This is a genomic window from Paraburkholderia haematera, assembly GCF_905220975.1.
Lineage (GTDB): Bacteria > Pseudomonadota > Gammaproteobacteria > Burkholderiales > Burkholderiaceae > Paraburkholderia > Paraburkholderia haematera.
The window spans coordinates 56,002-256,682 of record NZ_CAJNBK010000010.1 but is presented as its reverse complement, the minus strand read 5'-3'; the positions used below and the strand labels follow the sequence as shown (position 1 = coordinate 256,682).

General features: G+C 61.8%; 174 protein-coding genes, 1 tRNA gene, 6 pseudogenes and 4 riboswitches (1 of these 185 running past the window's edge). Of the genes and pseudogenes, 116 read left to right on the top strand and 65 right to left on the bottom strand.

Annotation, left to right across the window (positions count from 1 at the left end):
* The first annotated feature begins 947 nt into the window (after positions 1-947).
* The 15 genes from KHO23_RS19670 to KHO23_RS19600 all read left to right on the top strand — a co-directional run bounded on the left by KHO23_RS19670 (position 948) and on the right by KHO23_RS19600 (position 19,627).
* Positions 948-2,663, top strand: a complete 1,716-nt coding sequence (locus tag KHO23_RS19670) for a GMC family oxidoreductase (RefSeq protein ID WP_211612919.1) — start codon at positions 948-950, stop codon at positions 2,661-2,663.
* A gap of 414 nt (positions 2,664-3,077) precedes the next feature.
* Complete coding sequence (locus KHO23_RS19665; RefSeq protein WP_120297214.1) at positions 3,078-3,857, top strand: ABC transporter ATP-binding protein; 780 nt, start codon at positions 3,078-3,080, stop codon at positions 3,855-3,857.
* Complete coding sequence (locus KHO23_RS19660) at positions 3,854-4,612, top strand: ABC transporter ATP-binding protein (protein WP_211612918.1); 759 nt, start codon at positions 3,854-3,856, stop codon at positions 4,610-4,612. Before KHO23_RS19665 ends, KHO23_RS19660 begins: the two co-directional genes overlap by 4 nt.
* A 52-nt stretch (positions 4,613-4,664) precedes the next feature.
* Positions 4,665-5,879, top strand: coding sequence for an ABC transporter substrate-binding protein (locus KHO23_RS19655; protein ID WP_211612917.1), 1,215 nt, complete (start codon positions 4,665-4,667; stop codon positions 5,877-5,879).
* Positions 5,880-6,071: 192 nt separating this feature from the next.
* The gene (locus tag KHO23_RS19650; protein ID WP_211612916.1) at positions 6,072-6,956 is read left to right on the top strand and encodes a branched-chain amino acid ABC transporter permease; all 885 of its coding nucleotides are present in this window, start codon (positions 6,072-6,074) and stop codon (positions 6,954-6,956) included.
* Positions 6,956-7,927: a branched-chain amino acid ABC transporter permease gene (locus KHO23_RS19645; protein ID WP_211612933.1), complete on the top strand. Its 972-nt coding sequence runs from the start codon at positions 6,956-6,958 to the stop codon at positions 7,925-7,927. Before KHO23_RS19650 ends, KHO23_RS19645 begins: the two co-directional genes overlap by 1 nt.
* A gap of 516 nt (positions 7,928-8,443) precedes the next feature.
* Positions 8,444-9,622, top strand: a complete 1,179-nt coding sequence (locus tag KHO23_RS19640; RefSeq protein ID WP_211612915.1) for an ABC transporter substrate-binding protein — start codon at positions 8,444-8,446, stop codon at positions 9,620-9,622.
* 423 nt (positions 9,623-10,045) lie between these two features.
* Positions 10,046-11,206 carry an ABC transporter substrate-binding protein gene (locus KHO23_RS19635; RefSeq protein ID WP_211612914.1) on the top strand — a complete coding sequence of 387 codons (1,161 nt, stop codon included), beginning with the start codon at positions 10,046-10,048 and terminating at the stop codon, positions 11,204-11,206.
* A 205-nt stretch (positions 11,207-11,411) separates the two neighbouring features.
* Positions 11,412-12,467: a branched-chain amino acid ABC transporter permease gene (locus KHO23_RS19630; RefSeq protein ID WP_211612913.1), complete on the top strand. Its 1,056-nt coding sequence runs from the start codon at positions 11,412-11,414 to the stop codon at positions 12,465-12,467.
* Positions 12,468-12,471: 4 nt separating this feature from the next.
* On the top strand, positions 12,472-14,256 hold the full coding sequence (locus KHO23_RS19625) for a branched-chain amino acid ABC transporter ATP-binding protein/permease (protein WP_211612912.1): 1,785 nt from the start codon (positions 12,472-12,474) through the stop codon (positions 14,254-14,256).
* 11 nt (positions 14,257-14,267) lie between these two features.
* Positions 14,268-15,020 (top strand): ABC transporter ATP-binding protein, encoded by a 753-nt coding sequence (locus KHO23_RS19620; RefSeq protein WP_211612911.1) that lies wholly within the window; start codon positions 14,268-14,270, stop codon positions 15,018-15,020.
* Between the two features lie 175 nt (positions 15,021-15,195).
* Positions 15,196-17,154 carry a tRNA uridine-5-carboxymethylaminomethyl(34) synthesis enzyme MnmG gene (mnmG, locus tag KHO23_RS19615; RefSeq protein WP_211612910.1) on the top strand — a complete coding sequence of 653 codons (1,959 nt, stop codon included), beginning with the start codon at positions 15,196-15,198 and terminating at the stop codon, positions 17,152-17,154.
* Positions 17,151-17,834, top strand: coding sequence for a 16S rRNA (guanine(527)-N(7))-methyltransferase RsmG (gene rsmG / locus KHO23_RS19610; protein WP_211612909.1), 684 nt, complete (start codon positions 17,151-17,153; stop codon positions 17,832-17,834). Before mnmG ends, rsmG begins: the two co-directional genes overlap by 4 nt.
* Before the next feature lie 94 nt (positions 17,835-17,928).
* A complete protein-coding gene (locus KHO23_RS19605; protein WP_211612908.1) occupies positions 17,929-18,720 on the top strand; it encodes a ParA family protein in 792 nt (263 codons plus the stop codon).
* A gap of 16 nt (positions 18,721-18,736) precedes the next feature.
* Positions 18,737-19,627 (top strand): ParB/RepB/Spo0J family partition protein, encoded by an 891-nt coding sequence (locus KHO23_RS19600; RefSeq protein WP_211612907.1) that lies wholly within the window; start codon positions 18,737-18,739, stop codon positions 19,625-19,627.
* A 356-nt stretch (positions 19,628-19,983) separates the two neighbouring features.
* Here the strand turns inward: KHO23_RS19600 and KHO23_RS19595 are convergent, their stop codons facing one another.
* Positions 19,984-20,265 (bottom strand): hypothetical protein, encoded by a 282-nt coding sequence (locus KHO23_RS19595; RefSeq protein WP_211612906.1) that lies wholly within the window; start codon positions 20,263-20,265, stop codon positions 19,984-19,986.
* Between the two features lie 251 nt (positions 20,266-20,516).
* On the opposite strand from KHO23_RS19595, the gene KHO23_RS19590 reads away from it, so the two are divergent.
* The 10 genes from KHO23_RS19590 (at position 20,517) to KHO23_RS19545 (ending at position 30,381) form a co-directional block, all read left to right on the top strand.
* Positions 20,517-21,062, top strand: coding sequence for an ATP synthase subunit I (locus KHO23_RS19590; protein ID WP_211612905.1), 546 nt, complete (start codon positions 20,517-20,519; stop codon positions 21,060-21,062).
* A 175-nt stretch (positions 21,063-21,237) separates the two neighbouring features.
* Positions 21,238-22,089: a F0F1 ATP synthase subunit A gene (atpB, locus tag KHO23_RS19585; protein WP_054038577.1), complete on the top strand. Its 852-nt coding sequence runs from the start codon at positions 21,238-21,240 to the stop codon at positions 22,087-22,089.
* Between the two features lie 93 nt (positions 22,090-22,182).
* Positions 22,183-22,452, top strand: a complete 270-nt coding sequence (atpE, locus tag KHO23_RS19580; RefSeq protein WP_007180033.1) for a F0F1 ATP synthase subunit C — start codon at positions 22,183-22,185, stop codon at positions 22,450-22,452.
* Between the two features lie 138 nt (positions 22,453-22,590).
* Positions 22,591-23,061 (top strand): F0F1 ATP synthase subunit B, encoded by a 471-nt coding sequence (locus tag KHO23_RS19575; protein ID WP_074281809.1) that lies wholly within the window; start codon positions 22,591-22,593, stop codon positions 23,059-23,061.
* A gap of 2 nt (positions 23,062-23,063) precedes the next feature.
* Positions 23,064-23,603: a F0F1 ATP synthase subunit delta gene (locus KHO23_RS19570; RefSeq protein ID WP_211612904.1), complete on the top strand. Its 540-nt coding sequence runs from the start codon at positions 23,064-23,066 to the stop codon at positions 23,601-23,603.
* A gap of 58 nt (positions 23,604-23,661) precedes the next feature.
* The gene (atpA, locus tag KHO23_RS19565) at positions 23,662-25,203 is read left to right on the top strand and encodes a F0F1 ATP synthase subunit alpha (protein WP_211612903.1); all 1,542 of its coding nucleotides are present in this window, start codon (positions 23,662-23,664) and stop codon (positions 25,201-25,203) included.
* A gap of 139 nt (positions 25,204-25,342) precedes the next feature.
* Entirely contained in the window at positions 25,343-26,227 is an 885-nt protein-coding gene (gene atpG, locus KHO23_RS19560; RefSeq protein WP_211612902.1) for a F0F1 ATP synthase subunit gamma, read from the top strand.
* Positions 26,228-26,342: 115 nt separating this feature from the next.
* The gene (gene atpD / locus KHO23_RS19555; protein WP_064267030.1) at positions 26,343-27,737 is read left to right on the top strand and encodes a F0F1 ATP synthase subunit beta; all 1,395 of its coding nucleotides are present in this window, start codon (positions 26,343-26,345) and stop codon (positions 27,735-27,737) included.
* Between the two features lie 199 nt (positions 27,738-27,936).
* Positions 27,937-28,362 (top strand): F0F1 ATP synthase subunit epsilon, encoded by a 426-nt coding sequence (locus KHO23_RS19550; protein WP_063497706.1) that lies wholly within the window; start codon positions 27,937-27,939, stop codon positions 28,360-28,362.
* Between the two features lie 288 nt (positions 28,363-28,650).
* The gene (locus KHO23_RS19545) at positions 28,651-30,381 is read left to right on the top strand and encodes an AMP-binding protein (protein WP_211612901.1); all 1,731 of its coding nucleotides are present in this window, start codon (positions 28,651-28,653) and stop codon (positions 30,379-30,381) included.
* 870 nt (positions 30,382-31,251) lie between these two features.
* On the opposite strand, the gene KHO23_RS19540 is transcribed toward KHO23_RS19545, so the two are convergent.
* Entirely contained in the window at positions 31,252-32,049 is a 798-nt protein-coding gene (locus KHO23_RS19540; protein WP_211612900.1) for a transporter substrate-binding domain-containing protein, read from the bottom strand.
* 218 nt (positions 32,050-32,267) lie between these two features.
* On the opposite strand from KHO23_RS19540, the gene hemE reads away from it, so the two are divergent.
* The 3 genes from hemE (at position 32,268) to KHO23_RS19525 (ending at position 37,680) form a co-directional block, all read left to right on the top strand.
* Positions 32,268-33,368, top strand: coding sequence for a uroporphyrinogen decarboxylase (gene hemE / locus KHO23_RS19535; RefSeq protein WP_211612899.1), 1,101 nt, complete (start codon positions 32,268-32,270; stop codon positions 33,366-33,368).
* Positions 33,369-33,832: 464 nt separating this feature from the next.
* Positions 33,833-36,079: a primosomal protein N' gene (locus KHO23_RS19530; RefSeq protein WP_211612898.1), complete on the top strand. Its 2,247-nt coding sequence runs from the start codon at positions 33,833-33,835 to the stop codon at positions 36,077-36,079.
* Between the two features lie 170 nt (positions 36,080-36,249).
* Positions 36,250-37,680, top strand: a complete 1,431-nt coding sequence (locus KHO23_RS19525; RefSeq protein ID WP_211612897.1) for a YeiH family protein — start codon at positions 36,250-36,252, stop codon at positions 37,678-37,680.
* Between the two features lie 356 nt (positions 37,681-38,036).
* On the opposite strand, the gene KHO23_RS19520 is transcribed toward KHO23_RS19525, so the two are convergent.
* Positions 38,037-38,210: a hypothetical protein gene (locus tag KHO23_RS19520; protein WP_211612896.1), complete on the bottom strand. Its 174-nt coding sequence runs from the start codon at positions 38,208-38,210 to the stop codon at positions 38,037-38,039.
* Positions 38,211-38,524: 314 nt separating this feature from the next.
* Between KHO23_RS19520 and putA the strand changes: the two genes are divergently transcribed.
* Together putA and KHO23_RS19510 are read left to right on the top strand one after the other, a co-directional pair.
* A complete protein-coding gene (putA, locus tag KHO23_RS19515) occupies positions 38,525-42,466 on the top strand; it encodes a trifunctional transcriptional regulator/proline dehydrogenase/L-glutamate gamma-semialdehyde dehydrogenase (RefSeq protein ID WP_211612895.1) in 3,942 nt (1,313 codons plus the stop codon).
* 89 nt (positions 42,467-42,555) lie between these two features.
* Positions 42,556-43,704, top strand: a complete 1,149-nt coding sequence (locus KHO23_RS19510; protein ID WP_211612894.1) for a branched-chain amino acid ABC transporter substrate-binding protein — start codon at positions 42,556-42,558, stop codon at positions 43,702-43,704.
* Between the two features lie 143 nt (positions 43,705-43,847).
* Here KHO23_RS19510 and KHO23_RS19505 read toward each other — a convergent pair whose 3' ends face one another.
* From KHO23_RS19505 to gcvT, 6 genes are all read right to left on the bottom strand, one after another.
* A complete protein-coding gene (locus tag KHO23_RS19505) occupies positions 43,848-45,566 on the bottom strand; it encodes a thiamine pyrophosphate-binding protein (protein WP_211612893.1) in 1,719 nt (572 codons plus the stop codon).
* 204 nt (positions 45,567-45,770) lie between these two features.
* Entirely contained in the window at positions 45,771-47,159 is a 1,389-nt protein-coding gene (locus KHO23_RS19500) for an L-serine ammonia-lyase (protein ID WP_211612892.1), read from the bottom strand.
* Between the two features lie 28 nt (positions 47,160-47,187).
* Entirely contained in the window at positions 47,188-48,318 is a 1,131-nt protein-coding gene (locus KHO23_RS19495; protein ID WP_211612891.1) for an alginate lyase family protein, read from the bottom strand.
* 121 nt (positions 48,319-48,439) lie between these two features.
* Entirely contained in the window at positions 48,440-51,370 is a 2,931-nt protein-coding gene (gcvP, locus tag KHO23_RS19490; RefSeq protein ID WP_211612890.1) for an aminomethyl-transferring glycine dehydrogenase, read from the bottom strand.
* Between the two features lie 94 nt (positions 51,371-51,464).
* The gene (gene gcvH / locus KHO23_RS19485) at positions 51,465-51,845 is read right to left on the bottom strand and encodes a glycine cleavage system protein GcvH (RefSeq protein ID WP_211612889.1); all 381 of its coding nucleotides are present in this window, start codon (positions 51,843-51,845) and stop codon (positions 51,465-51,467) included.
* A gap of 65 nt (positions 51,846-51,910) precedes the next feature.
* Complete coding sequence (gcvT, locus tag KHO23_RS19480) at positions 51,911-53,029, bottom strand: glycine cleavage system aminomethyltransferase GcvT (RefSeq protein ID WP_211612888.1); 1,119 nt, start codon at positions 53,027-53,029, stop codon at positions 51,911-51,913.
* An 80-nt stretch (positions 53,030-53,109) separates the two neighbouring features.
* A riboswitch (glycine riboswitch) is annotated at positions 53,110-53,281 on the bottom strand.
* A gap of 34 nt (positions 53,282-53,315) precedes the next feature.
* Positions 53,316-53,416: riboswitch (glycine riboswitch) on the bottom strand.
* Between the two features lie 276 nt (positions 53,417-53,692).
* Here gcvT and KHO23_RS19475 point away from each other — a divergent pair.
* Complete coding sequence (locus tag KHO23_RS19475) at positions 53,693-54,493, top strand: hypothetical protein (RefSeq protein WP_211612887.1); 801 nt, start codon at positions 53,693-53,695, stop codon at positions 54,491-54,493.
* Positions 54,494-54,583: 90 nt separating this feature from the next.
* On the opposite strand, the gene KHO23_RS19470 is transcribed toward KHO23_RS19475, so the two are convergent.
* Positions 54,584-54,937 carry a hypothetical protein gene (locus tag KHO23_RS19470; protein WP_175054049.1) on the bottom strand — a complete coding sequence of 118 codons (354 nt, stop codon included), beginning with the start codon at positions 54,935-54,937 and terminating at the stop codon, positions 54,584-54,586.
* Between the two features lie 200 nt (positions 54,938-55,137).
* A complete protein-coding gene (locus KHO23_RS19465) occupies positions 55,138-56,187 on the bottom strand; it encodes an oxidoreductase (RefSeq protein WP_211612886.1) in 1,050 nt (349 codons plus the stop codon).
* A gap of 283 nt (positions 56,188-56,470) precedes the next feature.
* On the opposite strand from KHO23_RS19465, the gene KHO23_RS19460 reads away from it, so the two are divergent.
* A complete protein-coding gene (locus KHO23_RS19460; RefSeq protein WP_211612885.1) occupies positions 56,471-58,561 on the top strand; it encodes a UvrD-helicase domain-containing protein in 2,091 nt (696 codons plus the stop codon).
* 227 nt (positions 58,562-58,788) lie between these two features.
* Complete coding sequence (locus tag KHO23_RS19455) at positions 58,789-59,367, top strand: hypothetical protein (protein ID WP_211612884.1); 579 nt, start codon at positions 58,789-58,791, stop codon at positions 59,365-59,367.
* Between the two features lie 107 nt (positions 59,368-59,474).
* Here the strand turns inward: KHO23_RS19455 and KHO23_RS19450 are convergent, their stop codons facing one another.
* Positions 59,475-60,374, bottom strand: coding sequence for a c-type cytochrome (locus KHO23_RS19450; protein ID WP_211612883.1), 900 nt, complete (start codon positions 60,372-60,374; stop codon positions 59,475-59,477).
* 301 nt (positions 60,375-60,675) lie between these two features.
* Between KHO23_RS19450 and KHO23_RS19445 the strand changes: the two genes are divergently transcribed.
* Positions 60,676-60,751, top strand: a tRNA-Arg gene (locus KHO23_RS19445).
* Between the two features lie 76 nt (positions 60,752-60,827).
* On the opposite strand, the pseudogene KHO23_RS35440 reads toward KHO23_RS19445, so the two are convergent.
* Positions 60,828-61,257 (bottom strand): annotated as a pseudogene (locus KHO23_RS35440) (tyrosine-type recombinase/integrase); the annotation flags it as partial.
* Here KHO23_RS35440 and KHO23_RS19435 point away from each other — a divergent pair.
* Positions 61,243-61,536 (top strand): annotated as a pseudogene (locus tag KHO23_RS19435) (phage terminase large subunit family protein); the annotation flags it as partial. The pseudogenes KHO23_RS35440 and KHO23_RS19435 overlap by 15 nt on opposite strands.
* Positions 61,533-62,568, top strand: a pseudogene (locus KHO23_RS19430) (phage portal protein). The pseudogenes KHO23_RS19435 and KHO23_RS19430, both read left to right, overlap by 4 nt.
* 188 nt (positions 62,569-62,756) lie before the next feature.
* Here the strand turns inward: KHO23_RS19430 and KHO23_RS19425 are convergent.
* Together KHO23_RS19425 and KHO23_RS19420 are read right to left on the bottom strand one after the other, a co-directional pair.
* A complete protein-coding gene (locus tag KHO23_RS19425) occupies positions 62,757-63,092 on the bottom strand; it encodes a hypothetical protein (protein WP_236066926.1) in 336 nt (111 codons plus the stop codon).
* Positions 63,089-63,835, bottom strand: a complete 747-nt coding sequence (locus KHO23_RS19420; protein WP_211612882.1) for an SDR family oxidoreductase — start codon at positions 63,833-63,835, stop codon at positions 63,089-63,091. Before KHO23_RS19420 ends, KHO23_RS19425 begins: the two co-directional genes overlap by 4 nt.
* Positions 63,836-64,060: 225 nt before the next feature.
* Here KHO23_RS19420 and KHO23_RS19415 point away from each other — a divergent pair, with 225 nt between their 5' ends.
* Positions 64,061-64,939, top strand: coding sequence for an AraC family transcriptional regulator (locus KHO23_RS19415; RefSeq protein ID WP_211612881.1), 879 nt, complete (start codon positions 64,061-64,063; stop codon positions 64,937-64,939).
* 331 nt (positions 64,940-65,270) lie between these two features.
* Positions 65,271-65,642, top strand: a complete 372-nt coding sequence (locus KHO23_RS19410; protein ID WP_133660558.1) for a YciI family protein — start codon at positions 65,271-65,273, stop codon at positions 65,640-65,642.
* A gap of 428 nt (positions 65,643-66,070) precedes the next feature.
* Here the strand turns inward: KHO23_RS19410 and KHO23_RS19405 are convergent.
* Together KHO23_RS19405 and KHO23_RS19400 are read right to left on the bottom strand one after the other, a co-directional pair.
* Positions 66,071-66,280: pseudogene (locus KHO23_RS19405) on the bottom strand (tyrosine-type recombinase/integrase); the annotation flags it as partial.
* Positions 66,281-66,347: 67 nt separating this feature from the next.
* Positions 66,348-66,563: a BrnA antitoxin family protein gene (locus tag KHO23_RS19400; protein WP_211612880.1), complete on the bottom strand. Its 216-nt coding sequence runs from the start codon at positions 66,561-66,563 to the stop codon at positions 66,348-66,350.
* 209 nt (positions 66,564-66,772) lie between these two features.
* Here KHO23_RS19400 and KHO23_RS19395 point away from each other — a divergent pair, with 209 nt between their 5' ends.
* Both KHO23_RS19395 and KHO23_RS19390 read left to right on the top strand, forming a co-directional pair.
* The gene (locus KHO23_RS19395) at positions 66,773-67,159 is read left to right on the top strand and encodes a helix-turn-helix domain-containing protein (RefSeq protein WP_211612879.1); all 387 of its coding nucleotides are present in this window, start codon (positions 66,773-66,775) and stop codon (positions 67,157-67,159) included.
* 95 nt (positions 67,160-67,254) lie between these two features.
* Positions 67,255-67,557, top strand: a complete 303-nt coding sequence (locus KHO23_RS19390; RefSeq protein WP_211612878.1) for a hypothetical protein — start codon at positions 67,255-67,257, stop codon at positions 67,555-67,557.
* A 43-nt stretch (positions 67,558-67,600) separates the two neighbouring features.
* Here the strand turns inward: KHO23_RS19390 and KHO23_RS19385 are convergent, their stop codons facing one another.
* Positions 67,601-68,620, bottom strand: coding sequence for an NADP-dependent oxidoreductase (locus KHO23_RS19385; RefSeq protein ID WP_211612877.1), 1,020 nt, complete (start codon positions 68,618-68,620; stop codon positions 67,601-67,603).
* Positions 68,621-68,788: 168 nt separating this feature from the next.
* A riboswitch (yybP-ykoY riboswitch) is annotated at positions 68,789-68,960 on the top strand.
* Positions 68,961-69,060: 100 nt separating this feature from the next.
* Here KHO23_RS19385 and KHO23_RS19380 point away from each other — a divergent pair.
* Positions 69,061-70,071 (top strand): sodium:calcium antiporter, encoded by a 1,011-nt coding sequence (locus KHO23_RS19380; RefSeq protein ID WP_211612876.1) that lies wholly within the window; start codon positions 69,061-69,063, stop codon positions 70,069-70,071.
* A gap of 186 nt (positions 70,072-70,257) precedes the next feature.
* Here KHO23_RS19380 and KHO23_RS19375 read toward each other — a convergent pair whose 3' ends face one another.
* Positions 70,258-71,316 (bottom strand): HAD family hydrolase, encoded by a 1,059-nt coding sequence (locus KHO23_RS19375; protein WP_211612875.1) that lies wholly within the window; start codon positions 71,314-71,316, stop codon positions 70,258-70,260.
* A 625-nt stretch (positions 71,317-71,941) separates the two neighbouring features.
* Between KHO23_RS19375 and KHO23_RS19370 the strand changes: the two genes are divergently transcribed.
* The 10 genes and pseudogenes from KHO23_RS19370 to KHO23_RS19325 form a co-directional block, all read left to right on the top strand.
* Complete coding sequence (locus KHO23_RS19370; RefSeq protein WP_236066925.1) at positions 71,942-72,736, top strand: hypothetical protein; 795 nt, start codon at positions 71,942-71,944, stop codon at positions 72,734-72,736.
* 26 nt (positions 72,737-72,762) lie between these two features.
* Complete coding sequence (locus tag KHO23_RS19365; protein WP_236066924.1) at positions 72,763-74,178, top strand: DUF1254 domain-containing protein; 1,416 nt, start codon at positions 72,763-72,765, stop codon at positions 74,176-74,178.
* 28 nt (positions 74,179-74,206) lie between these two features.
* Complete coding sequence (locus KHO23_RS19360; RefSeq protein WP_211612874.1) at positions 74,207-75,697, top strand: DUF1254 domain-containing protein; 1,491 nt, start codon at positions 74,207-74,209, stop codon at positions 75,695-75,697.
* Between the two features lie 100 nt (positions 75,698-75,797).
* Positions 75,798-76,769 carry a SphA family protein gene (locus KHO23_RS19355; RefSeq protein ID WP_211612873.1) on the top strand — a complete coding sequence of 324 codons (972 nt, stop codon included), beginning with the start codon at positions 75,798-75,800 and terminating at the stop codon, positions 76,767-76,769.
* Positions 76,770-76,784: 15 nt separating this feature from the next.
* The gene (locus tag KHO23_RS19350; RefSeq protein WP_236066923.1) at positions 76,785-77,966 is read left to right on the top strand and encodes a BamA/TamA family outer membrane protein; all 1,182 of its coding nucleotides are present in this window, start codon (positions 76,785-76,787) and stop codon (positions 77,964-77,966) included.
* 120 nt (positions 77,967-78,086) lie between these two features.
* Positions 78,087-80,441 carry a carbohydrate-binding family V/XII gene (locus KHO23_RS19345; RefSeq protein WP_211612872.1) on the top strand — a complete coding sequence of 785 codons (2,355 nt, stop codon included), beginning with the start codon at positions 78,087-78,089 and terminating at the stop codon, positions 80,439-80,441.
* Between the two features lie 177 nt (positions 80,442-80,618).
* Positions 80,619-83,558, top strand: a complete 2,940-nt coding sequence (locus KHO23_RS19340) for an O-linked N-acetylglucosamine transferase family protein (protein ID WP_211612871.1) — start codon at positions 80,619-80,621, stop codon at positions 83,556-83,558.
* Between the two features lie 83 nt (positions 83,559-83,641).
* The gene (locus KHO23_RS19335; protein WP_211612870.1) at positions 83,642-84,715 is read left to right on the top strand and encodes a class I SAM-dependent methyltransferase; all 1,074 of its coding nucleotides are present in this window, start codon (positions 83,642-83,644) and stop codon (positions 84,713-84,715) included.
* Between the two features lie 267 nt (positions 84,716-84,982).
* Positions 84,983-86,128, top strand: coding sequence for a dTDP-4-amino-4,6-dideoxy-D-glucose aminotransferase VioA (vioA, locus tag KHO23_RS19330; protein WP_211612869.1), 1,146 nt, complete (start codon positions 84,983-84,985; stop codon positions 86,126-86,128).
* Positions 86,129-86,432: 304 nt separating this feature from the next.
* Positions 86,433-86,678 (top strand): annotated as a pseudogene (locus KHO23_RS19325) (class I SAM-dependent methyltransferase); the annotation flags it as partial.
* Positions 86,679-86,694: 16 nt separating this feature from the next.
* Here the strand turns inward: KHO23_RS19325 and KHO23_RS19320 are convergent.
* From KHO23_RS19320 to KHO23_RS19305, 4 genes and pseudogenes are all read right to left on the bottom strand, one after another.
* Positions 86,695-87,429, bottom strand: coding sequence for a class I SAM-dependent methyltransferase (locus tag KHO23_RS19320; RefSeq protein WP_211612867.1), 735 nt, complete (start codon positions 87,427-87,429; stop codon positions 86,695-86,697).
* Positions 87,430-87,449: 20 nt separating this feature from the next.
* Complete coding sequence (locus KHO23_RS19315; RefSeq protein WP_211612866.1) at positions 87,450-88,235, bottom strand: phytanoyl-CoA dioxygenase family protein; 786 nt, start codon at positions 88,233-88,235, stop codon at positions 87,450-87,452.
* Positions 88,232-88,543 carry a GNAT family N-acetyltransferase gene (locus tag KHO23_RS19310; RefSeq protein ID WP_236066930.1) on the bottom strand — a complete coding sequence of 104 codons (312 nt, stop codon included), beginning with the start codon at positions 88,541-88,543 and terminating at the stop codon, positions 88,232-88,234. The genes KHO23_RS19315 and KHO23_RS19310 overlap by 4 nt, the downstream gene beginning before the upstream one ends.
* A 49-nt stretch (positions 88,544-88,592) precedes the next feature.
* Positions 88,593-89,084 (bottom strand): annotated as a pseudogene (locus KHO23_RS19305) (DegT/DnrJ/EryC1/StrS family aminotransferase); the annotation flags it as partial.
* 366 nt (positions 89,085-89,450) lie between these two features.
* Here KHO23_RS19305 and KHO23_RS19300 point away from each other — a divergent pair.
* Together KHO23_RS19300 and KHO23_RS19295 are read left to right on the top strand one after the other, a co-directional pair.
* Complete coding sequence (locus KHO23_RS19300) at positions 89,451-89,993, top strand: metallophosphoesterase family protein (RefSeq protein WP_211612863.1); 543 nt, start codon at positions 89,451-89,453, stop codon at positions 89,991-89,993.
* Between the two features lie 145 nt (positions 89,994-90,138).
* Positions 90,139-90,360 (top strand): hypothetical protein, encoded by a 222-nt coding sequence (locus KHO23_RS19295; RefSeq protein WP_211612862.1) that lies wholly within the window; start codon positions 90,139-90,141, stop codon positions 90,358-90,360.
* On the opposite strand, the gene KHO23_RS19290 is transcribed toward KHO23_RS19295, so the two are convergent.
* Positions 90,357-91,178, bottom strand: coding sequence for a class I SAM-dependent methyltransferase (locus tag KHO23_RS19290; RefSeq protein ID WP_211612861.1), 822 nt, complete (start codon positions 91,176-91,178; stop codon positions 90,357-90,359). The two genes, KHO23_RS19295 and KHO23_RS19290, sit on opposite strands and share 4 nt — an antisense overlap.
* 720 nt (positions 91,179-91,898) lie before the next feature.
* Between KHO23_RS19290 and KHO23_RS19285 the strand changes: the two genes are divergently transcribed.
* A complete protein-coding gene (locus tag KHO23_RS19285; protein ID WP_211612860.1) occupies positions 91,899-92,594 on the top strand; it encodes a WbqC family protein in 696 nt (231 codons plus the stop codon).
* A gap of 336 nt (positions 92,595-92,930) precedes the next feature.
* Here KHO23_RS19285 and KHO23_RS19280 read toward each other — a convergent pair whose 3' ends face one another.
* From KHO23_RS19280 to KHO23_RS19270, 3 genes are all read right to left on the bottom strand, one after another.
* Positions 92,931-93,230, bottom strand: coding sequence for a flagellar protein FliT (locus tag KHO23_RS19280; RefSeq protein WP_211612859.1), 300 nt, complete (start codon positions 93,228-93,230; stop codon positions 92,931-92,933).
* Positions 93,231-93,249: 19 nt separating this feature from the next.
* Complete coding sequence (gene fliD / locus KHO23_RS19275; RefSeq protein WP_211612858.1) at positions 93,250-95,073, bottom strand: flagellar filament capping protein FliD; 1,824 nt, start codon at positions 95,071-95,073, stop codon at positions 93,250-93,252.
* 147 nt (positions 95,074-95,220) lie between these two features.
* Positions 95,221-96,642 (bottom strand): flagellin N-terminal helical domain-containing protein, encoded by a 1,422-nt coding sequence (locus KHO23_RS19270; RefSeq protein ID WP_211612857.1) that lies wholly within the window; start codon positions 96,640-96,642, stop codon positions 95,221-95,223.
* Positions 96,643-96,910: 268 nt separating this feature from the next.
* On the opposite strand from KHO23_RS19270, the gene KHO23_RS19265 reads away from it, so the two are divergent.
* Both KHO23_RS19265 and rpsU read left to right on the top strand, forming a co-directional pair.
* Complete coding sequence (locus tag KHO23_RS19265) at positions 96,911-97,852, top strand: aldo/keto reductase (protein WP_211612856.1); 942 nt, start codon at positions 96,911-96,913, stop codon at positions 97,850-97,852.
* Positions 97,853-98,210: 358 nt separating this feature from the next.
* Positions 98,211-98,423, top strand: coding sequence for a 30S ribosomal protein S21 (rpsU, locus tag KHO23_RS19260; protein ID WP_006050883.1), 213 nt, complete (start codon positions 98,211-98,213; stop codon positions 98,421-98,423).
* Between the two features lie 135 nt (positions 98,424-98,558).
* Here the strand turns inward: rpsU and KHO23_RS19255 are convergent, their stop codons facing one another.
* Complete coding sequence (locus KHO23_RS19255; RefSeq protein WP_211612855.1) at positions 98,559-98,984, bottom strand: hypothetical protein; 426 nt, start codon at positions 98,982-98,984, stop codon at positions 98,559-98,561.
* A 198-nt stretch (positions 98,985-99,182) separates the two neighbouring features.
* Entirely contained in the window at positions 99,183-99,779 is a 597-nt protein-coding gene (locus tag KHO23_RS19250; RefSeq protein ID WP_211612854.1) for a DNA-3-methyladenine glycosylase I, read from the bottom strand.
* A 140-nt stretch (positions 99,780-99,919) separates the two neighbouring features.
* Between KHO23_RS19250 and KHO23_RS19245 the strand changes: the two genes are divergently transcribed.
* Together KHO23_RS19245 and KHO23_RS19240 are read left to right on the top strand one after the other, a co-directional pair.
* The gene (locus KHO23_RS19245) at positions 99,920-100,801 is read left to right on the top strand and encodes a BadF/BadG/BcrA/BcrD ATPase family protein (protein ID WP_211612853.1); all 882 of its coding nucleotides are present in this window, start codon (positions 99,920-99,922) and stop codon (positions 100,799-100,801) included.
* 87 nt (positions 100,802-100,888) lie between these two features.
* Complete coding sequence (locus KHO23_RS19240) at positions 100,889-101,710, top strand: Cof-type HAD-IIB family hydrolase (protein ID WP_211612852.1); 822 nt, start codon at positions 100,889-100,891, stop codon at positions 101,708-101,710.
* A 70-nt stretch (positions 101,711-101,780) separates the two neighbouring features.
* Here KHO23_RS19240 and KHO23_RS19235 read toward each other — a convergent pair whose 3' ends face one another.
* The 3 genes from KHO23_RS19235 to aqpZ form a co-directional block, all read right to left on the bottom strand.
* A complete protein-coding gene (locus KHO23_RS19235; RefSeq protein WP_211612851.1) occupies positions 101,781-102,083 on the bottom strand; it encodes a PXPV repeat protein in 303 nt (100 codons plus the stop codon).
* A gap of 285 nt (positions 102,084-102,368) precedes the next feature.
* On the bottom strand, positions 102,369-103,064 hold the full coding sequence (locus KHO23_RS19230; RefSeq protein ID WP_211612850.1) for a histidine phosphatase family protein: 696 nt from the start codon (positions 103,062-103,064) through the stop codon (positions 102,369-102,371).
* A gap of 145 nt (positions 103,065-103,209) precedes the next feature.
* Positions 103,210-103,950 (bottom strand): aquaporin Z, encoded by a 741-nt coding sequence (aqpZ, locus tag KHO23_RS19225; RefSeq protein WP_211612849.1) that lies wholly within the window; start codon positions 103,948-103,950, stop codon positions 103,210-103,212.
* Positions 103,951-104,240: 290 nt separating this feature from the next.
* Between aqpZ and KHO23_RS19220 the strand changes: the two genes are divergently transcribed.
* Positions 104,241-104,543, top strand: a complete 303-nt coding sequence (locus KHO23_RS19220) for an H-NS histone family protein (RefSeq protein ID WP_172165159.1) — start codon at positions 104,241-104,243, stop codon at positions 104,541-104,543.
* A 305-nt stretch (positions 104,544-104,848) separates the two neighbouring features.
* On the opposite strand, the gene KHO23_RS19215 is transcribed toward KHO23_RS19220, so the two are convergent.
* Positions 104,849-105,913, bottom strand: a complete 1,065-nt coding sequence (locus KHO23_RS19215) for a glycosyltransferase family 4 protein (RefSeq protein WP_211612848.1) — start codon at positions 105,911-105,913, stop codon at positions 104,849-104,851.
* 705 nt (positions 105,914-106,618) lie between these two features.
* On the opposite strand from KHO23_RS19215, the gene flhD reads away from it, so the two are divergent.
* The 20 genes from flhD (at position 106,619) to KHO23_RS19115 (ending at position 128,956) form a co-directional block, all read left to right on the top strand.
* Complete coding sequence (gene flhD, locus KHO23_RS19210; protein ID WP_154559870.1) at positions 106,619-106,939, top strand: flagellar transcriptional regulator FlhD; 321 nt, start codon at positions 106,619-106,621, stop codon at positions 106,937-106,939.
* A gap of 51 nt (positions 106,940-106,990) precedes the next feature.
* Complete coding sequence (gene flhC / locus KHO23_RS19205; RefSeq protein WP_211612847.1) at positions 106,991-107,551, top strand: flagellar transcriptional regulator FlhC; 561 nt, start codon at positions 106,991-106,993, stop codon at positions 107,549-107,551.
* Positions 107,552-107,779: 228 nt separating this feature from the next.
* Positions 107,780-108,640 (top strand): flagellar motor stator protein MotA, encoded by an 861-nt coding sequence (gene motA, locus KHO23_RS19200; protein WP_006050895.1) that lies wholly within the window; start codon positions 107,780-107,782, stop codon positions 108,638-108,640.
* Between the two features lie 21 nt (positions 108,641-108,661).
* A complete protein-coding gene (gene motB, locus KHO23_RS19195) occupies positions 108,662-109,669 on the top strand; it encodes a flagellar motor protein MotB (protein ID WP_211612846.1) in 1,008 nt (335 codons plus the stop codon).
* An 84-nt stretch (positions 109,670-109,753) separates the two neighbouring features.
* Positions 109,754-110,131, top strand: coding sequence for a response regulator (locus KHO23_RS19190; RefSeq protein ID WP_211612845.1), 378 nt, complete (start codon positions 109,754-109,756; stop codon positions 110,129-110,131).
* An 87-nt stretch (positions 110,132-110,218) separates the two neighbouring features.
* Positions 110,219-112,519 carry a chemotaxis protein CheA gene (gene cheA / locus KHO23_RS19185; protein ID WP_211612844.1) on the top strand — a complete coding sequence of 767 codons (2,301 nt, stop codon included), beginning with the start codon at positions 110,219-110,221 and terminating at the stop codon, positions 112,517-112,519.
* A gap of 63 nt (positions 112,520-112,582) precedes the next feature.
* Positions 112,583-113,119, top strand: a complete 537-nt coding sequence (gene cheW / locus KHO23_RS19180; RefSeq protein WP_097390704.1) for a chemotaxis protein CheW — start codon at positions 112,583-112,585, stop codon at positions 113,117-113,119.
* Between the two features lie 49 nt (positions 113,120-113,168).
* On the top strand, positions 113,169-115,070 hold the full coding sequence (locus KHO23_RS19175) for a methyl-accepting chemotaxis protein (RefSeq protein WP_211612843.1): 1,902 nt from the start codon (positions 113,169-113,171) through the stop codon (positions 115,068-115,070).
* A gap of 204 nt (positions 115,071-115,274) precedes the next feature.
* Positions 115,275-116,255 carry a CheR family methyltransferase gene (locus KHO23_RS19170; RefSeq protein WP_211612842.1) on the top strand — a complete coding sequence of 327 codons (981 nt, stop codon included), beginning with the start codon at positions 115,275-115,277 and terminating at the stop codon, positions 116,253-116,255.
* Positions 116,252-117,019 carry a chemoreceptor glutamine deamidase CheD gene (cheD, locus tag KHO23_RS19165; RefSeq protein ID WP_211612841.1) on the top strand — a complete coding sequence of 256 codons (768 nt, stop codon included), beginning with the start codon at positions 116,252-116,254 and terminating at the stop codon, positions 117,017-117,019. The genes KHO23_RS19170 and cheD overlap by 4 nt, the downstream gene beginning before the upstream one ends.
* A 5-nt stretch (positions 117,020-117,024) precedes the next feature.
* Complete coding sequence (locus KHO23_RS19160; RefSeq protein ID WP_211612840.1) at positions 117,025-118,116, top strand: protein-glutamate methylesterase/protein-glutamine glutaminase; 1,092 nt, start codon at positions 117,025-117,027, stop codon at positions 118,114-118,116.
* 64 nt (positions 118,117-118,180) lie between these two features.
* Positions 118,181-118,576: a chemotaxis response regulator CheY gene (gene cheY, locus KHO23_RS19155; protein WP_211612839.1), complete on the top strand. Its 396-nt coding sequence runs from the start codon at positions 118,181-118,183 to the stop codon at positions 118,574-118,576.
* A gap of 1 nt (position 118,577) precedes the next feature.
* Positions 118,578-119,288 (top strand): protein phosphatase CheZ, encoded by a 711-nt coding sequence (cheZ, locus tag KHO23_RS19150; protein WP_236066922.1) that lies wholly within the window; start codon positions 118,578-118,580, stop codon positions 119,286-119,288.
* Between the two features lie 299 nt (positions 119,289-119,587).
* Positions 119,588-120,139, top strand: a complete 552-nt coding sequence (locus tag KHO23_RS19145; protein ID WP_211612837.1) for a DUF2844 domain-containing protein — start codon at positions 119,588-119,590, stop codon at positions 120,137-120,139.
* A gap of 15 nt (positions 120,140-120,154) precedes the next feature.
* Positions 120,155-121,456: a DUF3443 domain-containing protein gene (locus KHO23_RS19140; RefSeq protein ID WP_211612835.1), complete on the top strand. Its 1,302-nt coding sequence runs from the start codon at positions 120,155-120,157 to the stop codon at positions 121,454-121,456.
* Between the two features lie 332 nt (positions 121,457-121,788).
* Positions 121,789-123,000, top strand: coding sequence for a flagellar biosynthesis protein FlhB (flhB, locus tag KHO23_RS19135; protein WP_211612833.1), 1,212 nt, complete (start codon positions 121,789-121,791; stop codon positions 122,998-123,000).
* Positions 122,997-125,099: a flagellar biosynthesis protein FlhA gene (gene flhA, locus KHO23_RS19130; RefSeq protein WP_211612831.1), complete on the top strand. Its 2,103-nt coding sequence runs from the start codon at positions 122,997-122,999 to the stop codon at positions 125,097-125,099. Before flhB ends, flhA begins: the two co-directional genes overlap by 4 nt.
* Positions 125,100-125,450: 351 nt before the next feature.
* Positions 125,451-127,331, top strand: a complete 1,881-nt coding sequence (flhF, locus tag KHO23_RS19125; protein WP_211612829.1) for a flagellar biosynthesis protein FlhF — start codon at positions 125,451-125,453, stop codon at positions 127,329-127,331.
* Positions 127,324-128,193 (top strand): MinD/ParA family ATP-binding protein, encoded by an 870-nt coding sequence (locus tag KHO23_RS19120; protein ID WP_211612827.1) that lies wholly within the window; start codon positions 127,324-127,326, stop codon positions 128,191-128,193. The genes flhF and KHO23_RS19120 overlap by 8 nt, the downstream gene beginning before the upstream one ends.
* A 28-nt stretch (positions 128,194-128,221) precedes the next feature.
* Positions 128,222-128,956, top strand: coding sequence for an RNA polymerase sigma factor FliA (locus tag KHO23_RS19115; RefSeq protein ID WP_211612826.1), 735 nt, complete (start codon positions 128,222-128,224; stop codon positions 128,954-128,956).
* A 72-nt stretch (positions 128,957-129,028) separates the two neighbouring features.
* Here KHO23_RS19115 and KHO23_RS19110 read toward each other — a convergent pair whose 3' ends face one another.
* The 5 genes from KHO23_RS19110 to flgA all read right to left on the bottom strand — a co-directional run bounded on the left by KHO23_RS19110 (position 129,029) and on the right by flgA (position 132,513).
* Positions 129,029-129,439 carry a type II toxin-antitoxin system HicB family antitoxin gene (locus KHO23_RS19110; protein WP_211612825.1) on the bottom strand — a complete coding sequence of 137 codons (411 nt, stop codon included), beginning with the start codon at positions 129,437-129,439 and terminating at the stop codon, positions 129,029-129,031.
* Positions 129,436-129,618: a type II toxin-antitoxin system HicA family toxin gene (locus tag KHO23_RS19105; RefSeq protein WP_211612823.1), complete on the bottom strand. Its 183-nt coding sequence runs from the start codon at positions 129,616-129,618 to the stop codon at positions 129,436-129,438. Before KHO23_RS19105 ends, KHO23_RS19110 begins: the two co-directional genes overlap by 4 nt.
* Before the next feature lie 308 nt (positions 129,619-129,926).
* Positions 129,927-130,373: a flagella synthesis protein FlgN gene (locus KHO23_RS19100; protein ID WP_211612818.1), complete on the bottom strand. Its 447-nt coding sequence runs from the start codon at positions 130,371-130,373 to the stop codon at positions 129,927-129,929.
* A 94-nt stretch (positions 130,374-130,467) separates the two neighbouring features.
* The gene (gene flgM / locus KHO23_RS19095; protein WP_211612816.1) at positions 130,468-130,827 is read right to left on the bottom strand and encodes a flagellar biosynthesis anti-sigma factor FlgM; all 360 of its coding nucleotides are present in this window, start codon (positions 130,825-130,827) and stop codon (positions 130,468-130,470) included.
* 186 nt (positions 130,828-131,013) lie between these two features.
* On the bottom strand, positions 131,014-132,513 hold the full coding sequence (flgA, locus tag KHO23_RS19090; protein ID WP_211612811.1) for a flagellar basal body P-ring formation chaperone FlgA: 1,500 nt from the start codon (positions 132,511-132,513) through the stop codon (positions 131,014-131,016).
* A gap of 227 nt (positions 132,514-132,740) precedes the next feature.
* Here flgA and flgB point away from each other — a divergent pair, with 227 nt between their 5' ends.
* The 12 genes from flgB to flgL all read left to right on the top strand — a co-directional run bounded on the left by flgB (position 132,741) and on the right by flgL (position 145,290).
* A complete protein-coding gene (flgB, locus tag KHO23_RS19085) occupies positions 132,741-133,235 on the top strand; it encodes a flagellar basal body rod protein FlgB (RefSeq protein WP_211612809.1) in 495 nt (164 codons plus the stop codon).
* Positions 133,236-133,363: 128 nt separating this feature from the next.
* Complete coding sequence (gene flgC / locus KHO23_RS19080; protein ID WP_211612808.1) at positions 133,364-133,789, top strand: flagellar basal body rod protein FlgC; 426 nt, start codon at positions 133,364-133,366, stop codon at positions 133,787-133,789.
* A gap of 10 nt (positions 133,790-133,799) precedes the next feature.
* Positions 133,800-134,531, top strand: a complete 732-nt coding sequence (locus KHO23_RS19075; protein WP_211612806.1) for a flagellar hook assembly protein FlgD — start codon at positions 133,800-133,802, stop codon at positions 134,529-134,531.
* A gap of 43 nt (positions 134,532-134,574) precedes the next feature.
* A complete protein-coding gene (locus tag KHO23_RS19070; protein ID WP_211612804.1) occupies positions 134,575-136,092 on the top strand; it encodes a flagellar hook protein FlgE in 1,518 nt (505 codons plus the stop codon).
* Positions 136,093-136,112: 20 nt separating this feature from the next.
* On the top strand, positions 136,113-136,871 hold the full coding sequence (gene flgF, locus KHO23_RS19065) for a flagellar basal-body rod protein FlgF (protein ID WP_120297132.1): 759 nt from the start codon (positions 136,113-136,115) through the stop codon (positions 136,869-136,871).
* Between the two features lie 85 nt (positions 136,872-136,956).
* Positions 136,957-137,745, top strand: coding sequence for a flagellar basal-body rod protein FlgG (flgG, locus tag KHO23_RS19060; RefSeq protein ID WP_211612803.1), 789 nt, complete (start codon positions 136,957-136,959; stop codon positions 137,743-137,745).
* Between the two features lie 35 nt (positions 137,746-137,780).
* Complete coding sequence (gene flgH / locus KHO23_RS19055; RefSeq protein WP_211612801.1) at positions 137,781-138,479, top strand: flagellar basal body L-ring protein FlgH; 699 nt, start codon at positions 137,781-137,783, stop codon at positions 138,477-138,479.
* Positions 138,480-138,481: 2 nt separating this feature from the next.
* A complete protein-coding gene (locus KHO23_RS19050) occupies positions 138,482-139,687 on the top strand; it encodes a flagellar basal body P-ring protein FlgI (RefSeq protein ID WP_236066921.1) in 1,206 nt (401 codons plus the stop codon).
* A 12-nt stretch (positions 139,688-139,699) separates the two neighbouring features.
* The gene (gene flgJ / locus KHO23_RS19045; protein ID WP_211612799.1) at positions 139,700-140,710 is read left to right on the top strand and encodes a flagellar assembly peptidoglycan hydrolase FlgJ; all 1,011 of its coding nucleotides are present in this window, start codon (positions 139,700-139,702) and stop codon (positions 140,708-140,710) included.
* A gap of 422 nt (positions 140,711-141,132) precedes the next feature.
* Positions 141,133-141,906, top strand: coding sequence for a flagellar brake protein (locus tag KHO23_RS19040; RefSeq protein WP_211612788.1), 774 nt, complete (start codon positions 141,133-141,135; stop codon positions 141,904-141,906).
* Positions 141,907-142,082: 176 nt separating this feature from the next.
* Entirely contained in the window at positions 142,083-144,059 is a 1,977-nt protein-coding gene (flgK, locus tag KHO23_RS19035) for a flagellar hook-associated protein FlgK (RefSeq protein ID WP_211612782.1), read from the top strand.
* Between the two features lie 10 nt (positions 144,060-144,069).
* Positions 144,070-145,290, top strand: coding sequence for a flagellar hook-associated protein FlgL (gene flgL, locus KHO23_RS19030; RefSeq protein ID WP_211612781.1), 1,221 nt, complete (start codon positions 144,070-144,072; stop codon positions 145,288-145,290).
* A 155-nt stretch (positions 145,291-145,445) separates the two neighbouring features.
* Here flgL and fliR read toward each other — a convergent pair whose 3' ends face one another.
* From fliR to fliL, 7 genes are read right to left on the bottom strand one after another with little or no spacing between them, the layout of a single operon-like run.
* Complete coding sequence (gene fliR, locus KHO23_RS19025; protein ID WP_211612780.1) at positions 145,446-146,228, bottom strand: flagellar biosynthetic protein FliR; 783 nt, start codon at positions 146,226-146,228, stop codon at positions 145,446-145,448.
* Between the two features lie 49 nt (positions 146,229-146,277).
* On the bottom strand, positions 146,278-146,547 hold the full coding sequence (gene fliQ, locus KHO23_RS19020; protein WP_028198519.1) for a flagellar biosynthesis protein FliQ: 270 nt from the start codon (positions 146,545-146,547) through the stop codon (positions 146,278-146,280).
* A 51-nt stretch (positions 146,548-146,598) separates the two neighbouring features.
* Complete coding sequence (fliP, locus tag KHO23_RS19015) at positions 146,599-147,468, bottom strand: flagellar type III secretion system pore protein FliP (protein ID WP_211612779.1); 870 nt, start codon at positions 147,466-147,468, stop codon at positions 146,599-146,601.
* Entirely contained in the window at positions 147,468-148,115 is a 648-nt protein-coding gene (gene fliO, locus KHO23_RS19010; RefSeq protein ID WP_211612771.1) for a flagellar biosynthetic protein FliO, read from the bottom strand. The genes fliP and fliO overlap by 1 nt, the downstream gene beginning before the upstream one ends.
* Entirely contained in the window at positions 148,112-148,576 is a 465-nt protein-coding gene (gene fliN / locus KHO23_RS19005) for a flagellar motor switch protein FliN (protein ID WP_211612769.1), read from the bottom strand. The genes fliO and fliN overlap by 4 nt, the downstream gene beginning before the upstream one ends.
* Positions 148,569-149,567, bottom strand: coding sequence for a flagellar motor switch protein FliM (gene fliM, locus KHO23_RS19000; RefSeq protein ID WP_211612767.1), 999 nt, complete (start codon positions 149,565-149,567; stop codon positions 148,569-148,571). Before fliM ends, fliN begins: the two co-directional genes overlap by 8 nt.
* A gap of 50 nt (positions 149,568-149,617) precedes the next feature.
* Complete coding sequence (gene fliL, locus KHO23_RS18995; protein WP_211612765.1) at positions 149,618-150,124, bottom strand: flagellar basal body-associated protein FliL; 507 nt, start codon at positions 150,122-150,124, stop codon at positions 149,618-149,620.
* Between fliL and KHO23_RS18990 the strand changes: the two genes are divergently transcribed.
* Positions 150,060-150,326 (top strand): hypothetical protein, encoded by a 267-nt coding sequence (locus KHO23_RS18990; protein ID WP_211612934.1) that lies wholly within the window; start codon positions 150,060-150,062, stop codon positions 150,324-150,326. The two genes, fliL and KHO23_RS18990, sit on opposite strands and share 65 nt — an antisense overlap.
* A gap of 789 nt (positions 150,327-151,115) precedes the next feature.
* Here KHO23_RS18990 and KHO23_RS18985 read toward each other — a convergent pair.
* The 6 genes from KHO23_RS18985 to fliF all read right to left on the bottom strand — a co-directional run bounded on the left by KHO23_RS18985 (position 151,116) and on the right by fliF (position 158,322).
* A complete protein-coding gene (locus KHO23_RS18985; protein ID WP_211612763.1) occupies positions 151,116-152,678 on the bottom strand; it encodes a flagellar hook-length control protein FliK in 1,563 nt (520 codons plus the stop codon).
* Between the two features lie 61 nt (positions 152,679-152,739).
* On the bottom strand, positions 152,740-153,189 hold the full coding sequence (gene fliJ, locus KHO23_RS18980; RefSeq protein ID WP_211612762.1) for a flagellar export protein FliJ: 450 nt from the start codon (positions 153,187-153,189) through the stop codon (positions 152,740-152,742).
* Positions 153,190-153,200: 11 nt separating this feature from the next.
* Complete coding sequence (fliI, locus tag KHO23_RS18975; protein WP_211612761.1) at positions 153,201-154,874, bottom strand: flagellar protein export ATPase FliI; 1,674 nt, start codon at positions 154,872-154,874, stop codon at positions 153,201-153,203.
* Positions 154,868-155,551, bottom strand: coding sequence for a flagellar assembly protein FliH (fliH, locus tag KHO23_RS18970; RefSeq protein WP_211612760.1), 684 nt, complete (start codon positions 155,549-155,551; stop codon positions 154,868-154,870). The genes fliI and fliH overlap by 7 nt, the downstream gene beginning before the upstream one ends.
* Positions 155,538-156,533, bottom strand: a complete 996-nt coding sequence (gene fliG, locus KHO23_RS18965; RefSeq protein WP_211612759.1) for a flagellar motor switch protein FliG — start codon at positions 156,531-156,533, stop codon at positions 155,538-155,540. Before fliG ends, fliH begins: the two co-directional genes overlap by 14 nt.
* Positions 156,523-158,322: a flagellar basal-body MS-ring/collar protein FliF gene (gene fliF, locus KHO23_RS18960; RefSeq protein ID WP_211612758.1), complete on the bottom strand. Its 1,800-nt coding sequence runs from the start codon at positions 158,320-158,322 to the stop codon at positions 156,523-156,525. The genes fliG and fliF overlap by 11 nt, the downstream gene beginning before the upstream one ends.
* 237 nt (positions 158,323-158,559) lie before the next feature.
* Between fliF and fliE the strand changes: the two genes are divergently transcribed.
* The 5 genes from fliE to KHO23_RS18935 all read left to right on the top strand — a co-directional run bounded on the left by fliE (position 158,560) and on the right by KHO23_RS18935 (position 161,876).
* The gene (gene fliE / locus KHO23_RS18955; RefSeq protein WP_211612757.1) at positions 158,560-158,895 is read left to right on the top strand and encodes a flagellar hook-basal body complex protein FliE; all 336 of its coding nucleotides are present in this window, start codon (positions 158,560-158,562) and stop codon (positions 158,893-158,895) included.
* A 295-nt stretch (positions 158,896-159,190) separates the two neighbouring features.
* Positions 159,191-159,625, top strand: coding sequence for a flagellar export chaperone FliS (gene fliS, locus KHO23_RS18950; protein WP_211612756.1), 435 nt, complete (start codon positions 159,191-159,193; stop codon positions 159,623-159,625).
* A complete protein-coding gene (locus KHO23_RS18945; RefSeq protein WP_211612755.1) occupies positions 159,622-159,948 on the top strand; it encodes a flagellar protein FliT in 327 nt (108 codons plus the stop codon). The genes fliS and KHO23_RS18945 overlap by 4 nt, the downstream gene beginning before the upstream one ends.
* An 81-nt stretch (positions 159,949-160,029) precedes the next feature.
* Positions 160,030-161,511: a flagellar hook-length control protein FliK gene (fliK, locus tag KHO23_RS18940; RefSeq protein WP_211612754.1), complete on the top strand. Its 1,482-nt coding sequence runs from the start codon at positions 160,030-160,032 to the stop codon at positions 161,509-161,511.
* The gene (locus KHO23_RS18935) at positions 161,511-161,876 is read left to right on the top strand and encodes an EscU/YscU/HrcU family type III secretion system export apparatus switch protein (protein ID WP_211612753.1); all 366 of its coding nucleotides are present in this window, start codon (positions 161,511-161,513) and stop codon (positions 161,874-161,876) included. The genes fliK and KHO23_RS18935 overlap by 1 nt, the downstream gene beginning before the upstream one ends.
* A 144-nt stretch (positions 161,877-162,020) precedes the next feature.
* On the opposite strand, the gene KHO23_RS18930 is transcribed toward KHO23_RS18935, so the two are convergent.
* Both KHO23_RS18930 and KHO23_RS18925 read right to left on the bottom strand, forming a co-directional pair.
* Positions 162,021-163,439 (bottom strand): coniferyl aldehyde dehydrogenase, encoded by a 1,419-nt coding sequence (locus KHO23_RS18930; RefSeq protein WP_211612752.1) that lies wholly within the window; start codon positions 163,437-163,439, stop codon positions 162,021-162,023.
* An 86-nt stretch (positions 163,440-163,525) separates the two neighbouring features.
* Positions 163,526-165,211, bottom strand: a complete 1,686-nt coding sequence (locus tag KHO23_RS18925; RefSeq protein WP_211612751.1) for an isovaleryl-CoA dehydrogenase — start codon at positions 165,209-165,211, stop codon at positions 163,526-163,528.
* Between the two features lie 308 nt (positions 165,212-165,519).
* Between KHO23_RS18925 and KHO23_RS18920 the strand changes: the two genes are divergently transcribed.
* Complete coding sequence (locus KHO23_RS18920; protein ID WP_211612750.1) at positions 165,520-167,157, top strand: GMC family oxidoreductase; 1,638 nt, start codon at positions 165,520-165,522, stop codon at positions 167,155-167,157.
* Between the two features lie 121 nt (positions 167,158-167,278).
* Here KHO23_RS18920 and KHO23_RS18915 read toward each other — a convergent pair whose 3' ends face one another.
* The 3 genes from KHO23_RS18915 to KHO23_RS18905 all read right to left on the bottom strand — a co-directional run bounded on the left by KHO23_RS18915 (position 167,279) and on the right by KHO23_RS18905 (position 170,420).
* On the bottom strand, positions 167,279-168,697 hold the full coding sequence (locus tag KHO23_RS18915; RefSeq protein WP_236066920.1) for a Dyp-type peroxidase: 1,419 nt from the start codon (positions 168,695-168,697) through the stop codon (positions 167,279-167,281).
* Between the two features lie 94 nt (positions 168,698-168,791).
* Entirely contained in the window at positions 168,792-169,424 is a 633-nt protein-coding gene (locus tag KHO23_RS18910) for a hypothetical protein (protein WP_211612749.1), read from the bottom strand.
* A gap of 84 nt (positions 169,425-169,508) precedes the next feature.
* Entirely contained in the window at positions 169,509-170,420 is a 912-nt protein-coding gene (locus tag KHO23_RS18905; RefSeq protein WP_236066919.1) for a catalase family protein, read from the bottom strand.
* Positions 170,421-171,013: 593 nt separating this feature from the next.
* Between KHO23_RS18905 and KHO23_RS18900 the strand changes: the two genes are divergently transcribed.
* On the top strand, positions 171,014-172,774 hold the full coding sequence (locus tag KHO23_RS18900; RefSeq protein ID WP_211612747.1) for an OmpA family protein: 1,761 nt from the start codon (positions 171,014-171,016) through the stop codon (positions 172,772-172,774).
* Positions 172,775-172,972: 198 nt separating this feature from the next.
* Here KHO23_RS18900 and KHO23_RS18895 read toward each other — a convergent pair whose 3' ends face one another.
* Positions 172,973-173,932, bottom strand: coding sequence for a LysR family transcriptional regulator (locus KHO23_RS18895; protein WP_211612746.1), 960 nt, complete (start codon positions 173,930-173,932; stop codon positions 172,973-172,975).
* A 232-nt stretch (positions 173,933-174,164) separates the two neighbouring features.
* Between KHO23_RS18895 and KHO23_RS18890 the strand changes: the two genes are divergently transcribed.
* From KHO23_RS18890 to metF, 4 genes are all read left to right on the top strand, one after another.
* Complete coding sequence (locus KHO23_RS18890; protein WP_211612745.1) at positions 174,165-174,953, top strand: glycosyltransferase family 2 protein; 789 nt, start codon at positions 174,165-174,167, stop codon at positions 174,951-174,953.
* Positions 174,954-175,059: 106 nt separating this feature from the next.
* Positions 175,060-175,194, top strand: a riboswitch (S-adenosyl-L-homocysteine riboswitch).
* Positions 175,195-175,227: 33 nt separating this feature from the next.
* Entirely contained in the window at positions 175,228-176,649 is a 1,422-nt protein-coding gene (gene ahcY / locus KHO23_RS18885; RefSeq protein ID WP_211612744.1) for an adenosylhomocysteinase, read from the top strand.
* A 160-nt stretch (positions 176,650-176,809) separates the two neighbouring features.
* The gene (locus tag KHO23_RS18880; RefSeq protein WP_028198543.1) at positions 176,810-177,163 is read left to right on the top strand and encodes a phage holin family protein; all 354 of its coding nucleotides are present in this window, start codon (positions 176,810-176,812) and stop codon (positions 177,161-177,163) included.
* An 11-nt stretch (positions 177,164-177,174) separates the two neighbouring features.
* Positions 177,175-178,005, top strand: a complete 831-nt coding sequence (gene metF, locus KHO23_RS18875; RefSeq protein ID WP_211612743.1) for a methylenetetrahydrofolate reductase [NAD(P)H] — start codon at positions 177,175-177,177, stop codon at positions 178,003-178,005.
* Positions 178,006-178,062: 57 nt separating this feature from the next.
* Here metF and KHO23_RS18870 read toward each other — a convergent pair whose 3' ends face one another.
* Positions 178,063-178,695 (bottom strand): class I SAM-dependent methyltransferase, encoded by a 633-nt coding sequence (locus KHO23_RS18870; RefSeq protein ID WP_211612742.1) that lies wholly within the window; start codon positions 178,693-178,695, stop codon positions 178,063-178,065.
* A gap of 196 nt (positions 178,696-178,891) precedes the next feature.
* Between KHO23_RS18870 and KHO23_RS18865 the strand changes: the two genes are divergently transcribed.
* From KHO23_RS18865 to KHO23_RS18825, 9 genes are all read left to right on the top strand, one after another.
* Positions 178,892-180,535 (top strand): ABC transporter substrate-binding protein, encoded by a 1,644-nt coding sequence (locus KHO23_RS18865; RefSeq protein WP_211612741.1) that lies wholly within the window; start codon positions 178,892-178,894, stop codon positions 180,533-180,535.
* Positions 180,536-180,740: 205 nt separating this feature from the next.
* Entirely contained in the window at positions 180,741-182,369 is a 1,629-nt protein-coding gene (locus KHO23_RS18860; RefSeq protein WP_211612740.1) for an ABC transporter substrate-binding protein, read from the top strand.
* A 132-nt stretch (positions 182,370-182,501) separates the two neighbouring features.
* Positions 182,502-183,512, top strand: coding sequence for an ABC transporter permease subunit (locus KHO23_RS18855; RefSeq protein ID WP_211612739.1), 1,011 nt, complete (start codon positions 182,502-182,504; stop codon positions 183,510-183,512).
* A gap of 7 nt (positions 183,513-183,519) precedes the next feature.
* Positions 183,520-184,437: an ABC transporter permease subunit gene (locus KHO23_RS18850; protein ID WP_211612738.1), complete on the top strand. Its 918-nt coding sequence runs from the start codon at positions 183,520-183,522 to the stop codon at positions 184,435-184,437.
* 1 nt (position 184,438) lies between these two features.
* Complete coding sequence (locus tag KHO23_RS18845; RefSeq protein ID WP_211612737.1) at positions 184,439-185,443, top strand: ABC transporter ATP-binding protein; 1,005 nt, start codon at positions 184,439-184,441, stop codon at positions 185,441-185,443.
* Positions 185,440-186,459, top strand: coding sequence for a peptide ABC transporter ATP-binding protein (locus KHO23_RS18840; protein ID WP_211612736.1), 1,020 nt, complete (start codon positions 185,440-185,442; stop codon positions 186,457-186,459). The genes KHO23_RS18845 and KHO23_RS18840 overlap by 4 nt, the downstream gene beginning before the upstream one ends.
* On the top strand, positions 186,452-187,603 hold the full coding sequence (locus KHO23_RS18835) for a TraB/GumN family protein (protein WP_211612735.1): 1,152 nt from the start codon (positions 186,452-186,454) through the stop codon (positions 187,601-187,603). Before KHO23_RS18840 ends, KHO23_RS18835 begins: the two co-directional genes overlap by 8 nt.
* Positions 187,604-187,804: 201 nt before the next feature.
* Positions 187,805-188,083 carry a BrnT family toxin gene (locus KHO23_RS18830; RefSeq protein ID WP_236066918.1) on the top strand — a complete coding sequence of 93 codons (279 nt, stop codon included), beginning with the start codon at positions 187,805-187,807 and terminating at the stop codon, positions 188,081-188,083.
* An 18-nt stretch (positions 188,084-188,101) separates the two neighbouring features.
* Complete coding sequence (locus KHO23_RS18825; RefSeq protein ID WP_236066917.1) at positions 188,102-188,392, top strand: BrnA antitoxin family protein; 291 nt, start codon at positions 188,102-188,104, stop codon at positions 188,390-188,392.
* 86 nt (positions 188,393-188,478) lie between these two features.
* On the opposite strand, the gene KHO23_RS18820 is transcribed toward KHO23_RS18825, so the two are convergent.
* Complete coding sequence (locus tag KHO23_RS18820; protein ID WP_211612733.1) at positions 188,479-190,284, bottom strand: tetratricopeptide repeat protein; 1,806 nt, start codon at positions 190,282-190,284, stop codon at positions 188,479-188,481.
* Between the two features lie 374 nt (positions 190,285-190,658).
* Between KHO23_RS18820 and KHO23_RS18815 the strand changes: the two genes are divergently transcribed.
* The gene (locus KHO23_RS18815; protein WP_236066916.1) at positions 190,659-192,263 is read left to right on the top strand and encodes a tetratricopeptide repeat protein; all 1,605 of its coding nucleotides are present in this window, start codon (positions 190,659-190,661) and stop codon (positions 192,261-192,263) included.
* Positions 192,264-192,382: 119 nt separating this feature from the next.
* Here the strand turns inward: KHO23_RS18815 and KHO23_RS18810 are convergent, their stop codons facing one another.
* From KHO23_RS18810 to pxpB, 5 genes are all read right to left on the bottom strand, one after another.
* The gene (locus tag KHO23_RS18810) at positions 192,383-193,339 is read right to left on the bottom strand and encodes a DUF979 domain-containing protein (protein WP_211612732.1); all 957 of its coding nucleotides are present in this window, start codon (positions 193,337-193,339) and stop codon (positions 192,383-192,385) included.
* Positions 193,336-194,085 carry a DUF969 domain-containing protein gene (locus KHO23_RS18805; protein WP_211612731.1) on the bottom strand — a complete coding sequence of 250 codons (750 nt, stop codon included), beginning with the start codon at positions 194,083-194,085 and terminating at the stop codon, positions 193,336-193,338. Before KHO23_RS18805 ends, KHO23_RS18810 begins: the two co-directional genes overlap by 4 nt.
* A gap of 277 nt (positions 194,086-194,362) precedes the next feature.
* Positions 194,363-195,115, bottom strand: a complete 753-nt coding sequence (pxpA, locus tag KHO23_RS18800; RefSeq protein WP_211612730.1) for a 5-oxoprolinase subunit PxpA — start codon at positions 195,113-195,115, stop codon at positions 194,363-194,365.
* Positions 195,116-195,223: 108 nt separating this feature from the next.
* Positions 195,224-196,276, bottom strand: a complete 1,053-nt coding sequence (locus KHO23_RS18795; protein WP_211612729.1) for a 5-oxoprolinase subunit C family protein — start codon at positions 196,274-196,276, stop codon at positions 195,224-195,226.
* Entirely contained in the window at positions 196,273-196,926 is a 654-nt protein-coding gene (pxpB, locus tag KHO23_RS18790) for a 5-oxoprolinase subunit PxpB (RefSeq protein WP_211612728.1), read from the bottom strand. The genes KHO23_RS18795 and pxpB overlap by 4 nt, the downstream gene beginning before the upstream one ends.
* Before the next feature lie 207 nt (positions 196,927-197,133).
* On the opposite strand from pxpB, the gene KHO23_RS18785 reads away from it, so the two are divergent.
* Complete coding sequence (locus tag KHO23_RS18785) at positions 197,134-197,646, top strand: winged helix DNA-binding protein (protein ID WP_211612727.1); 513 nt, start codon at positions 197,134-197,136, stop codon at positions 197,644-197,646.
* A gap of 58 nt (positions 197,647-197,704) precedes the next feature.
* On the opposite strand, the gene KHO23_RS18780 is transcribed toward KHO23_RS18785, so the two are convergent.
* Positions 197,705-198,247, bottom strand: a complete 543-nt coding sequence (locus KHO23_RS18780; RefSeq protein WP_236066915.1) for a 5-formyltetrahydrofolate cyclo-ligase — start codon at positions 198,245-198,247, stop codon at positions 197,705-197,707.
* A gap of 77 nt (positions 198,248-198,324) precedes the next feature.
* Between KHO23_RS18780 and KHO23_RS18775 the strand changes: the two genes are divergently transcribed.
* Both KHO23_RS18775 and KHO23_RS18770 read left to right on the top strand, forming a co-directional pair.
* Positions 198,325-200,292, top strand: coding sequence for a lytic transglycosylase domain-containing protein (locus KHO23_RS18775; protein ID WP_211612726.1), 1,968 nt, complete (start codon positions 198,325-198,327; stop codon positions 200,290-200,292).
* An 82-nt stretch (positions 200,293-200,374) separates the two neighbouring features.
* Positions 200,375-200,681: the 5' portion of a complex I NDUFA9 subunit family protein gene (locus tag KHO23_RS18770; RefSeq protein ID WP_211612725.1), read on the top strand. 647 nt of this gene lie beyond the right edge of the window; 307 of the gene's 954 nt are visible here — the first part of the coding sequence; it begins with the start codon at positions 200,375-200,377; its stop codon lies beyond the right edge, outside the window.

The window sequence follows — 200,681 nt, the reverse complement described above, 5'->3', positions numbered from 1 at the left end:
TTTCTGCGGGCTCGAGGCACTCTAGGCAGACGAGCTGACTGTCCATGTGGCGACAACTGATCGGGTCGACGCCACAGGAGGGAATATACAAGTAGGCAAAAGAAAGCGGCTCAAACCGCTAACTCTTAAGCGGGTCCCCTGGCTTGGAGGGGGTAGTGGTGCATCTGGAATCTGTGCCCTCGCGCACTAAGCGTGAGTGACTAAGGGCTCATCGGCTCCCACTCCGCACTGCGTGCGTCGCGGATGGGTCTACCTGGGAAACCAGGGGCTTTGGTTGGGCGCGGTGGGAGCCATCGGCTTTGCCTCGGCGAGGTGACCGATCGCTTGGTGGCAAGTTGTGCTGACTGAGGTGGCCGAGAGTGAGCAAGTGTGGCACCGGCTGCCGGATGCAGTGATCAGCAGCCAGAAAATGTGAGTAGGAGAGGGTGCCGAGTTAAGCGGGTGGCTGATGGCAAAAGTAAGTAGGTGGGGGCGAGGAATGAAGCGATCGGCAGCGGGAAATGTGAACGAGAGGATGCCGAGCGAAGCGTCCGACAGCCAGCGTATGTAAATGGAGTGGCCGTAAGTGAATCCATGGTTCTATGAAGTACGCGTCGGCGCGCGCAGCGCCGCCGGAAGTATGACGGCCTTGTCACCAAGGCTGAATGTGCGAGGGCACGGATTCCAGATGCACCACTACCTCCTCCAAGCCAGGGGACCCGCTTAATAGTTAGCGGTTTGAGCCGCTTTCTTTTGCCTACTTTTCTTTGCGGCAGGCAAAGAAAAGTAGGTGCCTGCCCCGCACAGGGGCGACGCTAATAGACCAATAAGAAAACAAGGAAAGGCCAACACCACAGGCAAACAGACAAAAACGCGCGAGCAGGCAAACAACCCAAGAAAAGCCCAAAACCGCAGGCACAAAGACCCCCAAAGCGCCGCGCAGGCAAAAAAGCTTAGGAGACGAAACAATGAGCACCACAAAAAACCAACCCCACGCCACGAGGCGTATAGAAGGCGAATTCGACTACATCATAGTCGGCGCCGGCACGGCAGGATGCGTACTGGCCAACCGCCTATCAGAAGACCCAGAAATACAAGTCCTACTGCTAGAAGCCGGCGGCAAAGACGACTACCACTGGATCCACATACCGGTAGGCTATCTCTACTGCATTGGCAATCCCCGCACGGACTGGCTCTACAAGACCCAATCAGAACCCGGCCTGAACGGCCGCTCCCTTTCATACCCACGAGGCAGAGTATTAGGCGGCAGCTCATCGATCAACGGCATGATCTACATGCGCGGCCAACGCGAGGACTACGACGAATGGGCCCGCGTCACTAACGACACCTCCTGGTCCTGGAACTCAGTCCTCCCCATCTTCAAACGCAGCGAAGACCACCACACCGGCGCATCGGAATCGCATGGCGCGGGCGGCCCATGGCGCGTCGAAAAGCAACGCCTGAAATGGAAAATACTCGAAGAGTTTTCAAAAGCCGCGCAAGAAACCGGCATACCCGCCACCGACGACTTCAATCGCGGTGACAATACCGGCGTCGGCTACTTCGACGTCAATCAGAAACGCGGTATCCGTTGGAATGCGTCGAAAGCATTCCTGCGTCCAGCGCTCAAGCGCCCGAATCTCACCGTCATCACCGGAGCGCACACACAGCGCGTCGTGTTCGAAGGACGCCGCTGCACCGGCGTCGAATATCGTGGCGACAACACCGACTATCTCGCCAAAGCCCGTTGCGAAGTGATCCTCAGTTCCGGCGCGGTCAACTCGCCGCAATTGCTCGAACTGTCCGGTATCGGTCAGGGCGCGCGTCTGCAGAGTCTCGGCATCGAGGTCGTAAGGGATCTGCGCGGCGTCGGCGAAAATCTGCAGGACCATCTGCAATTGCGAATGGCCTATAAAGTCGACGGCGTGCGCACGCTCAATACCGCCTCCGCCCATTGGTGGGGCAAGCTGATGATCGGCATGCAGTACGCGCTCTTTCAAAGCGGCCCCATGTCGATGTCGCCATCGCAACTCGGCGCATTCGCCAAATCCGATCCGGACGATCCGGCGCTCACGCGCCCCGACGTCGAGTATCACGTACAGCCGCTCTCGCTCGATCGCTTCGGGGAACCGCTGCATCGCTTCAATGCATTCACCGCGTCGGTGTGCCACTTACGGCCGACCTCGCGCGGCAGTATCCACATCGGATCAACCGATGCTTCGGCGCCGCCGTTGATCGCGCCCAACTACCTGTCCACGGATTACGACCGGCACGTTGCGGCCAACGCGTTGCGTCTCACGCGCCGCATCGCCGCGGCGCCCGCGCTCGCGCCCTATCGGCCGCAGGAGATTCTGCCAGGTATCCAGTACCAGACCGAAGAAGAACTTCAGCAGGCCGCCGGCGCGGTCGGTACCACCATCTTTCATCCGGTCGGCACCTGCCGTATGGGCACCACCGACGATCCGGGCGCCGTAGTCGACAACCGACTACGAGTTATCGGTGTTGACGGATTGCGCGTGGTCGATGCATCAATCATGCCGTCCATCACATCGGGCAACACCAACTCGCCGACGCTGATGATCGCCGAACGCGCGAGCGACATGATCCGTGAAGACCGTCGCGCACGCGTGGCCGGCAGCGTGCTGGTTCAGACGAGTGCAGCGTCGACCATGTCCGCCGTGTGACAGTGGGAGGGAGGCGAGGCCGCGACGCGTGCCTCGGCCTTCCCTTGGCATGCCTCGTGCAAGATTGAAGCACCGCTCGAGCATCCCCCAAGCACGCCCCCCGGCAAGGTTCAAGCAACGTTCAAACACCCTCTAGGCACGCCCCGGGCATAGTTCAAGTACCGCACAAGCACGCCGTGAACCCGCCTTAGGCTTGCCTCAGGCCGTCATCATCCACTAAGTGCAAATCCCAATGAATGCGCTGCATCATTGGCGCGACAATGGCAGCCATGCTGCGTGCCGCCCCATGGACTACCATCCGGATTGGTGCAGCACGCCAACGAGCGCGCACGGGGTGCCGCCGTCATAAAAAAGTCGCGCAGCCGTTCGCGCGGAAGATCGTAATGCTTCGCCTTACTCCGTATGGAAGGGAACATGATTCTCGGCGATACGATTCTCGAAACGCGCGGCCTCACCCGCGAGTTCAAAGGCTTCATCGCCGTGAACGGGGTGAACCTGCGCGTGTGCCGTGGCTCGATCCATGCGCTGATCGGCCCTAATGGGGCAGGCAAGACCACCTGCTTCAACCTGCTCACCAAATTCCTCGAACCGACGGCAGGCCAGATCGTCTTCAATGGGATCGACATCACCAATGAACGCCCGGCTCAAATCGCGCGGCGCGGCATCATCCGCTCGTTTCAGATCTCTGCTGTATTTCCGCATCTGACAGCATTGCAGAATGTGCGCATCGGTTTGCAGCGCGTGCTCGGCACGGCATTTCATTTCTGGAAGAGCGAGCGCACGCTGCGCCAACTCGACGATCGGGCGATGGACCTGCTCACGCAGGTAGGCTTGACCGATTTCGCCGATGTTTTGACGGTCGAGCTTTCATACGGCCGCAAGCGCGCGCTGGAAATCGCCACCACACTCGCCATGGAGCCCGAGTTGATGCTGCTCGACGAACCGACGCAAGGCATGGGCCATGAAGACGTCGATCGCGTCACCGCCTTGATCAAGAAGGTGTCGAGCGGCCGTACGATCCTGATGGTCGAACACAACATGAACGTGATTGCCGGCATTTCCGACACCATCACCGTGCTGCAACGAGGCGAAGTGCTCGCCGAAGGCAGCTATGCCGAAGTGTCGAAGAATCCGCTCGTGATGCAAGCCTACATGGGCAGCGCAGATGCGGCGCTTGCCGGAGCCCACGCATGAACACGATTGCCGAGCGCGAAAACCTCGAGGTAAGCGGCACGGTTGGCAGTGCCCCCGCGCTGGAGATCGCGGGTTTGCAGGCATGGTACGGGGAGTCCCATATCCTGCATGGCGTCGATTTGACGGTGAACCGCGGCGAAGTCGTCACGCTGCTGGGCCGTAACGGCGCGGGGCGCACCACCACCTTGCGCGCGATCATGGGGCTGACCGGCAAGCGCACCGGTTCGATCCGCATCGGCGGACGCGAAACCGTCAACCTGCCCACGCACCGGATCGCCCATTGCGGCATCGGTTATTGCCCGGAAGAGCGCGGGATTTTTTCGAGCCTCTCGTGCGAGGAAAACCTGCTGTTGCCGCCGCCGGTCGGCGACAAGGCGCACATGATGTCGCTCGAAGAAATCTATTCGATGTTTCCGAATCTGCAGGAGCGCCGCATGAGCCAGGGCACACGGCTCTCGGGTGGCGAACAGCAGATGCTGGCCGTTGCGCGCATTTTGCGTACCGGCGCGAGCCTGCTTCTGCTCGACGAGATCTCGGAAGGCCTTGCACCCGTCATCGTGCAAGCGCTCGCCCGTATGATTATGACGCTCAAGGAGCGCGGCTACACGGTCGTGATGGTCGAACAGAATTTCCGCTTTGCCGCGCCACTTGCCGATCGCTTCTACGTGATGGAACACGGTGCGATCGTCGAGCACTTCGGGGCCAGTGAGCTCGAAAGCAAGATGCCGGTGCTGCACGACTTACTGGGCGTATAACAGGCGTCCAAATGCCTCTGATAACCACAAGTGAAGAAACCAGGAGACAGGAATGAAAAAGAACCCACTCGCGCGGCTTGCCACTCTGTGTTTCGCGGTTGCCGCAAGCGCCGCGTTGACGATGAGCAGCGCGCAAGCGGCTGACGATGCGGTGAAGATCGGCTTCATCACCGATATGTCAGGTCTGTACGCGGATATCGACGGCCAGGGCGGCCTCGAGGCGATCCGGATGGCGGTGGCGGACTTCGGCGGCAAGGTCAACGGCAAGCCGGTCACGGTGGTCTACGCGGATCACCAGAACAAGGCGGACATTGCGGCATCGCGTGCGCGCGAGTGGTTCGACCGCGATGGCGTCGATCTGCTGATCGGCGGCACGAACTCGGCAACCGGCCTCTCGATGAACACCGTAGCCGGTGAAAAGCACAAGGTCTACATCAGCATCGGCGCGGGCGCCGACACCCTGACCAACGAGCAGTGCACGCCGTACACGATCCACTACGCGTACGACACGACAGCGCTCGCCAAGGGCACCGGTTCGGCGGTGACGAAGCAGGGCGGCAAGACGTGGTACTTCCTGACCGCGGATTATGCGTTCGGCAAGGCGCTCGAAAAGAACACGTCCGATGTGGTGAAGGCCAATGGCGGCCAGGTGCTGGGCACGGTGCGTCATCCGCTGTCGGCATCGGATTTCTCGTCGTTCCTCTTGCAAGCGCAAGCGTCGAAGGCGCAGATCCTGGGCCTCGCCAACGCGGGCGGTGACACGATCAACGCGATCAAGGCCGCCAAGGAATTCGGCGTCACGAAGACGATGAAGCTGGCCGCGCTGCTGATGTTTATCGACGACGTCCACAGCCTGGGTCTGGAAACCACGCAAGGTCTGGTGCTGACCGATAGCTGGTACTGGAACAAGGACGCCACCACGCGCGCCTGGGCGCGGCGCTACTTCGACAAGATGAAGAAGATGCCGTCGAGCCTGCAGGCCGCCGACTACTCGGCGACCATGACCTACCTGAAGGCCGTGCAGGCAGTCGGTTCGACCGACTCCGACAAGGTGATGGCGCAACTGAAGAAGGCGAAGATCGACGACTTCTACGCGAAGGGTTACATCCGTCAGGACGGCAGCATGATCCACGACATGTACCTGATGCAGGTGAAGACGCCGGCCGAATCCAAAGAGCCGTGGGACTACTACAAGATCACTGCGACGATTCCCGGCGAGCAGGCGTTCACGACCAAGGCCGAAACGCGCTGTGCGCTGTGGAAATAAACGCTGGCTGATAACCTGATGACCGTCTGTCTGCCTTGCCTGTCGGGCGATACGTAACGCTGTTTTGGTACACAGGCGGACGGCCACCGCTTCATATGCCGCGCGCGGTCGGGCGAATGGCTCGATCGCACGCCGGCCTGATCGTGCGTAACCGATCTCACCTTGGCGCTGGCTTAAGGAATTAAGGCTTCAATGGAAATCTTTGGCGTTCCGCTACCGGCGATGCTGAGCCAGCTGTTGCTGGGGCTCGTGAACGGCTCGTTCTACGCGATTCTGAGCTTGGGCCTTGCCGTGATCTTCGGCTTGCTCAACGTGATCAATTTTGCGCACGGCGCATTGTTCATGCTCGGCGCGATGCTCGCGTGGATGGGCCTGTCGTATTTCGGCCTGCCGTATTGGGCGATGCTGGTGCTCGCACCGTTGATTGTCGGCGTGTTCGGCATGGTGATCGAGCGCTCGATGCTGCGCTGGCTCTACAGGCTCGATCACCTGTATGGGCTGTTGCTTACCTTTGGACTCACGCTGGTTGTCGAAGGCGTGTTCCGCTCGATCTACGGTTCGTCCGGTCAGCCGTACGACGTGCCGTCCGCGCTCTCCGGCGCGACCGACCTCGGCTTCATGTTCCTGCCGAACTATCGCGCGTGGGTGGTGGTGGCATCGCTCGTGGTCTGCTTCGCGACGTGGTTCGTGATCGAGAAAACGCGCCTAGGCGCCTATCTGCGCGCAGGCACCGAAAACCCCAAGCTGGTCGAGGCGTTCGGCGTCAACGTGCCCTTGATGATCACGCTCACGTATGGCTTCGGCGTCGCGTTGGCGGCGTTCGCCGGCGTGCTTGCCGCGCCGGTGATTCAGGTCTCGCCGTTGATGGGCCAGCCCATGATCATCACCGTGTTCGCGGTGGTCGTGATCGGCGGCATGGGTTCGATCATGGGCTCGATTCTGACCGGGCTGATGCTTGGCGTGGTCGAAGGGCTGACGCGTGTGTTTTACCCGGAAGCGTCGGCGACCGTCGTCTTCGTGATCATGGCGCTGGTATTGCTGGTGCGCCCGGCGGGTCTCTTCGGCAAGGAAAAATGATGCAGAGAAAAGTGCTCTACGGTCTGCTGCTGATCGCGCTTCTCGCGGTGCCCGTGCTCGGCATCTATCCGCTATTCGTCATGAAGGTACTGTGCTTCGCGTTGTTCGCGGCAGCCTTCAATCTGCTGATCGGCTACACGGGCTTGCTCTCGTTCGGTCATGCGATGTTTCTCGCCTCGGCCGGTTACGTTACCGGCTATGCAATGCAGACGCTCGGCTTCTCTCCGGAACTGGGCGTGCTGGCCGGTACCGCGGCGGCGACACTGCTCGGGGTGGTGGTCGGCATGTTCGCGATCCGTCGGCAGGGCATCTACTTTGCGATGGTGACGCTGGCGCTCGCGCAGATGGTCTACTTCGTGTTCCTGCAAGCGCCGTTCACGCACGGCGAGGATGGCCTGCAAGGCGTGCCGCGCGGCAAGCTGTTCGGTCTGCTGGATCTGTCGTCGGATGTGGCGCTGTACTTTGTTGTGCTGGCCGTGATGGTGCTTGCGTTCCTGCTGATCGTGCGGATCGTGCATTCGCCGTTCGGGCAGGTGCTGATAGCGATCAAGGAGAACGAGCCGCGCGCCGTGTCGCTCGGTTATGACACCGATCGCTTCAAGCTGCTGGCCTTCATTCTGTCCGCAGGGCTCGCCGGTTTGGCGGGTTCGCTCAAGGTACTGGTGCAGGGTTTCGAGACGTTGAGCGACGCGTACTGGACCATGTCGGGGCTGGTGATTCTAATGACGCTCGTCGGCGGCATGGGCACGCTGTTCGGGCCGCTGCTCGGCGCGGCGCTGATCGTAGCGCTAGAAGACCGGCTCGGCGATATCGGCACGGCGCTGGCGTCGACGACAGGCGTTGAGTGGTTCCGGTCGCTGGGCGAATCTGTGACCATCGTGACGGGCGTGATTTTCATTGCCTGCGTGCTGGCATTCCGGCGCGGCATTGTCGGTGAGATCATCGCGCGAGTGCGGCCGTTGCGCGCCTGAAGTGGTGCAGAATTCTAAATTGATTCGGCATCCGATATAATTTGGTGCGCTTTAAGACCAAGCTGGTTCTTGCATTGCGCGGCGGTGTGGTCCCACGGCCAAAACGGCACAGAACGTGCCCCAAATTTGTGCCGCAGTGCACCACTAGGGTAATTGCTAGTTGTAGTCGGCTAAGTGCTCGTTTAATCTTCATGCAGTTCTGATGCACCACGAATTTTGCAGGTGGAGAACGAGGAGACAATGAGGCACTCAGTGCCCAGACGAAAGCGCTGTTGGATTGATATCCAACAGCGCTTTTTATTTGTGCTTTTCATAAAGCGCCATTCAAATCTTCTGCTAATTCGGTGCCTTTTTTTATTCGCCGAATCACGTCCAATTTCGCCTGCCGCTACCCTGCAAAAAGCTTGCAGCGCGGCACTTTCGTCCGCTAAACTCGCTATTCACCGACCGCTGGGTCGGTGATTTAAATCTGCGGATTTAAATTCAAATGAATAACGGGGCAGATAGAGGAGCGGGATGAAGTCGGCATTGCGTTGGATGAGCGCGGCATTGGTCGCCACCGGAGTATCCGCAGCATGGAGCGGCCATGCATTCGCGGACGTGAAAATCGGCGTGACGGTGTCGGCAACGGGGCCGGCTGCATCGCTCGGTATTCCGGAAAAGAACACGATCGCGCTGCTGCCTAAAGAAGTGGCGGGGCAGAAAATCGACTACATCGTGCTTGACGACGCGACCGATTCGACCCAGGCCGTCAAGAACGCGCGCAAGCTCACCAGCGAAGATCACGTGGATGCGTTGATCGGCTCGACCGTCGTGCCAAACTCGCTGGCCATGATCGACGTCGCCGCCGAAAGCACCACGCCGATGATCTCCATGGCCGCGGCGGCGAGCATCGTCGAACCGATGGATGCGAAGCGCGCGTGGGTCTTCAAGACGCCGCAAAACGACATTCTGATGGCCACCGCGATCGCGCAGCACATGGCGAATCACGGTGTGAAAACGGTCGGGTTCATCGGCTTCGCAGATGCATACGGCGAGAGCTGGTTCAAGGAATTCGGCAAGGCGGCCGATCTGGCGAAAATCAAGGTCGTTGCGAACGAACGTTTCGCGCGCAATGACGCCTCGGTGACCGGCCAGGTGCTGAAGATCATGTCGCAGAATCCTGATGCGGTACTTATCGCCGGCGCGGGCACACCGGCCGCGTTGCCGCAAAAAACCCTCAGGGAACGCGGTTACAAGGGCAAGTACTATCAGACACACGGCGTCGCCAATAACGACTTCCTGCGCGTATGCGGCAAGGACTGCGAGGGCACCTATCTGCCGGCCGGCCCGCTGCTGGTTGCTGACCAGCTACCCGATTCGAACCCGGTCAAGAAGACTTCGCTTGCGTACAAGCACGCGTATGAAGCCGCGTATGAAGCCGCGTATGGTGCCGGCTCGGTGTCGACATTTGGCGGTCACGCATGGGATGCAGGCTTGCTGCTGCAACGCGCGATTCCGCTTGCGCTGAAGAAAGGTCAGCCGGGCACGCCCGCGTTCCGTGAAGCGCTGCGTGCGGCACTCGAAAACACAAAAGACATGCCTGCTTCCCACGGCATCTTCAACATGAGCGCGAACGACCATGCTGGCCTCGACCAGCGGGCGCGTGTGATGGTGGAGATTGTCGGCGGCAAGTGGAAGCTGTCCGGCGACTGAGCGAAGGCGAAGCAATAGGGAATCCCATCAAAAAGACGCGTGCAGTTGACGCGTCTTTTTTATTGCCCGCATTTGATGAATGGCGATGCATGAAGTGCGTTGGACGTTGGTCAAGTGAAGGTCAAGTGAAGGATGAGCGCTCAAAAGGCAGCTCAAGCCGACGGTTTCAGGACAAACCCGCATTCGGGCGACAGTCTATTGACCGTGGATGATGCAGAACGCAATACTACTAACATGTTAGTGTTTCGCGCATAAGAAATCGCAGTCATGGTTCGCAGCAGGGGAGTGGTACCAGAACGGCGAAGGCACTGACGCCGAGCAGGGAAAACCATGCTTGGCACGCCCGGACCCTATAACTAGATTCAGACACCCGGCTCTTGAGCCGGATCACAGATACGCGCTTCAAAGCGTTTGGAGACTTGCATGAAAAAGACAAAGCAATGGGTACGCACCGGTATCGCGATGGCGTTGTTGTGCGGCGCGGGCGCTGCCTTCGCGCAGGTGAAAATCGGCGTCACGCTGTCCACCACGGGGCCGGCCGCTTCGCTCGGGATTCCTGAAAAGAACACGATCGCGCTGCTGCCGAAAGAGATCGGCGGCAAGACGGTGCAATACATCATCCTCGACGATGCGTCGGACACCGGCAAGGCCGTGCAGAACACGCGCAAGCTGATCGACGAAGACCACGTCGACGCCATCGTCGGTTCGACCGTCACGCCGAATTCGCTGGCGATGCTCGATGCCGCAGCGGAAGGCAAGACACCGATGATCTCGCTGGCGGCATCGGCGGCAATCATCTCGCCGATGGACGCGAAGCGCGCGTGGGCCTTCAAACCGCCGCAAAACGACAGCCTGATGGCTGACGCAATCGCCGACTACATGGAACGTCACGGCGTGAAGACGGTTGGCTTTATCGGCTTTGCGGATGCGTACGGCGACGGCTGGAACAACGTCTTCACCGCTGCGGCCGCGGCACATCATCTGAAGATCGTCTCCAACGAACGCTTTAACCGCACCGACGCATCGGTGACCGGCCAGGTGCTGAAGACGATGGGCGCGAACCCGGATGCGGTGCTGATCGCGGGCGCGGGTACGCCGTCGGCGCTGCCGGCCAAGACGCTCAAGGAGCGTGGCTACAAGGGCAAGGTTTATCAGACGCACGGCGTCGCCAACAACGACTTCCTGCGCGTGTGCGGCAAGGATTGCGAAGGCGAATTGCTGCCGGCCGGCCCGATCCTGGTGGCCGACCAGCTGCCGGACTCGAATCCGGTGAAAAAGTCGTCAGAAGCCTACAAGGCCGCGTATGAGAAGGCATATGGCGTGGGCTCGGTGGCGACCTTTGGCGGCCACGCATGGGACGCCGGCCAGATGCTGCAAGCGGCGATTCCGGTCGCACTGAAGACCGCTCAGCCGGGCACTGAGGCGTTCCGTGTGGCACTGCGTGGCGCACTGGAAAACATCAAGGAGCTCCCGGTCTCGCACGGCATCATGAACACCACCACGACCGACCACAACGGCCTCGACAAGCGCGCACGCGTGATCGTGCAGATCGTCGACGGCAAGTGGAAGCTGCAGAACGACTAACACCAAAAGCGGTACGCGCCTCTCGCGCAACGTGCGGCGCATGACGCCGCATTGCCATTCTGTTCGATGACAATGGCGACGACCGCCGCGCCGCATTCCGGCGCGGCGGTCGCCTTTTCAGGCATTGCAGGTTGGTGGCCGGCTGCGGGTTTTGCTGCCATGACTGTTTCCCGGTTTCGATTTCGACGCTTCAGGACGAGGAAGTATGGATCTATCAATTGCGGCGATCCTCGCGCAGGACGGCGTCACCACCGGCGCAATTTACGCGCTGCTCGCGCTCGCGCTGGTGCTGGTGTTCTCCGTCACGCGGGTGATCTTTATCCCCCAGGGTGAGTTTGTTTCGTACGGTGCGCTGACGCTCGCCGCACTGCAGACGCAAAAATTTCCGGCGACGTGCTGGTTGCTGATGGCAATGGGCGCGGCATGTTTTGTCGTCGAGATAGCGGGGCTCGCGCGGCATCCCGAAAGACGCGGGCATGCGGCTCGCACGCTGGTGATGCTGGTCGGCAAATACCTGCTGTTTCCGATCGCGGTTTACGCGCTCACGCAAAGTGTTTTCCTGCACCCACTGCCAATGATCGCGCAGATCGCGTTGACGCTGCTGATCGTGATTCCGATGGGGCCGTTCGTCTACCGGCTCGCGTATGAGCCGATCGCGGAGGCGACCACGCTGCTGCTGTTGATCGTGGCAGTGGCGGTGCACTTCGCGATGGTCGGCCTCGGGCTCGTGATGTTCGGCGCGGAAGGCTCGCGGACCACGGCGTTCTCCGACGCGACCTTCAACCTCGGCACGTTGTCGATCTCCGGGCAAAGCCTGTGGGTGGTCGGCACGGCGGCGGTGTTGATCGGCGCGCTCTATCTGTACTTCGATCGCGCGATCTCCGGCAAGGCTTTGCGCGCGACCTCGGTGAACCGGCTCGGCGCACGCCTCGTCGGCATCGGCACGACGCAGGCAGGGCGCCTCGCGTTCACGCTTGCTGCGGGCCTCGGTGCGCTGTGCGGCATCCTTGTCGCTCCCTTGACCACCATCTACTACGACTCGGGCTTCCTGATCGGTTTGAAGGGTTTTGTGGGGGCGATTATCGGCGGTCTGGTCAGCTATCCGCTGGCTGCCGCAGGTTCGATCCTCGTCGGTCTGCTGGAGTCGTATTCGTCGTTCTGGGCGAGCGCCTATAAGGAAGTGATCGTGTTCACGCTGATCATCCCGGTGCTGCTGTGGCGGAGTCTGGCCAGCCCGCACTCGGAAGAAGAAGAGGAGTGACACGATGAAACGGATCATGCAAAACAAGTTCTTCTGGTTGTTCCTCGTGGTGCTGTTCGCGTTGCCGGTGCTGCCGCACCCGATTCACGTGCCCGAGTACTGGGTGACGCTGCTCAACTACATCGGCCTGTATTCGATCGTCGCGATCGGTCTCGTGTTGTTGACGGGTATCGGCGGGATGACGAGCTTCGGGCAGGCGGCGTTCGTCGGCATCGGCGCCTATGCGACCGCGTATCTGACGACGGCGTATGGCGTGTCGCCGTGGCTCGCGCTGATCGCGGGCGTGGTGGTGACGGCGTTGATTGCGCTGATGCTCGGACTCGTGACGATGCGGCTGTCGGGTCACTTTCTGCCGCTCGGCACGATCGCGTGGGGGCTCGCGCTGTTCTATCTGTTCGGCAACCTGGAGATGCTCGGCAAGTACGACGGCATCAACGGAATTCCAGTGCTGAATGTCTTTGGCATCAACCTGGAGTCCGGCCGCCATATCTATTACCTGATCTGGATCGTGGTGCTCGGCGCGGTGATTTCTGTTCAAAATCTGCTTAATAGCCGGCCGGGGCGGGCGATCCGTGCCTTGCGCGGTGGCGGCATGATGGCCGAGGCAATGGGCGTCAACACGGCGTGGATGCGTGTGGTGATCTTCGTCTATGCCGCGGTGTTGGCGTCGATCTCAGGCTTCCTGTACGCACATTTGCAGCGTGCGGTGAATCCGACGCCGTTCGGTCTGAATCACGGTATCGAGTTTCTATTCATGGCGGTGGTGGGTGGCGTGTCGCATGTCTGGGGCGCGGTGCTCGGTGCGGCGATTCTGACGGTGTTGCAGGACTATCTGCAAACGTTGCTGCCGAAGCTGCTTGGCGAGAACGGCAACTTCGAAGTGATCGTCTTCGGCATCCTGATGGTGCTGTTGCTGCAATACGCTCGCCAGGGCGTATGGCCGTTCGTCGCGCGGTTTTTCCCGAAGGGGCCGCGTGCGCATCTGTCGGATCATGCGGAGCCGTTGCCGCAACGCAGCAAACCGACGGCCGGTGAAGATCTGCTGACGGTGAATAAAGCGCGCAAACAGTTCGGCGGACTGGTCGCGGTGAACGATGTCAGCTTCGAGGTGAAAGCAGGGCAGATCATCGGTTTGATCGGCCCGAATGGCGCCGGCAAATCGACGACCTTCAATCTGGTCACGGGCGTGCTGCAAGCGACGAGTGGCGAAATAACGTTCCGCGGCGAGCGGATCGATTCGTTGAGTTCACGCGAAATCGTCAAGCGCGGCATTGGCCGCACCTTCCAGCACGTCAAGCTGCTGCCCGGAATGACGGTGTTGGAGAACGTGGCGATCGGTGCACATCTGCGTGGCCATGCCGGTGTGTGGCGCAGTGTTGCGCGGCTGAACGGCGCTGAAGAAGCACGCTTGATGGCCGAAGCGGCGCGGCAGATTCGCCGGGTCGGACTCGAGCAACATATGTACGACGAGGCGGGAAGCCTCGCGTTGGGGCAGCAGCGGATTCTCGAAATTGCTCGCGCACTGTGCTGTGACCCGACCTTGCTGCTGCTGGACGAACCTGCCGCGGGTCTGCGGTATCAAGAAAAGCTGCAATTGGCGGACTTGCTGCGCCGCCTCAAGGCCGAAGGCATGAGCGTGTTGCTGGTCGAGCACGATATGGATTTCGTGATGAACCTCACCGATCGGTTGGTGGTAATGGAGTTCGGCACGCGGATCGCAGAGGGCTTGCCGCAGGATGTCCAGCAAGACCCGGCTGTGCTTGAAGCTTATCTGGGCGGGGTGGAGTGATGGAGAACACGATGAATGCAGCAACTCCAATTCTTGACGTGAACGGTTTGTCGGTCCGCTATGGCAAGGTCGAAGCGCTGCACGGCGCGGCAATTAAAGTGCGGCCCGGGCAGATTGTCTCGGTGATTGGTCCGAATGGCGCGGGCAAGTCCACGCTGCTGAACGCGATCATGGGCGCATTGCCGACTACGGGCCATGCGAAGGGCGCGGTTCTCTATCAAGGTGAAGACGTCAGCGCGGTACCGGTTGAGAAACGGGTCGCGCGCGGCATGTGCCTGGTACCGGAGAAGCGCGAACTGTTCGCGTCGATGACCGTTGAAGACAATCTGGTCCTCGGCGCCTATCGGCGCAAGCGGGCAGGGGATCGAAACTTTCTCGATCAACTCGAGCCGGTCTTTACGCTTTTTCCTCGCTTAAAAGAGCGCCGGAAGCAGGCAGCCGGAACGCTATCCGGTGGCGAACGGCAGATGCTGGCAGTGGGGCGTGCCTTGATGGGCAAACCGGATCTGCTGATGCTCGACGAACCGAGCCTGGGTCTCGCGCCGCTGATCGTGAAGGAAATTTTTCACATCATTAGCGCGCTGCGGCAGACGGGCGTCGCGACGCTGTTGATCGAGCAGAACGCACGCGCTGCGCTGCAAATATCCGACTACGGCTACGTGCTTGAAACGGGTGAGTTGGCGCTGGAAGGGCCCGCGGCTGATCTGGCGCAGAATCCGCGCGTGATCGAAACATATCTGGGATTGGCCAAGAAAGTGGCTTAGTGCTCCCATTTCGTTCAGGTTGCTGCCGTCTGAAGCGGTGTGTTTCACGTGAAACACACCGCTTTTTTCTTGTCTGGCCATTCGGCCGAAATTCGGGCCTAAACCGAACCCGTTATAATTCGCCCATACATTTTCCTTTGAAAGGCTCACGCGACGATCTGGCGTGAGATCCGCGATGCTTTTTCCCACAGAATTTGACGTAATCGTCGTTGGCGGCGGTCATGCCGGCACCGAAGCCGCATTGGCTTCGGCACGCATGGGCAATACGACCCTCCTCCTGACGCATAACATCGAAACCCTCGGTCAGATGAGCTGCAATCCGTCCATTGGCGGGATTGGCAAAGGCCATCTGGTGAAGGAAGTCGATGCGCTTGGCGGTGCGATGGCGGCTGCGACGGACGAGGGCGGGATTCAGTTCCGTATCCTCAATTCGTCGAAGGGTCCTGCGGTACGCGCTACGCGCGCGCAGGCGGACCGTTTGCTGTACAAGCAGGCGATCCGGCATCGGCTGGAGAATCAGCCGAACCTGTGGCTATTCCAGCAGGCGGTCGACGATCTGATGGTGGAAGGGGATCGCGTCGTCGGCGCGGTGACACAGGTGGGGATTCGTTTCCGCTCGCGAGCAGTCGTGCTGACGGCCGGGACGTTCCTCGACGGCAAGATTCACGTGGGGTTGAATAACTACACCGGTGGCCGTGCCGGCGATCCGGCCGCGGTCTCGTTGTCCGCACGCCTCAAGGAATTAAAGCTGCCGCAAGGCCGCCTCAAGACCGGGACGCCGCCGCGCATCGACGGTCGGACGATCGACTTTTCGAAGCTCGAAGAGCAACCGGGCGATCTGGATCCGGTGCCGGTTTTCTCGTTTCTGGGGCGCGTCGAGCAGCATCCGCGCCAAGTGCCGTGCTGGGTCACGCATACGAATGAGCGTACGCACGACATCATCCGTGGTGGGCTCGACCGCTCGCCGATGTACACAGGCGTGATCGAAGGGGTGGGGCCGCGGTATTGCCCGTCGATCGAAGACAAGATTCACCGCTTCGCGTCGAAGGAGTCGCATCAGATCTTCCTCGAACCGGAAGGACTGACGACGAACGAGTTCTATCCCAACGGGATTTCCACCAGCTTGCCGTTCGATGTGCAACTGGAACTTGTGCGTTCGATGCGCGGTTTGGAGCACGCACATATCCTGCGGCCGGGCTACGCGATCGAATATGACTACTTCGATCCACGCGGACTGAAGGCATCACTGGAAACCAAGGTGATCAACGGCCTGTTCTTTGCGGGCCAGATCAATGGCACGACCGGCTATGAAGAAGCGGCTGCGCAAGGCTTGCTGGCGGGGATTAACGCCGGCTTGTACGTGCAGGGCAAGGACGCATGGTGCCCGCGTCGCGACCAAGCCTATTTGGGCGTTCTGGTCGACGATCTGGTGACGCGTGGGGTGTCCGAGCCGTATCGCATGTTCACAAGCCGCGCCGAATACCGTTTGAGCCTGCGCGAAGATAACGCCGATATGCGTCTGACGGAGATCGGCCGTGAACTCGGTGTGGTTGATGACGTCCGTTGGGACGTATTCAGCCGCAAGCGCGATGCTGTTTCACGTGAAACAGAGCGCCTCCGTACAACGTGGGTCAATCCTAAGACGTTACCGGCTGAAGAGGCGACCGCCTTGCTCGGCAAGCCGATCGACCACGAATACAGCTTGGCCGATCTGCTGCGTCGTCCGGGCGTGACTTACGACGGCGTCTGCGGTTTGCGCGCGGGCGCATGCGCTGCGCCTGAAGCCCTGGCCGAAGACAGCGTTTTGCTCGCCCAGATCAAGGAGCAGATCGAGATCGGCATCAAGTATCAGGGTTATATCGATCGCCAAGCCGATGAGATCGAGCGGAATGAATCGCACGAAAGTACGCGTTTGCCGGAGGGGTTGGACTACGCCGAGGTACGAGGACTGTCGTTTGAAGCGCGTCAGAAGCTGACGCAATTCCGTCCTGAGACCATCGGCCAGGCATCGCGTATCTCCGGCATTACGCCGGCGGCGATCTCCTTGCTGATGGTCCACCTGAAGCGTGGCTTAGGGCGCCGTTCGACGAAACCCGCCGAACCCGGCACCGACACCACGCCGGTGGCGCAATGACGGTGAGTCAGAAGGGAAGTGGTAACGAGGCCTTGGCGCCGCTGTTAGCAAACGGCGTTCGCGAACTCGGCCTCGATCTGAGCGACGCGCAACGCGGCAAGCTGCTCGATTATGTTGCGCTGTTGTCCAAGTGGAACGCCGTTTACAACCTGACGGCGATTCGCGATCCGCGGCAAATGCTGATCCAGCACATCCTGGATTCGCTTTCGATCGTGCCGCATCTTGCTACTCGCGGCGTTTCCTCCGTGCTGGACGTGGGTTCCGGTGGTGGTCTGCCCGGGATCGTGCTGGCTATCGTGTTGCCCGACTGGACCGTCACCGTGAACGACATTGTTCATAAAAAGACGGCTTTTCAGGCTCAGGCCAAAGCCGAGCTTGGCCTTGCGAATCTGTCGGTCGTCACGGGCCGCGTCGAGACTTTGCAGCCGGGCGCCGAAGTACCGGCAAAGTTCGACGTAATCGTGTCGCGCGCATTCGCAGAGCTCTCGGATTTCGTTACACTGGCCCGTCATCTGGTTGCGGAGCAGGGCGCGATCTGGGCGATGAAGGGTGTGCGCCCGGATGGCGAGATCGAGCGCCTGCCAGCGGGTGCCCGCGTGGAGCAGATCATTCGGCTGAATGTGCCGTCGCTCGATGCGGAGCGGCATTTGATCAAGGTTTTGGTGGACGAGGGCAACTGACGGCCACCGGCAGGTTCGAGGCGCGCACCGCGTAGCAGAAAGCGCTTTTCACTTTATTCAAGCAGCTTCAAGCAGCAAAAGGGACACACCAACGATGGCAAAAATCTTCTGCGTTGCGAACCAGAAAGGCGGAGTCGGCAAGACGACGACGGCAGTCAATCTGGCCGCGAGCCTGGCAGCGCAGGGGCAGCGAGTCCTTCTCATCGATCTGGACCCGCAGGGCAACGCCACGATGGGCAGTGGCATCGACAAGGCTGCATGCGCGAACACCGTCTACGAAGTACTCGTGGATGGGGTGTCGGTGGCGGATGCGCGAGTGCGCCCGGAGGCCGTTGGCTACGACGTTCTGCCCGCGAACCGTGAACTGGCGGGTGCCGAGGTTGAACTCGTCAGCGTACAGAACCGCGAGCGCCAGATGAAGGTTGCCTTGGCGGCGGTGGAAAGTGAATACGACTTTGTGCTGATCGACTGCCCGCCTGCCTTGTCGCTGCTCACGCTCAACGGCTTGTGCGCCGCCCATGGCGTGGTGATTCCGATGCAGTGCGAGTACTTCGCGCTCGAGGGTCTTTCCGACCTGGTCAACACGATCAAGCAAGTGCACGCGAACCTGAACCGCGACCTGAAGGTGATCGGCCTGCTTCGCGTCATGTTCGATCCGCGCATCACATTGCAACAGCAAGTCTCGGATCAGCTGAAAGAGCACTTCGGCGACAAGGTGTTCGACGTGGTGATCCCACGCAACGTGCGTCTTGCCGAGGCGCCGAGCTATGGGTTGCCGGGTGTCGTGTTCGATAAGGCGTCGCGCGGTGCGCAGGCGTATGTGCAGTTCGGTGCAGAGATGATTGAGCGGGTGCGCACGTTGAATGACGCGCCCCAGGCGTCCTAAGGATCGAGGAAGCACAATGAACGCAGTAGCAAGAAAGAAGGGATTGGGCCGCGGTCTGGAAGCGTTGCTTGGCGGCAGCGCGGATATTACCGAGGTCGTGGCGATCGAGGGTGCACCGAACGTGCTGCCGCTCAGTAAGCTGCAGGCCGGTAAATACCAGCCGCGCACACGCATGGACGAAGGCGCGTTACAGGAGTTGGCGGCCAGCATCCGTGCCCAGGGGCTGATGCAGCCGATCCTCGTGCGGCCGGTTTCGGCGGATAAGTACGAGATCATTGCCGGCGAGCGGCGTTTCCGTGCCGCACGCATTGCGGGTCTCGACGAGGTGCCGGTGCTGGTGAAGGACGTGCCGGACCAGGCCGCCGCGGCGATGGCGCTGATCGAGAATATCCAGCGCGAAGATCTGAATCCGCTGGAAGAAGCGCAGGGCATTCAGCGCTTGCTCGACGAGTTCAATTTCACGCACGAGCAGGCGGCTGAATCGGTGGGTCGCTCGCGCAGTGCCGTATCGAATCTGCTGCGCTTGCTTAATCTCGCGACGCCGGTGCAGACGATGTTGCTGGCCGGCGATCTCGACATGGGGCATGCACGCGCGCTACTGGCCGTCGACGCCGCCACGCAGATCACGCTGGCCAACCAGGTCGTCAACAAGCGCATGTCGGTACGCGAGACCGAAAAACTGGTGACGGCGACCACCAAGGCCGCACCCACTGTGAAGGCACGTGCGAATCAGGACGGCGGCCGTGACACGCGACGGCTCGAAGAGGAGTTGTCCGATCTGCTTGCCGCAACGGTAAAGATCAAGCTCGGCCGACGCGGCCGTGGGCAGGTGCTGGTGGATTTCGGTGATCTGGACGCACTGGAAGGCATTCTTGTCCGGCTGCGTGGTAACGCTACTACTGTGTGATCATCGTGGGTTGAATGTGAGGGATGTGAACCCGCTGGGACATGGGTGGGTTCCGTTCCTCCTCGAACCTTCATGTGTGTTCGGCGGTAGTGGTGGTGCGGCGGACGTATCCGCCGCGAGCATCGTTCGCTTGACTATTCCCTTGATCGACAACCCAGGTGAGCTTAAGTTGGATTCCTAATTATCCGTCGCGTTTGATGGTAAGGATTCCGACATATTGATTTGCGCGGCTGTTTTCCCTGTGACGTCGATATGATTGGGTTGCATCGAGATCTGAATCGGCCGTGCAGATGCGGCCGCTTGCGGGGTGGGCTTACCGCTGCATCGTTGCGGCGGGTTCCGTATACCTCGTCCTTTCACGTCTTCGGATCCGGCGGCGGGCGTTGTGTGCCGACGAGCGGGTAGGGCGGATGCGAAGGGCAGGCATCGACATGAACTGGCAGGCGCTGACTGCTCGCGGTATCGATCGCCCGGTACGCAAGCAGTGTCCGACGCTGTTTGGTCGCACTGGGAAGGGCCACGGCCTGCGCCTGCTGTCTTGCCTCTACCCGGCGGGGCCCTTTATGTCCACCAAAGCTGGCAAAAATGGTCGTCTGTTGCATTTTTGAGACGTCCGCAATAGCGTCGACATGACGCATTCGCGTACTTCAGCCTCGTCGATTCATTGCGCATGTTTTGCCGCCCCCCGGCCGCCTTACATTTGCCGTTTATACGTTGTCCGACATCATGTTCCCGTATCGTGGAGACCGTTTTCACACTGGTTATTGAACGGCCTAAAGTCTTGAATTGCCTGCAACTATCGCTTACAATCGCCCGGATTTAATTGCACGGCAACCCCGTAAGCGCAGCGTAAGCTCGCGGGCTGGAACAAGACTTTCGGAACACTGCGATGGCGGTTAAAACGTCGAATCAAGCGCCGAAGAATGGGCGTGACGACCACCGCGCTGAACGCACCGTTTCCGTTGCGTCCACCGGTCAGCACGTTACAACTGACGATGCGTGGGATGTCGAGCAACAAGATAACAATATCGTTCCGCTCACGCGGGTCGAGGCTGAAAAGCTGTTTGGCCCGAATGTGAGTCGTCCATCGCGCGTTACGCCTTTCAAGGTCGTGGCGGCGCAAATGGTTTTGTCCCTGGGTGCGACGCTGCTGTGGTGGCTGTTCTACAAGCCGCCGGGCGATGCTGCGCTGTCCGCGTTCCTGGGGGGAGCGATCTGCTGGGTGCCGAGCGCGTTGTTCGCGGCACGTCTTAGAACGCTGAGCGGCGCCGAAACAGCGATGAGCTGGATGATTGGCGAAGCGCTCAAGATGGGGACAACGATCGCGATGTTTGTAGCCATCGCTTTCTGGTATCACGACGTACGCTGGGTGCCGCTGCTCGTGACCTACCTCATCGCGCTCAAGACATACTGGATTGCCTTGGCGTGGCGCTAAGGTTGTAGCGAAAAGTGGTAGCACAAGAGTAGCAGCACAAAATTCAGGCCGGCGCGCAGCGCCGGCATCAGGAGTGCGGATCTGACACGATCCGCACCCGGCGTGTTCCCGCAATACAGTATTGCGGCGGGAACGGCCCGAGACGATTTTCGACAATTTGGGTGGCATTAACGATATGGCAGCTAGCGAAGGCACGCGCGCTCTGGATCCGTCCGAGTACATCGCGCACCACTTGCAGAACTTTTCCACCGCGCACCAGACGTCGATTTTCGACATTCATGTGTGGAATCTGGACACCCTTTTCTGGTCGATCGTTTGCGGTCTGGCCACGATCGCCATCCTGCATCTTGCAGCCCGCAAGGCGACATCCGGCGTGCCGGGTCGTTTCCAGTGCGCGATCGAAATGCTGGTCGAGATGGTCGAAGATCAATCGAAGTCGATGATCCACGGCTCACGCACCTTCATCGCCCCGTTGGCACTGACCGTGTTCGTCTGGGTTGCGTTGATGAACTCGCTCGACTTCATCCCCGTCGACCTGCCGGGCCGCGTGATCGGCTGGCTGGGCCTGTCGGAAGCCATCCCCCATCACCGCATCGTGCCGACCGCCGACCTGAACGGCACGCTCGGCATCGCGCTCGGCGTATTCGCGCTGATGATTTACTACAACTTCAAGATCAAGGGCGCAGGCGGCTTCGTGCATGAACTGCTGTCGGCTCCGTTCGGCGCACATCCGCTGCTGTGGATCCCGAACCTTGCATTGAACATCATCGAGTTCGTCGCAAAGACGGTTTCGCTCGGCATGCGGCTGTTCGGCAACATGTACGCGGGCGAGCTGTTGTTCCTGCTGATTGCCCTGCTCGGCAGCATGTGGGGTTTCGGCGCGGACGCGTCAGTGCTCGGCTTTATCGGCCACGTCATCGCAGGTACGGTTTGGGCGATCTTCCACATCCTGATCGTTCTGCTGCAAGCGTTCATTTTCATGATGCTGACGCTGGTGTACATCGGACAGGCACACGACAGCCACTAATCACGGCGTGTCGAACGACGAATTGTTTTAGTTTTTGTTTTATTAAATCCCAGTTCCAACCAGTTCTAAAAGACTTTTCACAAAGGAGTGATCATGCAAGCTTTCATCGCCAACATCCAGGGTCTGACCGCCATCGGTATCGGCATCATCATCGGCCTGGGTGCAATCGGCGCCTGTATCGGTATCGGCCTGATGGGTGGCAAGTACATCGAAGCATGTGCTCGCCAGCCGGAACTGATGAACCCGCTGCAAACCAAGATGTTCCTGCTGGCTGGTCTGATCGATGCGGCGTTCCTGATTGGCGTTGGTGTGGCAATGCTGTTCGCGTTCGCGAACCCGCTGCTGTCGAAGCTGGCAGGCTGAGGTTCCTCGGAAGTTTGCGCCTGAGCTATAACTAGTTAAGGCGCAGGGCGGAACGGGCACTTAGGCGCTGATCGAATACAGAATCGATGAGCGCCTTGCCGTTTCACTTTCCGAACTAGCAACGTTTAAGGAAACACCGTGAATCTCAACGCAACCCTGTTTGCGCAAATGGTCGTGTTCCTGATCCTCGCGTGGTTCACGATGAAGTTCGTGTGGCCGCCGTTGATCAACGCCCTCGACGAGCGCTCGAAGAAGATTGCTGACGGTTTGTCTGCCGCTGAAAAGGGCAAGGCTGAACTCGAAGCCGCTCACAAGCGCGTCGACCAGGAACTCGCTCAGGCACGCAACGACGGTCAGCAACGCATTGCTGACGCAGAAAAGCGCGCTGTGACAGTCGCTGACGAAATCAAGGCTCAAGCACAAGCTGAAGCCGCTCGCATCATCGCGCAAGCGAAGGCCGACGCGGACCAGCAAGTCGTGAAGGCGCGCGAAACGCTGCGCGGCGAAGTCGCTGCACTCGCCGTGAAGGGCGCAGAACAGATCCTGAAGCGCGAAGTCGACCAGGCAGCTCACGCTGACCTGCTGAATCAACTGAAAGCCGAGCTCTGATCATGGCCGAACTTGCAACCATCGCCCGTCCGTACGCAGAAGCGCTGTTTGGCGTGGCCGAAGCTGGTGACATCGCCGCCTGGTCCACGCTCGTGCAGGAGCTGGCACAGGTTGCGCGTCTGCCCGAAGTGCTGTCGATCGCCACGAGCCCGAAAGTAAGCCGCGCCCAGGTCAGCGAACTGCTGCTGGCCGCGGTCAAGTCGCCGCTCAAGGACAACGCGCAAGCGAAGAATCTGGTGCAAATGCTGGTCGATAACCATCGCCTGCAATTGCTGCCGGAAATCGCTGTGCAGTTCGAAGAGTTGAAAAATGCCCGCGAAGGGGCGGCAGATGTGCTGATCGTCAGCGCATTCCCGCTCGAAGGCGCGCAGTTGAACGAACTCGTCGCAAATCTCGAACGCAAATTCAAGCGCAAGCTGAAGCCGACGGTCGAAGTCGACTCGTCGCTCATCGGCGGCGTGCGCGTGACAGTTGGCGACGAAGTGCTCGATACCTCGGTCCGCGCGCGGCTTGCCAGCATGCAGACGGCTCTGACGGCCTGAAGCGCCCGAGGCGCTTCAGCGGCTGGCACGCAACAGAATTGACTATCAGGAGCGAATAATGCAACTCAATCCCTCTGAGATCAGCGAGCTGATCAAGAGCAGGATCCAGGGCCTTGAAGCGAGCGCAGACGTTCGCAACCAGGGCACCGTGATCTCCGTGACCGACGGTATCGTGCGTATCCACGGCCTGTCGGAAGTGATGCAGGGCGAAATGCTCGAATTCCCGGGCAACACCTTCGGTCTCGCACTGAACCTCGAGCGCGACTCGGTCGGCGCCGTGATTCTGGGTGAGTACGAACACATTTCGGAAGGCGACATCGTCAAGACGACGGGCCGCATTCTCGAAGTGCCGGTGGGTCCGGAACTGCTCGGCCGCGTGGTCGATGCACTCGGCAACCCGATCGACGGCAAGGGCCCGATCAACGCGAAGAAGACCGACGCAATCGAAAAGATTGCTCCGGGCGTGATCTGGCGTAAGTCGGTTTCGGAACCGGTCCAAACCGGTCTGAAGTCGATCGACGCAATGGTGCCGGTTGGCCGTGGCCAGCGCGAGCTGATCATTGGCGACCGCCAGTGCGGCAAGACCGCAGTCGCAGTCGACGCGATCATCAACCAGAAGGGCAAGAACCTCTTCTGTATCTACGTCGCGATCGGCCAGAAGGCTTCGTCGATCATGAACGTGGTGCGCAAGCTGGAAGAAACCGGCGCGCTGGAATACACGATCGTCGTGGCCGCTTCGGCTTCGGAATCGGCTGCGATGCAATACCTCGCACCGTACGCCGGTTGCACGATGGGCGAATACTTCCGCGACCGCGGTCAAGACGCGCTGATCGTGTATGACGATTTGACCAAGCAAGCTTGGGCATACCGTCAGATCTCGCTGCTGCTGCGCCGCCCGCCGGGCCGCGAAGCTTACCCGGGTGACGTGTTCTATCTGCACTCGCGTCTGCTGGAACGTGCTGCGCGCGTCTCGGAAGAGTACGTCGAGAAGTTCACGAACGGCGAAGTGAAGGGCAAGAGCGGTTCGCTGACGGCACTGCCGGTCATTGAAACGCAAGCAGGCGACGTGACCGCATTCGTTCCGACGAACGTGATCTCGATTACCGACGGCCAGATCTTCCTGGAAACCGACCTCTTCAACGCAGGTATCCGCCCGGCAATTAACGCCGGTGTGTCGGTGTCGCGCGTGGGTGGTGCGGCTCAGACCAAGGTTGTGAAGAAGCTGTCGGGCGGTATCCGTACCGACCTCGCACAGTATCGTGAGCTGGCTGCGTTCGCGCAGTTCGCATCGGACCTCGACGAAGCGACCCGCAAGCAACTGGAGCGCGGCCGCCGCGTGACGGAACTGCTGAAGCAGCCGCAGTATCAGCCGCTGCAAGTGTGGGAACTGGCGGTTGCGCTGTTCGCCGCGAACAACGGTTACCTCGACGATCTGGAAGTTGCGCAAGTGCTGCCGTTCGAAAAGGGCCTGCGCGACTATCTGAAGACGAGCCACGCTGACCTGGTCAAGCGCATCGAAGATACCAAGGAACTCTCGAAGGACGACGAAGCCGTGTTGCATACGGCTCTCAAAGACTTCAAGAAGTCCGGCGCTTATTGATCTGCGAGTGATCCGCAAGGCATAAACGGACCTTGAAGCGGCGCGGGCCGCAGGCAACTGAACCCGCGCTGCTTCGATCGCTTTGCATGGGACCCGAGTAAGCGTTAATGCGCTAACTCGGGCCGACAAGGAGCAAGCAATGGCTGGAATGAAGGAAATTCGCGGCAAGATCAAGAGCGTGCAAAACACGCGCAAGATCACGAAAGCGATGGAGATGGTGGCCGCATCGAAGATGCGCCGCGCTCAGGAGCGCATGCGCGCTGCTCGCCCGTATGCCGACAAGGTCCGCGATATCGCTGCGCACATGAGCCGTGCGAACCCGGAGTATCGTCACCCGTTCATGGTGTCGAACGAAGGTGCGAAAACGGCCGGCATCATCCTCGTCACGACCGATAAAGGTTTGTGCGGTGGTATGAACACCAACGTGTTGCGCGCGTCGCTGCAGAAGTTCAAGGAACTGGAAGGCCAGGGCAAGACGATCGAAGCAACTGCGATCGGCACCAAGGGTCTGGGTTTCCTGAACCGTCTGCGCGCCAAGGTGGTGTCGAATGTCGTGCATCTGGGCGACACGCCGCATCTGGAAAAGCTGATCGGCGCGGTGAAGGTGCAGCTCGACCTGTACTCGGAAGGCAAGGTTTCGGCGGTGTACCTCGCGTACACGCGCTTCGTCAATACGATGAAGCAGGAGCCGGTGATCGAGCAACTGCTGCCGCTGTCGGCAGACCAGTTCGAGCGCAAGGATGCGGACGGCACGACGCCGAGCACGCAGTGGGACTACATCTACGAGCCGGATGCACAGGCAGTGGTGGACGAACTGCTGGTGCGTTATGTCGAAGCGCTGGTCTATCAGGCCGTCGCGGAAAACATGGCATCGGAGCAGTCGGCACGAATGGTCGCAATGAAGGCCGCTTCGGACAACGCGAAGACGGTCATCAACGAACTGCAGCTTGTGTACAACAAGAGCCGTCAGGCCGCGATCACGAAAGAACTGTCGGAAATCGTCGGTGGCGCAGCGGCGGTCTGACCATGACGGTCAGGCATGTCGTTACGTGTGCGTCTTAGTGGCGCACCCGCCTAGGCGGCCCCATCGAAACTGCGCCTTTGCGCGAGTGAAGAATTGAGTATCTAAAGGAAAAGCGATGAGTACTACTGCTTTGGTAGAAGGCAAGATCGTACAGTGCATCGGCGCGGTGATCGACGTGGAATTTCCGCGTGAATCCATGCCGAAGATTTACGACGCGCTCATTCTCGAAGGTTCGGAACTGACCCTCGAAGTCCAGCAACAACTGGGCGACGGCGTTGTCCGTACCATCTGTCTGGGTGCATCGGACGGCCTGCGCCGTGGCACGGTTGTTAAGAACACGGGTAAGCCGATCAGCGTGCCGGTTGGCAAGCCGACCCTCGGCCGGATCATGGACGTGCTGGGTCGCCCGATCGACGAAGCCGGCCCGATCAACTCGGACGTGGTTCGCGGTATTCACCAGAAGGCTCCGGCGTTCGACGAACTGTCGCCGTCGACGGAACTGCTCGAAACCGGCATCAAGGTTATCGACCTGATCTGCCCGTTCGCGAAGGGCGGTAAGGTTGGCCTGTTCGGTGGCGCCGGCGTGGGCAAGACCGTGAACATGATGGAACTGATCAACAACATCGCTAAGGAACACGGTGGTTACTCCGTGTTCGCCGGTGTTGGCGAGCGTACCCGCGAAGGGAACGACTTCTATCACGAAATGAAGGACTCGAACGTTCTCGACAAGGTCGCGCTGGTGTACGGCCAGATGAACGAGCCGCCGGGCAACCGTCTGCGCGTCGCGCTGACCGGTCTGACGATGGCTGAGCACTTCCGTGACGAAGGTCTCGACGTGCTGTTCTTCGTCGACAACATCTACCGTTTCACGCTGGCAGGCACGGAAGTGTCGGCACTGCTCGGCCGTATGCCGTCGGCAGTGGGCTATCAGCCGACGCTGGCTGAAGAAATGGGTAAGCTGCAAGAGCGTATTACGTCGACCAAGACTGGCTCGATCACGTCGGTGCAGGCCGTGTACGTCCCTGCGGATGACTTGACCGATCCGTCGCCGGCTACGACCTTCGGCCACCTGGACGCAACCGTCGTGTTGTCGCGTGACATCGCTTCGCTGGGTATCTACCCGGCAGTGGACCCGCTCGATTCGACCTCGCGTCAGATCGACCCGAACGTGATCGGTGAAGAGCACTACTCGATCACGCGCGGTGTGCAGCAAACGCTGCAGCGCTACAAGGAACTGCGCGACATTATCGCGATTCTGGGTATGGACGAACTGGCGCCGGAAGACAAGCTCGCCGTTGCGCGCGCTCGTAAGATCCAGCGTTTCCTGTCGCAGCCGTTCCACGTCGCTGAAGTGTTCACGGGCTCGCCGGGCAAGTACGTGCCGCTGAAAGAAACGATCCGTGGCTTCAAGATGATCGTTGAAGGCGAGTGCGACCACCTGCCGGAACAAGCGTTCTACATGGTCGGCACGATCGACGAAGCCTTCGAAAAGGCCAAGAAGATCCAGTAAAGGTCGGGTGTAACGAAGCGGGCGCCGGCCTCGCGCGGGATCGGTACTTAATCGTACCGGCACGCAAAGCCGGCGCCTCTTACTACGCTCAACAGCCTTGCATGGGACCAGAGTAAGCGCTAGCGCCAACTCTGGTCGAGCTTTGCAGGGGACCCGAGTAAGCGCTAAAGCGCCAACTCTGGTCGCCACAGGAGTCGATATGGCAACCATTAAAGTAGACGTCGTCAGCGCGGAAGAGCAGATCTTCTCGGGCCAGGCGAAGTTCGTCGCGCTGCCGGGCGAAGCAGGTGAACTCGGCATTCTGCCGGGCCACACGCCGCTCATCACGCGGATTCGTCCGGGTGCGGTGCGCATCGAAGTTGAAAACGGCGAAGAAGAGTTTGTGTTCGTCGCCGGCGGTATTCTCGAAGTCCAGCCGGGCGCGGTGACGGTCCTGGCCGACACCGCTATCCGCGGCAAGGATCTCGACGAAGCTAAAGCCGAAGACGCGCGCAAGCGTGCGGAAGAGGCGCTGCAGAACACAGGTTCGAACCTCGAATACGCCACCGCGCAAGCGGAATTGGCGTACGCGACGGCTCAACTCGCTGCGATCCAGCGCCTGCGCAAACTGCGCGGTCAGAAGTAATCAACACGTATCAGAGAAAAAGCAGCCTTCGTGGCTGCTTTTTTTTGACCTGATCTTGACGTTTACGGAAAGGTAAGCCAAATTCTTTTTTCGGCCAGGACGGCTGGCCATCGACAGCTTGCGGCCAACGGTTCACGCTCGCAATTCACGTTCATAGCATGCCGCTGCAGCGATCCATCAATGCGCTGCGGGTAACACTTGATGCCGTCCGGACATAAGCCGGTGGCACAATCAATTTCAAATTCATTTCAATAGACTGGGCGAGCTTCCGCTCTCGGAGACAACACCATGGCAACGCACGTGTCAGGCGTAGGAGCACTCATCGAACCCCAAGACAACCTGTCGTATGTCCGCGGGTCGACAGAGAATCCCTTGAGCGAAGCGCCGGTCGGCCAATTTCTGCGCGACATCGCTGCGCGCTTCCCTGACCGCCCGGCCGTGGTATTTCGCGAGCAGGGCATTCGCTGGACGTGGAAGGAGTTCGCCGAAGAAATCGACGTGCTGGCGTCCGGGCTTCTCGCGCTCGGCATCGTGAAGGGCGACCGTGTCGGCATCTGGTCGCCGAATCGCGTCGAGTGGCTGCTCACGCAGTTCGCCACCGCGCGCATCGGCGCAGTGCTGGTCAACATCAATCCGGCTTACCGGCTCGCGGAACTCGAGTACGCGTTGAATAAGGTCAGCTGCAAGGCGATCGTCGCGGCCGAGCGTTTCAAATCGTCGATGTACCTTGAGATGCTGCAGGAGCTCGCGCCGGAACTCGCGACGCACAATCCGGGCGACTTGCACGCCGCTCGCTTGCCGGATCTACGCTGCGTGATTCGCATGTGCGATACCGAAACGCCCGGCATGCTGACCTTCTCCGAGGTGATCGAGCAGGGCCGCGCAACGCTCGACGTCGCGAAGCTCGATGCCATCGGCGCGACGCTGTCCTGCCATGAACCGATCAACATTCAGTTCACCAGCGGCACGACGGGCAATCCGAAGGGCGCGACCCTGACGCATAGCAATGTCGTCAACAATGCGCGCTATATCGCGATGGCGATGCGTCTAACGGAACAGGACGGCTTGTGCATTCCCGTCCCGCTCTATCACTGCTTCGGGATGGTGCTGGCGGTGTTGGCGTGCGTGTCGGTCGGCGCGAATATGGTGTTCCCGGGCGAGGGCTTCGACCCGGCTGCGACGCTCGCGGCTGTCGCCGAAGAGCAGTGCACCGCACTGCACGGTGTACCGACCATGTTCATCGCCGAACTCGATCATCCGAGCTTTGGCAGCTCCGACCTTTCGCGTTTACGCACGGGCATCATGGCTGGCTCGCCGTGCCCGATCGAGACGATGAAGAAGGTCGTCTCGAGAATGCATCTGAACGAGATCACCATTGCTTATGGCATGACGGAAACGAGCCCGGTGTCCTTCCAGAGTTCGACCGCCGACCCGCTCGACAAGCGCACCACGACAGTTGGCCGTATCCAGCCGCATCTGGAGGTGAAGATCGTCGATCCGCTAGGCAATATCGTGCCGGTGGGGGAAACGGGCGAATTGTGCACCAAGGGCTATTCGGTGATGCAAGGCTACTGGGGCGACGAAGCGAAAACGCGGGAAAGCATCGTCGACGGCTGGATGCATACCGGCGATCTGGCGACGCTCGATGCCGAAGGCTACTGCAACATCGTCGGCCGCCTGAAGGACATGCTGATTCGGGGTGGTGAAAACATCTACCCGCGTGAGATCGAAGAATTTCTGTTCCGCCATCCGAAAATCCAGAGCGTGCAGGTGTTCGGCGTACCCGACGCGAAGTACGGCGAGGAAGTGTGTGCGTGGATCGTATTGCGCTCAGGGGAGCAGGCCACAGCGGAGGAAATCCAGCAATTCTGCCAGGGCCAGATCGCGCACTACAAGGTGCCGAAATACATCCGCTTCGTCGACGAATTGCCCATGACGGTGACCGGCAAAGTGCAGAAATTCGTGATGCGCGAACAGATGATCAGCGAATTGAGGATACAGGAAGACAAGACGGCCTGACGGCCATGCTGGTTCGGCGCCGCCCGAAGATTCGCGCGACGCCGGCCGACATTTTGGGGAAAACCGTTTGCTGTGGAAGGGGCTAGTGCGCGGGAAACACGCGGCTGGAAAGCCGCCAGATCGCCCCGCCAAGAAGCTCGCAAACGTTTGACCGGACGAAAAAAAAGCGGGCCTGGAGCCCGCTAAAAACCACACGCTACGGGGTTAGCGCGAGGAGACCAAAGTTGGAACCAACTGAGACGACGACCCTACGTCGACTACGGCCCCAGCAGGGATGCCCCTTCACAGGGCTTCGGCATACGCCGACCGGCAAGTGCATTGTATCCGCTCACACCACGCACCCAGCCACATCCGTGTTGAAACCGTTGAGGGCATTGTGGGCGAATTAACCTACGAGCGCGGTAACAAAGTGTTTCAGGTTGTAACGCCCGCCAGATAAGGCGCGGCGGGATTTATTTCCAATTTGAAACGTATTAAACGTAATTTTTACCGATGACTATTGGGCAATTTCATACGCCTGATTGATGCCATTCGTGACGCATACCGCAGCGTAATCCATTCAGTCGATTCCGCATGAAATGGTTGCATGCTCATCCTTTTGAGGCGGACCGGTTGTGTTACAGGCGTTTCTCCAACGTGCCGAAGCCATCCGTTCACGGACAAATACGTGCGCTGCGCTGCAACACCCCACATGCGCCGGAAAGATTCGCAAGGGACCGACTCGTTGGCCCCCGCTCAACCGCATTGTTCAGTTTTTGCTTAACACCTTGGGGGCCGGTTACACGATTGTGTCAGCAATGCGAACCTATTAATCGATCAAACCGGCGGACTTTTCCGACTTGACGCGACGAGGGCCGCATCACGCGACCCTTATTTCAGCCACTTATCCGAGATCGCCTGATATTCGCCGGTCGCTCGTGCAAGGTGCAACCACTGATCGACGTATTGCTGGAACGCCACGTCGCCGCGCGGCAGCAACCAGGCCTTCTCACCATACTGGAAAGGCTTATCCGGATGCACTGAGCAAAGACCCGGATTTAGCTTTTGCTGTAGCAAGGTCTCCGACGCATCCGTCACCATGACGTCGGCCTTGCCGGCGAGGATCTGTTTGAAGATCGTCACGTTGTCCGGATAGACGGTCAGGTTTGCGTGCGCGAAATACTGTTTGGCGAATCGCTCGTTGGTGCCGCCCGGATTGACGATCACGCGGGTCGCCGGTTGATCTATCTGAGACACGGTCTGGTATTTGTTGACGTCGTCACACCGGACGATCGGCGTTTTGCCGTCGATCATGTACGCCTGAGTGAAAAACGCGCGCTTCTGGCGCTCGAGTGTCGGCGAAACACCGCCCACGCCGATATCGCATTTCGCGACAAAGTCGTTCATCAGGTTCGGCCACGACGTTTTGACGAATTCGGCCTTCACGCCAAGCGATTTGGCAAGCGACTCGGTCATGTCGATATCGATGCCTTCGAACTGGCCGTCTGCCTTGTAAAACGAATACGGCTTGTAGTCGCCGGTCGTGCAGGCGCGCAGCGTGCCGCGCGCGAGGATGTCGTCGAGCCGCGAGGGCGTTGCGGCGGTGGCGCTGGTCTGTGCCTGGGCCACGCCTGCATGCATGAAAACACCGGCCAGAACGCCGAGCAGTGCGAGTGCTGCCTTATTCATCGTCTCTCCTTGATCGCGCGTAATTATTTGGTAAGGCCGTCGGATGATAGCCCGGCAATTCGCGCTTGAACATTGGCCGTACAGCTAAGCCACGACGCTGCACAGGTCAGCCAAAACGCCAACCGCAAGCAAGGTGCGTGAGAGTTATTGCCTGCATCAAGCGCGATATGGCGAGCCGGGTCCGGTAAAATACTCCTTTGCTCTGAGTCGTACGCAACGTGGCCCATAAACTCCTGAACGACACTTTCCTGCGCGCGCTGCTGCGCCAGCCGACCGACTACACGCCGATCTGGCTGATGCGGCAGGCGGGCCGCTACCTGCCGGAATACAACGCCACGCGAGGTCGTGCGGGCAGTTTTCTCGGTCTGGCGAAGAACCCGGCGTACGCAACAGAGGTCACGCTGCAGCCGCTCGATCGCTATCCGCTCGACGCCGCAATCCTGTTCTCCGACATCCTGACGGTGCCGGACGCCATGGGTCTGGGTCTCGAGTTCGTCAATGGCGAGGGCCCGAAATTCGCGCGGCCGGTCCGCACGGAAGACGACGTGGCGCGCCTCGCCGTACCGGATATCGACGCCACGCTGCGCTACGTGACTGACGCAGTGCGCGAAATCCGCACCGCGCTCACCGACGCGCAAGGCCGTCAGCGCGTGCCGCTGATCGGGTTTTCAGGCAGCCCGTGGACATTGGCGTGCTACATGGTCGAAGGCGGCGGGTCAGCGGATTTCCGCACGGTCAAATCGATGCTGTACGCGCGCCCGGACCTGATGCACCGGATTCTCGACGTCAACGCGAAGTCGGTTGCGGCCTATCTGAACGCGCAGATCGAAGCCGGCGCGCAAGCCGTGATGATTTTCGACACGTGGGGTGGGGCGCTCGCGGACGGCGTCTACCAACGCTTCTCGTTGCAGTACATCCAGCAGGTTGTGAGTCAGTTGAAACGTGATCACGACGGCGAAAAAGTGCCGGTGATCACCTTCACGAAGGGCGGCGGGTTGTGGCTCGACGAGATCGCCAATTCCGGCGTGGATGCGGTCGGTCTCGACTGGACCGTGAACCTGGGCCGAGCGCGCGAGCGCGTGGGTAGCAAAGTGGCGCTGCAGGGCAATATCGATCCTTCGGTGCTGTTTGCGCCGCCGGCTTCGATCCGTATGGAGGCGCGCGCCGTGCTCGACAGCTTCGGGAATCATCCCGGTCATGTCTTCAATCTCGGCCATGGGATTTCACAGTTCACGCCGCCGGAGCATGTTGCCGAACTCGTCGACGAAGTTCATCGTCATAGCCGCGCGATTCGCAGCGGCGCGCATGCACCAACCTGACACCGTCGCCGGCGTCATTTTTGCTGCAACGCAGCGAACTGGGCTCTCGATCTAAGGGAATAATTGCAGTCAGCGGGCCGTCAGATGGCGGTCTTGCGAAAGTCAAGACTTGACTTATGCACATTGATCACGCTGCGGCGCGGTAGAAGCTTTCGTCGTGCCCCAGCCCTTGCACATTGGCGGCGCATTTGATCTAAGCCTTGTCTGGCAAGGGTTTCACGGGTTCACGGGAAAATGTGCGGAATCCCACAGAAGGCCGCTGTGGCGCGGTTCCTGGGCCATTCGAGCGAAGTTCTTAACAAAGTTATCCACAGGCAAGCGGACCGATTGCAATTGTTCAGCCGAATCCAAAACTTAGCGCCGAAATTGAAGTTTTACTTTAACTTCGATGGATTCGCCGTTTGCTCAATGTGTGCTGTGACGCGGCATCGTGCCGCATCCATTGACCTGATCCACACCGCCGCGTGAGTGAAGTGTTCGTCCGCGTCGCGCTGGATCATCCGCTGCCGACTTTGTTCGACTACCGCTGCGACACACCCCAGCAGGTCGCGCCGGGCATGCTGGTGAGCGTGCCGTTCGGCAAGCGGCACGTGGTAGGGCTCGTATGTGAAGTGACCACTCACAGTGACGTGCCCGCTGACCGCCTGCGGGCGGTGAACACTGTCTGTACGGCTTGTCCGCCCGTGTCGGCCGAATGGCTGGCGTTAGCGGCCTTCGCTGCCGACTACTATCAACGCGGCCTTGGGGAAGTAGCCCTGCCCGCATTGCCGCAAGCCCTGCGTGACGCCTCGCGGTGGTCGCGCCTGTTCGCACCGGAAGAGCGCTACAGCCTGACGGCGACGGGTCGCGCCGCGTTGCCGGACACGTTGCCTGCGCGCGCCAGCGCGTTGCGCAAGCTTGCCTCGGCTCTTGCCGGGGCCGAATTTCTGCTCGCCGCCGACGCTCGCGCACTCCACCCCAAGGCCATTGCAAGCCTGGAGGCATGGCAAGCCGAAGGCTGGATTGCGCTGGAGGTGATCGAAGCCGCCGAGGTGCTTGCCACCCCCGCATCGCCGGATACGCCCGCACCCGTCTTACCCACGCTCACCGGTGAACAGGCGGCCGCAGTCGAAGCGATCCGCGACGCGAACGGCTTCGCGCCGTTTCTGCTGCATGGCGTGACGGGCAGCGGCAAGACTGAGGTGTATCTGCGCGCGCTCGCCGAGATTCTGGCGGCGAAGCCCGACGCGCAGGCACTCGTCCTCGTCCCCGAAATCAATCTGACGCCGCAGTTCGAGTCGGCCTTCCGCGCGCGCTTTGCCGCGCTCGAAGGTACGTCGATCGTCACGCTGCACAGCGGTCTTGCGGAAGGCGAACGGGCCCGCAACTGGTTTGCCGCACACACCGGGCGCGCGCGCATTGTGCTCGGCACGCGGCTCGCGGTGCTTGCCTCGCTGCCGAAACTCGCGATCATCGTGGTCGACGAGGAACACGATCCGGCCTACAAGCAACAGGAAGGCCTGCGCTACTCGGCGCGCGATCTGGCGATCTACCGCGCCAAGCAACTCGGTTTGCCGGTTGTGCTCGGCTCGGCCACGCCCTCGCTGGAAAGCTGGTGGCAGGCGGATCAGGGGCGCTATAAGCGTCTAACCCTGTCGCGCCGTGCAGTTGCCGAGGCCGTCCTGCCGACCGTCAAGCTGATCGATCTTGAAGAAGAGCGGCGGCGTGGGCGGGCCTCGGTGGAAGGATTGTCCGGGCCGTTGATCGCGGCCTTGAAGGCGCGGCTCGAGCGCGGTGAGCAGAGTCTCGTCTTCCTCAACCGGCGCGGTTACGCACCGCAGCTCGCCTGCGATGCCTGCGGCTGGGTGGCCGGCTGTCCGCGGTGCAGTGCCTACGTCGTGTTGCACAAACCCGAGCGCGCGCTGCGCTGCCACCACTGCGGCTGGGAATCGCGCATTCCGCGCTCGTGCCCGGAGTGCGGCAATGTCGACATCGCCCCGATGGGACGCGGCACGCAGCGCGTCGAAGAAACGCTGGCGAGCGCTGTACCCGGCGCCCGGGTGCTGCGTATCGACGCCGACAGCACGCGCCGCAAAGGCAGCGCGCAGGCGCTGTTCTCCGACGTCCACGCAGGCGAGGTCGACATCCTCGTCGGCACGCAGATGATTGCGAAGGGCCATGATTTCCAGCGGGTATCGCTGGTCGGTGTCCTGAATGCCGACACTGCCTTGTTTTCGCACGACTTCCGCGCGAGCGAACGCCTCTTTGCGCAATTGATGCAGGTGAGTGGCCGCGCGGGCCGCGCCGCTTTGCCGGGCGAAGTGCTGGTGCAGACGCGTTACCCGCGCCATGCGCTGTATCACGCGCTGGGGCGGCATGACTACGTCGGCTTTGCCAATTCGACGCTCGCCGAGCGGCGCGACGCGCATCTGCCGCCGTTCGTCTATCAGGCCTTGCTGCGCGCTGAAGGCCGCACGCTCGAAGCCGCGATCGCCTTCCTGCAGCAGGCCGCCGCCGCGCTGACGGAGATTCCGGCCGCCGCGCGCGTGACGGTTTATGACGCCGTGCCGCTCACCATTGTCAAAGTGATGCACGTGCATCGTGCGCAATTGCTGATTGAGAGCGCGTCGCGGGCCGCGTTGCAGGCTACTTTGCGCGCGTGGCAGCCTATGTTGCGCGGGTTGAAAGGCGTGCTGCGCTGGAATCTCGAAGTCGATCCGCTCGACATCTGACACCGCTCGCCGCGCCATTCGGGGCGGTACTTCTTTGAGTCATATTCATAGAGCGAATGGTCGTTTCGCTTTGCGCCGCCGCTCGCCTATATTTCGCCGAATCGGCGCATGCAAAAGCAAAACCCGAACATTCCCGCGCCGATGCACCTCAACTGACTCGGGGCATGGCGATGAGCGATACCAATCAAACCCTGCCGACTGGCGCAGCGCCCGGCAAACACCGCAGCGGCCATAGCGCACACGGCGGCGGCCTGTTTTCCACTGAAGACTGGTGGGCCGTCTGGATAGGCCTGTTGGTGATCGTGATTGCCTGGGGGCTGTTCGCCTCGGGCAGCAGCATCAAGTGGCTGGCGGTTGCACCGGCTAAATGGTCAAGCGTGGCGCAAGTCGCGCAAGACATCGGCAAGCATCTTCCGAACTACGTCGCGCTGTTCATCGTGTTCGCCGTGCTGTTCGGCGTGAGCCTCGCCGCGTTAAAGCAGCGGGTCAGTGCTTTCCTGGCGGCGTTTTTTATCCTGTTCGTCGTGTCGGCGCTGATCTTTACACTGGGCGCGTGGGTCAATGCGTCGAAGTACAACCTCGAACCGCCGCTGGTGGCGCTGGCACTCGGCCTGTTGATCTCGAACGTGGCTGTGCTGCCGGCGTGGTTTTCCGCCGGATTGCGGGTGGAGTTTTACATCAAGGTTGGCATCGTGCTGCTCGGCGCGACGCTGCCGTTCACCCTGCTGGTGTGGGCGGGGCCAGTCGCGGTGGGACAGGCGAGCATCGTCTCGCTCGTGACGTTTTTTGTGATCTTCTTTGCCGGCAAGGCGCTTGGCCTCGACCGGCGTTTTGCGGCCGTGCTCGGCGTGGGTGGCGCGGTGTGCGGCGTTTCGGCGGCGATTGCGATTGCCGGCGCGGTGCGCGCCAAGCGCGAGCAGGCGTCGATGGCGATCACGCTGGTCGTGCTGTGGGCAATCGTGATGATCTTCGTGCTGCCGTTCGTATCGCGCTCACTTGGACTATCGACGGCGGTAGCCGGCGCATGGATCGGCACCTCAGAATTCGCTGACGCCGCGGGCATTGCCGCCGCTCAAGCCTACGGCGACTTCGCGAAGCACGCGGGCGGGGTGATTGCCGGCGCCCCTGAGGCGTCACTGCAGGCGTTCACGCTGATGAAGGTGGTGGGCCGCGACATCTGGATCGGCATCTGGGCGTTCGTGCTGGCAATTGTCGCGACCACGCGCTGGGAATCGCAGGACAGCGGCGTCGAGGCCAAAGCCAATGTGGGCGATATCTGGGCGCGCTTTCCGAAATTCGTGATCGGCTTTGTGATCGCGTCGGCGTTGGTGACGTGGATCGCCAGTCACTACTCGTTGGCCGATTACCGCAAGGTCGTCACGCCCGAATTCGTCGCGCCGATCGCCGCGCTGCGCACATGGGCCTTCACGTTCTGTTTTCTGAGCATCGGATTGACCACACGCCTGCGCGCGCTTTCGGCCACGGGTGTGAAGCCGTTCCTGGCCTTTACGGCGGGCGTTGCGGTCAATATCGCCATCGGCTACGCGCTGTCCGCGCACGTGTTCGCACCGTACTGGAATAGCCTGGGACAGGGCTCGTGATGAGCGAGGCCGTCCTCATTGCCGGCACGGCCCACGCACGCTTCGATGCGTGTGCGCCGTGCTGTGCAAGCTGCCGGTACCGCGCCGAGAATCGGCATTCGCTGGAGCAAAGCATTCCGGGCCTCGCCGTATTCGGTTCCGGGTTTGGCGCGAGCGTGGCGGGGAGCCGGCTATGCCGACTGCACGACCAGCTCGTTTCGCCTGACGACACTTGCGCTCAGTTCAAACCGATCCCGAACTGCTGACGCGCGAGTTTGCGTCGCCGCCGCTTGAACCGGGCGGCTCACATTCACTACTCGCGGTGTCGTTCGAGACTGGCGTCGCTGTGTTTGTCGCGAGTCGCGGGATTCAGCGACTCAATCGTTCAATGCCGCTCGCGTATCGCCCGCCGATGCACGCGATGCGGGGCGCGCACGTCCCTCCTCGGACTTGCGCCGGCTCGAAGAGCCGCCCGTCGCGCCACGAATGAAGAGCACAGCGCACGCCGCACACATCGCCCAGATGCCCAGAATCACTAACCACTTTTCCATTTCACCAGTCCTCTAAAACCCCGTACCGTTTTTTATGTGCGTGCCTTGCGGCCGCGATCATCCATGTTCTGTATAACGGCGCGTCGAGCAATCTGATAAGGGTAAATGCAAAAAGAATCACGCCAGGGAAAGTACTGATCGCAACCGCCGTCGCCACGCGCAGCGCCATCCGGCGCAAACCCCCGCCGTAGAAGGCTTTCTCGAAGGTGCAACCATGCACGGTGCATGGTTGCACCTTTTTATTGGGAGGCGTACGATTCGCTCAACTTTTAGTCTTTCGCCAGCAATTTAGTCTGGTATCCGAAGAAGGAAACATGGCTAGCACCACCCTTGGCGTCAAGGTCGACGACCTCCTGCGTTCCCGGCTGAAAGATGCCGCCACTCGCCTCGAACGCACTCCGCACTGGCTGATCAAGCAGGCGATCTTCGCGTACCTCGAAAAGATCGAGCACGGCCAATTGCCGCCTGAATTGTCGGGGCACACCGGCTCTGCCGATCTGGCCGACGGCGCCACGGTGGATCAGGAGGAGGACAGTGCATCGCATCCGTTCCTGGAATTCGCGCAGAACGTGCAACCGCAATCGGTGTTGCGTGCGGCGATCACTGCTGCGTATCGCCGTCCCGAGCCGGAATGCGTGCCGTTCCTGCTTGGCCAGGCGCGCCTGCCGGCCAATCTCGCGGGCGACGTGCAAGCCATGGCCGGCAAGCTGGTCGAAACACTGCGTACGAAGAGCAAAGGCGGTGGCGTCGAAGGGCTGATCCACGAATTCTCGCTGTCGAGCCAGGAAGGCGTGGCGCTGATGTGTCTCGCCGAAGCGCTGCTGCGTATTCCCGATCGCGCCACGCGTGACGCGCTGATCCGCGACAAGATCAGCAGGGGCGACTGGAAGTCGCACGTCGGCCAGGCGCCGTCGCTGTTCGTCAACGCCGCGACGTGGGGTTTGATGATCACCGGCAAACTGGTGGGGACCAACAGCGAAGCGAGCCTCTCATCGGCGCTTACGCGTCTGATCGGCAAGGGCGGCGAGCCGCTGATCCGGAAGGGCGTTGACATGGCGATGCGCCTGATGGGCGAGCAGTTCGTCACGGGCGAGAACATCTCCGAAGCGCTGGCGAATAGCCGCAAGTACGAAGCACGCGGCTTCCGCTACTCATACGACATGCTCGGCGAAGCCGCCACCACCGAAGCCGACGCGCTGCGCTATTACGCCTCGTACGAACAGGCGATCCACGCGATCGGCAAGGCCGCCGGCGGCCGCGGCATTTACGAAGGCCCGGGTATTTCGATCAAACTGTCGGCGTTGCACGCACGCTATTCGCGTTCGCAGCAGGAGCGCACGATGAGCGAGTTGCTGCCGCGCGTGCGCGCGTTGGCGATCCTCGCGCGCCGCTACGACATCGGCCTGAACATCGACGCTGAAGAAGCCGACCGCCTCGAAATCTCGCTCGATCTGCTCGAAGCGCTGTGTTTCGATCCGGAACTGGCCGGCTGGAACGGCATTGGTTTTGTGGTGCAGGCGTACCAGAAGCGCTGCCCGTTCGTGATCGAATACATCATCGATCTGGCGCGCCGCAGCCGTCACCGCATCATGGTCCGCCTTGTGAAGGGCGCGTACTGGGATACCGAAATCAAGCGTGCCCAGGTGGACGGCCTCGAAGGCTATCCGGTCTACACGCGCAAGATCTACACGGACGTGTCGTACATTGCCTGCGCGAAGAAGCTGCTCAGCGCGCCGGACGCGGTCTATCCGCAGTTCGCCACGCACAACGCGCACACGCTGTCGGCGATCTATCACCTCGCAGGCAATAACTACTACCCCGGCCAGTACGAGTTCCAGTGCCTGCACGGCATGGGCGAACCGCTGTACGAGGAAGTCACCGGTCGCGACAAGCTGAACCGTCCGTGCCGCGTGTATGCGCCGGTCGGCACGCATGAAACGCTGCTCGCGTACCTCGTGCGCCGTCTGCTGGAAAACGGCGCGAACACGTCGTTCGTGAATCGCATCGCCGATGAAAACGTCGCGATCAAGGACCTGATTGCCGATCCGGCCGACGAAGCCGCGAAGATCGTCCCGCTCGGCGCGCCGCACGCGAAGATTCCGCTGCCGCGCAATCTGTTTGGCGCAGAGCGTCTCAATTCGATGGGCCTCGATCTGTCGAACGAACATCGTCTGGCCTCGCTGTCGTCGGCCTTGCTGGCGAGCGCGCATCATCCGTGGCGCGCCGCGCCGATGCTCGAGGACAACGAGATCGCCGTGGGCGTCGCACGTGATGTGCGGAACCCGGCCGATCATCGCGATCTCGTCGGTACGGTCGTCGAAGCGACTTCGGAACATGTGAGCGCCGCCTTGGCCCACGCAGTTGCCGCCGCACCGATCTGGCAAGCCACGCCAGTCGAAGCCCGCGCCGATTGCCTCGCGCGTGCCGCTGATCTGCTCGAAGCGCAGATGCATACGCTGATGGGTCTCGTGGTGCGTGAAGCCGGCAAGTCGCTGGCGAACGCGGTCGCGGAAATCCGTGAAGCGATCGATTTCCTGCGCTACTACTCGACGCAGATCCGCGACGAATTTTCCAACGACACCCACCGCCCGCTTGGTCCGGTGGTCTGTATCAGCCCGTGGAATTTCCCGCTGGCCATTTTCATGGGCCAGGTGGCCGCGGCTTTGGCGGCCGGCAACACCGTGCTCGCGAAGCCGGCTGAACAAACGCCCCTGATCGCCGCGCAAGCCGTGCGTATTCTGCGCGAGGCCGGCGTGCCGGCGGGCGCGGTGCAACTGCTGCCGGGCGACGGCGAAACGGTCGGCGCCGCGCTGGTCGCCGATCCGCGCACCCGCGCGGTGATGTTCACCGGTTCGACCGAAGTCGCGCGCCTGATCAACAAGACGCTCTCGAACCGCCTCGACCCGGAAGGCAAGCCGATTCCGCTGATCGCCGAAACCGGCGGCCAGAACGCGATGATCGTCGATTCGTCGGCGCTCGCCGAACAGGTGGTCGCGGACGTGCTGCAGTCGTCGTTCGATTCCGCCGGTCAACGATGTTCCGCGTTGCGCGTTCTTTGTCTGCAAGAAGATGTTGCGGACCGCACGCTGGAAATGCTGACCGGCGCGATGCGCGAACTATCAGTGGGCAATCCGGACCGCCTCTCCATCGATGTCGGTCCGGTGATCGACCTCGACGCGAAGCGCGGCATCGACGCGCACGTCGCGGCGATGCGCGAGAAAGGCCGCAAGGTCGAGCAACTGCCGATGCCGGAAGGCGGCGCACAAGGCACCTTCGTGCCGCCGACGCTGATCGAACTCGACAGCATCGACGAATTGAAGCGTGAAGTGTTCGGCCCGGTGCTGCACGTGGTGCGTTACCGCCGCAGCCAACTGGACAAGCTGCTCGAGCAGATCCGCACGACGGGTTACGGCCTGACGCTCGGTATCCACACGCGGATCGATGAGACCATCGCCCACGTGATCAGCCGCGCACATGTCGGCAACATTTATGTGAACCGCAACGTGATCGGCGCGGTGGTCGGTGTTCAGCCGTTCGGCGGCGAAGGTCTGTCGGGCACGGGTCCGAAAGCAGGCGGCGCGCTGTATCTGCAGCGTCTGCTGGCTACGCGTCCGGCAGGATTGCCGAAGTCGCTGGCGCAGTCGTTGATCGCGGATGTGCCGCAAGCCGCCCCGAACGGGGATAATCGCGGCGACAATCCGTCCGCTGCCTTGACGGCGCTGCGCGACTGGCTGATCAGCGAACAGCAGCCGGTGCTGGCGGCACGATGTGACGGTTATCTGTCGCATGTGCCGGCAGGTGCAACTGCGGTATTGTCGGGGCCCACGGGCGAGCGCAATACCTACACGCTGGGCGCGCGCGGCACGGTGCTGTGTATCGCCTCGACGGCAAGCGGTGCGCGTGTGCAATTTGCCGCGGCGCTGGCTACGGGAAATCGCGCGTTGTTCGAGGGCGCGGCGGGTGAACAATTGGTGACGCAGTTGCCTGCCGCGTTGAAGTCTTACGCAAGCGTGAAGAAGAGTGCCGATACGCCGTTCGACGCGGTGCTGTTCGAAGGCGATAGCGACGAACTGCTGGCGCTCGTGAAGGAAGTGGCGAAGCGTCCGGGGCCGATCGTCTCGGTGCAGGGCGTCGCGGCGCGCGCGCTGGAAAGCGGCGACGAGGACTACGCGCTCGAGCGTCTGTTGACGGAACGCTCGGTCAGTGTGAATACGGCAGCAGCAGGCGGTAATGCGAATTTGATGACGATCGGTTGAGCGAACCTCATCGATTACTTCAATAAAACGGAAGCGGTACGGCGACCCCGAAAAACCGCTCCATCCACACCTGGTACCAAGGAGAAGCTATGCAACACAAGATGAAACAGCTGGCAGGCGCAGCACTGGTTGCGGCAATGTCGCTGGCGGGGACGGCCAACGCTCAATCGACGGAAGACGTGAAGATCGGCTTTGCCGGTCCGATGACGGGCGCGCAGGCGCACTACGGTAAGGACTTCCAGAACGGCATCACGCTGGCTGTGGAAGACATGAACGCAACCAAGCCGATGATCGGCGGCAAGCAGGTTCGCTTCGTGCTGGATGCGGCCGACGACCAGGCTGATCCGCGCACCGGTACGACCGTTGCACAAAAGCTGGTGGATGACGGCATCAAGGGCATGCTCGGCCACTTCAACTCGGGCACCACGATTCCGGCTTCGCGCATCTACGCGAACGCGGGCATCCCCGAAATCGCAATGGCGACGGCGCCTGAGTACACGCAACAAGGCTTCAAGACCACGTTCCGCATGATGACGTCCGATACGCAGCAAGGTTCGGTCGCCGGCACCTTCGCGGTGAAGACCTTGGGCATGAAGAAGATCGTGATCGTCGACGACCGTACGGCTTACGGCCAGGGTCTGGCTGATCAGTTCGAAAAGGCGGCGAAGGCAGCGGGCGGCCAGATCGTCGATCGTGAATACACGAACGACAAGGCTGTGGACTTCAAGTCGATCCTGACCAAGCTGAAGTCGGTCAACCCGGACATGGTGTACTACGGTGGCGCGGATTCGCAGGCAGCACCGATGGTCAAGCAGATGAAGCAACTGGGCATCAAGGCTCCGTTGATGGGCGGCGAAATGGTTCATACGCCGACGTTCATCCAGCTCGCGGGTGACGCGGCGAACGGCACGGTGGCATCGCTCGCCGGCCTGCCGCTGGAAGAAATGCCGGGTGGTAAGGACTACGTTGCGAAGTACAAGAAGCGCTTCAACGAAGACGTGCAAACGTACTCGCCGTACGCTTACGACGGCGCAATGGCCATGTTCGACGCAATGAAGAAGGCGAACTCGACCGATCCGGCCAAGTACCTGCCGCTGCTCGCGAAGACCTCGATGCCGGCAGTGACGGCAGCGAACCTCGCGTACGACGGCAAGGGCGACCTGAAGAACGGCGGCATCACGCTGTACAAGGTTGTCGACGGCAAGTGGACGACGCTGCAGAGCGTGGGCGGGAAGTAAGCGGTTTCTCGCATGAGTATGTGAGTGCCGCGCGCAGTTTCGGCGCGGCGCTTGCTGCACAAAAAAGCCCTGCGGTTCACTTGAACCGCAGGGCTTTCTCTTGTGTGCTTTTCACCATGCATGCCGGCCGCAAGGCAACTTCATCACTCCCCTCGGAGCTTCTTCCCCTGCTCCCGAATCTGCTCTAACGTCGCGCCCGGCGTGCTCGCCTCCTGTGGCATGCGAATCTCGATCACCGCTGCACGTTTGGCCTCCATCGAGCGCTGTAACGCAGGCAGAAAATCCTCAGTCCGCTCCACCGTCTCACCATGCGCGCCGAACGACCTCGCAAACGCCGCGAAGTCCGGATTCGTGAGGCCGGTACCGTGCACGCGATTCGGATAGTGCCGTTCCTGATGCATCCGGATCGTGCCGAAGTGGTTGTTGTTCACGACGATGAAGATCACATGCAGGTCGTATTGCATCGCCGTCGCGAGTTCTTGCGCGGACATCATGAAACAGCCATCGCCAGCTAATGCGACGACTGCGCGTTGCGGATACAGCGACTTCGCCGCAATCGCCGCTGGTACGCCGTAACCCATCGCGCCACTGGTCGGTGCAAGCTGCGAGCGGAAATGCCGATACGAGAAATGCCGATGCAGCCACGTAGCGTAGTTGCCCGCGCCGTTTGTGAGGATCGCGTCGTCCGGTAGATGCGCGCGCAACTGCTGGATCACTTCGCCCATTTGCACGTCGCCGGGAATCGGGCGTGGTTTGCGCCACTCGAGATACGCGCGATGCGCTTCTTCAGCCGCACCGGTCCATGCGAGCTTCTCGGAAGACGGCTTTAACGCCGCAAGCAGTGCCGCAAGTTCTGGCATGCCGGAGACGATCGGCAAGTCCGCCGCATAGACGCGTCCGAGTTCTTCCGCGCCTTGATGCACGTGCACAAGCGTTTGTTTGGTCTTCGGAATGTCGAGCAACGTGTAGCCATTCGTGGTTGCTTCGCCCAATCGGGGACCAAGCGTGAGCAGGAGATCCGCATCGCGAATACGTTGTGCAAGCGCCGGATTGATACCGAGGCCGACGTCACCAGCGTAATTCGGATGCTCGTTGTCGAGCGTGTCCTGGAAGCGGAACGCGAGGCCAATCGGCAATTGCCAATTCTCGACAAAGCGTCGCAGGTCAGCACATGCTGCTGGCGTCCAACCACTGCCGCCGGCAATCACCATCGGTCGTTGCGCGGCTTCCAGCAATCGGCGCAACTCTTCCATCTGCGCCGCGGACGGCGACGCCGCCACACGCTTATACCGCGGCGCGCCGGCAACCGCTTCGCACGCGTCGCTCAACACATCTTCCGGCAACGACAACACGACCGGCCCCGGCCGCCCCGATGTCGCCGTGTGAAACGCATGGCTCAAATATTCGGGAATGCGCTTCGGGTCGTCGATTTGCGCAACCCATTTCGCCATCTGACCGAACATGCGCCGGTAGTCGATTTCCTGGAAGGCCTCGCGGTCGAGATGCTCGCGCGCGCATTGACCGATTAGAAGGATCATCGGCGTCGAGTCCTGAAACGCGGTGTGCACGCCGATCGATGCATGCGTCGCACCTGGTCCGCGCGTCACGATCGCGACGCCCGGACGTCCGGTCAATTTTCCGACGGCTTCGGCCATGTTCGCGGCTGCTGCTTCGTGCCGGCAGACGATGGTCTGGATGTGGTCCGTTTCGTCGTGCAGCGAATCGAGCACAGCGAGAAAGCTCTCACCGGGCACACAGAAAACACGTTCGACGCCGTGCGTCAGCAAGGCATCGACAACGAGACGCGCGCCGGTGGTTTGGGCGGCAGGAGAAGCAGAAACGGGAGCATTCGGCAGCGACATTGCGATGAAGCCTCCAGACGGTGCGTGGGTGCAATCGGATGTTGCCGCATCGGCTTGACAAGCGCCGATGGGCGCTTCGACAGCTTACGCTGACAACGCGGCCGATGTCACGGTGCAGCGCAACCGCCCCGCCTGCCAATAGCGAACGCAGAAACGAAAACGCGGGCCGAAGCCCGCGTCATCATTCGCTTTGGAGCGCGGCGTTCAACACTCCACAATATTCACCGCCAACCCACCGCGTGACGTTTCCTTGTACTTCGTCTTCATATCGGCGCCGGTCTGCATCATCGTCTTGATCACAGAATCCAGCGAGACGTAATGTGTGCCGTCGCCGCGTAGCGCCATTCGCGCGGCATTCACGGCTTTCACCGAGCCCATTGCATTGCGCTCGATACACGGAATCTGCACCATCCCGCCGACCGGGTCGCACGTGAGCCCGAGGTTATGCTCCATGCCGATCTCGGCAGCATTCTCGACTTGCTCAGGCGTGCCGCCCATCACCGCCGCGAGCGCACCCGCGGCCATCGAACAGGCCACGCCGACTTCACCCTGGCAGCCCACTTCCGCGCCAGAAATCGAGGCGTTCAGCTTGTACAAAATCCCGATTGCCGCGGCCGTTAGCAGGAAGTCGATCACGCCTTGCTGATTCGAGCCCGGCATGAAACGCGTGTAGTAATGCAGCACCGCCGGAATGATGCCGGCCGCGCCGTTGGTCGGCGCCGTGACCACGCGCCCGCCCGCTGCGTTTTCTTCGTTCACGGCGATCGCGTACAGATTGATCCAGTCGACCATCGAAAGCGGATCGCGCAGCGCCAGCTCAGGATTACTCGACAACGCGCGATACAACTGCGGCGCGCGGCGCTTCACCTGGAACGGACCGGGCAACGTACCGTCTGCAGCCGGGTTATTGATACCGCAACCGCGCGACACGCACGATTGCATCACGTCCCAGATCTTCAGCAGGCCTGCACGCGTCTCTTCTTCCGTGTGCCAGACGCGCTCGTTTTCCCACATCAACTGCGCGATGCTCTTGCCGGTCGATTTGCACAGCGCGAGCAATTCGTTGCCGCTGCGGAACGAATGCGGCAATTGTTCGACGGCGCTCAGCACCTTCGTGTTGGGTGCGCCCGCCGTCACCACAAAACCGCCACCCACCGACAGATACGTCGACTCACGCAGCGTCTCACCCTGTGCATCGAACGCGCGCAGCTTCAGGCCGTTCGGATGCTCGGACAGCGCCTGGCGATAAAACGAAATGTGATCTTTCTGCACGAACGGCACGTCGTGCGTGCCGAGTAGGGCCAGCTTGCGCGACGCCTTCACCGCTTCCAGCCGTTCCACGATCGTGTCCGGATCGACCGTATCTGGCGCGTCGCCCATCAAACCGAGCATCACGCCGCGATCAGTGCCGTGCCCTTTGCCGGTCGCGCCGAGCGAGCCGTACAGATCCACTTTCACCGATGCCGTCGCCCCAAGCAGCCCGTCGCGTTCGAGCCCTTGCGCGAACATCAGCGCTGCGCGCATCGGCCCGACCGTATGCGAACTGGACGGACCAATGCCGATTTTGAAGAGGTCGAACACGCTGACTGCCATTTACTGCTCCCTGCTGATTAAAGTAAGTTTAGCGCGCCGGCAGCGGTAAACACACGGCGAGCCACGCGGGTGGCGTCGGTGCGAGCTGCAGTGCGATCGGCGTATAGCGTCCGTCGAGACGCGCCGCCAGGTGAAACAGTTCTGTCGCGTTTTTCGGATCCCATTGACCCGAATAGCCCGGCAAACCGGCCTCGCGACGTTTGGCATCGAACGGAACGCTCGAATGCACGAATTCTTCATGCGTCTTGCTGCCGTCCGCGTACGGCGTGAGCCAGTTCAGCGCGGCCGCCAGTGAGGCGCCATTCGCCCCCTTTTCCGGCAACCAGTTGCGGTTGTGGCGGCGCGCGGCAAGCGCGGCGGTCACGAGCGGCTGCAAGTCGTAGGTGACGTAGTGCAGCGCGTCGCGCTCGCCGAAATCGAACGTCGAGCCGTCCGGCGCAATGTTGTCGCCGATATGCTCGTCGAACAGGCGCTGCGCCGCGTTGATCATCTTGCGGTTATCCAGCGTGAACGCGGCCATCGCGATCAGCTTGATCCGGTGGCTCTGCCAATTGTTCTTGAACGTGCCCTTGAGCGGCCGCGGTTGCGCGTCGATCTGCGCGATATAGCCGCTCGCGAGCTTCGTCAGGAACGCCATCGATGCGTTGCGCGTTTTCACCGGTAGCGCGCTCGCGGTCATGTCGTAGGCGAGGATCAGGCCTTCGAAATGGGTTTCGTCGATGGGATTAAAGCTCGGCTGATAAGTTGTGACCCACGCATACAGCAAGCGGTCGACCAGCTTCAGATAACGGTCGTCGCTGCTGGCGCGCCACGCGAGCGCTGCGTCGCGCAGCAGATCGAGATCCTTCTCCGCCTCGACGCTTTGATCGTAGATGCCCTCGTGCGGCAGCGTGCCTTCGGTATGCAGTTTCGCCAGCGCATGCGGCGGGTCGTTCAGATGTGCCTGCACATTGCTCACCAGTGCCTTGACACCTGGATCGGCATTCGTGCGCTCGCTGGTTTGCAGCGCGGGCGCCGCACAAAAATTCATCGCCGCCCGTGCCTGCCGCAGCGGCAGCAGCACGGCTGCGCCAGCCAACAACAGCGCGCACCCTTGCCGCCACGTCTGGGTTCGCGTCAATTCGGTCCGGCTTTGCATCAATCGCACCTTTCGCGCCATGCGAAACTCCTCGTTTGGCTGATTCGGTGTGTGATGTTAGCCGTTTGCGGACACAAGCGACAGAACCGCGCAACGCCTGCTTACAACCTTCAGGCGATGCGCGGTTTGCGGCCATGCTGACTTACTCGTAGTCGGCGATCGGCACGCAGGAGCAGAACAGATTGCGGTCGCCGTACACGTTGTCCGCACGGCCAACTGGAGGCCAGTACTTCTTCGCGATCAACGTGGGCAGCGGATACGCGGCGGTTTCGCGCGCATACGCATGCTTCCAGTCGTTGGCAATGACCACCGCTGCCGTATGCGGTGCGTGCTTCAGCGGATTGTCTTCGCGATCCGAGCGGCCTTCTTCCACAGCGCGAATTTCCTCGCGGATTGCGATCATCGCTTCGATGAAGCGGTCGAGTTCTTCCTTCGATTCCGATTCGGTCGGCTCGACCATCAGCGTGCCCGGCACCGGGAAGCTCATGGTCGGTGCGTGGAAGCCGTAGTCGGCGAGGCGCTTGGCGACGTCGTCGACCGAAATTCCGCTGGTTTCCTTGAGCGGACGCAGATCGAGAATGCACTCGTGCGCAACCAGTCCGCCCGGGCCCGAATACAGCACCGGATAATGCGGCGCGAGTTTGTTCGCGACGTAGTTGGCGTTGAGGATCGCGGTTTCGGTGGCGGCCGTGAGGTTCTTCGCACCCATCATCGCGATGTACATCCACGAAATCGGCAGGATCGACGCGGAACCGTACGGTGCGCCCGACACGGCGCCGATACCGTTCGGCGCGCGTTCATAGCCCGATGCAATCTGATTCGGCAGGAATTGCGCGAGATGCGCGCCGACTGCGACCGGACCGACGCCCGGGCCGCCGCCGCCGTGCGGAATGCAGAAGGTTTTGTGCAGATTCAGGTGCGAGACATCGCCGCCGAACTGGCCCGGCGCACACAGGCCGACCATGGCATTCATGTTCGCGCCGTCCACATAGACCTGGCCGCCGTGCGCATGCACGATCTCGCAGATTTCGCGCACGTTCGCTTCGAACACGCCGTGGGTGGACGGGTACGTGATCATGATGGCCGCGAGCTTGTCGGCGTGCTGATCGGCCTTTTTCCTCAGATCTTCGATATCGACGTTGCCTTGCGCGTCACACGCCACGACGACGACCTGCATGCCGGCCATTTGCGCCGATGCCGGGTTCGTGCCATGCGCCGAAGCGGGAATCAGGCAGACGTTGCGGTGACCTTCGCCACGCGACGCGTGGTAAGCGTGGATGATCAACAGACCCGCGTATTCGCCTTGCGAGCCGGCGTTCGGTTGCAGCGACACCGCTGCATAGCCGGTGGCCGCGACCAGCATCTGCTCGAGCTGATCGATCATTTCGCGGTAGCCGACGGTTTGCTCAGCCGGTGCGAACGGATGGATCTGACCGAATTCGGGCCACGTGACCGGCAGCATTTCCGAGGTCGCGTTCAGCTTCATCGTGCACGAACCGAGCGGGATCATCGAGCGGTCGAGCGCAAGGTCCTTGTCCGACAGGCTGCGCAGATAGCGCAGCATTTCCGTTTCAGAATGATGACGGTTGAACACGTGGTGCGTGAGGTACGCGCTGGTGCGTTCGAGCGCGGCCGGCACGGTGCTCTCTGCGGGGAGTTCTGCATCGAGGGCGTCGATTTGCGGGACTTCGTCGACAAATGCCGCTTGGGCGAACGCTGCGAGCAGATCGGCCAGATCGCTGCGCGTGGTGGTTTCGTCGATCGAGATGCCGACGCGCGTGTCGCTCACGCGGCGCAGATTGATGCGCTTGGCCGTCGCAGCGTCATGCAGCGCCTGGGTGCGTGCACCGGTTTCGAACGTGAGCGTGTCGAAGAACGTGTCGTTGACCAGCGTGTAGCCGAGCTTCTTCGCGCCGGCTGCGAGCAATGCGGCGATACGGTTCACACGCAGCGCGATCGTCTTCAGACCGTGCGGGCCGTGATAGACGGCGTACATGCTGGCCATGATCGCGAGCAGCGCCTGCGCGGTACACACGTTCGAGGTCGCCTTCTCGCGGCGGATATGTTGCTCACGCGTTTGCAGCGCTAGACGCAGCGCCGGATTGCCTTGCGCGTCGACGGTCACACCGACGAGACGGCCCGGCATCTGACGCTTGAATTCGTCGCGCACGGCGAGGTAAGCCGCGTGCGGGCCGCCGAAACCGACCGGCACACCGAAACGCTGCGTGTTGCCGACGGCCACGTCCGCGCCCCATTCACCCGGCGGCGTCAAAACGGTCAGCGCGAGCAGGTCGGCGGCGACCACCACGTGGCCGCCCGCCGCGTGGATTGCATCAGCGAGCGCGCGGTAGTCGCGCACATCGCCATTCACGCCCGGGTATTGCAGCAGCACGCCGAACGCATTCGCGTTCGCGGCTTCCGCTGCCGGCCCCACTTTCACTTCGATGCCGACCGGCGTGGCGCGCGTCTTCACCACTTCGATGGTTTGCGGCAGCACGTCGTCGGCGACGTAGAACACGTTCGACTTCGGCTTGCCGACGCGTTGCAGCAGCGTCATCGCTTCAGCGGCAGCGGTGGCTTCGTCGAGCAGCGAAGCGTTCGAAATCGCCAGACCCGTCAGGTCGACGATCATTTGCTGGAAATTCAGTAGCGCTTCCAGACGGCCCTGCGAGATTTCCGGCTGATACGGCGTGTACGCGGTGTACCACGCCGGATTTTCCAGCACGTTACGCAGGATCACCGCCGGCGTGTGCGCGTTGTAGTAGCCCTGCCCGATGTACGAGCGGAACACCTGGTTCTTGTCGGCCAGCTCACGCAGCGCGGCGAGCGCTTCCGCCTCGCTCTTCGGCTGCACGAAGGGGCCGAGCGGCAGTGCTTCGCTGCGGCGGATCGTCTTCGGAATGACGGCGTCGATCAGCGCGGCGCGCGACGCGAAGCCGAGGGCTTCGAGCATGGCATGCTGGTCGGCCGAATCCGGGCCGATGTGCCGTTCCGCGAAGGCATCATGCACTTCGAGCGCGGCGAGCGAGAGAGGAGTGCGGTTCATCAGACGATCCGGGTGTTCGAGCTTCATGAGGTGTTCCTGCCGGTGCGGGCGTCCGTTCGACGGTTGAATCGGACGCGCCGCGCCTGTCGGGTTTAAACGTAATGGTGCAACTTGCGGTGAATCAGGCGCCGATCGACTTCGAGTATGCGTCTGCGTCGATCAGGCGATCCAGCGATGCGTCTGCGGCCGGCTTGATCTTGAAGAGCCAGTTGTCGTACGGCGCGCTGTTGACGCCATCCGGCGTGTCGGCGACGGCCGGATTCGCTTCGATGATTTCGCCCGAAACCGGTGCGTAGATGTCCGAGGCGGCTTTCACCGACTCGATCACGGCGACGGTGTCGCCGGCGCTTACGGTCTTGCCCAGTTCCTGGACTTCGAAGAAGACGATGTCGCCGAGCGCTTCTTGCGCGTGGTCGGTGATGCCGACCGTCAGCGTGCCGTCCGCTTCGGTGCGGACCCACTCGTGCGATTCGGTGTATTTCAGATCGGCCGGGATGCTCATCGGATGCTCCTATGCGGTGTGATTCGTTAAAAGCTTAAAAGGGGGCTGACGCACGCGCCGGCTGCTTAAACTGCGAGCACTTTGCCGTTGCGCACGAACGGCAGTTTTACCACGCTTGCGGGAACGTTTTTGTCACGAATCTGGACGTGAACGGTGTCGCCCGGCTGCACGCCTTTCGGCACGCGCGCAAAGGCGATCGATTCCTGCATCGTCGGGGAAAAAGTGCCGCTGGTGATTTCGCCTTCGCCCTGCGGCGTGACGACTTTCTGGTGAGCACGCAGCACGCCTGCTGCCTTGCCGTTTTCCTTCAGCAGGATCAGACCGACGAACGCGGCCTGCGAGCCGTCGGCTTCGAGCTTGCCTTTGCCGACGAAGTCGCGGGGCGTTGTCAGATCGACGGTCCAGGCGAGGCCGGCGTCGAGCGGCGAGACGGTGTCGTCCATATCCTGGCCGTACAGGTTCATACCGGCTTCGAGGCGCAGCGTGTCGCGCGCGCCAAGACCCGCAGGGCGCACGCCTTGTGCCTGCAGGGCGTTCCAGAGCGCTGCGACGTGATCCGCCGGGACGATGATTTCGAAGCCGTCTTCGCCGGTGTAGCCGGTGCGGGCGACGGTGAGTTCGCCGAACGGCGTGTCTTCGATCCGTGCGGCATTGAACGGCTTCAGGGCTTCGGTGGCGGCGCGTGCGGCCGGCACGGTTTGCCAGACTTTTTCGCGGGCATTCGGGCCTTGCACGGCGACGATCGCGTAATCGCGGCGCGGCGTGATGGTCAGGCCGAAGCTACCTTCGGCGTTGAGCTGGCCGAACCAGGCGATGTCTTTGTCGGCGGTGCCGGCATTGACGACAACACGGAAATGATCTTCGCCGAAGTAGTAGACGATCAGATCGTCGATCACACCGCCATTCGGGTTCAGCAGACAGGAGTAGAGCGCGCGGCCCGGCGTTTGCAGCTTGGCGACATTGTTGGCCAGCGCGAATTCGAAGAAGGCGCGCACGCGCTCGCCGGTGAAATCGACGACGCACATGTGCGAGACGTCGAACATGCCGGCGTCGGTGCGCACGGCGCGGTGTTCGTCGATCTGCGAGCCGTAGTTGACGGGCATGTCCCAGCCGCCGAAATCGACCATGCGGGCGTTGAGCGCACGATGGGTGGCGTTGAGCGGGGTGTGTTTGAGTTCGGTCATGGGGCCTCAGGCGTCTCGCGAAACAAAAAAGGCCATGCGGCGCTACGCCTCGCGGCTAATGCCTGCGAGCGATTGCGTTGCATGACCCCTCTGTCCTCGATACCTGAGAGATTGCGCCACCGTGCGATGTTGAAGTCGTGATCGCTACGTTGAAACGCGCGCCCCTTCGGTGGGCAGCTTGCCAGGATCTGCTCGATATACGTTCGACGTACGCGACGCAGACGGCTACTGCCGCTCTCCAGAGTGCGAAAAACCGATGTCTTGATGTTGCCTTGACGCGGGTTTTTCGACGCGGTCGGTCCTTTTGCCTGAGAGTTTGCGGGTATGCCCCTTCGGCGGCGCGGCCTGCGATTTTCTGCGGCCAGCACGCTCTCCCGACGCGTGCGGCGAATGTACGCGAGGGCCGGGGGCTTGTCAAATTGAGACGAGGGCGCCTGTGCGGCGGGTGCGGGCCGAACAAAAAGCGCGCCTGTGAAGAAGTCGAGGGATCGAGGCCAACACCTTCTCACCGTTCCACTTTCGGAATTGCCCCATATCTGCTAACAGGAACAGCTACCTATACTGCCGTTTATTTGGTCGAGCCGCTCGCTTGCATCTGTGTAAGCCATACCGCGGACGTGCCAAGCCACAAAAACACTCGTTTCGAACCCAGATCCCAGAAAGATGAAAAAGGCATTTATCCATCAGATTTTCTATTCAGAGGAGACCCGGCTAGCCCTCGATAACGGGTTTATTCCGCTGGATAATTCCGGCCAACGCCCAGACTGGTGCGAATACTGGCCAATCAGGAATTTCATTGGCCATCAGGAAATGGACGATGACGCGCTTTATGGTTTCCTGTCTCCCAAATTCAAGTCCAAAACTGGACTCGGCGCCAGCGACGTCCATCAATTTCTCGCTTCCGTCGACGCGGCAACCGACATCGTTGCGTTTTCGCCGTTTTTCGATGCAGGTGCGGTGTTCACGAACATCTTCAAACAAGGTGCGTCTGGCCAACGGAACGCTTGGCCGGTGTTTGTCGAAAGTGTCCGGCTACTTGCGCCGGACGTCGACCTCGATACTTTCGTGACGGATTCCAGAAACACCATATTCTGCAATTATTTTTTGGCCAAACCCCGCTTCTGGCGATATTGGTTCGACAAGGCGGAAATGATTTTCAACAGCGCCGAAGAAAATAACAGTCCGTTGGGTCTCGGACTGAATCAGACAATTAACCACACGAGTGGCCCCACGCCAATTAAGGTCTTTGTGATCGAGCGACTCGTCTCTTTGCTTCTGGCAACGGAATCGCGGTGGTCAGTACAATTATTTAATCCCATGTCGTTACCGGTAATCTATCTAGGTGCCGATCGCTTTGGCGAGCAACTGGCGATGCTGGATGCACTGAAAATGGCCGCGGCGACAACGGGTCGCTCCGAGTACATGACTGCCTTCGCTACTTTGCGGGCTCAGATATGTAGGTAGATGCCCGAGATGCGTTGAACGGGCACTACGTAATAAGGAAGGGGCGGCGCTAACTGCTCGCCGCCCCCACACCTACCCAGCCGATGAAGCTTACTCTCCGATAGCGTGCGCCGCGTTGTCCAGTTCCTGGTTCAGTACGCGCTGCTCGTCGCCGGACAGGCCGCCGCCGTGTTGCGCCGCCATATCGTGAGCTTCCTGACGGATCACGTCGAGGCGATGGTGCAGCGCGCCGCCTTGCGGAGGCGGGTAGTAGCCTTGGTTAACGCGAGCGTCGATGCGGCGGCTCAGGTTGTCGATACGGCCGTTCACCTGGTTGAAGCGCTGATCCGCGATCTGCTGCGGGTTAGGGCGCGGCGCCGGCGCGGGTTGCTGGGGAGCCACCACGCAGGCGGCAAGGGAACTGAGCAATGCGCATGCTGCTAGTGCGCGGACGATACGGGGCATGGACTCTCCGGAAGTCGTTGTCGTTGTGTGGTGCTACTGGGGTAGCAACGGATTGTCAGGGATTCGCGCTGACCGGGAAGGCGGGGTTATTTGTAACGTTATGTTCCTTTCGGCGTTGTCAGGCTTTTTGCCTTTGGCGGCGGCATGGTTCGCATGCCGCCGCCAGATAGCCAGAAAGCGCCTCTTAGGCAAACAGTCAGTCAGCGAATACGCTCGAACGGCAGCCGCGCACCTTCTTCCGAACTCCGGGCGGCAAGCTCGATAATTGTCATCACGTCGACCGCATCCTGGGCGTTGACAGGAAATTTCACGCCGTTCTGAATGGCATCCGCCAGAGCAATATAGAAGCCGACATATTCGCCGTTGCGCGTAGGCACCTCCCGCTCCACTTCCTGATCGCCTTCGAGGACGCGCAACACGCCTGCCGCATTGCCGGCGCCGAACCCTTCGTCGCCGGGCCGCAAGCCCGCTTTCAACTGGTCTTCCTGGGTATCTAGCCCGCATTTCACATAGCTCCCCTGCGTGCCGTGAATCGCAAACCTCGGCGCGACCAGCGCCGTCAACGCGCTTGCATGCAACACCACTTCGAACTCGCCGTATCCCAGTTGAATATGCACGTAGTCCGGTGCGCTGGCCTGGTCGCGATGCGTCCGAACCGTCGCGGACACGGTCTGCGGGGCGCCGAACAACGCCAACGCCTGATCGATCAGGTGCGGTCCGAGATCGAATAGCAAACCGCCGCCGCGCGAAGCTTCCTCGCGCCAGCGCTGCCGAACCTCCGGCCGGAAGCGGTCGAAATGCGATTCGTATTGCGTGATGCGCCCCAGCTCTCTGCCGGCAAGCAGATCCCGCACGGTCAGAAAATCACCGTCCCAGCGGCGGTTGTGAAAGGGCACGAACAGCTTGCCCCGGGCGAGCGCGATGTTGGCGAGCGTGTGGGCGTCGGCGGCGGTCAGCGTGACCGGCTTGTCGACCACCACGTGCTTGCCCGCCTCCAGCGTGCGGCGCGCCAGGTCGAAGTGCGTGTCATTGGGCGTCGCGATCACGACGCAGTCGATTTCTTCGAGCGCCAGGAGGGCGTCGAGATCGGTCACTACCTTTGCATGCGGGTAATCGGCCAGCGCGTGCTCGGGCTGGCTCGTCGCGATGGCCGCGATGTTCGCGCGCCCGCAGTGCTCGATCACCGGCGCATGAAAGGTCGCGCCAGCAAAACCGTAACCCATCAATCCAATCTTCAGCGATGCGGACATGCGTGTCTTCCTGCAAAAACGGCGCGCCGCTTTGCCACCGCGGCGACGGCGCGCAACGGCGTAATTGTGGCATGTCCCGAAGGCGGACTGTCAGCGTTGTCGAGGACGGTTGTCTGCGCCATCCGTGTTAACATCGCTCCTCTCGCGCGAAAGCGTAGCGAGCCGGAACCCGCAGCACACGCGGCGCTGTTCCAGCCGCCGCCCCCGCGCAGCATGCCCCCGGGCCTTCGGTCTCGCGATTCCGCAACCAGGCGCCCTCAACCGCATTACCCATCCACAGACGATGTCCGCAGGCCTGAACCCCGCTCAAAATGAAGCGGTCCGTTATCTTGACGGTCCGTGTCTCGTGCTCGCCGGCGCAGGCAGCGGCAAGACGCGCGTGATCACGCAGAAAATCGCGCACCTGATCGAGGCCAAAGGCTTCGAGCCGCGCCACATCGCCGCCGTCACGTTCACGAACAAGGCCGCCTTGGAAATGCGCGAGCGCGTGGGCAAGCTGCTCGAAGGCAAGACGCTGACCACGCCCGGCAAGGAAGGCCGCAAAGTGCCCGTCAACCAGTTGACGGTCTGCACCTTCCACTCGCTCGGCGTGCAGATTCTGCGGCAGGAAGCGGAACACGTTGGTTTGAAGCCGCAGTTCTCGATCATGGATTCAGACGACTGCTTCGGCATGATCCAGGAGCAGGTCGGCTCGACGGACAAGGGCTTCATTCGCAAGATCCAGTCGATCATCTCGCTGTGGAAGAACGGCATGATCATGCCCGAGCAGGCGATCGCGATTGCCGCGAACGAGGACGAACATCAGGCTGCGATCGTCTATCGGAATTACGTGGCGACGCTGCATGCGTATCAGGCGGTCGATTTCGACGACCTGATCCGTCTGCCCGCCGAACTCTTCGAGAAGAACGAGCAGGTGCGCGACCGCTGGCAGAACAAGCTGCGCTATCTGCTGATCGACGAGTATCAGGACACCAACGCGTGCCAGTACGAACTGGTGAAACTGTTGGCCGGCAAGCGCGCGGCGTTCACGGCGGTTGGCGACGACGATCAGGCCATCTACGGCTGGCGCGGCGCGACGCTCGAAAATCTCGGGCAGCTCAGCAAGGATTTTCCGAAGCTGCATCTGATCAAGCTTGAACAGAACTACCGTTCCACGGTGCGCATCCTCACGGCCGCGAACAACGTGATCGCGAACAACCCGAAGCTGTTCGAAAAGAAGCTGTGGTCCGAACACGGCATGGGCGACACGATCACCGTCACGCCTTGCAACGACGAAGAGCACGAAGCCGAATCGGTGGTGTTCCGCCTGTCCGCGCACAAGTTCGAGCGGCGCGCGAACTTCCGCGACTATGCAATCCTGTATCGCGGCAATTTTCAGGCGCGCATCTTCGAACAGGTGCTGCGTCGTGAGCGGATTCCGTACGTGCTGTCGGGCGGCCAGTCGTTCTTCGACAAAGCCGAGATCAAGGATATCTGCGCGTATCTGCGCCTGATCGCCAACGCGAACGACGACCCCGCGTTCATCCGCGCGATCACCACGCCGCGCCGCGGCGTCGGCAATACAACGCTCGAAGCGCTCGGTTCCTTTGCGGGCCAGGCGAAGGTGTCGCTATTCGAAGCGGTGTACATGGGCGGCATCGAGGCACGCTTGTCGCCGCGTCAGATCGAACCGATGCGCGTGTTCTGCGACTTCATGCAGCGTCTCACCGACCGCGCCGAGAAAGATGCCGCCGGGCCGCTGCTCGACGAACTGATGGACGCGATCCACTACGAAGCCTATCTGTACGACGCGTTCGACGAACGTCAGGCGCAGTCCAAGTGGCAGAACGTGCTCGAGTTCATGGAATGGTTGAAGCGCAAGGGCACCAAAGCTGAGCCCGAGGGTTCGGAAAAAAGCGAAGCAACCGGCTACGACACCGCTGATGGGCTCGGCGACACCGGCAAGAATCTGCTTGGTCTGATCCAGACCGTGGCGCTGATGTCGATGCTCGAAGGCCGCGAAGAAGATCCGGATGCGGTGCGGCTCTCGACGGTGCATGCGTCGAAAGGGCTGGAGTATCCGCACGTGTTTCTGGTGGGCGTGGAAGAAGGCATCATGCCGCACCGTGGCGGCCCCGACGACGAGCCGATCGACGACTCGCGCATCGAGGAAGAGCGGCGTCTGATGTATGTCGCGATCACGCGGGCGCAGCGCAGCCTGCATCTGAACTGGTGCAAAAAGCGAAAACGCGCGCGTGAAACCGTGGTGTGCGAGCCGTCGCGCTTCATCCCCGAGATGCTGCTCGACGACGCTCCGCCGCCGACGCCCGAGGAGGCGCCGATGTCGCCGAAAGACCGGCTCGCGAGTTTGAAGGCACTGCTGCAGAAGCCTTGAGCGTTGGCGAGGGTGCGAGCGCATGCGCGTTGCGTTCGCTAGATCGCAATCGCGCGACGGGTGCGAGACGCCGCGCGCCGGCAACCGCAAGTTCGTTTGCATTCGCCCACTTGTCCGCAAAACCCCGCGCATGGCAGGTGCATCGGCGGTTTTTTTGTGAACGCGCGCTACAGTGGCGCGGCCCGTTAGTTAGACTTCAATCCGGGCGCTACTCGGAGACCGCTCGCATGCCAACGCCGCCGCTCGCCCCTTATCGCCGCGCGCTCGAAACTTACATCGACGCGAAAGACAACACGCGTGCTAACCGCATCGCTGAAGCCTTTTCACCGGACGCGGTTCTCACCATTTCGCTCGCTACGTCGAATATCGCGTTTCCGGCGCGCACGGTCGGCGCCGACGCAATCGCGAAAACGCTCGTCACCGATTTTGGCGCCCAGTACACGCAGTGCCGCACCTACTACGTGTGCGATTCGCTGACGGTGGATGACGGCACGATCGACGCGTTGCCCTGGCTGGTGGTGATGCGCGAACGGGCAACCGGCGCATTGCGCGTCGGCCACGGCGTGTATCGGTGGAGTTTCGACGCGACGGCGGCCGTTACGGAGTTTCATATCCACATCGAGCGCATGGACGTCGTGCCCGATGCCGACGGCGCCTTGCTTGAAGCGTTGCAAGATGGCTTGAGCTATCCGTGGCTCGTACCCGCCGACTTGCACGCGCATTTCACGTCGCTCGCGCGCAGTACGCCGGCGTTGGCATTTGTCGGGGCGTTCAGCCGTGCTGCGGTTGTGTCGGAAGGCACCTGACCTGACGGTGCGTCGCGCGCTGACATATGAATAGTCCCTGTCCGTGTCGCCACGGGGCAGGGATTTTTTGTTTTGCGGCGACCGCTGGAAGCGGACTCGCAAGCGCCTTACTTCGCCGCGCTAATCATGTAATCGACGGCGGCCTTGACGTCCGCATCGGAAGCGGTCGAACCGCCTTTGGGCGGCATCGCGCCCTTGCCGTGCAGCGCGTAGTTGTAGACCGTGTCGATCGGGTCTTTCATGCGCGCCGCCCATGCCTCCTTGTCGCCGAACTTCGGCGCGTTCAGCACGCCGGCCGCGTGACACGCCTGGCAAACCTGCTGATACAGCGCCTTGCCGGCTTGCGAGGCGTCCGCGCTTTGCGTTCCGCCTGCCGCCGGTGCAGCGGCTTGCGGCACGCTGGCCATGGCCGCCATCGCGGCAGCGGCTTGTGCGGCCCCGGTGTCCGAAGCACCCGCAGGCGCCGCGGCGGCAGCGCCCGAAGCGGCGGCCGCCGCACCCGCTGCCGGTTGCGCCGGTTCAGGGAAGCTCGCACCGGAATTGTTCGCCATGTAAGTCACCGCGCGGGCGATTTCGAAGTCGCTGTAGTCATCCGGGCTGGTGCCGCCGCGCGGGGGCATCGCGCCCTTGCCGGCGAGCGCCGTGTGCAACAGCGTGTCGAAGCCCTGCGCAATGCGCGGTGCCCAGTCGGCAGTGTTGGTGAATTTCGGCGCGCCCGCGGCACCGGAGGCGTGACACGCGGAGCAAACGGCCTTGTAGACCTCTTCGCCGGTCTTGAAGACGCGTGGCGCATTGGCGTCGCGAATGTCCACTTGTGCGAGCGGCTTGATGCGCGCGCTAACCTCGGCTTCGGAAAGACTGTCAGTGCCGGCGCCGGTGCGCGTCGAGTTATCGACGTAGATCACTAGCAAAACGATGATGGCGATCGGTACCGCAAAACTGGCAATGATCGCGGCAATGAGCTGCCCGGGGGTTTTGATTGGGGCTCCGTGTGGTGCTTCGCTCATGCTTGTCTCGTCTCCGTGGGTATGTGAGCGGTACAGCGTGACGGCAACTTCTTTTTCTTTACTTTATTCAGGCACGGACGATTATAGACGCAAGCTTTCGACGGCGGCGAGGGGCTGGGCGAGGTGTTCAGCAGGCGTTTACCCGCATCGCGGGGCGCGACTGGCGCCGTCTGGATGCCGGGCAGGAGGTGCCCAATCCCGCCATATAGGCCGTCCGGTGGACGGTTTGGCCGAAACCGGGTATCCTTTCGGTCTCGCTTTGGCGTCGCTCCTCTTCAGGTTGCCGCGCTTTCGTGTTGAAGCGCCCGTAGCTCAATGGATAGAGTACTGCCCTCCGAAGGCAGGGGTTGCTGGTTCGATCCCAGCCGGGCGCACCAACCCTGACAAGGGTTCCAACGGATTCACCCGCTCCCACTCCCCCCGAATTACACCTGAATTGCACCTGAATTGCACCTAACGTGCGGCCAGGTGTAGCTTCGCCGGCACTTCGGTCGTCGGTTGCACCCACTGCGCCAGATGATCGGCCGACAGGTGCGCATACCGGTGCACCATCTCCATCGTTTCCCATCCCCCCAGTTTCTTGAGCACCTGGATAGGCGTGCCGCGTTGCACGTGCCAGCTTGCCCACGTATGGCGCAGATCGTGCCTGCGTCAACCCGCGTATCCGGCACGAGACGACTTTCGTCTTTTTCGTCTTTGGCGCCCGGTCGATCCACTCCCATTCGACCGCGGCGTTCAGAACGGCTTTGAGCACGCCGATGACGCGATTAACCGTCCCTGCACTGATGTTGCGCCCGAGCTTCTTTGGCCCTTTGCGCGTCTGCTCGACTCGCGGCTCCATCCGCTTTACGTGCGCAATTGCGTCAATGCGATTGCGCTCAACTATTCGCCGGAGGTTAAAGGCCGTCTGGTGCTCAAAGGCTTGTCGGTGATCGGCAAGGGCCGGCTCGAATTCGATGCCGGATGGACAGACCTGGCGCAATCGTTCATGGCGATTCGTAAAACCATGACGGCGAGCGGAAAGAAAGTCACCTATGAAGCGAGCCGTAACGAGGAAACAGGACACGCGGACCTTGCATGGGCGTGTCTGCACGCGCTCGGCAATGAACCGCTCGAGGGCGTCACCGCCAACAATACCGGCTTTATGGAGTTCTCAAATTGAGCAAGCGAAACCGCAACATGCACGCCGCACCGCCGGCCGCACCGTCCACACCGCTGAGGGCCGAGGCCTTCACCTTCTGCGACGCCGTGCCGGTGATGGATCGCGCCAGAGATTCTGGATTATGTCGAAACGTGGTCGGCCGGCAATTGGTTCGAGCCGCCGGTGTCATGGTCGGGCCTGGCCAAGACATTTTGCGCCGGCGTCCATCACGGCTCGGCGATCTACTTCAAACGCAACGTGCTATCGGCGACGTTCATTCCGCACAAGTTGCTCACGCGCGAGGAATTCGACAAGTGGGCGCTCGACTTCCTCACGTTCGGCAATGGATACCTGGAGCGGCAGGATAACCGCCTGGGCCGGCCGCTCGCGCTCAGACGTGCGCCGGCCAAGTACATGCGCCGTGCGACGGACCTGCAACGCTTCTATCAGGTCAACGGGTGGCAAGCGTCGCACGAGTTCGCCGGCGGGTCAGTGCATCACTTGATGGAACCGGACATTAACCAGGAGGTGTACGGCTTGCCGGAATATCTCGGCGCCCTGCACGCGGCATGGTTGAACGAATCGGCGACGCTGTTTCGCCGGCGGTATTACGAGAACGGTTCGCACGCCGGTTTTATCCTGTACATGACGGATGCGGCGCAGAGTCAAACCGATGTCGACAACATGCGCGACGCGTTGAAAAACAGCAAGGGGCCAGGCAATTTCCGCAATCTGTTTATGTACGCGCCGAACGGCAAAAAAGACGGTATCCAGCTCATTCCCGTTTCAGAGGTCACGGCGAAAGACGAGTTTTTCAACATCAAGAATGTCACGCGCGACGACTTGCTCGCGGCGCATCGCATCCCCCCGCAGCTCATGGGGATCGTGCCGAGCAATACAGGGGGCTTTGGCGCGGCCGACACGGCCGCCGAGGTATTCGGGCGTAACGAAATCGAGCCGTTGCAGCGGCGATTCTCGCAGCTCAATGAGTGGATCGGCGACGAGGTTGTGCGCTTCAACCCGTATTCGATCAAGGCGCCGATGACCGCCTAAGCAACCTAAGATACGTGCAAATGGTCCATGCAAAGGACGGCAATTGGACGCACCAAACACGCAACCAAGGATGCGGTCAGAATGTCGCTGTTCGACCCTGAGCAGACCGACGCCGGCTCCAACTGGCAGTCCGAAACCGGACGTTCCCGGAACCTGCGACGGCTTGCGCGGGAATACGCACGCAGGATCTACGACATTCGCCCTGTTCGACGTGACACCTGCGCGATGCTCCAGACCACCGACTGTTGATTGATCGCAGCATGGACGGGTGAGTGCCGCATCTCGTTCATAATCCGTTCTGCCGCGTCAGTACCATTCACGACTGAATCCCATATCAACATGTCGACGATCGAGCCGTCGGACGCTTGGGCGATGCGCCGTGACCGAAAGCCGGGCTGGCGACGTAGCCATTCATCGATGTCGGCGTTGGCCGCGATGAACTCTTCGACAGTGAGACCCTTGGCAAGCTTGAAGGTCGTGATCTCCATAGCTTCGCGTTGTTGCTGTTTAGCCATGTCGATCATCTCTGCGCCGTGGGGCGAACAATTATTTCGTTAACGTCGACGCTCGCCGGCTGACCGATTGCATAGCAAATGGCCTCCGCAATCGCCGAGGGGGGCATAGACGCCTGATCCATCATCGCACGGACACCGGCCTTCACTTGTGCATCGCAGATGCCATCCACCAGTTCGCTGCGCGTGAGGCCAGGGCTGATAACCGTCACCCGCACATCCCTGCTTTCCTGCCGAAGCCCTTCCGAGAGTGCCCGCACCGCGAACTTCGTCGCGCAATAGACCGCAGCGGTGGGATCAACGCGATGAGCAGACACCGACGCAACGTTGATGATGTGCCCAGCGCCTTGTTTGCGCATAACCGGCATGACCGCAGCGATGCCATGCAGGACACCGCGAAGGTTGACGTCGATCATCTGATTCCATTCCTCCACCCGCAGTTCGTCCATCATGGAGAGCGGCATCGCGCCGGCGTTGTTCACCAGCACGTCGACACGGCCGCAGTGCTCGTGAGCGAATGCGACGAACGACCGGAAGCTATTCATATCCGTTACGTCTAGTGGTTGATAGAGCGCCTCGCCGCCGGCTTCGCGGATCTCCCGTACAAGTGTGGCGATCCGATCCGTGCGCCGCGCGCCCACCACTACGGGATGGCCGTTCGCCGCCAGATGGCGGGCTGTGGCTTCGCCGATGCCGCTGCTGGCACCGGAGATCAGGACGACTTTGTTCGATATTGAGGCGACAGGATTCGTCATTGAATGCTCGTGTTGAAGTTGACTTACGGAGGTTCTCCCGTGGTCAAACTATGCGATGAGACACACCTTGGCTGTTATCCGGATTCTGCAAAATTTGTCTACGATCCTGCAATTCGCTCCGAAATACGCTTAGACAGATTGCAGAATTGGATATGATTTCGGTATTGAAAACACGGGCATTTCACTGTCTCGATGACAACCATCCGAAGTCCCCATAGCCGTGAAATGGCATCCATCATTGCCCGATATGCCAACAGCGACGGCGAGCATACGACCGCTATCGAGGGTCTTTTCTTCGCTAGGCGCTCGTCGCCTACGCAGCCTCTTTATGTCGCTCAATGGCCGTGCTTTGCACTTGTCGTTCAGGGCGCCAAGAGCTTAAGGCTCGGCGATGAATTGTTCAGTTACGGCGTCGGAGATTACCTGGTGACCTCGATCGACCTTCCAGTCGCATCGCGCGTGACTCAGGCGAGCGCGAGGACACCGCATTTGGGCCTTGGCATGGCCATCAATCCCGATCGCCTGAAACAGGTCATTGATCGGGTCGGCTTGACCCGGCGGACGCTTGACGTGCACGACATGCGGGGCGTCGCCGTCAATACGGCTCAACCGGATCTCCTCGATGCGTCGGTTAGAATGCTGAGTCTTTTAGATCGACCCGACGACATCCCGGTGATGGCGCCTTTGATCGAGCAGGAAATCCTCTACCGTCTGCTGACCGGCCCATTCGGCCCGCGCCTGATGCAGATAGCCATGACCGAGACTCCCAGTAACAAGATTGCCCAGGCGATTGGCTGGCTTCGAGAAAATTTCACACAGCCCCTGTCTGTGGCCGAACTGGCCGCGCGTGTTGCGATGAGCGTTTCCTCACTCCATCATCATTTCAAGGCGGTGACGGCGATGACGCCTATGCAATATCAGAAGCAGCTTCGTCTCCATGAGGCTCGCCGTCTGATGCTGATGGAGTTGATGGATGTCGGAACTGCAGGCTACCGGGTGGGATACCAAAGTCCATCACAGTTCAGCCGGGAATACACCCGGATGTACGGGCTTTCACCACTGCGCGATGTTGGAGCGATGCAGAGGGCAATTGCCGCTCAATGACCTGCAAAGCCCTCATCGACGAACCACCTCCTGACCTGGTGCGAATCACGCGACCGACGCTCGCGCAGCCATGGGTCGCGAACCTGGATAGGCGGTGGCGCTGAGTTACGAGCGCTAGCTAGCAAGCCGGAAAGCGGCCGGTCACGGCAGACCGTTAATGGCCGAACGCGGTCCTCTCGAATCTTAAAGTCTCTCCCCATCCATCTGCTTATGTCGGGCACCAGGGACCCAAAGCGGACAGGCTGGCGGGACCTGCTACAAACTAGCTAGGACATTGTCGATTTCCGATCATCAGATTCGTCGTTAGTGAACCCCATTCAAAGGATCCCCCATGAAATACCTCGGCCTGGCGTACTTCTCCCCCGAAAAATTCGCCGCGATGGCGCCAGACGAAATCAAGGAACTGGTGAGCCAGTGTCCGGCATTGGACGAGAAGATGCGCGCTACCGGCAAGGTTCTGATTTCCGCCTCCCTTGGCGATCTGGACAAGTGGAAAACGCTTCGTCCGCGCACTGGAGAGACGCGCATCACCGATGGGCCTTACACCGAGTCGAAGGAAGTCGTGGGCGGCCTGTTCATCATCGAGGCGGACAGCGTTGACGAGGCGTTACGCATCGCGTCCATGCACCCGGCTGCCACACTGGGCGAAGAAGGCGGATGGGCCGTGGAGCTTATCCCCTTAGACTTCTATCTGGCGCGTTGAAGATTTGGACGCCTGTCTCAGGAAGGCGTTGGCGTTCCTTTCACCACAGACACCTTCACTGCGTCGGGAGTCATCGCGGCGATGTCCGCTGCTGGCCGTTCTGCGACTTCTCGGCGGCCAGATGCACGCCACAGCTTCTGCTGCGCGGCAAAATAGAAAATCACCGCGGAATACGGAGGCGCGCGGGGAAATGCGTGAAGCCTGCCGCGAAGGCAGTACAGTGAAAATACAGTTTGGGCAGGCTCGGATGGCCTTGGATGAGCTTGATTAGCCTTGGTTTTGCAGTTTGCGAGTTGTGTAAGGCGTTGATCTATAAAGAGGCTTACTGTGTCGGTAAAACTGCCGAAGGCAGGGGGCGCTGGCTCGATCCCAGCCGAGCGCACCAATAGTCGTAACCTTTTTTCGGTTTCTCTGCTTCAGCGATTCCCTCAAGTACAGTCAGCCGGCGACCGACCTGTAGATCGACGACCTGCGTGTACGGCTGAACCCAGCGTTTCCCATCCTCCCCGCTTTTTGAGCGCCTGCAACGGTGTGCCGCGCCGCACATGCCAGCTTGTCCACTTATGACGCAGATCGTGCCAGCGGAAATCGCGGATGCCGGTGCGCTTCAGCGTTTTTGTCCATGCGGCAGTCGCCGTCTAGTGGACCGGCTTGCTAATGCCTATCGTTTCGTGATGCTCACTATCGGCACACCCGGATCGAGCATCATGCGTAGTGTGTCTTGAGCCAGTCGCGCAGCGCGTCATTCATGCGCGTTTGCCAGCCGTCGCCGCTTGCTCTGAAACGCTCGACTATCTCAGCGTCGTATCGAATCGTTACCGCGACTTTCGGGTGCGCGAGCTTTGGTCGGCTCGCGATGCCGCGAGCAATCGCAGCTTCTTCTTCGGGCGTGTTACGGATCAATTTGGGTTGCTTTTTCATAGCGGTCTACCTCCCGGTTGTTCGCCTTGCGCTGCTTATCCCGACAGGAGCCAACCGTAGCGTTTCCAGTTCGTCCTGCGGGATGCGCGGCATAAATCCGTCCTCCGGCTAAAACCCCATCAATGGATTTTTATTAACATCGACTCGATTATCGAGTAATCCATCATGACGTAAATCAACATATTGGTTAGTAATCCAGAGTTATAATCATGGCTGGACTTTCACCGCTGAACTTAGCCATGCACCCAAAGGACGAACAGTTTTTCAAGGCGCTGGGCACGCGTATCGCCTGCGCTCGTAAGGCCCACAAGCTCACCCAGCAACAACTCTCCGAGCGGCTTGGTATTGCCCAGCAGACCCTCGCTCACTACGAAGGTGGGCGGCTGCGGCTGCCTGCCTCACTGCTACCGGAGTTGACCAGAACGCTTGGGCTTTCATCCGATGAACTGCTGGGGCAGAACGTCACCCCAGACGGCAAACGCGGTCCGTCCTCGAAGCTGCAACAGCAGATCGAGGCCATCAGCCGGCTACCGAAGGCGCGGCAACGCTTCGTGTCCGAGATGCTTGATACGGTGCTGGCACAGAGCCAGCAGTAAGGATGGAGATTTGATGCAGTAGAAGAAGCGCGGGCCGCATGGGCGGCAACCCATACGGCCCGCTGACCACAACCAGTTCACTTGGAGAACTGACCATGGCTGATGCCAATCTTAAACCACGTCGCGCACGCGACGAACACGTCACGCGCATTTCCGTTGCGCTGGAACCAGGCCGCACGCACGAACACGGGAGGTGTACGGCCTTTCCCTGGATGCAGGTTACCGATGCGATGCTCGAACACGCCGGCTTCCTGCCCGGACACAAGGTCCTGTTCAGCATCGACTACCGTCTCGGACAGATCACCATTACCCCGGACTATGACTACAGGGTTGCCGGGAGGTACATGACCGCGCCAGAGACCGAGGCCATGCTGCAAAGACGCAGCAAACGGAGATAAACAATCCATAAACGACAACCCCGGCCAGCGCCGGGGTTGTCGATCACACTCTCACCAGCAGCTTCCCGAGATTCTTCCCTTCAAACAGGCTATTCAGCGCCTGAGGCAACGCGTCAAACCCATCAACATACGTCTCCTGATAAACGATCTCCCCGTTCTTCACCCACGGCGCGACGGTCTGCAGCATCTCGTCCATCCGATGCACGAAATCGCGCGCCAGAATCCCTTGGATCGTCGCGCGCTGAAACAGCATGTGCTGCAGGAAGCGCGGCGCGAGGTCCGGCGTGTCCAGCCCTCCGTCGTATTGAGCGATTGCGCCGCAAATCACGATCCGCGCGCGGCGCTTGATGAGTGGAATCACCGCATCGGTGACCATGCCGCCCACGTTGTCGAAATAGACGTCGACGCCGCCGGTCGCCGCCTGCAGCGCTGACTGCAAGCCTTGGAGCGTGCGATGCGCCCGGTAATCCACCGCGCCGTCCAGCTTGAGCGTGTCCGTCAAAAACGCGCACTTGTCCGGGCCGCCCGCGATCCCGATGACGCGGCATCCAGCGCGCTTGCCGAACTGCGCAACCAGCGAACCGACCGCGCCTGCCGCACCGGACACAACCAGCGTGTCGCCCGGACGCGGTCTGCCCGCTTCCATCAAACCGAACCACGCGGTGCGTCCCGGCATGCCGAGCACGCCGAGCGCAGTCGAGACCGGCGCAACGTCGGGGTTCAGTTTGGTCAGTTCGCTGTGATGGCACTTGGCGTACAACTGCCAGCCGCTATAGGCCGACACCCAGTCGCCCTGCTTGAAAAGCGGGCTCGCCGACGCCACCACTTCACCCACCACACCCGCCCGCTGCACGATCCCAAGCGGATGCGGCACGTCGTAAGTATTGCGTTCGTGTTGCTGGATTCGAATGTACGGATCGACGCTAATAATGCGCGCCCGAATGAGCACTTCATTGGAAGACAAATTGTCGTCGGTTTCGCTTTCGCGCAACTCGTAATGCTCATCGTTAACGCGTCCTTCGGGACGTTTGACGTAAAACCACTGGCGATTCTGGTAGTTCATGTGAGGACTCACTGCTGTCGTAGACGGTGAGCGATCTTACCAGCGGGACCATCGCACCCTCGCGCGCCCGATGTCGCATCAGCGGACAGACTCAAGCAAGGAAGCCGTGAGGCGCCGGAGCATGCACCCGATTCCAAGCTTGTTGAAAGCTGCGTATCCCGTTAGAATCCCTCGGTCACTGGGGAGTAGCCTTCCTTCATTCTTTGAAGGAGAGCGCGTCAACATACTTGGCCTGCGGGTCATGGCGCGTTCGACCGGGTCGGTTTGGCGAGACCATTGGCGCACTGCTTCGTTCTGGTCGGACGGGGCGCGGTGCGTCATTGGTTCGTCACCTACGTCCGACCGCGGAGTTGCCCTGTGAAACATCGTTGTGCCCTGCCAGTCTCCCCACTTGCCCGTCCGTTGTGCCGCTTCCCCTTTGGATTTGCAGGGAGCCGCGCATGACCGCTCTTCTGTTCGAACTCGCCATCATGCTGGTCATCATTCTGGTGGCGGCTGAGCTCTTCACCAATGCACTCGAACATCTCGGCGAGCGCCTGAAAATCTCCGAGGGTGTGACGGGTTCGCTATTCGCGGCGGTCGGTACCGCATTGCCCGAAACCCTCGTCCCGCTGCTCGCGATTGCCGGCGGCACGGCCGATAGCGCGGTCAATCAGGAAATCGGCGTCGGCGCGATTCTTGGCGCGCCGCTGATGCTCTCCACCTTGTCCACGTTCCTGATGACGCTCGCGATTCTCGGCTCGCGCGGCGTTGGCGGCTGGGTCACCCCGGAGCGCACGGGCTTCACGCGCGATCTGAACTACTTCCTGTGCGCCTTCGTGCTGGCGGCCGCGGCAATGTACGTACCGCACGAAGAGATGATAGTGCGGGCGCTGTTCAGCGCGGCACTGGTCGGCGTGTACATCACGTATGTGGTGATGACGTTTCGCGCGTCGAACAAACTGGTCGACGCCGGCCACGGCACCGAGGCGCCGGGCAAGATGTTGTTGTCGCGTCTTGGCTTCCCCACCAATCTCGTGACCATCGCGGCACAGCTCGCGCTGGCGGTTGCGTTGCTCGTGTGGGGCGCAGAAGGCTTCATCCACGGAGTGCGGGGCGTGTCTCAGGCGCTCGGCGTCTCGCCGCTACTGCTGTCGCTGCTGATCATTCCGATCGCCACTGAGTTGCCGGAGAAGGTCAACAGCATCCTGTGGATTCGCCGTGGCAAGGACACGCTGGCGTTCGGCAACATCACCGGCGCGATGGTGTTTCAGGGCACCTTGCTGCCCGCAATCGGGATTCTGCTGACGCCGTGGACACCGCGCATCGAAGTGGTGACCGGCATCGTGATTACGCTTGCCGCCGCCGCATGGCTGCGGATCAACGTGCGCGAGCGTGGCGTGCCGGTGTGGGCGCTGCTGGTGTGCGGTGTGCTGTATGCCACGTATCTGGCGATCACGCTGACGCGCTAGGCGAGTGATGAAAGGCCGGGAAGGTCGCGCAAATACTGCGGCAAAGACCACAGCGAACGCAGCCCGGGCACGGCCTTCCTGGCACCCGCGCTGGTCGGACGGTTCCGCGGGTGCCAAAGCCGCAGCCTCCGCATCCACGGCTGCAGCAAAAACCCTCTTAAGCGCGGCCTTCCCAACAAGCCGTCCTTAATTGGACGGCGCCGCAGCCGTTGTCGCGCTATCCGGCTTGAACACCGTATTCCAGTCATCCTTCATATCGACGACGAGCCAGCCTTTCGCGCCGGCCTCGTCCAGACCCTTGTCGAGTTTGCCGCTTTTCGCCGTGCGGTCATACGCATACTCCCGCTCGCCGTCGGTGTGATGCAGTAGCGCCCCGAGGCGCGGGCCGTCGCCGGCCGAGGTCCATTCGAGCATCGGCACGTCGCCGTCGGCGTTACCGAACGCAATCACCGGACGCCTGCCGATCACACGGTCGATCGCAAGCGGTTTGGCCGCGCCGTCGACAAGATTGTCGACCTGCGCAAGCCGGGTCAATGCAACGGCGCCGTTTGTCTGGCTGTACTTGTATTTGACGGTGCTGCCGATCACCTGCTCGGGCGGAATGCCATACACGCGCTGGGCGATATCGCGGACGAACTCGACATCGCTGCCCGTCACCAGATAGGTCCTGAAGCCATTGGCGCGCAGATAGCCGAGCAACTCGAGCATGGGCTGATAGGCGAGATCGGCGTACGGGCGGTTAAAGCGCGGGTCGCTCGCGGAGTCGAACCATTCGTGCACGAGCGCCGCGAATTGATCGCTGGTCATGCCGGCTTGCGCCGCCGCCAGCAGTCTCATCGAGCCGGCGTCGCCGCTCGCCGCAACGGTCTTCAGATTGCCTCTCAGAATCGAGCGGAACGGTTCCTGCCGCTTCCATTCCGGATGCCGCCCGGCCACCGTCTTCACCCGTTGCAGCGCGAACACCAGTTGCACGGAGGCGGGTTGCTCCGGCCATAACGTGCCGTCGTTGTCGAACACGGCGATACGGTCAGCGCGCGCGATGAAATCCTTCGACTCGGGCGTCGTGACAAGCGTGACGAAATCGACGATCGAGCGTTTGGTCGTGGTGTCGTTCCACGACCCGAGGGCTGCGGCGGTCGACGCGCCGGCCGGCGGCTCGCTCGCGTCGTGGTGCGGCGTCACGGTGCAAGCTGAAAGAACCATGACGGTCAAAGCAATGCAGTACCGGTGCATCGTGCGAATCATGAAAGCCTCATCAAATACGGTGGGTCGAATCTAAAGCGAGCGCCAGTCTAATGGGACGCGGTGATTGTTGCAGCCCATTCTGTTAATTTTTTGTGCGATGGCGTCAATGTCATTAATTTGCAAAGACATTCGTCGTTATGCCTCTGCTTAAGAGTCGGGCGAACAAGTGCCAAAAATTGCGGCAGAAATATGCAATAAGAATGGCTTTAAAAGACTAATTCGGTCGGAAATTTCCGAACTTTCGATCGTGTTACAAATTTATCTCTGTAGTCTACGGAAACGTTTGCTAGTATTCCGCAACGATGCCCCATGTTGGGAACTTTCTACCTCCCGCATGCCTAGTTTGGCGCGGCGTATCTTCAGTTTGAAAGGAGCGTCCATGCAAGCTTTGTATCTGGCCGTACTGTCTTTTCAGCTTGTTCGATCGGTGTAGCGCGATTTAATCGCACGCCTCATCTGCTTTGCATATCGTCCGCGACTACGCGGAGCTGCCAGGTGGACGAGCACACGTCTGCGATTGGCTTCGATTGAATTACAAAACACGAATGCCTTTTCATTGGCTTTATTTGCGTCGAGCGAAGGAATGCGTTCGCCTATAAAAAATGCGCATGTACGAGGTGCGGGAATGGGATGTAAATGGGTGGTTTGGTCGGCAGCGCTATATGCCGCCTCAGTGTTGCTGTCGCCCGCGTCCGCTCAGGCATCGGCCGACGAAGCCAATAAGAGCAATAACCCGCTCAATGTGGCTGCCTCATTTAACATTCAGAATTACTACACGCCGAGCGTGTTTGGCGCGAGTGCGCATACGAACGATCTGCTCTTGCGTCCCACCGTGCCGATTGGCCCGAACAGCGTGATCGGCGTGCCGCAAATCTTCCGGGCCACGGTGCCGGTCAGCACGCGGCCCGATCCAAGCGGCGGTTATAACACCGGCCTCGGCGACCTGAACCTATTCGACATCTTCCTGCTCTCCCAAGGCGACGTGCAGGTCGGTGTCGGCCCGCTTGTGACCATGCCGACGGCCACTGATCCGAGCCTCGGCACCGGCAAGTGGCAGGCCGGTCTTGCCGCTGTCGCCGTCAGCGCGAACAAGGCGCGGCTGCTGGGCGCCTTGGTGCAGTGGCAACACTCGTTCGCCGGTCAAAGCAGCCGGCCCACCACGCAGTCGCTCACCGCGCAGCCGTTCGGCATCTTCAACCTGCCGGGCGGCTGGTACATCCGCTCGACCGGCACCTGGACTTTCGACTTGCAGCACGGCAGCTATTACATTCCGGTCGGCCTCGGTGCCGGCAAGGCGTGGAAGGGCGGCTCGACCATCTACAACGCATTCATTGAACCGCAGTACTCCGTCGCCCATTCTGGCGCGGGGGTGCCGAAGTTCACGATCTTCGCGGGTCTGAACATGACGTTTGGCAAATAGATCAGAAACTCACCGAGCAAGCAAACATGACACTTCTTAAACTCCTCAAGATGGGCGCAGTACTCGCAGGCCTGTCGCTGACCGTGTTGCCGTACACGCAAGCCGCCGCCCAGACCACCGCTCCATCCGCGACCGTTACCGCATCCCCGGAAGAGGCGCGCACCATCGCGAGGGATGCGTATCTGTACGCGTATCCAATGCTATTCAACTACAAGACCCTCTACGAGCAGGCGCTTGATCCGAGCTCGAAGTCTTATGTGGGTGGCTTTGGCAAATTCCGTAACTACTCGCATCCGTACGGTCCTGAGAACAAGGATATCGTCACGCCGAACAACGACACGCCGTACTCGTGGGCGTGGCTGGACCTGCGTCGCGAACCGTGGGTGCTGACGGTGCCCGCGGTCCCGAATAAGCGCTACTACGTGTTTCAGTGGATCGACCTGTTTACCTATAACTTCGCATATGTCGGTTCGCGCACTACGGGTAACGGCGCCGGTCACTATCTGTTCGCCGGACCGAACTGGCACGGCGACACGCCCAAGGGCATCGACAAGGTGTTCCGCTCCGAGACGGACTTGATCCTGACGCTGGGCCGCACGGCGCTCAACGGCGCGAGCGACGTCAAGAACGTCGAGGCGATCCAGAAGCAGTACAAGCTCACGCCGCTATCTGCCTTCGAGCACACCGCTGCACCGCCTCCCGTCGCCAAGGTCGATTTTCCGAAGTGGGATGAAGCGAAGGCGACCTCAGTCGACTTCATCGCCTATCTGAACTTCATGTTGCAGTTCACGCAGCCGCCGCAGCCGTCCGAGAAGGAATTGATGGCGCGTTTCGCGAAGATCGGCATTGCGCCGGGTGCGCCGTTCGATCCGGCCGCCTTGCCGCCGGAAACTCGCGCCGCGCTCGAAGCAGGTGTTGCGGACGGCAAAGCTGCATTGGGCGACGCGGAAAAACACACCACTGGGTCGTTCAACCTGTTCGGCAGCCGTGCAGATATGAAGGACGACTACACCACACGCGCCGTCGCGGCGGCGATGGGAATTTACGGCAACACCAAGGAAGAGGCGGTGTACGTCGGCACACGCGTGAACGGCGAGGACCACCAACTGCTCGGCTCGGAGCCGTATGTGCTGCACTTCGACAAGAAGGACCTGCCGCCCGCGGAGTTCTTCTGGTCGATGACCCTGTACGACCTGCCCGCGCGCCATCTGGTCGCGAATCCGATCAACCGTTACTCGATCGGCGATCGCACCAGCGGTCTCAAGTACGGCACCGACGGCTCGTTGGATATCTACGTGCAGAACACGTCGCCGGGTGCAGACAAGACGTCGAACTGGTTGCCGGCGCCCACCGGTGCGTACACCCTCATCATGCGGATTTATGGCCCGGATAAGGCGGTGCTCGACGGCAGCTGGAAATTCCCAAAGCCGCAAAAGCGCTGAACCGGGCATGGACGAATCTGAGAACACTATGAACAAGAAAACCGCAACATGGGTCACGGCGGCCGTACTGGCATCGGTCGCGACCCCCATTCTGGCGAAGACACAGCAGGACCAGCCCGCCCAGGCGACGGTCTCCACTGCGTCCGTATCGGGCCCAATCGCCGGCTACACGATCTCGGAAGAATACGCACGGCTGGTGGCGCGCCAGACTTATTTCTGGGCGTGGCCGATGGTGAACGTCTATGGCCGCCTGGTGGCGATGAAGCAGGTACCGCAGCCGGGTCTGAACGGCGGCATCGTGCCGGTTGCGCCGCCCAATCATCTGTCGATGCTGCGTGACTATATCCAGCCGCAGGAGCGATTTGTCGCGTGTCCGAATCAGGATGTTGTCTACGGCTCTTCGATCCTCGATCTGAACCAGACGCCGGTGGTCGTGCAGGTGCCCGATTTCGGCAAACGCTTCTGGGTCTATCAGGCTGTCGATTTGCGCACCGACGGGTTCGCGAGTCTCGGCAAGATGTACGGCACGCGTCCGGGCTTCTATCTGTTAGCGGGTCCTGACTGGCACGGCCAGGTGCCGAAGGGCATTCGCCAGGTGTTCCGCTCGCCGACCGGTGTCGGCAGTTTTATTCCGCGCATTTTCATGGACGACACGCCTGAAGATCGCGCGGCCGTGCAGTCGGTGATTGCAAAGGTTGGCCTGTATCCGCTCGCCGAGTACGACGGTAAGGTCAAGGAGACCGACTGGTCGAAGTTGCCGAGCTTCGGTAAGTCCGGCGACAGTTCAGCGGGCGCAAGCGCGGAAGAGATTAAATGGGTCGATCCGAACCGTTTCTGGGACATGCTGCCCGTGGTGCTCGACGCGACGCCGCCGCAACGCGGCGAAGAAGCCCTCTACGCGCAGGCTCGCGCGCTGATCGCGGCGGCGCAGAAAGATCCGGCGCTCAAGGCCGCGATTGCCGACGAAGCGGCCAAGACGGAGACGAATCTGGTCACGCCGCTGTTCAACTTCAACACCTTCGGCAAGCGGCTGCCGGCTAACTGGAACACCATCAGCAACGGCGCCGCATTTGGCACGGACTACTTTACGCGCACGGCGGTGGCGAAATCGAACATCTTCGTCAACAAGCCTAACGAGACCAAGTATTTCTATGCCGATGCCGACGCATCCGGTCAGCGTCTCGACGGCAACGCGCATTACACGGTGACGTTTGCTAAAGATAGGTTGCCGCCGGTCAAAGGCTTCTGGTCGCTGACCTTGTATAACTCGCATCATTTCTTTTCACCGAATGCGCAGAACCGCTACTCGCTCGGCACCAAGAACAAAGACCTGAAGTTCAATGCCGACGGCTCGCTGACGCTCTACGTGCAGAGCACGAGCCCCGGTGACGACAAGGTCTCCAACTGGCTGCCGGCGCCGGCCAATGAGGCTTTCTCGCTCTACGTCCGTGCCTATTGGCCGCAGCAATCGGCGCTCGACGGCAGCTGGACGCCGCCGCCGGTTGTGCGCCAGCCGTGAGAAACACACCGTTGCGAATGCGTGCGGCTTGCCGCCGCAGTTTGCCAACACTCCATTCCGTAGAGTGAGAATGCGGAAGACCAATTTTATGAGGATGACTATGAGTCGCCCAAACTGTTTGTCCGCAAGCCGGTCACTCGCCACGTTGTGCACGGGTGCGCTTCTTACCACCGCCGGTGTGGGTCTCTCACAGCAAGCATGGGCTACTGAAGGAGGCATTGGCAGACCGATCACGGGCATGCAGGTTACACCGTACGCCGGGGTGGTGCCGCCGACCAGCGACTGGATCGTGTCGGCCAACACGATCTATTACGAAGGCTCGCTGGGCGCAAGCAAGACCATTCCGATCGCCGGCAAGATCACCTCGGGCCTCGACTATTCGATCGTGTACACGCTGGTCAACGCGGTCAAGACGTGGGGCATTACTGCGGGCGGCTGGAACTTCGCGTCGTCGTTCGGTGTGCCGATCCAGTACACCAATGTGTCGTCGTTTCATGGCCTGTTGCCGAACGATCACGGTACCCAGTTCGCCGACATTTTCTTCACGCCGGTCGTGGCGGGCTATCACCTGACCAAGACCGACCACATCGCGTTGAGCCTGCAGATCTATGCGCCAACCGGCGCCTACACGTCGAGCCGCCTCGCGAATGCAGGGCAGAACACGTGGACCTTCACACCGACGGTCTCCTATACGAAGCTGTTCCCGAAAGAGGAGATCGAGCTGTCGTTGAACTACGGCGTCGAGTTCTATACGCCCAATAACGACACCCACTATCACAACGCGCCGCTCAGCGTGCTCGACCTGTTGGCACTCAAGCGCTTCGGCGGGGGGTGGGGCGTGGGCGTAGTGGGTGGCTACATCCAGCAGCTCGGTCATGACAGTGGCGGCCTGGCGGATGTCACCGGCGGCAATCAGGGGCATTCGGTGGGTATTGGACCGATGGTCACGTGGTCGGGCAAGGTTCAGAAGACGCCGGTGTCGGCATCGCTGCGTTGGGTCAACGAGTTCAACGTCAGCAACCGGCCTAAGGGGAATGCGGTGGAACTGACGGTCAGTGCGACCTTCCAGTAACGGAGCATGCATCTGGTGATCCGTCGTTTCTTGCGTGTGCCGTTTTCCGACGCCGCCGCGTCGCCCATGAAGGGCGACGGGCATCGCAGCCGCCGGTTGTGCGCCTCGGCGACGGCCGCTGCGTTGCTGGTTATGTCGGGACACGGGCATGCCGAGTCGAAATTCACCGACCCCGAAGACGGCGCCTTCGACATGAGCAATCTGCTGCTGACGCATAGTGGCGTGTTGCCGGTGCCGACGCTTATCACCGAGCCCGCAGTCGGCTACGGGCTGGGCCTCGGTCTGCTCTACTTCTCGTTGCCGAAGAAAAGTGCCGACGCGCCCGACGATTCCAAGGCACCACCGAACATCACCGGCCTCGGTGGCTTTGCGACTGGCAGCCATAGTTGGGGCGCGGGATTGATGCACTTCCACACATGGGATGACGATCACATCCGCTATCTCGGCGTGGTCGGCAAGGTGGGGCTGCATCTGAACTATTACGGTATCCAGAATCAGCCGCGCGCGTATCAGCTCGACGGGATCGCTGTGGTGCAGCAGGTGTTGTTCCGGATCGGCAACAGCCATTGGTATGTCGGTCCACGCTACACCTTCTTCGACGCGACCACACGCTTCAGTTCGACTATCCCCGTGAGCATTCGCCAGTTCGAGAAAGATCAGCGCGTCGCGAAGGGTGGCATAGTGGTCGATTACGACACGCGCGACAACATGTTCTATCCGTCGAGCGGCACCTACGCGGAGCTCGAAGCGGACCTCGCGCGCGGCGGGCTCGGCAGTTCCACCAACTTTCAGGAGCAGACGGCGCGTGGCTACCAATGGATTCCGCTGTCGAAGAGCTGGGTGCTCGGCCTGCGTGCCGACACTGGCTTCTCGCAAGGAAACATTCCGTTTTTCGCACAACCGTATGTGTCTTTGCGCGGGGTGTCCGATGCGAAGTTTCAGGACAACAACCAGCTTACAGCGGAAGCCGAAATCCGCTGGAACGTCACGCCGCGGTGGTCGGTGCTCGGCTTCGGCGGTGTGGGTAAAGCCTATGGCCATCTGCATTCGTTTTCGGATGCGCCGACCGCGTTTGGCTTTGGCACAGGTTTTCGCTATCTGATCGCTCGCAAGCTCGGCGTGTCGATGGGGATCGACGTCGCGCACGGGCCGGGGCAGAACGCTTTTTATGTGCAGGTGGGCAGCGCCTGGCGCTGAAGAGAATCAACCAGTTCAGTGGAGATCGCAGAGGGAGGCGCAACAAACGGTTGCTGCACGGTGCGAACGCCGGCCGCCGCCTGCGAGTTTTCGCTATCCATATTGAAGGAATGAGGTGCAATGAAAACCCCGATAAAGCAATCGTTGTTGCTCCTGGCCGGCGTGTGCACGTCGTTGGCCGCGACGCTCGTCGTGCCTGCTCAAGCGCTCGCCGCTGCCGCCGTGCAGCCGCTGCCGACAGTCTGGCCACGCGATTTCGATAACGCCCAGCAGCGTATCGAGCTGTATCAGCCGCAGGTGGAAGTGTGGCAGGGCAACCGGATCGAAGGCCGAGCGGCTTTCGCAGTCGGCGCGAAGAGCGCCACGCCGAACTACGGTGTCGCGCATTTCACCGCGCGGGCTGAAATCGACAAGACCAGTTCGACGGTGCAACTGCTCGACATCGTGTTCGACCAGGTCGACATGCCGACCACGCCGTCCGCTGCCGCCGGCGTCAAAGCAGCCTTGCAGGCGCGCATTCCGAAAGACGGCCTCACCACCTCGCTCGAACAGTTGCAGGCCACCTACGCCAGCACCCACGAAGGCGGCGAACCGGGCCTCGCGGTGCAGAACACTGTGCCCAACATCATCTTCGCCGAACGTCCCACGTTACTCGTGCTGGTCGACGGCGACGCGAACTGGCGTGCGCTCGGCGACACGCACTATCAACGTCTGATCAACACTCGGGCGATGGTGCTCAAAGACGCAAGCGGCACGCTGCATCTGAATGCCGCGGGCTTCTGGTACGAGGCGACCGCGCTCAATGGCCCATGGCGCCTGGACGCAACGCCGCCGCATGAGCTGGTCGCCGCCGCGAACAAGGCGCAAGCGAATCTCAAGTCGGACCCGATGTTGCCCACGGACGGCAAGAAGCCTGCGCATGCGCCGGACGTGGTGGTTGCCGCACAGCCGGCCGAACTGGTGGTGACGAACGGCAAGCCGGAGCTGCAACCGGTCAAAGGCGTGAATCTGCTCTCCGTCGCCAACGCCGACCATGCGCTCTTCGTCGAACCGCGCGACAACCACTACTACCTGCTGCTGTCGGGCCGCTGGTTCAGCGCGGCGAGCCTCTCCGGACCGTGGACCTTTGTCGACGGCAAGAGCCTGCCCGCCGACTTCTCGAAGATCGCTGCCGACGACCCGCATGCGAACGCGCTTGTCTCCGTGCCCGGCACGCCGCAGGCGAAAGAGGCGGCGATCGCCGCAACCATCCCGCAGACGGCGACCGTGTCGCGCAAGACCGCTGCGTTGACGGTCGGTTATGACGGCGCGCCGAAGTTCGCCGGCATCGCTGGAACGTCCTTGTCGTATGCAGTGAACACGGCGACGCCGGTGATCCAGACCGCGCCTTCGCAATTCTTCGCGGTCGCCAACGGGATCTGGTTCACCGCGAGCGCGGCGAGCGGCCCGTGGCATGTCGCCGATACCGTGCCGGCTGCGATCTATACGATTCCGGCGGCTTCGCCCGTGCATTACGTGACCTACGTTCACGTGTATTCGGCGACGCCCGATACGGTGGTGGTCGGCTACACGCCGGGCTACATGGGCGTGGTCGTCAATGCGAATGGCACGGTCGTGTACGGCACCGGCTATGTGTACGCGCCGTATGTCGGTGACGTCTACTATGGCTACCCGGCCACCTATGGCTACGGCGCGGGCTTCGCGCTCGGCACCACGGTGGGCTTCGCCTTCGGCTTTGCGATCGGCGCCACGTGGGGCGCACCGTCGCCGTACTGGGGGCCGTACTGGGGCGGTAGCTGGCAATACGCGAACGTCAACCAGGCGAATATTTACGGCCGCTGGGGAGGGCAGGCCACCGTGACCCACGCGAGCGGCTGGAACGGTTGGACCGGCAACAGCTGGGCGGGGTCGTCCGTATCCGGTTTCAATCCGTACACTGGCGCTCATTACCAGGGGAGCCGTGGCGCCGTCGAGAATGCGTACAACGGCAACTATGCGGCGGGACGGCAAGGCTCGTTCAGCAATCCGTCGACGGGACGCAGCGGTGCGGGACGTGGCGGCGTAGTGGGCAACCAGGGCACCGGCGATTACGCGGCGGGCGGGCAGCGCGCCGGCTACAACGCGCAGACCGGCCGCTACGGCGTGGCTGAAGGGGGCGTAACCGGCAACACGAATTCAGGCGATCATCAGGCGGGCTCGCGCGGCGTGGTGGGCAATAAGAACACCGGTAACGCGGTTGCGTGGAACAACGGCAATGTCTATGCGGGCAGCAACGGCAACGTTTACCGGCATGATCAGGGCGGCGGCTGGGAGCAGCACAGCACCAGCGGCTGGCAGCCGGTTCAGCCGAACGCCGGTCAGACCCAGCAGCTCGACTCGCTCAAGCAGGGGCATGATCTTGGGAATGCGCGCGCGAGTGGGCAGTTTCAGGGGCAGCGGAACTTTGGTGGTGGGGGAGGGCGGTTCAGGCGGTGACGAAGCCGCCCGCTGGGCTCAAGCCGCGCCTCGCGCGGCTTTTTTGTATCTGCCTTGTGTGCGTTGTACTTGTTTGAATTGTGGGTGAATCAAGGGTCTACTCGCCGATTTGGCCGGCGAGTCCCGCGGTTAGACTGCTCGAAACTGGCACCTTACCGGATTGCACAATTCCTACAGATGAAAGAACCCATCGCCACTGACGACGAGCTGCAGCGGGCCGTTGCGCATCACAGCGCAGAGCGTTTCCACGATGCTGAGCGGGCTTATCGCGCGATTCTGGAAATTCGCCCGGATCACCCTGACGCGAACCACAACCTCGGCATCCTTCTAGTGCAACAGAATCAGGCAGCTCAGGCGCTGCCGTTTTTCAGCACGGCGGTGGAGGCAACCCCCGATTGCGAGGCTTTCTGGACGTGTTATATCCAGGCACTCGAGTTGACCGGGCAACTTGACGAGGCGCGCGAGGTACTGGAACGGGCCCGGCGACAAGGATTTCCCGTCGACGAGGTGGAAACTGCCGCCGCGTCGCACGAAACCCTGTCCGTCGAGCAGGCGAGCGCCTTAGCTGTCGAATTCATTGAGACTCTGGTCGCGCTGTCCGAACAAGGACTTCATGACACTGTCGAAGTGCTCGCGCGGCAGATGACCACCTCATTGCCCGATCATGGCTTCGGCTGGAAAATGTTGGGAATTGCAGTGCTGGAGCAGGGCCGCTTTGAGGCGGCACTGGTGCCGCTCATGCGAGCCAGTGCGCTTCTGCCTGACGATGCTGAACTGCTGTCCCATCTTCAGACCGCATCGACACTGAAGAATGTGTTCGATCAACACCGGGTCGCAGTGACACTGCAGAAAGCGATCGATCAACACCGGGGCGGCAATACGGAGCAGGCTGAGGTTCTTTTTAAGAAGGTTCTGGCAATCCAGCCCAACCATGCCGACGCCAATCACAATCTCGGTATCCTCGCGGTCGAAATGGGACGTTTTGAGGAGGCGCTGCCCTACCTGGAGGCGGCGATTGCCGCGAATCCCCATCACGAGCAATTCTGGGTCAGTTACGCCAACACGCTGGTTCGCGCTGGACGGAAAGATGCTGCGTGGCAGGTGCTGGAGGCTGGGCAGCAACGGGGCCTCCAGGGTCCCTTGTTGCAACTGCTGACCGTGTTGGTGGCACGGCCGGAATTCGGCCGATGGGAAGGCGCGCTGGCAGCTGCCCCTGGCACGGAACACAAGACCGACCAGCATGGTGATGCCAATTCAGTCCAGCCAGATACGCCCGTGTTGCAAACATTGGCGAGTAAGGCGAAGCCTCAAAAGCGAGAGCAAGACCCCAGTCCCAAAGAAGCCAGCAGTCTGTTGTCGTTGTACAACCGCGGTCGGACTGCAGAAGCGATTCCGGCGGCGAAGCGTTTCACGACCCGCTATCCGTCGTCTGTGGTTGGCTGGAAAGTGCTTGGAAGCGCGCTGTTCAAGCAGAAGCAGCTTGAGCAAGCGCGAGTGCCCTTGCAACAGGCCCTCGAATTGGAGCCGACCGACGTCCAGGTGCTACAAATCCTGGCGAAAGTCCTGAGTGCACTGGGGCAACTTGAGCAGGCCGAATCAACATGCCAGCGGCTACTGGAAATCGAGCCCGATGACGACGAGGGGCATCGGATCTTGAGTGATGCCCTGCGCGTCCGCGGTCGGTTTGCGCAAGCGGAAGCCAGCGCTCGACGGGCACGGGAAATCAATCCTGCAGCCGCACTGACTCATGCGGTCCTCGGCTTGGTTCTTCTTGAGCAAGGACAACTCACCGAGGCCGAAACGTGTTTTCGCCGGTCGCTTGAAATTGAACCGGACGCTGACACGGTTCATCAGGAGCTGCTGTTCTGCCTCACCCTCAATGAACGCGTAACCCCATTAGAGCTGGCGGCGGAACATCGTCGGTTCGGCGAACGCGTGGAGGCAAAGGCTCGAAAGCGATGGCGCCCCCACCGCAACCCGCGTACGCCCGACCGGTGCCTGCAGATCGGTTTTGTCTCCGGGGATCTGTTTAACCATGCCGTCGCCAATTATATTGAGCCGGTATTGGTTCACCTCGCCCGCGACGAGCATCTGTCTCTACACGCCTATTACACCCACACAGCGGAAGACGCCGTCACTCAACGGCTGCGCGGCCTGTTTGCTCACTGGCATCCGGTTGCCGACATGAGTGCCTCTGCTCTGGCTGACAGAATTCGTGCCGACGGAATCGACATTCTTATCGACCTGTCAGGGCATACAGAGCGGAATCGCTTGACAACCTTCGCCCAAAAGCCGGCTCCGCTGCAGGCCAGCTGGATGGGCTACCCCGGCACAACCGGCCTGAGTACGATGGACTACTATGTCTCGGATCGCCATTTGGTCCCCTTCGGCGACTTTGACGACCAGTTCACGGAAAAGATCGCCTATCTGCCGGCCTGCGCTCCATTTCTTCCATCGGACATGGCGCCTCCGATCAACCCATTGCCAGCCCTGCGCAACGGCTACGTGACCTTCGGCAGTTTCAACCGTTTGAACAAACTCAGTCCGGAGGTCATCTCGCTATGGTCACAAGTGCTGAGGGCAATACCTACTGCTCGCATGCTACTGGGGGCGATGACCGACGAGGAAAGCGCCAGCAACGTAATTGACTGGTTTGCCAAGGAGGGCATCAGCCGCGAACGGCTCGATATTCGCCTACGCACGACCATTCCCTTGTATCTGCTACAGCATCATCAGGTCGACATCTGTCTCGATACATTTCCCTATGCCGGCGCGACCACGTCACTTCACGCGTTATGGATGGGCGTGCCCACCGTCACGCTTCCAGGCGAGACGGTCGCTAGCCGATGCGGCGCGGCTATTTTTTCGCACGCCGGCCTGGAGACATTCCTCGCGCATGACAAGCCGGATTTCGTGCAGAAGGCATTGCATTGGGCCGGCGACCTTTCCGCTCTCGCCAGCCTGCGATCGGGTATGCGTGAGCGCTGCATGCAATCGCCCAACTTCCGCCCGGAGATCATCGCGGCCGGGATGTCCCGCGCGCTGCGCGTCATGTGGCACCGCTTGTGCGAAGGCGCGCCGCCAACGCATTTAGACGTCACTCAGAACGATGACTAAACCGGCCATCGAGCAACCCATGATCACGAGGTCGTCGAAGATGCATTCGGGCATTCGCGCGATGTACCAGAAAGGAAACGTTCTTGACTAAGCCCGTTCTGATTTTTCCGGCGGGAATGCCTCGCTCGCTCGCCTACCTTCAACGTGCGCGGGCCGAGGGCCAGCACGTCATTGGCTCATCCTCGCTTGGGTACGATCCGGCGCGGGAACACTATTCTCAATGGGTTCATCTGCCCTACATCACTGCGCCGGATTTCGATCAGGCGCTGCGTCAGGCCGTTGCCGATTTTGATATCGGCGGAATTTTCTCCCCTAACGTCGTGGCTTGGGATTATCTGCATCGTTGCCTCCCGGACATTCTTCCCGACGTGAAACTGGTCAACAGTTGCCCGATGGACTCCGAGGTCGCCCCCTATCAAAGCGCTTTGCAGTTCGGCGCGTCAGTTCTTTCGCGGCCGATGGAACTCGCTGCGTCCGCGCCACCTCGACTGTCTGTTTCGCCACTGGAAATCGCCGCTCTCTTTCGCCACGCCGACGTCATTCCAGGTATGTGCGACCACGACAAGATTCACGCCTTGTGTGAGATTTTCCGCCACAGTCCGGCGGGTGACATCGTGGAAATTGGGAGCTGGTGGGGCAAGTCGGCCTTCGTCCTTGCTCGGCTTGCGCGCTGCTACGGTATCGGCAAGCTGCTGTGCGTGGATCCCTGGTCGAACGAGCATCTGATCCAGAAGGAAGAGAACGGCCTTGTGAGTCGCGTGCCAGCCAACGCCGACGAAGCGCTGACCGTTTTTCTGCTCAACCTGCTGCCCTATGCGAATGGTGCGGTGAATTATTTGCGATTGCCCTCGGTCGATGCAGCGGTCGAATACCGCCGCGGCCCAATCGTGACCACTGCGGCATTCGGCGAAACGCGCTACGCAGGGCGCATTGCCGTCCTGCATGTGGACGGCAACCACGACTACGTTAGCGTCAAGAAAGACGTCGCCGCCTGGTGCGACCTAGTGGTGCCTGGCGGATGGATTGTCATGGACGACTACGTTTGGCCATACGGTGATGGTCCCAAGAAGGTTAGCGACGAATTCCTGGATAACCACGTCCAGGACATTGCTTGTGCATTCGTAATGGGATCGGCATTGTTCATCCAGAAAAAATAGTGATTCGAACAAGGCGCATGGGGATATTTGCAACCTGCAAAGAGGCATGCTTTTTCGCCTCATCTCCAGGCATCGGGAGCGAAACTGCGGTCGCATAATTCAAAGGTCGCCGTGCACCATTGTCAGGTCACGGCTCGCGGCGCAGTGGATCACAGGCGAGTCTGCCTTTTCATAGCCTCTGGTGGATCCTTGATGTCCGTCCCCGCCGACCGGGTAAAGGAACGCCTCTGAAACAAACCGTGTCGGTCGACCGCAAGGAAACGCCAAATGAGCAATAATGCATCGCTTCGCGTGATCTCATCATCTGCGGACGAACGCATCTACGTTACGCAGCCGCATCTGCCGCCGCTCTCGGAGTTCATCCCTTATCTGGAGAAGATCTGGGACAGTAAGCTCCTGACCAACGGGGGGCCGTTTCACGTTCAGCTCGAAAGAGCGCTATGCGAATATCTCGGCGTGCCGCATCTCTCGCTGTTCACCAACGGCACCCTTGCGCTGGTCACGGCTTTGCAGGCGTTGCGGATAACGGGCGAAGTCATTACCACGCCCTATTCGTTTGTAGCGACGGCCCATTCGCTCTTGTGGAACGGGATCAAACCTGTGTTCGTAGACGTCGAGCCGAACACGCTTAACCTCGATCCCGCGAAAATCGAAGCAGCCATTACGCCGCAAACCACGGCGATTCTGCCGGTCCATTGCTACGGTCACCCCTGCGACGTCGAAGCGATTCAGAAGATCGCGGACAACTACAATCTCAAGGTCATCTACGACGCCGCGCACGCATTCGGCGTGCGGGACGACAGCGGCAGTGTGCTCCGGCGTGGTGATCTGTCAGTACTCAGCTTCCATGCCACGAAGGTCTTCAATACGTTTGAAGGGGGGGCAATCATTTGCCCCGATGCAAAGACCAAGCAGCGCATCGATCACCTGAAGAATTTTGGTTTCGTGGATGAAGTGACTGTCGTCGCGTCCGGGATCAACGGCAAGATGAGTGAAATAAATGCAGCGTTCGGCATGCTTCAACTTAAGCATATCGATCATGCGCTTGCCCGCCGTAAAGAAATTGACGCAACGTACCGTGAATTGCTCCGCGATGTGCCGGGCATCCGATGCCTGCCAAGCGCGGGTGAGACGGCTGCCAACTATTCGTATTTCCCGATTCTGGTGAATGCCGAGTATCCCGCCAGCCGTGACGCCTTGTATCAGACACTGCGCGACAACAATATTTACGCGCGCCGTTACTTTTATCCGCTAATTTCGGATTTCCCCATGTATCGAGGGCTGCCCTCCGCGCGCCGCGAGAATCTTCCAGTAGCGGCTGAAGCCGCGCTCAAGGTTTTGTGCCTGCCTATTTACCCTTCATTGTCGAACGACAATGTCGAGCGGATCGTGAGAATTATTGCCGACTGTTGAAGCTGTGGGCTGCGGGCAGCGTCTTCCAAAAAAACCTTAGACGTAGTTTGTCGATGCAGAAGTTTGTTCACGGCCATTCACAAAAGGTGCGCCAACAGAAAACAGAAATTTGAGGGGGTGGAGATGAGCAATGCGCTGGACAGGCACGTTGGCGCCTATCAGAACGACAACCTGTACAACTTCGATAACGAGATTCTGCTGACCTAGTACCCGCAAAGGGTCTACATCACGCCAGTGCAGCGAACTCGCTGCTTGAACTGGGGCTAGGTCATGGCTACAGTACCGACATTCTTCCCGCCGCGTCGGGCGACACGTGGTGCTGGAAGGCTCGCCTGCTGTCATGCGGAACTTCCGCGAGAAACATCCAAGCACCAGGGCGAAGATCATCGAGACCTATTTCGAAGAATTTTCCACCGAGGAGCGCTTCGATGTAATCGTCATGGGCTTCATCCTCGAACACGTGGACGATCATCCCTTGTTGATTCTGCGTCGTTTTCGGACGTTTCTAGCCCCCCGGTGGGGAAATGTTCGTGGCGGTGCCGAACGCTGAACCCCTAGTCTGCGCGTTAGCCCGCCGAACAGATCATATAAATACTGGCGGTCATGGCGGGGTAGATCATGCCTAGGTTGTAGATCCCGTCGAGGTACTTGGCATCGATGATCCCCGCCTCCAGGGCTTTGTCCATCTGATAGTTTGCTAGTGCTTTAAACATCAGCCCGCCGCGCTGATCGACACGAAAGCCGACTGCGCGCAGATCGGCCTCCAGCGTATCGAAGGAATAAGTTCTCCTATGCCCATGCTCCCATTCGCCATTGGTGACAGCGTTGTTCGAGGCGATAAGCCCCATCTGGACGGCGATTTGCCGAGACGGCGCGTCCGCATTTGGCACCAGCACATAAAATTGTCCGTTCGGTTGCAGCCAGCTTTTGATTTTGGCGAGGATGATGCCGGGTTCGTCCACGTGCTCGAGCGTATTGATGAGGAATATCGAGTTGTACTTCGCTTCCAACTCGGCTTCCTCAAAGGTAGCGTTGATGAATTTCACCGATCCGGGAACGTTGAGTCGCGCGATTCCAATCGCTTCGGACGATGCTTCAACCACGGTCAAATCGTCAAAATGTTGGGCGAGAAGCACGGTCGACTGCCCTTCATGGCAGCCCAGTTCAAGCGCCGGACCGACTTTGAAGAAAGGCGCGAAACGCTTCATCATGTAATTTCTGACAATGTCATCGAAATTATATGAATACCTCTTCTCTGGACGAGATAGGGCTTCCGAGTTGTAGTCGCGCGTGACTGTCATGGAAATCTCTTTGAAATGGGTTAGCCCTGATCGGGCAAATACAATCTTTCTGCTTTTGGCTTGTACCATTCTGCCAGGCTCACTGGAACCCTTGAATTGAAGCCCAGTAACTGCCGGGTTAATTCCGATAGCTGTTGTCCCCTGGACTCTCCGAGCATTCTCGCGTAGTCCATCTGCGGTTTAATGAATGCCGGCCCAAAGCTAAGCGTCAGCGCAACCCTGTTTTCCTGTGTGGTGTTAAGCGTTCCTTTGTGCCAGAGGTATGAATTGAACAATAAGATTGATCCCGCCGCTCCCAGGATCGGCTCGCTCCCTCGCTCGAATTCTTCGTCGCTCGGCTGTTCGGACATCAAATGCGAACCGCTTAACACTCTGGTTGCGCCATTCTCGATCGTGAACTCGTCGAGCATCACGAGCATATTCATGCGCATGTTGAACATTGGGATATAGGTCGCAACGTCTCGGTGCACCCTGTGAACATAATTCACCAGATTCGGAAAGCCTCCAACCGGATTGCACGCATGCAAAATATACGGCTTGAAAGAAAAAAAATGCGACAAATACGGATGGAACAAATGCAGGTCGATGAACGCATCAATGCTGTCACCGCCGCCGATGGCGTTGTGCCCAGTGCCGTCCCCTGCAAGATTGATCTTGTTGGCGATTTGATGGCCGGCGCAGACATCTATCCACTTGAGGCTGTCGCGTCGCAGTTCGCGAACTAGGTCGGCTGGAAGGGAATCAGGAAAAAGGGCCCATCCTCGCGTCTTGATCTTGCTATCAAAGTCGATAATATCCGCCGTCATAATTTCGACTCCATCAAGATTTTTCCGGCACGATTGTCGATTGAATAAAAGCCCAGTTTTCCGTAGAACGCCTGTGCTGCGAGATTGTTTGAGTTGACCTCCAGACGGCAAGCCCGGAATCCTCTGCTTCTGGCCTGTTCAATGACTGAATTGATGAGCAAACGACCGAGTCCGCTTCGCCGGCTTTCCAGGGCTACCAGAATCAGTGTTACGTAGGCCGTCAACGTGGTTTCGTCATTGCAGTAGTAGGCAATGAAGCCCCGGCACAAACCTTTGTCGAGATGAAGAAAAAACTCCGCGTTCGACATGAGCTTTTCCATGTACGAATCCAGAGCGACCCCTATGAAGCTTGCGTCGTGCCCCTGTTCGCACAAGATGAGCTTGCAGATTTCTTCGTACATGATGATGAGCTTCTACGTCGCATCGGGTTTTTGATGGCTGAATCGCCGTGGCTTGCGGCGTGATGGCCGCTTTGATTTTCGAGGGACCGAGGTTGAGTGTATTCGGCCCCACATCGACGAACAGCGGCTTGATTCCGTTCCACAGTAACGAATGCACAGTCGCTACGAAGGAATATGGAGTGGTGATGACTTCGCCGGTGATACGCAGCGCCGTGGCCGGCGCCGGCGTGCCGTTGACAAATAGCGATAGATGCTGCACGCCGAGATACTCGCCCAGCACCTTTTCGAGCTGCTGGGGAAACGGGCCCTCGTTGGTCAGGGCCTTGCTGTCACAGGTGTTCTCTAGGTGCGGGATGAACTCGGAACGCGGCGGCATGTGCGGCTGTGTCACGTAGATGCTTTCCCTCGCAGATGATGGGATCACGCGAAGCGATGCATCTTTATTCATTTAGCGCTTCCTTGCGGGCGACGGACAATGTGTTTGCCAGTTGCATGGCGTGGTCGGCGGGGACGGATAACAAGGGTCAACCGGCGTCGATGAAAGGCGAACTCGTGTCCGAACAACGGCGCCGTGGGGCGTCACTTTGACAACGGTGTGCGGCGATCTTGTTGAATTATGTGGCCTCAGTTTCGATGCCGATGCATCGAAATGAGGCGAAAAAGCGTGCCTCTTTACGGGATCGCGATGCGCGACGAGAGAGCGTGACTCGCTTTGCCAGATGGCGGCGAGAGCAACAGTTTGAAGCCCATGAGCGTATTTCGGGGGCAGCGACATGGGGATCGAGCGATCGTCTAGCGCGGGTCTCTTTGTAGTTTGAAAAATATTTCGGAATTCATTTCTGACATCCACGGCAACTACGAAGCGCTAAAAGCCGTGCTGAGCAAGTTGGACCGAATGGGGGTCGACCGCATCTACTGCGCGGGCGACGTAGTGGGCTATTACTCGCAGATCAACGAGTGCTGCCGCGAACTCCGGGAGCGCAACATTCCATGCGTCATGGGCAATCACGATTGGTACATGGCCGGCGACGGTTTTTGCCCACGATCGCGCAGCGTGAGCGATTGCCTTGCATATCAACGGGCGATCATCGAGATCGAGCATTTGGACTGGCTGCGAACCTTTCCAGTGCAGATGCGTATCGGTGAAATCAAGATGGTTCATGGCGGGTGGGGCGACCCCATTGACGAGTACTTGAAACCGACTGCTGAGTATTTCCAGCAGGTGCAGGGACGATATTTCGTATCCGGCCATACGGATCTGCAGGCCGTCCAGTGCTTCGGCGACAAGGTTTACTGTAATCCCGGCTCGGTGGGGCAGCCGAGAGACGGCGACCCGCGGGCGGCGTTCGCAGTGTAAGACGCAGGTCAATTCACACTGCATCGCGTCGAGTACGACATGCAGAAGGTGTTCGACCTGATGGACGCTGCGGGTTTCAGCGACTACTACTACGGTGGTCTGAAAACAGGCGCGCGCAACCTGGGGCGGCTTGTCGAGAGTTAATTTGCGCCACACAAACGTCGTCGACTACGATTCGCGCAGCAACATCTTCTACTCGTCGCGCGACGCCTATGAGGGATTCGAGGCGGGGCTCGCGCGCGGTGGCCTCGAAAATACCGCGGCGCCGACGGCGCGCGAAACTTGCTACCGCGCAGATCCTGCGCTGACCCGACTGCGCTTCCCAATCTGGCAGGCCGTAGCACGCTTCATGGGGACGATCCGTTAAAACCCTTTCCAGTAGTCCACAAAGCCATCTTTGCAATGGAACCAGGTGCTTTGCAGTTCGCGATTGATTGAGGCGATCATCCTGCTAACACCTGCGCCTTTCTCACGCAGAAGCACCCAGCACTTGGCTGGCGGGCAATATATAGACGAGCGGTAACCCCATTGCTCCATCAGTATCTCCATACTCCTGTTAGTGTGGAATGCCGTGTGCACAGGTGGGCGCAAATAAAACCAGTTGGGATCGGCTGGAACTCTTTCACAAACAACTGTATGTATGATCAAAGCTCCATCTTGATCGACCATACCGTTTACTGCGTCCAGATCTTCTCGCCGTAAAACGTGTTCGAACATTGCTGAATTGATAACCGTCTTGTAACGCCCAAGGTCAGCGCGATCAATATATCTTCCCGAATTGTCGCCTTGCACATAGCGGTCAAATACGGGTACCTTAAGGCCGTAGTATTTCCACATTATGTTGCTCAAGGTGCCATATCCAGCGGCGTAGTCAACCACACTGTCCAGGCTGATTACGTTATTTTTACCGAGAAGCGATAACATGATCGCCTGCTCGGCGTACGGCGGCTGATTTCCCTTGGTCTCGTTGTCCGGGTTCTCGATGTAGTGGTGAAAGTGTTTGTTTAGTTCGTCCCATATCTTCTGATCCAGTGCGCTATGAGTTCCAGACAGAACAAAGCCGCAATGCCTGCATTTGTGATAATCCACAGTGCCAATCGGCCTCATGAATTCAGCGAAGGGACTTTCAGTATATGTCTTCGAGAAATAGTAGTCGCTGTCGGATTCGCAAATTATGCACTTCATTTCCCTATTTCCTCTTCACGTTAGTTTTTGCCAACCGCACGATCTCTCCACCGTTTGGCGCAGACTGGTGACTAGCCGGTGGGATCTGCGTTGCGGTTTGGGCGCGCGATGCAGCGCGCGTTTGGGCAAGTTGGCGCCGCCGCCATCGAGTCGCGTTTGCCGTATCCGCGCAATCCTATCCGCCAGCGATTGGAGCGTACCAACCGGAAGTTTGATTCACAGAGGGACCGCCGATCTGTCGATCAGAGGACGAAAAGCCCTTCATTTCGTACACGTCCGGCCCCTGTTGTCGGCGTGGCTTTGCCGGATTCACGCGTGCCGCACGCACTCACGCAACTGTCCGAGCGAAGGGGCGCGACACCGGTACCGCTCGCCGCGATACGGTACCGACCTGCGAACACGATTCCATTGCCGGAATTGAGACGGTGCGAGCGAAGCACATCGGCGAATGGGCATCCCTGTCCGCACTCTGTTGGATGGCGCCCTGGTACATCGTTCCGGCAGATCGTGCAAATAAAGACGGAAATGACGTGCTATTTCCCGCTTGTCCGCACGCAGTCGCCCTGTATGCTGCACGACAACTTCAAACAGACGAATTGATGAACTGGAGCACGCTGTCGTCGCGACGAGCCTGTTTTGCCGCTGAGTCATCTCACTGCTCCGGCACCTGGGCACATCCAGGTTTCGTTTTGACTGACAGATTCTGGTAGCGGAGGGTCGATGAAAGTAGCCATTATGCAACCTTATTTTCTGCCGTATATCGGATATTTTCAGCTGATAAAAGCGGTAGATGTCTTTGTCGTCTACGACAATATAAAATACACCAAAAGCGGCTGGTTCAACCGAAATCGATTTCTGTTAAATGGAGAAGGCGTCTACTTTAGCGTTCCGATAAAAAAGGACTCGGATTATCTTAACGTCGTGGAGCGTAAGCTGGCTCCGGAGTTCGATGTAGACAAGCTGGTCAATAAATTGAAGGCTGCCTATCACAGGGCGCCGAACTTTACGCAAGGATTTTCTATCCTCAACGAATCTCTATTGCCTAACGAAGCCAATTTATTTGATTTTATAAAGCACTCGATCGATAAGGTGGTTGAGCGTCTGGAAATTAAAGCTAAAATTCTCGTTTCATCATCAATCGAGATCGATCATACGTTGAAGGCGCAGGACAAGGTGATGGCGATATGCCGGGCGCTGGGCGCGACCACCTACATCAATGCCATTGGCGGAATGGAGTTGTATTCAAAGGAGGCCTTCCGCCAGAACGGAATCGACCTCGGATTTATTAAGTCGAGGCCAATTGAGTACCGGCAGTTCGCTAACGATTTCGTGCCGTGGCTCTCGATCATTGACGTCGTCATGTTCAATGATATTGACGTTGTCAAGTCGATGCTCGATGCGTATGACGTGATTTAGGCGTGCTGGTTCGCCGATGCGCAGTTACATCGCGCTTACCGCATCGACCTACCTGGAACAACAAGGTGTCCAAGGCCTATCGACGATCGATGCGCAACGACGAGGTTGCTGTCGGCAATATGTTGAAAGGCCGGCACAGCGTAGACTGAGCTCCGCGCGCTACTGTCGGCATTCATCACGGACCTGGTCCGGCAACGCTCGCAACGGATCATCCGGATCCGCAACCCGCGGATACTGTGAGCGCCGCGATGCGCTGATCCCCAACCACGCTCCCACTGAATAAAAAGTACGACGAGCCCTGCGCGCGGCTTTTCGCAGGCCCGCAACCCTTCCGATTCAGCCGCGGGCCGTGCGCAGATACTGTTGGGCTGCCTTCGTCCGACCGATCGCCTTCTCGTATTCGATTTCCATTTCGATCTGGGTCGCTTTCGCGTCCGCGAGGATGGCGGCATCGATCGCCTGGATCTTGCGGATCATCTCGAGCGTGGCGGGCTCCTGCTGCGCGCTCAACGCCATCAGCAGCGACGAGCGTGCTTCCGTCAGGCGGGCCGCCTCCGGCCAGTCGGCGAGAGACGCTGCATGCCCGATTTCCTGCGTCATCGAGAGCAGGTGTTTGACTGAAGATGTCTGGTTCATACCGAACGGTTCCTTTCGATCAGTTCTTGTTGGATGCCAGCGAGCCCGCGCTGTTGGTGCCGCCGAACAACTGCGTCAGGTATTGCGAGTTGTTGTTCATCGTCGCCATCAAGGTGTTGAGGGCCGTGAACTGCGCCTGATACTGGCTCGTCAACTGCGCTGAGTAGTTGGTGAGGGCCGTTTGCTGTGTGGCGACGCTGGCAAGGTCCGTCTTGAGTGCAGCCGTCTCGGTGGCGATGATACCGCCCGTCTGCGTGAAGTTCGTGATGCTGTTGTTCAACTGCGCGGCGACGCCGGTCTTCGTGTTGAACAGCGAGGCAACGGTCGCCGGCGAGCTGGTCAGTGCGGTGTTCAGCGCCGTGTTGTCGACCGTCAGCGAGCCATCCTGATTCAATGTGATGCCGATCGAGGCGAGTGTGAGGGAGCTATTACCGTTCTTCACACCACCGCTGACAATATTCGAAAGCGTGTTCTGTACCGTATTGGCCATAGAGTCGCCCAGCAGCGGGCCGCTCTGCGATCCTTGCGCCTGCGTGCTGTCGAACGACGTGAGCGTGCCCATTGTCGTCACCAGCGTGTTGTACAGGCTGACGAAATTGGTGATTGCGGTCGCCTGCGAGCTCGTGTCGGACGTGATGTTCAGTGTCTGCGTATTGCCGACGGTCGCGCCGGACGACGAGGTGGTGCCGAGCGCCGCGGCGGTCAGGTTCAGGGTGACGCCGGCGATTGCCGTCGTCGACGTGTTGGTGGAACTGCTGACTGGCGTGCCGTCCACGGTGAAGAGTGCGTCTTGAGCGGACTGCGTCTGGGTCCATGCGCCGCCTGCGGCAGAAGTGACCGACGAAGTCGCTACCATGTTGCTGAGACTCGACAGTCCCTGATCGTTCGTCACGCCGCTCGTCGAGACGCTGATAGGGCTCGAACTGCCGTTGGTCGAGGTCAGCACGAGCTGGTCGCCGCTCGAAGTGGTGACGACGCTTGCCTTCACGCCGGGATTGCCGCTCGCGCTGTTGATCGCATTTGCGACGTCGGTCAACGTATCCGCCGGCGAAGCGATATTGACGGTCATCGAGTTAGCCCCGAGCGACACATTCATCGTGCCGCTACCGAGTTCCTTGGTCGCGCCGAACGTGCCCGACGTGAGCACGGGTGAGGATGTCACCCCAAGGCTCGACAGGCCTGCGCTGCTCGAAGAAACGCTGATCGTGTTCGCTGAACCGGTAGCCGTGGAACGCAGCACGAGGTGCGCGCCGTCCGTGCCGGTGACGACGGTTGCCGAGACGCCCGGATTGTTGGTCGCGGAGTTGATCGCCGCGGCAATGCCGCTTAACGTGTTGTTCGTTGAATCGATGTTGACGCTCATCGACTGGCTGCCGAGCGAGACGTTCAACGTGCCGGTGCCGATCTGCGTAGTGGCGTTGAAGGCGCTTGAGGAAATGGTCTGTGCCGCCGCGACTTGCGAGACCGCAATCGAATAGCTGCCTGCCACGGAGCCTACGCCGGCGGTTGCGGTAAGGCCCGTTCCGCTTGTGGTCGTCGTGTACGACGCCAGCGTCTTGCCGTTCGCCAGGTTGGCCACGCTGGCTTGCAGTGCTGACAGTGCCGCCTGGAGCGTGCCGATCGCCGAGATTTTCGTATTGTCGCTGGTTTGCTGCGCACTCAATGCCGACGTCTGGCCGGCCACCTTCGCGTTGACAAGCGCGGTCACCAGCGACGAGACATCAAGCGACGAATTGCCGGTCGAGCCGCTGATGATCGACTGTGCGGCCTGCTGAAGCGCGGCATTGGTGCTCGCGGTTGTATTGGTGGCAGTCGTGGATGATGCCGTCGAGACGGTTGACATGGAGCGGCTCCGTGCGTCGGTGAGTCAGTCAAGCTTAGGGTGTTGGTTCAGAACGCAGTGCGGGAGGCTGAGCCTCCCGTAAAACCGAAACTATCGCATACGCGTCGCACTATACGCACGACGCGTATGCCGTTACTACGTGAAGCCTTATTGCAGCAGTTTCAGAACTTGCTGCGGCAGCGAGTTGGCCTGTGCCAGCACCGAGATACCTGCTTGTTGCAGCACCTGCGCCTTGCTCAGGTTCGCCGTTTCTTGTGCGAAGTTGGCGTCCTGGATTTGCGATTGCGCCCCTGCCAGGTCGGTCGACTGGGCTTGCTGAGTCGTCGAGATGGCCGTGAAGCGGTTTTGTGCCGCACCCAGCGTTGCCTGGATGTTGTTGACCGTGGTCAACGCGTTGTCGATGGCTTCCATCGCCTGGTTCGCGCCGCTGGTCGTGCTGATGTTGATGTTCGACACCGTCGGCGGCGCGTTGTTGGCCGAGATCGTGCCGAAGTTGCTGGTCGGCGCCCCTGTGAAAGCGACCGTAGCCGTCGCGGCGGTACCCTTGTTGCCGGACGTGCCGAAGATGGCGGTAGTCGCTGCGGACGACAACTGGCTGCCGTTCTGATCAAAGAAGACAACGTTACCGCTACCATCCGATTTCGCCGTAATCGACGTGATCGCGTTCGCCGGGCTGGCGCCTGCGATGTTCGCGCCGGTCGCCGCGTTGACACTGATACCACCAATCGTACCCAGCACCGTACCAGCGGTTACGCCGGCAGCGTTATTGGTGTTAATGGCAGTCAGTTCCGTCGCCGGATTCAACGCGCCAGTGGTGGTTGCAGTGAGCGTGCCGACGGTCGGTGTTGTGCCAAACAGCGTCTGGACAGCGCCACCTGCGGCCGTTGAAAGCGTTTGGTTGTTCTGATCGGTGAACGTGTACCCACCGTTGCCATTGGACAGCACGTTGATCTGGGTGATCTCATTGCCTGTGCTGGTACCGTTGACCCATGCTGCGCCGGCCGAATCCACCGACACACCGATCGAGCCAAGGGTGGCACCTGCCTGTACCTTGCCGCCGCCGAGCGATGAGGAGGACAGGCTTTGCGTCAGGTTCAGGCTGACCGTCTGGCCGACGTTTGCGCCGACCTGGAACGACACGCTGCCTGCCGAGCCGTCCAGAATGTTCTGGCCGTTGAACTGAGTCTGCGACGCGATCCGGTTCACTTCGGAGATCTGCTGTGCCACTTCCTGCTGCAGCGCGGCCTGGTTGTCGGCCGTCAAGCCACCGCTCGATGCCTGCACCGCCAGCTGGCGAATACGTTGCAGGCTCGACGTGATCTGTGCAAGACCGCTCGATGCCGTCTGGATCATCGACACGCCGTTATTCGCATTCGACACGCCCTGATTCAGGCCGTTGATCTGCGTTTGCATGCCGGTCGAGATTGCCAGACCTGCTGCATCGTCAGCTGCGCTGTTGATGCGCTTGCCCGACGACAGACGGGTGATGGCTTGCGAAAGGGCGCTTTGCGAGCCATTGAGGTTTTGCTGTGCAACCAGCGAGTTGATGTTGCTATTGATTCCGAGCATGGAAAATCTCCTAAATAAGCCGTGAGCCCAATACGCCACGTTGGCATCGGCGGAAGCACTCGTTCATTGCTGGCCGCCTCAGTGAAGGTTGACGGCCCGTCTAAAAAAAACTTGAGGGACTTTGTGCAATAGCGACCCAATTGTTTTTCAGGCCGGTTGGGCCACCGCTCGTTTGTGAGCTGCTCGCAGCCTTGCTCGGACGATCCACTGCAGCTATTGAAAAGACGGCGTATTCTCCTTTTCTCTTGTGACAGACCCTGGAGAAATCATGCAAAAGCGCCGGATTGGACGTTCCGAATTAGAGGTCGCGCCGCTTATGTTCGGTGGCAATGTATTTGGCTGGACCGCCGATGAAGCCACCTCGTTTTCGATCCTGGATGCCTTTGTCGATGCGGGGCTCAACTTCATTGATACCGCCGACGTTTATTCCGCCTGGGCGCCGGGCAACCAGGGTGGCGAATCGGAAACCATCATCGGCAAGTGGTTCAGGCAGAGCGGCAAGCGCGACAGGATCGTGCTCGCCACCAAGGTTTCCAAGCACCCGCAGCGCAAGGGCTTGTCCGCGGCGAACATTCAGGCGGCAGTCGAGGATTCGCTGCGGCGCTTGCAAACCGATTACATCGATGTCTATTTTTCTCACGACGACGACACCGAAACGCCGTTGGCCGAAACGCTTGGCGCCTATCAGAAGCTAATCGAGGCGGGCAAGGTGCGGGTGATCGGCGCGTCGAACTACAGTGGCACGCGCGTCGAGGAGGCGCTCGCCGTGTCCCGCCAGCATGGGCTGCCCGAATACCAATTGTTGCAGCCGGAGTACACCCTGTATGACCGCGCGGCGTATGCGCGCGACACCGAGCCGGTGGCGCTCGCCAATCAGCTGAGCGTGGTGGTGTACTGGAGCCTCGCGAGCGGCTTTCTATCCGGCAAATACCGTTCGCAGGCCGATCTGGCCAACAAGGCGCGCGGTAGCCGGGTCGAGAAGTATCTGAACGAGCGCGGTTTGCGCATTCTGGACGCGCTCGACCGGGTCTCCGAACGGCATGGCAGCACGCCCGCCACCGTCGCGCTGGCCTGGCTGATCGCCAGGCCGAGTGTAACGGCCCCAATTGCCAGCGCAACCTCCGTCGACCAGCTCAGGAGCCTGGCCGCCGCCGTCCATCTGGTGCTGACAAGCACCGATATCCGCGAACTGGACGAGGCCAGCGCCTGATTGCCCAAGGGACCTGGCGCGATCGCTAAACCCCTGGTAGGATGGTGAGTTTCCTGATATCATCGGGAGTGAATTGAGATCTTTGCCTGTTTCGTCAATGTTTTTCATTGATGAAAGGTTGGCGAAACGGCAACAGACGCTGCTTTGGCATTACGTCTGTCCGCGTTCCGCGGTGAACTCCCCACCTCTCTTTTCCGGCCTCCGTGGCCGTTATGCCTCTCGTTTCATTCGTGGTTTGGCCGGGTTCTGCCCGCGTTTGCCTGTTACTGGCCATGAATCGAAACGACCGGAGGGCCGGCGCGTGAGCGGTATCCCGCCACGCAATTTACCCCTATCAAGTGATTGAGTTAGGAATTACATGACGACGATTCTTCTGAAAGAAAACGAGCCGTTCGAAGTGGCGATTCGCCGCTTTCGTCGCGCAATCGAAAAGAATGGCCTGATCGCTGAACTGCGTGAGCGTCAATCGTACGAAAAGCCGACCACGGCACGTAAGCGCAAGAAGGCTGCTGCTGTGAAGCGCCTGCACAAGCGCCTGCGCAGCCAGATGTTGCCGAAAAAGCTGCACTAAGCACGTTTTTTCACGCACGCTTTTGCGTGCGTTATGCACGCCGAACGGCGGTGTGAGCTTCGAAAGAAGCCACATCGCCGTTTTGCTTTTGGTGGGTCGTTTTGCGTTAGTCCTTTGCGGCTGCAGAGCGGCGCCTTACGCAGCGCTCTTCAGGCGCTCCGCAGACAGGTGGAATTGCCGGGCAATCGAGCTCAGGCGCTCATGCCATTCCCACGTGCCGAACACGTCATGCACGTTTTGCAAGCAACTGAGCAAAGTGACAGTGGTAGGGTCGTACACATTGAGGTGAGCGCGCAGGAGCGCCTTTTTAAGCGCAGATATGCCGGCATCCATATAGGCGGGCGCCTCGACGGGCGTTTTGCCGACGTAGCGCACCGGAACGCCTTCCATCGCGGTCACGTAGTCGAGCGGCTTGATAAAGTGGCCGACCGGGCAGCCACCGCAGTAGCCTCGGTAAGCGCCGCCGCCGCGCGGCAGCAAGGCGGCGCGCTTCTGGCCGAGTAGATGATCCACAGCCTGATCGAAAATTTCCTGATGGGTCAGGAAGTTCAGGGATTTCATGGTTGGTCTCCCATGCTTTACGCAGCGGTTATTCGTTGTTCGAGCGCATGAGTGGCAGTATCGGGCACGCGCCGATTCGCGAAACCCGGACTAACACAACGAAAAGCCTTCAATTCGCGGGTTTGGCTCGTTTGCCGTGCATGCCGCCCCCGCGGCGCTTCAGACGCGCTGCACCAGGCGGCAGTGACCGCTGCCGCCTCAGCTGGCTTTGCGATTGCGTCCCTTCTTGCCCAGCGCCGCGCATCGCGCGCGGCACATGCAGCTCGCCTCGTGATCGTTCACCATGCCGACCGCCTGCATGAACGCGTAGCAGATCGTCGAGCCGACGAACTTGCAGCCGTAGCGCTTCAACCCTTTGCTGAGCGCGTCTGAGATTTCGGTGGATGCGGGCGCCTGTTGATACGATGCCCAATCGTTCTGGATCGGCGTCTGATCGACGAACGACCATACGAAGTTGGCGAGCGAGCCGTGTTCGGCCTGAATCTGCAGTACGGCGCGCGCGTTGGTAATGGCCGACTCGATCTTGCCGCGATGGCGCACAATGCTTTCGTCAAGCACCAGTGCATCGACGTGTTTGGGCGTAAAGCGCGCCACTTTGTCGATGTCGAAGTCGGCAAAAGCACGGCGATAGCCGGTCCGTTTGTTGAGAATCGTCGACCATGACAAGCCCGCCTGGGCGCCTTCCAGCACGAGCATTTCGAACAGGTGCCGATCGTCGCGCGAGGGCACGCCCCATTCGGTGTCGTGGTAGTGTGCGAGCGCTTCGCTCGATACCCAGTTGCATCGCTGTGTCACTTTCGCGCTCCCGCGTTGTCATGTCGCCCGTCAGCATAGCGGAAGCCGTGCGTGCCGCAAGCTGGCCTTTCGGCCGATTGCCGGATTGAAACTGACCTGCCACGCTATGCGTTATTCACCACCTGAACTGACTCAATTCGATGAATAAAGACCTCTTTCTGATCGGCATCGACGGCGGCGGCAGCGGTACGCGCGTCGTTCTGGGCGACGCGCAGGGCCGCGAACTGGCGCAGGCGGGGAGCGGGCCGTCAGGGCTGGGCCTTGGTGTGGAACGCGCGTGGCAGGCTATTGGAGCCGGCTGTGCCGATGCATTTGCCCATGCCGGGGTGCCGCTGGACTGGTCGCGCTGCCTACTTGGCTGCGGGTTGGCTGGGGTCAATAACCGAGACTGGCTGGCCGCGTTTCGCGCACAGGCGCCGGCGGTGGCCGGGCTCGCGGTGGAAAGCGATGTGTACACCAGCTTGCTTGGCGCACACGGCGGCGCGCACGGTGTGGTTGTCGCGCTTGGCACCGGCAGTCAGGCGGCCGCGCTCGACGGCAACGGCGAATGCCGAATCGCTGGCGGCTTTGGTTACCCGTCGGGCGACGAAGCGAGCGGCGCCTGGCTCGGACTGCGGGCCATCGTCCACGCGCAGCAGGCGCTCGACGGGCGTGTGCCCAACGACGAACTGGCGCAGGCGCTGCTCACCCACACCGGTGCGCATGATCGCGACACCCTCATAATCTGGTCGTGTGAAGCCAATCAGACAGCTTATGCAAGGCTCGCGCCCATCGTCATCGCGCATCGCACGCACCCGTTCGCGGCGCGTTTGCTTGGTGAAGCTGGCGACGAAGTGGGTAAGATGATTGCCGCGCTCGACCCCTTGGCGGCCCTGCCGGTCGCGCTGTGCGGCGGTCTCGGCGCACCGTTGCGTGAATACGTGCCACAGATTTATCAGCCCCGTTTGCGCGAGCCGTTGGCGGACTCGGCACACGGCGGTTTGCAGTTGGCGCAGCGCGAAGCGGCTCGCCTCGCCGGTTGAGAATCGTCTCGCGCGCCGGCGGCGATCTCGCGGATGCGGCGCACAACGGTAAAATGCGTTCTTTGACGCTGCCCGGCTGCTCACACTATGTACAAAGTCATTGCCACGGACCTCGACGGCACGCTGCTCAACGCCGATCACAAGGTGGACCCGTTCACGATCGCCACCGTGCGTAAGCTGGAAAGCGACGGGCTGCACTTCGTGATCGCGACGGGGCGCCACTACTGCGATGTCGCGGGCATTCGCGACCTGCTGGGCATCAACCCGTATCTGATCACCTCGAACGGCGCGCGCATTCACGCGCCGGACAACGCGGTGATCCACGCCGATGACCTGCCGCCGGCCATCGTGCAGCGACTTGTGCAGCCGGAAATCGCCGGCGCGCACGGCCGCGTGATCGTCAACCTGTTCGCCGACCAGGCGTGGTTGATCGACCGGGATGCGCCGGAGCTGCTGAAATTTCATCAGGACTCGGGCTTCACGTACGAGGTAACCGATCTGCCGAAGCACGACGGTGTGGACATCGCGAAGGTACTTTACATCGGCGAGCCCGCCGATCTCGCGCATGTCTCGGCCAACCTGGCGCGCGAATTCGGCGACGCGCTGTACGTCACGTATTCGCTGCCAGACTGCCTGGAAGTGATGACGTCGAACGTTTCGAAGGGGCGCGCGTTGCAAATCGTGCTCGAGCGCCTCGGCGTCGGCGCCTCGCAATGCGTGGCGTTCGGCGACAACATGAACGATATCGATCTGCTGGAGACAGCCGGCCATCCGTTCATGATGAACAACGCCAATCCCAATCTCATCACGCGTCTGCCGGACGTGCCGCGCATCGGCAATAACTTCGAAGCCGGCGTCGCGCACCATCTGCGCAAACTTTTCTCGCTCGACGACGAACTGATGTCCTGAAAACGGACCGGCCCGCGTCCTCTTTCGGGGATGCGGGCCGGTTCAGCGCTACGATCAGGCAGCGCTACGATCAGCCGTGCCAACCGCCGCGGCGATCGCCACGGTCATCGCGGCCCCAGTGGCGGTCGTTGTGATCCCAACCGCGATCATCCCGGCGGTCGTCTCGATAGTAGCCGCCGCGGTCGTAGCGATGGTCCCAGCCGCCGTTGCCGTAGTACACCGGCTGCGGCGCTACGTAGACCGGTGCCGGCTGCGCATAGACCGGCACGCCGAGCGACAGGCCGATGTTCAGATCCGTATGCGCCTGCGCAACACCGCATGCGCCCGCCGCGAGTCCAGCCGCAACCAGCAAGTGAGTGACGATGCGTTTCATGGTGTTCTCCTGTGAGGCGACGTGGGTTTGTCGCACAGGACCAATCTACGCATTCTGGGCGTTGGCGACTGCGACGAGATGTTACGGGCTGCAAGCATCGTCGCAGCGTTCGAATGGCTGTAGAAGGAACATTCGAACGCTGCGCGCCGGATCCGCTTGCCGCTCGAAGCCCTGTCATGCAAGGATTCCCGGCTCCTTGGGGCGAGCCGGCACCCGGTTGCCGGCAGCCGTTGCAACAATCTGACAGCCGCGCTCGTAATTGCGGCTTACACCTGTAGTACCCGATTAATCAACCGAGTTCGCTGAAGCACCTGCCGCGGCCGCAGAAGGGGCACCCGGGAGCGCCGCGCATGGGCAATCCGCAGCTCGGCCGTTCAGTCCCTGACGGTCAAGCTTGAAACTTGCGCGGGCCGTGCCGTTTTGCCAGTCGAGGTGAACAACATAGATGCTGTCGAAATCGTCGCTTTGCCAGTTGGGGACATCGGCGGCATTGCCGCCATGCGCGCTCATCATCTGGCGCAACAACTTCACGATCAGCTTGTGTTCCCACGCAACGACAATCAGCTTGTTGCGATTGGAAGGATTGACGAGCGCCATGCCGAGTTGGTCAATCTGGGCGAAGCCATACGGCGTTTGGACCGGCATCTGGAATTGGATGGCGGTCGGCTCGATAGTCGCGAGCGGCCGAATATAGTAATAGGGGTGACCGCTGTCGTCTTTTTGCTGACTGGGATCGGGCGCATAGATCGCGTCCGGTTTGCCGAACTTGGCGGCGATCACGGCCGGCAAGGCCAGCGCATGATTGAGCCCCTGGCAATTGAGCTGGCCGTACCCCTTGGCGGGTTTTTCGCCGTGGCGCACGAATACGAGCGTTTCGGTATTGCCGTCCGCCGCATGGGCCGCGGGTAACGCAAGCACGCCCGCACACAAACCGGCGACGGAAAGTGCAACGCCATGCAGGAATCCGCGGAAACGGGTCATCGGTAGCACCTGTGCGAGCTTGGGAAGTCGCACGATTCTAGCAGCGGACCATTGGCAGGCTGCTCGGCTGCCGGCATCGTGAGGACAAAAACAAAGCGGGCGCCGTAGCGCCCGCTTTGACTGCCTGGGTGCGATCACTCGCTGATCAGTCGAGCGCCAGTTCCTGCGAATTGCCGCGGCGACTTTCGGCGATGACCGGGTACAGCACGCCCGCGATCACCGCGCCGATGATCGGTGCGACCCAGAACATCCATAGCTGATCCACTGCTGCGCCGCCGACGAACAGCGCCGGGCCGGTGGAGCGCGCCGGGTTGACCGATGTATTGGTGACCGGAATCGAGATCAGGTGAATCAGCGTCAGGCACAAGCCAATGGCGATTGGCGCGAAACCGGCGGGCGCCCGCTTGTCGGTTGCGCCGAGGATCACGAACAGGAAGAAGCCGGTCATCACCACTTCGCAAATGAACGCGGCAGCGAGCGAGTAATGGCCCGGCGAGCGCTCACCATAGCCGTTGCTGGCGAAACCGCTGGCGACGAGGTCGAAACCCGGCTTGCCCGATGCGATCAACGACAGCATCAGCGCACCCAGCACCGCGCCGATCACTTGCGCGACGATGTACGGCAGCAGGTCGCGAGCCGGAAAGCGGCCGGCGACGGTCAACCCGACGCTGACGGCCGGATTCAGGTGGCAGCCGGAGATGTGGCCGATCGCATAAGCCATGGTCAGGACAGTGAGGCCGAATGCGAGCGAAACGCCCACAAAGCCGATGCCCAGACCGTGGACCGGGCCTGCGAAGTTAGCGGCGAGGACGGCGCTGCCGCAGCCCCCGAGCACGAGCCAGAAGGTGCCGAACAGCTCGGCAGCAAGGCGCTTTGACAACTGCATGATTGGTAATCCTAAAATGTTTGACGCCTGGAGGGGCATGAATGCTGAGCGCAAGTGCATGCCATTGAGCGCGCAATTTTAGGGAAACGTAGCCAGATTAGGTGTCAAGAATTGTCATTGTGGAGTCGCCTTTACCTATTATTACCCGATAAAGATCTCGTTTTACAATTCATCGACGCTTAATAATTATCAGATGATTTCTTCCTAAATCGGTATTATTGTCCATTGCGAATTTTTATAATTACAGCTAGTCTGCGAGCGAATGAGTTCTAGAAAAAGGGAGAACCGGAATGTCTCAATATGCAGACCTCAAGGCGCAGATCGCCAAATTGCAGGCACAAGCAGACGAAGCCCGGCGTACTGAAGTCGACAACGTTGTCGCTGACATCCGCCAAAAGATCGCTGAATACGGTCTAACCGCGCAAGACCTCGGCTTTGCGGTTGCCGCACGGCGCGGACGCCCGCCAAAGAAGGCGCCGCTGCCGGCCAAGTACCAGGATCCGAAATCGGGAAATACCTGGAGCGGGCGCGGCAAACCGCCAAAGTGGATTGTCGGCAAGAATCGCGAACGCTTTCTGATTGGCGCGGCTTGAATGTCCTGCCGCTAGCGGGCGAAAGCCAATTGAAGGTTGATCGGTGCCGGATTGTTAATTCGTGATGCGCTAGTCCGGGATGGAAGCGCATCCACGCGCGTATTAAAAAAGCCGCCCTTGAGCGGCGGCTTTTCCGGAGTAGAAGCGGGTTAACTCCCGCTAACCGCTCGCGCAAACGATTCACTGGGCAAATTTTCTCACGATTGGCGTGGGAATCGGAAAACGGTCTAAGCGGCAGAAGTCCGACTTAAGCGGCTGAGCGCATAAAAACGTCAGCTGCTTAAGCACGTTGCTCAACCCAGCTTTCAACCCACCGCGACCTGGCGCAACACCGGGCGGCGCGTCGCTTCGATCAGTGCCGAATAGCCATCAACGTAATTCTGGGCCATCGTTTTCGAGCTGAAGCGGCGTTCGAACTGCGCGCGAATCTCGGTGCGCGACAGTTCGTCCAGACGCTGCAGCGCGGCCACCGCACCTTGAATGTCCTCGACGATGTAGCCGGTCACCCCGTGGTCGATCACTTCCGGCACCGAACCGCGGTTGAAGGCGATCACCGGCGTGCCGCACGCCATTGATTCGATCATCACCAGACCGAACGGCTCCGACCAGTCGATCGGGAACAGCAGCGCCTTGGCGCCTGACAGAAACTCGGGCTTCTGCGCCTCGTTGATTTCGCCGACGAACTCCACGTGCGCCATCGAGAGCAGCGGCTCGATTTCCTTCTTGAAGTATTCCTGGTCGACCTTGTCCACCTTGGCGGCGATCTTCAGCGGCAAACCGCTTTGCGCAGCGATCTTGATAGCTGTATCGACGCGTTTCTCCGGACAGATACGACCGAGGAACGCCAGGTATTCCGGCTGTCTGTGTGTCTGCGGCGTGAGCAACTGCTCCGGCAGGCCGTGGTAAATCGTGTTCAGCCAGTTGGCCTGCGGCAGCGGCACGCGCTGCGAATCCGAAATCGACACCACCGGCACATTCGAGAATGCGTCGAACACCGGTTGCAGTTCCGGCAAGTCCAGACGGCCGTGAAGCGTCGTCACGAACGGCGTGTCCATGGTGGTGAAGAGCGGGAACGGCATGTAGTCGAGGTGAAAGTGCAGCACGTCGAACTCATGGGCGACCTTGCGCACCTTTTCCATCATCAGGATGTGCGGAGCCAGCGCATCGCGGATCGTCGGATCGAGGCGCAGCGCACGAGGCCAGCAGGCGTCGAGGTTCGCGGAGGTGACCGAGTCGCCGCTCGCAAATAGCGTAACGTCGTGACCGAGGTCGACCAGCGCCTCGGTCAGATACGAGACGACACGTTCGGTGCCGCCGTAGAGTTTCGGCGGGACAGCTTCGTACAACGGCGCAATTTGTGCGATTCGCATGCGTTTTCTCCTGTTCAAAACGGCTTCACACAGCGGCACTCGAGTAGAGCGAGGCGCGAATGCCTGACGGACGGTTGGGCGCGGTAGGCCGCCGCCCGGGGTGTTTCAGACCTGCATCGGGTAATCCCCAGGCTTCATTATCTGGATCGGCCGGACTAATTCGAGTTATTTTTCAAACGCTTAATGTTGTTACAGCGCGAAACATCGTACGTTACAGGTCAGCCAAGGCTTGTCCCGATAGTCGGGACGTACGATTGGAGGGACATCCGAACGGTGGGAGAACGCGAGCAAGGCACGGTCCCGGGACTGGGGTGCGGCCTCTACACCGCGCGCGTTGCGCAGAAGTGAAAACGTCTTATAATTCTTTCTCACCGCAACAAGGTGCGGACCGTGAGCCACCCAGGACTCACCATTTGGTTCACATTTTTGTTGAAGAATCATTCAAAGCGCATCGCGAACGCCAGGCTGCGCGCCGCTTCACCTACTTCAACCTTCCTTCTGCGCCCTCCGTGTAGGAAAAACTCCTACACGAATGACGGATTAATCCGTCAGGCAGGCAGGGTGTCTGTCCGATTTTCGTCCGCTCCCCCTTTCGACACAATGCTCGCAAGACCAGAAACGAGCCGATTCGTGCGGTTTAAGCGCGCGCGTTCGAGCAAACGTTTCCGTAACGGCCTGACCAGCCAGATACACCCCGGGGGAATCATGAGCGCGACAAGCGAAATGCTCAATGAGATCAGAGAAGTCAACCTGTCTTATCTCCTGCTCGCGCAGCGCCTGCTGCGTGAGGACAAGCCTATGGGCATGTTTCGCATGGGGATTTCGGACCAGCTAGCCGACGTGCTCGCCAATCTGTCTTTGGCGCAGACCGTGAAGCTGGCGGCGTCCAATCAGGTGTTGTGCCGTTTCCGTTTCGATGACCATGCCGTGCTGTCCGCCCTTGCGGACAAAGGCAAATCCAGCGCCGTGGCTCAGGCGCATTCCGCGATCCTGATGGCAAGCCAGCCAGTCGAGCAAGTCGGCTGATGGCAGCTTGTAGTTCTAAAAACGCGATCAGGACGGGGGAAATGCAAGCGGATGGCAATTAAAAGTGTTGTGCAGGAAGTCAGGGAAATTACCCTGGCCATCGAGCTGATCGAACTCGGTGCGCGGTTGCAATTGCTGGAAGCCGAAACCAGTCTGTCGCGCGACCGGCTGATCAAGCTGTACAAGGAACTGAAAGGGGTGTCGCCACCCAAGGGCATGCTGCCGTTTTCGACCGACTGGTTCATGACCTGGCAGCCGAACTTTCACTCATCGCTGTTCTATAACATCTACCGTTTCATGGCCGGCCACGGCGGCTGTCTGACGATCCAGTCGATCGTGAAAAGCTACCGGCTCTATCTGGAACACGTCCAGTTGCATGAGGACGAGCCTGTGCTCAGCCTGACGCGCGCCTGGACGCTGGTGCGCTTCTTCGACTCCGGAATGCTGCAAATGACCGCCTGCTGCCGGTGCGGCGGGCATTTTGTCGCGCATGCCCACGATCCGCAGCACGCCTTTGTCTGCGGGCTATGCCAGCCGCCTTCGCGCGCGGGTAAGACAAAGAAATTTGCCGACGCCCGGGCCCGCGAAAGTCTCGCCGCGCTCGCGGTTTGAGCCGCAGTGCGGCATCGGCTCAAGATTCACCATCCGGGTGCGGCGTCCACAAGCGCCATCTGGCGGGCCTTCCGGCCCAATCGGCCGGTGCAGGGCCCGGCCGGCCCGGTTTAACCCGCCTCTGGTTTACACCGGAGCGCCGCGCCGCTTTTCCGTCAAAGTTTTCTGCTCCGTTGCCGTAAACCAGATTAACGACGGTCACCGTCGCTTCTTTGTGAGGGCTCGGCAGTGCTGATTTTCGTGGGAACACTCGTGACGCTTTTGTCCGTCTTCGGCGGTTACGCGCTGGAAGGCGGCCATCTCGGCGCGCTGCTGCAGCCTGTCGAAGTGCTGATGATCGTCGGCGCAGGCGTCGGCGCGTTCATTCTCGGCAACGGGATGAAGACGATCAAGGCGACGCTGCGCGTCATTCCAACCCTGTTCAAGGGCGCGAAGTACAACAAGGACGTCTATATGGAGCTGATGGCGCTCCTTTACGTCCTGCTGGCCAAGGCGCGCAAGGAAGGCACGCTGACCCTGGAAGCCGACATTGACGATCCGTCGAAGAGCCCGATCTTCACGCAGTATCCGAAGATCCTCGCCGACCATCACATCATCGAGTTCCTGACCGACTACCTGCGTCTGATGGTGGGCGGCAACATGAATGCGTTCGAGATCGAAAGCCTGATGGACGAGGAGATCGAGACGCATCACCAGGAAGGCGAGGCGCCCGCGCACGCCCTGAACAAGGTCGGCGACGCCATGCCGGCGTTCGGTATCGTGGCCGCGGTGATGGGCGTGGTGCACACCATGGCCTCCGCCGACAAGCCGCCCGCAGTGCTCGGCGAGATGATCGCCCAGGCGCTGGTCGGCACCTTCCTCGGGATTCTGCTTTCGTACGGGCTGATCGGGCCGCTCGCGAGCGTCGCCGAACAGCGCGTGACCGAGTCGACCAAGATGTTCCAGTGCATCAAGGTGACGATTCTCGCCAGCCTGAATGGCTATGCGCCGGCTATCGCCGTCGAATTCGGCCGCAAGGTGCTCTTCTCGACTGAACGCCCGTCGTTCGCCGAGCTGGAAGAGCACGTGCGCCGCGTCAAAGCCAAGTAACGGGCGCCGGGAACCGATTCGATGAGCAAGGACAAAGACCGCGCCATTATCGTCAAGCGCTCCGCGCCGGCCAAGAAAGGCCATCACGGCGGCGCATGGAAGCTCGCCTATGCGGACTTCATGACCGCGATGATGGCGTTCTTCCTGCTGATGTGGCTGCTCAGTTCGGCCTCCACGGTGCAGTTGAAAGGCATCGCCGATTACTTCAACCAGCCGTTGAAGATTACGCTGTGGGGCGGCGATCGCAGCGCCGAGGACTCGAGCATTCTGAAGGGTGGCGGCCGCGATATTTCAACCGATGCACAAGGCATCACGCGCACCACAGACGGTTCGACCGCCCGTGCCGAGCGCACCGCCATGCACAACAACGAAGATTCAGACAAGCAGTCGCAGGGCGAGCTGGAACGCCGCGAGCAAGTCCGTCTGCACGATCTGCAGGTCAAGCTGATGGCCGCGATCGAAGCGAACCCGGTGCTGCGCCAGTTCAAGCAGCAGATCCGCATCGACTCGACCCTCACCGGCCTGCGCATCGAAATCGTCGATTCGCAGAAGCGGCCGATGTTCGCGACGGCGAGAGACGTGGTTGAGCCGTACATGCGCGACATCCTGCGCGAAATCGGCCACACGCTCAACGACGTGCCGAACCGCATCATCGTGCAAGGGCACACCGACGCCGTGCAGTACGCCGGCGGCGAGAAGGGCTACAGCAACTGGGAACTGTCGGCGGACCGCGCCAACGCGTCGCGCCGCGAGCTGATCGCCGGCGGCATGGACGAAGCGAAGGTGATGCGTGTACTCGGCCTCGCGTCGACGCAGAACCTGAACAAGGCGGACCCGATGGACCCGGAAAACCGCCGTATCAGCATCATCGTGCTGAACAAGAAGTCGGAGGAGGCGCTTGACCATGACGACTCCACGACGACCACCTTGTCGGACGACGCGGCGGGCTCCAAGCCGCTGCTGCAAAGACTTGTGCCACCGGTGACGGTTGCGCCGAAGGTGCCGGCGGCAACGCCGGCAGCCCAGTAACAGATAGCGGTCGGCTGACCGGTCCACGCGTCCAGATGGCGCGGACGGCCAGCCGATCCATCGCGTAAGTGCAGTGAGGTTTTCATGATCAGGCACATCCTGGCAATCGACGATTCGGCATCGATGCGGCAAATCCTCGCCGCAACGCTGACGACGGCCGGCTACGAAGTGACGCTCGCGGCGGACGGCAACGAAGGGCTCGAAAACGCGCTCGCCATGTCGTTCGACCTCGTGCTGACGGACCAGCACATGCCGGGCAAGACCGGCCTCGATCTGATCACCGAACTGCGCGGCAACCCGGCCTACCAGGCGACACCCATCCTCGTCCTCACGACGGAATCGGGCGAGCCCTTCAAGGCGGCGGCGCGCGCCGCGGGAGCGACCGGCTGGATCGAAAAGCCGCTCGACCCCGACATGCTGACCGAGCTGGTCGCGGCGTTAGCCGAACCGGACCCGGTCTAAGCGCCACCCTTACACAAGTTATAGAAGCTCTCGACGCAGCGGCACGGTAGCCCAAGCCTAGACAGGAACTCTCGCGGTGACCCAGGCATGACACTCGACATCACTCAGTTCTATCAGACGTTCTTCGACGAAGCGGACGAGCTGCTCGCCCAGATGGAGCAGTTGCTGCTCAATCTGGACATTGCACACCCGGACCCCGAAGACCTCGCGGCGATTTTCCGCGCGGCGCATTCGATCAAGGGCGGCGCGGCGACATTCGGTTTTACCGCGCTGACGGAAACGACCCACATTCTCGAATCGCTGCTCGACCGCGCGCGCAATAACGAACTCGTGCTGCGCAAGGACATGATCGATACGTTCCTCGAAACCAAGGACGTGTTGTCGGGCCAGCTCGCCGACTACCGCGCGAGCGCCGAGCCGGATACGGCTGTGGCCAAGGCGATCTGCGCGAAGCTCGAACAGCTGAATCGGGAAAGCCACTTCGGCGCCGAACCGGCCGCGGCACCGGTGGCAGCCGCAGCACCAGTGGAGGCACAAACAGCAGGACAAGGCGGTACCCCGCCCGAGCACGTCGTCGAACAGGCGGTGCAGGCGGCGGGTGAATGGATTGACGGCGAACCGGCACAGACCGGGCAAGCCGGGGGCGCCGGAGACGAAGCCGGCCCCCACCTGAAAATTACGCTACGGGGCGTAGGTGAGAAGGACCAGGAACTGCTGGCCGAAGAGCTCGGCAACCTGGGCAACATCGTCGGGAAGGTCAAAAGCGGCGGCGAACTGACGCTGTGGCTGCAGACCGATGTGACCTCCGACGACATTATCGCCGTGTGCTGTTTCGTGATCGACGAAAGTCAGATCTCGATCGGCCGCGGCACCGCACCGGCGGACGAGACGCAGCAAGGCGAACCTGGAACGCCGCACGCTGCCGATTCAACCCCGGCGCAAGCAGCACAGACGGCACAAAGCGTACAGGCGGAGCAGGCAGCATCGTCGGCACCGGCGGCCCACACCGCTGCCCCCGCTCAGGCTGCCGCCACACACGGACTGTTCGACACCTCGACGGCAACTGCACCGGCGCCCGCGGCGGCTGCATCCGCAGCGGCGAGCAGCGCACCGGCGGCGGCAAGCGCGGCAGCTAGCGCACCGGCAACCGCCGAACAGGATCGGAAGACGGCGCGTCCGGCCGCGGCGGCAGGCGGCGCGGAAGGCAGCTCGATTCGCGTCGGCGTCGAGAAGGTCGATCAACTGATCAACCTGGTCGGCGAACTGGTGATCACGCAGGCAATGTTGGCCGAAACCACCAGCACGTTCGATCCGGCTTTGCATGATCGGCTCTTCAACGGCATGGCGCAGCTCGAGCGTAACGCGCGCGATCTGCAGGAAGCCGTGATGTCGATCCGGATGATGCCGATGGATTACGTGTTCAGCCGCTTCCCGCGTCTGGTGCGCGATCTGGCGGCGAAACTCGGCAAGGAAGTGGAACTCGTCACCTTCGGTCAGGCGACCGAACTCGACAAGAGCCTCATCGAACGGATCATCGATCCGTTGACTCACCTCGTGCGCAACAGTCTCGACCACGGCATCGAAACCGTGGAAGCGCGGCGCGCGGCGGGTAAGGATGCGACCGGCCAACTGGTGCTTTCAGCCGCGCATCACGGCGGCAACATCGTGATCGAAGTGAGCGACGACGGCGCCGGTTTGCGCCGCGACAAGATTCTCGCGAAGGCCGCGAAGCAGGGCATGCAGGTCAGCGAGACGATGTCCGACGAAGAAGTCTGGAACCTGATTTTCCTGCCGGGTTTCTCGACGGCGGAGCAGGTCACGGACGTCTCGGGCCGTGGTGTCGGCATGGACGTGGTGAAGCGGAACATCCAGTCGATGGGTGGTCACGTGGAAATCACCTCGCACGCGGGCAAGGGCAGCACGACGCGCATCGTTCTGCCGCTCACGCTGGCCATTCTCGACGGCATGTCGGTCAAGGTCGGCAACGAGATCTTCATTCTGCCGCTGAACTTCGTGATGGAGTCGCTGCAGCCGCGAGCCGAGGACATCTACACGGTGGCCAACGGCGAACGCGTGGTGCGCGTGCGCGGCGAATATCTGCCGCTCGTCGCACTGCATGAAGTATTCACCGTCGACGACGCCAAGCAGGAACCGACGCAGGGCATCGTCACCATCATGCAAACCGAAGGGCGCCGCTTTGCGATGCTGATCGACGAGCTAGTGGGGCAGCAGCAGGTGGTCGTGAAGAATCTGGAAACGAATTACCGCAAGGTGCACGGCATTTCCGCCGCAACCATTCTCGGCGACGGCAGTGTCGCGCTGATCGTGGACGTGGCGGCGCTGAATCGCGAATCGCGCCACGCGCACGGCGCGATGAGCCTCGCATGATGTCCGTCGAACTCGTCGCAACACTCACTCAATTTATTTCATCCCAACCGTTTGGGGGCTAACGTGGCAGAAGTCCAATCCATCAATTCGAGCGTCGCGAACGCGAGCGGTACGAATGGCCGCCGCGACTCGCAGCAGGCAGACGCCGGCGGTCAGGAATTCCTCGTCTTCACGCTCGGCGCCGAAGAGTACGGCATCGACATTCTCAAGGTGCAGGAAATCCGCGGCTACGACAACGTGACGCGTATCGCCAATGCACCTGAGTTCATCAAAGGCGTGATCAATCTGCGCGGCATCATCGTGCCGATCGTGGACATGCGCATCAAGTTCCATCTGGGCCGCGTCGAGTACGACCATCAAACCGTCGTGATCATCCTGAACGTCGCGCATCGCGTGGTCGGGATGGTGGTGGACGGCGTGTCGGACGTGCTGACGCTCGCCACCGACCAGATCATGCCGGCGCCGGAATTCGGCGCGACGCTGACGACCGAGTATCTGACGGGTCTGGGCACCGTCGACGGCCGCATGCTGATCCTGATGGACATCGAGAAGCTGATGACCAGCCGCGAAATGGCGTTGATCGAAACGCTCAGCGCCTGAACGTCAATACGCGTCAGTACGACAGATAGATGGAACAGGGAGCACTAAGATGCTGAGCAGGTGGTCGATTCGCACATCGTTGACGATGGTGGGGATCATTCTGGTTGCGCTGACCGTCGTGGTCGGCGCGCTTGGTCTAACCGCGTTAAACAGCGCGAGCCAGTCGCTCGACCGTATCGCGCGCGGCGATCTGGTCGCCATTCACGCGCTCGACGAGGCGTCGGCGTACCTGTTGCGATCGCGCGTGACGCTGGACCGCGTTACCGCGTTGAGCACCGCTGGCGACACCGAGCAGGCGAAGAAGGCGTTCGATCGTGCGCAGGTGCTGCTCGGCAAGTCAACCGAGAACTGGCAGGCGTTTCTCAACGCACCGAAGAACGGCGTTGACCAGGCGCTGGTTGACGAGCTGACGGCGCGCCGCACGACCCTGACGCGAGACGGCGTCGATCCGGAGTTCGCCGCATTGCGCGCGAATGATCCGGCGGCCTATCACGCGATCGCCGATACCAAGATCCCCCCGATGTTCCTTGCGTACGACAACGCCGCGTCCAACGTCATCAAGACGCTGCAGCAGCTTGCCGTGGATCAGCAGGCGAGCGCGCAAGCGAGCATCTCCCTGATGACGACGCTGATCATCGGCGTCACCGCGATCGCGTTGCTGTTGGTGGTGGGCATCCGCTTCGCCCTGCGCGGCCTGATCGTGCAGCCGCTGAACGATGCGACAGCATGCTTCGAACGGATCGCCTCGGGCGACCTGTCCGAGACAATCGAAGTATTCAGCCGTAATGAAATCGGCCGCCTCTTCGCCGGCATCAAGCGCATGCAGGACAGCATGGCGACGATGGTGAAGGCGGTTCACAGCAGCACCGAATCGATCGACACCGGCGCGCGCGAAATCGCGATGGGCAACACCGATCTCTCGCAACGCACCGAACAGCAGGCCGCGTCGTTGCAGGAAACCGCTTCGAGCATGGAGCAGCTGACCGGCACCGTGCGCCAGAACGCCGAGAACGCACGCCAGGCGAGCCAGTTGGCCGTCAATGCGTCAGATATCGCGACGCGCGGCGGCGACGTGGTGAGCCAGGTCGTCACGACGATGCAGGGCATCGCGACCAGTTCGAACAAGGTCGTCGACATCATCGGCGTGATCGAAGGGATTGCATTCCAGACCAACATTCTCGCGCTGAACGCGGCGGTGGAAGCCGCGCGGGCAGGCGAACAGGGCCGCGGTTTCGCGGTGGTCGCAGGCGAAGTGCGCAGCCTCGCGCAGCGCAGCGCCAGCGCCGCGAAGGAAATCAAGGAACTGATCGGCGACTCCGTCGACAAGGTGCAAAGCGGCTCGGTGCTGGTCGGCCGCGCGGGCACCACGATGGAGGAGATCGTGCAGGCGGTGCGCCGCGTGACCGACATCATGGGCGAAATCAGCGCGGCGTCCGAAGAGCAGTCGGGCGGCATCGAACAGGTGAATCGCGCGGTCGTGCAGATGGACGAGGTGACGCAGCAGAACGCCGCACTGGTCGAACAGGCTGCTGCTGCGGCGGCTTCGCTCGAAGAGCAGACGCGTCAGTTGCAAACGGTGGTGAACGGCTGGAAAGTAGCCGGCGGCCAGACGCGCAGCAGCGTGACGGCGGCCCGTCCGCACGCTGCGGCACGCCCGAACGGCAGCAAGAGCGGCAGCAGGAACGGTAAACCGCACGCACAGCCGGCCAAGGCCGCGCCGCAAGCGCCCGCACACAGTGCGGCACACCCGGCGGCAGGCAAGGCGGCAAGCACGGCGGCAGGCATAGCAGCCCATGCGACACCCGCTTCGGCCACCCAGGGTGCCGACACCACGCGTGTCGAACCGGCTCTCAAACCGAAGACGGCCCGCGCCGCATCCGAAACCGCAGTACGCCCGGCCCCGGCAGGCGCCGCGACGGCAGGATCGGACGCGGACTGGGAAACGTTCTAGGAAGTGGCACAAAGACATGCGGTCATTCGGCATCTCGCTCCATGAGGGGCGAATCATCGAAGCACGCTTACAAGGCGTGTGGCGGGCCGACCGTCTGTTGGCAGAACTCGCGGGCGGGCGCGACCCCGCGAACACAATCCCTTTCGGCAGAAGCAAGCCTTTTGACGAAAAGCCGGATGGCTCGTATTGCAGGCAGGAACTCTCATGATGGCAACGCGCGCACAACAACGTCCGCAAGCAGCACGTTCGCAAGCGGCACCTCCCGAGCGGGCGGAACCGGTTAGATCCGGCGAGCAAGCACGGGATTTCGAGTTCACGTCGGCGGATTTCGCTCGTATTCGCGATCTGATTCATCGCAGCGCGGGCATTTCGCTGTCGGATCACAAGCGCGACATGGCGTACAGCCGGCTGGCGCGCCGGTTGCGCGCCCGTGGCCTCGAGACCTTCAAGCAGTATCTCGATCTGATCGAGGCGGAAAACGATCCGGCCGAGTGGGAGGCGTTCACCAATGCGCTGACGACCAACCTGACCGCGTTCTTTCGCGAGGCCCATCATTTTCCGATCCTCGCCGAGTTCGTGCCGCGCCGCGCGCAGCCGGTTTCGGTATGGTGTTCGGCGGCCTCGACCGGAGAAGAGCCGTATTCGATCGCCATGACGCTGATCGAAGCGCTCGGCGACAGCGGCGCGCGTCAGGCTACCGTGCTCGCCACCGACATCGACACCCAGGTGCTGGCGAAAGCCGAAGCCGGCATGTATCAGTTCGACCAGGTGAAGCACCTTTCGCCCGAGCGGCTCAAGCGCTTCTTCCTGAAAGGCACCGGCGCGCACGCCGGCATGGTCAAGGTGCGCCCGGAAGTGCGCGCGATGGTGCGCTTCGAGCAACTGAATCTGACCGACCGCGACTACCAGTTGCGCTCGCAGTTCGACGCGATTTTCTGTCGCAACGTGATGATCTATTTCGACAAGCCGACGCAGGCCCAGGTGCTCGCGCGCTTTGAGCCGCTAATGAAATCGGGGGGCTTGCTGTTTGCCGGCCACTCGGAAAACTTCACTTATGTGACGCAGGCATTCAAGCTGCGCGGCCAGACCGTCTACGAACTGACGCGTGACGCAGGCACGGCCCGCACGCCGGTCCGCGCCACGAGCCATGCCGGCAGCGCAACGACGAGCGGGGTGACCGCATGAGCAGCAGCCTGCCGATCGCCTCCAATCTGTACTTCGACAACCACTTCCAGCGTCCCGGCGTGAAGTTGTTGCCAAACGAGTTCTATACGACAAGCGAAGACATGGTGCTCGTCACTGTGCTCGGTTCGTGTGTTGCAGCCTGCATTCAGGACCGCACGGCCGGCATTGGCGGCATGAATCACTTCATGCTGCCCGACGACGGCGCGGACGCGGGCCAGCCCGCGTCGGATTCGATGCGCTACGGCGCGTACGCCATGGAAGTGCTGATCAATGAGCTGATCAAGGCCGGCGGCCGGCGCGAACGTTTCGAAGCCAAGGTGTTCGGCGGCGGCGCCGTGCTGGCTGGCATGACGACGATGAACATCGGCGACCGCAATTCGGAATTCGTGCGCCGCTATCTGGCGCTCGAAAAGATCCGCATCGTCGCAGAGGATTTGCAGGGCAATCATCCGCGCAAGGTCGCCTTCATGCCGCGTTCCGGCCAGGTGATGGTGAAGAAGTTGCGCTTGCAGCAGGAAGCGGGCGTGGCCGAGCGCGAACAGGCGCTGATGCGGCAAAGCGCCGAAGCGCGCGCCGAGCGGCTCGCGGCGGCGCGCAAACGGGTCGAGTTGTTCGCGACGCCGGCGCCCACGCGGCCCAAGGTCGAACTGTTCGGTGCAGCAGGCGGTGCGGGCGCAGGCAGCTCGAAGCCGCGCATCGAGCTGTTCGGCGCAAGCCCGCGCCCGATTAATACAAACAACGCCAGAACTACAGAGGAGGCGTGAGCGCTGTGCAAAAAATCAAAGTACTGTGCGTCGACGATTCGGCGCTGATCCGCAGCCTGATGACGGAAATCATCAATGGCCAGCCGGACATGACGGTCGTGGCGACCGCACCCGACCCGCTGGTCGCGCGCGATCTCATCAAGCAGCACAATCCGGACGTGCTGACGCTCGACGTCGAAATGCCGCGCATGGACGGTCTCGACTTCCTCGAGAAACTGATGCGTCTGCGGCCGATGCCGGTCGTGATGGTGTCGTCGCTGACCGAGCGCGGCAATGAAATCACGCTGCGCGCGCTGGAACTGGGCGCGGTCGACTTCGTCACCAAGCCGAAGGTCGGCATTCGCGACGGCATGCTCGACTACTCGGAAAAGCTTGCCGACAAGATTCGCGCCGCGGCTCGCGCTCGGGTGCGTCAGGCCGCGCCGGTGCAGCACGCGGCCACGCATGCCGCGCATGCGCCGGCCGCCGCTGCCGCGCCGCTTTTCAACAATCCGCTGCTCAGTACGGAGAAGCTGATCATCGTTGGCGCATCGACGGGCGGCACCGAAGCGATCCGCGAAGTGCTCGTGCCGCTGCCGCCGGATGCGCCTGCCGTGCTGATCGCGCAGCACATGCCGCCGGGTTTCACAAAATCTTTTGCACAACGCCTTAATGGTTTGTGCAGGATTACCGTTAAAGAGGCAGAGCACGGCGAACGCGTGCTGCCGGGACATGCTTATATCGCGCCTGGCCACGCTCACCTGTTGCTGGCCCGCAGCGGCGCGAACTATATTGCGCATTTGTCCGACGAACCGCCGGTGAACCGGCATCGGCCGTCGGTCGATGTGCTGTTCCGTTCGGCCGCGCAGCACGCGGGCAAGAACGCGGTCGGCGTGATTCTGACCGGGATGGGGCGTGATGGCGCCGCCGGGCTGCTGGAGATGAAAAAAGCGGGGGCGTATACCCTCGCGCAGGACGAAGCGAGCTGTATCGTGTTCGGCATGCCGCGCGAAGCCATTGCGCTTGGCGCCGCGGACGAAATTGCGTCACTGCCGGAAATGAGCCGTCGCGTGATGGCGCGTCTGTCGTCAATGGGCGATCGCGTACAGAGAGTATGATGCGCGCCGTGTGGATCGAACTGGCGGTCATGCGCCGCATCGTGGATCAAGCAAAGGGAATGAAATGGATAAGGGAATGAAGATTCTGGTGGTTGACGACTTTCCGACGATGCGCCGGATCGTTCGCAACCTGCTCAAAGAGCTCGGCTACTCGAACGTCGACGAGGCGGAAGACGGTCAGGCCGGCCTCTCGCGTTTGCGCGGCGGTACGTACGACTTCGTGATCTCCGACTGGAACATGCCGAACCTCGACGGTCTGGCCATGCTCAAGGAAATCCGCGCCGACGCCAACCTCACGCATCTGCCGGTGCTGATGGTGACGGCCGAGTCGAAGAAGGAAAACATCATCGCGGCGGCGCAAGCCGGCGCGAGCGGTTATGTCGTCAAGCCGTTCACGGCCGCGACGCTCGACGAGAAGCTCAACAAGATTATCGAGAAGATGGCGAAAGCCGGGAGCTGATGTGAATCTGCCGACCAACGCGCAAGGCGTCGACGCGGCCAATGAAAACGGCGACTTCGCGTCCGACCGCATTCTGGCTCGCATTGGACACCTGACGCGCACGCTGCGCGACTCGATGCGCGAGCTCGGGCTCGACAAGCATGTCGAGCGTGCGGCGGAAGCCGTGCCCGACGCTCGCGACCGTCTGAAGTACATCGCGAACATGACCGAGCAGGCCGCCGAGCGCGTCCTGTCGGCGATCGACATCGCGAAGCCGATCCAGACGCAATTACAGCAGGACGCGGCAGAGCTCGATGCGCGCTGGGAAAAGTGGTACGAAGCGCCGATCGAGCGCGACGAAGTGCGCGCGGTGATCAAGGACACGCGCACTTTCCTGCACGGCTTGCCCGAAGCCACCGGCGCGACCAACGCGCAGCTCATGGAGATCATGCTGGCGCAGGACTTCCAGGATCTGACCGGCCAGGTCATCAAGAAGATCACGGATGTCGTGTACCTGATCGAGCAGCAACTGCTCGGCGTGCTGGTCGAAAACATCGCGCTCGAGCGGCGCGAGCAGTTCGCGGCGAACGCGGCGGCACTGGCGGCTGAGCCATCGTCCACCGGCAGCCCGGAACATCTGTTGAATGGCCCGCAGATCAATCCGGAAGGCAAGACGGACGTGGTGCAGGACCAGTCGCAGGTCGACGATCTGCTGGCGAGCCTCGGCTTCTGACCTGGCGGCCGCCCGCAAGGGCGTGCGCCGGATCGCCGGACCGCCGGATCGCCGGCCGCCGGACCGGTAATGGACGGCAAGCCGCGCACCCGCGTGCGCCTGCTGTCTGCCGACACAAACCACAGGCATACTACGAACTCAAGCAGCGGCACCGCTTTCTGATGAGAAACTGTCATCGGCCGGTGGCACGGTGAGGCATCGCTTCAGAGTGCGATCGCAGCGGTGCCGTATGATCTGCATACATGCGGCCGGTTCGCGCGGTGCGAGCCGAGCAGCAGTAGCTCGGGAGGAGCATTGTTATGTGGAGTCGTGTACGCCGCGCCGGGTTCGTTATGGCGCTAGCATTACCCTCGTTGTCTGCCGTGCAGTCCGCCTATGCGGGCCTGGGCGGTGCCCCCATGACGCCTCCGGCGGATGCGTCGGTTTCTTCCCGCACCGTGCAGCCCGGCACCGGTTCGGCAACGGCGGCTCAAAGCGTGATGCGTTCCGCATCCAGCGCGGCCTCTTCCACCTCTTCCACCTCGGCTTCCGCGTCTTACACCGTGCGTGAAACCACCCTCGGCAACGGCACCGTGGTGCGCGAATACCTTGCCGCGGACGGTTCGGTCTTCGGCATCGCGTGGCGCGGTCCGCAAATGCCGGATCTCAACGATCTGCTCGGCAGCTATTTCCCGCAGTACGTCGCCGGCGTCAAGGCTGTGCGAGCGGTACGCGGAGGCGCTCGTGGCCCCGTTGCGGTCGACCAGAGCAGCCTCGTGGTCCGTTCCGGCGGCCACATGGGCGCGTTCAATGGTCAGGCCTGGTTGCCGCTGGCGTTGCCCGCCGGCGTCAGCGGTTCCGACATCCAGTAAGGGCGAGGACGAACGATGCGAACCATGCAAAGTTATATTGCTGGGAAGTTCAGGGGCTGGATGCAGGCCGTCGTGGCCGTGGCCTTGGTGTCGCTCGTGGCCGCATGCGGCGGTGGCGGCGGCAGTTCCAGTAGCAATTCGTCGGACTCGCTGAACGGCGGCTCGCTGCCGGCCAGCCCGACCCAGCAGCCGATCAACCCCAACGCGGCGGCGAACACCGTGCCGATCACGGTCGGCGTGGGCGTGAAAGGCGTGATCAATATTCCGACGGTTAGCGTGACCGTGTGCCCGCCGGGCACGACATCCAATTGTCAGACCATCAACAACATCCAGGTCGATACCGGTTCGTTCGGGCTGCGTCTGGTCAGTTCGGTGGTGAATTCATCGCTGCTCAGTGTGTTGCCGGTCAGTACGCTCGCCAGCGGCGCGCAACTCGCCGAATGCGCGAACTTCGCCGACGGCTTCACGTGGGGCACGGTGCGCACCGCGACCGTGCAGATTGGCGGCGAGACGACGACCGGGGCCATTCCGATACAGATCATCGGCGACAAGGCGTCGAGTTCCGTCCCGACCGGTTGCGGCAGCGGTGCGGCGGAAAACACCGCCAGCGACCTCGGCGCCAACGGCATTCTCGGTATCGGCACGGCGCCCACCGATTGCGGCACAACCTGCTCGAACCCGTCAACCGCCGCCACCTACAGCAATTATTTCGCGTGTCCGAACGGCACCTCCTGCGCCCGTACCGCAGTGCCGATCAACCAGCAGGTCGCCAATCCCGCCGCCAACTTCCGGACCGACAACAACGGCGTGATCGTGCAGATGCCGCCGGTGTCGAATACCGGCGCGTCATCGGCCACCGGCACGCTGGTATTCGGGATCGGCACGCAGTCGAACAATGCGCTGGCAGCCGCGCAGACTTTCGCCACCGATTCCTTCGGCGACATGAACAACAGCGTCTATAACGGCACGACCGTGCAGGCGTTCTTCGATTCGGGTTCGAACGCGTACTTCTTCTCGGATAGCTCGCTCACGCTGTGCCCCAGTAATTACGCCGGGTTCTATTGCCCGTCGTCCGCGCAGACCAAGTCGATTACCCTGGCCGGCGCGAATAGCACGAAAGCCAGCGTCAACATCGGCATCCTGAGTGCGGCCACGCTGTTCGGCAACAGCAGCAACTATGCGTTCAACGATCTGGCTGGGCAGATCGGCAGCGGCGGCAGCTTCGATCTTGGTTTGCCGTTCTTTTATGGCCGGTACATGTATTACGGCTTCGATCAGACGGCGAACGGCGGTCAGTCGCCTTACGTCGGCTTCTGAGGCGCCGGGCTCCGGCCGCATGGTGACAGCGTAAGAACCGGCCGGACACCCGCGCGAAACCGCGCGGGTGTCCGGCGGTCATAGCACGCGCGCAGCCGGGCACCCTTGGCCGGTAGTCCTTCGGCCACCCACCACCCTCGGCCGAAGCAGGACCTTTCCGAGCGTCCTTCCCGGTCCCGCCAGCAAGCCCCGCCGGGCACTTTGCCGGCTGCTCCATCTCTCGAAATACCCCCCTTTCTCCGCCCTTATCCGCCGATCGGTGCTTGCGTCGAGCGGGAATAATCCCTCTCACTGGAAAGAGGCGCCGTGCCTCAGCCGACTGGAGAGCGTTTGTGGCAGAGGATAGCGACCTCGAAAAAACCGAATCAGCCACCCCCCGGCGCCTGCAGAAGGCGCGCGAGGAAGGGCAGATCGTGCGTTCGCGGGAGCTGTCGACGTTTGCCCTGCTGGCAGCGGGATTTTTCGGCGTATGGAGCATGTCCAGCAGCATCGGCGAGCATCTGCAGGCCATGCTGCACGCGGCCTTTACGTTCGACCATGCCACGGTGTTCGAAACCCGCCGCATGCTGATCGGCGCGGGCGCCGCGGGCCGCGAAGGCCTGTCTGCGCTGCTGCCGATTCTGGCCTTTACCGGCGCGGCTGCCTTGCTCGCACCCATGGCGCTGGGCGGCTGGCAGTTTTCGTCGAAAGGACTCGAGCCCAAGTTCAACCGGCTCAATCCGATCGCAGGACTTGGCAAGATATTCTCGATCAACGGGCCGGTCCAACTCGGCCTGTCGCTCGTTAAGACGCTCGTGGTGGGCGGTATCGGCGGTACGGCGATCTGGAATCGACGCGAGGAAATTCTCGCGCTGGCGACCCAGCCGGTGCATCTGGCGCTCGCCAACACCATGCATCTGATCGCGGTGTGCTGCGGGATGACGGTAGCGGGCATGTTCGTCGTGGCCGCGCTCGACGTGCCGTATCAACTCTGGCAGTTCCACAAGAAACTGCGCATGACGAAGGAAGAAGTGAAGCGCGAACACCGCGAAAGCGAAGGCGATCCGCACGTCAAAGGCCGGATTCGCCAGCAGCAGCGCGCCATTGCCCGCCGCCGCATGATGACCCAGGTGCCGAAGGCCGACGTGGTGGTCACCAACCCGACGCACTTCGCGGTCGCGCTGCAGTACACCGACGGCAAGATGCGCGCGCCGAAGGTGGTCGCCAAGGGCGTGAATCTGGTGGCGGCGCGGATTCGCGAAATCGCCGCGGAAAACAACGTGCCGCTGCTGGAAGCACCGCCGCTCGCGCGGGCGCTGTATCACAACGTCGAACTGAACCGTGAAATTCCCGGCCCGCTGTATGGCGCGGTCGCCGAGGTGCTCGCGTGGGTGTATCAATTGCGGCGCTTCAACACCGAAGGCGGCGTCGCGCCGGTCGCACCTTCCGAGTTCGACGTGCCCGCGGACCTCGACAAGGGTGGCGTGCCGGACGATGAAGCCGAGCAGGAAGCCGCCGACACACTTAATAACGCTAACGAAGACGCCTCAGGAGCCTCCGCATGAACGCTCGCGCCGGATTCCTGTCCCGACGGCCGGATGCCTTGAGCGGCACCAATTTGCGCGCCCTCGCCGGGCCGGTGCTGATCTGCATGATCCTCGGCATGATGATTCTGCCGTTGCCGCCGTTTTTGCTGGATCTGCTGTTCACCTTCAATATCGCGCTTTCCGTGATGGTGCTGCTCGTCAGCATGTACACGATGAAACCGCTCGACTTCGCCGCTTTCCCGAGCGTACTGCTGTTCTCGACCTTGCTGCGCCTGTCGCTGAACGTGGCGTCCACCCGGATCGTGCTGCTCGAAGGCCACACCGGCCCGGATGCGGCGGGCCAGGTGATCGAGTCGTTCGGCCACTTCCTGGTGGGCGGCAACTTCGCGGTCGGTATCGTCGTCTTTGTCATTTTGATGGTCATCAACTTCATGGTGATCACCAAGGGTGCGGGGCGGATCGCGGAAGTGTCCGCGCGCTTCACGCTCGATGCGATGCCCGGCAAGCAGATGGCGATCGACGCCGACCTGAACGCCGGCCTCATCAACGAAGATCAGGCCCGCAAGCGCCGCCTGGAAGTCTCCCAGGAGGCCGAGTTCTACGGTTCCATGGACGGCGCCAGCAAGTTCGTGCGCGGCGATGCGGTCGCCGGTTTGCTGATCATGGTGATCAACATCCTTGGTGGGCTGATCGTCGGGATGGTGCAGCACGGCATGGACTTCGCGTCCGCCGGCAAGACGTATACGCTGCTGACCATCGGTGACGGCCTTGTCGCGCAGATCCCGTCGCTCGTGATTTCGACGGCGGCCGGTGTGATCGTCTCGCGCGTCGCGACGAATGAAGACATCGGCACGCAGTTGACCGGCCAGCTCTTCACGAATCCGCGCGTGCTGATGATCACCGGCGTCATTCTGGTATTGATGGGCCTGATTCCCGGCATGCCGCACTTCGCGTTTCTGATTCTCGGCGGAGGCTTGATTCAACTCGGCCGCACGATGAAAAAGCGCGCCGAGGAACGCAAGAACACCACGGCGCTCGTCGACGTCGCGCCGGCCGCGCTGGCTCCCACGGAAAACACCGAGGCCAGCTGGGACGACGTGACGATGATCGACACGCTCGGTCTCGAAGTGGGCTACCGGCTGATTCCGCTCGTCGACAAGAACTCGGACGGCGAGCTGCTCAAGCGGATCAAGAGCATCCGCAAAAAGTTCGCGCAGGAAATCGGCTTCCTGCCGCCGGTGATCCATATCCGCGACAACCTCGAATTGCGGCCGAACGGCTACCGGATCGCGCTCAAGGGCGTCGAGGTGGGCGTCGGCGAAGCCTATCCAGGGCAGTGGCTGGCGATCAATCCGGGGCAGGTGTCCGCCGCGCTGCCGGGCACGCCGACGCAAGATCCGGCGTTCGGCTTGCCGGCGATCTGGATCGATACGAATCTGCGCGAGCAGGCGCAGGTGTATGGCTACACGGTGGTCGATTCGAGCACGGTGGTGGCCACGCACCTGAATCATCTGGTGGTCACGCATGCGTCCGAACTGCTCGGGCGCCGTGAAGTACAGTCGCTGCTGGAGCGCATGCAGAAGGACACGCCGTCGCTGGTCGACGATCTGGTGCCGAAGTCTCTGCCGCTCACCACGCTGCAAAAGGTGCTGCAAAACCTGCTGGAAGAAGGTGTGCCGATCCGCGACATGCGCACGATTCTCGAAGCCCTGTCCGAACACACGCCGAAGATCACCGACGCGCACGATCTCACCGCCGCCGTGCGCCTCGCGCTCGGCCGCGCGATTACGCAGCAGTGGTTCCCGGGCGTGGGCGACATGCAGGTGATGGGCCTCGACTCGAATCTGGAGCGGGTGTTGTCGCAGGCGCTTTCCACCGGCGCCAATCCGGGCCTCGAACCGGGCCTCGCGCATACGTTGATGAACGAAACGCAGAAGGCGATGACGCGTCAGCAGAACCTTGGGCTCGCGCCGGTGCTGCTGGTACAGCATGCGTTACGGCCGATGCTCGCGCGCTTTTTGCGCCGCAGCCTGCCGCAGCTGAAGGTGCTGTCGTACGCGGAAGTGCCGGATACGCGCAATATCAAGGTGGTGAATCTGATCGGGGCGCACGGTTAAAACCCCGCGCGGTTGGGCCTGATCGATAGCCGAAGTTGTTCCAGACCGATGGTTTCCGCCGGCGCTCCTCGAGCGCCGGTTTTCATTTCGGCGCCCGGTTTTTCGCGCCGCGAGCGGGCGACGGAGATCATGTGGCGTCTGCAAAAGCGCCGCCGGACGCCGCCTCAGAGGCTGTTTCAAACCGTCGAGCGTGTGAATCGAAACACGTTTCCATCGCCCGAATTGCCTGCCTTTACCCGTCTTTATCCATCGATCGTCACTCGACGGCTTTCGCAATAATGATCTCAATGGGAAGCGGTATGTTGCCGGTCCGTTAGTCCGTAAGTCCGAATACCTCATCGGGGGTCCAGCTTGAACATTCGTAAATTTGTCGGTGCTACCAGTCGCGATGCTCTGCGACTCGTGCGCGAAGCCTTGGGCCCGGATGCCGTCGTTTTGTCCAATCGCACGATGGAAGACGGCAGCGTCGAGATCGTCGCACTGGCCGACAGCGACCTCGCCGCCATCACGCCGAAGGCGCCGCGCGGCAGCGCGGGCGCACCGCTGGCCGTGCCGATGAATGCGATGGCCGGACAGCAGCCCGCGCTCGCCGCACCGCGCGCCAATCCGACGATGCAGGCGAATCCGTATGCGAGCGGTATGCCCGACGTGTTTTCGTCCGTGTTCGGCGCAAGCCCGGAAGCGGGTACCGAGAACATGACGCCGAGCGCGGCCAACGTCGCTGGCGCTGCCTCGGGTTCAACGGCGAAACCCGCCGTCCCCGCCGCGCCGAAAGCAACGCCGGTCGCGCCCGCTGCGGCGTCGCCGTCGCAATCGATCCGTGTCGAGCAACCCAGCGCGCGCGCTGCGGCAACGCGTCTTACCGACGACATGCGCGCGGATCTGCTGAAAGCCGCCGGTATGCCGGCCCAGCCTGTTGCCGCGCAGCGCACGATGGCCGAATCGAATCCCTGGCTGATCGATCACGCGCGCCGCATCGCGGCCGAAAAGCAGCCGCAAGGCGAGTACAGCGCACGCCCCGCCGCGATGACACCGGCCGCCGCGATGGCCAAGGGCCTCGGCGCCGCCGTCGAGCCGGGCGCACAACCGGCCGTGCCGCAAGCCGCCGATACGCCCGAGTGGGCTCGCGAAGCCGCGCAACTCGCCGCGCGCCGCGCCGCTCAGAAAGTTGCACCGCCGCAGCCCACCGGCGACGACGCCCGCACCCCTGCTTCGGTCGCCGAAGCGATCAAGGTGCGCATGGAGCAGGTCGTCAACGACACCGTGATGAACGAACTGTCGTCGATGCGCGGCATGATGGAAGAACACTTCGCCGGCCTGTTGTGGGGCGATCGTCAGCGCCGCAGCCCGGCGCGCGCCGCGCTCACCAAGCACCTGTTCGCCGCGGGTTTCTCCGCGCAGCTCGTGCAGATGATGGTCGATAACCTGCCCGATGACGTCGACAACATGGAAGGCGGCATGGAGTGGGTGCGTTCGGTGCTCGAATCGAACCTGCCGGTGATAGAAGACGAAGACGCGCTGATGGAGCGCGGCGGCGTGTTCGCGCTGATGGGCCCGACGGGCGTCGGCAAGACCACGACCACCGCCAAGCTCGCCGCGCGCTGCGTGATGCGTTTCGGCGCGAGCAAGGTGGCGCTCCTCACCACCGACAGTTACCGGATCGGCGGGCACGAACAACTGCGCATCTTCGGCAAGATTCTCGGCGTGTCGGTTCACGCGGTGAAAGACGGCGCCGATCTGCAACTCGCGCTCTCCGAGTTGCGCAACAAGCACATCGTGCTGATCGACACGATCGGCATGAGCCAGCGCGATCGTCTGGTCTCCGACCAGATCGCGATGCTGTGCCGCGCCGGTCAGCCGGTGCAGCGTCTTCTGCTGCTCAACGCGACGAGCCACGGCGATACCTTGAACGAAGTGGTGCAGGCCTATCAGCGCGCGCCGGATCAACAGCCGCTCGCCGGCTGCATCCTGACCAAGCTCGACGAAGCCACCAATCTGGGCGGCGTGCTCGATACGGTGATTCGCTACAAGCTGCCTGTGCACTACGTGTCGACCGGTCAGAAGGTGCCGGAAAACCTGTACGTCGCGACGAAAAAATTCCTGATCAAGAGCACGTTCTGCATCCCCCGCGATAACTCGCCGTTCGTGCCGCACGACGACGACATCCCGGCGTTGCTGTCCGCGCTGTCCGCGCGTTCGACGGCGGAACTGCACGAGGTCCGCTTTGGATAAATACATCTCCGATCAGGCAGAAGGATTGCGGCGGCTGTTGGCGAAAAGCGGCTCGCGCGTGCTTGCGGTGACGGGCGGCTCGGCCGGCGTCGGCTGCACGACGACGGTGGTGAATCTTGCCGCGGCGCTCGCGCAGCAGGGCAAGGACGTGCTGGTGATCGACGAGTGCCTCGGCGGGCAATCGGTGAGCGCGGTGCTCGGTGGCATGCGCGGCGCAGGCAATTTTGCGGCGGTGATGCGCGGCGAGATGACACTCGACGACGCCGCTGTGCGCCACGCGCTTGGTTTTTCCGTGCTGGCCGCCTCGCGCAACCACCGCGAGGGCCACACGGCCGCGCAGTTCGGTGTGGTGTTGCGCGGTTCCGCCGACATCGTGCTGATCGATGCGCAACTTGACCAGCACGGTCACCTGTCGCCCCTCGCGACGCAGGCGCACGACGTGATGATCGTGACAAGGGTTGCCGCGCAAGCGATCACCGAGGCGTACGCCTGCATGAAGCGTCTGCACTACGCACACGCTACCGCGCAGTTTCGCGTGCTGGTGAACCACGTGCAGAGCGTGGACGACGCGCATACCGCGTTTGCAAACCTGGCCGGCGTGGCCGGACGCTACCTGACGGTGGCGCTGGAAGACGCCGGTTGCATTGCCGAGGATGCGCGGATGGCGCGAGCCCTGGAGTTGTCGCGGTGTGTCGTCGATGCCTTCCCATCGACACCGGCTGCGCGCGGCTTCCGTCACCTTGCCGCCGAATTGCAGTACTGGCCAATGCGGCCAGCGATGTCGTCGCAAGCGCCCTGGATGGCGCCTGCGACAGTTACAGCGGCGCAACACGCCGACCAACCGTCCGCGCAGCACGCCTGAGCGGCGGCACGAGGACAAGGGGAGCACGATGTATAACGCTCAGGGAAAGATTTCCCAAGCCGACGTTCTGACGAAGTACGCGCCTCTGGTGCGTCGCCTCGGCTTGCAGCTCGTTGCCAAGATGCCGGCGAGTGTCGATCTCGACGACCTGATCCAGGCCGGCATGATCGGACTGCTCGACGCGGCGAGCCGGTACAAGGAAGACCAGGGCGCGCAGTTTGAAACCTACGCTAGCCAGCGGATTCGTGGCGCGATGCTCGACGAGTTGCGCAGCAACGACTGGTTGCCGCGCAGCTTGCGGCGCACCTCGCGCGAAGTGGAGTCCGCCGTGCACAAGGTGGAACAGAATCTGGGCCGCTCGGCGAGCGAAACGGAGATTGCCGAGCATCTGCAAATGCCGCTCGACGAGTTCCAGTCGATGCTCCAGGACCTGCACGGCAGCCAGCTCATCTATTACGAAGACTTCGACCGTTCCGCTGACGACGAGCCGTTTCTCGACAGATACTGCGTCGATCATTCGGACCCGCTCTCGGCGCTGCTGGATGACAGCCTGCGCTCGGCGCTGATCGAGGCGATTGACCGGTTGCCGGAGCGCGAGAAGCTGCTGATGTCGCTGTACTACGAACGCGGCATGAACCTGCGTGAAATCGGCGCGGTGATGGAAGTCAGTGAGTCGCGGGTGTGCCAGCTGCACAGCCAGGCTGTGGCGCGTTTGCGCACACGCCTGCGCGAGATGGCTTGGGCGAACGCCGAGGCGACTTGAGTTTGATGGCTTGAAGTTTGGCCGGCGGTGCGGGAAACGTCCGCCTGTTCTGCTCTTCTCTTCGGTTACCTGTTACGCGTCCGCCATCTCATGCTCCGCGGCCAGCGCGAGAAACGCTGAACGCGACATACCGCGCGCCTGGGCGTATGCGTCGATATCGTGAACCAGCGCCTCGGGCAGTGAGATATTGATGCGTACCGCTTTTTTCAGCGCCGGAATATTCCGCGTGGCGACAACGCCCCAAGTAAAACCCGCGTAGTCCGGATTACGCCGATGCTCATCCAGGGTTAGCCGGTCGGGAATCGGCAAGCCCTCGTCGAGCAGCGTATCCAGATGCGCCTCGATCGCTTCTTTCGCGTTCGCGTACGCTTCTTCCAGCGAATCACCTGCCGAATAACAACCCGGAATGTCGGGGACGACCACGCCGAATGCATGGTGCGTGTCACCAGGCTCGATTGCGATCGGGAAAATCAGGTTTTTCATTTCAGGCCCGCCTGTTTCAAGATGCTGTTCAGTGTGCCGGGCGGAAGATCTTTCTTCGGATGCGGGATGGTCACGAGACCGTTTTTTTCCGCGTGCCGGAAATGGTGATGGCTGCCCGATATTCGGACCAGCCGCCAACCATCCGCTTGAATGACTTTCACGACCTCGGCGCTGTTCATATTGTACTCCTGAAATCATACACACGATTACACAACCTCGCTAGTGGTGACGCTCCGCTTAGCTCGTCTGGCGCAGCGTCGACAAGCTGCGCGTGACGGCGGAGAACCTCAGTGGGGGAACCCGTGATTTCAACGTGGCGGACGATTCCGCGCTACCTGGCCGAACGGCTAACGCGTATTGGAGGAGGGCTTAGGCGCCCTGTGCGGGAGGAGAAAACAAAAAGGGCTCGTCAAAGACGAGCCCTTTTTGTTCAAAGCAATCTACTCAACTGCATCAGCGCGTTAAACGCGCCGCGCGAACGAAATCTTCAAGCTGCCGGACGCGCCGGAATTCGCCCATCCGGTCCGTAGAAACCGGCTTTCTGCGGCACGGCCACTTGCAGCGCCGTCAGCGCGCGCTGGTTGTAGTCCATCCGAACGCGGATCAGCTCGCCGTTGCTCGTATTGAAGCGCCGCGCCCGCTCGGCGGCTTTTTGCAGCAGCGCCCATTGCTCAGCGAGTCGCGTATCCGCGCTGGCCGCGAGTTCCATGCCGGGCCAACCGGCCGGAAAGCCCATTTCAGCGAGCAGCGCGTCGCGCGTAGCTTCGAGCTTCGCGAGCGTGCCGATCAGTTCGGTTTTCTTCTCGACGATCGGCGGCAGCAGTTCCAGCGGCGACAAGGCGGTCAGTGCCTTGGTCTCGAGCGCCAGAATCGAGGCGAACGCCTCGACGGCCGAATATTCTTCGATGAGGCTGGCAAGCAGGGCGTCTTTCATCTCAACAACTCGCTGAACACGACGGCTCGCGCATGATTCGCGAGCCGGGTTTGTCGAACGCCGCCCGGCACTTCACCGTACTTCGATGCGTCGATTAGTTGCCGGTCGACGAGGTTTTGCTTTGCAACAGTTCGCGCGCGGTATTCAGCACGCCGTCGGCGATCTTGCTCGAATCGATCGTGAGCGAGCCGTCTTTGATGGCTGCCTTGATCGACTCGACATGCGTCGTGTCGATATCGGCCGAACCGGATGCCGCGAGGCTGCGCAGATGCTGCGACAGACCCGACAGGCTGACGCTGGCGTCGCCCGAGCCCGAACCGCTGGTGGTGGTCGGCGAGCTCGTGCCCGCACTCTGCGCGTTGGGGTTCGCAGTCGCCGCGTCGCTTTGCTGCGAGCGGGACAGGGCGTCTTTCAACGTCGGCAGATTCGAATTGGTTGTGGAATCGACTTTCACGATTGGCTTCCTGAACGATTTGATTCTGATAACGGCAACCCGTGATCAAAACTTTAGCGCAATCGCTCTGGGTGTTACCTTTCCTTACAAGTCGATTTGGCCCCGCGGCGGGTGCCGTGGCCGCTGCATCCAGCGCGCCTGAATCCGCCGTGGCGCGCGGCCTGCCGGGCTTGGCGCCGCGCGGCTTCACAACTGAATCTCCACCGTCGAACCATCCTTGACGATGCCGGAGACGATCTGGCCGTTGGCCGTCTTCACCCGTACCTGCTGGCCGGGCGACGCGTTGTTCATTGCGCTGCCTTCGGCTGAAATCGCGAAACCGTCACCCGCCGCGACGACCCGCACCGTTTGGCCGATCGACACCGCCGCCGCGCTTTTCAGCATGTCGCGGCGCAGCGGCATGCCGCCGGCGATGCGCACGAGCGATACCGAGCCGACCGCCTGCGACGGGTCCGTGACGATCGCCTGCGGCAAGCCGGTCAGGTCGCCGTCGCGCGCGACGAGGTCGGCGGCCGTGAACACTTCACCTGGCGCCATCGCGCGGGCGGCCAGATAGTAGGTGGCGCGCAGCGAAATGCGTGCTTGCAGATAGAGGGTCCACGGCCGATCGCCGGCGCAGCGCACGCCGACGGTCATGCGGCCCCACAGGCGCGCGCCGCTGGGCATGAAGGGTTCGAGCATCGCGCAGGCCGCGAGCCCGCGTGGAAAAGCCGGGGCAACGGTGATGTCGACTTTGCCCGGCAAGCCTGCCGATTGCTGCTGCAAGAAGGCAAGCGCGGCGCTGCGGATCGACTCGGCGTCTTGCTGACCCGCGAGCGGCACAGGTTGCGCCACCGCTGCGGGTCGCAGATTCTGTTGCGTGACTGCGGGCGCCACCTGGCGCATCGCCGGCGTGCGGGCAATGGTGGCGGGTGGTGTGGGCATCGATGCGGGTGTTGCTGCGGCTGTCGGTGCCGGCTTCGATGCGACTGCGGTGGTCACGACGGGTTTGCCATTCGCGCTCAACTGAGGCGGCTCGCCGCGCGACGCAAGACTGTCGAAGCCACTAGCCGCCGGCGCGTTGCCGATTGTGCTTTCGACTCCGTTACGGGGCGAATTGGCGACCACCGATTGCACGCCGGGGTCTTGCCGCGAGCCCTGCGCCACATTGACACGTGCAACGTCAGCCGCGGGATTGGCCACCGCCGCATTGGCGCTGCCCGGCGCGGGAATCGTCACGACCCCGTTCGCGTCGGGTTTGAAACTGGTGCGGATCATCCGCGGCGCGGCAGGCGGTTCGCCCGCGCCCGGAATCACGATCGAGCCACTCGCGTTGGCGGCGCGCGTGAATGGATCGGCGTCGCGTGTGACCGGCCCCGGCCCCGGCGTCAGCGACTGCGCGGTAGCGGCGGCGAGCGTCGCAGCGGACCCGGCGCGTTTGGCGGGCGTTGCCTGCATCTGCGCGGCCAGATCGGCGAGGGCGGCCGGATTCTTTTCACCCGGGCCAGGAATCACGATGGGACCGCCGGCGTCCTGCGCCTGCGCAGCGGGAAGCAGCACGATGCCGCCGGCGACCCACACCACGAGGTTCACGACGAGGCGCGTCAGGAGACGGGGTGCCCCGCGCGAAGCACGCCGGACCGTACCCACGCGATGCGCCGCCGCGCGGCTTGCGCGGTGCGTCAGATCGAAGGTGGGCTGGTCCATCGTGTTTCTCCATCGAATGCATCGGTACGCCTTGCATTCTAGTGAGCGCCCCCATTGCGCAAACGTTGAATAGAAGCCCCCTTTCCCGGTTATTCGTCCGATTGCCTCTTGCGTTCGGCCCATAAGATGCACTTCATGCAAAAAGGTCTTCCCGGCCGACGCATGCCTTATGCGAGGCATTGCCAGGCACAAGCGGGAAGCCTCGGGAACGTTCTCCGGAGATTTCTATGCTGGACAAACTCGATGCCGAATTCGCCTTTGGCCGCCAGGCGCTCGATGTACGCGCTTACCGGCAGGAGCTGCTGTCGTCGAATATCGCCAACGCCGATACCCCCGGGTACAAGGCGCGCGACGTCGACTTCGCTTCGTCGCTGGCCGGCGCGCTGAAGAAGACCGGTGGCGGTGCGGGCACGGGCGCCTCGAACACCTCGACGCTCGCCATGACGCAGCCCGCCGGGGTAACGAGCGGCATGTCGATGGTGTCGACCGCGCCGGGCCACATGTCCGGCCGCGCGACGCTGACACCGACCGGCGGCACGCCCGACGACTACGGCAATCTGCAATACCGCATCCCGACGCAACCCGCGCTCGACGGGAATACGGTCGATATCGATACGGAGCGGGTGCAGTTCGCGGACAACACGTTGCACTTCGAATCGGGCATGACCGTGCTGTCGGGCCAGATCAAGACGATGCTCGCGGCCATCCAGTCGGGCTCGTAAATAGCCGGCACGACGACCGGCGCCGCACCGAGACACGCAGTACGCAGGAACAATCGCTACGGGAATTAACTTGAAGCCGGGTCGAACCGTGCAACTGCGTTGCATGGGACCAGAGTAGGGAAGGAAACATGCCATCTTTGATGAACATTTTTGGTGTTGCAGGCTCCGCGATGTCGGCGCAGTCGCAGCGGCTCAACGTGACGGCGTCGAATCTCGCCAACGCGGACAGTACGACCGGCCCGGACGGCCAGCCGTACAAGGCCAAACAGGTCGTGTTCGCGGTCAATCCGATCGGCGGCGCGCGCACAGGCTCCGGCCAGCAGATCGGCGGCGTGCAGGTCACCGGCGTGGTCGACGACCCGACGCCGATGAAGACCGCCTACGACCCCGGCAACCCGGCGGCCAATTCGGACGGTTACGTCACGCTGCCCAACGTCGACCCGGTGCAGGAAATGGTCAACATGATCTCGGCCTCGCGCTCGTACCAGGCCAACGTCGAGACCCTGAACACCGCCAAGACACTGATGCTGAAAACGCTCACGATCGGAACCTGAGGAGAACTCCTTGACCACCAACACCACCATCGGCAGCAACGGTACGAACGTGTCGCAAACGCTGCTCGATACGATGAACGGCACGAGCAGCACCAAGAGCGCGACCAGCGCCACGAGCTCGAGCGGCAGCACGTCGGGCACCTCGGCGACCGATCTGCAGAACACCTTCCTGCAATTGCTCGTCGCGCAGTTGAAGAACCAGGATCCGACCAATCCGATGGACAGCTCGCAGATGACCTCGCAGCTGGCGCAGATCAACACGGTGTCGGGCATCAGCCAGCTGAACACGACCCTCACCTCGCTCGCCACGCAGATGTCGGCAGGCCAGCAGTCGCAAGCCGCGCTCTTGATCGGCTCGACCGTGCTCGCGCCGGGCAGCTCGGTGACGGTCGCGAGCGGCAAGGCCAGCTCGTTTGGCGTGCAGCTCGCCAACTCGGTGGGCGACCTGCAGGTGGTCGTGAAGAACTCAGCGGGCACGATCGTCAACACGATCGACCTTGGCAAGCAGTCAGCCGGCACGATCCCGGTGGGCTGGACGCCGACCGACACGGCGGGCAATACGTTGCCCGACGGCACCTACACGATCAGCGCGGTCGGCACGATCAACGGTCAGCAGGCCACGGCCACGACGCTCGCGGGCGCGACGGTGCAAAGCGTCGTCTCGCAGAGCAACGGTACGCCGGGCCTCGTGCTGTCGAACGGCACGACCGTGGGGCTGACCAGCGTCGCCGCCATCCTCTGATTCAGATTCAGTCAGTTACGACTTTCCAGATACGGAGACCGTTATGGGTTACCAACAAGGTTTGAGTGGTTTGTCAGCGTCGTCGAGCGACCTCGACGTGATCGGCAACAATATCGCCAACGCGAATACGGTTGGCTTCAAGAGCGGCGCGGCACAATTCGCCGACATGTACGCCAATTCGGTGGCGACCGCGGTGGGCAACCAGGTCGGTATCGGCACCAAGCTCTCCGAAGTGCAGCAGCAGTTTTCGCAAGGCACGATCACCAGCACGAACCAGGCGCTCGACGTCGCGATCAACGGCAACGGCTTCTTCCAGCTGTCGAACAACGGCTCGCTGGTGTACTCGCGCAACGGCGTGTTCCAGCTCGACAAGAACGGCAACATCACCAATGCGCAAGGCCTGCAACTGATGGGCTACGCCGCGAACAGCTCGGGCATCATCAACACCGCGCAAACCGTGCCGCTCAGCGTGCCGACCGCGAACATCGCGCCGCAGGCCACCACCAAGATCGTCGCGGGCCTGAACCTGAACGCGCAGGATCCGCTGATGTTGGGCACGCCGGTTGCGACGGCCAACCCCGCAAACACCGGCACGCTCACGCCCCCTGTCGCGAACATCACGAACACCGCGTCGGGCACGAACAACGACAATTACACTGTCTCGTTCCCAACCCCGACCACCTACACGGTAACCGACACCACGGCCGGCACACCGGCGAGCGCTCCTGCTACGTACACCGCCGGCACGGCGATCCAGCTCGGCAACGGCCAGACCATCACGTTCAACGGCGGCGCGCCGGCGGCCGGCGACAGCTACACGATCAAGCCGACCCCGGTTGCGTTCAACCAGAACAGCTCGTCGACGTACAACTACTCGACCAGCACGACGGTCTACGATTCGCTCGGCGGCTCGCAGACGGTCAATATGTACTTTGCCAAAACCTCGGCGGGCACGTGGAACGTGTACGCGGGCACGTCGACCGGCACCGCGAACCTGGTTGGCCACGCGAACTTCAATTCGTCGGGCACGCTGCTCGGCACGACTGACGCGGCCGGTGCGGCCACGACCACGCCGTTCGTCTTCAACTTTGGCATTCCGACCACCGACGGTTCGTCGACGCCGCAGAACCTCACGCTGAACATCGGCGGCACGACGCAGTACGGCGGCAAGGACGGTGTGAACTCGCTGCAGCCCGACGGCTACGCGGCCGGCACGCTGACCAGCTTCACGATCGGCGCCGACGGCACGCTGACCGGCAACTACTCGAACCAGCAAACCTCGGCACTCGGACAGGTGGTGCTCGCGAACTTCTCGAACCAGAACGGTCTCGTGAACCTCGGCAACAACGAGTTCCAGCAAACGTCACAATCGGGCGTCGCGCAGATCTCCGCGCCGGGTTCGACCAATCACGGCGTGCTGCAAGGCGGCGCAGTGGAAAACTCGAACGTCGACCTGACGAGCGAACTGGTGAACCTGATCACCGCGCAACGCAACTATCAGGCGAACGCGCAGACGATCAAGACGCAGCAGACCGTCGACCAGACCCTGATCAACCTGTAAGCGACCGGGACTAACCCATCATGGATCGGCTGATCTACACCGCGATGTCGGGCAGCACGCAAGCGCTCGAACAGCAGGCAATCGTTGCCAACAATCTCGCGAACGCTTCGACTACCGGCTTTCGCGCGCAGCTTGCGACTTTCCGCGCCGTGCCGATGGCATTCGGCGACGGCAGTTCGATCAACGACAACACCACGCGCACCTTCGTGCTGTCGTCGACGCCGGGCGCCGACTATACGCCGGGGCCGATCCAGCAGACGGGCAACCCGCTCGACGTGGCGATTCAGGGTCCGGGCTGGCTGGCGGTGCAAACCGCCGACGGCAACGAGGCTTATACGCGCGCCGGCAATCTGCACGTCGACGAGAACGGGCAACTGGTGAACGCCATGAACCAGACGGTGCTCGGCAACGGCGGTCCGGTATCGGTGCCGCCGGGTGCGGAAATCACCATCGGCAAGGACGGCACGGTGTCCGCGCTGACGCCGGGCGATCCGCCGACTGCCGTGGTGACGGTCGATCAGCTGAAGCTGGTGAATCCGGATCCGCAAACCATGACGCGCGGCGACGACGGCCTGTTTCGCACCGCTGACGGCAATGCCGCCGACGCCGATCCGGCCGTCACGCTGGCGCCGGCTTCGCTCGAAGGCAGCAACGTGAATCCGGTCAGCGCGATGGTTTCGATGATCACCAACGCCCGTCAGTTCCAGATGCAGACCAAGCTGCTGGAAAGCGCGGACAAGAACGACCAGTCGGCCAACCAGCTGCTCAGCTTTAGCTAACGGGATGCCCAGGCACAGCAAACAAGTTGCATGGGATCGGAGTAAGCGCTAAAGCGCCAACTCCAATCGACACAGGAGAAGAATAGTGAATCGCTCACTCTATATCGCCGCTACCGGCATGAATGCGCAACAGGCGCAGATGGACGTGATTTCGAACAACCTCGCGAACGTGAGCACCAATGGCTTCAAGGGCTCGCGCGCGGTGTTCGAGGATCTGCTGTACCAGACCATCCGTCAGCCGGGTGCGAACTCGACGCAGCAAACCGAACTGCCGTCCGGTATCCAGCTCGGCACCGGCGTGCAGCAGGTCGCCACCGAGCGTCTGTACACGCAGGGCAACCTGCAGCAGACCGGCAACTCGAAAGACGTCGCCATCAACGGTCAGGGCTTTTTCCAGGTGCAGATGCCCGACGGCACGACCGCCTACACGCGTGACGGTTCGTTCCAGACCAACGCGCAAGGCCAGCTCGTCACGTCGAGCGGCTATCAGGTGATTCCGGCCATCACGATTCCGAACAACGCGACCTCGCTGACCATCGGCAGCGACGGCGTGGTGTCGATCACCGTGGCCGGCTCGACCAACAGCCAGCAACTCGGCTCGATGCAGGTTGCCACCTTCATCAACCCGGCCGGTCTGGACGCGAAGGGTGAGAACCTGTTCTCGGAAACCGCTTCGTCGGGTGCGCCGAATGTCGCGCAACCGGGCCTGAACGGCGCCGGCACGCTCAATCAGGGTTACGTGGAAGCATCGAACGTGAATGTGGTGCAGGAACTGGTGAACATGATCCAGACGCAGCGCGCTTACGAAATCAACAGCAAGGCCGTGACAACGTCCGACCAGATGCTGCAGACCCTCAGCCAGATGCAGGTTTAAGGCTTGGGGACTGGGAATTAAGAGGCGTTACCAAGATGTCGCACTTCACTCGCAATCCGGTTCATTCGCGCACCGCTCAGGCGCTCGTGCAGCTCACGCTGCTCGCGGCGCTTGGCGGCTGCGGCCTCGTGCCGAAGCAGCCGATCACCCAGCAGCCGATGACGGCCGTCCCGCCGATGCCGCCGCAAGCGCAGTCGCCGGGCTCGATTTTCAATCCGGGTTACGCGGGCCGGCCGTTGTTCGAAGACCAGCGGCCGCGCAATGTCGGCGACATCCTGACGATCGTGATTCAGGAAAACGTCAACGCGACGAAGTCCTCGGGCGCCAACGCGAATCGCTCGGGGAACACGAACTTCAGCGTGCCGACCGCGGGCTTCCTCGGTGGGCTGTTCGGTAAGACCAACCTGAGCGCGACTGGCTCCAACGGGTTCGCCGGCACCGGCGGCGCGAACGCGTCGAACACCTTCAACGGCACCATCACCGTGACGGTGACGGGCGTGCTGCCGAACGGCAATCTGATGGTGAGCGGCGAAAAGCAGATGCTGATTAACCAGGGCGATGAGTTTGTGCGCTTCTCCGGCGTGGTGAATCCGAACACGATTTCCAACCTGAATGCCGTGTACTCGACCCAGGTGGCCGACGCGAAAATCGAATACTCCGCGAAGGGCTATCTCAACGAAGCCGAGAACATGGGCTGGTTGCAACGCTTCTTCCTTAACGTGTCGCCGTGGTGATCATGCGTACCGTCTTCTTTCGTTCCGGCCACCTCAGCCGCCCCAGCCGGTTCACGCGGCTCGTTCAGCTCGGCCGTGCCGTGGCTTTGCTCGCGCTCGCCTGCGCGGCCTTGCCGGTGTCGACGCCCGCTTATGCCGAACGTCTGAAGGACCTCGTGCAGATTCAGGGCGTGCGTGACAACCCGCTGATCGGCTACGGCCTCGTCGTCGGTCTCGACGGCACGGGCGACCAGACCACGCAAACGCCGTTCACCACGCAGACGCTCGCCAACATGCTGGCGAACCTCGGCATCTCGATCAACAACCAGGCGGCGGGCTCGAGCAATCAGCAGTCGTCGCTGTCCAACATTCAGTTGAAGAACGTCGCGGCCGTGATGGTGACGGCGGTGTTGCCGCCCTTCGCGCGTCCCGGCGAAGCGATCGACGTGACCGTGTCGTCGCTCGGCAATTCGAAGAGCCTGCGCGGCGGCACGCTGCTGCTCACGCCGCTGAAGGGCGCGGACGGCCAGGTGTATGCACTCAGCCAGGGCAACGTGGCGGTCGGCGGCGCCGGCGCGAGCGCGAACGGCAGCAAGGTGCAGGTGAACACACTCAACGCGGGCCGCGTCGCCGGCGGAGCGATCGTCGAACGCGCGGTGCCCACCTCGGTATCGCAAGCGGGCACCATGCAGCTCGACCTCAATGAGATGGACTACGACACCACGCAGCGCGTGGTGGCCGCGGTGAACAACGCGTTCGGCGGTGGCACGGCCACGGCGCTCGACGGCCGCACGATTCAACTGCACGCGCCGGCCGATCCGGAGCAGCAGGTCGCCTTCATGGCGCAATTGCAGAACCTCGACGTGAGGCCAGCGCAAGCCGCCGCGAAGGTGATCCTGAACGCGCGCACCGGTTCGATCGTGATGAACCAGATGGTCACGCTGCAAAGCTGCGCGGTGGCGCACGGCAATCTGTCGGTGGTGATCAATACGCAGCCGGTGGTGAGTCAGCCGGGTGCGTTCTCGAACGGCCAGACGGTGGTGGCCAAGCAGTCGCAGATTCAGATGAAGCAGGACAACGGCGCACTGAAAATGGTGACCGCCGGCGCGAACCTCGCCGAAGTGGTCAAGGGGCTCAACGCACTGGGTGCGACGCCTGCGGATCTGATGTCGATCCTGCAGGCCATGAAAGCGGCGGGTGCTCTGCGCGCCGACCTGGAAATCATCTAAGGAAGAAACAGGATGAATTCGGATACGACCAATTCGGCCAGCGCGGCGAACGACCTGACCCAGCGCTTCGCGCTCGACGTGCAGGGCTTCGGCAAATTGAGCGCGCAGGCCAAGGCTTCGCCGCAAGCCGGTATGAAGATGGCCGCGCAGCAGTTCGACGCGGTGTTCACCCAGATGATGCTGAAAAGCATGCGCGATGCGACGCCGCAGGACGGTCCGTTCGATTCGCACGACAGTGCCACTTTCACGTCGATGATGGATCAGCAGTTGTCGCAACAGATGTCGCAGAAGGGCATCGGCGTGGCTGACGCGATGCTCAAGCAGATGATGCGCAATCAGGGTATGCAGGTGAGCGGCGCGAACGGCGCAGGCGGTGGCCTTGCCGGCATGGCCAATGCGCTGGGTGGTGGCAGTGGCAGTGGCAGCGGCGGCGACGAAGGCCAGACCGCGGCGCTGAACGCGCTCGCGAAGGCCTATGGCAACGCGCAGGCCAACGGCCAACTGGCGATGGGCAAGGGCTACTCGGCCAACAGCGCACTGACTCCGCCGATCAAGGGCGACGGCAGCTCGCCGAAGGTCGACGCCTTCGTCGACAAGCTCGCCGCGCCGGCGCAAGCCGCCAGCGCGGCAACCGGCATTCCGGCGCGCTTCATCATCGGCCAGGCCGCGCTCGAATCGGGCTGGGGCAAGAGCGAGATCAAGAAGTCGGACGGATCGCCCAGCCACAACGTGTTCGGCATCAAGGCGACCAGGGACTGGACCGGCAAGACCGTCTCGACGGTCACGACCGAATATGTGAACGGCAAGCCGCAGCGCACCGTCGAAAAATTCCGTGCATACGACTCGTATCAGGAAGCGATGACCGACTACGCGAGCCTGCTGAAGGGCAACCCGCGTTATGCGCAGGTGATCAACTCCGCGCATGACGTGAATGGCTTTGCCAATGGCATGCAGCGCGCGGGTTACGCGACCGATCCGCATTACGCGAAAAAACTGATGTCCATCATGCAGAAAATGGGCTGATTGCCGTTAATGCAAGTGCGCGGCAGATGCGCACTTGCATTCGACCGCGCAGCCGGTCAGTTTATGCGGTTTGATTTTCTCGAATAATGTATGCACGCGACGGGGCCAGGTGCATAACAAGACGGACGAGGCCGGCTGCCTACGGGCGGCCGGTCCACCCGCATAACCGGCGTGATTGCCGCCGGTATTCGATGTGACCGGATTTCACTGGCGACATATCGGTGTTTTAACGTTTGCGGCAAATATTTCATTACAGGCCCCTAAATTTTGGCCGAATGCTGCCGCTAATCAGTTAGACCCGATACCGGAAAGCGTTGTAATGTCCGGTTGAATGCGCGTGCTGCGGCTTCGATGAAGACCGCGCGAAAGCCCCGGCAGGAGCCCTGGCACGCGCCCGCAAGAACATGCATACCGGCAAGCCTATGGATACTACCCAGTCGCACGGCCAGACCGACGCACCCGGCCAGTCGCACGCCACGCTAGACGAAAGCGCACCTGATTTCGGCCGTCGCAATCCGCTGGAGATCGGCGTTCAGTTACGCAACCTCGTTAATCGCGGCGATTTCCTCACCGTTGAATATGCGGGCGGTCAGCTCGTGACGCGCCTGCTCGATGTCGACGTGCGCGGGCGCACCTTCACGTTCGATTGGGGCGCGCTCTCCGACCAGAACAAAGGCTTATTGGGCGCACCGCGCTGCCAGTTCCATGCATCGCCTGACGGCGTGCGCGTCGAGTTCGCGACCGGCACGCCGCGCGAAACCCGCTACGAAGGCCTGCCCGCATTCGAGGTCAACTTCCCCGAGGTGCTGTTCTACGTTCAGCGCCGCGAGTATTTCCGTGTCGATGCGCCGATTCTCGATCCGTATATGTGCAGCGGCCGTTTGCCCGAAGGCGACACGTTCCGCTTCGAAGTGCACGATTTGTCGCTCGGCGGCGTCGGCATGCGTACCACGGATGTACGCGTGGCCGAATTACCGATGGGCACGCGCCTGCAGGATTGCGAACTGTCGCTCGGCGGGCTCGGCCGCCTTTCGCTCGACCTGCAACTGGTGTCGCACCGCTCCACTGCGTTGCCGAACGGCACGCAGCGCTATCAACTCGGTTTCCGTTTTCTCACGCTGCCGGGCAGCGCCGAAAACACGCTGCAACGTCTGATTACGCAACTTGAAATGAAGCGCCGCTCGCTGGTGCGCTGACCAGTAGAGACCAGCAGAGACAAGCAGAAAAGCCTTGTGGCACGCGCCTCGCAAACGTTGAAACAAACGTCGAACACACATCGGAATGGCCCTCAATTTTTCCTCGCGAGGGCCGTTAAACAGACTGTTCAAGTAACGCGGCGGCAAGTGGTCGGTGTCGCCCTTCAGGATGACGCATGTCGAGCAACCTCATCAATCTCGGACTCAGTGGACTGAACGCAGCCCAGTGGGGACTCACGACGACCGGCCAGAACATCAGCAACGCGTCGACGCCGGGCTACACGATCGAAACGCCGGTCTATGCGGAAACCGGCGGCCAGTACACCGGCTCCGGCTATCTGCCGCAGGGTGTCTCGACTGTGACCGTGACGCGCCAGTACAGCCAGTATCTGACCACCGAGCTGAACAATGCGCAGAGCTCGGGCAGTTCGCTGTCGGCGTACAACACGATGATCTCGCAGCTGAACAATCTTGTCGGTAGCCCGACAGCCGGCATTGCAAGTGCGATCACCAGCTACTTCACCGGTTTGCAGAACGTCTCGAACAACGCCTCCAGCCTGTCCACCCGCCAGGGCGCGATAAGCGGCGCGCAGACGCTCGTCAACCAGATCAATGCCGCGGGTCAGCAATACGACGCGATGCGCCAGAGCGTCAACACGCAGCTCAGCAACACCGTTTCGCAAATCAACAGCTACACGCAGCAGATCGCCCAGTTGAACGGGCAGATCTCCCAGGCCAGCACGCAAGGTCAGCCGCCGAACCAGCTGATGGATCAGCGCGACCAGGCCGTGTCGAACCTGTCGCAACTGATCGGCGTGAATGTCGTGAACACCAACGGCAGCTACAGCGTGTTCATGGGCAACGGCCAGCCGCTCGTGTCGTCCACCAATAGCTACAACCTGGGCACGGCGCCTTCGACGGGCGACAGCAGCGAACTGTCGGTGCAGTATCTCGGCCAGGCCGGCGCGAACCCGGCCGCCGCACCGCAAAACCTGCCCGACAGCAAGGTTACGGGTGGCACACTCGGCGGCCTGCTGGCGTTCCGCAGCCAGACGCTCGATCCGTCCGAAGCGCAACTCGGCGCGATTGCGGTGAGCTTTTCCGCGCAGGTCAACGCGCAGAACGGCCTTGGCATCACGCTCGCCGGCGCCCAGGGCGGCGCGCTATTTTCGGTGGGTGGCCCGACCGTCTACGCGAATACGAAAAACACCGGCAACGCGTCGCTGAACGTCTCGTTCGCGAATCCCGCGCAGCCGACCACCGGCGATTACACGCTGGCTTATAACGGCACCAGCTACACGCTGACCGACAATTCGACCGGCAGCGTGGTGGGCTCGGCGACCAATCTGACCCAGCCGATCAACGGCCTGAATTTCTCGACCACCGGCACGATGAACGCCGGCGACTCGTTCACGGTCGAACCGACCCGCGGCGCGCTGAACAGCTTCAACACCGCGACCACGGACCCGTCGGCGATTGCTGCTGCGGCACCGGTGCTCGGGGCGGCAACGTCGAGCAATACCGGCACCGGCACGATCACGCAAGGCACGGTGTCGGCCGGTTACACGATGCCGAATGCGACCACCACGCTGTCATACAACGGCGCGGGTCTCTCCGGCTTCCCGGCCGGTTCGACGGTGACGGTAGCGGGCTCGCCCCCCACCTCTTACCCGATCGCCACTGCGGCGACCGTGGTGCCGTATTCGTCGGCCACAGGCGCGGCGCTGACGATCACCAACCCGACCTTGGGCCAGATGAACAACGTCTCGGTGACGATCAGCGGCGCACCGGCTGCCGGCGACACGTTCACCATCGGCCCGAACACCGGCGCGAGCAACGACGGCCGCAATGCGTTGGCGCTGTCGAACCTCTCCGCGGCGAAGGCACTGGCGGGCGGCACGGTCACGCTGACGGGCGCGTATGCGAACTACGTCAACCAGATCGGGAACCAGACCAATCAGATTCAGACTTCGAGTACGGCGCAGACCTCGCTGGTGACGCAGATCACCACCGCGCAGCAGTCGGTCTCGGGCGTGAACATCAACGAAGAAGCAGCCAACCTGCTTCAGTATCAGCAGCTCTATCAGGCGAACAGCAAGGTCATCCAGACTGCGCAGACCCTGTTCCAGACGATACTTGGCATTCTCCAGTGAGGCGTTGAACATGCGCATCTCCAGTACGCAGTACTTCAACATGAACGTGGCGACGATGAGCGATCAGCAAGCTCAGTTGTCGCAGTTGTATCAACAGATCTCGAGCGGTGTCAGCCTCTCCACGCCGTCGGACAATCCGCTCGGCGCGGCGCAGGCGGTGCTGTTGAGCTCGACGGCGACGAGCCTGTCGCAGTACACGACCAACCAGGGCTCAGCACTCTCTTCGCTGCAACAGGAAGATTCGACGCTAGGCAGTGTCAATACCGTGCTGCAGAGCATTCACACGCTGGTGCTGAGCGCCGGCGACGGTTCGCTGAACAACGGCGACCGCGGTTCGATCGCGACGCAATTGCAGAGCTTGCGCAGCCAGTTGATGACGCTCGCCAATGCGACCGATCCGCAGGGCAATGCCTTGTTCGGTGGTTATCAAACCACCGCGACGCCGTACACCACCAACGCGGCCGGCGTCGTGAGCTATTCGGGCGACACCGGTACGCCTTCCATGCAGATCACGTCGTCGCACACGATTCAGACCGGCGACAACGGTATCGCGATCTTCGGCAGCGTGGCAGCGATCGGTACTAGCTCGGTGCCGGCCGCGACAGCCGCCAACACGGGCACTGGCGTGATCAGCACCGTGAGCCTGACGAACCCGACCAATCCGGCCAATGCGGATACGTACGCGATCAACTTCACGTCGGCGACCACCTACACGGTGACCCAGACCCCGCCGAGCGGGGCGCCGACCACGAGCGCGCCGCAACCGTTTACGGCCGGCTCGGCGATCACGCTTGGCGGCCAGACGGTGAACATCACTGGCGCGCCGAACGCGGGCGACAGCTTTTCCGTGACGCCGGCCACGCAAGGCAGCATGGATGTGTTCGCCAATCTGAGCCAGTTGATCACGACGCTGCAATCGCCGCTGTCCGGCGGCGCTTCGACGGCCAGCTTCCAGAGCGCGCTGACCACCAGCATGACCCAGCTCGAAAACACGATGAACAACGTCGTGACCGCGCAGGCGGCGGTGGGTGGCCGCGAGCAGCAAGTACAAGCGTTGCAGACGGTCACGCAGACCAACACGTTGCAGACGGCGAGCAACCTGGCGGATCTGACCCAGACCGACATGGCCAAGACGATCGGCAAGTACACGATGACGCAAAACGCGCTGCAAGCGGCACAGCAGGCGTTCGTGAAGATTCAGAGCGTGTCGCTGTTCCAGTACCTGAACTGATCGGGCAAGTAGTCAGAAACGGGAAAGGGCGGAAGCCGGTGTGAGCCGGTTCCGTCCTTTTTTGTTTTGGGTGGCCGATGCGTGGCCAACAGGCGTGAGCGATGCACGCGCGGCGCGATTCATGTGAAGCGCCAGTCGCGGCGCTGGAAGCCGTGCTACTTCAACCCGGCCGCCACACGTCCCATCTGATCGAGGCCGACGTCGAACAGGCGCATGAAGAACGGAATCATGTTCGGGATCATCAGCTGCAGGAGCAGCATGCCGATCAGCATCGTCAGCGGAAAGCCGATCTGGAATACGCCGATTTGCGGCGCGGCGCGGTTCAGGATGCCGAGCGCGAGGTTGGTGATCAGGAGCGCCACGACCACCGGCAGCGACAGCAGCAGCCCCGCCGAAAACACCGTGCTGCCGAAATTCGCGAGGGTGCGCCAGCCGGGTGCGCCCAGAATGTTCGCCGACACCGGGACGGACTGGAAGGTGGCCAGCAGCGCGCTGATCATCTGCAGATGGCCGTCGATCACCAGAAACACCAGCATGGCAATGGTGTTCATGTAGCTCGACAGCACCTGGCTCGAACTGCTCGCCTGCGCGTCGAAGAAGGTCGCGAAACCGAGACCCATACCCAGACCGACGAAATCGCCGGTGGCGCTGATCGCCTGAAAAACGATCTGCATCGTCATGCCGAGCGCGATGCCGATCAGGAACTGGTTGACGATGATCCACACGCCTTCGGCGGAAAACACGGTGGCCTGTGGCAGCGCGCCGAGCGTGGGTGCGACGATGATCGTGATGAAGGCCGCGAGACCGATCTTCACGCGTGTCGGCAGCGAGCGGTTGCCGAGCACCGGCGCGGTCGCCACCAGCGCGAGAATCCGCACGAACGGCCACAGGAACGCCGTCAGCCAGGTGTTCAGTTGTGCGTAGGTGACGGAGAACATGGCAGTGCGGAAGAGGAGCGGAAGCGCCGGGTGGAGGCCGGGGCCGCGCTCAGTTGACCAGCGACGGGATGTTGGTGAGCGTCTGGCGCAGATAGTCGAGCATGGTCGTCAACATCCACGGACCGGCGATCACCATGGTGATCGCGATCGCGAGCAGCTTCGGAATGAACGAGAGCGTGGTTTCATTGATCTGTGTAGCGGCCTGGAACAGGCTCACCACCAGACCGACCACCAGCGCGACCAGCAGCAACGGCGCGGCAAGCAGCAGGCCGACATACATGGCCTGGTGCGCGAGCGTCATGACGGATTCCTGATTCATGGCGTAGTACCGGAAGCGTGAAGGGTTGAGTGACTTAGCCAGGTGACCCGGTTAGACGAAGCTCTGCGCGAGCGAGCCGAGCAGCAACTGCCAACCGTCGACAAGCACGAACAGCATCAGTTTGAATGGCAACGAGATGGTGGCGGGCGACACCATCATCATCCCCATCGACATCAGCACGCTCGCCACCACCATGTCGATGATCAGGAACGGGATGAAAATCGTGAAGCCGATCTGGAAGCCCGTCTTCAGTTCGCTGGTCACGAACGACGGCACCAGGAGCGATAGCGGCACGTCTTCCGGACCTTGCATCGGCGCCGCGTGCGAGATGCGGGCAAACAAGGCGAGATCGCTTTCGCGGGTCTGGCGCAGCATGAATGTCTTGAACGGCGCGAGGCCTCGGTTGACGGCGGTCTCCATCGGCATCGAGCCTTCGGAGAACGGTTTGTAGCCGTCGTTATAGGCTTTGTCGAGTACCGGAGACATCACGAACAGCGTGAGAAACAGGGCGAGACCGACCAGCACCTGATTCGGCGGCGTGCTGGTCGTGCCGAGCGCCTGACGCAGCAGCGACAACACGATGATGATGCGCGTGAAGCTTGTCATCATCAGCACCATCGCCGGCAGGAACGACAGCATCGTGAGCAGCAGCATGGTCTGCACGCTCAGCGAGTAGGTCGTGCCGCCGTTCGGGCCCGGACTCGTATTGAAGGCCGGCAAACCGGCGGTTTGTGCGAACGACAGCGTCGGCAGCGCGAGCATCAGTGCCGGCAGCATGACCGGCGCGACACGGCGCAGCACGGCGATGACTTTCGAGGTGGCGCTTGACTTGCTGGTGGTGTGCGGATAACGCGCTGACTGCACCGATTGCGCTGATTGCACCGATTGCACCGATTGCGCTGATTGAAGACTGAACTGCATTAACGATCCCCGCTGCCTTGCCCATTGAAACGTTTGCCCATTTCGCCTTTCAAAGCGTCGCGAAAGCGTTGGCCGAAGGTGCCGGGCAACGCCGCGCCGGGTGCGGCCGGCGCGCCGGATTGCGTGCCGCCGACCGGATCGACCGAGGCTGAACCGGCGGGCATTGTGTGCAGCAGACGCACATTGCCGGGCGCGGTGCCGAGCACGAGCCACGTATCGCCGATCTCCACCACGGCGACCCGCTCCTTGCCACCGAGCGAGGCGCCGCCGATCGTCTTCACGAGGCCGCCGCGGTTCGCCGGTTGCAAGCCGAAGCGGCGCGCGAGCCATGCGCAGGCGAACACCAGGCCGATCACGACCAGCAGGCCGACGATGGTTTGCAACACCGCGCCAACGCCGAGCGCCGGAACGGCCGTGCCTGCACCCACACCCGACGCGATTTTCGCGGCGTTGTTGACCGCGTTCATGTCGGCTGCGTGCGCGGGCGATGGCGTGAATGCCGCCACCGAGGTTAGCGCGACCATCAGCGCCGAGGCGGCCGCTGCCGTGGTTGTCGTCGTTGCCATCGCTGTCGTTGCTGCGGGCAGGGCGCGATTGAGAACACTGCGCGACGCATGCAGCATGGCGCGACCGGCAACGCGTGTCATCGATTCAACTTCCGGATGCGTTCGGACGGCGTGATGATGTCGGTCAGACGGATACCGAACTTGTCGTTCACGACCACCACTTCGCCCTGGGCAATCAGGCAGCCGTTGACCAGCACGTCCATCGGTTCACCCGCCATGCCGTCCAGTTCCACGACCGAGCCCTGTGCGAGTTGCAGCAGGTTGCGGATCGCGATCTTGGTGCGGCCGAGTTCGACGGTCATCTGGACAGGGATGTCCAGGATCATGTCGATGTCGTTGCGCGTCGAGGTCGACTCGACCTTCGAGAGCGGCTGGAACACGCCGGCCGTGGTCGCGCTGACTTCCGTGTTGTCGTTCTGTTCGGCCAGCGCGCTGGCCCAGTCGGCCATCGCCGCGTCGTCTTCGGCGCTGGCTGCGTCGGCGGCCAGCAGCGGCTCGCTGGCGGCCAGTTCTGCCTCAGTCTTTGCGTTCAGGTCACTCATATCCACCATCCTTCATCGTTTCGGCTGCGCTGATCATTTTCTGGACCCGCAACGCGTACTGACCATTGAAAATTCCGTAGCCGCATTCCATCACCGGTACGCCATCGACTTTCGCCGTGATGTGTTCGGGGATGTTGATCGGCAGAACATCGCCCTTGCGCATGTTCAGGATCTGTTCGAACGTGACCGGCACCTGTGCGAGATCGGCGGTCAGTTCCACTTCCGCTGCCTGCACCTGTTGCGACAGCACGCGAACCCAGCGGCGGTCGACTTCCAGCGCCTCGCCCTGGATCGGCGACGAGAGAATGTCGCGGATCGGTTCGATCATCGAATACGGCATGCAGATGTGCAGCGTGCCGCCCGTCGTGCCGAATTCGATCGAGAACTGCGTGACGATGACGATTTCGTTCGGCGTCGCCACGTTGGCGAACTGCGTGTGCATTTCCGAGCGCACGAATTCGAACTGCAGCGGGCGCACGCTTTTCCACGACGTCGCGTAGTGTTCGAACGTGAGATTGAGCAGTTTCATGATGATGCGCTGCTCGGTTGCCGTGAAATCGCGGCCTTCGACGCGGGTATGGAAACGCCCGTCGCCGCCGAACAGGTTGTCGACCACGAAGAACACCAGATTCGGGTCGAACACGAACAGCGACGTGCCACGCAACGGCTTCACATGGACCAGGTTCAGGTTGGTCGGGATCGGCAGGTTGCGGGTGAATTCGCTGTACTTCACTACCTTCACCGGACCGACGGAGATTTCCGCCGAGCGCCGCATGAAGTTGAAGATACCGACGCGCAACAGACGCGCGAAGCGGTCGTTGATGATTTCAAGACCGGGCATCCGGCCGCGGACGATGCGTTCCTGCGTCGCGATGTTGTACGGGCGTACGCCTGTATGTGCGGCCTGCTCGGATTCCGAGTCGGACTCGCCGGTGACGCCCTTGAGGAGGGCATCGACCTCCTCCTGGGACATGAACTCTTCGTGGCCCATTCCTTATTCCTCGTGCGTCCGGCGGTTAATGATGGCGGCGTGAAATGGGTTCACTGCACGACGAATTCGGTGAACAGCACGTCCTGGACGTGGATCGGGGCGGCGCCCTTATCGGTCGGCTGTTCGATCAGCGTCTGGAGCTCGGTGGCCAGCGCGCGTTTGCCTTCGAGCGGCGCGAGTTCTTCCGGGTGTTTATTCGAAAGTGCGAGGAGGATGCGGCTGCGCACTTCCGGCATATGGTCGGAGAGTTCCTGCTGGGTTTTCGGGTCGCTGAGCTTGAGTGTCAGGCCGATTCGCAGGAAGTGTTGCTGACCGTCGTCCGATTGCAGGTTGACTGTCATCGATTCGAGCGGGAAGAAAAGCGGCACGGCTAAAGGCGCTGGTGCGGTGGGGGTTGCTGCCGAGGCGGGGGCGGGGCTGCGTTGGGACATGAAGAACCACACACCCGCGCCGGCAGCGCCTGCGGCGACGATCGCGATGAGGGCGATCAGGATGATGCGCTTCAAGGGGCCCGGGGAAGCGGGCGCGGCTTGCTGGTTTGCGGTCGTGGTTGCCATGAGGTTTGCTTTGCTTGCCTTTAGTGCTGGTGAGGGTGATTGTTGTTTATTTGCCTGCGGCGCGATGGGTCGAAAAGAAGGGTTATTGAGGGCTATCTCTGGTTTTTGCCTTTCAGGCGGGGTTTGTTTTTTGGTTTGGGGTTTGGGGTTTTTTTGCCGCTGGCGGGGGGTGTTGTTGTTTGCCTACGGCGTTGCAATTTGATTGATTTGGTTGTTCGGGTGGCGATTGGTTGTCTGTATGCCTGTGGTGTTGGCCTTTCCTTGAATTCTTATTGGTTTATTAGCGTCGCCCCTGTGCGGGGCAGCACCTACTTTTCTTTGCCTGCCGCAAAGAAAAGTAGGCAAAAGAAAGCGGCTCAAACCGCTAATTCTTAAGCGGGTCCCCTGGCTTGGAGGAGGTAGTGGTGCATCTGGAATCCGTGCTCTCGCACATTCGGCGTGAGTGACAAGGGCGTCATACTTCCGGCGGCGCTGCGCGCGCCGAAGGGTATTTCATCAAACCGCCTGTTGCGTTTTCGGGATCCTGCTGCACTCGGTTTGGGGCACTTCCAGAATTCCATCGTGTTTGCGCATTCGGCGCCTCGCCGAGGCGAAGCCGATGGCTCCCGCTGCGCGTAACCGAAGCCCCAAGGTTTCCCATGCAGACCGGTCCGCGACGCACGCAGTGCGGAGTGGGAGCGAATGACACCTTTGTCACTAACGCGGAGTGTGCGAGGACACAGATTCCAGATGCACCACTACCCTCTCCAAGCCAAGGGACCCGCTTATGAGCTGGCGGTTTGAGCCGCTTTCTTTTGCCTACTTTTCTTTGCGGCAGGCAAAGAAAAGTAGGTGCTGCCCCGCACAGGGGCGACGCTAATAAACCAATAAGAATTCAAGGAAAGGCCAACGCCGCAGGCATACAGACAAGCACCGCGAAGGCAAACAAATCAAGCAAAAGGCAACGCCGTAGGCAAACAACAACCAACCCCGCCAGAGGCAAAAACCGACATTAAGCAAACGTATCCACCAACCCCACCTGCCGCCGCACGGCAACATTAGCGACAACGGAACCAGAAGAATCCGAACCAGCGCCACCGGCAAAAGACCCCGCAGCCCCGCTGCCACCAGAACGCCCCGAACCCGAACCCGAACTCTGCTGCTGCCCGCCCTGCCGGGCAAACCCATCGCTAACACTAGCGCTCCCCAACCCAATCCCGTTGGACTCCATCGCCTCGCGAAGCTTCGGCAACGCTGCCTCGACAGCTTCCCGCACCTGCTGGTGCTGCGAAACAAACAACGCATGGGCATGGTTATCGGCAACCTGCAACACAACCTGCAACGGCCCCAAATCCTTCGGATTCAAAGTCAGCTCGGCGCTCTGCGAATGCGCATTCGACAAAAACACCACCTTCTGACTCAACGCGTCTTCCCAGTCCGTCGTGCCCACCTGCGGCGACAACGTGTTCGCCACTTCCGCAGCACCGGCGTTACCCGTCGTCTGCACGGCCGCCGCCGTACTCGCGGCACCCGCGGCAGCCTGGCCGGCTGCCAGTGCCGCCGTCGCGGCATCGGCCGCACTCTTGAAGGACGTCAGATCGCTAGCCTGCGCACCACCAGCAGTCGTCGCGCTCAGCGCATCAGCCGCAGTTTTCGCCGCCGCCGACGGATCCGCCATCGTCGTGGCCGCCGCCGTCAATGCCGCCTTGCCGGCAGTCGATCCCTTGCCGTCGCCAAACAATCCCGCCGCAAGCGTCTTGCCGCCCGCCGATCCGTTGAGTCCATTGTTCGCGCCCGTACCCAGACCGCTTGCCGTCGTCGCTGCGTTCGCCGCCGCGCCACTTGCCAGCGCCTGCGCCGGAACCGTGCCCTGGCCGTTCGCCAGCGCGGCCAGCGCCGCCTGCAAAGCGTCCTGCGCCGACTTCGGATCGGTCGCGTCAGTCTTTTTGCCCGTGGCGCTTGTCGTCCCATCCGCGCCGGTCTGCGTGGTCGCAGCGTCAGTCAGTGCCGCGGCCGGGTCAGCCGTCGCCGGATCGGTGGCGCTGTTCGCATTGGCCTGCACTTGAGCCTGAATCTGGGCCTGGGCTTGAGCCTGCGCGGCGGCAGCTGCCGCGGCCGTGCCCGCGTCGGTCTGCGTGGTCGCGTTGCCGGACTTCGACGGCGTCGCATTGGTCCTGTCGGTCGAAGCCTGCTGCGCACTGGACGACGAAGCCGACGACGAGCCCGACGCCGAAGCGGACGACGAGCCCGATGAGGGCGAACTCGACGCGTTGCTGTTCTTGGCGTTGCTGCTCGCGGCATCCGCGCTCCCGGTCGACGGATCGGGCGGCGGCGGCGCGTCATGCACGCTCGACGAAGAGGCCGAAGCCGACGAGGAAGCAGACGAAGACGAAGAAGCGGACGAAGAAGCCGGCGGCTTGCTCGCACGCTGCGCGGCCGTGTTGTTTTGCAGGTCGATGCTCTGCTGCAGGGTTTGCGAGAACGGTTTGGCGTTCGCCGCAGCGGCCATGGCCGCGCTGGTGGACGTGCTGCTGGCAGCGCCGAGCAGTGAGCCGATCGGTGAAAGAAGCGACATAGGGAATCCTGTCAATCCGTCAAACGGGGTGTTCGGTCAATCGAGGCGGCGCCCGGGTGCGTCAAACGCCCTCGGCTCGCATCCTCAGAATGCGGGCGGCATGTTCGTCGGCGTCACGCTGGTCGCGACGCGCCATGGTTCTCGCTTCTGCGGCCTCGCCGCGGGCCTGCAGCACTTCATACGAGCCGAGTTTCTGCTTCTGGCGCTGCCAGTCGGGCTTGGCAGCCTCGACGCGGGCATTCGCCGTCACCAGCAGGTTGCGCTGCTGTTCGATGGCGGCGTCGAGCGTGTCGATGAACGCCTGGAAATTGCGCATGTTGCCGGCGGGCATGCCAGTCTGGGCGGTGGCCGTGAAGCGCGCGTGATATTCGTCGCGATACTGCACTAGCGAGTCAAGTTGCGACTGCACGTCGTTGCGCTCGCGCTGCGCGCGGCCCAGTCGTTGTGCAGCGGCATCCACATCGTCCTGGGCGAGGCCGATGAGAGTCTTGATCGGAAAGTGATTCCCCATCGTCAGCCTCCTTAGGCAAACAGAGCGTCCAGCATCTCGAGACTCGGTTCAAAGTTCGCGCATTCGCGAAAACCTTGCTGCAAAAACGCTTCCATCCGCGGATACAGCGCAATCGCGCGGTCGAGCAGCGCGTCGCGCCCGCTCGAATAGGCGCCGACGTTGATCAGATCGCGGTTGCGCTGATAGCGCGACAGCATCTGCTTGAACATACGCGTCTTTTCCAGATGGTTATCGTCGATCAGCGCGGTCATTGCCCGGCTAATCGAGGCTTCGATGTCGATCGCCGGATAATGCCCGGCCTCGGCGAGCGAGCGCGACAGCACGATGTGGCCGTCGAGAATCGCGCGCGCGGAGTCGGCGATCGGGTCCTGCTGGTCGTCGCCTTCGGTCAGCACGGTATAGAACGCGGTGATCGAACCGCCACCCGCCGGGCCGTTGCCGGTTCGCTCGACGAGCGCCGGCAGTTTGGCGAACACCGAAGGCGGATAGCCCTTGGTGGCGGGCGGCTCGCCCACGGCCAGCGCGATCTCGCGCTGCGCCATCGCGTAGCGGGTCAGCGAATCCATCAGCAGCAGCACATGCTTACCCTGATCGCGAAAGTATTCGGCGAGCGAAGTCGAATACGACGCGGCCTGCATCCGCAAGAGCGGCGAGACGTCGGCCGGCGCGGCGATCACGACCGAGCGCGCAAGGCCCTCTTCGCCGAGAATCTGCTCGATGAATTCCTTCACTTCGCGGCCGCGCTCGCCGATCAGACCGATCACGATCACCTCGGCGCTGGTATAGCGCGCCATCGTGCCGAGCAGCACCGATTTACCGACGCCCGACCCGGCGAACAGGCCCATGCGCTGGCCGCGGCCTACGGTCAGGAGCGCGTTGATCGCGCGCACGCCGACGTCGAGGACCTTGTGAATCGGTTCACGGTTCAGCGGGTTGATGACTGGCGCGGACAGCGGCGCATCGGCGTGCGCGCCAAGCGGGCCGAGGCCGTCGAGCGGGCGGCCGGACGCGTCCAGTACGCGGCCGAGCAATTCCCAGCCGACCGGCAAGCGTTTCGCACCCGCCATCGGATCGGCAATCGGCGCGCTTTCCAGTGGGTACACGCGCGCGCCGGGCAGCAAGCCGATCACTTCGGTGGTCGGCATCAGAAACAGTTTGTCGCCGGAGAAGCCGACCACTTCCGCTTCGGCCATCGGCAGCGAACTGCCAAACGGAAGTTCGATCATCACTTCGGCGCCCACCGAAAGGCGCAGGCCGACCGCTTCGAGCACCAGACCGGCGGCGCGCGTCAGGCGTCCGCAGGCACGCATCGGCTTGGCGATGGCGCTACGCGCGCGCAGCGCGTCGAGCCGGCCACGCCAGGCTTGCATGTGCGGGTTGCTGTCGAGTGCGGGATCGTACGAAACGGGAGGGGGAGAAGCGGGACGCGAAGAAGCGGTATTCGAAGCGGCATCGGCGGCGGACGCGCGGCGCACCGCCGTGCCCTTCGTCGGGTGGCCGGCGCCAGGATGCCCGGCGCCGGGATCGCGCAGTGCGGCGTCGATGGCCGCGACCGCGGCCGCGGCAGGTGTCACCTCCGCCGGGGCATCCGCCAGCGCCTCGGCGCCAAACGAGGCCAGCGCCAGCTCGCGTTCGAGCGGCGTCAGATCGCTGGCGCGGATATCTTCGAGCGTTGGCTTCACCACGTGCTCACCTTGCCGAGTGCGGCGGCGACGCGCTCCCAGCGCGTGTCGATGCCGGCGTCTACTTCACCGGTGGCGGCTTGCGCACGGCAGCCGCCACGTTCAACCGACGGATCGGTACGCACGGTCCAGCCGCGCGTTTGCAGTTCTTCCATCAAGTAGGCTTCGACGACCGGCAGGTCGGCGGGACTGACGATCAGCGCCGGCGCGCCGACCAGCGCGGGCTCGGTGGCCAGCACCTCACGGGCAGCGGCAATCAGCGCGGTCGGATCGTGCTGCACATGCTGGCGCACCACCTGCTGGGCGATGTCCAACGCCAGCGCGACCAGCGTCTCGGAGATCGCGCCTTGCGCGCCGTCGAGCGCCGCCTTGAAGGTCTCGGCCAGCGCGGCGAGGCGCGCCGCTTCTTCGCGCGCTTCGCTCTGGCCCTGCTCGAATCCTTGCGCGTGGCCTTGCTCGTAACCGGCCTGATAACCGAGCGCCTGCCCGGCTACGTGACCCGTCGCGACGCCCTGCGCATGCGCTGCGTCGCGCAGGCGTTCGAGTTCGGCTTCGAACGCGCCGTCGTCGACTTCGGGTTCGGGCGGTGCGGGCGGCACCGGATCGAACGAGGCCATCTCCCAGCGCTGGTAGGCCGAGAGCCTTTCCTTTGCTGCGGAGTTCTGATCAGACATATGCATCTTCCGCCTTGCCGCCTAGCACGATCTGGCCGCTTTCCGCCAGATTGCGCACGATCTGCAGGATGCGGCGCTGCTGCGTCTCGACTTCGGAGACGCGCACCGGGCCGCGCGCATCGAGGTCTTCGGCGAGCAGTTCGGCAGCACGCTGCGACATGTTCGACAGGAACTTCTGGCGTAGCGCGGGCGGCGCGCCCTTCAGCGAGATGATCAACGCCTCGGACTCGACTTCCTTCAGCAACAGCTGGATCGCGCGGTCTTCCAGATCGAGCAGGTTCTCGAACACAAACATCTGATCAATGATCTTCTGCGCGAGTTCCGCATCGTATTGGCGAACATTCTCGATGACGCCTTCTTCATGGTTGCTCGACATGAAGTTGAGAATTTCGGCCGCCGTGCGGATGCCGCCCATCGGGCTGCGCTTGAGGTTGTCGCTGCCGGACAGAAGGCCCGTCAGCACATCGTCGAGTTCGCGCAGCGCGGCCGGCTGGATGCCGTCGAGCGTGGCGATCCGCAACAGCACGTCGTTGCGCAGCCGTTCGGTGAAGCAGGCGACGATTTCCGACGCCTGATCGCGGTCCAGGTGAACGAGGATGGTCGCAATGATCTGCGGGTGTTCGTTCTTGATGAGCTCTGCCACCGCCGCGGAGTCCATCCACTTGAGGCCCTCGATCCCGCTGGTATCGCTGCCCTGCAGAATCCGGTCGATGATCGCGCCGGCCTTGTCGTCGCCAAGCGCCTTGGTCAGCACCGAGCGGATGTACTCGTTCGAATCGAGCGACAGCGCGGTGTGCTGCTCGGCTTCGCGCACGAATTCCTGCAAGACTTCGTCGACCTGCTCGCGCGTCACGTTCTTCAGCGCGGCCATTGCGACGCCGATCTTCTGGACCTCACGCGGCCCGAGGAATTTGAACACCTGCGCGGCTTCTTCCTCGCCGATCGACATCAGCAGGAGCGCGCTCTTCATTACGCCTTCAGCGCTCATCGGACACCCAATTTTTCACGACGGTTGCGACGATCTTCGGATCCTGACGCGCGATGTTGCGCGCGAATTCCAGATTCCGTTCGTATTTGTGCTTCGAGTTTTCCAGCGCGAGCAATTCGCTGTCTCCTTCCAGTTCGGCGACGCTGGACACGCCCGCGCGCTCGGCGGCGGGGATGCCGTCCAGCAGGATCGGCTCGTCCGGCGACGACAGCGCCGTTGTGACGACCGGCTCCGGCTGCGGGAAAGCGCGGCGCAGCGCCGGCTTCACCATGACGAAGTAGAGGAACAGGGCGACTGCGCCGATGCCGAGGTAGGTCGCGATCTGCTTGGCGAGCGCGATCATGTCCGGCGTGCGCCACCACGGCAGGTTGGCATCCGGGTCGACGTCGGCGGTGAACGGGCTGTTGACCACGTTGACCGAGTCGCCGCGCGCGGCGTCGAAACCCATCGCGTCCTTCACCAACTGATCGACCTGCGCGAGCTTGTCGGCGGTGACCGGCTGCATGGTCGCGTGGCCCTTGGCGTCGACCACCCGCAGATAGTTGACCACCACCGCCACCGACAGACGCTTGATGCCGCCCATCGGTTGTTCCAGATGCTGCACGGTCTTGTTGAGTTCGTAGTTGGTGGTCGAATCCTTGCGGTCGCTGACCGGCGTGGTGGCCACACCAGGCGTGCCGTTGCCCGCCGTGATCGGCGCGGAGGCCGGCTGCGGCGGCTGGTTCGACAGCGCGCCCGGCACGCCCGAGGCCGCGGCTTGCGACATTTCGGTGGCCGTGCTCGATTGCTGGCTGCGGATTGCCGCCTGCTGCGGGGTCCCGTTCGGGCCGTAGTTTTCCGAGGTCTGCTCTCTGTGCGAGAAGTCGATATCGGCGCTGACCTGCGAGTGCGCGTTGCCGGAACCGAACAGGGGCGACAGGATCGCGTCGATGCGTTGCTGGGTATTGCGCTCGATCTGCTGGCGGTACTTGAGTTGCGAGGCGTCCAGACCGCTGCCGGTGGACGGCTGCGTCAGCAGGTTGCCGTCCTGATCGAGAATGGTCACGCCCTTCACCGGCATATCCGGCACCGCCGACGACACCATATGGGTGATCGCCAGCACCTGGCCTTCGTCGAGCGCACGGCCCGGGTAGAGGTTGACCAGCACGGAAGCAGACGGCGCTTCCTTGTCGCGCACGAACACGGAAGGCTTGGGAATGGCCAGATGCACGCGCGCCGACTTGACCGTCGAAATCGACTCGATCGTGCGCTCCAGTTCACCTTCCAGCGCGCGCTGGTAATTGATCTGCTCAGCGAACTGGCTAATGCCGAACTTCTGGTTGTCCATCAGTTCGAAGCCGACCGAGCCGCTCTTGGGCAAGCCCTGCGAAGCCAGACGCAGACGCATTTCATGCACCTGCTCGGACGGCACGAGGATCGCGCCACCGGCGTCGGAGAACTTGTAGGGGATGTTGGCCGCCTGCAGCGCGGTGATGATGGCGCCGCCGTCGCGGTCCGACAGGTTGCTGTAGAGCACCTTGTAGTCCGGCGCGCGCGACCACAGGAACAGACCCGCGACGATCGCGACCAGCAACGCGACAGCGAAAATCAGCGGCGCGCGCGGGTTGCCGCGCATTTGCGCGAGACCCGACAGACGCTGGCCGAAGTTGCCGCCCAGGTTGCTCCCCAGGCCGCCGAGGTCCGCGGCGCCGCCGGCCTGGCCGGTGCCGGCAGCACCGGCGCCGGGCTGCGCGCCGGCGAGGCCCATGCGGGCGTCGGGGTTGATCAAAGAGTTGGCTGACGAATCCATGCGTCGGGTATCTCCGGGATGCCTTTGCGTTCTGCCGCTTGAGCGCACCGAGGGTCGGCGGGCGTGCGGACAGAGACTTTCACCATTGAAATTATCCGCAGCGCCGCTCAACCCGATTGCTTGAATAGAGCCGGGTTTCCCCCCTAGTTTCGGGGCTTTCCCGTATGACCCGCTGCTATGCTTTCATCCAGATCGGCACGGTTTCCGGCATGCCGGTCGTCATTCCCTGGAGAGAACATGACTTTGCCCGTGAACGCGCTCTCGTCGGCGCTGCAACAGATGCAGTCGATGGCGGCGCAAGCGGCCGGCAGCAACAGCCCGGTGGCCGACCAGTCCGGCGCGGCGACGGCCGGCGGTTTCGCCTCGGCGCTGAAGGCGTCGTTGGACAAGATCAGCGGCGATCAGACCAAGGCGGTCGGCGAATCGCAGGCGTTCGAGCTCGGCGCGTCGAACGTCTCGCTGAACGACGTGATGGTCGACTCGCAGAAGGCCAACATCGGCTTCCAGTTCGGCCTGCAGGTGCGCAACAAACTGGTGACGGCCTACAACGACATCATGCAGATGTCGGTGTAACTGCGAGTCGGGTGGCAGCGCTGTTTCGCCCGCCCGAATGCATGCGCCCGGATGCAACGCTGTGTGGTTGCACGGCAGGACAGTCCGCCCGCCGCGCCCTTGAGGCGCTGCGCGGCGGGCGGGCTTGCCGCGCCCAGCGCGATATCGGCCCCATCGGCCCCTTAATCCTCCTTACAACGGCCTAAAGCTTTCCCGTTGCCTATCCGATAACCAGGTACAGGCAGAAATCCGGGTGCGGCAACGTGCCCGGGTGGGGTGCCACGACCAACCGCTGTAGAAGAGAGGAGGAGCGCCGATGTTTTCCCCAGGACACTCTGGAGCCAATGCGTACGCACGCGTCGGCGTCGAGACAGGGGTGATGGGCGCGAGTCCGCATCGTCTGATCGTGATGTTGTATCAGGGCGCGAGGCAAGCGATCGCGCAAGCACGCATGCATGTGCAGCAAGGCAATGTGCCGGCTCGTGGAGAGGCGATCGGCAAGGCGATTCAGATCGTCGAAAGCGGGCTGCAATTGTCGCTGAACCTTGAGGTAGGCGGCGAGATTGCAGAGCGGTTGGACGCGCTATATAGCTATATGGCGCGCCGGCTGCTCGAAGCCAACATAAAACAAAGCGAGGCGATGCTGGTCGAGGTCGATGGCCTGCTGGCGACACTCGAAGAGGCATGGATCGGGATCGCCCCGGAGATCGCGCGGATGGCTGCCCAGCCGGCCGCGGAAAGCATGAGATGACATCGAACGCAGAATATTTCGCCCGCTACGAGGCGATTGCAGCGATTTCCCGCCGCATGCTGACGGCTGCCCGGCGCGCCCTGTGGAACGATCTGGTCCACTTGCAGGAGGAATATCGGAAGCTGGTGGACGCGTTGAAAGACGCGGAAACCGGCGTCAGACTGGACGATGCGGAGCGCCTGCGCAAGTACGCGCTGATCCGTCAGATCCTGGCCGACGACGCTGCGATCCGCGATCTGGCGAATCCGCGCATGGCCAATCTGTCGGCGCTGTTCGCCGGACGGCCGACTCGCGTGCTCAAGGAACTGTACGGGGCGCGCTGAGTGCGCCCGCGGGCAACGCGCTGCATGAGTCCGTCAGACTGTAGTTGAGCGCGTCGCCGCCAATGTGACCAAGGAATCGGTATGAACGGAATCGACACGGTCGTCACTTCGCTGCTCGCGAACCGGGTCGACAGTCTGCTCAATCTCGCGCCGGGTAGTGCGACCGCCTCGCAGACTGGCGCGGCGGGGGTCGATACCGAGATTCTCAATACCACCCCCGTCACGCCCCCTGCGGCACCGCCGGCTTCCGCGCAAACCGCGCTGTCCGCCGTCGCGCTGACGCTCAATGCGATCGTGAACTCAGGCGGCGAGGCGACCCCGGCGGTGCTCGGTCAGACCCCGATCTGGCCGGCCGCACCGGCGCTCGATGTCGAAGCCGGCGGCTTGCCGCTCTTCGATACGGCGGCAACGTCCGCTGCTTCATCTGCCAATCCGAATACCGTCGCGAATACCACCGCGAATACCACCGCGAATACCACCGCGAATACCACCCCGAATGCCACCGGTACGGCCAATACCACCGCCACGACCAATGTCGCGGCGGCGCAGGTGCCGGTCGCCGCGCTTGCGGCCGCGCTCGAACAGACCGTCGGCGAAAGCGGCCTGTTTTACGAATCCCATCTCGCGCAATGGCTGGCGGGCCAGCGGCCGCCTGCCGCGCTGGCCGGCGAGGCGCAAAACAAATTGGTCGCCGCCGCTGCGCAATTGCCGCTCGACTGGGCGAGCGATGCCGATCAGGCTTCTTCCTCCAATGCGGCACCCCGGCAGGGCATGGGTGCCGCACCTAACGGTCCGGCCAACGGCGCGCCGGACGGCAGCGCGGCAGCCCGCGCGATGCCGTCGATCCAGACCGCACAGGCCGCGCGCTTCGTAGCCGGCGAGGTGCTGGCGAGTTCTCTATCCGACCTGAACGGCCAACCGGCGCACTCGAGCTTACGCGGCGCCACGGCGCAGCTAGCCGACGGCGGGTCGTCGCAAAACTCGCAAGCGATGGCGGCCGCAGTGCATCCCGCGACCGTTCCTTTGGTGCGCCAGCAACTCGATCTGCTCGCCACCGGGCAGTTTCGCTGGACCGGCGAAGCATGGCCGGGTGCCAGGCTCGACTGGACCATTGAGCAGGAAGGCGACGAATGGGACCGCAGCGGCGGTGGATTGGAGAGCGAGGACGATCAACCGTGGCGTACACGGCTCACGCTCTCGCTGCCGACGCTCGGTACCGTCGACGCGGACTTGACGCTAACCGGCTCGCGGCTGGTCGCGCGCGTGCAGGCGAGCCCGGCCGGCGCGGCGCGACTGGCGATACAGGGTGAGAGCTTTCGCCAACGGCTCGCGGCAGCGGGTATCGAACTGAACGGGCTGACGATTCGGGAGATCGGCGGCGGCATGCCGGCTACCGCGGCGGGTGCCGTGGCCGCCGGGCAGGCGGCGGCGTCGGCTTATGCGCGCTCGGCCTCGGCGGCTTCGACAGCCTCTGCGGCTGACAAGGCGCCGGCGGGGCGCCGCACAGCGCGTGTCGCGCATCCGGGAGCCGTGCCGCTCGACGATTTCGATTGGGATATGTGATGAGCCGCAAACATCGCCGCAGCGCGGCCGCGCTCGTCTACGACGCACAGGGCGGCGATCCCGCACCGCGCGTGATCGCCAAAGGCTACGGCATGCTGGCCGAGATGATCGTGCAGCGCGCCAAGGAGGCCGGGTTGTATGTGCACGAGGCGCCGGAAATGGTCTCGTTGCTCATGCAGGTTGACCTCGATACGCGGATTCCGCCGCAGCTCTATCAGGCGGTGGCGGAGTTGCTAGCATGGCTGCATCGGCTGGAAAGCGGCGCTGAGAATGAGCCGGAAAGCGGAACGGCCGCCGCGCAGGACGTGACCGATGTGGTCGCGACCGATGTAGCGGATGTTTCTGGCCAGGCGCCCGGGCGCTGAAGGCGGCCGTTGTGTCGGCCGCTTATCAGGCGGTCTTGCCGCAGTTGCCCGCCGCCGGCGCTCGTCGCGCGGATGGCTGGCCATCGGATGCCCGGCGCCCGGATGGCCGCCCCCCGGATGTCCAGCGCCCGGATGGCCGGCCCATCAAAACCGCATCATCAACTTCAGCAGGGCATTCACCCGCTTGCCATACGGCGGCGAGATCCATCCGCGCGCGTTCAGGCGCGCCTGCGTCAGCACCGGCTTCATCTTCGAGAAGGTCACGAAGCCTTCGTAGCCGTGGTACGCCCCCATCCCGCTCGCACCGACGCCGCCGAACGGCAGGCTTTCGCACGCCAGATGCATCAGCGTTTCGTTGATCGCCATGCCGCCCGCGATGGTGTCGCGCGTGACGCGATCGATGGTCGCGGTGTCGTCGGCGTAGAGATACAGCGCGAGCGGACGCGGACGCGCGTTGATCCACGCGATCGCGTCGTCGAGCGTGTCATAGGAGACGATCGGCAGCAGCGGGCCGAAAATTTCCTCCTGCATCAGCGCGCTTTCATCCGGCGCGTTCGTGACGGCGATCAGCGGAAAGCGGCGGCTTGCCTCGTCCGGCGTGCTGTCGGTGAGCGTGTGCAGTTGCGCGCCGGCGGCCCGCGCTTCGTCGGCAAGACGTTGCAGCCGCGCAAAGTGCCGCTCCGAGATGATCGACGTGTAATCGAGGTTGTGTGCAAAGTCGGGGTACATCTTCGCCATCCGCGCGCGCGCCCGGTCGATGAACGCCTGCTCCTTGCCGCGCGGCACCAGCACGTAGTCCGGCGCGACACAGGTCTGGCCCGCGTTGAGTGTCTTGCCGGCGACGAGGTTATCCACCGCGTAGTCGAAGCGCGCATGGTGACCGATGATGGCCGGCGACTTGCCGCCAAGCTCCAGCGTGACCGGCGTCAGATGTTCGGCGGCGGCGCGCATCACTTCATGGCCGACCTTGGTCGAGCCGGTGAACAGCAGATGGTCGAACGGCTGCGCGCTGAACGCGGCGGCGAGTGCGGCGTCGCCGTTCACCACGGCGACATGATCGCGTGCGAAGGTCTGGCCGATCAACTGCTCGAATAGCGCCGAGGTGCGCGGCGTCAGTTCGGACATTTTGATGATGGCGCGGTTGCCGGCCGTCAGCGCGCTGATCAGCGGGCCGACGGCGAGGAGCACGGGATAATTCCACGGCACGATGATGCCGACCACGCCGAGTGGCTGCGGCACGACTTTCGCGCGCGCCGGCATCAACCATTTGTTGGTGCTGCGGCGTTGCGCTTTCATCCAGCGTTTGCCGTGCCTGAGCGCGGCGTCGACCTCTTCCTTGATCAGCAGGAATTCGGCGAGCAGCACTTCCTGCTTCGCGCGATTGCCGAAGTCGGCGCTCATCGCGTCGGCGAGTGCGTCGCGGTTATCGAGCATGACTTTGCGCAGCGCTTTCAGATGCCCGGCACGGGCTTCCCACGACGGATACGGCGCGCGCAGATAGGCATGGCGTTGATCGCGTAGCAGCGCTTCGAGCGCGGCGACTTCTGGCAGATCGTTCTTCATAGGTGTCCACTCCCTGATGGATAACGGTGCGCGTTGAACCGCGCTTATTGGTGTGTTTGGTGTGTCGTCAATCCGCCTGCTTCGCTTCAGGCGGGAAATGCTCTTTCGATGATCGCCGCGTGGTCGAACGTGACCGGCAGCGTGCCGTACACGCGGCCGTTCTCGCCGCAGCCGTCGGCGAGACGCGTTGCGATGAAGGCCTCGGCGACTTCCGCCGGCGCGTGCTTCAGGAGCAGGGCGGCCTGCGCGATCAGCACGATCTGCTGCGCGATCCTTCGAGCCGATGCTTCACGATGTTCGGCAGGGCCGTTGAGTGTAGCGGCTAGCTTGCCGAGCGCGGCGCTCAAAGCCGGGTGCCCTTGCGCGTCCGCTTGCCAGGCGGCGAACAAGGCTTGTGCCGCGTCGGGCTCGCGCTCCATGGCGCGCAGCACGTCGAGGCACATCACGTTGCCCGAGCCTTCCCAGATCGAATTCACGGGCGCTTCACGATAGAAGCGCGCCATCGGACCGGTTTCGACGTAGCCGTTGCCGCCCCAGACTTCCATCGCCTCGCCGGTGAATTCCAGCGTGCGTTTGCAGACCCAGTATTTCGCGGCCGGGGTGACGATCCGGCGCCATGCGCGTTCAGCGGGCGCGGCCGACGACGCATCGGCCGATTCTTCGAACGCGCGCGCGAGCCGCATGAACAACACCGTCGCGGCTTCCGATTCCAACGCCAGATCGGCCAGCACATTGCGCATCAGCGGCTGGTCGGCCAGGTGCCGGCCAAAGGCGCTGCGATGCCGGGCGTGGTGGATCGCCTGCACCAGCGCCGCGCGCATCAGGGCCGCGCTGCCGATCACGCAGTCGAGCCGCGTGTAGTTCGCCATTTCGATGATGGTCGGCACGCCACGTCCTTCGTCGCCGATCATGATGCCGAACGCGTCGAAGAATTCGACCTCGCTGCTGGCATTCGAGCGGTTACCGAGCTTGTCTTTCAGACGCTGGATCTGCACGGCGTTTTTGCTGCCGTCCGGTGCGAAACGCGGTACGAAGAAACAGGAGAGGCCTGCGTGATCGTCGGTGCGGGCGAGCACCAGATGCGCGTCGCATTGCGGCGCGGAGAAAAACCATTTGTGACCGACCAGGCGGTATTCGGCGCCCCGGCCGCTGCCGTGCGTGGCATACGCACGGGTCTGGTTGCTGCGCACGTCCGAGCCGCCTTGCTTCTCGGTCATTCCCATGCCGATCATCGCCGAGGTTTTTTGCGCGAGCGGCACGTCGCGTGGATCGTGTTCACGGGCATAGAGCTTGTCGCGCAACGTGTCGAACAAGGCAGGTTCGCGTTGCAACACCGGGATGCTCGCGAAGGTCATCGTCAGCGGGCAGAGGGAGCCGGATTCGAGTTGCGCGTGAAGGAAATAGCCGGCGCAACGCGCGACCATGGCGCCGCGCTGCGGATCTGAAAACGGCAACGCGTGCAGGCCTTCGCGGCGCAACAGCGACAACAACGTATGCCACGAAGGATGAAACTCCAGCGCGTCAATGCGCTCGCCACGTGGGTTGTGTGTGACAAGTTCAGGCGTGTGGCGGTTCGCCAGCTCGGCAAGCGCGAGTGTTTCGGGCGTGGTGAGTGCCGCGCCATGCCGCTGCAATGTCTCGCGATGCCACGCGGCGCCTTCGCGGTCGAGGGCGGAGGACAACGCCACGTCGCTCGAAAACAGGTTGTAGTCCGCGAGCGGAGGCGCCTGATTTGTCACGTCGTGGGTGTGGCCGAAGCTGTACCGATCCATCTGTTGTCTCCGTTCACCGGATGCGTGCCGCCGCTGATCGACGGCGTGCTGTTTTATCGCGGCGTGTCGTGCCGCACGCCCAGAGGACGGCGCGCGGGGCGCCGCGTTTGAATGCCGTGCGCGGCGGCCTGGCGGGCGCATGCGCGTCTTTCATCATAGGGTCGCGGGCGGGCTTTCGTTTAGAGGGTTCGCTCTGACACGAACCCGCCGTCGCGCCCGAACGCTCCCTACAATGCCGATAAAACACACGTAGACAAGTGTGCACGAGACCGGGTCTGCAAGCAACGCGGCCCCACCAGGAGGAGCGGATGCAATACGACTACATCATTGTCGGTGCGGGCTCGGGCGGATGCTCGCTCGCGAGCCGTCTGGCGGATAGCTGCCCTGACGCCACGATCGCCCTGATCGAAGCGGGTCCGCATACGGACCGCAATCTGTTCGTGAATATGCCGGTGGGCGTGGCGGCCATCGTGCCGCATAAACTCAAAACCAACTACGGCTATCTGACGACGCCGCAGCCGGGGCTCGCCGGCCGCCAGGGCTATCAGCCGCGCGGGCGGGGCTTCGGCGGGTCGAGCGCGATCAACGCCATGATCTACACCCGCGGCCATCCGCTCGATTATGACGAATGGGCGCAGCTCGGCTGCGAAGGCTGGTCGTGGGCCGACGTGCTGCCGTATTTCCGCCGGGCCGAAGGCAACGAGCGCGGCGCCGATGCATGGCACGGCGCGGACGGCCCGCTGACGGTGTCCGATCTGCGCTATCACAATCCGTTTTCGACGCATTTCGTGCAGGCCGCGACCGAAGCCGGCTACAAACCGAACAGCGACTTCAACGGCGCAGACCAGGAAGGTGTCGGCTTCTATCAGGTGACGCAGCGCGATGGACGGCGCTGCAGCGTCGCGCGCGCCTATATCTACGATCGCGAGCGCCCCAATCTCCATACGATCGCCGATGCGACGGTGCTGCGCGTGGCCTTCGACGGCAAGCGCGCGAGCGGCGTCGACATCGTGCGCGGCGGCCGTACTGAAACGCTCGAAGCGCGCGCCGAGGTGGTACTGGCAGCAGGCGCGTTCAATTCGCCGCAACTGCTGATGTGCTCGGGCATTGGGCCGGCGGCGCATCTGCAGTCGCTCGGTATTGCCGTGCTGCACGATGCGCCCGAGGTCGGCCAGAACCTGATCGACCACGTCGACTTCACCATCAACAAACGGGTGTCGTCGATCGAGCCGACCGGCTTTTCGATTCGCGGCATCGCGCGGATGCTGCCGCAGTTCGTGACCTTCATGCGGCACGGGACGGGCATGCTGTCGAGCAACGTCGCCGAAGCGGGCGGCTTTCTGAAGAGCCGGCCGACGCTCGAGCGCCCGGACCTGCAACTGCATTTCTGCGCGGCCATTGTCGACGACCACAACCGCCATATGCACTGGGGCCACGGTTATTCGCTGCACGTGTGCGTGTTGCGGCCGCATAGCCGCGGCACGGTGACCCTCGAGAGCGCCGACGCGCGCACCGCGCCTGTGATCGATCCGCGTTTTTTCAGCGACTCGCGCGATCTCGACCTGCTGGTGGAAGGTGCGCAAATGGCGCGGCGCATTCTCGACGCACCCTCGCTGGCCCTGCACGGCGGCAAGGAGCTGTACACGCATTCCGGCCAGACCGACGAAGATTTGCGCCGAACCATTGCAGAGCATGCCGACACGATCTATCACCCGGTGGCCACGTGCCGGATGGGCGGCGATGCGCAATCGGTGGTCGATCCGCAATTGCGGGTGCGCGGCGTGACTGGACTGCGGATCGTCGACGCATCTGTGATGCCGACGCTGATTGGCGGCAATACGAATTCGCCGACGGTGATGATCGGCGAGCGTGCGGCTGAACTGATTGCGGCGAGCCGGCGCGGTAGCAATAAAACGACGCCGCGCCGCGCGACCCTCGCTGTCTGATCGAAGAACGGGCGCGGCAGGTCAGGGCGCCGCCCTTCCGCCCTGCGCGACGCGGACGTTGTCGGGAAAATGCTGGGGAGCGGTGCCTGGCGCCGACGTGGCGCGCTGCTTCTCGCCGCGTCTACCGGCCGCTATCGGCGATCCATTGCAGCGCCGGCAGACTCGGCATAAACAGGTACTCGCCGCCTTTCAGAACGTTGAAGGTCTGAATGCCCACCAGCCGCTTGCGAACCGGTTTCGCCGGAACGGTGAACATATCGTTCTCTTCATGCAAGCCGATCAACGGGTCCCGCTCGTCTCCAAGATTCTGAAAATTTCCGTTGTTGACCCACTCGCGCTGCAAAAACTCGAGCGTTTCGTGCGCCTTCGCGCTGATCAGCATGAAATAAACACCCCGCTCGTCGTCTTGATCCTGACTGGCGGTCACGCTTTCATCGTAGGGTTTGCCGTAGGACGTGCCACACCGGATCAAGCGATGAACGTTGACGTCCGTCATCACGGAAACCTTGCTGTCACGGGGATTCATTCTTCGCATGTGACAGCCGAGCGGGACGCGCTGGCCGTTCGGGTCGTCTGCGTACGTGAAATCGTTATTACGACGATAGTCGGCGCCGAGTTCCGGGTCGTCTGCCTCGGGCGCCAGCGTAAGCGGCGCGCCGGAACGCCAGCGTCCCACCAGTTTTGCAGCGATCAATTCACGTCCCGCCGGAGTGGATGCCTGTGATCTCAGATAATCGTTGAACGCCCCGAGTCGCGAACGGTACTTCCGAAATGCGAGAAAAGTGCCGTTGCGCCCGAGAATATCCGGCTGCGGCATCTTGAGCGGTTCGCCACTTTCGCCGGGATAGCCGAGGATAAATTCGCCCGCCTTGATCGGTGCGCCTTGACCCGGCAGTGGCTCGACGTCATTACCTTCGATCGCGGGCTCGGAGATGCCGTCTTTGTAGCCAAATGGATTGAGATTGTCGGGATGGGAGCCGAATTGATGGGCGCCGAGCAGTGTGATGCCATGCAGATCGACGAATTGTTCGTGGGCAAGCGCCCGGGTTTTTTCCCACGCTTCGCCGCCGCTACTGAAGACATTGAGGCAGACGTGCATCTGATTACCCTGAAATGCCGGATCCCAATGACTCGGCGCGTTTGGACCGGTGTCCATCAGTTGGGCTGCTCGACCCGCCATGCCTGTGCGGAACGCTTCGGGAAAACTCGCCAGCGATGTTTCGGGCAAGCCGAGCAAACGCAGCCCGGCGTAGCTGATGCCGATGGAAATCCATGACTGCTGATCCCTGCAGTTGGCTGCGGACGCAATAAGCGGCGTTAGCCGCTTGATGAGCAAACGGCCGTGTTCCGGGTTGTCGATCCGTAGCGCAAAGTGGGTGCCCACATAGGGTTGCGGACGATGACGCAAAATGGACGCCTGAATGGCATTGAGTTCGAGGATGATTTCCTCCGGTTGAGAGAATTTCGGATGCTCGGGAAACGGGTGAGACGCGAGCTTCGTGTTGCGCCAATGTCGTGGAGCAGTGCGCCGCGCCGACATGAGCCGAAGCCCTGGTCTCGCGCGGCGGATTTATAGGCCGGCCGTTAGCATTGCTTGCTCAGGCTGCTTAGCCTGGTCAGCCTGGTCAGCCTGATCAGGCGATCTTTCCAAATTCGTCCAGGAACGTATCGAGCGTTTCCGCAATCTTTGCGTTGCGCTTTACGTCAACGACGGATTGTTTGGGATTGGCGACATACCACCCCGCAGCAGTGATCTGCTTCGAGATAATGAAATCCTTGACGTCAGGGCTCTTGATGCCGGGCCAGCCTTCCACCGAACCGAAAAGCAGGTCCATCAATTCGGGGATCTTCGTGGCGAAGTCTCCGATGTAAGTGTCCCAGTCGCCGTCGTATGTCGTTGCAAACAACAATTTCGTGTCGTTCTCCAGAAAAATGAAGCGCATATCGTGCAACGTGGCGACACGGTTCGCGCCGGAAAAATTTCCGCGCACCATGGCGAAAATGCGGCGCAAACGCGCGGCGCCACCGGGTTTCAGCGTGATGATCGAGGTGAGTTCGGAGACGTTGCCGCTTTTCAGGCCGGCACGGCCGGCCGAACCATTTTCAACGGCCGTGTCGTCGGCGTCCTGCGCGACCAGGTCATCGATCAGCGCTTTTTTCGATTGCGCGGAGGCATCGGGTACCGCCTCTTCGACAGCCTGAATAATTTCTTCCCGGGTGCGGCGTTTGGCCTGGATTGGGTTTGCAGCAATGGATGCGGTGTTCATACTATTTCTCGCAGTAGAAATTAGCCGAAGACGGGTCGGCAATCGTTAAGCTTTACGTTGGGTGGGGTTCAGCTAACAGCGTTGCTAGTCAGGCAGTTCCGATATGTCTTCCGGCTCCCTGCGAGGCTCGCCATTCGTCGTGTGGCGGAACAGGCTGGATTGCTCGTACACCGTTCTGCGGATCCGCATGATCGAGCCCAAAGGCCGATGGGCCTCGATCGCGTGCCACGGACTGAACGAGAGCACCTCGTCACCGTATGCTTGCCGGGCCGGGCTATAGGCTTCCTGTCTTGGGATGACGATTCGCGCAATGACTTGCTGGGGCGAGCTTTTTTCGTCCCAGACAACAGCAGCGTCTTCGATGGGCATGTGGGCGAGATCGGTACACAGTTGCGCGCGAAGGTCATATTCCGCCCCGTGCTGGCGGAAGAAATCGACGACGAGGTCGCGAAATGCGGACGGACGGTGAAGCGTGTCGACCGGCGTGCCGGTTAGCGCTCGAACCTCGTTTGATGCGGGTGCCACGCTTATTTTTGCGACGTATTCGCCGAACCGCACGGCAGCCATCGAATAAAAGGTCTCACCGAGAATGTGGTTGCTGTTCGCGTGTTGCACCTCGGTCAGCATGGATTCAAGCTTGGGATCGGGCGTGCGCTTCAGTTTTGCCGCCGCGCCGGCCATGCCATCCGGATCGAGCTCCGCACGTTCCAGAAAGTCCTGCATGCACTGATACGAACGGACATCGCCGAAGGCGATCGACGGACTGTTCACCAGCAAAAAATCTTGTGTATGACCCGAGTCGTCGGGCAGGACTTTGTTGCCTGCAACGCCCAGAACCTTAATCGCGAATCCACGCGCGGCCGGTTGACTGTCCGGCCCAGTTTCGCCGGGGGAGCTGGAGAGGCGGATGACAACGGGGTAACGGCCCGGTTGAGAAAAGAGCCCTTGCGCCAGGTGGGTCGGCAAAGGGCCATCTATCACCAGTTCGCCCTTCAATATTCCATGGCTTCTTGCATGGGCATTGCGCATGGCGTGGCCGTGCCGCGAGCACACGGCATGGCCCACTCGCGCCATCGACTCGGCAATCTGATGGCTCAGAGCGTCCTCATCCATTTGCGCGACTTCGAGGGAGTCGGCATATTTAAGATAGTTGCTCATTGTGAATGTCTCGGTTTCGGTCGCTAATGGGGACGGCCAATTAATAAAATTAAAATTCCATTATGGCGAGCGCATATTTTTTATAGTGACGATACTTTCGTGAAGCCAATTCCAATCATGTATCTCACTAACGGTATAGCTGAAAAACTGGGTGGTCTATTATTTTTTGTTGGAAATTGAATTTGCAGAAATTTCCTGCAACCGGGTTCTTGGATGGCTGTAGGGTGTGTTGGCCAAACTACTACATCGGTGTAGTGCATCAACCGCATGCAAATGTGAGGCTGCGTAAATAAAATATGAATTTTCAAATGGAATTGCGGTTTTTGTAATTAATCTTGTCGATTCATTTTTGAGATTTCCACGCCCCTATAATCGCGCCGCCAAAAAGAGCGCGTCAGGTGGCGCGTTCGGGAACTCAAGGAAGCGAAGCGATGAGTATCAATGTGATTCAGCTGATTCAGTCCGCGTTGACGGACGGTGTCGTGCGACAGCTGGCGGCCCGCTTCGGGCTGCCGCCAGACGCGACCCAGAAGGTGCTTGCAACAACCGGCCCGGCGCTCGTCGCCGGCCTGATGCAGAAGGGCGCAACGCTCGACGGCGCGCGTTCGCTGTTCACCGCGATCATTTCACCCGAGGTGAACGGCCACATCGCCGAGCAGTTGCCGCAACTGCTCGGCAGCACCACCGGCGTGAGCCAGCTGGAAGGTGCGGGGCGCCACTTGCTCGAGCGCGTGCTCGATCGCCGCGTCGATACGCTCAGCGACGAAGTCGCCACCCAAACCGGTGTGCCGGCGCATGCGACGCACGCCATGACGGGCATCGTCGGCGCAACGCTGCTGGGTCTGCTGAAGCGGCATTTTCTCGAAGGCCAGGGCAATGTCGGCCAACTGCCGACACTGCTGGGCCATCAACTGCCGGCGATTGCGCCTTACCTGAACGACCGTTTGATGGGCGGCCTTGGGCTGAGCACACTCGGCGCGTTCACCGGCAATATTCTGTCGCAACTGAAGGCGGTCTCGGCGCACATCGACCATCCGACGCCTGCTGCCAAGCCGGCGGTCGAGGCGATGGCAAGCATTCGCGTGCCTGTCGACGCTGTGGTGCGCGAAGAGCGCCGTCCGCGCAAGTGGCTGTGGTGGCTGCTCGCGGCGATTGCTGCCGTGCTGGCTTTCCTGTTCCTGCGCGGTTGCAGTAACGAGCAACGAGGCGCGCAAAGCAGCGAGCGCAGTAGCGCGGAAGCCGCGGCGACGGTGCAGCCCGCGTCCGCACCGGCTGAAGCCTCGCTCGCCGCGGTCGCAACGCCCGCGGCGAGCGACGCCGCGGCTTCGACGGCAGCCGCCAACGCCGTCGCGGCAAGCGCCGCCAGCGAAGCGCAGCAACCCGCCGCTGCACCCGCGCCTGCCAAAGACAGCCAGCTCAGCTTCACGGTCGACGCCGCCGGCAAGCCGACGCTCACCGCAACGGTCGGCAGCGACGCCGAGAAGACTCAACTGATCGATGCGCTGACCAAACGCTTCGGTGCTGAGCATTTCGTCGCGAACGTGACGGTGGACCAGGACACGAAGCCGGCCGACTGGCTCGCTCGTCTGGACGGCCTGCTGCCGTTGCTGGCATTGCCGGGCGCGGAGGTGAAGGTGGACGGCGCGCGCATCGAATTGAGCGGTAGCGCCGCAAACGCGAAGCTCGGCTGGCTCGATAAACTGAAGTCGCTGTTCGGCGCGTCGTATCAGATCGGTTCGTTCAACGTTGAACAGGCGGTTGCCAGCGCAACGGAGAACTTCCGCGGTGCGATCAAGGGCCTGCTCGCGCCGGATAGCTCGTGCGCGACAGCGGACGTGGTCAAGGTGCTGAACCTGCAGGTCATCAATTTTATGAGCGCCAGCGCCCGCGTGCCCGTCTCGGCGATGGCCGATCTGAACCAGTCGGCGCAAGTGCTGCATGCCTGCGCCCGCAACGGCAAGACACCCAAGCTCGAAGTGGCCGGTTATTCGGACAATGTCGGCGGCGCACAAGCCAATCTGGAACTCTCGAAGAGGCGCGCCGAAGCGGTTCGCGCGTATCTCGTGAAGACGGGCGTGCCGGCGGATTCGCTCGTCGCGCAAGGTTACGGCGACGCGCGTCCGGTTGCGAGCAACGACACGGCGAGTGGCCGCTTTGCCAACCGCCGCATCGAGTTTGTCACGCAACAGTAATGACGACGCTCGGTGGGCGTCCGAGGTAAGCCGTTGAGGTGAGCCTGAATGAAAAACATGCCGCCCGGTCTGCGCCGGGCGGCATGTTGTCATTTGGCTGGCCGCATTTGCGGCGGCCGCGTTGGCGGTGGCCGCATTTGCGGCGGCCACATTTGCGGTGATCGCGTTTGCAGTAACCCGCGTTCGCGGGAGCCGCATTTACGGCTTCGATGTCTTAACAGGCGCCGTGATGCCGTTCACACCGATGCCCGGTCCCAGCATGAAGTCGTCGCCGGCCTGGCCAGGCAGCGTTTCGCGCGCCACCTCCAGCCACGCGCGCGCCGCGTGCGACAGATACCCGTTGCGGCGCCAGCCAATCGCCATTTCCCACGGAATCTCCGGCTCCACGACCGGGCGGCAGGTGAACTGCGACGCGTCGAGCCTTCGGCAGTAGGGCGCCGGCAACAGCGCGATGCCGACACCGGCCAGCACCAGCGCCGCCATGAAATCCCAGTGCCCGCTGCGCCCGACGATGGTCGGCGCAAAGCCAGCAGCGCGGCACGCATTCAGCACGACATCGTTGAGCGCGAGGCTCTCACCGTAGAACACGAACGGCTCGTTGGCGAGTTCGGCGAGCGGCACTTCGTGCAGGTCATCCCAGCGCGAGCCGCTGCGCGCGACCAGCCACAGCAATTGCCTCGTCATCGGCAGCACTTCGATATTTTCCGGATCGACCGGTTGAAGCACGCCACCTAACTCCAGCTCGCCATGAATCAGCGCGGCTTCGATCGCGCGCGAACCCTGCTCGAAGAGCTTCAGTTCGATTTTCGGGTAGCGTTGGCGGAAGGCGGCAATGGCGGGCGTGAACAGCGAGCCGCCCATCGGCGGAATGCCGATGGTCAGCTCGCCGCGACCGAGGGTGTCGAGATCGTTCAGTTCGGCCTGCAATTGCGCGTGCGCCGCCAGCACGTCCTGACCGCGCTGGTAGACGATCCGGCCGGCGTCGGTCAGCACCATCTGGCGCCCGTCGCGCAACAGCAGCGGCGAGCCGATTTCGTCTTCCAGCGACTTGACCATCTTGCTGATGGTCGGCTGCGTGACGAACATCTGCTCGGCCGCGACAGTGAAGCTCTGCTGACGGACCACTTCGACGAAATACCGCAGCGCACGTAGTTCCACGATGTCCGGCTCCAGAATTCCAATTTGGAATGAATTGGGCGATTGTAAGTCATCGTATTTATGTTGCGGTTGAAGCGGATGACGCACTTTGTATCTGCGCCGTTCGTGCGCAGCGCGTTGTTCGGCGCGGTCGCGCACGGCGCTTCTCCAGCCTTTCCAGGATGGACGCCGCCGAAAGCCGGATAACATCGACGGTTCTCTTTCGTTCGGCCCGCAGAGCCTGTTTCAGTCCATGACGCCCATCTCGATCATCATTCCCTGCTACAACGGCGCGACAACGCTCGCCCGTGCACTTCAAAGTTGCCTGATTCAGCCGGAAGCCGCGCAGATCATGGTGGTAGACGACGGCTCGACCGATGCCTCCCCAGACCTGGTCGCACATTACGGGCGTCTCGACCCTCGCGTGTGCCTGCTGCAGATGCCCTGCAACGGCGGCCCGGCTCGGGCGCGTAACTGGGGCGCGATGCATGCGGCTCACGGTCTGCTCGCCTTTCTCGACGCCGACGACGAGTACCTGCCCGGCGCGCTAGCCGCCGCGAGCGCATTTCTCGCGCAGAACCCGAACGAAGCGTCCGTGCGGCTCGACGTCGACTACACGGATTTTCCGGTCGAGCTCACCGGCCATCCCGACTTCAGTAAGCACGCCGTCACGCTCAGCAATACGGTGCCGAGCAGCCTGATCATCCGCCGCGCGGTGTATGCCGCCCTCGGCGGCTTTCCGATGGATGATGCATTCCGCCGCATCGGCGGCGAAGACGGCGCGTTTTCGTGGGCGTTGCGCGACATTTTCAGCAACCGTCGTCTGGACGACGCGAAGCGCGTACGCATGCACTATCACGCGGGCATTCACGCCGAACGCTATTTCCGCATCGCACTTGGCTTTCAGACACCGGATCCCACCGACCTAGCCGAAGCGTTCCGGTTTTCAAGGCAGTTCCTCGACACCGCGCGCGCGGGTATCGAGCAATTGCGCAGGGCAAGCGTCGTTGTCGCGTCTGCTCGCCCGAATCAGGCCGCTTAATAACGCACCCGCACTCACCCGCACGCACCCACGCTCACCCGCCCCCCACGCAACACCCTCCCGATCCACACCCCGAAGCCATCTCGATTTGCTACAATCGCCGTTCGTCTTCGAGGAGCGTTGCGACGGGTACCGCGAATCAGCATTCGCCGGCCGCCCGCCAGGCTCGGAGGCTTCAATCGGAGGGACAGGATGCGCATAGCGCTTCCCTATCCACCGCATCGAACCGCGCTCACGTCAAATTTCTAGTCAATTTCTTAGAAAGGAGGGCGTGATGAACGCCGCAGTTCTCGATTCAAATTCCAAGCAGGATTTCCTCGTCGCCGATATGTCGCTTGCAGCCTGGGGCCGCAAGGAACTCAATATCGCTGAAACCGAAATGCCCGGCCTCATGCAGACGCGCGAGGAATACAAGAGCTCGCAGCCGCTGAAGGGCGCGCGCATCGCGGGTTCGCTGCACATGACGATTCAAACCGGCGTGCTGATCGAAACCTTGACGGCACTCGGCGCGGACGTTCGCTGGGCATCGTGCAATATTTTCTCGACGCAGGACCATGCAGCCGCCGCGATCGCGCAAGGCGGCGTGCCGGTGTTCGCATTCAAGGGCGAATCGCTCGACGAATACTGGGAGTTCTCGCACCGCATTTTCGAATGGCCGAATGGCGAATTCGCCAACATGATCCTCGACGACGGCGGTGACGCCACGTTGCTGCTGATCCTCGGCTCGAAGGCCGAGAAAGATCGTTCGGTAATCTCGAAGCCGGAAAACGAAGAAGAAGTCGCGTTGTACAAGTCGATCGCCAAGCATCTCGACGCCGATCCGGTGTGGTACTCCACGCGTCTCGCGCACATCAAGGGTGTGACCGAAGAAACCACGACCGGCGTGCATCGTCTGTACCAGATGGAAAAGGAAGGGCGCCTGCCGTTCCCGGCCATCAACGTGAACGATTCGGTCACGAAGTCGAAATTCGACAACCTGTATGGCTGCCGCGAATCGCTGGTTGACGGTATCAAGCGTGCAACCGACGTGATGATCGCGGGCAAGATCGCGGTCGTGGCCGGTTACGGCGACGTGGGCAAGGGTTGCGCACAATCGCTGCGCGGTCTGGGCGCCACGGTGTGGGTCACGGAAATCGATCCGATCTGCGCACTGCAAGCGGCAATGGAAGGCTATCGCGTGGTGACGATGGAATATGCCGCCGACAAGGCCGACATTTTCGTCACGGCAACGGGCAATTTCCACGTGATCGGCCACGATCATATGGCTGCCATGCGCAACAACGCGATTGTCTGCAACATCGGTCACTTCGATTCGGAGATCGACGTTGCCTCGACGCGCCAGTACGAGTGGGAAAACATCAAGCCGCAAGTCGACCACATCATTTTCCCGGACGGCAAGCGCGTGATCCTGCTGGCTGAAGGCCGCCTGGTGAATCTGGGTTGCGCGACGGGTCATCCGTCGTTCGTGATGTCGGCATCGTTCACGAACCAGACGATCGCGCAGATCGAGCTGTTCGTTCACGGCGACAAGTACGAAAACAAGGTCTACGTGCTGCCGAAGCACCTTGATGAAAAGGTCGCGCGTCTGCATCTGGGTCGTATCGGTGCGGAACTGACGGTGCTGTCGGACTATCAGGCGAGCTATATCAGCGTCGACAAGAACGGTCCGTTCAAGCCGAACCACTACCGCTACTAAGCAGTTAGCCGCTTCCAAGTAACCGCATTTACGTAGCATCAAGCACGCGGGCGGTTAAAGCATGACAGTTTGACGACAGGGCGGCGCGTAAGGCGCAGCCCTGTTCGCCATGCCCGCCTCGTTCCGTTCAACCGGACATCCTGCCTTAAAGGAGCTCTACATGACCGTGCTGCTGACCTGGCTGATCAACGCGCTTGCGCTTCTGATCATCACCTACCTCGTACCGTCGATTCATATCCGCAGTTTTGGCACCGCCTTGATCGTCGCGGTGGTGCTCGGGTTGATCAACACGATTCTGCGACCGGTGCTGATCCTGCTGACGCTGCCCGTCACGATCGTCACGCTCGGACTTTTCATTCTGGTGGTCAATGCGCTGTGCTTCTGGCTGTGCGCGTCGCTGCTGAAGGGATTCGAAGTGTCGGGTTTCTGGTCGGCGTTCTTCGGCTCGATTCTGTACAGCATCGTTTCGTGGCTGCTGTCCGCGCTTATTTTCGGCAACCGCAGTATCGGTTGATCTACTGAATCATGAACCCGATCGAACTTTCATTCGAATTCTTCCCGCCGAAAACGCAGGAAGGCGTCGACAAGCTGCGCGCCACCCGCGCGCAGCTCGCGCAGCTCAAGCCCAAGTTCGTGTCCGTCACGTTCGGCGCCGGCGGCTCGACGCAACAGGGCACGCTCGATACCGTCGTCGAAATGGCGAAGGAAGGACTTGAAGCGGCGCCGCACGTGTCGTGCATCGGCTCGTCGAAAGAGAGCCTGCGTGCGATCCTCAACCAGTACCGTGCGCATGGCATCCGCCATATCGTCGCATTGCGCGGCGATCTGCCGTCCGGCATGGGCGAAGTCGGCGAACTGCGCTATGCGTCGGAACTGGTGAGCTTTATCCGCGCCGAGTTCGGCGACTGGTTCTGGATCGAGGTGGCCGGCTACCCGGAGTACCACCCGCAATCGCGCTCGCCGCGTCACGATCTGGAAAACTTCGCCCACAAGGTGAAGGCCGGCGCCAATTCAGCGATCACACAGTATTTCTTCAACGCGGACGCGTACTTCCGTTTCGTCGACGACGCGAGGAAGCTCGGTGTCGACGTACCCATCGTGCCGGGCATCATGCCGATCACGAACTTCTCGCAACTGATGCGTTTCTCGGAGATGTGCGGCGCGGAAGTGCCGCGCTGGGTCGCGCGCCGTCTGGAAAGCTTCGGCGACGACCGTGAGTCGATTCGCGCGTTCGGGCTGGATGTGGTGACGGACCTGTGCCGGCGTCTCACCGACGCGAAGGTGCCGGGGCTGCACTTCTACACGTTGAATGGCGCAGCGGCGACCAAGGCGATCTGCGAGCGGTTGGGCGCTTAGTGTACTTTTGAGGTTCGCACGGCTGTTGCGGCCACGCGAACCTTGCTGCAACAGCTTCTAATCAGACAGCTTCTGCACGTATAACTGATACAGCGGTGCGGACAGAACTTGCAGCTTGCGGAAATTCAGATTGACGAACGCGTCGATCGCCGGCTTCGGGCAACGCAACGGATCCTTCCCGGATGCCGGATCTTCGCACCAAAGATAGTCGTCAAACGCAATCACGCCGCCCGTCCTGAGCAGTTTGAACCCGAGCACGGCATCGCATAGGACGTCAGGCGCCTGGTGCGAGCCGTCGATGTACACAAAGTCGAAATACCCTTTCTTGCCGTCGCTGATCATGCGCGCGAGGCAGTCGTCCGAAAACCCTTTGTGAACCACGATTTCGGCCCGTCCAGGATGCCGCCCGGCGGCCAGTTCGACATTGTGACGAAAGCGTGCCTCCACAGCGGTCATGTCGGTCTGAGCCACACCGCCCGCCTGGTGCTCTATGCCGCCCTCCCACGTGTCGACGCAATGCAGTTCGATCGGACGCTGTTGCGCCAGACTCTCGATCAGATAGCACGCGCTTGCGCCTTCATAAGAGCCGATCTCGATGATTTTTGTTGGGTTGAACTGCGGAAGCAACTGGTCCCAGACGTCTCTTGCTGTTTGATTGAACCAGCTGTTCGTGAATTGAAACGGAGTCATAGAAATACTAGGGGTTTACCCAAATTGGTCAAATTGGCGTCAACATTTCTGCCAAAACACACAGCATAAGTGTCCTGCGACAGCAAACTGTTGGGAAACGTCAGTTCGCCAAGCGATGGTTAGCCCTTCTTGAAGGCCGTTTTTGCGCTGTCTATGATCGAAGCGCAGCTGACGTGGCTGCTGTGCGGAGAACGAGATGACAGTATCCCGATTGCTGTTCGCAGTTCGCCATACCTGCCTTCCAGTCTTGGGCGCTCTTGCAGTTCTGGCTGCCGCCTTCGCGCCCGCCGCAGCCGGCGCGGCCACCTTGCCTGACAAAACCCTCGTGTTCTGTTCCGAAGGCAGCCCCGCGGGTTTCGACACCGCGCAGTACACCACCAGCGTCGAATTCAGCGCCGGCTCGTACACGGTCTATAACCGGCTTGTCGAGTTCGCCCACGGCAGCACCGATATCGAACCCGGCCTCGCTGAGAAATGGGACGTGTCGCAGGACGGCCTGACCTACACGTTCTATTTGCGGCACGGCGTGAAGTTTCAGACCACGTCATTCTTCAAGCCGACGCGCGAATTCAATGCGGACGACGTCGTCTTCACCTATCAGCGGATGCTCGATCCGGATCAGCCGTTCCACAAGGCTTATCCGGTGCCGTTCCCGTACTTCAGCGATCTGGGCCTCGCGAAAAATATTGTGAAGGTCGAGAAGGTTGATCCGTACACGGTGCGTTTTACGCTGAAGGAAGTGGATGCGCCGTTTTTGCAGCAGATCGCGATGCCGTTTGCCTCGGTTTTGTCGGCCGAATACGCCGATCAGTTATTGAAAGCGGGTAAAGCGTCCGATATCAATCAATATCCGGTCGGCACCGGCCCGTTCATTTTTCGCAGCTATACGAAGGACGATACGATTCGCTTCGACGGTAATCCAGATTACTGGAAACCGGGCGTCGTTAAAGTCAGCAAGCTGATATTCGCGATTACGGTCGATCCGGCGGTGCGGCTCCAGAAATTAAAGCGCGGTGAATGCCAGGTGATGGCGTATCCGCGTCCCGCTGATATTCCGGGAGTCAAAGCCGAAGCGTCGCTCGCCATGCCGCATCAGGTCGGTTTCAATCTCGGATTTATTGCCTACAACACGACCAAGAAGCCGCTCGATAATGTGCTGGTACGCCGCGCGCTCGATATGTCGATCAATAAGAAAGCGATTATCGAATCGGTGTATCAGGGTGCCGGCCAGGCCGCGACCAATCCCATGCCGCCAACGCAATGGGGCTATGACAAGAGCCTGAAAGACGCCCCGTACGACGTCGACAAAGCCAAAGCGCTGCTCAAGCAGGCGGGCTATCCCGACGGCTTCGACCTGACGCTGTGGGCGATGCCGGTCCAGCGACCCTATAACCCTAACGCGCGCCTGATGGCGGAAATGCTGCAAGCCGATTGGGCGAAGATCGGCGTCAAGGTGAAGATCGCAACCTACGAATGGGGTGAGTACATCCGCCGCGGCCATTCAGGCGAGCACGAAGCAATGCTGATCGGCTGGACCGGCGATTATGGCGATCCGGATAACTGGCTTGGCGTATTGCTGGGTTGCGACGCGGTAAATGGCAGTAATTTTTCCAAATGGTGCTACAAGCCCTACGACGATTTGATTAAGAAAGGCCGCAGCACGACCGATCTGGCCGAGCGCACCAAGGCTTATACAGAAGCCCAGGAAATCTTCAAAGACCAGGTTCCGTTTACGCCGATCGCCCACTCCACGGTCTACCAGCCGATCAGCAAGGATGTCACGGGCTTCAAGATCGACCCGTTCGGCCCAACGCAATTCATGAACGTCGGTTTGAAATAAACGCCAGCAACCACTCGCGGGCCGCTTTTTGCGCAGCCCGCCATCTGGCGCCGCACGCTCCGGCCAGCGCCGGCGTGCGGTCGCCCTTATGCCTCATTGGTTTCCGATCGTCAACGGGGGTATTTTCCTCCGCTTGTTGCCGCTGCCCAAGCTCAAGTAATATCGCGCTACGCCGGCGGGAGCCGGCCCCGATCCTGGAGGAAACATGAAGCAAAACAATCTGTTGCGCGCCGCGCGTGTTACGACGCTCGTCGCAGCTGCAGCGGCATCGATGGTGGGCGCAAGTGTCGCGCGCGCTGAGATTCCGAATAAAACCCTGGTTTACTGCTCAGAAGGCAGTCCTGCGGGTTTCGATCCGGCCCAATACACCACGGGCACCGATTTCACGGCTAATACGTTCACCGTCTACAACCGCCTCGTCGAATTCGAGCGCGGCGGTACCAAGGTCGAGCCGGGCCTCGCCGAAAAGTGGGATGTCTCCGCGGACGGCAAGACCTACACGTTCCATCTGCGTCATGGCGTGAAGTTCCAGACCACGTCGTTCTTCAAGCCGACGCGCGAATTCAATGCGGATGACGTCGTGTTCACGTTCCAGCGCATGCTGGACCCGAACTCGGCATTCCATAAGGCCTACCCGGTCCAGTTCCCGTACTTCACGGACATGGGCCTCGACAAGCTGATCACCAGCGTGGAAAAGGTCGACCCGTACACGGTCAAATTCACGCTGAAGGAAGTCAACGCACCGTTCATCCAGAATCTGGCGATGGAATACGCGTCGATCCTGTCGGGTGAATACGGCGACCAGTTGATGAAAGCCGGCAAGGCTGCCGACATCAACCAGTTCCCGGTCGGCACGGGCCCGTTCATTTTCCGCAGCTACACGAAAGACGCGACGATCCGCTTTGACGGCAATCCGGATTACTGGAAGCCGAACGCGGTCAAGATCTCGAAGCTGATCTTCTCGATCACGCCGGACGCCGGTGTGCGCGTGCAGAAGATCAAGCGCGACGAATGCCAGGTGATGAGCTATCCGCGTCCGGCCGACATCGCGCCGCTGAAGGCTGAAGCGAACATCGCGATGCCGTCGCAGCCGGGTTTCAACCTCGGCTACCTCGCGTACAACGTGACGCACAAGCCGGTCGACAAGGTCGAAGTGCGTCAGGCGCTCGACATGGCGATCAACAAGAAGGCGATCATCGAGTCGGTGTATCAAGGCGCAGGCCAGGCCGCGACGAACCCGATGCCGCCGACCCAATGGTCGTATGACAAGAACCTGAAGGGCGCATCCTTCGACACGGACAAGGCCAAGGCGCTGCTGGCGAAGGCCGGCTACCCGAACGGCTTCGATATCACGCTGTGGGCAATGCCGGTGCAACGCGCGTACAACCCGAACGCCCGTCTGATGGCGGAAATGATCCAGGCCGACTGGGCCAAGATCGGTGTGAAGGCGAAGATCGTGACGTATGAATGGGGCGAGTACATCAAGCGCGCTCACGCGGGTGAAGACGACACGATGCTGATCGGCTGGACCGGCGACAACGGCGATCCGGACAACTGGCTCGGCACGCTCCTCGGCTGCGAAGCGATCAACGGCAACAACTTCTCGAAGTGGTGCTACAAGCCGTTCGACGATCTGATCCAGAAGGGTCGCGTCACGTCCGATCAGGGCGCACGCACGACGGCATACATGCAAGCTCAGCAGATCTTCGCTCAGCAACTGCCGTTCTCGTCGATCGCTCACTCGACCGTGTACCAGCCTGTCAGCAAGAAGGTGGTCGACATGCGTATCGAGCCGCTCGGTTATGCGCGTTTCGACGGCGTCAGCGTCAAGTAAAAGTAATACAGTCAAGCTTACGCAGTAGCTTTTCGCACGGTTAGAAAACTGGTCGAAATGGTCCGGCGGCCGGGGTCACAAGCCCTCGTCGCCGGTTGCGTTTTTTCTTCACCAAGACCATAGGGACGAACCATGTTCCGCTTTGTTTTGCGCCGCATCGGCATGGTGATACCGACGTTTATCGGCATCACGATCCTCGCGTTTGCGCTGATTCACCTGATACCGGGCGACCCCATCGAAGTGATGATGGGCGAGCGCGGCGTCGATCCCGCCATGCATGCCGCCGCGATGCATCGCCTTGGGCTCGACGAGTCCTTGCCGATGCAATACGTCCACTACATTGGGCGCGCCGTGCACGGCGACCTCGGCACCTCGATCATCACCAATACCAGCGTGATGGGCGAATTCCTCGCACGCTTTCCCGCTACCGTTGAACTGGGGTTCTGCGCGATGCTGTTCGCGCTGATCGTCGGCTTGCCGGCGGGCGTGTTCGCGGCCCTCCGGCGCGGCACGGTGGTCGATCACGGCGTGATGGGCACGGCGTTGACCGGCTACTCGATGCCGATCTTCTGGTGGGGCTTGATCCTCATCATGGTGTTTTCCGTCAAGCTCGGCTGGACGCCGGTGTCGGGCCGCATCGCGGTCGAATATGACATTCCGCACGTGACCGGCTTCATGCTGATCGACGCGATGATGTCCACCGACGAAGGCGCGTTCAAATCCGCGCTCAGCCATCTGATCCTGCCGGCCATTGTGCTCGGCACGATTCCGCTGGCGGTCGTCGCGCGTATGACGCGTTCGTCGATGCTCGAAGTATTGCGCGAGGATTACATCCGCACGGCGCGTGCGAAGGGCTTGTCGCCCGCGAGAGTGATCGTCGTGCACGCGTTGCGTAACGCGCTGATTCCGGTCGTGACTGTGATCGGCTTGCAGGTCGGCACGCTGCTCGCGGGCGCGGTGCTGACCGAGACGCTGTTTTCGTGGCCGGGTATCGGCAAGTGGCTGATCGACGCGATCGGCCGGCGCGATTATCCGGTGGTGCAGGGCGGTATCCTGATGATCGCTACGTTGGTGATCGTTGTGAATCTCGTCGTCGATCTGTTGTACGGCGTGCTGAATCCGCGCATTCGCCATACGAGGTAACCTGATCATGGCAGACATTCAAAATACCGTCCCCCAGGCGGTCACTCCCCCGAGTGGCCGCGCAATAGCCGCCCGCGAATTCTGGGCGAATTTCTCGCGCAATCGTGGCGCGGTCGGTGCCGGCATCATTGTGCTGGTGTTGATCTTCATCGCGATCTTCGCGCCGTTGATTGCGCCGCACAGCCCGATCGAGCAGTATCGCGACTCGGTCAAGATCCCGCCCGCATGGCTCGACGGCGGCAACTGGAAGTTCATTCTCGGCACCGACGAAGCGGGCCGCGACATCCTCTCGCGTTTGATGTACGGCGCGCGGCTGTCGTTCTGGATCGGCTTCGTTTCGGTCGTGCTGGCGCTGATTCCGGGCATCGTGCTCGGCCTGATCGCGGCGTTCTTCGAGAAGTGGGCCGATACGCCGATCATGCGCATCATGGACGTGCTGCTCGCGTTGCCCTCGCTGCTGCTCGCAGTCGCGGTGGTCGCGATCATCGGTCCGGGCCTCGTCAATACGATGCTGGCGATTGCGATTGTCGCGTTGCCGGGTTATGTGCGGTTGACGCGTGCTTCGGCACAAGGCGAATTGCAGAAGGAATATGTGACGGCGTCACGCGTTGCCGGTGCGAGCACGCTGCGTTTGATGTTCTCGCAAGTGCTGCCGAACTGCACGGCACCGTTGATCGTGCAGGCTACGCTGGGTTTTTCGTCGGCGATTCTCGACGCCGCGGCGCTCGGCTTCCTCGGGCTGGGCGTGCAACCGCCGTCGGCAGAGTGGGGCGCGATGCTGGCCTCGGCGCGCGACTATATCGACAGCGCATGGTGGATCGTCACGATGCCGGGTCTCTCCATCCTGATCTCGGTGCTCGGGATCAATCTGCTCGGCGACGGGCTGCGCGACGCACTCGATCCCAAACTGAAACGGATGGCCTGATATGGATAAGTTATTGACCATCCGCAATCTCGCGGTGGACTTCAACGGCCTGCCCGCTGTCGATCGGATTAACCTCGACGTCGCGCCGGGCGAAGTGATCGGCGTAGTCGGCGAATCGGGTTCGGGCAAGAGCGTGACGATGATGGCGCTGATGGGCCTGATCGACGCGCCAGGTAAAGTCACCGCGGATGAGATCACCTTCAACGGCAAGGATTTGCTGAAGGCATCGGCCAGAGAGCGCCGCAAGATCATCGGCAAAGACATTGCGATGGTGTTCCAGGACGCGCTCACCAGTCTGAATCCGAGCTACACGGTCGGCTATCAGATCAAGGAAGTGCTGAAGCTGCATGAAGGCTTGCGCGGCAGCGCGTTGGACAAACGTGCGCTGGAATTGCTCGACCAGGTCGGCATTCCGGACCCCAAAGGCCGCATCGGCTCGTTCCCGCATCAGATGTCCGGCGGCATGAACCAGCGCGTGATGATCGCCATGGCGATCGCCTGCAACCCGAAGCTGCTGATCGCCGACGAGCCGACCACCGCGCTCGACGTCACGATCCAGGCGCAGATCATGGAGCTGCTGATCAAGCTGCAGAAGGAACGCGGCATGGCGCTCGTGCTGATCTCGCACGATCTGGCGGTGGTGTCCGAGGTCGCGCAGCGCGTCGCGGTCATGTACGCTGGCGAAGTGATTGAAACCAATCGCGTGCCGGATATTTTCGCCGCGCCGCATCATCCGTATACGGAAGCGTTGCTGGCGGCGATTCCCGAGCACAATGTCGGCGCGGTGCGGCTCGCTGCACTGCCGGGCATGGTGCCGGGGCGCGACGACCGTCCTAAAGGCTGTCTCTTCGCACCGCGCTGCAAGTACGTGGTCGACGACTGCATGAAGGCGCGGCCCGCGCTGGCGCAGATGCCAGACCACGCTGAAGTGGCGCGCGTGCGCTGCATCAAACCCCTGAACCTGAGCGGCGACGCCAACGTTCACACCCATGGAGGCGCACGATGAACGCAGTATTCGAACCGCGGCGCCAGTCGGACCATGCGGGCGATCACGTGCTGGTTGCCGACAAGCTTGCGCGTTACTACACGGTGAAGCGCGGCATGTTCAGCCAGGGCACCGTCAAGGCGTTGAACGGCGTGTCGTTTGCGCTCGAACGCGGCAAGACGCTCGCGGTGGTCGGTGAATCCGGTTGCGGAAAATCCACCCTCGCGCGGCAATTGACCATGATCGAAGCGCCCAGCGCGGGCCGCTTGTTGATCGACGGTGAAGACGTGGCAGGCGCCGATCACGCGAAGATCGCCGCACTGCGGCGGCGCGTGCAGATGGTGTTTCAGAATCCGTTTGCTTCGCTGAATCCGCGTAAGACCGTCGAGCAGACGCTTGGCGAACCGCTCGCGATCAACACGCAACTGAGCGCGACCGAGCGCGCCGACCGGATCGCGCAGATGATGCGCACTGTGGGCCTGCGCCCGGAGCATGCAAAGCGCTATCCGCATATGTTCTCGGGCGGTCAGCGTCAGCGTGTGGCGATTGCGCGCGCAATGATCCTCGATCCGCAGATCGTGGTCGCCGATGAACCGGTGTCCGCGCTCGACGTGTCGATTCAGGCGCAGATTCTCAATCTGTTCATGGATCTGCAGGAGCAGTTCAAGACCAGCTACGTGTTCATCTCGCACAATCTGTCGGTAGTGGAGCACATCGCCGACGATGTGATGGTGATGTACTTCGGCGGCGTGGCGGAACTCGGCGACAAGAAGCGGATTTTCTCGAATCCGCGTCATCCGTACACGCGCGCGTTGATGTCGGCCACGCCTTCGATCTTCGAAGCGGATCGCACCATCAAGATCAAGCTGCAAGGCGAAATGCCGTCGCCGCTGCATCCACCGTCGGGCTGCACGTTCCATCAGCGCTGCCCGTACGCGATCGACCGGTGCCGCAGCGAAGAACCGAAGTTGCGTGAAGTGGATGGCCGTCAGGTGTCGTGTCACCGCGCCGAGGAGGTGGGGGACGTGGATGCCTGATGCAGTGGCGGCGCGTCGTCTTACGCGCCGCTCGCGTGATGGCGGCTGCCACGCTGCTTTTGCGCGGCGCTGGGGAGCGCGCGCACTGACTGGTGCCGTGCTCCTCGGCGTTTGTTCTGTTTTTCACCCGGGCGCGGGGCTGATCGGCGTCGCTTATGCCGCCGGGGCGGCTGCCAATGCGCCTGCTCAGGCGGGGCGGCCGGCGCTGCCGGTGCCCAATCTGCCGGCACCGCCACGCGCCACCTTGCCGGGCTTCAATCCGCCGCCCGCCACGCCGGGCACCATGGCGAGCGGCCCGGTGCGCATGCAACCGGCGCGCATGCCGTTCTATGTCGCGACGCGCGGCACTACGACTATCTATGTGCTCGGCACGTTGCACGTTGGGGACCCCGCCGACTATCCTCCCGGGCAGCCGTTCCGCGCGCCGATCCTCGGCGCGCTCGTGGCTTCGCCGACGCTGGCGCTCGAACTCTCGCCCGACGAACTGCTGGTCTCGCAAGACGATGTGTCGAAGTACGGCGTCTGCCGGCGTGACTGTCTGCCGGGCCTGCTGCCCGAGCCGTTGTGGCACAAGCTGGACTTACGCCTGCGTGGCAATCCCGCGGCGCTGGATGAGATCAAGAAGATGCGGCCGTGGCTCGCGTCTCTCGTGGTCGAAACCTACGATTCGTTGAGTGCCGGCTTGCAGACCGAGTACGGCACGGAAGCGCAATTGCAGAACGTGTACATCAGGACGCGCGGCAAGATCGTTGGTCTCGAGACCTTGCCGCAGCAGATGCGCGCGTTCACCGGACTCACGCTTGCGCAGCAACGCGAAATGCTCGCACAAGACCTGGTGCAGACGCCCGCGGAAAACGTCGACGATGTGAAGGCGCTGCATCGGCTGTGGCGAGTGGGGGATGCCGATGCGATCGCGGCCTGGCAAACCGCGAAGTCCGAAAAACTGGCGCGCGACAAGCGCATCTCCGATCAGATCGACAACAAGATCGTGTACGAGCGCAACCGCCGCTTCGTGTCACGGATGCTGCTGATCGCCGGGCCGAACAAGCCGGTGTTCGTGGCGATCGGCGCATTGCATCTGGGCGGCCGCAAGGGTGTGCTGCAGCTTTTGCGCCAGCACGGGTTCGTGGTGGATGCGGGGTGAGATTCGTCCCAGCCTTGCGTGAGACACGCACGGAGTGGCCGGCCACAGTCCGAACCGGGGTAGGCCGTCCGGCCAGAATAGGAACCGGTATTTGAACAACCAGTCCGACGTTGACGTGCGCCGCAAACTGCTCGCGGCTCACGCGGACATAGCTACTCATGCGTGCTATGATGTATGTACAGACGTCAATACAGGTGCTGTGTGCGGTTTGAATGGGACGAAGTCAAGAATCAAATCAACATTCATAAACATGGCATCGACTTCAGAGATGCCGTCGACGTGTTCGATCATCCGGTGCTGACGGCGATAGATCAGCGGGAAGACTACGGTGAAGATCGCTGGGTCGCGCTAGGCTGGATGGCCGCCATCGTAGGCGTGGTGGTGTACGTTGAACGCAGTGCGGATGTGATCCGTATCATCTCGGCCCGCAAGGCGACTAGGCATGAGGTGAAACGCTACAAGTACAGCGTGTGGAATTGACTGGCACCGTGGGTGGCGTTGGAATGGCTGAAAACGAGCAGAGGCGAAATTATGGGTAAAACATCAGGAACCGACTGGAAGCGGCTTGCAAAGGCCGGCGACGCGCAAATCGACACAAGCGACGTGCCTGAATTGGGCGACGATTTTTTTGACCGGGCTGAGTTGCACGTTCCGCCGAAGCAGGCTGTAACGATGCGCCTGGATGCGGACGTGCTGGAGTGGTTCAAAGGGCAGGGGGCGGGCTATCAGACGCGCATCAACAAATTGTTGCGCGCCTACATGCTGGCGCAGCAGCGTCGTCGTTCCTAAGGCGCGGCGCTGCGGCGTTCTGTCTGCGCATGAATGGGTTGAAAAGGCGCTGCGCAAGAACGCCTGAATTCTGCACAGCGAAGACTTTATAGACTGCCGTCGCGTAGTTCGTCCGACACACGTTTGACCACCGGCGCCCAATCGCCCAACGCGGTCTGCCGGAACAATTTCATCGACGGATACCACGGCGAATCGCTGCGCGCTTCGAGCCAGCGCCAGTCGGAGTTCGCGGGCAGCAAGACCCACACCGGCTTGCCGAGCGCGGCGGCCAGATGCGCCACGCCGGTGTCCACGGCAATCACCAGATCGAGATTCATGATGAGCGCGGCCGTGTCGTCGAAGTTGTGCAGATCGGCGGTGAAATCGTGGGCGCGGAACGCTTCGGGCGCATCAGCCAACTGAGCGTGCGCCGGGCCCTTCTGCAGCGCGTACCACGCGACGTCTTTCGACTCGCTTAGCGTGCTCAGGTCGGCCAATGTCATCGAGCGATAACGGTCATTGCCAAACGTCGGGCTGCCGGACCACACGAGACCCACTTTGCATTTTGCTTTGCCGGCTGCGTCCACCCGCTTGCGCCACGTCTTGACCTTTGCCTTGTCGGCGAACATATACGGCACCTCCGCGGGAATGGTCGACAGGTCGGTGCTGAGGCACGACGGCACGCTCATCATTGGCACCCAGAAATCGTACTGGCTGTCAGGCGTGCCACCGAACGCGCGATGCACGCCCGGAATGCGCCCGACCAGCGGCAGCAGCGGTTCGCGTACACAGATATCGACAGTGGCGCCGAGTTGCTCGAGCACACGTGCGTAGCGCAGAAACTGGAAGTGGTCGCCGAAACCCTGTTCGCCGACCAGCAACAGTCGGCGCCCGTCGAGCGGCTCGCCTTGCCACTCGGCAACATCCGGCACGGCGATCGCCTCGTAGTCGCTCCTGCGCCAGCGCTTCGCAAATTCCGCCCAGCCCTGTTTGAAATCGCCGCGTTTGAGCAACAGCCATGCGAGGTTTTGATGCGCGTCCGCGTAGTTGGCGTCGAGTGTTAGTGCCTGGCGATAGAAACCTTCCTCTTCATCCAGACGGCCTTGCGCGCCGAGCGATCCACCGAGGCAAACCAGATTCGTCGGGTTCGGCTTGAGTGCGACCGCACGGCGATACTGCGCTTCGGCGCCCGCGTAGTCGCCACGCTTGCCGATCAGGCTGCCCAGGTTGATGTGCGCCTCCGCATAATCGCCGTGCAGTGCCAGAGCCTGTTCGAAACTGGCGATGGCCGCAGCGTGATCGCCCTGCGCATTGTGTGCATTACCCGCGTTGAAATGCGCCGCCGCCGATTGCGGATCGAGCGACAGCGCTGTCTGATAGCAGGCCAGTGCGTCGTGGTGGCGACCGAGCTTGCTCAGCGCGGTGCCGAGGTTCAGATACCCGTCGGCCATCGACGGATTCGCTATCAAAGCCAACTGGTATTGCCCGATCGCCTCTTCGAGCGCGCCTTGCGCTTGCAGCGCGACGCCGAAGTTGTTGCGCGCGTCGGCGAAATCCGGCTGCAACTGCAACGCCTGGTCGTAGCAGATCATCGCTTCTTCGCGATGGCCGAGCGCCGCCGCGACGAGGCCGCGATTGCTCCAGCAGGCGGCGTCAGTACGATCGAGTTTGAGCGATTCGCTCATCAACTCGGCGGCGTAGACATGGTCGCCGCGCTGGTGTTGCAGCACGCCGAAGTAATGCAGCGCTTTGGCATGCACGGGATCGAGCGCGAGGGCTTCGCGGTAGAACGGCTCGGCGGCATCGAGGCGGCCGGCCTGGTGTGCTTCGAGCGCGGCGTCGATCAGCGAGGTGAGATAAGCGGAGGGCGGCGTGCCGGCGTTTGCGGCGTCAGGGTGGGATTGATGTTCCATGAGGGACCTGCTGGAAGGCGCTGGCGGCGCGTTGCGCGCCGGCGCATGTGGATGGGAAACCATCCACCAGCTTATGTTCCAGCCGTTTTGCTGACGATCGGACGCATCTTAAATTGGCTAATTCATTTTGGTCCGGGCGGAACCGCCTGCCTGATTCGCGAACCTCGCGCCTGTGCAATCCCGCTTGTCTCCCGCCGGGCGTTTCGGAGTGGTCCTAGAGACCGGCCGCCACGCGGCACCCACAATTGAAGCCCCGATTCAACTCGGGCATCCCCGTTGCATCCCGCGCAGCATCTATCTCTGACTCAGGTCAGAAATCGCCGATTCGACGTCAACCGCCGTGGTCGCCGGATTGGCCACCCAACGTACACCCAATGTACACCCTCCCGCCCGCCATGCTAATCCCCTTCTCCTTGACGCCCGACGAGATTACAACTTTGTACAACGAGGCCGATCAAGCTCGTCGAGCAGGCAATGTTGACCTGGCGAAGCGACTCCTGGACCGAATCCTTGCGCGAGATCCGCAGCATGTTCGAGCCCTGTACTCATACGGCGTGTTGGCGTTCGAGTCGACGCAGTTGGAGTCGGCTCAAAGCTGGATCGAGCGCGCGATCGAGGCCCAACCCGATCCGACCTCATACAATTTGCTGTGCTTTATTCAGATCAGATTGGGTGCCACCGCAAACGCCATACAAACGGCCCAACGGGGCCTTGCGCTTCAACCCGACTTACCGTCGCTCAATTACTTTCTGGCGCTGGCGTTGCAGATACAGGGACACTACGAAGACGCAGCGCATTCCTACCGCAGGGTGCTCGAACTCGAACCGGACCATCAACTGGTACACAAGAGGCTGGGCGATGTCGTCAAGAATCTCGGTGCCCTCGGGGATGCCGAGCGACATCTCCGGCGCGCCATTACACTCGATCCGACTTCTCTCGGCGTTCGCGTCAGTCTTGGCACCGTCTTGCTGGCCGCGGGCAAATATGAGGAAGCGTGGCCTTTGTTCGAAGATCGCTGGGTCAACATGGTCGATGAACAAGGACGTTCCACACCGGAACCTCCGGACGTTCCGCTGCCGCAATGGAGGGGCGAAAATCCGGGGGCCACACGTCGCGCGGAGGGCATGCCGGTTCGTGCCCCGCGCTTGCTGGTTTTTCATGAGCAGGGTTTTGGTGACAGCCTGCAGTTCGTGCGCTATCTGCCATTGGCGCTCAACCATTTTTCGCAGGTCGGCTACATCTGTCCGCGGCCCTTGAAGCGTCTTTACGAGCAGTCGTTCGGCCAGCGCTGGCCTGGCGTCGTGGTGCTCGACAATGTCGAGCCCAATTTTGAAGAGTGGGACTGGTATTGCCCTCTGATGTCGCTGCCCATGGCGTTCGGTACGCGGTTGGAAAACGTTCCAGCCTTCACCTATCTGTATGCCGATCCCGGGCGTGCTGCCTGGTGGCATGCCCGACTGGCTGCGTTGCCGAACCCCGGTCTGCCGCGCGTAGGCGTGGTGTGGGCCGGAGGCCATTCGAATTCCAGCGAGGACAAAGTGCGCAGCATCAGGTCTGCGCAATTTGCGCCGCTCCTCGCCATGCCACACATACGCTGGATCAGTCTGCAAAAGACTGACGATCCGGCGAAGCTTCCCGAGCCGGCAATGGAAGCCTGTTTGACAAGCTGGATGGACGACATTGATGACTTTGCGGAAACCGCCGCGCTAATCGCGAACCTTGACCTGGTCATCTCAGTCGATACCTCGGTCGCGCATCTGGCCGCCGCGATGGGCAAGCCGGTTTGGCTTCTCAATCGCTTTGCGGGTTGCTGGCGCTGGTTGCGCGATCGGGAGGATAGCCCCTGGTATTCGAGCGTGCGACTTTTCAATCAGCCGCAGCAAGGAGGCTGGGACGTCGTGCTCGAGCAGGTCGCTGCGGCCTTGCAGCAAACCTTCCGGCCACATGGCGCGCGGGATGATCCACGCAGCCTCCCTTAGCAGATGAAACTCGTGCCTTAATCCGGTCCGTCGTTGCGCACAGGCGCACACCGCCGCTTCAGCCCACACATCCGGACGCGTTATCTGTCCATGCAAGCCGAAGCGGTGAGCCAAGATTCCTATAAGAACATCAGGAAATTCAGCAGGAAAATATTCACGACCAGCAAGGTCAGCGCGGTGGGCACCTGCACCTTGATCACCGCGTTCTTATCCGGCAATTCCAGCAGTGCCGCCGGCACCATGTTGAAGTTCGCGGCCATCGGTGTCATCAGCGTGCCGCAGTAGCCCGAGAACATGCCGATCGCAACCATCACCGCCGGGTTGCCGTGAAACACGCCGACCAGAATCGGCACACCGACACCGCCCGTCATCACCGGAAATGCGGCGAATCCGTTGCCCATCACCATCGTAAAGAGCGCCATGCCGATGCAGTACACGGCCACTGCGACAAACCGGTAGTCGAGGCTGATGTAGGCCGTGGTGACGTGGGCGACCGCCTTGCCTACGCCGGCGTCTGAGAACACGAGGCCGAGCATGCCGAGCATCTGCGGCAGCACCGCCGCCCATGACAACGCATCGACGAGGCGACGCGTCTCTTTCATCGACTGGCCGACCGTGTCGCGCGTCAGCACGCAGGCAATCGCCAGTGCGATCACGCAGCCGATACCGAAGCCGATCAGCGTGACGTTAGCCTTCTCGATCAACGGCATGCCGCCGAAGATCAGATGACTGGCCGACAACGTAATCAGCACGGTAACGACCGGAATCGTCAGCGCAGGCACAAACAGTTTGTTGCCGAGCCGTGCGGCGCTAGCCTTGCGTGCTTCGAGCGACAGCAGCTTCGGCTTGGCCGCGGTCACGCCGCCAAAACCCGCGATCAGCGCCATCACGATCACCAGCACGCCGACCACCGAGGGCGGCAGCTTGTCGCCGATCAGGAAGATCAGTGCATAAAGAATCCAGAAGCCGCCGGCGGTGAAGCGGCGCGGGTGCTCCTTGTCCGTGGCGATCATGCCGCCGACGACCAGCAGCACCACGCCCAGCAGCCAGAACAGATAGGTAATCGTGAGCGTCATGCTTTGTCTCCTGCGGCGGGTTGCGTCGGCGAAACGGAGGCGCTGCTCGCTGCGGCGTTGCCGCGCAGTTCTCGTTCGAGCCTGCGGTCGAGCAGATAAAGGCGGAAGCCGTGAACGACGAACGCGCAGATCGCGGTGGGAATACCCCAGACGGCCACGTGAATCGGCTCGACGACGATACCGGCTTCTTTCAGGAAGGTAGTCATCAGCACAATTGCGCCGAACGCGACGAAGATGTCTTCACCGAAGAACAGGCCGACGTTGTCGGTTGCCGCAGAGAAGGCGCGCAGCTTGAAGCGAACCGCGTCGCTGATCTTGCCGAAGCGCGTTTCAGTCGCGCCTTCGGCCATCGGTGCGATCAGTGGACGCACCATCTGCGGATGGCCGCCGAGACCGGTCAGACCGACCGCGGCGGTCAGCTCGCGCACCAGCAGGTAGACGATCAGCAAACGCCCCGCGGTCGCGGCCTTGATGCCGCCGATCCACGCCTGGGCGCGCTCGCGCAGGCCATGCCGTTCCAGCAGGCCGATCACGGCCAGCGGCAGCAGAATGATCAGCGGAATATTGCGGGTCTTGATGAAGCCGGTGCCGATTTCGGCGAGGATTTTTTCAGGCGGGAAGTGCGCGGCCAGACCCGTGATGATCGCGGCAGCGGCCACGATTAACATCGGATTGAACCGTAATAAAAAGCCAACGATGATGACGGCCACGCCAATGAGCGGCCATAGACTGACGGTTGTCTGCATGTGGATCTCCAAACAGGGTTTCAACCTCGCCGCTTGTGGCGGCTAACGTGGGCCGGCGCTGGGGAACCCGCGCCGTCTTGCTGCCACGGCTCTTGCTGGCCGCGTTGCTTCGACTACACCTGCACCTGCTGCTTGTCCGCCGTACCACTGCGGGTACGGTGGGTACGGCAATACGTGCTGCACCTGGCAAACGCCCCGCAAGGAGCGGGGCGTTCTGGGTTCGGGGTTGGGCAACGGTTGAATCGCGCTGTCCGGCTCGCGTGGGTCGACGCGCGGATCAGACGCTCGCGGCGCCGGCCGCGTGAACTTCAATGCCTGCTTCCTGCAGCGCGCTGCGGATGCGCCGTGCGAACGCCAGCGCGTGCGGGCCGTCGCCGTGCAGGCAGATGGTTTGCGCATTGAGCGGCACCCAGTGTCCGTCCACGGACCGCACGCGGCGCTCGCGCACCATGGCGAGCGTGCGTTCGAGCACCTCGTCTTCGTCGTCGAGCAGCGCGCCGGGCTCCTTGCGCGGCACCAGCGAGCCGTCGGCGCGATAGCCGCGGTCGGCGAATACTTCTTCGATGGCGATCAGACCCGCCTCGCGCGCGGCTGTCACGAGTCCGCTGTTGGCGAGCGCGAACACCGCGACCGACGGGTCGAAATCATGGACCGCCGAGACGATCGCGTCGGCGATCTTCGCGTCGCGCGCGGCCTGGTTGTAGAGCGCACCGTGCGGCTTGACGTGCGCGATGCGTCCTCCCTCGGCCTGCGCGATCGCCGACAATGCGCCGAGCTGATACAGCACGCCCGCATAGATTTCGTTGGCCGGCAGATCCATTTCCTTGCGGCCAAAATTCTCAGGATCGTTAAAGCTTGGATGTGCGCCGATCGACACGCCTTTTTGCACAGCCCATCGCACGCAATCACGCATGGCGTTGGCGCCGCCCGCGTGCCAGCCGCACGCGATGTTGGCCGAACTGACGAGGTCGAGCAGCGCCTCGTCGGAGCCGCAGCCTTCGCCGAGGTCGGCGTTCAAATCGATTTCCATGGTGTTCCTCTGCTCTCAAGAAAACGCCCGGCCGCCCCAGGTTTTCCGCTCCGCAGGAAGTCCCCTCGGGGGCCTGGTGCGAAGCGCCTGGTTTGGGGGCGCTCGTTATTACAGCGCCGCGGCCGCCGGCTGGCGCGCGCAGCGTTCTTCGTGCATGGCAATCGCGGCGTCGATCTGCCGCAAATACGTGCGTTCTTCCAGTAAAGCCTGACGGGCCTCAAAGGGCGTCGTCGGGATGAAACGAATGGCGGCGTTCAGGCGAACCTGCGCGAGCTTCCAGAGATCGGCCTGGATCACGGCGCCGATTTTCGGATAGCCGCCGGTGGTCTGCGCATCGCTCATCAGCACGATCGGCTGGCCGCTCGGCGGAACCTGGATCGTGCCGGGCAACACGGCGTGCGAGAGCAGATCGTTTTTCTGGGTGCGCTTCAGTTCCGCGCCGGCGAGGCGGTAGCCCATGCGGTTGCTGTTCGGCGTCACGAGCCATTCATCGGACCAGAACGATTCGTGCGCTTCTGCAGTGAAGCTGTCGTATTCAGGGCCTTGCAGCACGCGGATCGGCACCGCCCACGGCACGCCGGACGGATGCCGGCCGCGCCGCAGCGGCTCGTGAACCAGCACGAACTTGCACCAGGCGGGCGCCTTCACGCCGAACTCAGGCGCTTCGGGGGTAAAGCCGAGGTGGCCGCGTTGTGGCGGCGCGCCGACGGGCAGTCGATCGCCATCGTGTAGCGCCCGGCCGCCGAGGCCGCCGAAATGGCCGGCGAGATCGGTGCTGCGCGAGCCGAGCATCGGCAAGACGTCGATGCCGCCGGCGATGCAGACATAGCCGCGCATGCCGCGTTTGGCGGCTTGCAGAACCAGTTCCTGGCCCGCCTGCACCGGCAGGCTCCACCACGAATAGACCGGCTTGCCGTCGAGCGTCGCGCCGAATTCGGTGCCGGTGATGGCCACGCGTGTGGCGCGCAGGAAGCGCAGCACCGTCGGGCCGAAGGTAATTTCCAGGCCGGCCGCATCGGGCCGGTTGCCGACCAGCCGGTTGCCGACTTCGAGCGACAGACGGTCGAGCGCGCCACCCATCGCGACGCCGAGGTGCCGGTAGCCGTGACGGCCGAGATCCTGAATCGTAGTCAGAAGACCCGCGCGAATCACATCGATCATGCCTGTATCCCCGCGACGGTAAAGCGCACCCGGTCGCCCGGTTGCAACAGCGTGGGCGGGCGCCGGGCCGGATCGAACAGCGGCAGGTCGGTGCGGCCGATCAATTGCCAGCCGCCGGGAGAGGTCGCCGGATAAATGCCGGTCTGCTCACCGCCGATGCCGACCGAACCGGCCGGCACTTCCAGCCGCGGCGACGAACGGCGCGGCGTATGCAGGGCTTTGTCGAGCCCGCCCATATAGGCGAAGCCCGGCTGGAAGCCGAGAAAAAACACCACGTACTCGCCTTCCGTATGACGCTGCACGACCTCGCGCACGCTCAGACCGGTGTGATTGGCGACTGTTTGCAGATCGGGCCCGAACTCGCCGCCGTATTGCACCGGGATGTCGACTTCGCGGCCGGTTGCGGGCGTGTCGCTCACCGCGTTCCAGGCCGCTCGCAAGCGGCTCACCAGCGCTTCGCGATCGGCTTCGAGCGAATCGAATACGAGCGTGAGATTGTTCATGCCCGGTACGACCTCCAGCACATGCGGCCAGTCGCGTGCGGCCTCGGCGGCGGCCCACACGCGCCGCTGGCATTCCAGCGTGGCAGGCGGTGGCGCCTCACAGACTAGGGCGGCATCGCCGAGCGGAAAGATTCGTGGTTGGCTCATCGCTTAATGGCCCAGTCGAGTCGGAAATGTCGAGCATATCGGACCCTATGGATATTTACCGGCATAGGGTGTCGCGATGTATGAAGCGTACATTATCAATAAAATATCAACAATTTATCTATAAGCGTTTTCGCCAGGCTCCCGGGAATGGATTGCTCGTCGTACACTCCCGACACCTTCCCATCCTGTTTCTCGAGAAACTTCATCATGTCGCGCCACCCCACCAAGATCGTCTCCTCGGAACATCTCGTGTCTGACACAAGCGCGGAACTGTCCGAGCTGGAGTACGCACTCATCATGGCGGGCAACGCGTTTAACCGGTGGATGGTGCGCTGCATGTCGGCAGCGGGCGAAAAGGACATGACCGCGATCGAGGTCTCGTTGCTGCACCACGTCAGCCATCGCGAGCGGCGCAAGAAGCTGGCGGACATCTGCTTCGTGCTGAACATCGAAGACACCCACGTCGCGACCTATGCGTTGAAGAAGCTCGTAGCTAGAGGGTATGTAAAAAGCGAAAAGACCGGCAAGGAAGTGTTCTTTTCAGCGACCGATGCGGGCCGTGAGCTCTGTCTGAAGTACCGCGAGGTGCGCGAGAATTGCCTGATTTCTACGCTGAAGGAGAGCGGGCTGACCAACGAGCAGATCGGCGAGGCGGCGCAACTGATGCGCAATGCGTCCGGTCTGTATGACACGGCCGCGCGGGCGGCGGCGTCTTTATAACGGGATTCGGCTTGGGCGTTGAGTGAAGGACGCGCCTCGCGCTGCCTTCCTCAAACGCTTAATCCGCCTGACGTGGATAGAGGCCGCCTTCCGTCACGATCAGATCGAGCGGAATGTCGTGGGCTTCGCGCTGCAGTGCCTCCGTGCGGCACGCTTCATACGCAATGCCGACGGTAACCGGCTTCTTCGACCCCGGCCAGGCGGCGAGCGTGCGATCGTAGTAACCGCCGCCGTAACCGAGCCGGTAGCCGTCGGCATCAAAGCCGACGCATGGCACGAACAACAGATCAGGAATGACGACGCGCCCCGAAGTGGGCTCGGCGATCTTGTGATGGCCGATCTTCATCGGCGTATCCGGCGCCCACGCGTGAAATTCGAGCGGTGCGCCGCGTTCCTTGACGATCGGCAAACTCGCCTCGCGTTGCGGGTCGGCCGAGAGCCAGATCGCGATCGCGGCGCGCGCGTCGAATTCACCCGACAGCGGCCAATAGAAACCCACGCGGCTCACGCCATAGTGCTTCAACGCGTCGAGAATGCGACGATTGAGCGCGGCGTTGTGCGCCGGCCTGGAAGCCGCTTGTAGCCTTGCTTCCAATAGCATCCGGCGCAGCGCCTTTTTCGATTCTGCGACGGGGTTGCATGCTATGCTTGGGTTCAATTCGCGCTCCAGAAACAACGATGTCAAAACGCCTCTATCGAGTATATCGCGCGGCCGGTCTGGCGCTTGCCGCTGCGGCACTCGTCGCGTGCAGCACGGCCTCCGCCGTCAAGCCCATTCCCGTTTCTCAACTCACGAACGACGACCAGACCTTCGTCCAGCTTCGCGAAGCCGCCCGCACGAATGACGCGGCGCGCGCAGCGCAACTGGCGAGCATGATCCCGAACTATCCGGCGCCTTCGTATCTGGAGTACTTCCAGATCAAGCCGCAGCTGTTCGATTCCAGCGGCCATGCGCGCATCGACGCGCCAGATGCGCCGGTGCTGTCGTTCCTGCAGAAGTACGACGGCCAGGCTATCGCCGACCGCCTGCGCAACGACTACCTCACGGTGCTCGGCGCGCGTCACGACTGGCGTAACTTCGATCAGCAGTACGCGCGCTTCGTGCTGAACGACGATACGCAGGTGAAATGCTACGCGCTCGAATCGCGTGCCGCGCGTGGCGAGAATGTTGCCGACGCCGCGCGTACGCTGCTGGTCGATCCGAAATGGTATGGCGACGGCTGCGTCGATCTGATCACCTCGCTGGCGGTCAACCAGCAATTCAGTTCCGACGACGTGTGGCAACAGATCCGTCTCGCGTACGAGCAGAACTACACCAGCACCGGCAGCAAGCTGGTCGATGCGCTCAGCAACCAGCCGCCCGACCCGGTGCTGTTCGGCCAGGCCACGAGCACGCCGCCGTTGCTGCTGGCGCGCGGCGTCGGTCCGGACACGCAGTCGCACCAACTCGCGTTGCTCGCGATCACGCGCATGGCGCGCAACGATCCGGCCATGGCCGCGGCCACGTTCGCCTCGGTGGCGCCGTCGCTGAGCTCGCCCGAGCGTGCAATCGGTTGGGGCACGATTGCCTATCAGGCCGCAACCAAGCAGATGCCGAGCGCGGTCGACTGGTACCGGCTCTCGGTGAATGCGCCGCTGTCGAACCCGGCGTACGAATGGCGCACCCGCTCCGCGCTGCTCGCAGGCGACTGGACGATGGTGCGCTGGTCGATCGAACAGATGCCGGCGGCGCTGCGCAATCAGCCGTCGTGGGTGTACTGGCATGCCCGTGCGCTCAAGCAGGGCGGCGACACGACCACAGCCAACCAGGAATTCGAGTCGATCTCACAGGGCTTCAATTTCTACGGCCAGCTGGCTGCGGAAGAGCTCGGCCAGAAGATCACGGTGCCGCCGAAAACGACAGTGACCGACGCCGAAATCCAGCAGGCCGGCAACACGCCGGGTTTCGATCTGGCGCAGCGGTTCTATGCGCTGAATCTGCGGCTCGAAGGCAATCGCGAATGGAACTGGCCGCTTCGCAACATGAGCGACCGGCAACTGATCGCCGTTGCCGAATATGCGCGCCGTATCGAGTTATATGACCGCACCGTCAACACGGCGGACCGCACGAAGAGCGAGCACGATTTCTCGCTGCGCTATTTGTCGCCGTTCAAGGACATCGTGGAGCGCGATGCGCAGTCGAACGGGCTCGACGTCGAATGGGCGTACGGGCTGATTCGCCAGGAATCGCGCTTCATCATGAACGCGCGCTCGGACGTCGGCGCCAGCGGTCTGATGCAGTTGATGCCGGGCACCGCGCAACTCGTGGCGAAGAAGATCGGTCTCGGTCCGATTTCGCGCGAGCAGATGAACGACATCAACACCAACATCCTGCTCGGCACGAACTATCTGTCGATGATCTACAATCAGTTCGACGGGTCCGCTGTGCTGGCCACTGCCGGTTACAACGCCGGTCCCGGCCGTCCGCGCAACTGGCGGCAATCGTTGCAGCGCCCGGTTGAAGGCGCGATCTTTGCCGAGGCGATTCCGTTCCAGGAAACGCGCGACTACGTAAAGAATGTCTTGTCTAACACGGTCTACTACGCGGCATTGTTCGAAGGCCGTCCGCAATCGCTGAAGGCGCGTCTGGGTTATATCGCACCGTAAGCGCCGTGCCGCCGCCGCATCATTTCTGATGCGGCGGTGCGCCACGCCAGCCGTTGCCACGGCTTCCACCAGGGAGTCGAAAATGCGACATCAAGCCGTTGCGCTCATCGGCGGTTCCGGTTTTATCGGCAGCCATCTCGCCAACGCCCTTGTTGAAATGGGCAAAGACGTGCGCATCGCCACCCGGCGCCGCTACAACGCCCGCCATCTCACCCTGCTCCCCATCGACGTGATCGAGGCCGACGTGTTCGATCCGGTGCAGCTCGCGCGTTTCGTCGAAGGCGCCGATTGCGTCATCAACCTCGTTGCCACGCTGCATGGCAAACGCGGTACGCCTTATGGACCGGAGTTCGCGCGCACGCACGTCGAATTGCCGACTAAAATCGTTG

What these genes read in the sequence shown, in the direction of transcription:
- KHO23_RS19600 (WP_211612907.1), top strand. Translation starts at nt 18,737, where the DNA reads ATGAACGCAGTAGCAAGAAAGAAGGGATTGGGCCGCGGTCTGGAAGCG.
- KHO23_RS18880 (WP_028198543.1), top strand. Translation starts at nt 176,810, where the DNA reads ATGACCGTGCTGCTGACCTGGCTGATCAACGCGCTTGCGCTTCTGATC.
- KHO23_RS19670 (WP_211612919.1), top strand. Translation starts at nt 948, where the DNA reads ATGAGCACCACAAAAAACCAACCCCACGCCACGAGGCGTATAGAAGGC.
- KHO23_RS18845 (WP_211612737.1), top strand. Translation starts at nt 184,439, where the DNA reads ATGGATAAGTTATTGACCATCCGCAATCTCGCGGTGGACTTCAACGGC.
- pxpB (WP_211612728.1), bottom strand. Translation starts at nt 196,926, where the DNA reads ATGAGCCAACCACGAATCTTTCCGCTCGGCGATGCCGCCCTAGTCTGT.
- fliG (WP_211612759.1), bottom strand. Translation starts at nt 156,533, where the DNA reads ATGAGCGCTGAAGGCGTAATGAAGAGCGCGCTCCTGCTGATGTCGATC.
- KHO23_RS19550 (WP_063497706.1), top strand. Translation starts at nt 27,937, where the DNA reads ATGGCAACCATTAAAGTAGACGTCGTCAGCGCGGAAGAGCAGATCTTC.
- KHO23_RS19525 (WP_211612897.1), top strand. Translation starts at nt 36,250, where the DNA reads ATGAGCGATACCAATCAAACCCTGCCGACTGGCGCAGCGCCCGGCAAA.
- KHO23_RS19590 (WP_211612905.1), top strand. Translation starts at nt 20,517, where the DNA reads ATGGCGGTTAAAACGTCGAATCAAGCGCCGAAGAATGGGCGTGACGAC.
- flgF (WP_120297132.1), top strand. Translation starts at nt 136,113, where the DNA reads ATGGATCGGCTGATCTACACCGCGATGTCGGGCAGCACGCAAGCGCTC.
- vioA (WP_211612869.1), top strand. Translation starts at nt 84,983, where the DNA reads ATGAGCAATAATGCATCGCTTCGCGTGATCTCATCATCTGCGGACGAA.
- KHO23_RS19500 (WP_211612892.1), bottom strand. Translation starts at nt 47,159, where the DNA reads ATGGCAGTCAGCGTGTTCGACCTCTTCAAAATCGGCATTGGTCCGTCC.
- KHO23_RS19070 (WP_211612804.1), top strand. Translation starts at nt 134,575, where the DNA reads ATGGGTTACCAACAAGGTTTGAGTGGTTTGTCAGCGTCGTCGAGCGAC.
- flhC (WP_211612847.1), top strand. Translation starts at nt 106,991, where the DNA reads ATGGCAATTAAAAGTGTTGTGCAGGAAGTCAGGGAAATTACCCTGGCC.
- fliH (WP_211612760.1), bottom strand. Translation starts at nt 155,551, where the DNA reads ATGCATATGTCTGATCAGAACTCCGCAGCAAAGGAAAGGCTCTCGGCC.
- flhD (WP_154559870.1), top strand. Translation starts at nt 106,619, where the DNA reads ATGAGCGCGACAAGCGAAATGCTCAATGAGATCAGAGAAGTCAACCTG.
- KHO23_RS19655 (WP_211612917.1), top strand. Translation starts at nt 4,665, where the DNA reads ATGAAAAAGAACCCACTCGCGCGGCTTGCCACTCTGTGTTTCGCGGTT.
- KHO23_RS19450 (WP_211612883.1), bottom strand. Translation starts at nt 60,374, where the DNA reads ATGAGCGAAGCACCACACGGAGCCCCAATCAAAACCCCCGGGCAGCTC.
- KHO23_RS18775 (WP_211612726.1), top strand. Translation starts at nt 198,325, where the DNA reads ATGTCAAAACGCCTCTATCGAGTATATCGCGCGGCCGGTCTGGCGCTT.
- KHO23_RS19240 (WP_211612852.1), top strand. Translation starts at nt 100,889, where the DNA reads ATGTACAAAGTCATTGCCACGGACCTCGACGGCACGCTGCTCAACGCC.
- KHO23_RS19175 (WP_211612843.1), top strand. Translation starts at nt 113,169, where the DNA reads ATGCTGAGCAGGTGGTCGATTCGCACATCGTTGACGATGGTGGGGATC.
- KHO23_RS19635 (WP_211612914.1), top strand. Translation starts at nt 10,046, where the DNA reads ATGAAAAAGACAAAGCAATGGGTACGCACCGGTATCGCGATGGCGTTG.
- KHO23_RS19665 (WP_120297214.1), top strand. Translation starts at nt 3,078, where the DNA reads ATGATTCTCGGCGATACGATTCTCGAAACGCGCGGCCTCACCCGCGAG.
- KHO23_RS19420 (WP_211612882.1), bottom strand. Translation starts at nt 63,835, where the DNA reads ATGACGAATCCTGTCGCCTCAATATCGAACAAAGTCGTCCTGATCTCC.
- KHO23_RS19385 (WP_211612877.1), bottom strand. Translation starts at nt 68,620, where the DNA reads ATGAACTACCAGAATCGCCAGTGGTTTTACGTCAAACGTCCCGAAGGA.
- flgK (WP_211612782.1), top strand. Translation starts at nt 142,083, where the DNA reads ATGTCGAGCAACCTCATCAATCTCGGACTCAGTGGACTGAACGCAGCC.
- KHO23_RS18795 (WP_211612729.1), bottom strand. Translation starts at nt 196,276, where the DNA reads ATGATCGATGTGATTCGCGCGGGTCTTCTGACTACGATTCAGGATCTC.
- KHO23_RS19255 (WP_211612855.1), bottom strand. Translation starts at nt 98,984, where the DNA reads ATGAAATCCCTGAACTTCCTGACCCATCAGGAAATTTTCGATCAGGCT.
- KHO23_RS19110 (WP_211612825.1), bottom strand. Translation starts at nt 129,439, where the DNA reads ATGAAAAACCTGATTTTCCCGATCGCAATCGAGCCTGGTGACACGCAC.
- KHO23_RS19545 (WP_211612901.1), top strand. Translation starts at nt 28,651, where the DNA reads ATGGCAACGCACGTGTCAGGCGTAGGAGCACTCATCGAACCCCAAGAC.
- KHO23_RS19400 (WP_211612880.1), bottom strand. Translation starts at nt 66,563, where the DNA reads ATGAAAAAGCAACCCAAATTGATCCGTAACACGCCCGAAGAAGAAGCT.
- atpB (WP_054038577.1), top strand. Translation starts at nt 21,238, where the DNA reads ATGGCAGCTAGCGAAGGCACGCGCGCTCTGGATCCGTCCGAGTACATC.
- fliO (WP_211612771.1), bottom strand. Translation starts at nt 148,115, where the DNA reads ATGACACGCGTTGCCGGTCGCGCCATGCTGCATGCGTCGCGCAGTGTT.
- rsmG (WP_211612909.1), top strand. Translation starts at nt 17,151, where the DNA reads ATGACGGTGAGTCAGAAGGGAAGTGGTAACGAGGCCTTGGCGCCGCTG.
- KHO23_RS19360 (WP_211612874.1), top strand. Translation starts at nt 74,207, where the DNA reads ATGAACAAGAAAACCGCAACATGGGTCACGGCGGCCGTACTGGCATCG.
- KHO23_RS18860 (WP_211612740.1), top strand. Translation starts at nt 180,741, where the DNA reads ATGAAGCAAAACAATCTGTTGCGCGCCGCGCGTGTTACGACGCTCGTC.
- flgL (WP_211612781.1), top strand. Translation starts at nt 144,070, where the DNA reads ATGCGCATCTCCAGTACGCAGTACTTCAACATGAACGTGGCGACGATG.
- KHO23_RS18815 (WP_236066916.1), top strand. Translation starts at nt 190,659, where the DNA reads ATGTACACCCTCCCGCCCGCCATGCTAATCCCCTTCTCCTTGACGCCC.
- KHO23_RS18780 (WP_236066915.1), bottom strand. Translation starts at nt 198,247, where the DNA reads ATGCTATTGGAAGCAAGGCTACAAGCGGCTTCCAGGCCGGCGCACAAC.
- KHO23_RS18890 (WP_211612745.1), top strand. Translation starts at nt 174,165, where the DNA reads ATGACGCCCATCTCGATCATCATTCCCTGCTACAACGGCGCGACAACG.
- KHO23_RS19475 (WP_211612887.1), top strand. Translation starts at nt 53,693, where the DNA reads ATGAAAAAGGCATTTATCCATCAGATTTTCTATTCAGAGGAGACCCGG.
- fliK (WP_211612754.1), top strand. Translation starts at nt 160,030, where the DNA reads ATGAACGGAATCGACACGGTCGTCACTTCGCTGCTCGCGAACCGGGTC.
- atpD (WP_064267030.1), top strand. Translation starts at nt 26,343, where the DNA reads ATGAGTACTACTGCTTTGGTAGAAGGCAAGATCGTACAGTGCATCGGC.
- KHO23_RS19140 (WP_211612835.1), top strand. Translation starts at nt 120,155, where the DNA reads ATGCGAACCATGCAAAGTTATATTGCTGGGAAGTTCAGGGGCTGGATG.
- fliS (WP_211612756.1), top strand. Translation starts at nt 159,191, where the DNA reads ATGTTTTCCCCAGGACACTCTGGAGCCAATGCGTACGCACGCGTCGGC.
- fliL (WP_211612765.1), bottom strand. Translation starts at nt 150,124, where the DNA reads ATGGCAACCACGACCGCAAACCAGCAAGCCGCGCCCGCTTCCCCGGGC.
- KHO23_RS19460 (WP_211612885.1), top strand. Translation starts at nt 56,471, where the DNA reads ATGTCCGCAGGCCTGAACCCCGCTCAAAATGAAGCGGTCCGTTATCTT.
- KHO23_RS18920 (WP_211612750.1), top strand. Translation starts at nt 165,520, where the DNA reads ATGCAATACGACTACATCATTGTCGGTGCGGGCTCGGGCGGATGCTCG.
- atpA (WP_211612903.1), top strand. Translation starts at nt 23,662, where the DNA reads ATGCAACTCAATCCCTCTGAGATCAGCGAGCTGATCAAGAGCAGGATC.
- KHO23_RS19505 (WP_211612893.1), bottom strand. Translation starts at nt 45,566, where the DNA reads ATGTCGCTGCCGAATGCTCCCGTTTCTGCTTCTCCTGCCGCCCAAACC.
- KHO23_RS18945 (WP_211612755.1), top strand. Translation starts at nt 159,622, where the DNA reads ATGACATCGAACGCAGAATATTTCGCCCGCTACGAGGCGATTGCAGCG.
- KHO23_RS19050 (WP_236066921.1), top strand. Translation starts at nt 138,482, where the DNA reads ATGCGTACCGTCTTCTTTCGTTCCGGCCACCTCAGCCGCCCCAGCCGG.
- KHO23_RS19465 (WP_211612886.1), bottom strand. Translation starts at nt 56,187, where the DNA reads ATGTCCGCATCGCTGAAGATTGGATTGATGGGTTACGGTTTTGCTGGC.
- gcvH (WP_211612889.1), bottom strand. Translation starts at nt 51,845, where the DNA reads ATGAGCATCCCGGCCGATCTGAAATACACCGAATCGCACGAGTGGGTC.
- fliM (WP_211612767.1), bottom strand. Translation starts at nt 149,567, where the DNA reads ATGGGCCACGAAGAGTTCATGTCCCAGGAGGAGGTCGATGCCCTCCTC.
- KHO23_RS19220 (WP_172165159.1), top strand. Translation starts at nt 104,241, where the DNA reads ATGTCTCAATATGCAGACCTCAAGGCGCAGATCGCCAAATTGCAGGCA.
- KHO23_RS19355 (WP_211612873.1), top strand. Translation starts at nt 75,798, where the DNA reads ATGAGTCGCCCAAACTGTTTGTCCGCAAGCCGGTCACTCGCCACGTTG.
- KHO23_RS19145 (WP_211612837.1), top strand. Translation starts at nt 119,588, where the DNA reads ATGTGGAGTCGTGTACGCCGCGCCGGGTTCGTTATGGCGCTAGCATTA.
- KHO23_RS19415 (WP_211612881.1), top strand. Translation starts at nt 64,061, where the DNA reads ATGGCATCCATCATTGCCCGATATGCCAACAGCGACGGCGAGCATACG.
- KHO23_RS19540 (WP_211612900.1), bottom strand. Translation starts at nt 32,049, where the DNA reads ATGAATAAGGCAGCACTCGCACTGCTCGGCGTTCTGGCCGGTGTTTTC.
- fliQ (WP_028198519.1), bottom strand. Translation starts at nt 146,547, where the DNA reads ATGAATCAGGAATCCGTCATGACGCTCGCGCACCAGGCCATGTATGTC.
- flgJ (WP_211612799.1), top strand. Translation starts at nt 139,700, where the DNA reads ATGAATTCGGATACGACCAATTCGGCCAGCGCGGCGAACGACCTGACC.
- KHO23_RS18850 (WP_211612738.1), top strand. Translation starts at nt 183,520, where the DNA reads ATGGCAGACATTCAAAATACCGTCCCCCAGGCGGTCACTCCCCCGAGT.
- KHO23_RS18785 (WP_211612727.1), top strand. Translation starts at nt 197,134, where the DNA reads ATGTCGCGCCACCCCACCAAGATCGTCTCCTCGGAACATCTCGTGTCT.
- KHO23_RS19320 (WP_211612867.1), bottom strand. Translation starts at nt 87,429, where the DNA reads ATGACAGTCACGCGCGACTACAACTCGGAAGCCCTATCTCGTCCAGAG.
- KHO23_RS18835 (WP_211612735.1), top strand. Translation starts at nt 186,452, where the DNA reads ATGCCTGATGCAGTGGCGGCGCGTCGTCTTACGCGCCGCTCGCGTGAT.
- KHO23_RS19630 (WP_211612913.1), top strand. Translation starts at nt 11,412, where the DNA reads ATGGATCTATCAATTGCGGCGATCCTCGCGCAGGACGGCGTCACCACC.
- KHO23_RS19380 (WP_211612876.1), top strand. Translation starts at nt 69,061, where the DNA reads ATGACCGCTCTTCTGTTCGAACTCGCCATCATGCTGGTCATCATTCTG.
- KHO23_RS19410 (WP_133660558.1), top strand. Translation starts at nt 65,271, where the DNA reads ATGAAATACCTCGGCCTGGCGTACTTCTCCCCCGAAAAATTCGCCGCG.
- KHO23_RS19235 (WP_211612851.1), bottom strand. Translation starts at nt 102,083, where the DNA reads ATGAAACGCATCGTCACTCACTTGCTGGTTGCGGCTGGACTCGCGGCG.
- KHO23_RS18990 (WP_211612934.1), top strand. Translation starts at nt 150,060, where the DNA reads ATGATGCGCTTCAAGGGGCCCGGGGAAGCGGGCGCGGCTTGCTGGTTT.
- gcvT (WP_211612888.1), bottom strand. Translation starts at nt 53,029, where the DNA reads ATGACCGAACTCAAACACACCCCGCTCAACGCCACCCATCGTGCGCTC.
- KHO23_RS18930 (WP_211612752.1), bottom strand. Translation starts at nt 163,439, where the DNA reads ATGAAGAACGATCTGCCAGAAGTCGCCGCGCTCGAAGCGCTGCTACGC.
- KHO23_RS19340 (WP_211612871.1), top strand. Translation starts at nt 80,619, where the DNA reads ATGAAAGAACCCATCGCCACTGACGACGAGCTGCAGCGGGCCGTTGCG.
- KHO23_RS18855 (WP_211612739.1), top strand. Translation starts at nt 182,502, where the DNA reads ATGTTCCGCTTTGTTTTGCGCCGCATCGGCATGGTGATACCGACGTTT.
- KHO23_RS19285 (WP_211612860.1), top strand. Translation starts at nt 91,899, where the DNA reads ATGAAAGTAGCCATTATGCAACCTTATTTTCTGCCGTATATCGGATAT.
- KHO23_RS19455 (WP_211612884.1), top strand. Translation starts at nt 58,789, where the DNA reads ATGCCAACGCCGCCGCTCGCCCCTTATCGCCGCGCGCTCGAAACTTAC.
- KHO23_RS18840 (WP_211612736.1), top strand. Translation starts at nt 185,440, where the DNA reads ATGAACGCAGTATTCGAACCGCGGCGCCAGTCGGACCATGCGGGCGAT.
- fliP (WP_211612779.1), bottom strand. Translation starts at nt 147,468, where the DNA reads ATGCAGTTCAGTCTTCAATCAGCGCAATCGGTGCAATCGGTGCAATCA.
- KHO23_RS19265 (WP_211612856.1), top strand. Translation starts at nt 96,911, where the DNA reads ATGCAAAAGCGCCGGATTGGACGTTCCGAATTAGAGGTCGCGCCGCTT.
- metF (WP_211612743.1), top strand. Translation starts at nt 177,175, where the DNA reads ATGAACCCGATCGAACTTTCATTCGAATTCTTCCCGCCGAAAACGCAG.
- KHO23_RS19215 (WP_211612848.1), bottom strand. Translation starts at nt 105,913, where the DNA reads ATGCGAATCGCACAAATTGCGCCGTTGTACGAAGCTGTCCCGCCGAAA.
- KHO23_RS19390 (WP_211612878.1), top strand. Translation starts at nt 67,255, where the DNA reads ATGGCTGATGCCAATCTTAAACCACGTCGCGCACGCGACGAACACGTC.
- KHO23_RS19190 (WP_211612845.1), top strand. Translation starts at nt 109,754, where the DNA reads ATGATCAGGCACATCCTGGCAATCGACGATTCGGCATCGATGCGGCAA.
- KHO23_RS18865 (WP_211612741.1), top strand. Translation starts at nt 178,892, where the DNA reads ATGACAGTATCCCGATTGCTGTTCGCAGTTCGCCATACCTGCCTTCCA.
- KHO23_RS19495 (WP_211612891.1), bottom strand. Translation starts at nt 48,318, where the DNA reads ATGGCGCGAAAGGTGCGATTGATGCAAAGCCGGACCGAATTGACGCGA.
- putA (WP_211612895.1), top strand. Translation starts at nt 38,525, where the DNA reads ATGGCTAGCACCACCCTTGGCGTCAAGGTCGACGACCTCCTGCGTTCC.
- fliR (WP_211612780.1), bottom strand. Translation starts at nt 146,228, where the DNA reads ATGTTCTCCGTCACCTACGCACAACTGAACACCTGGCTGACGGCGTTC.
- KHO23_RS19280 (WP_211612859.1), bottom strand. Translation starts at nt 93,230, where the DNA reads ATGAACCAGACATCTTCAGTCAAACACCTGCTCTCGATGACGCAGGAA.
- fliE (WP_211612757.1), top strand. Translation starts at nt 158,560, where the DNA reads ATGACTTTGCCCGTGAACGCGCTCTCGTCGGCGCTGCAACAGATGCAG.
- KHO23_RS19170 (WP_211612842.1), top strand. Translation starts at nt 115,275, where the DNA reads ATGATGGCAACGCGCGCACAACAACGTCCGCAAGCAGCACGTTCGCAA.
- KHO23_RS19315 (WP_211612866.1), bottom strand. Translation starts at nt 88,235, where the DNA reads ATGACGGCGGATATTATCGACTTTGATAGCAAGATCAAGACGCGAGGA.
- flgB (WP_211612809.1), top strand. Translation starts at nt 132,741, where the DNA reads ATGCTGGACAAACTCGATGCCGAATTCGCCTTTGGCCGCCAGGCGCTC.
- KHO23_RS19230 (WP_211612850.1), bottom strand. Translation starts at nt 103,064, where the DNA reads ATGACCCGTTTCCGCGGATTCCTGCATGGCGTTGCACTTTCCGTCGCC.
- KHO23_RS18810 (WP_211612732.1), bottom strand. Translation starts at nt 193,339, where the DNA reads ATGACGCTCACGATTACCTATCTGTTCTGGCTGCTGGGCGTGGTGCTG.
- fliD (WP_211612858.1), bottom strand. Translation starts at nt 95,073, where the DNA reads ATGTCAACCGTCTCGACGGCATCATCCACGACTGCCACCAATACAACC.
- pxpA (WP_211612730.1), bottom strand. Translation starts at nt 195,115, where the DNA reads ATGGAAATCGATTTGAACGCCGACCTCGGCGAAGGCTGCGGCTCCGAC.
- KHO23_RS19375 (WP_211612875.1), bottom strand. Translation starts at nt 71,316, where the DNA reads ATGATTCGCACGATGCACCGGTACTGCATTGCTTTGACCGTCATGGTT.
- fliJ (WP_211612762.1), bottom strand. Translation starts at nt 153,189, where the DNA reads ATGGGGAATCACTTTCCGATCAAGACTCTCATCGGCCTCGCCCAGGAC.
- KHO23_RS19370 (WP_236066925.1), top strand. Translation starts at nt 71,942, where the DNA reads ATGGGATGTAAATGGGTGGTTTGGTCGGCAGCGCTATATGCCGCCTCA.
- KHO23_RS19425 (WP_236066926.1), bottom strand. Translation starts at nt 63,092, where the DNA reads ATGATCGACATGGCTAAACAGCAACAACGCGAAGCTATGGAGATCACG.
- KHO23_RS19395 (WP_211612879.1), top strand. Translation starts at nt 66,773, where the DNA reads ATGGCTGGACTTTCACCGCTGAACTTAGCCATGCACCCAAAGGACGAA.
- atpG (WP_211612902.1), top strand. Translation starts at nt 25,343, where the DNA reads ATGGCTGGAATGAAGGAAATTCGCGGCAAGATCAAGAGCGTGCAAAAC.
- rpsU (WP_006050883.1), top strand. Translation starts at nt 98,211, where the DNA reads ATGACGACGATTCTTCTGAAAGAAAACGAGCCGTTCGAAGTGGCGATT.
- KHO23_RS19115 (WP_211612826.1), top strand. Translation starts at nt 128,222, where the DNA reads ATGTATAACGCTCAGGGAAAGATTTCCCAAGCCGACGTTCTGACGAAG.
- cheA (WP_211612844.1), top strand. Translation starts at nt 110,219, where the DNA reads ATGACACTCGACATCACTCAGTTCTATCAGACGTTCTTCGACGAAGCG.
- KHO23_RS19620 (WP_211612911.1), top strand. Translation starts at nt 14,268, where the DNA reads ATGAATGCAGCAACTCCAATTCTTGACGTGAACGGTTTGTCGGTCCGC.
- ahcY (WP_211612744.1), top strand. Translation starts at nt 175,228, where the DNA reads ATGAACGCCGCAGTTCTCGATTCAAATTCCAAGCAGGATTTCCTCGTC.
- KHO23_RS19290 (WP_211612861.1), bottom strand. Translation starts at nt 91,178, where the DNA reads ATGAAGTGCATAATTTGCGAATCCGACAGCGACTACTATTTCTCGAAG.
- KHO23_RS19605 (WP_211612908.1), top strand. Translation starts at nt 17,929, where the DNA reads ATGGCAAAAATCTTCTGCGTTGCGAACCAGAAAGGCGGAGTCGGCAAG.
- KHO23_RS18820 (WP_211612733.1), bottom strand. Translation starts at nt 190,284, where the DNA reads ATGGAACATCAATCCCACCCTGACGCCGCAAACGCCGGCACGCCGCCC.
- KHO23_RS19105 (WP_211612823.1), bottom strand. Translation starts at nt 129,618, where the DNA reads ATGAACAGCGCCGAGGTCGTGAAAGTCATTCAAGCGGATGGTTGGCGG.
- KHO23_RS19270 (WP_211612857.1), bottom strand. Translation starts at nt 96,642, where the DNA reads ATGCTCGGAATCAATAGCAACATCAACTCGCTGGTTGCACAGCAAAAC.
- flhA (WP_211612831.1), top strand. Translation starts at nt 122,997, where the DNA reads ATGAACGCTCGCGCCGGATTCCTGTCCCGACGGCCGGATGCCTTGAGC.
- KHO23_RS19625 (WP_211612912.1), top strand. Translation starts at nt 12,472, where the DNA reads ATGAAACGGATCATGCAAAACAAGTTCTTCTGGTTGTTCCTCGTGGTG.
- KHO23_RS18870 (WP_211612742.1), bottom strand. Translation starts at nt 178,695, where the DNA reads ATGACTCCGTTTCAATTCACGAACAGCTGGTTCAATCAAACAGCAAGA.
- fliF (WP_211612758.1), bottom strand. Translation starts at nt 158,322, where the DNA reads ATGGATTCGTCAGCCAACTCTTTGATCAACCCCGACGCCCGCATGGGC.
- KHO23_RS19570 (WP_211612904.1), top strand. Translation starts at nt 23,064, where the DNA reads ATGGCCGAACTTGCAACCATCGCCCGTCCGTACGCAGAAGCGCTGTTT.
- KHO23_RS19100 (WP_211612818.1), bottom strand. Translation starts at nt 130,373, where the DNA reads ATGAAAGACGCCCTGCTTGCCAGCCTCATCGAAGAATATTCGGCCGTC.
- KHO23_RS19510 (WP_211612894.1), top strand. Translation starts at nt 42,556, where the DNA reads ATGCAACACAAGATGAAACAGCTGGCAGGCGCAGCACTGGTTGCGGCA.
- KHO23_RS18910 (WP_211612749.1), bottom strand. Translation starts at nt 169,424, where the DNA reads ATGAACACCGCATCCATTGCTGCAAACCCAATCCAGGCCAAACGCCGC.
- KHO23_RS18935 (WP_211612753.1), top strand. Translation starts at nt 161,511, where the DNA reads ATGAGCCGCAAACATCGCCGCAGCGCGGCCGCGCTCGTCTACGACGCA.
- KHO23_RS19345 (WP_211612872.1), top strand. Translation starts at nt 78,087, where the DNA reads ATGAAAACCCCGATAAAGCAATCGTTGTTGCTCCTGGCCGGCGTGTGC.
- KHO23_RS19645 (WP_211612933.1), top strand. Translation starts at nt 6,956, where the DNA reads ATGCAGAGAAAAGTGCTCTACGGTCTGCTGCTGATCGCGCTTCTCGCG.
- gcvP (WP_211612890.1), bottom strand. Translation starts at nt 51,370, where the DNA reads ATGAAGCTCGAACACCCGGATCGTCTGATGAACCGCACTCCTCTCTCG.
- KHO23_RS18805 (WP_211612731.1), bottom strand. Translation starts at nt 194,085, where the DNA reads ATGCAGACAACCGTCAGTCTATGGCCGCTCATTGGCGTGGCCGTCATC.
- cheY (WP_211612839.1), top strand. Translation starts at nt 118,181, where the DNA reads ATGGATAAGGGAATGAAGATTCTGGTGGTTGACGACTTTCCGACGATG.
- KHO23_RS19245 (WP_211612853.1), top strand. Translation starts at nt 99,920, where the DNA reads ATGAATAAAGACCTCTTTCTGATCGGCATCGACGGCGGCGGCAGCGGT.
- KHO23_RS19640 (WP_211612915.1), top strand. Translation starts at nt 8,444, where the DNA reads ATGAAGTCGGCATTGCGTTGGATGAGCGCGGCATTGGTCGCCACCGGA.
- aqpZ (WP_211612849.1), bottom strand. Translation starts at nt 103,950, where the DNA reads ATGCAGTTGTCAAAGCGCCTTGCTGCCGAGCTGTTCGGCACCTTCTGG.
- KHO23_RS19650 (WP_211612916.1), top strand. Translation starts at nt 6,072, where the DNA reads ATGGAAATCTTTGGCGTTCCGCTACCGGCGATGCTGAGCCAGCTGTTG.
- mnmG (WP_211612910.1), top strand. Translation starts at nt 15,196, where the DNA reads ATGCTTTTTCCCACAGAATTTGACGTAATCGTCGTTGGCGGCGGTCAT.
- flgA (WP_211612811.1), bottom strand. Translation starts at nt 132,513, where the DNA reads ATGGACCAGCCCACCTTCGATCTGACGCACCGCGCAAGCCGCGCGGCG.
- KHO23_RS19310 (WP_236066930.1), bottom strand. Translation starts at nt 88,543, where the DNA reads ATGTCGAACGCGGAGTTTTTTCTTCATCTCGACAAAGGTTTGTGCCGG.
- KHO23_RS18900 (WP_211612747.1), top strand. Translation starts at nt 171,014, where the DNA reads ATGAGTATCAATGTGATTCAGCTGATTCAGTCCGCGTTGACGGACGGT.
- KHO23_RS19595 (WP_211612906.1), bottom strand. Translation starts at nt 20,265, where the DNA reads ATGCGTCATGTCGACGCTATTGCGGACGTCTCAAAAATGCAACAGACG.
- KHO23_RS19520 (WP_211612896.1), bottom strand. Translation starts at nt 38,210, where the DNA reads ATGGAAAAGTGGTTAGTGATTCTGGGCATCTGGGCGATGTGTGCGGCG.
- KHO23_RS19040 (WP_211612788.1), top strand. Translation starts at nt 141,133, where the DNA reads ATGGATACTACCCAGTCGCACGGCCAGACCGACGCACCCGGCCAGTCG.
- KHO23_RS18915 (WP_236066920.1), bottom strand. Translation starts at nt 168,697, where the DNA reads ATGTCGGCGCGGCGCACTGCTCCACGACATTGGCGCAACACGAAGCTC.
- KHO23_RS19365 (WP_236066924.1), top strand. Translation starts at nt 72,763, where the DNA reads ATGACACTTCTTAAACTCCTCAAGATGGGCGCAGTACTCGCAGGCCTG.
- fliN (WP_211612769.1), bottom strand. Translation starts at nt 148,576, where the DNA reads ATGAGTGACCTGAACGCAAAGACTGAGGCAGAACTGGCCGCCAGCGAG.
- motB (WP_211612846.1), top strand. Translation starts at nt 108,662, where the DNA reads ATGAGCAAGGACAAAGACCGCGCCATTATCGTCAAGCGCTCCGCGCCG.
- flgC (WP_211612808.1), top strand. Translation starts at nt 133,364, where the DNA reads ATGCCATCTTTGATGAACATTTTTGGTGTTGCAGGCTCCGCGATGTCG.
- flgH (WP_211612801.1), top strand. Translation starts at nt 137,781, where the DNA reads ATGTCGCACTTCACTCGCAATCCGGTTCATTCGCGCACCGCTCAGGCG.
- KHO23_RS19660 (WP_211612918.1), top strand. Translation starts at nt 3,854, where the DNA reads ATGAACACGATTGCCGAGCGCGAAAACCTCGAGGTAAGCGGCACGGTT.
- KHO23_RS19470 (WP_175054049.1), bottom strand. Translation starts at nt 54,937, where the DNA reads ATGCCCCGTATCGTCCGCGCACTAGCAGCATGCGCATTGCTCAGTTCC.
- cheD (WP_211612841.1), top strand. Translation starts at nt 116,252, where the DNA reads ATGAGCAGCAGCCTGCCGATCGCCTCCAATCTGTACTTCGACAACCAC.
- KHO23_RS18985 (WP_211612763.1), bottom strand. Translation starts at nt 152,678, where the DNA reads ATGTCGCTTCTTTCACCGATCGGCTCACTGCTCGGCGCTGCCAGCAGC.
- KHO23_RS18925 (WP_211612751.1), bottom strand. Translation starts at nt 165,211, where the DNA reads ATGGATCGGTACAGCTTCGGCCACACCCACGACGTGACAAATCAGGCG.
- atpE (WP_007180033.1), top strand. Translation starts at nt 22,183, where the DNA reads ATGCAAGCTTTCATCGCCAACATCCAGGGTCTGACCGCCATCGGTATC.